At 39.3% G+C, this 230,686-nt stretch carries 216 protein-coding genes, 1 tRNA gene, 1 other RNA gene, 5 pseudogenes, 1 riboswitch and 6 other annotated features (1 of these 230 running past the window's edge); of the genes and pseudogenes, 199 read left to right on the forward strand and 24 right to left on the reverse strand.

The window, feature by feature from the left end; genetic code table 11:
- The first annotated feature begins 11 nt into the window (after positions 1 to 11).
- On the forward strand, positions 12 to 956 hold the full coding sequence (locus QFZ28_RS08450) for a DHH family phosphoesterase (protein ID WP_307194217.1): 945 nt from the start codon (positions 12 to 14) through the stop codon (positions 954 to 956).
- Positions 957 to 995: 39 nt separating this feature from the next.
- On the opposite strand, the gene ytrI is transcribed toward QFZ28_RS08450, so the two are convergent.
- Together ytrI and QFZ28_RS08460 are read right to left on the reverse strand one after the other, a co-directional pair.
- On the reverse strand, positions 996 to 1,499 hold the full coding sequence (gene ytrI / locus QFZ28_RS08455) for a sporulation membrane protein YtrI (RefSeq protein WP_307194218.1): 504 nt from the start codon (positions 1,497 to 1,499) through the stop codon (positions 996 to 998).
- On the reverse strand, positions 1,496 to 1,831 hold the full coding sequence (locus QFZ28_RS08460; protein ID WP_045524254.1) for a YtrH family sporulation protein: 336 nt from the start codon (positions 1,829 to 1,831) through the stop codon (positions 1,496 to 1,498). Before QFZ28_RS08460 ends, ytrI begins: the two co-directional genes overlap by 4 nt.
- 152 nt (positions 1,832 to 1,983) lie before the next feature.
- Here QFZ28_RS08460 and dnaE point away from each other — a divergent pair.
- The 8 genes and pseudogenes from dnaE to QFZ28_RS08500 all read left to right on the forward strand — a co-directional run bounded on the left by dnaE (position 1,984) and on the right by QFZ28_RS08500 (position 13,046).
- A pseudogene (dnaE, locus tag QFZ28_RS08465) lies at positions 1,984 to 5,347 on the forward strand (DNA polymerase III subunit alpha).
- A 129-nt stretch (positions 5,348 to 5,476) separates the two neighbouring features.
- Positions 5,477 to 6,715 (forward strand): NAD(P)-dependent malic enzyme, encoded by a 1,239-nt coding sequence (locus QFZ28_RS08470; RefSeq protein WP_307194219.1) that lies wholly within the window; start codon positions 5,477 to 5,479, stop codon positions 6,713 to 6,715.
- Positions 6,716 to 6,722: 7 nt separating this feature from the next.
- The gene (locus QFZ28_RS08475; protein ID WP_307194220.1) at positions 6,723 to 7,346 is read left to right on the forward strand and encodes a FadR/GntR family transcriptional regulator; all 624 of its coding nucleotides are present in this window, start codon (positions 6,723 to 6,725) and stop codon (positions 7,344 to 7,346) included.
- Between the two features lie 201 nt (positions 7,347 to 7,547).
- Entirely contained in the window at positions 7,548 to 8,423 is an 876-nt protein-coding gene (accD, locus tag QFZ28_RS08480) for an acetyl-CoA carboxylase, carboxyltransferase subunit beta (RefSeq protein WP_307194221.1), read from the forward strand.
- Entirely contained in the window at positions 8,417 to 9,391 is a 975-nt protein-coding gene (accA, locus tag QFZ28_RS08485; protein ID WP_307194222.1) for an acetyl-CoA carboxylase carboxyl transferase subunit alpha, read from the forward strand. Before accD ends, accA begins: the two co-directional genes overlap by 7 nt.
- A 298-nt stretch (positions 9,392 to 9,689) precedes the next feature.
- Positions 9,690 to 10,649 (forward strand): 6-phosphofructokinase, encoded by a 960-nt coding sequence (pfkA, locus tag QFZ28_RS08490; RefSeq protein ID WP_307194223.1) that lies wholly within the window; start codon positions 9,690 to 9,692, stop codon positions 10,647 to 10,649.
- A 165-nt stretch (positions 10,650 to 10,814) separates the two neighbouring features.
- On the forward strand, positions 10,815 to 12,575 hold the full coding sequence (gene pyk / locus QFZ28_RS08495) for a pyruvate kinase (protein ID WP_307196983.1): 1,761 nt from the start codon (positions 10,815 to 10,817) through the stop codon (positions 12,573 to 12,575).
- An 84-nt stretch (positions 12,576 to 12,659) separates the two neighbouring features.
- Complete coding sequence (locus QFZ28_RS08500; protein ID WP_307194224.1) at positions 12,660 to 13,046, forward strand: FxsA family protein; 387 nt, start codon at positions 12,660 to 12,662, stop codon at positions 13,044 to 13,046.
- 38 nt (positions 13,047 to 13,084) lie between these two features.
- Here QFZ28_RS08500 and ytvI read toward each other — a convergent pair whose 3' ends face one another.
- The gene (gene ytvI / locus QFZ28_RS08505) at positions 13,085 to 14,200 is read right to left on the reverse strand and encodes a sporulation integral membrane protein YtvI (RefSeq protein ID WP_307194225.1); all 1,116 of its coding nucleotides are present in this window, start codon (positions 14,198 to 14,200) and stop codon (positions 13,085 to 13,087) included.
- Between the two features lie 102 nt (positions 14,201 to 14,302).
- On the opposite strand from ytvI, the gene QFZ28_RS08510 reads away from it, so the two are divergent.
- The 24 genes from QFZ28_RS08510 to QFZ28_RS08625 all read left to right on the forward strand — a co-directional run bounded on the left by QFZ28_RS08510 (position 14,303) and on the right by QFZ28_RS08625 (position 38,646).
- A complete protein-coding gene (locus QFZ28_RS08510; protein WP_307194226.1) occupies positions 14,303 to 14,764 on the forward strand; it encodes a DUF441 domain-containing protein in 462 nt (153 codons plus the stop codon).
- Positions 14,765 to 15,124: 360 nt separating this feature from the next.
- Complete coding sequence (gene citZ / locus QFZ28_RS08515; RefSeq protein WP_307194227.1) at positions 15,125 to 16,243, forward strand: citrate synthase; 1,119 nt, start codon at positions 15,125 to 15,127, stop codon at positions 16,241 to 16,243.
- A gap of 135 nt (positions 16,244 to 16,378) precedes the next feature.
- Positions 16,379 to 17,647, forward strand: a complete 1,269-nt coding sequence (gene icd, locus QFZ28_RS08520; RefSeq protein WP_307194228.1) for an NADP-dependent isocitrate dehydrogenase — start codon at positions 16,379 to 16,381, stop codon at positions 17,645 to 17,647.
- Between the two features lie 111 nt (positions 17,648 to 17,758).
- The gene (gene mdh / locus QFZ28_RS08525) at positions 17,759 to 18,697 is read left to right on the forward strand and encodes a malate dehydrogenase (RefSeq protein WP_307194229.1); all 939 of its coding nucleotides are present in this window, start codon (positions 17,759 to 17,761) and stop codon (positions 18,695 to 18,697) included.
- A gap of 78 nt (positions 18,698 to 18,775) precedes the next feature.
- Positions 18,776 to 19,252: a MaoC/PaaZ C-terminal domain-containing protein gene (locus QFZ28_RS08530; protein ID WP_307196984.1), complete on the forward strand. Its 477-nt coding sequence runs from the start codon at positions 18,776 to 18,778 to the stop codon at positions 19,250 to 19,252.
- Positions 19,253 to 19,374: 122 nt separating this feature from the next.
- On the forward strand, positions 19,375 to 20,091 hold the full coding sequence (locus QFZ28_RS08535; RefSeq protein ID WP_307194230.1) for a response regulator transcription factor: 717 nt from the start codon (positions 19,375 to 19,377) through the stop codon (positions 20,089 to 20,091).
- Positions 20,088 to 21,851 (forward strand): two-component system histidine kinase PnpS, encoded by a 1,764-nt coding sequence (gene pnpS, locus QFZ28_RS08540; protein ID WP_307194231.1) that lies wholly within the window; start codon positions 20,088 to 20,090, stop codon positions 21,849 to 21,851. Before QFZ28_RS08535 ends, pnpS begins: the two co-directional genes overlap by 4 nt.
- An 18-nt stretch (positions 21,852 to 21,869) precedes the next feature.
- Positions 21,870 to 24,503 (forward strand): DNA polymerase I, encoded by a 2,634-nt coding sequence (gene polA, locus QFZ28_RS08545; RefSeq protein ID WP_307194232.1) that lies wholly within the window; start codon positions 21,870 to 21,872, stop codon positions 24,501 to 24,503.
- Positions 24,504 to 24,644: 141 nt separating this feature from the next.
- Positions 24,645 to 25,472 carry a DNA-formamidopyrimidine glycosylase gene (gene mutM / locus QFZ28_RS08550; RefSeq protein WP_307194233.1) on the forward strand — a complete coding sequence of 276 codons (828 nt, stop codon included), beginning with the start codon at positions 24,645 to 24,647 and terminating at the stop codon, positions 25,470 to 25,472.
- Between the two features lie 89 nt (positions 25,473 to 25,561).
- Positions 25,562 to 26,203: a sporulation membrane protein YtaF gene (gene ytaF / locus QFZ28_RS08555; RefSeq protein ID WP_307194234.1), complete on the forward strand. Its 642-nt coding sequence runs from the start codon at positions 25,562 to 25,564 to the stop codon at positions 26,201 to 26,203.
- A 25-nt stretch (positions 26,204 to 26,228) separates the two neighbouring features.
- A complete protein-coding gene (coaE, locus tag QFZ28_RS08560; RefSeq protein ID WP_307194235.1) occupies positions 26,229 to 26,834 on the forward strand; it encodes a dephospho-CoA kinase in 606 nt (201 codons plus the stop codon).
- A gap of 224 nt (positions 26,835 to 27,058) precedes the next feature.
- Positions 27,059 to 28,090, forward strand: coding sequence for a glyceraldehyde-3-phosphate dehydrogenase (locus tag QFZ28_RS08565; RefSeq protein ID WP_307194236.1), 1,032 nt, complete (start codon positions 27,059 to 27,061; stop codon positions 28,088 to 28,090).
- A gap of 322 nt (positions 28,091 to 28,412) precedes the next feature.
- The gene (gene speD / locus QFZ28_RS08570; RefSeq protein WP_307196985.1) at positions 28,413 to 28,787 is read left to right on the forward strand and encodes an adenosylmethionine decarboxylase; all 375 of its coding nucleotides are present in this window, start codon (positions 28,413 to 28,415) and stop codon (positions 28,785 to 28,787) included.
- 103 nt (positions 28,788 to 28,890) lie between these two features.
- On the forward strand, positions 28,891 to 29,289 hold the full coding sequence (locus QFZ28_RS08575; RefSeq protein ID WP_307194237.1) for a hypothetical protein: 399 nt from the start codon (positions 28,891 to 28,893) through the stop codon (positions 29,287 to 29,289).
- Positions 29,290 to 29,560: 271 nt separating this feature from the next.
- Complete coding sequence (gene nrdR, locus QFZ28_RS08580; RefSeq protein WP_045523558.1) at positions 29,561 to 30,022, forward strand: transcriptional regulator NrdR; 462 nt, start codon at positions 29,561 to 29,563, stop codon at positions 30,020 to 30,022.
- A gap of 52 nt (positions 30,023 to 30,074) precedes the next feature.
- A complete protein-coding gene (locus QFZ28_RS08585; protein ID WP_307194238.1) occupies positions 30,075 to 31,463 on the forward strand; it encodes a replication initiation and membrane attachment family protein in 1,389 nt (462 codons plus the stop codon).
- A gap of 13 nt (positions 31,464 to 31,476) precedes the next feature.
- A complete protein-coding gene (dnaI, locus tag QFZ28_RS08590; RefSeq protein ID WP_307194239.1) occupies positions 31,477 to 32,406 on the forward strand; it encodes a primosomal protein DnaI in 930 nt (309 codons plus the stop codon).
- 149 nt (positions 32,407 to 32,555) lie between these two features.
- Positions 32,556 to 33,428 (forward strand): putative sporulation protein YtxC, encoded by an 873-nt coding sequence (ytxC, locus tag QFZ28_RS08595; protein WP_307194240.1) that lies wholly within the window; start codon positions 32,556 to 32,558, stop codon positions 33,426 to 33,428.
- Positions 33,429 to 34,183: 755 nt separating this feature from the next.
- Positions 34,184 to 36,121 carry a threonine--tRNA ligase gene (thrS, locus tag QFZ28_RS08600; RefSeq protein ID WP_307194241.1) on the forward strand — a complete coding sequence of 646 codons (1,938 nt, stop codon included), beginning with the start codon at positions 34,184 to 34,186 and terminating at the stop codon, positions 36,119 to 36,121.
- A gap of 167 nt (positions 36,122 to 36,288) precedes the next feature.
- Positions 36,289 to 36,420: a sequence feature (ribosomal protein L20 leader region), on the forward strand.
- A gap of 132 nt (positions 36,421 to 36,552) precedes the next feature.
- On the forward strand, positions 36,553 to 37,056 hold the full coding sequence (gene infC / locus QFZ28_RS08605) for a translation initiation factor IF-3 (RefSeq protein WP_034676878.1): 504 nt from the start codon (positions 36,553 to 36,555) through the stop codon (positions 37,054 to 37,056).
- 17 nt (positions 37,057 to 37,073) lie between these two features.
- Positions 37,074 to 37,274 carry a 50S ribosomal protein L35 gene (gene rpmI, locus QFZ28_RS08610; protein WP_034676880.1) on the forward strand — a complete coding sequence of 67 codons (201 nt, stop codon included), beginning with the start codon at positions 37,074 to 37,076 and terminating at the stop codon, positions 37,272 to 37,274.
- A 33-nt stretch (positions 37,275 to 37,307) separates the two neighbouring features.
- Positions 37,308 to 37,667, forward strand: a complete 360-nt coding sequence (gene rplT, locus QFZ28_RS08615; protein WP_283861752.1) for a 50S ribosomal protein L20 — start codon at positions 37,308 to 37,310, stop codon at positions 37,665 to 37,667.
- Between the two features lie 60 nt (positions 37,668 to 37,727).
- Positions 37,728 to 37,991 carry a DUF1294 domain-containing protein gene (locus QFZ28_RS08620; RefSeq protein WP_307194242.1) on the forward strand — a complete coding sequence of 88 codons (264 nt, stop codon included), beginning with the start codon at positions 37,728 to 37,730 and terminating at the stop codon, positions 37,989 to 37,991.
- Positions 37,992 to 38,058: 67 nt separating this feature from the next.
- Positions 38,059 to 38,646, forward strand: coding sequence for a TVP38/TMEM64 family protein (locus QFZ28_RS08625; protein WP_307194243.1), 588 nt, complete (start codon positions 38,059 to 38,061; stop codon positions 38,644 to 38,646).
- Positions 38,647 to 38,650: 4 nt separating this feature from the next.
- On the opposite strand, the gene QFZ28_RS08630 is transcribed toward QFZ28_RS08625, so the two are convergent.
- On the reverse strand, positions 38,651 to 39,031 hold the full coding sequence (locus QFZ28_RS08630; RefSeq protein WP_307194244.1) for a sigma-w pathway protein ysdB: 381 nt from the start codon (positions 39,029 to 39,031) through the stop codon (positions 38,651 to 38,653).
- Positions 39,032 to 39,130: 99 nt separating this feature from the next.
- On the opposite strand from QFZ28_RS08630, the gene QFZ28_RS08635 reads away from it, so the two are divergent.
- On the forward strand, positions 39,131 to 39,622 hold the full coding sequence (locus QFZ28_RS08635; RefSeq protein WP_307194245.1) for a dUTP diphosphatase: 492 nt from the start codon (positions 39,131 to 39,133) through the stop codon (positions 39,620 to 39,622).
- A gap of 62 nt (positions 39,623 to 39,684) precedes the next feature.
- A complete protein-coding gene (locus tag QFZ28_RS08640) occupies positions 39,685 to 40,770 on the forward strand; it encodes a M42 family metallopeptidase (protein WP_307194246.1) in 1,086 nt (361 codons plus the stop codon).
- A 118-nt stretch (positions 40,771 to 40,888) separates the two neighbouring features.
- Here QFZ28_RS08640 and sspI read toward each other — a convergent pair whose 3' ends face one another.
- Positions 40,889 to 41,095 carry a small acid-soluble spore protein SspI gene (sspI, locus tag QFZ28_RS08645; protein WP_307194247.1) on the reverse strand — a complete coding sequence of 69 codons (207 nt, stop codon included), beginning with the start codon at positions 41,093 to 41,095 and terminating at the stop codon, positions 40,889 to 40,891.
- A 111-nt stretch (positions 41,096 to 41,206) separates the two neighbouring features.
- Here sspI and QFZ28_RS08650 point away from each other — a divergent pair, with 111 nt between their 5' ends.
- The 3 genes from QFZ28_RS08650 (at position 41,207) to pheT (ending at position 45,799) form a co-directional block, all read left to right on the forward strand.
- Positions 41,207 to 41,956: a TrmH family RNA methyltransferase gene (locus QFZ28_RS08650; protein ID WP_307194248.1), complete on the forward strand. Its 750-nt coding sequence runs from the start codon at positions 41,207 to 41,209 to the stop codon at positions 41,954 to 41,956.
- A 61-nt stretch (positions 41,957 to 42,017) separates the two neighbouring features.
- Positions 42,018 to 42,261: a binding site (T-box leader), on the forward strand.
- Between the two features lie 70 nt (positions 42,262 to 42,331).
- The gene (gene pheS / locus QFZ28_RS08655) at positions 42,332 to 43,369 is read left to right on the forward strand and encodes a phenylalanine--tRNA ligase subunit alpha (protein ID WP_307194249.1); all 1,038 of its coding nucleotides are present in this window, start codon (positions 42,332 to 42,334) and stop codon (positions 43,367 to 43,369) included.
- Positions 43,370 to 43,384: 15 nt separating this feature from the next.
- Entirely contained in the window at positions 43,385 to 45,799 is a 2,415-nt protein-coding gene (gene pheT, locus QFZ28_RS08660) for a phenylalanine--tRNA ligase subunit beta (RefSeq protein ID WP_307194250.1), read from the forward strand.
- Positions 45,800 to 45,973: 174 nt separating this feature from the next.
- On the opposite strand, the gene rnhC is transcribed toward pheT, so the two are convergent.
- On the reverse strand, positions 45,974 to 46,906 hold the full coding sequence (gene rnhC / locus QFZ28_RS08665) for a ribonuclease HIII (RefSeq protein WP_307194251.1): 933 nt from the start codon (positions 46,904 to 46,906) through the stop codon (positions 45,974 to 45,976).
- Positions 46,907 to 47,164: 258 nt separating this feature from the next.
- Here rnhC and zapA point away from each other — a divergent pair, with 258 nt between their 5' ends.
- The 19 genes from zapA to QFZ28_RS08760 all read left to right on the forward strand — a co-directional run bounded on the left by zapA (position 47,165) and on the right by QFZ28_RS08760 (position 71,100).
- Positions 47,165 to 47,425, forward strand: a complete 261-nt coding sequence (gene zapA / locus QFZ28_RS08670) for a cell division protein ZapA (RefSeq protein WP_307194252.1) — start codon at positions 47,165 to 47,167, stop codon at positions 47,423 to 47,425.
- A 7-nt stretch (positions 47,426 to 47,432) separates the two neighbouring features.
- Positions 47,433 to 47,987 carry a CvpA family protein gene (locus QFZ28_RS08675; protein WP_307194253.1) on the forward strand — a complete coding sequence of 185 codons (555 nt, stop codon included), beginning with the start codon at positions 47,433 to 47,435 and terminating at the stop codon, positions 47,985 to 47,987.
- 107 nt (positions 47,988 to 48,094) lie between these two features.
- Positions 48,095 to 49,816, forward strand: a complete 1,722-nt coding sequence (gene polX / locus QFZ28_RS08680) for a DNA polymerase/3'-5' exonuclease PolX (RefSeq protein WP_307194254.1) — start codon at positions 48,095 to 48,097, stop codon at positions 49,814 to 49,816.
- A 13-nt stretch (positions 49,817 to 49,829) separates the two neighbouring features.
- Positions 49,830 to 52,187, forward strand: a complete 2,358-nt coding sequence (locus tag QFZ28_RS08685; RefSeq protein WP_307194255.1) for an endonuclease MutS2 — start codon at positions 49,830 to 49,832, stop codon at positions 52,185 to 52,187.
- A gap of 18 nt (positions 52,188 to 52,205) precedes the next feature.
- Positions 52,206 to 52,613, forward strand: a complete 408-nt coding sequence (locus QFZ28_RS08690; RefSeq protein WP_307194256.1) for a DUF350 domain-containing protein — start codon at positions 52,206 to 52,208, stop codon at positions 52,611 to 52,613.
- An 875-nt stretch (positions 52,614 to 53,488) separates the two neighbouring features.
- A complete protein-coding gene (locus QFZ28_RS08695) occupies positions 53,489 to 54,841 on the forward strand; it encodes an aspartate aminotransferase family protein (RefSeq protein WP_307194257.1) in 1,353 nt (450 codons plus the stop codon).
- Between the two features lie 11 nt (positions 54,842 to 54,852).
- On the forward strand, positions 54,853 to 56,373 hold the full coding sequence (locus QFZ28_RS08700) for a pyridoxal phosphate-dependent decarboxylase family protein (protein ID WP_307194258.1): 1,521 nt from the start codon (positions 54,853 to 54,855) through the stop codon (positions 56,371 to 56,373).
- Complete coding sequence (locus tag QFZ28_RS08705) at positions 56,354 to 58,135, forward strand: IucA/IucC family protein (RefSeq protein WP_307194259.1); 1,782 nt, start codon at positions 56,354 to 56,356, stop codon at positions 58,133 to 58,135. Before QFZ28_RS08700 ends, QFZ28_RS08705 begins: the two co-directional genes overlap by 20 nt.
- Positions 58,132 to 58,683, forward strand: coding sequence for a GNAT family N-acetyltransferase (locus QFZ28_RS08710; protein WP_307194260.1), 552 nt, complete (start codon positions 58,132 to 58,134; stop codon positions 58,681 to 58,683). The genes QFZ28_RS08705 and QFZ28_RS08710 overlap by 4 nt, the downstream gene beginning before the upstream one ends.
- Positions 58,676 to 59,980, forward strand: coding sequence for a lysine N(6)-hydroxylase/L-ornithine N(5)-oxygenase family protein (locus QFZ28_RS08715; RefSeq protein ID WP_444875322.1), 1,305 nt, complete (start codon positions 58,676 to 58,678; stop codon positions 59,978 to 59,980). The genes QFZ28_RS08710 and QFZ28_RS08715 overlap by 8 nt, the downstream gene beginning before the upstream one ends.
- A 13-nt stretch (positions 59,981 to 59,993) precedes the next feature.
- Positions 59,994 to 61,772 carry an IucA/IucC family protein gene (locus QFZ28_RS08720; RefSeq protein ID WP_307194261.1) on the forward strand — a complete coding sequence of 593 codons (1,779 nt, stop codon included), beginning with the start codon at positions 59,994 to 59,996 and terminating at the stop codon, positions 61,770 to 61,772.
- 185 nt (positions 61,773 to 61,957) lie between these two features.
- Entirely contained in the window at positions 61,958 to 63,661 is a 1,704-nt protein-coding gene (locus tag QFZ28_RS08725) for a long-chain-fatty-acid--CoA ligase (RefSeq protein ID WP_307194262.1), read from the forward strand.
- A 182-nt stretch (positions 63,662 to 63,843) separates the two neighbouring features.
- Complete coding sequence (locus QFZ28_RS08730) at positions 63,844 to 64,428, forward strand: TetR/AcrR family transcriptional regulator (protein ID WP_307194263.1); 585 nt, start codon at positions 63,844 to 63,846, stop codon at positions 64,426 to 64,428.
- Between the two features lie 21 nt (positions 64,429 to 64,449).
- The gene (locus QFZ28_RS08735; protein WP_307194264.1) at positions 64,450 to 65,220 is read left to right on the forward strand and encodes an enoyl-CoA hydratase; all 771 of its coding nucleotides are present in this window, start codon (positions 64,450 to 64,452) and stop codon (positions 65,218 to 65,220) included.
- A gap of 96 nt (positions 65,221 to 65,316) precedes the next feature.
- On the forward strand, positions 65,317 to 66,090 hold the full coding sequence (locus tag QFZ28_RS08740; protein ID WP_307194265.1) for an electron transfer flavoprotein subunit beta/FixA family protein: 774 nt from the start codon (positions 65,317 to 65,319) through the stop codon (positions 66,088 to 66,090).
- Between the two features lie 62 nt (positions 66,091 to 66,152).
- Positions 66,153 to 67,130 carry an electron transfer flavoprotein subunit alpha/FixB family protein gene (locus tag QFZ28_RS08745; RefSeq protein ID WP_307194266.1) on the forward strand — a complete coding sequence of 326 codons (978 nt, stop codon included), beginning with the start codon at positions 66,153 to 66,155 and terminating at the stop codon, positions 67,128 to 67,130.
- 164 nt (positions 67,131 to 67,294) lie between these two features.
- Positions 67,295 to 67,609 carry a thioredoxin gene (trxA, locus tag QFZ28_RS08750; protein ID WP_283861725.1) on the forward strand — a complete coding sequence of 105 codons (315 nt, stop codon included), beginning with the start codon at positions 67,295 to 67,297 and terminating at the stop codon, positions 67,607 to 67,609.
- A 129-nt stretch (positions 67,610 to 67,738) separates the two neighbouring features.
- Entirely contained in the window at positions 67,739 to 69,511 is a 1,773-nt protein-coding gene (gene uvrC / locus QFZ28_RS08755; protein WP_307194267.1) for an excinuclease ABC subunit UvrC, read from the forward strand.
- A gap of 69 nt (positions 69,512 to 69,580) precedes the next feature.
- Positions 69,581 to 69,758, forward strand: a riboswitch (Lysine riboswitch).
- A gap of 121 nt (positions 69,759 to 69,879) precedes the next feature.
- Complete coding sequence (locus tag QFZ28_RS08760) at positions 69,880 to 71,100, forward strand: aspartate kinase (RefSeq protein WP_307194268.1); 1,221 nt, start codon at positions 69,880 to 69,882, stop codon at positions 71,098 to 71,100.
- Positions 71,101 to 71,323: 223 nt separating this feature from the next.
- Here QFZ28_RS08760 and QFZ28_RS08765 read toward each other — a convergent pair whose 3' ends face one another.
- A complete protein-coding gene (locus tag QFZ28_RS08765) occupies positions 71,324 to 71,776 on the reverse strand; it encodes a YslB family protein (RefSeq protein WP_307194269.1) in 453 nt (150 codons plus the stop codon).
- 453 nt (positions 71,777 to 72,229) lie between these two features.
- Here QFZ28_RS08765 and QFZ28_RS08770 point away from each other — a divergent pair, with 453 nt between their 5' ends.
- From QFZ28_RS08770 to yihA, 18 genes are all read left to right on the forward strand, one after another.
- Positions 72,230 to 72,838 carry a succinate dehydrogenase cytochrome b558 subunit gene (locus tag QFZ28_RS08770; RefSeq protein WP_307194270.1) on the forward strand — a complete coding sequence of 203 codons (609 nt, stop codon included), beginning with the start codon at positions 72,230 to 72,232 and terminating at the stop codon, positions 72,836 to 72,838.
- A gap of 60 nt (positions 72,839 to 72,898) precedes the next feature.
- Positions 72,899 to 74,656, forward strand: coding sequence for a succinate dehydrogenase flavoprotein subunit (gene sdhA, locus QFZ28_RS08775; RefSeq protein ID WP_307194271.1), 1,758 nt, complete (start codon positions 72,899 to 72,901; stop codon positions 74,654 to 74,656).
- Positions 74,657 to 74,662: 6 nt separating this feature from the next.
- Positions 74,663 to 75,424 (forward strand): succinate dehydrogenase iron-sulfur subunit, encoded by a 762-nt coding sequence (gene sdhB, locus QFZ28_RS08780; RefSeq protein WP_307194272.1) that lies wholly within the window; start codon positions 74,663 to 74,665, stop codon positions 75,422 to 75,424.
- Positions 75,425 to 75,553: 129 nt separating this feature from the next.
- The gene (locus QFZ28_RS08785) at positions 75,554 to 76,138 is read left to right on the forward strand and encodes a class D sortase (protein WP_307194273.1); all 585 of its coding nucleotides are present in this window, start codon (positions 75,554 to 75,556) and stop codon (positions 76,136 to 76,138) included.
- A 164-nt stretch (positions 76,139 to 76,302) separates the two neighbouring features.
- Positions 76,303 to 76,527, forward strand: a complete 225-nt coding sequence (gene gerE, locus QFZ28_RS08790; RefSeq protein WP_009796032.1) for a spore germination transcription factor GerE — start codon at positions 76,303 to 76,305, stop codon at positions 76,525 to 76,527.
- A 193-nt stretch (positions 76,528 to 76,720) separates the two neighbouring features.
- Complete coding sequence (locus QFZ28_RS08795; RefSeq protein WP_307194274.1) at positions 76,721 to 77,170, forward strand: MarR family winged helix-turn-helix transcriptional regulator; 450 nt, start codon at positions 76,721 to 76,723, stop codon at positions 77,168 to 77,170.
- A gap of 17 nt (positions 77,171 to 77,187) precedes the next feature.
- Positions 77,188 to 77,982 (forward strand): glutamate racemase, encoded by a 795-nt coding sequence (gene racE, locus QFZ28_RS08800; protein WP_307194275.1) that lies wholly within the window; start codon positions 77,188 to 77,190, stop codon positions 77,980 to 77,982.
- 417 nt (positions 77,983 to 78,399) lie between these two features.
- Positions 78,400 to 79,452 carry a GerMN domain-containing protein gene (locus QFZ28_RS08805; RefSeq protein ID WP_307194276.1) on the forward strand — a complete coding sequence of 351 codons (1,053 nt, stop codon included), beginning with the start codon at positions 78,400 to 78,402 and terminating at the stop codon, positions 79,450 to 79,452.
- A 133-nt stretch (positions 79,453 to 79,585) separates the two neighbouring features.
- Positions 79,586 to 80,338: a ribonuclease PH gene (gene rph / locus QFZ28_RS08810; protein WP_307194277.1), complete on the forward strand. Its 753-nt coding sequence runs from the start codon at positions 79,586 to 79,588 to the stop codon at positions 80,336 to 80,338.
- A 12-nt stretch (positions 80,339 to 80,350) separates the two neighbouring features.
- Positions 80,351 to 80,956 (forward strand): XTP/dITP diphosphatase, encoded by a 606-nt coding sequence (locus QFZ28_RS08815; RefSeq protein ID WP_307194278.1) that lies wholly within the window; start codon positions 80,351 to 80,353, stop codon positions 80,954 to 80,956.
- A gap of 2 nt (positions 80,957 to 80,958) precedes the next feature.
- A complete protein-coding gene (locus QFZ28_RS08820; RefSeq protein WP_307194279.1) occupies positions 80,959 to 81,477 on the forward strand; it encodes a metallophosphoesterase family protein in 519 nt (172 codons plus the stop codon).
- Between the two features lie 115 nt (positions 81,478 to 81,592).
- Positions 81,593 to 81,669: transfer RNA gene (locus QFZ28_RS08825), tRNA-Arg, on the forward strand.
- Positions 81,670 to 81,779: 110 nt separating this feature from the next.
- On the forward strand, positions 81,780 to 82,811 hold the full coding sequence (locus QFZ28_RS08830) for a tetratricopeptide repeat protein (protein ID WP_307194280.1): 1,032 nt from the start codon (positions 81,780 to 81,782) through the stop codon (positions 82,809 to 82,811).
- Positions 82,812 to 82,964: 153 nt separating this feature from the next.
- Positions 82,965 to 84,242: a trigger factor gene (tig, locus tag QFZ28_RS08835; RefSeq protein ID WP_307194281.1), complete on the forward strand. Its 1,278-nt coding sequence runs from the start codon at positions 82,965 to 82,967 to the stop codon at positions 84,240 to 84,242.
- 392 nt (positions 84,243 to 84,634) lie between these two features.
- Positions 84,635 to 85,897, forward strand: coding sequence for an ATP-dependent protease ATP-binding subunit ClpX (gene clpX / locus QFZ28_RS08840; RefSeq protein WP_307194282.1), 1,263 nt, complete (start codon positions 84,635 to 84,637; stop codon positions 85,895 to 85,897).
- 163 nt (positions 85,898 to 86,060) lie between these two features.
- A complete protein-coding gene (gene lonB, locus QFZ28_RS08845; protein WP_307194283.1) occupies positions 86,061 to 87,728 on the forward strand; it encodes an ATP-dependent protease LonB in 1,668 nt (555 codons plus the stop codon).
- A 326-nt stretch (positions 87,729 to 88,054) separates the two neighbouring features.
- Complete coding sequence (gene lon, locus QFZ28_RS08850; RefSeq protein WP_307194284.1) at positions 88,055 to 90,379, forward strand: endopeptidase La; 2,325 nt, start codon at positions 88,055 to 88,057, stop codon at positions 90,377 to 90,379.
- Positions 90,379 to 90,960, forward strand: coding sequence for a ribosome biogenesis GTP-binding protein YihA/YsxC (gene yihA, locus QFZ28_RS08855; RefSeq protein ID WP_307194285.1), 582 nt, complete (start codon positions 90,379 to 90,381; stop codon positions 90,958 to 90,960). The genes lon and yihA overlap by 1 nt, the downstream gene beginning before the upstream one ends.
- A 149-nt stretch (positions 90,961 to 91,109) precedes the next feature.
- Here yihA and QFZ28_RS08860 read toward each other — a convergent pair whose 3' ends face one another.
- On the reverse strand, positions 91,110 to 91,598 hold the full coding sequence (locus QFZ28_RS08860; RefSeq protein ID WP_307194286.1) for a LiaI-LiaF-like domain-containing protein: 489 nt from the start codon (positions 91,596 to 91,598) through the stop codon (positions 91,110 to 91,112).
- 227 nt (positions 91,599 to 91,825) lie between these two features.
- Here QFZ28_RS08860 and hemA point away from each other — a divergent pair, with 227 nt between their 5' ends.
- The 32 genes from hemA (at position 91,826) to minD (ending at position 126,625) form a co-directional block, all read left to right on the forward strand.
- Entirely contained in the window at positions 91,826 to 93,166 is a 1,341-nt protein-coding gene (gene hemA / locus QFZ28_RS08865) for a glutamyl-tRNA reductase (protein WP_307194287.1), read from the forward strand.
- 12 nt (positions 93,167 to 93,178) lie between these two features.
- Positions 93,179 to 94,012, forward strand: coding sequence for a cytochrome C assembly family protein (locus QFZ28_RS08870; RefSeq protein ID WP_307194288.1), 834 nt, complete (start codon positions 93,179 to 93,181; stop codon positions 94,010 to 94,012).
- Between the two features lie 12 nt (positions 94,013 to 94,024).
- On the forward strand, positions 94,025 to 94,963 hold the full coding sequence (hemC, locus tag QFZ28_RS08875) for a hydroxymethylbilane synthase (RefSeq protein ID WP_307194289.1): 939 nt from the start codon (positions 94,025 to 94,027) through the stop codon (positions 94,961 to 94,963).
- Positions 94,957 to 95,730, forward strand: a complete 774-nt coding sequence (locus QFZ28_RS08880; protein WP_307194290.1) for a uroporphyrinogen-III synthase — start codon at positions 94,957 to 94,959, stop codon at positions 95,728 to 95,730. Before hemC ends, QFZ28_RS08880 begins: the two co-directional genes overlap by 7 nt.
- Before the next feature lie 32 nt (positions 95,731 to 95,762).
- Positions 95,763 to 96,740 carry a porphobilinogen synthase gene (hemB, locus tag QFZ28_RS08885; RefSeq protein ID WP_307194291.1) on the forward strand — a complete coding sequence of 326 codons (978 nt, stop codon included), beginning with the start codon at positions 95,763 to 95,765 and terminating at the stop codon, positions 96,738 to 96,740.
- Between the two features lie 26 nt (positions 96,741 to 96,766).
- Positions 96,767 to 98,053 carry a glutamate-1-semialdehyde 2,1-aminomutase gene (gene hemL / locus QFZ28_RS08890; protein WP_307194292.1) on the forward strand — a complete coding sequence of 429 codons (1,287 nt, stop codon included), beginning with the start codon at positions 96,767 to 96,769 and terminating at the stop codon, positions 98,051 to 98,053.
- Positions 98,054 to 98,210: 157 nt separating this feature from the next.
- Positions 98,211 to 99,302 (forward strand): stage VI sporulation protein D, encoded by a 1,092-nt coding sequence (spoVID, locus tag QFZ28_RS08895; protein ID WP_307194293.1) that lies wholly within the window; start codon positions 98,211 to 98,213, stop codon positions 99,300 to 99,302.
- Between the two features lie 85 nt (positions 99,303 to 99,387).
- Complete coding sequence (ysxE, locus tag QFZ28_RS08900; RefSeq protein ID WP_307194294.1) at positions 99,388 to 100,425, forward strand: spore coat protein YsxE; 1,038 nt, start codon at positions 99,388 to 99,390, stop codon at positions 100,423 to 100,425.
- Between the two features lie 385 nt (positions 100,426 to 100,810).
- Positions 100,811 to 101,046, forward strand: a binding site (T-box leader).
- Positions 101,047 to 101,115: 69 nt separating this feature from the next.
- Positions 101,116 to 103,761, forward strand: coding sequence for a valine--tRNA ligase (locus tag QFZ28_RS08905; protein ID WP_307194295.1), 2,646 nt, complete (start codon positions 101,116 to 101,118; stop codon positions 103,759 to 103,761).
- A 73-nt stretch (positions 103,762 to 103,834) separates the two neighbouring features.
- Positions 103,835 to 105,157, forward strand: a complete 1,323-nt coding sequence (locus QFZ28_RS08910; protein ID WP_307194296.1) for a bifunctional folylpolyglutamate synthase/dihydrofolate synthase — start codon at positions 103,835 to 103,837, stop codon at positions 105,155 to 105,157.
- A gap of 71 nt (positions 105,158 to 105,228) precedes the next feature.
- Positions 105,229 to 106,944, forward strand: a complete 1,716-nt coding sequence (locus QFZ28_RS08915) for a sensor domain-containing diguanylate cyclase (protein WP_307194297.1) — start codon at positions 105,229 to 105,231, stop codon at positions 106,942 to 106,944.
- A gap of 210 nt (positions 106,945 to 107,154) precedes the next feature.
- Entirely contained in the window at positions 107,155 to 107,598 is a 444-nt protein-coding gene (locus tag QFZ28_RS08920; protein ID WP_307194298.1) for a type IV pilus modification PilV family protein, read from the forward strand.
- On the forward strand, positions 107,583 to 108,011 hold the full coding sequence (locus QFZ28_RS08925; RefSeq protein ID WP_307194299.1) for a PilW family protein: 429 nt from the start codon (positions 107,583 to 107,585) through the stop codon (positions 108,009 to 108,011). The genes QFZ28_RS08920 and QFZ28_RS08925 overlap by 16 nt, the downstream gene beginning before the upstream one ends.
- A gap of 8 nt (positions 108,012 to 108,019) precedes the next feature.
- Complete coding sequence (locus QFZ28_RS08930) at positions 108,020 to 109,432, forward strand: DUF7305 domain-containing protein (RefSeq protein WP_307194300.1); 1,413 nt, start codon at positions 108,020 to 108,022, stop codon at positions 109,430 to 109,432.
- A gap of 258 nt (positions 109,433 to 109,690) precedes the next feature.
- The gene (locus QFZ28_RS08935) at positions 109,691 to 110,449 is read left to right on the forward strand and encodes a hypothetical protein (protein WP_307194301.1); all 759 of its coding nucleotides are present in this window, start codon (positions 109,691 to 109,693) and stop codon (positions 110,447 to 110,449) included.
- A gap of 20 nt (positions 110,450 to 110,469) precedes the next feature.
- Positions 110,470 to 111,756, forward strand: a complete 1,287-nt coding sequence (locus tag QFZ28_RS08940) for a VanW family protein (protein WP_307194302.1) — start codon at positions 110,470 to 110,472, stop codon at positions 111,754 to 111,756.
- An 18-nt stretch (positions 111,757 to 111,774) separates the two neighbouring features.
- Positions 111,775 to 113,436: a GspE/PulE family protein gene (locus QFZ28_RS08945; protein ID WP_307194303.1), complete on the forward strand. Its 1,662-nt coding sequence runs from the start codon at positions 111,775 to 111,777 to the stop codon at positions 113,434 to 113,436.
- A 10-nt stretch (positions 113,437 to 113,446) separates the two neighbouring features.
- Positions 113,447 to 114,496, forward strand: a complete 1,050-nt coding sequence (locus tag QFZ28_RS08950; RefSeq protein ID WP_307194304.1) for a type IV pilus twitching motility protein PilT — start codon at positions 113,447 to 113,449, stop codon at positions 114,494 to 114,496.
- The gene (locus QFZ28_RS08955; protein ID WP_307194305.1) at positions 114,489 to 115,691 is read left to right on the forward strand and encodes a type II secretion system F family protein; all 1,203 of its coding nucleotides are present in this window, start codon (positions 114,489 to 114,491) and stop codon (positions 115,689 to 115,691) included. Before QFZ28_RS08950 ends, QFZ28_RS08955 begins: the two co-directional genes overlap by 8 nt.
- A 146-nt stretch (positions 115,692 to 115,837) precedes the next feature.
- Positions 115,838 to 116,296: a type II secretion system protein gene (locus QFZ28_RS08960; RefSeq protein ID WP_307194306.1), complete on the forward strand. Its 459-nt coding sequence runs from the start codon at positions 115,838 to 115,840 to the stop codon at positions 116,294 to 116,296.
- A 12-nt stretch (positions 116,297 to 116,308) separates the two neighbouring features.
- The gene (locus QFZ28_RS08965) at positions 116,309 to 117,058 is read left to right on the forward strand and encodes a prepilin peptidase (RefSeq protein ID WP_307194307.1); all 750 of its coding nucleotides are present in this window, start codon (positions 116,309 to 116,311) and stop codon (positions 117,056 to 117,058) included.
- 22 nt (positions 117,059 to 117,080) lie between these two features.
- Entirely contained in the window at positions 117,081 to 118,073 is a 993-nt protein-coding gene (gene pilM / locus QFZ28_RS08970; protein ID WP_307194308.1) for a type IV pilus biogenesis protein PilM, read from the forward strand.
- A gap of 6 nt (positions 118,074 to 118,079) precedes the next feature.
- Positions 118,080 to 118,787: a PilN domain-containing protein gene (locus QFZ28_RS08975; RefSeq protein WP_307194309.1), complete on the forward strand. Its 708-nt coding sequence runs from the start codon at positions 118,080 to 118,082 to the stop codon at positions 118,785 to 118,787.
- A complete protein-coding gene (locus QFZ28_RS08980; RefSeq protein WP_307194310.1) occupies positions 118,784 to 119,587 on the forward strand; it encodes a pilus assembly protein PilO in 804 nt (267 codons plus the stop codon). The genes QFZ28_RS08975 and QFZ28_RS08980 overlap by 4 nt, the downstream gene beginning before the upstream one ends.
- Positions 119,588 to 119,717: 130 nt before the next feature.
- The gene (locus QFZ28_RS08985) at positions 119,718 to 120,800 is read left to right on the forward strand and encodes a hypothetical protein (RefSeq protein WP_307194311.1); all 1,083 of its coding nucleotides are present in this window, start codon (positions 119,718 to 119,720) and stop codon (positions 120,798 to 120,800) included.
- A gap of 230 nt (positions 120,801 to 121,030) precedes the next feature.
- On the forward strand, positions 121,031 to 121,600 hold the full coding sequence (locus tag QFZ28_RS08990; RefSeq protein WP_307194312.1) for a Maf family protein: 570 nt from the start codon (positions 121,031 to 121,033) through the stop codon (positions 121,598 to 121,600).
- Between the two features lie 44 nt (positions 121,601 to 121,644).
- A complete protein-coding gene (gene radC / locus QFZ28_RS08995) occupies positions 121,645 to 122,334 on the forward strand; it encodes a RadC family protein (RefSeq protein ID WP_306076115.1) in 690 nt (229 codons plus the stop codon).
- 156 nt (positions 122,335 to 122,490) lie between these two features.
- Positions 122,491 to 123,513, forward strand: a complete 1,023-nt coding sequence (locus QFZ28_RS09000; RefSeq protein WP_307194313.1) for a rod shape-determining protein — start codon at positions 122,491 to 122,493, stop codon at positions 123,511 to 123,513.
- Positions 123,514 to 123,606: 93 nt separating this feature from the next.
- Complete coding sequence (gene mreC / locus QFZ28_RS09005; RefSeq protein WP_307194314.1) at positions 123,607 to 124,488, forward strand: rod shape-determining protein MreC; 882 nt, start codon at positions 123,607 to 123,609, stop codon at positions 124,486 to 124,488.
- On the forward strand, positions 124,485 to 125,003 hold the full coding sequence (gene mreD, locus QFZ28_RS09010; RefSeq protein WP_307194315.1) for a rod shape-determining protein MreD: 519 nt from the start codon (positions 124,485 to 124,487) through the stop codon (positions 125,001 to 125,003). The genes mreC and mreD overlap by 4 nt, the downstream gene beginning before the upstream one ends.
- 136 nt (positions 125,004 to 125,139) lie before the next feature.
- On the forward strand, positions 125,140 to 125,820 hold the full coding sequence (minC, locus tag QFZ28_RS09015; protein ID WP_307194316.1) for a septum site-determining protein MinC: 681 nt from the start codon (positions 125,140 to 125,142) through the stop codon (positions 125,818 to 125,820).
- A 1-nt stretch (position 125,821) separates the two neighbouring features.
- Positions 125,822 to 126,625 (forward strand): septum site-determining protein MinD, encoded by an 804-nt coding sequence (gene minD, locus QFZ28_RS09020; RefSeq protein WP_307194317.1) that lies wholly within the window; start codon positions 125,822 to 125,824, stop codon positions 126,623 to 126,625.
- Positions 126,626 to 126,677: 52 nt separating this feature from the next.
- Here minD and QFZ28_RS09025 read toward each other — a convergent pair whose 3' ends face one another.
- From QFZ28_RS09025 to QFZ28_RS09035, 3 genes are all read right to left on the reverse strand, one after another.
- Positions 126,678 to 127,124: a hypothetical protein gene (locus tag QFZ28_RS09025; RefSeq protein ID WP_307194318.1), complete on the reverse strand. Its 447-nt coding sequence runs from the start codon at positions 127,122 to 127,124 to the stop codon at positions 126,678 to 126,680.
- 27 nt (positions 127,125 to 127,151) lie between these two features.
- A complete protein-coding gene (speD, locus tag QFZ28_RS09030; protein WP_307194319.1) occupies positions 127,152 to 127,532 on the reverse strand; it encodes an adenosylmethionine decarboxylase in 381 nt (126 codons plus the stop codon).
- Between the two features lie 142 nt (positions 127,533 to 127,674).
- Positions 127,675 to 129,444 carry a spermidine synthase gene (locus QFZ28_RS09035; RefSeq protein WP_307194320.1) on the reverse strand — a complete coding sequence of 590 codons (1,770 nt, stop codon included), beginning with the start codon at positions 129,442 to 129,444 and terminating at the stop codon, positions 127,675 to 127,677.
- A 372-nt stretch (positions 129,445 to 129,816) separates the two neighbouring features.
- Between QFZ28_RS09035 and QFZ28_RS09040 the strand changes: the two genes are divergently transcribed.
- The 10 genes and pseudogenes from QFZ28_RS09040 to pheA all read left to right on the forward strand — a co-directional run bounded on the left by QFZ28_RS09040 (position 129,817) and on the right by pheA (position 137,602).
- Entirely contained in the window at positions 129,817 to 130,611 is a 795-nt protein-coding gene (locus tag QFZ28_RS09040) for a M23 family metallopeptidase (RefSeq protein WP_307196987.1), read from the forward strand.
- Positions 130,604 to 131,470, forward strand: a complete 867-nt coding sequence (locus QFZ28_RS09045; RefSeq protein WP_307194321.1) for a M50 family metallopeptidase — start codon at positions 130,604 to 130,606, stop codon at positions 131,468 to 131,470. Before QFZ28_RS09040 ends, QFZ28_RS09045 begins: the two co-directional genes overlap by 8 nt.
- A 46-nt stretch (positions 131,471 to 131,516) precedes the next feature.
- Positions 131,517 to 132,977, forward strand: a complete 1,461-nt coding sequence (locus QFZ28_RS09050; protein WP_307194322.1) for an Rne/Rng family ribonuclease — start codon at positions 131,517 to 131,519, stop codon at positions 132,975 to 132,977.
- A 48-nt stretch (positions 132,978 to 133,025) separates the two neighbouring features.
- Positions 133,026 to 133,107 (forward strand) — a sequence feature (ribosomal protein L21 leader region).
- Between the two features lie 12 nt (positions 133,108 to 133,119).
- Positions 133,120 to 133,428, forward strand: a complete 309-nt coding sequence (gene rplU, locus QFZ28_RS09055; protein ID WP_307194323.1) for a 50S ribosomal protein L21 — start codon at positions 133,120 to 133,122, stop codon at positions 133,426 to 133,428.
- Positions 133,429 to 133,443: 15 nt separating this feature from the next.
- Positions 133,444 to 133,773, forward strand: coding sequence for a ribosomal-processing cysteine protease Prp (locus QFZ28_RS09060; protein ID WP_307194324.1), 330 nt, complete (start codon positions 133,444 to 133,446; stop codon positions 133,771 to 133,773).
- 12 nt (positions 133,774 to 133,785) lie between these two features.
- The gene (rpmA, locus tag QFZ28_RS09065) at positions 133,786 to 134,079 is read left to right on the forward strand and encodes a 50S ribosomal protein L27 (RefSeq protein ID WP_034674968.1); all 294 of its coding nucleotides are present in this window, start codon (positions 133,786 to 133,788) and stop codon (positions 134,077 to 134,079) included.
- Between the two features lie 213 nt (positions 134,080 to 134,292).
- Positions 134,293 to 134,823 carry a sporulation initiation phosphotransferase B gene (locus QFZ28_RS09070; RefSeq protein WP_307194325.1) on the forward strand — a complete coding sequence of 177 codons (531 nt, stop codon included), beginning with the start codon at positions 134,293 to 134,295 and terminating at the stop codon, positions 134,821 to 134,823.
- A 43-nt stretch (positions 134,824 to 134,866) separates the two neighbouring features.
- Positions 134,867 to 136,157: pseudogene (obgE, locus tag QFZ28_RS09075) on the forward strand (GTPase ObgE).
- Positions 136,158 to 136,247: 90 nt separating this feature from the next.
- Positions 136,248 to 136,703, forward strand: coding sequence for an ACT domain-containing protein (locus QFZ28_RS09080; protein ID WP_034674960.1), 456 nt, complete (start codon positions 136,248 to 136,250; stop codon positions 136,701 to 136,703).
- A gap of 50 nt (positions 136,704 to 136,753) precedes the next feature.
- Positions 136,754 to 137,602 (forward strand): prephenate dehydratase, encoded by an 849-nt coding sequence (pheA, locus tag QFZ28_RS09085; protein ID WP_307194326.1) that lies wholly within the window; start codon positions 136,754 to 136,756, stop codon positions 137,600 to 137,602.
- 467 nt (positions 137,603 to 138,069) lie between these two features.
- On the opposite strand, the gene QFZ28_RS09090 is transcribed toward pheA, so the two are convergent.
- Both QFZ28_RS09090 and QFZ28_RS09095 read right to left on the reverse strand, forming a co-directional pair.
- Positions 138,070 to 138,609: a transcription repressor NadR gene (locus QFZ28_RS09090; RefSeq protein ID WP_307194327.1), complete on the reverse strand. Its 540-nt coding sequence runs from the start codon at positions 138,607 to 138,609 to the stop codon at positions 138,070 to 138,072.
- A gap of 39 nt (positions 138,610 to 138,648) precedes the next feature.
- Complete coding sequence (locus tag QFZ28_RS09095; protein WP_307194328.1) at positions 138,649 to 139,779, reverse strand: IscS subfamily cysteine desulfurase; 1,131 nt, start codon at positions 139,777 to 139,779, stop codon at positions 138,649 to 138,651.
- 109 nt (positions 139,780 to 139,888) lie between these two features.
- On the opposite strand from QFZ28_RS09095, the gene nadB reads away from it, so the two are divergent.
- From nadB to QFZ28_RS29725, 4 genes and pseudogenes are all read left to right on the forward strand, one after another.
- A complete protein-coding gene (gene nadB / locus QFZ28_RS09100) occupies positions 139,889 to 141,466 on the forward strand; it encodes an L-aspartate oxidase (RefSeq protein ID WP_307194329.1) in 1,578 nt (525 codons plus the stop codon).
- Complete coding sequence (nadC, locus tag QFZ28_RS09105; RefSeq protein WP_307194330.1) at positions 141,435 to 142,283, forward strand: carboxylating nicotinate-nucleotide diphosphorylase; 849 nt, start codon at positions 141,435 to 141,437, stop codon at positions 142,281 to 142,283. Before nadB ends, nadC begins: the two co-directional genes overlap by 32 nt.
- 2 nt (positions 142,284 to 142,285) lie before the next feature.
- Entirely contained in the window at positions 142,286 to 143,383 is a 1,098-nt protein-coding gene (gene nadA, locus QFZ28_RS09110; protein WP_307194331.1) for a quinolinate synthase NadA, read from the forward strand.
- Positions 143,384 to 143,521: 138 nt separating this feature from the next.
- Positions 143,522 to 143,629: pseudogene (locus QFZ28_RS29725) on the forward strand (LysM peptidoglycan-binding domain-containing protein); the annotation flags it as partial.
- A 248-nt stretch (positions 143,630 to 143,877) separates the two neighbouring features.
- Here the strand turns inward: QFZ28_RS29725 and QFZ28_RS29730 are convergent.
- Positions 143,878 to 144,096: pseudogene (locus QFZ28_RS29730) on the reverse strand (pentapeptide repeat-containing protein); the annotation flags it as partial.
- Positions 144,097 to 145,964: 1,868 nt separating this feature from the next.
- Between QFZ28_RS29730 and QFZ28_RS09120 the strand changes: the two are divergent.
- The 13 genes from QFZ28_RS09120 to yajC all read left to right on the forward strand — a co-directional run bounded on the left by QFZ28_RS09120 (position 145,965) and on the right by yajC (position 156,979).
- A complete protein-coding gene (locus QFZ28_RS09120) occupies positions 145,965 to 146,960 on the forward strand; it encodes a phosphotransferase (RefSeq protein WP_307194332.1) in 996 nt (331 codons plus the stop codon).
- Positions 146,961 to 147,061: 101 nt separating this feature from the next.
- Positions 147,062 to 147,769: a YhcN/YlaJ family sporulation lipoprotein gene (locus tag QFZ28_RS09125; RefSeq protein ID WP_307194333.1), complete on the forward strand. Its 708-nt coding sequence runs from the start codon at positions 147,062 to 147,064 to the stop codon at positions 147,767 to 147,769.
- Positions 147,770 to 147,898: 129 nt separating this feature from the next.
- Positions 147,899 to 148,450, forward strand: a complete 552-nt coding sequence (locus QFZ28_RS09130; protein WP_307194334.1) for an intercompartmental signaling factor BofC — start codon at positions 147,899 to 147,901, stop codon at positions 148,448 to 148,450.
- 207 nt (positions 148,451 to 148,657) lie between these two features.
- The gene (locus QFZ28_RS09135) at positions 148,658 to 149,380 is read left to right on the forward strand and encodes an SDR family NAD(P)-dependent oxidoreductase (RefSeq protein ID WP_307194335.1); all 723 of its coding nucleotides are present in this window, start codon (positions 148,658 to 148,660) and stop codon (positions 149,378 to 149,380) included.
- Positions 149,380 to 150,408: an S-adenosylmethionine:tRNA ribosyltransferase-isomerase gene (locus QFZ28_RS09140; protein WP_307194336.1), complete on the forward strand. Its 1,029-nt coding sequence runs from the start codon at positions 149,380 to 149,382 to the stop codon at positions 150,406 to 150,408. Before QFZ28_RS09135 ends, QFZ28_RS09140 begins: the two co-directional genes overlap by 1 nt.
- A 12-nt stretch (positions 150,409 to 150,420) precedes the next feature.
- The gene (locus QFZ28_RS09145; RefSeq protein WP_307194337.1) at positions 150,421 to 150,789 is read left to right on the forward strand and encodes a VOC family protein; all 369 of its coding nucleotides are present in this window, start codon (positions 150,421 to 150,423) and stop codon (positions 150,787 to 150,789) included.
- Positions 150,790 to 150,882: 93 nt separating this feature from the next.
- Positions 150,883 to 151,992: a GAF domain-containing sensor histidine kinase gene (locus tag QFZ28_RS09150; RefSeq protein ID WP_307194338.1), complete on the forward strand. Its 1,110-nt coding sequence runs from the start codon at positions 150,883 to 150,885 to the stop codon at positions 151,990 to 151,992.
- Positions 151,993 to 152,003: 11 nt separating this feature from the next.
- On the forward strand, positions 152,004 to 152,645 hold the full coding sequence (locus QFZ28_RS09155) for a response regulator (RefSeq protein WP_307194339.1): 642 nt from the start codon (positions 152,004 to 152,006) through the stop codon (positions 152,643 to 152,645).
- Positions 152,646 to 152,780: 135 nt separating this feature from the next.
- On the forward strand, positions 152,781 to 153,392 hold the full coding sequence (gene ruvA / locus QFZ28_RS09160; RefSeq protein WP_307194340.1) for a Holliday junction branch migration protein RuvA: 612 nt from the start codon (positions 152,781 to 152,783) through the stop codon (positions 153,390 to 153,392).
- A gap of 11 nt (positions 153,393 to 153,403) precedes the next feature.
- A complete protein-coding gene (gene ruvB, locus QFZ28_RS09165; RefSeq protein ID WP_307194341.1) occupies positions 153,404 to 154,405 on the forward strand; it encodes a Holliday junction branch migration DNA helicase RuvB in 1,002 nt (333 codons plus the stop codon).
- 26 nt (positions 154,406 to 154,431) lie between these two features.
- Entirely contained in the window at positions 154,432 to 155,460 is a 1,029-nt protein-coding gene (queA, locus tag QFZ28_RS09170) for a tRNA preQ1(34) S-adenosylmethionine ribosyltransferase-isomerase QueA (protein ID WP_307194342.1), read from the forward strand.
- Positions 155,461 to 155,511: 51 nt separating this feature from the next.
- Positions 155,512 to 156,651 (forward strand): tRNA guanosine(34) transglycosylase Tgt, encoded by a 1,140-nt coding sequence (gene tgt / locus QFZ28_RS09175; RefSeq protein WP_307194343.1) that lies wholly within the window; start codon positions 155,512 to 155,514, stop codon positions 156,649 to 156,651.
- 28 nt (positions 156,652 to 156,679) lie between these two features.
- The gene (gene yajC, locus QFZ28_RS09180) at positions 156,680 to 156,979 is read left to right on the forward strand and encodes a preprotein translocase subunit YajC (RefSeq protein WP_307194344.1); all 300 of its coding nucleotides are present in this window, start codon (positions 156,680 to 156,682) and stop codon (positions 156,977 to 156,979) included.
- 36 nt (positions 156,980 to 157,015) lie between these two features.
- Here the strand turns inward: yajC and QFZ28_RS09185 are convergent, their stop codons facing one another.
- Positions 157,016 to 157,375: a TIGR04086 family membrane protein gene (locus QFZ28_RS09185; protein ID WP_307194345.1), complete on the reverse strand. Its 360-nt coding sequence runs from the start codon at positions 157,373 to 157,375 to the stop codon at positions 157,016 to 157,018.
- 232 nt (positions 157,376 to 157,607) lie between these two features.
- Here QFZ28_RS09185 and QFZ28_RS09190 point away from each other — a divergent pair, with 232 nt between their 5' ends.
- Entirely contained in the window at positions 157,608 to 158,270 is a 663-nt protein-coding gene (locus tag QFZ28_RS09190; RefSeq protein WP_307194346.1) for a DUF421 domain-containing protein, read from the forward strand.
- Between the two features lie 41 nt (positions 158,271 to 158,311).
- Here QFZ28_RS09190 and spoVB read toward each other — a convergent pair whose 3' ends face one another.
- Positions 158,312 to 159,862, reverse strand: a complete 1,551-nt coding sequence (gene spoVB / locus QFZ28_RS09195) for a stage V sporulation protein B (RefSeq protein WP_307194347.1) — start codon at positions 159,860 to 159,862, stop codon at positions 158,312 to 158,314.
- Between the two features lie 128 nt (positions 159,863 to 159,990).
- Here spoVB and QFZ28_RS09200 point away from each other — a divergent pair, with 128 nt between their 5' ends.
- From QFZ28_RS09200 to dtd, 6 genes are all read left to right on the forward strand, one after another.
- The gene (locus tag QFZ28_RS09200; RefSeq protein WP_307194349.1) at positions 159,991 to 160,287 is read left to right on the forward strand and encodes a post-transcriptional regulator; all 297 of its coding nucleotides are present in this window, start codon (positions 159,991 to 159,993) and stop codon (positions 160,285 to 160,287) included.
- A 122-nt stretch (positions 160,288 to 160,409) separates the two neighbouring features.
- The gene (secDF, locus tag QFZ28_RS09205; RefSeq protein ID WP_307194350.1) at positions 160,410 to 162,674 is read left to right on the forward strand and encodes a protein translocase subunit SecDF; all 2,265 of its coding nucleotides are present in this window, start codon (positions 160,410 to 160,412) and stop codon (positions 162,672 to 162,674) included.
- A gap of 104 nt (positions 162,675 to 162,778) precedes the next feature.
- Positions 162,779 to 165,133, forward strand: a complete 2,355-nt coding sequence (recJ, locus tag QFZ28_RS09210; protein ID WP_307194351.1) for a single-stranded-DNA-specific exonuclease RecJ — start codon at positions 162,779 to 162,781, stop codon at positions 165,131 to 165,133.
- Positions 165,133 to 165,645 (forward strand): adenine phosphoribosyltransferase, encoded by a 513-nt coding sequence (locus tag QFZ28_RS09215; RefSeq protein WP_307194352.1) that lies wholly within the window; start codon positions 165,133 to 165,135, stop codon positions 165,643 to 165,645. The genes recJ and QFZ28_RS09215 overlap by 1 nt, the downstream gene beginning before the upstream one ends.
- A gap of 345 nt (positions 165,646 to 165,990) precedes the next feature.
- Positions 165,991 to 168,186, forward strand: a complete 2,196-nt coding sequence (locus tag QFZ28_RS09220; RefSeq protein WP_307194353.1) for a RelA/SpoT family protein — start codon at positions 165,991 to 165,993, stop codon at positions 168,184 to 168,186.
- 12 nt (positions 168,187 to 168,198) lie between these two features.
- Positions 168,199 to 168,642 (forward strand): D-aminoacyl-tRNA deacylase, encoded by a 444-nt coding sequence (dtd, locus tag QFZ28_RS09225; RefSeq protein ID WP_307194354.1) that lies wholly within the window; start codon positions 168,199 to 168,201, stop codon positions 168,640 to 168,642.
- A 103-nt stretch (positions 168,643 to 168,745) separates the two neighbouring features.
- On the opposite strand, the gene QFZ28_RS09230 is transcribed toward dtd, so the two are convergent.
- The gene (locus QFZ28_RS09230; protein WP_307194355.1) at positions 168,746 to 170,485 is read right to left on the reverse strand and encodes an SH3 domain-containing protein; all 1,740 of its coding nucleotides are present in this window, start codon (positions 170,483 to 170,485) and stop codon (positions 168,746 to 168,748) included.
- Between the two features lie 164 nt (positions 170,486 to 170,649).
- On the opposite strand from QFZ28_RS09230, the gene QFZ28_RS09235 reads away from it, so the two are divergent.
- The 5 genes from QFZ28_RS09235 to QFZ28_RS09255 all read left to right on the forward strand — a co-directional run bounded on the left by QFZ28_RS09235 (position 170,650) and on the right by QFZ28_RS09255 (position 175,499).
- Positions 170,650 to 170,826 carry a hypothetical protein gene (locus tag QFZ28_RS09235; RefSeq protein ID WP_307194356.1) on the forward strand — a complete coding sequence of 59 codons (177 nt, stop codon included), beginning with the start codon at positions 170,650 to 170,652 and terminating at the stop codon, positions 170,824 to 170,826.
- Between the two features lie 57 nt (positions 170,827 to 170,883).
- Positions 170,884 to 171,175 (forward strand) — a binding site (T-box leader).
- Between the two features lie 78 nt (positions 171,176 to 171,253).
- Complete coding sequence (gene hisS, locus QFZ28_RS09240; protein ID WP_307194357.1) at positions 171,254 to 172,525, forward strand: histidine--tRNA ligase; 1,272 nt, start codon at positions 171,254 to 171,256, stop codon at positions 172,523 to 172,525.
- 15 nt (positions 172,526 to 172,540) lie between these two features.
- A complete protein-coding gene (gene aspS, locus QFZ28_RS09245; RefSeq protein WP_307194358.1) occupies positions 172,541 to 174,319 on the forward strand; it encodes an aspartate--tRNA ligase in 1,779 nt (592 codons plus the stop codon).
- Positions 174,320 to 174,380: 61 nt separating this feature from the next.
- Positions 174,381 to 174,576, forward strand: a non-coding RNA gene (gene ssrS / locus QFZ28_RS09250) — 6S RNA.
- 155 nt (positions 174,577 to 174,731) lie between these two features.
- Positions 174,732 to 175,499, forward strand: a complete 768-nt coding sequence (locus QFZ28_RS09255; protein ID WP_063255356.1) for a tRNA threonylcarbamoyladenosine dehydratase — start codon at positions 174,732 to 174,734, stop codon at positions 175,497 to 175,499.
- Positions 175,500 to 175,655: 156 nt separating this feature from the next.
- Here QFZ28_RS09255 and QFZ28_RS09260 read toward each other — a convergent pair whose 3' ends face one another.
- Positions 175,656 to 176,927 carry a replication-associated recombination protein A gene (locus QFZ28_RS09260; RefSeq protein ID WP_307194359.1) on the reverse strand — a complete coding sequence of 424 codons (1,272 nt, stop codon included), beginning with the start codon at positions 176,925 to 176,927 and terminating at the stop codon, positions 175,656 to 175,658.
- A 150-nt stretch (positions 176,928 to 177,077) separates the two neighbouring features.
- Between QFZ28_RS09260 and cymR the strand changes: the two genes are divergently transcribed.
- The 21 genes from cymR (at position 177,078) to QFZ28_RS09365 (ending at position 198,132) form a co-directional block, all read left to right on the forward strand.
- Positions 177,078 to 177,497, forward strand: a complete 420-nt coding sequence (cymR, locus tag QFZ28_RS09265) for a cysteine metabolism transcriptional regulator CymR (RefSeq protein ID WP_307194360.1) — start codon at positions 177,078 to 177,080, stop codon at positions 177,495 to 177,497.
- A gap of 196 nt (positions 177,498 to 177,693) precedes the next feature.
- Entirely contained in the window at positions 177,694 to 178,836 is a 1,143-nt protein-coding gene (locus tag QFZ28_RS09270) for a cysteine desulfurase family protein (protein ID WP_307194361.1), read from the forward strand.
- 37 nt (positions 178,837 to 178,873) lie between these two features.
- Positions 178,874 to 179,992 carry a tRNA 2-thiouridine(34) synthase MnmA gene (mnmA, locus tag QFZ28_RS09275; RefSeq protein WP_307194362.1) on the forward strand — a complete coding sequence of 373 codons (1,119 nt, stop codon included), beginning with the start codon at positions 178,874 to 178,876 and terminating at the stop codon, positions 179,990 to 179,992.
- 282 nt (positions 179,993 to 180,274) lie between these two features.
- Positions 180,275 to 180,928: a tetratricopeptide repeat protein gene (locus QFZ28_RS09280; protein WP_307194363.1), complete on the forward strand. Its 654-nt coding sequence runs from the start codon at positions 180,275 to 180,277 to the stop codon at positions 180,926 to 180,928.
- 34 nt (positions 180,929 to 180,962) lie between these two features.
- Positions 180,963 to 183,374: an SF1B family DNA helicase RecD2 gene (gene recD2 / locus QFZ28_RS09285; RefSeq protein WP_307194364.1), complete on the forward strand. Its 2,412-nt coding sequence runs from the start codon at positions 180,963 to 180,965 to the stop codon at positions 183,372 to 183,374.
- Complete coding sequence (locus QFZ28_RS09290) at positions 183,367 to 183,882, forward strand: PRC-barrel domain-containing protein (RefSeq protein WP_307194365.1); 516 nt, start codon at positions 183,367 to 183,369, stop codon at positions 183,880 to 183,882. Before recD2 ends, QFZ28_RS09290 begins: the two co-directional genes overlap by 8 nt.
- A 12-nt stretch (positions 183,883 to 183,894) precedes the next feature.
- Entirely contained in the window at positions 183,895 to 184,086 is a 192-nt protein-coding gene (locus tag QFZ28_RS09295) for a hypothetical protein (RefSeq protein ID WP_192649969.1), read from the forward strand.
- Between the two features lie 75 nt (positions 184,087 to 184,161).
- Positions 184,162 to 184,296 (forward strand): YrzQ family protein, encoded by a 135-nt coding sequence (locus tag QFZ28_RS09300; protein WP_307194366.1) that lies wholly within the window; start codon positions 184,162 to 184,164, stop codon positions 184,294 to 184,296.
- 92 nt (positions 184,297 to 184,388) lie between these two features.
- The gene (locus QFZ28_RS09305; protein ID WP_307194367.1) at positions 184,389 to 185,468 is read left to right on the forward strand and encodes an AI-2E family transporter; all 1,080 of its coding nucleotides are present in this window, start codon (positions 184,389 to 184,391) and stop codon (positions 185,466 to 185,468) included.
- A 62-nt stretch (positions 185,469 to 185,530) separates the two neighbouring features.
- Positions 185,531 to 185,746 (forward strand) — a binding site (T-box leader).
- A 53-nt stretch (positions 185,747 to 185,799) separates the two neighbouring features.
- Entirely contained in the window at positions 185,800 to 188,433 is a 2,634-nt protein-coding gene (alaS, locus tag QFZ28_RS09310; RefSeq protein ID WP_307194368.1) for an alanine--tRNA ligase, read from the forward strand.
- A gap of 224 nt (positions 188,434 to 188,657) precedes the next feature.
- Positions 188,658 to 188,924: an IreB family regulatory phosphoprotein gene (locus tag QFZ28_RS09315; RefSeq protein ID WP_307194369.1), complete on the forward strand. Its 267-nt coding sequence runs from the start codon at positions 188,658 to 188,660 to the stop codon at positions 188,922 to 188,924.
- 3 nt (positions 188,925 to 188,927) lie between these two features.
- Positions 188,928 to 189,344: a Holliday junction resolvase RuvX gene (ruvX, locus tag QFZ28_RS09320; protein ID WP_307194370.1), complete on the forward strand. Its 417-nt coding sequence runs from the start codon at positions 188,928 to 188,930 to the stop codon at positions 189,342 to 189,344.
- A gap of 12 nt (positions 189,345 to 189,356) precedes the next feature.
- Positions 189,357 to 189,647, forward strand: coding sequence for a DUF1292 domain-containing protein (locus QFZ28_RS09325; protein WP_307194371.1), 291 nt, complete (start codon positions 189,357 to 189,359; stop codon positions 189,645 to 189,647).
- A 308-nt stretch (positions 189,648 to 189,955) separates the two neighbouring features.
- Positions 189,956 to 191,089, forward strand: coding sequence for an endolytic transglycosylase MltG (mltG, locus tag QFZ28_RS09330; RefSeq protein WP_307194372.1), 1,134 nt, complete (start codon positions 189,956 to 189,958; stop codon positions 191,087 to 191,089).
- A 171-nt stretch (positions 191,090 to 191,260) separates the two neighbouring features.
- Positions 191,261 to 191,902: an O-methyltransferase gene (locus tag QFZ28_RS09335; protein ID WP_307194373.1), complete on the forward strand. Its 642-nt coding sequence runs from the start codon at positions 191,261 to 191,263 to the stop codon at positions 191,900 to 191,902.
- Between the two features lie 6 nt (positions 191,903 to 191,908).
- On the forward strand, positions 191,909 to 192,838 hold the full coding sequence (locus QFZ28_RS09340) for a peptidase U32 family protein (protein ID WP_307194374.1): 930 nt from the start codon (positions 191,909 to 191,911) through the stop codon (positions 192,836 to 192,838).
- Between the two features lie 145 nt (positions 192,839 to 192,983).
- Positions 192,984 to 194,255 carry a peptidase U32 family protein gene (locus QFZ28_RS09345; protein WP_307194375.1) on the forward strand — a complete coding sequence of 424 codons (1,272 nt, stop codon included), beginning with the start codon at positions 192,984 to 192,986 and terminating at the stop codon, positions 194,253 to 194,255.
- Position 194,256: 1 nt separating this feature from the next.
- Positions 194,257 to 194,892, forward strand: coding sequence for a uridine kinase (gene udk / locus QFZ28_RS09350; protein WP_307194376.1), 636 nt, complete (start codon positions 194,257 to 194,259; stop codon positions 194,890 to 194,892).
- Between the two features lie 161 nt (positions 194,893 to 195,053).
- The gene (gene greA, locus QFZ28_RS09355) at positions 195,054 to 195,530 is read left to right on the forward strand and encodes a transcription elongation factor GreA (RefSeq protein ID WP_307194377.1); all 477 of its coding nucleotides are present in this window, start codon (positions 195,054 to 195,056) and stop codon (positions 195,528 to 195,530) included.
- A gap of 65 nt (positions 195,531 to 195,595) precedes the next feature.
- Positions 195,596 to 197,362: a peptidoglycan D,D-transpeptidase FtsI family protein gene (locus QFZ28_RS09360; RefSeq protein WP_307194378.1), complete on the forward strand. Its 1,767-nt coding sequence runs from the start codon at positions 195,596 to 195,598 to the stop codon at positions 197,360 to 197,362.
- A gap of 104 nt (positions 197,363 to 197,466) precedes the next feature.
- Positions 197,467 to 198,132, forward strand: coding sequence for a YrrS family protein (locus QFZ28_RS09365; RefSeq protein ID WP_307194379.1), 666 nt, complete (start codon positions 197,467 to 197,469; stop codon positions 198,130 to 198,132).
- Between the two features lie 31 nt (positions 198,133 to 198,163).
- Here QFZ28_RS09365 and QFZ28_RS09370 read toward each other — a convergent pair whose 3' ends face one another.
- On the reverse strand, positions 198,164 to 198,370 hold the full coding sequence (locus QFZ28_RS09370) for a DUF2536 family protein (RefSeq protein WP_283865725.1): 207 nt from the start codon (positions 198,368 to 198,370) through the stop codon (positions 198,164 to 198,166).
- A gap of 153 nt (positions 198,371 to 198,523) precedes the next feature.
- Between QFZ28_RS09370 and QFZ28_RS09375 the strand changes: the two genes are divergently transcribed.
- From QFZ28_RS09375 to QFZ28_RS09420, 10 genes are all read left to right on the forward strand, one after another.
- Entirely contained in the window at positions 198,524 to 199,162 is a 639-nt protein-coding gene (locus QFZ28_RS09375; RefSeq protein ID WP_307194381.1) for a class I SAM-dependent methyltransferase, read from the forward strand.
- A 15-nt stretch (positions 199,163 to 199,177) separates the two neighbouring features.
- The gene (gene mtnN, locus QFZ28_RS09380; RefSeq protein WP_307194382.1) at positions 199,178 to 199,873 is read left to right on the forward strand and encodes a 5'-methylthioadenosine/S-adenosylhomocysteine nucleosidase; all 696 of its coding nucleotides are present in this window, start codon (positions 199,178 to 199,180) and stop codon (positions 199,871 to 199,873) included.
- A 26-nt stretch (positions 199,874 to 199,899) separates the two neighbouring features.
- Positions 199,900 to 200,823, forward strand: a complete 924-nt coding sequence (locus tag QFZ28_RS09385) for a PLP-dependent cysteine synthase family protein (RefSeq protein WP_307194383.1) — start codon at positions 199,900 to 199,902, stop codon at positions 200,821 to 200,823.
- A complete protein-coding gene (locus QFZ28_RS09390) occupies positions 200,824 to 201,957 on the forward strand; it encodes a bifunctional cystathionine gamma-lyase/homocysteine desulfhydrase (protein WP_307194384.1) in 1,134 nt (377 codons plus the stop codon).
- A 124-nt stretch (positions 201,958 to 202,081) separates the two neighbouring features.
- Complete coding sequence (locus QFZ28_RS09395; RefSeq protein WP_307194385.1) at positions 202,082 to 202,330, forward strand: YrhC family protein; 249 nt, start codon at positions 202,082 to 202,084, stop codon at positions 202,328 to 202,330.
- A gap of 409 nt (positions 202,331 to 202,739) precedes the next feature.
- On the forward strand, positions 202,740 to 202,880 hold the full coding sequence (locus QFZ28_RS09400; protein WP_307194386.1) for a YrzI family small protein: 141 nt from the start codon (positions 202,740 to 202,742) through the stop codon (positions 202,878 to 202,880).
- Positions 202,881 to 202,894: 14 nt separating this feature from the next.
- Complete coding sequence (locus tag QFZ28_RS09405) at positions 202,895 to 203,038, forward strand: YrzI family small protein (RefSeq protein ID WP_307194387.1); 144 nt, start codon at positions 202,895 to 202,897, stop codon at positions 203,036 to 203,038.
- A 557-nt stretch (positions 203,039 to 203,595) separates the two neighbouring features.
- The gene (sigK, locus tag QFZ28_RS09410; protein WP_045517798.1) at positions 203,596 to 204,312 is read left to right on the forward strand and encodes an RNA polymerase sporulation sigma factor SigK; all 717 of its coding nucleotides are present in this window, start codon (positions 203,596 to 203,598) and stop codon (positions 204,310 to 204,312) included.
- A 112-nt stretch (positions 204,313 to 204,424) separates the two neighbouring features.
- Positions 204,425 to 204,586, forward strand: coding sequence for a hypothetical protein (locus tag QFZ28_RS09415; protein WP_307194388.1), 162 nt, complete (start codon positions 204,425 to 204,427; stop codon positions 204,584 to 204,586).
- A 116-nt stretch (positions 204,587 to 204,702) separates the two neighbouring features.
- Complete coding sequence (locus QFZ28_RS09420; RefSeq protein WP_307194389.1) at positions 204,703 to 206,499, forward strand: M3 family oligoendopeptidase; 1,797 nt, start codon at positions 204,703 to 204,705, stop codon at positions 206,497 to 206,499.
- A 34-nt stretch (positions 206,500 to 206,533) separates the two neighbouring features.
- Here the strand turns inward: QFZ28_RS09420 and pssA are convergent, their stop codons facing one another.
- On the reverse strand, positions 206,534 to 207,073 hold the full coding sequence (gene pssA / locus QFZ28_RS09425; protein WP_307194390.1) for a CDP-diacylglycerol--serine O-phosphatidyltransferase: 540 nt from the start codon (positions 207,071 to 207,073) through the stop codon (positions 206,534 to 206,536).
- A 130-nt stretch (positions 207,074 to 207,203) separates the two neighbouring features.
- Here pssA and QFZ28_RS09430 point away from each other — a divergent pair, with 130 nt between their 5' ends.
- The gene (locus tag QFZ28_RS09430) at positions 207,204 to 208,001 is read left to right on the forward strand and encodes a phosphatidylserine decarboxylase (protein ID WP_307194391.1); all 798 of its coding nucleotides are present in this window, start codon (positions 207,204 to 207,206) and stop codon (positions 207,999 to 208,001) included.
- Between the two features lie 61 nt (positions 208,002 to 208,062).
- Here the strand turns inward: QFZ28_RS09430 and QFZ28_RS09435 are convergent, their stop codons facing one another.
- Positions 208,063 to 208,203 carry a sporulation histidine kinase inhibitor Sda gene (locus QFZ28_RS09435; protein ID WP_045517793.1) on the reverse strand — a complete coding sequence of 47 codons (141 nt, stop codon included), beginning with the start codon at positions 208,201 to 208,203 and terminating at the stop codon, positions 208,063 to 208,065.
- 423 nt (positions 208,204 to 208,626) lie between these two features.
- On the opposite strand from QFZ28_RS09435, the gene QFZ28_RS09440 reads away from it, so the two are divergent.
- The 8 genes from QFZ28_RS09440 to QFZ28_RS09475 are packed head-to-tail and all read left to right on the forward strand — an operon-like array spanning position 208,627 to position 213,658.
- Positions 208,627 to 209,142 (forward strand): YqeG family HAD IIIA-type phosphatase, encoded by a 516-nt coding sequence (locus tag QFZ28_RS09440; protein WP_307194392.1) that lies wholly within the window; start codon positions 208,627 to 208,629, stop codon positions 209,140 to 209,142.
- Positions 209,143 to 209,172: 30 nt separating this feature from the next.
- Positions 209,173 to 210,255, forward strand: coding sequence for a ribosome biogenesis GTPase YqeH (gene yqeH / locus QFZ28_RS09445; RefSeq protein ID WP_307196988.1), 1,083 nt, complete (start codon positions 209,173 to 209,175; stop codon positions 210,253 to 210,255).
- Positions 210,256 to 210,281: 26 nt separating this feature from the next.
- Positions 210,282 to 211,112: a shikimate dehydrogenase gene (gene aroE / locus QFZ28_RS09450; RefSeq protein ID WP_307194393.1), complete on the forward strand. Its 831-nt coding sequence runs from the start codon at positions 210,282 to 210,284 to the stop codon at positions 211,110 to 211,112.
- Position 211,113: 1 nt separating this feature from the next.
- Positions 211,114 to 211,404, forward strand: a complete 291-nt coding sequence (gene yhbY, locus QFZ28_RS09455; protein WP_307194394.1) for a ribosome assembly RNA-binding protein YhbY — start codon at positions 211,114 to 211,116, stop codon at positions 211,402 to 211,404.
- 16 nt (positions 211,405 to 211,420) lie between these two features.
- Positions 211,421 to 211,990, forward strand: a complete 570-nt coding sequence (locus tag QFZ28_RS09460; protein ID WP_307194395.1) for a nicotinate-nucleotide adenylyltransferase — start codon at positions 211,421 to 211,423, stop codon at positions 211,988 to 211,990.
- The gene (gene yqeK, locus QFZ28_RS09465) at positions 211,980 to 212,546 is read left to right on the forward strand and encodes a bis(5'-nucleosyl)-tetraphosphatase (symmetrical) YqeK (protein ID WP_307194396.1); all 567 of its coding nucleotides are present in this window, start codon (positions 211,980 to 211,982) and stop codon (positions 212,544 to 212,546) included. Before QFZ28_RS09460 ends, yqeK begins: the two co-directional genes overlap by 11 nt.
- A 3-nt stretch (positions 212,547 to 212,549) precedes the next feature.
- Positions 212,550 to 212,906, forward strand: a complete 357-nt coding sequence (rsfS, locus tag QFZ28_RS09470) for a ribosome silencing factor (RefSeq protein WP_063251362.1) — start codon at positions 212,550 to 212,552, stop codon at positions 212,904 to 212,906.
- Positions 212,903 to 213,658, forward strand: coding sequence for a class I SAM-dependent DNA methyltransferase (locus QFZ28_RS09475; RefSeq protein ID WP_307194397.1), 756 nt, complete (start codon positions 212,903 to 212,905; stop codon positions 213,656 to 213,658). The genes rsfS and QFZ28_RS09475 overlap by 4 nt, the downstream gene beginning before the upstream one ends.
- A gap of 54 nt (positions 213,659 to 213,712) precedes the next feature.
- On the opposite strand, the gene comER is transcribed toward QFZ28_RS09475, so the two are convergent.
- Positions 213,713 to 214,537 (reverse strand): late competence protein ComER, encoded by an 825-nt coding sequence (gene comER, locus QFZ28_RS09480; protein WP_307194398.1) that lies wholly within the window; start codon positions 214,535 to 214,537, stop codon positions 213,713 to 213,715.
- A gap of 87 nt (positions 214,538 to 214,624) precedes the next feature.
- Between comER and QFZ28_RS09485 the strand changes: the two genes are divergently transcribed.
- From QFZ28_RS09485 to QFZ28_RS09495, 3 genes and pseudogenes are all read left to right on the forward strand, one after another.
- Positions 214,625 to 215,251 carry a helix-hairpin-helix domain-containing protein gene (locus QFZ28_RS09485; RefSeq protein ID WP_307194399.1) on the forward strand — a complete coding sequence of 209 codons (627 nt, stop codon included), beginning with the start codon at positions 214,625 to 214,627 and terminating at the stop codon, positions 215,249 to 215,251.
- Positions 215,252 to 215,332: 81 nt separating this feature from the next.
- Positions 215,333 to 215,779: pseudogene (locus QFZ28_RS09490) on the forward strand (ComE operon protein 2); the annotation flags it as partial.
- Positions 215,780 to 215,855: 76 nt separating this feature from the next.
- Positions 215,856 to 218,189, forward strand: coding sequence for a DNA internalization-related competence protein ComEC/Rec2 (locus QFZ28_RS09495; protein WP_307194400.1), 2,334 nt, complete (start codon positions 215,856 to 215,858; stop codon positions 218,187 to 218,189).
- Positions 218,190 to 218,258: 69 nt separating this feature from the next.
- Here QFZ28_RS09495 and QFZ28_RS09500 read toward each other — a convergent pair whose 3' ends face one another.
- Positions 218,259 to 218,393, reverse strand: coding sequence for a YqzM family protein (locus QFZ28_RS09500; protein ID WP_307194401.1), 135 nt, complete (start codon positions 218,391 to 218,393; stop codon positions 218,259 to 218,261).
- Positions 218,394 to 218,703: 310 nt separating this feature from the next.
- Between QFZ28_RS09500 and holA the strand changes: the two genes are divergently transcribed.
- On the forward strand, positions 218,704 to 219,720 hold the full coding sequence (holA, locus tag QFZ28_RS09505) for a DNA polymerase III subunit delta (RefSeq protein ID WP_307194402.1): 1,017 nt from the start codon (positions 218,704 to 218,706) through the stop codon (positions 219,718 to 219,720).
- Between the two features lie 51 nt (positions 219,721 to 219,771).
- On the opposite strand, the gene rpsT is transcribed toward holA, so the two are convergent.
- A complete protein-coding gene (rpsT, locus tag QFZ28_RS09510; protein WP_063251355.1) occupies positions 219,772 to 220,032 on the reverse strand; it encodes a 30S ribosomal protein S20 in 261 nt (86 codons plus the stop codon).
- A gap of 337 nt (positions 220,033 to 220,369) precedes the next feature.
- On the opposite strand from rpsT, the gene gpr reads away from it, so the two are divergent.
- The 9 genes from gpr to dnaJ form a co-directional block, all read left to right on the forward strand.
- Complete coding sequence (gene gpr / locus QFZ28_RS09515) at positions 220,370 to 221,506, forward strand: GPR endopeptidase (protein ID WP_307194403.1); 1,137 nt, start codon at positions 220,370 to 220,372, stop codon at positions 221,504 to 221,506.
- Positions 221,507 to 221,599: 93 nt separating this feature from the next.
- Entirely contained in the window at positions 221,600 to 222,790 is a 1,191-nt protein-coding gene (gene spoIIP, locus QFZ28_RS09520; protein WP_307194404.1) for a stage II sporulation protein P, read from the forward strand.
- A 19-nt stretch (positions 222,791 to 222,809) separates the two neighbouring features.
- Positions 222,810 to 223,136 (forward strand): DUF3679 domain-containing protein, encoded by a 327-nt coding sequence (locus QFZ28_RS09525; protein ID WP_307194405.1) that lies wholly within the window; start codon positions 222,810 to 222,812, stop codon positions 223,134 to 223,136.
- Positions 223,137 to 223,275: 139 nt separating this feature from the next.
- Positions 223,276 to 225,111: a translation elongation factor 4 gene (lepA, locus tag QFZ28_RS09530; protein ID WP_307194406.1), complete on the forward strand. Its 1,836-nt coding sequence runs from the start codon at positions 223,276 to 223,278 to the stop codon at positions 225,109 to 225,111.
- A gap of 79 nt (positions 225,112 to 225,190) precedes the next feature.
- Positions 225,191 to 226,333, forward strand: coding sequence for a radical SAM family heme chaperone HemW (gene hemW, locus QFZ28_RS09535; protein WP_307194407.1), 1,143 nt, complete (start codon positions 225,191 to 225,193; stop codon positions 226,331 to 226,333).
- A 124-nt stretch (positions 226,334 to 226,457) separates the two neighbouring features.
- On the forward strand, positions 226,458 to 227,489 hold the full coding sequence (hrcA, locus tag QFZ28_RS09540) for a heat-inducible transcriptional repressor HrcA (RefSeq protein ID WP_307194408.1): 1,032 nt from the start codon (positions 226,458 to 226,460) through the stop codon (positions 227,487 to 227,489).
- 104 nt (positions 227,490 to 227,593) lie between these two features.
- On the forward strand, positions 227,594 to 228,184 hold the full coding sequence (gene grpE / locus QFZ28_RS09545) for a nucleotide exchange factor GrpE (RefSeq protein WP_307194409.1): 591 nt from the start codon (positions 227,594 to 227,596) through the stop codon (positions 228,182 to 228,184).
- Positions 228,185 to 228,217: 33 nt separating this feature from the next.
- Positions 228,218 to 230,050, forward strand: a complete 1,833-nt coding sequence (gene dnaK / locus QFZ28_RS09550) for a molecular chaperone DnaK (protein WP_307194410.1) — start codon at positions 228,218 to 228,220, stop codon at positions 230,048 to 230,050.
- Positions 230,051 to 230,290: 240 nt separating this feature from the next.
- On the forward strand, positions 230,291 to 230,686 hold the 5' portion of the coding sequence (dnaJ, locus tag QFZ28_RS09555) for a molecular chaperone DnaJ (protein WP_307194411.1). The gene runs 735 nt beyond the window's last position; the window shows 396 of its 1,131 coding nt (coding positions 1-396); it begins with the start codon at positions 230,291 to 230,293; the stop codon falls past the right edge of the window.

Here is a 230,686-nt window from a genome sequence, read left to right on the forward strand (position 1 = left end):
AGGTGATCACATTGAATGAAAAAATATTAGAAATGATTGAACAGTATGAAACCATAATCGTCCATCGCCATGTCCGTCCAGATCCTGATGCGTATGGTTCTCAATGCGGATTAGTTGAAATACTAAAAGCATCTTATCCAAATAAAAAGGTGTACGCAGTTGGAAAAGAAGAAAGATCGCTCCATTTTATGCGCCGTTTGGATATCATTGAGGATGAGGTATATAAAGGAGCACTGGTAATTGTTTGTGATACCGCTAATGAGGAGCGAATTTGTGATCGAAGGTATACATTAGGCGATAAACTCATTAAAATAGACCATCATCCAAATGAAGATCCGTATGGTGATTTATTATGGGTGGATACAAGTGCAAGTTCATGCAGTGAGATGATTTATGAATTTTACTTATTTGGCAAGGACAGAGGGTTAAAATTAAATGATGAGGCTGCAAGGCTATTGTTTGGTGGTATTGTAGGTGATACAGGAAGATTCCTTTTTCCAAGCACTACAGACAAAACATTTGCTTATGCAGGGGAACTCATTCATTATGATTTTTCTCGGACTGAACTCTTTGACAAAATGTACGAGCGTGATACCAATATTATTAAATTAAACGGCTACATTCTTCAAAACTTCGAAATGCAGCATAATGGTGTAGCTTCTGTCATGCTAACAAAGAAGCTATTGGATGAATACAATGCAGAGCCATCGGAGGCTTCCTTACTTGTTGGAACGTTAGGCGATGTAAAAGGGATTAAAGCGTGGGCCTTTTTTATTGAAGAGGAAGATCAAATCAGGGTACGGTTACGTTCAAAGGGACCGGTCATTAATGGAGTTGCTAGAAAGTTTAAGGGCGGGGGACATCCACTTGCCTCTGGAGCATCAATCCATTCATGGGATGAGGTTGAGCATGTAATAAAAGAACTTAGCGAAGTATGTGACAACTATCAACAATAATACAAAGAGTCGGCCGCAAACAATGCTGGCCGATTCTTCTTATTGTTCGAATTCTATTTCAAGTTGAATGGAGAGAGTGGTAAAGATGACCATTTCCTTCACCTTTAATTTGTACCGTTTGTCATTTATTTTAACCGGCTTATTTTGAATGATTTTCTTGATTAATTCTTTACTTTTATAGACGGTTTCAATGTCCTTTGCGATCATAAGACTAATGTCATCTTTTACCGAATCTTCAATTTCAGAAACACTTAGTAAGTCTAGCTTGTATTTTTCCCAATTTGTTATTTTTATAGTGATTTTCTGAATGGTTAGCTGCTCAATGGTCCGTTTATTAATCTCTTTATACTCTTCCTGCCATATCTTTTTTTCTTCCTTTAAGTCAATGATTTCTTCGCTTTGTTTATCAATTAATGCAGTATGCTTCTCCTGCCACACACCAAAAATATAAATAAAAATACACCAGCTGATTGCACCGCCAATGACCATCCCTGCAAAAAAACGCTGCCAGGAAGGTTTTCGATAATAAGGAGGAATTCTCACGATATATACTCCTGTGTTAACCAATTAATAATCAGTGCACCTGTCTGAGCACCGCCTAACGCAGAAAGGATAATAAGCAGCTGTTTAAAAATATCCCTTGTTTCTGCATTAAATAACCCTCTCTCAAAGGTGTAAACAGCGTCAAAGGTTCCGCCAATAGCAGCAACAATTGCCCATATTCTTAAGTCAGTAGACAGCCTGTATACAGCTGTCAGCGGTGGTTGTCCAGTTAGAAAGGCTGCAATTCCGCCAATTAAGGAACCGCCTAGGATAACGCCCAATGCAATAAAATAACTTTCAATAAACGTAGGAAAAAAACCAATTTCTTTCATAACCTCAACCGCCCTCACGGAATATCAATACCTTTATACATTTATATGGACAACCGTCCTTGAATATGATTTTTAAAATAAGAACATATTTTCCTTTTTTGCAGTTTGGTTCTATAATAAAGATAGGATTTTTATTTGGAAGGGGTGACAAAATGTCTTTTATTCACCTTCATGTTTATAGTGCATACAGCTTGTTAACAAGCACTGCTTCAGTTCAAGAATTGGTTCATAATGCAAAGAAAAAAGGATTTAAGGCGATTGCATTAACCGATAGAAATGTTATGTATGGAACGATTGAATTTTATAAATTATGTCTAAAAAACAATATTCAACCGATTTTGGGGTTAACCGTTGATGTAGAAAGTGAATATAGAAACGAAGAATCATTTCCATTAGTGTTACTTGCGGAAAATGAAAAGGGATTTAAGAACCTTTTAAAAATTTCTAGTGCCGTTCAAACAAAAGCGGCAAACGGTATGCCTTTTAAATGGTTAAAACATTACGCAGAAGGCCTTATTGCCATTTCTCCAGGAATAGAAGGAGAGATTGAACAAAATTTATTAAGCGGCCAACGAGAAGAAGCGGCAGCGATCATTAGAAAACTTCAGCTTATTTTTGGCAAAGAGTCATTTTTTCTAGCTGTTCAAAACCATCAATTAGAGAACGAAGCAACCGTAACACAGAGGATTCATAGCATTGCTGAGGAACTAAGTACTCCATTAGTGGCAACAAATAGAGTTCATTACCTAGAACAAGAAGATATGTTTGCTCATGAATGTCTATTAGCAATAAAAAATGGCGAGAAACTTCAGGATGAGCACCGAGAAAGATTAGAAAGCGATCAATTTTATTTGAAAAGTGCAAAGGAAATGATAGAAGTATTTTCTGAATTACCCGAAGCATTAGAGAACAGTATTACAATCGCTAAAAGATGCATAGTAAATATCGAATTGAATAAAACCTATTTACCTGAATACCCGACAGAGAACAAACAGCCGGCAGAAGATTACTTGGAAATGCTGTGTAAAAAAGGGTTAATGGAGCGCTTTACATCACCTACTCAAGAACACTATCAACGATTGTCCTATGAACTATCGGTCATTAACTCGATGAAATTTAGCAACTACTTTTTAATTGTTTGGGATTTTATGAGATATGCCCGTGAGCATGGTATTTTGACCGGCCCAGGCAGGGGATCTGCAGCAGGGTCACTGGTTGCTTATGTTTTGTATATTACCGATGTTGACCCACTAGCACATCAGTTATTGTTCGAACGCTTCTTAAATCCGGAGCGGATATCGATGCCGGATATAGATATAGATTTTCCGGACCATCGGCGGGATGAAGTAATAGAATATGTTGCAAAAAAATACGGTGAATTACATGTTGCGCAAATTGTAACGTTTGGAACCATGGCTGCCAAGGCAGCGATAAGAGATGTTGGCAGGGCTTTTGGCCTGAATACTAAGGAATTAGAACAGCTGTCAAGGCGTATTCCATCACGTTTGGGAATAAACCTTAAAGACGCATATAAAGAATCCCAGCCACTTAGAGCTTTTATCGATGAAAGCCCAGTGAATCGAAAACTCTATGAAACAGCATTAAAACTTGAGGGGCTGCCTCGACATACTTCTACACATGCTGCAGGTGTCGTTATTAGTGAGAAGCAGCTTATTGAGTTAATTCCCATTCAACAGGGACATAATCACGTTTATTTAACTCAGTATTCAATGGAATATCTTGAAGAAATTGGCTTACTGAAAATGGATTTTCTTGGTTTAAGAAACTTATCTTTAATTGAAACAATCTTATCTTCTATTCAAAAGAAAACGGGTAGAAAAGTTGATATAAAAACCATACCATTAAATGATGAAAAAACATTCGAACTGCTGGCCAGAGGAGAGACAACAGGTATTTTTCAGTTAGAATCAGACGGGATGAGGAAGGTATTATCGCGGTTGAAGCCTTCACGTTTTGAAGATATTGTTGCGGTGAATGCCTTATATCGTCCAGGACCAATGGAGAATATTCCGCTATTTATTGACCGGAAACATGGAACGGAAGCAGTAGAGTATCCACATGAGGATCTGAAACCAATCCTGGAAAATACATATGGAGTCATCGTATACCAGGAGCAAATAATGCAAATTGCCTCTACAATGGCCGGTTTTTCCCTTGGTGAAGCCGATTTACTGCGGAGGGCAGTAGGAAAGAAACAAAAGGATGTATTGGACAGGGAACGAGATCATTTTGTCCAAGGTGCTTTAAAGAAAGGTTATCATCTCGCACTGGCAAATGACATTTATAATTTAATTGTACGATTTGCCAATTATGGTTTTAATCGAAGTCACGCAGTGGCATATAGTATGATCGCCTATCAGCTTGCCTATTTAAAAGCAAATTACCCCCTTTATTTTATGGCTGGGTTGTTAACATCTGCAATTGGGAATGAAACCAAAATAGCTCAATATATTTTGGAAACAAAACAAAAGGATATCGAAATTCTGCCGCCTTCCATTAATTACAGCGGCTTTTCCTTTCAAGTAGAGAAGTCTGGTATCAGATACAGCCTTGCAGCCATTAAAAGTGTAGGTGCAGCAGCTTTAAGAGAAATTTTTCAAGCAAGGAAAAGTAAAAAGTTTGAGGATTTATTCGATTTTTGTACAAGGATATCTTCAAAAGCGATCAATCGTAAAACATTGGAGGTTCTCGTTCATTCTGGAAGCTTTGATGAATTTAACGAAGATCGTGCAGTCTTGCTTGCAAGTTTGGGATGTTGCCCTGGAGCACGCACAATTATTTAAGGTAGATGAATCAAGTCAAGTGGAGCTATTTCTTGAGGAATTTCAACTTAAGCCGAAATATGTCCAAGTTGATCACATTAGACTAGAGGATAAGCTTGCTTTTGAAAAAGAGGCTCTTGGCTTTTACCTTTCAGATCACCCGGTCTCCATTTTTGAAAAAAGACTTAAACAAGCTGGAGCCAATGTTCTCCTTGAATTATCGGCAGACCAAAAACGAGCAGCTGCTGGTGTTTATATCACATCATTGCGGAAAATTCGAACAAAAAAAGGGGAATCAATGGCCTTCCTGAATATTAGTGATTCCAGCGGTGAAATGGAAGCTGTTGTTTTTCCAGTCGTGTACAAAAAATATTCTCACTTGCTAGAACAGGGGCAATTTGCTGTGATAGAAGGAAAAGTGGAAGAACGGGATGGAAAACTTCAATTTATTATCCAACAAGCAGCTGAAATTGATACCTGGTTGAGTACAAAAATGAAGCAGGACTCGATATTATATTTAAAAATAGCCAATGAAAAACAAGACGAGCACTCTTTAAATCATTTAAAACAATTATTAAAGGAGAATGCTGGGAAAACAAAAGTAGTGTTACACTTTGAAACTAGCAAGAAAACGATTAGACTAGGCAGTGAGTTTTTGATTCACCCTAGCGGTAATCTTTTGAAAGTATTACGTGATTTTCTTGGAACGGACAATGTAGTTTTAAAAGAATAATTCTTTACAACTCTTGCAGATATGTTATAGTGGTAAATGAAGATGGGTGTGGTCTGACCACTAAAAACAGACTAGTATTCACAGTATTTACCGATATCTTTTTTGTACTAATTGAAGGGGTGACATATCTTGACATTACGGGAAGAAGCACTACATATGCATCGAATTAATAAGGGAAAGCTTGAGTCAAAATCAAAAGTAGCAGTAAGAAATGCCAAAGATTTAAGTTTAGCGTATTCTCCAGGTGTAGCCGAACCGTGTAAAGATATTTATGAGAAGCCAGAAACGGTTTACGATTACACCATGAAGGGCAATATGGTTGCTGTAGTAACAGATGGTACAGCAGTCTTGGGCCTCGGAAATATTGGTCCGGAAGCTGCACTTCCAGTAATGGAAGGTAAAGCAGTTTTATTCAAAAGCTTTGCCGGCGTCGATGCCTTCCCAATTTGCTTAAACACAACAGATGTCGAAAAAATTATTGAAACCGTTAAGTTGCTCGAGCCAACATTTGGGGGCGTGAATCTTGAAGATATCGCCGCACCAAATTGCTTTGTCATTGAGGAACGATTGAAAAAAGAAGCGAATATTCCTGTTTTCCATGATGATCAACATGGTACTGCTATTGTTACAGCAGCAGGCCTTGTGAACGCTCTAAAGCTGATTGATAAAAAAATGTCTGAAATCAAAGTGGTTGCCAATGGCGCTGGAGCAGCCGGAATTGCCATAATAAAATTATTACACAGCTATGGTGTAAGAGATATTATTATGTGTGATACAAAGGGTGCCATTTATGAAGGACGCCCGCAAGGAATGAATGACATCAAGGCAGAAGTAGCAAAATTTACAAATCGTGATAATCTCACTGGAAGCCTTGCAGATGTAATAAAAGGTGCTGATGTATTTATTGGTGTATCTGTTGAAGGAGCTCTAACAAAAGAAATGGTTGCTTCAATGAACAAAGATGCAATCATCTTTGCGATGGCTAACCCTAATCCAGAAATTATGCCGCATGAAGCAAAAGAAGCGGGAGCAAAAGTGGTAGGAACGGGCAGATCAGATTTTCCAAACCAGGTAAATAATGTCCTAGCCTTCCCTGGAATTTTCCGCGGGGCACTAGATGTCCGCGCAACACACATAAACGAGAAAATGAAAGTGGCAGCTGTTGAGGCAATAGCCAGTTTAATAGATGAATCTGAACTAAATGAGGATTATGTCATCCCTGCACCGTTTGATCCGCGCGTTGCGCCGGCTGTTGCTGCCGCAGTAGCAAAAGCAGCAATGGAAACGGGTGTTGCACGTATTAAGGTTGACCCTGAAGATGTAAGAGAAAAAACAATGAGGCTCGCTATTATAGGTAAAAGTGAGTGATTGGTAAGTGACGAATACAAAAGTATATCTTGAGATTGTTAAACAGCTAAGAGAGATGATATCTGCAGATAATTTGAAATCTGGAGATAAAATCCCATCTGAACGGGAATTATCAGAGCGCCTGAATGTCGGGCGCTCTTCCGTTCGCGAAGCTTTAAGAGCATTAGAACTGTTAGGCTTAATCGAAACCAGACGCGGTGAAGGTACTTTTATCCGTGATTTTCGGGGAAATCAACTCGTACAGCTGCTCGGGACTTTTATTCTTCAAGATGAAAAGGCAAAGTTAGACGTCATTGAAACAAAGAACCTAATAGAAATGGATTTTCTTCGGTTAGTTCTTAATAGGGCTGAAGAAAAGGAGTTATTGAAGCTAAAGAGCTTAGTTTGTGCCGATCAATTAAATGATGATCAATTCTTTTATCAACTTATTGTACTGGCAGACAATTATTTGTTTTCAAGGATATGGTTAATATTAAAGGACTATCACCATTCATTAAGTTTAATAAACGTGGGGTATAATCGTGATAGCTATTTAATGTTAATCGAAGCCTTGGTTGAAAAAGATGAGGAAAAAACATTATCTGCTTATCGCCAATTAAGAAATTTGTCTATTTTAACCGACAAATACTAACAGATTTTGAAGTATTTTTCCTTTATAGTGATAGACAAGCAATCAAGCCCCAATTGGATGTGGGCATTTTTAATGTTTGAGTGGTCTGACCAATTTTACAGGTTAGGTTTGAATTGTCATTATTTAAGGATAGACTTCAAATAAAGAATGATAAAAACTTTGCCGATTGGCAGATTTTTCGAACAAAGGAGGTTGGACAAATTGCTTAAAGAGCTTTTTACAAAAAACACGACTAAAAAGAAAAAATATGCAACGATTCCTACCGAGGCTGCAAAAAATGATGTACCAGAAGGAATCATGACAAAATGTCCGTCATGTAAAACAATCATGTACACAAAGGAACTAAATAAAAATTTGAAGGTCTGCCTGCATTGTGGACACCACTTTGCCATGAATGCAAAAGAGCGTATCGTTAGCTTTTTAGATGAAGGCAGCTTCAATGAAATAGACGAAAACATGGTTTCCGTAAACCCATTAAACTTCCCCGATTATCTGGAAAAAGTAGAAAAAGATCGTCAGAAAACGAAGATTAATGAGGCTGTTGTAACTGGGTATGGAAGTGTTAACGGTAATAATATTGTGGTTGCCATTATGGATTCTACATTTAGAATGGGTAGTATGGGTTCTGTTGTAGGGGAGAAAATTACCCGCGCAATTGAAAAAGCAGATGAAATGTCAGTGCCATTTATAATATTTACTGCCTCTGGCGGTGCTAGAATGCAAGAAGGCGTCCTTAGCTTAATGCAAATGGCAAAAACTAGTGTGGCACTAAAGAGATTCAGTGATAATGGCGGACTTATTATTTCAATTATGACTCACCCAACAACTGGCGGTGTTTCTGCAAGCTTCGCATCATTAGGAGACTATAACTTTGCAGAACCAGGGGCATTAATTGGTTTTGCCGGACGTAGAGTTATTGAACAATCCATTCGTGAGGAACTGCCTGAAGACTTTCAAACAGCGGAGTTTCTATTAAAGCATGGCCAGTTGGACGCGATTATTTCTCGTCCTGAGTTAATCGATAAAATCACAAACTTACTTGAAATCCATCAACCAGGAGGTGAGCTCGAATGGTAGGGGAATTAGAATTTGAACGCCCGATCGTGCAATTAAGAAATAAAATTGCCGAAATTAAAGAGTTTACAAAAACTGCAGATGTTGATTTATCATCCGAAATTGAAAAATTAGAATTACGACTTGAAAAACTTGAAAAAGATATTTATAACAACATAAAGCCATGGGATCGTGTTCAAATTGCCAGGCATCCAAATAGACCTACTACATTAGATTATATCTCTAATCTATTTGACGGTTTCTTTGAATGTCATGGAGACAGAGCATTTGGTGACGATGAAGCAATTGTCGGAGGTGTTGCGAAATTTCGCGGGCTTCCTGTTACCGTCATTGGCCATCAAAGAGGGAAAGATACCAAAGAAAATATCCGCAGAAACTTTGGTATGCCGCACCCGGAAGGCTATAGAAAAGCACTGCGTCTAATGAAACAGGCGGATAAATTTAATCGTCCAATCATTTGTTTTATCGATACAAAAGGTGCCTATCCAGGAAAAGCTGCAGAAGAACGAGGCCAAAGTGAAGCCATTGCACGTAATCTATTTGAAATGGCTGGACTTAAGGTTCCAGTTATTTGCATTGTCATTGGTGAGGGAGGAAGTGGTGGTGCGCTCGCGTTAGGAGTGGGCAACCGCATGTACATGCTCGAAAATTCCACCTACTCTGTTATATCACCAGAAGGAGCAGCGGCTATATTATGGAAGGATTCTGCCCTTGCGAAGAAGGCAGCAGAGTCGATGAAAATAACAGCACCCGACTTAAAGGAACTGGGTATTATCGATGATATCATTCCAGAAATTAAGGGCGGGGCACATAAAGATGTTAAGGGTCAAGCAGAAGCGATTGACAATTTCTTGAAGAAATCCTTAAAGGAACTTTTAGAACTTTCCGATGAGGAACTTGTTGCAGATCGCTATAATCGATTTAGAACGATTGGCGAATACTCATTTTTAAAGGATTATATTAGTATCTAAAACGTGCTCTCTGGGCACGTTTTAATTTTTAGTGATTATTTTCCATTTCACAATTATGTCAACAATTATCCACTATATGTAAATGTTTGCGTTTCCATTTTTAGGTTAAGCGTTTCCAGTTAACGGACAATTCCGTCTATTAAATTTACTAATATGATTGAGTTGTTATAGAGGTCTCTTTAATGGTATTTTATAAATATTCCCGGATTTTCTGTAGATAATAAATAAAGTACTTGTAAAATGAAAACTCCTTTTAGATATACATAAATAGTTGAGTAAATCACATGAGGTGGTAGAAATGAAAAAAATTGGCGTTCTAACAAGCGGCGGAGATTCACCAGGTATGAATCCGGCGATTCGGGCGGTAGTTCGAAAAGCAATATATCATAATGTAGAGGTCTATGGAATTTATGGCGGATATACGGGTTTAATTTCTGGAAACATAAAAAAACTCGAGCTTGGATCTGTTGGTGATATTATTCATCGTGGGGGCACTATGCTGCATACCGCACGATGTCCAGAATTTAAAACACCAGAGGGACAACAAAAAGGAATTGAGCAGTTAAAAGCACATGGTATTGAAGGGCTTGTTGTCATTGGTGGCGATGGTTCTTATCGCGGTGCAAGAGCTTTGACTCAGCAAGGATATCCATGTGTAGGTGTACCTGGTACGATTGATAATGATATTCCAGGAACCGAACTAACAATTGGATTTGATACTGCATTAAACACTGTTATTGATGCTTTGGACAAAATTCGTGATACGGCTACATCACATGAAAGAACCTTTGTGATTGAAGTAATGGGCAGGGACGCTGGTGACATCGCTTTGTATGCTGGTCTTGCAGGTGGTGCAGAAACCATCCTTATCCCTGAAGAAAACTTCGATATGGCTGAAATTGCAGAAAGACTTCGAAAGGGTCATGAGCGTGGTAAGAAGCATAGTATCATCATTGTTGCTGAAGGAGTTTGCGGCGGCAATGAATTTGCGAAACAGTTAAAAGAAGCTACTAATTTTGACACTAGAGTATCCGTTCTAGGGCATATACAACGCGGTGGTTCTCCAACTGCAGCGGACAGGGTACTTGCAAGCCGTTTAGGTGCAAGAGCAGTAGAATTATTAATCGAAGGTAAAGGCGGACGTGCTGTAGGGATGGAAAGTAATCGTGTTGTAGATTACGATATCGTTGAAGCATTAGAGAGAAAACACGCACTAGACCTAGACCTTGTTAAACTTTCAAAAGAACTATCTATCTAACCAGTGTTTTAAATTATTATAATCTAGCTCCGGTCGCCATCGGCTCTATGGTCTAAGCCAATCCGGCAAGAAGGTTAAAAAGCAACCTTCTTGCCGGCTCGTCTTATGCTTGTCGCCGATAAACAGGCGCCCTACGCTTTTTAATTTAGGAGGAAATAAAGAATGTTGCGTAAAACGAAAATTGTCTGTACGATCGGCCCTGCAAGTGAAAGTGTAGAAAAGTTAACCCAATTAATCGAATCTGGTATGAATGTTGCTCGTTTAAATTTTTCTCATGGTGACTTTGAAGAGCATGGACAGCGAATCCAAAATATTCGTGAAGCCTCAAAACTAACAGGTAAAACTGTTGCCATTCTCCTTGATACAAAAGGTCCGGAAATCCGCACGAATAATATGGTAAATGGAGCAATTGAACTTAAATCAGGGGAAAATATTATTGTTTCGATGACTGAAGTCGAAGGTACCACAGAAAAATTTTCAATTACATACCCTGGATTAATTGATGATGTGCATGTGGGCTCTAAAATATTATTAGATGATGGTTTAATTGGACTAGAAGTTCTTAATATTGATAAGGCCCAAAATGAAATTCTGACAAAAATTCTTAACAGTGGAACCTTGAAGAACAAAAAAGGTGTTAACGTCCCTGGAGTATCGGTAAAACTTCCGGGTATTACTGAAAAAGACACAAATGATATCATTTTTGGAATTGAACAAGGTGTTGATTTTATTGCGGCATCTTTTGTACGACGTGCAAGCGATGTAATGGAAATTCGTCAGCTGTTAGAGGAAAAGCAGGCTACCCACATCCATATTATCCCTAAGATTGAAAACCAAGAAGGCGTCGATAACATTGATGAAATCCTTGAAATTTCAGACGGTTTAATGGTGGCACGTGGTGACCTAGGTGTAGAAATACCAGCTGAAGAAGTACCACTTGTACAAAAAATGTTAATCAAGAAGTGTAATGCGCATGGTAAACCTGTTATTACCGCTACACAAATGCTTGATTCAATGCAGCGTAATCCGCGTCCAACACGTGCCGAGGCTAGTGACGTAGCCAATGCAATCTTTGATGGTACAGATGCAATCATGTTATCAGGTGAAACAGCTGCTGGAATTTATCCAGTTGAAGCTGTGCAAACCATGCATAATATTGCTTCTAGAGCGGAACAAGCACTAGATCATAAAGAAATTTTATCGGCACGCAGTAAAGATACAGAACACAATCTTACTGATGCTATTGGTCAGTCAGTTGCGCATACCGCTTTAAATCTTGATGCAAACGCAATTGTGGCACCAACTGAAAGTGGTCATACTGCTAGGATGATATCTAAATACCGTACAAAGGCACCAATCGTGGCAGTAACAGCCAATGAGCAAATTTGCCGCCGTTTAGCGCTTGTATGGGGTGTATATCCTAAGCTTGGAAGAATGTGCAGCTCTACGGACGAAATGCTCGACAGCGCTGTTGAGGAAAGTGTGAACAGCGGAATTGTCAAACATGGTGATTTAGTTGTTATCACTGCTGGTGTTCCAGTTGGAGAAGCAGGTACAACAAACTTAATGAAAATTCATGTAGTTGGCGATATTCTGGCTAGAGCACAAGGAATCGGTCGGAAGTCTGCTTTCGGTAAAGTGGTAATTGCCCATAATGCAGGAGAAGCAATCGAGAAGGTTAAGCCAGGTTCCATTTTAGTTACGCTTGGTTCAGACCGTGATATGGTACCAGCGATTGAAAAATGTGCTGCTCTTATTACTCAAGAGGGCGGGTTAACCAGCCATGCTGCGGTAGTCGGCCTTAACTTAGGTATTCCTGTAATTGTAGGTGTAGAAAATGCACTTGAGTTATTTAGAGATGGTCAAGAAATCACTGTGGACGCGACAAGAGGTGTCATTTATAACGGGCACGCTAGTGTACTATAAAATCAGGAAAGAAGGGATATTCCCTTCTTTTTTTTTATCATTCGGTATATAATAAATTAAAGCTTGTTTGAAGGAGATAAAACAATGCGCTATTTAGCTTTATTAATTATTGTCATACCTGCAATAGATATCGGATTCCTGCTATTATCAGGTAAAACAATCGGATTACTGCCCACGATTGCACTTATCATTCTAACAGGAGTAGTTGGGGCCTATTTGGCCAAGAGAGAAGGATTGCAGACCATAAAGAGAGCTCAGGAACAGCTTGCTTATGGTCAAATTCCTGGTGAATCTGTTCTTGATGGCATATGTATTCTTATTGGTGCTACCCTGTTAGTAACCCCTGGATTTTTTACCGATTTATTTGGATTTTTATTATTATTTCCTCCATCTAGAAAGCCTTTTAAATATCTAATGATTAACGCTTTACGGAAGAGAATACAAAATGGAAATATCAAAATTATCAAATAAAAACGTCAACTTCCTGTGGAGGTTGACGTTTTTATTTATTAGACCTCTTTTCCTTTAACAAAGGTCCATATATCGTGAAACACATTTGCACGGTAAAGAGTGTTAATAATGACCAGAGTGACAGGGCCCAAAATTAAACCTAGAAAGCCAATTAGTTTAAATCCGACGAACAAGGCGATTAGGGTGGCTAATGGATCAAGACCAATATTGGATGAGAGTATTTTTGGCTCCATAATTTGTCTCTGCACGATTACGAGTAAATACAGGACTCCTAAGCCTATTGCAAGGCTTATATCCCCTGCAATGACCTCATATATAATCCATGGTACAAAAACCGCTCCGGTGCCAAGGTATGGGATAATATCTATAATACCTGTTATCAAAGCGATGGTAATAGCATAATCAATGCGGAGTACAAGAAGGCCAATTAAAATAATTACGGTTGTAATAGATATAAGGGTTAGCTGAGCCTTTAAAAAGCCAAATAAAGCCTTCTGCAAATCGGCAAATACAGTTTTACCACTTGTTTTAGCCTTTTCGGGTAAAATGGTGCTGCTGATACGTGATAGTCGGTTCCAATCCTTACTAATAAAAAAGGTTGCTAAAAAGGAAAAGATTAGTACAGTTGCGGCATTTGGGAACCAGGATAAGATGACTGGTATGTTGCCGAATAAATTTTGGATGAAGTTTCCAACGGTTGTTCCAATGGTAGTACCAACATTTTTTATATTAGAAATGATGGTGTTTTGCTGCCCATCTTCTAATTGATTAAACATACTTGTTAATTGATTATAAAGAGGGATAATTTGAGCAGTTATATACTCCTCAATATAACCGATTAAGGTATCCAAATGCTCCGGAACAACCCGTGCAAGGTAATTTGCGCCTGAAACCAATTCAGCTACTAAAAGTGTAACTAAGCCTGCAACAAGGGCAAATATGATGATCAAAGCTATAAAAACGGCTAAGCTACGGGGCATTCGAAGTTTTTTCTCAAAAATGTTCACAATTGGGTTGATAAAAAAGGCAATTACTAAGGCGATAAGAAATGGATAGGTCACTTTTGACAAATAATAAAATGATAGAAGTGCGAGAACCACGATGCCAATGACTAAGAAGAACCTAAAGGTTCGATACAAGTACTTTTTATCCAATAACATGCCTCCTTAACCAGTCTTTTAGGTAGCTCTAGTTTAACATTTTTTGTACAAAGCTGCATGATTTTCCATATTGTAAGAAGAGGAAGGATGAAATATATGTTTAATCAGCCATTATTGTTTCTATTACTACTTTTAATCATTGGACTTATCGCAAAAAATAACTCATTGTTGATCGCTATTGTGGTTTTATTACTTTTGAAATTAGGCGGACTTGAAACAAAAACCTTTTCCTTTATTCAGAGTAAAGGTATTAATTGGGGAGTTACGGTCATCACAATAGCAGTATTAGCTCCGATTGCCTCTGGTGAAATCGGTTTTAAAGATTTGACAAGTGCTTTTAAATCACCGCTTGCTTGGGTAGCTCTTATTTCAGGGATGGCCGTTGCCTTATTAGCAAAGGGTGGAGTATCTCTCTTACAAAATGATCCGCATATTACAACGGCACTTGTTTTAGGGACCATACTATCCGTATCCATTTTCAAAGGTGTGGCTGTAGGTCCTCTTATTGGTGCCGGAATAGCCTATACAGCAATGAAAATCATTGATTTTTTTAGTTAGCTGTTTTGTGAAATAATATTTTTTTTGAACTTTTCAGCCCCTTTTCATTCACAAAAATCTGATAATTGTTTATAATAGGACTTGAAAGCGCATCCTTTTTTACATAAATCACATAAATATGCTAGATTACTTGTAAAGTAACTTTTTATTAATTAAAAGTTATTTCGCTTGCTGGCTTTTTTCCGAGCAAGCGCTCAATCTAGATATTGTTTAAAAAGGGCGCTAGTGATTCATAATTGAAATGGAGATTTTCTTTCAACATAGCTGTGACCAAGAAACAGTTTCAGCTGATAAAAATACTTCTTTTAACAAAAGGGTAATGGGTATTGGGGAAATTAGAATGAGAAGGAGAGATTTTCTATGACAGTAACTCGAGGTCTTGAAGGGGTAGTGGCAACAACTTCTTCGATCAGCTCAATTATTGATGATACGTTAACGTATGTTGGGTATGGCATCGATGATTTAGCTGAGAATGCAAGCTTTGAAGAAGTAATTTATTTATTGTGGCACCGCAGACTACCAACTGAGCCTGAATTAACAGAATTAAAAAAACAGCTATCAGAAAATGCAGCACTTCCACAAGAAGTCATTGAGCATTTTAAGATGTATCCGATTGAAAAAGTTCATCCTATGGCTGCACTGCGTTCCGCTGTTTCCTTACTAGGTCTTTATGACGAAGAAGCTGATTCTATGGATCCAGAGTCAAACTATCAAAAGGCAATTCGTCTTCAAGCAAAAATGCCTGCGATTGTGTCAACGTTCGCGCGTGTTAGAAAAGGTCTGGAACCAATTGCACCAAGAACTGATTTAAGCTTTGCTGCAAACTTTCTTTACATGTTGACTGGGAATGAGCCTGATGAAATCGCAGTTAACGCGATGGACAAAGCTCTTGTACTGCATGCTGATCATGAACTTAACGCATCTACATTTACTGCAAGAGTTTGTGTAGCTACTTTATCAGATGTTTATTCTGGTGTAACAGCTGCAATCGGAGCGCTTAAAGGACCATTGCACGGCGGTGCAAATGAAGCAGTAATGAAAATGCTTAAAGAAATTGGTACAATTGAAAATGTTGAGCCCTATGTTCGTGGAAAACTTGAGAAGAAAGAAAAAATCATGGGCTTTGGACACCGCGTTTATCGCTCAGGCGATCCTCGTGCAAAACATTTGAGAGCCATGTCCAAAAAATTAACAGAGCTGACAGGTGAGCCGCATTGGTATGCAATGTCTGAAAAAATTGAGAGCATCGTTACGGGCGAAAAGAAATTACCGCCAAACGTAGATTTCTACTCAGCGTCCATGTACCACAGCTTAGGTATTGACCATGACCTGTTTACACCAATCTTTGCAGTCAGCAGGGTTTCAGGATGGCTTGCTCACATTCTAGAACAGTATGATAACAATCGATTAATTCGTCCACGTGCTGAATATACAGGTCCTGGCATGCAGACATATGTACCAATTAATCAAAGAGGTTAATAAATATTTACTTTTTTCAAAAAAATTGTTCTAATAGGATTGTAGGAAAAGGTTAAAGAGTCAAATCTTTAACCTTGGACTCAATCTCTTTAATTGATTTATTACCATTGATACATACTTAGGAGGAGAACAACTATGCAAGGCGAAAAAATCACAGTAACCAACGGAGTATTAAATGTACCAAACAATCCAATTATCCCATTTATCGAAGGTGACGGTATCGGGCCAGATATCTGGGCAGCTTCTGAGAGAGTGTTAAATGCTGCAGTAGAAAAAGCATATAAAGGTGAGCGTAAAATCGTTTGGAAAGAAGTTCTAGCTGGAGAAAAAGCTTTTAACCAAACTGGTGAATGGCTTCCACAAGAAACTCTTGATGTAATCAACGAATATTTGATTGCCATTAAAGGTCCACTTACAACTCCTGTTGGCGGCGGTATCCGATCACTTAACGTGGCGCTTCGTCAAGTGTTAGATTTATTTGTATGCTTACGTCCAGTAAGATGGTTTGAAGGTGTACCTTCTCCTGTTAAGCGTCCACAAGATACTGATATGGTAATCTTCCGTGAAAATACTGAAGATATTTATGCAGGAATTGAGTATGAAAAAGGCTCAGAAGCGGTTAATAAATTAATCAATTTCTTACAAACTGAAATGGGTGTAAACAAAATCAGATTCCCAGAAACTTCTGGTATTGGAATTAAGCCTGTTTCTGAAGAAGGAACAACACGCCTAGTACGTGCTGCCATTAATTATGCAATTAAAGAAGGCCGTAAATCATTAACACTTGTGCACAAAGGTAATATCATGAAGTTTACTGAAGGTGCATTTAAAAACTGGGGTTATGAGCTTGCTGAAAAAGAATTCGGCGATAAAGTATTTACATGGGCTCAATATGACCGTATTAAAGCAGAGCAAGGTACTGCATCAGCAAACCAAGCTCAAGCTGATGCAGAAGCAGCTGGTAAAATTATCGTAAAAGATGCGATTGCCGATATCTTCTTACAGCAAATCCTTACTCGTCCACGTGAGTTTGATGTTGTTGCAACAATGAACTTAAATGGTGACTATATTTCTGACGCCTTAGCAGCACAAGTTGGCGGTATTGGTATTGCTCCAGGAGCAAACATCAACTATGAAACTGGCCATGCAATCTTTGAAGCTACACACGGAACAGCACCTAAATATGCTGGTCTTGATAAAGTGAATCCTTCATCTGTTATCCTTTCAGGTGTTTTATTACTTGAGCACTTAGGATGGAATGAAGCAGCTAAAATGGTCATTAAATCAGTAGAAAAAACGATTGCTTCTAAAGTAGTAACTTATGACTTCGCCCGTTTAATGGATGGAGCGACAGAAGTTAAGACATCTGAATTTGGTGATGAATTAATTAAGAACATGGAGTAATTGTTAGCTAGTGCACCTAGAGGATGAAACGTGACAAGGAAAATCAGGGCTGTTTTCAAACAGCCCTTTTTCGAATAACGACAATAATACTTTCAAAGGGGAGAGTTAAAAATGTCTTTAAAGCGTAAAAAAGTTTCCGTAATTGGCGGCGGTTTCACTGGTGCTACAACTGCATTCTTACTTGGACAAAAAGAATTAGGCGATGTCGTTTTAGTTGATATCCCTCAAATGGAAAACCCTACAAAAGGGAAGGCATTAGATATGCTTGAAGCAAGTCCAGTACAAGGATTTGATTCAAACATTACTGGTACATCCAATTACGAAGATACTCGTGATTCTGACATTGTCGTAATTACTGCCGGTATTGCTCGTAAGCCTGGAATGAGCCGTGATGATTTAGTTCAAACCAACCAAAAGGTAATGAAAAGTGTTACACAGGAAATCGTAAAGTATTCTCCAAACTGTACAATCCTTGTATTAACAAATCCTGTTGATGCAATGACATATACAGTATTTAAAGAATCAGGATTCCCTAAAAACCGCGTCATTGGCCAATCAGGTGTCCTAGATACAGCTCGTTTCCGTACTTTTGTTGCGCAGGAATTAAATATTTCTGTTAAAGATATTACCGGGTTTGTATTAGGTGGTCATGGTGATGATATGGTTCCACTTGTTCGTTACTCCTATGCTGGTGGTATTCCATTAGAAACATTAATTCCTAAAGATCGTTTAGAAGCGATTGTTGAGCGCACTAGAAAAGGCGGCGGTGAAATCGTTAACCTTTTAGGTAATGGCAGTGCTTATTATGCCCCAGCTGCATCACTAGTTGAAATGTGTGAAGCAATCTTAAAAGACCAGCGCCGCGTTCTTCCTTCCATTGCTTACCTTGAGGGAGAATTTGGATATGAGGGTATTTACCTTGGAGTACCAACAATCCTTGGTGCAAACGGAATTGAGAAGGTTATTGAGCTTGACCTAACGCCTGATGAAAAAGCTGCATTAGACAAATCCGTTGAGTCCGTTCAAAATGTAATGAAAGTATTAGTATAACTGAAAAAAATTCGGGGAAGTTCATTCCCCGAATTTTTTCAACTATATATGAAACCGTTTACAAAGGAGCGTAACGAAATGCTGCTAGGAAAAAAGAGAAAGTTAGGCAGAGAAATAAGAGAAATGTCGGTCGGAGAAAAACTGGTGTTAACCGAAAAGGTGGAAGATAAGGATATTCTCCTTTATTTAGGATTGACTGATGATGCAAATCCACTTTTCATTCAGCATGATTATGCATCCCAAACACCTTATAAGAAACCGATTGTTCCAAGTATCATGCTGACAGGCATGATAACCTCGGCTGTTTCAAGGTATTTACCTGGACCAGGAAGCCATATAGTAACTCAAGATATCCAATTTCCTAAGCCTGTTTATCATTATGCAACGGTTCAATTGATGCTAGAGGTTGTCGAAGTAAATCATGATGACCACACTGTGATAATGACAGCTGTTGGAACAAATGAAAAAGACGAAGTAGTAATTAAGGGGAAACTGAAAGTCTGTCCTCCTCATCGTTTAGGAGGAATGGACGCCAATGTGTTAGATAATTTTTAATATCCTTAAGGAATGTAATTCACATTCCTTTTTTTTGTCTCAAGGTTGATAGTGGGTATTCTTTTATTTCTATATTATAATGGAGAAAGGTGGCGAAATAGATAAATCAATCGGAGGTTTTTATGAAAAACAAGGTACTAGTTGTAGACGATGAACAATCAATTGTAACTTTGCTTCAATATAATTTGGAACAAGCTGGTTTTGATGTAGTAACGGCAATGGATGGCTTAACCGGCAAACAATTAGCTGAAAGTATGGCACCTGATATTATTGTATTAGATCTTATGCTTCCGAAAATGGATGGAATTGAAGTATGTAAGCAGCTTCGGCAGCAAAAAATTATGACACCGATCCTAATGTTAACAGCTAAAGACGATGAATTTGATAAAATATTAGGACTAGAGCTTGGTGCAGATGATTATATGATTAAGCCATTTAGCCCAAGAGAAGTGGTAGCACGGGTAAAAGCTATTTTAAGAAGAATTCAAATACAAACCAGCAGTAATGAGGCAGAACAACAGGGTGGTTCTGATATTGTTATTGGAAACCTTCAAATTATCCCAGAGAAATATGAAGCCTATTTTAATAAGCAACAATTGGAACTCACCCTAAAGGAATACGAATTACTCCACTATTTGGCGCAGAATAAAAATCGCGTGTTAACTCGTGACCAATTATTAAGTGCTGTTTGGAATTATGAATTTGCTGGCGATACTCGTATTGTAGACGTCCATATTTCACATTTGAGGGAAAAAATTGAAGAGGATACGAAGAAACCTGCTTATATAAAAACTGTCCGTGGATTAGGATATAAGCTTGAGGAGCCGAAAGGTGAATGAATAAATTCCGAACAAAGCTTCTTTTTGCACTAATTAGTTTAATCATAATTGGATTAGTAGGATTGGAAATTTTACTGGGTCAGCTTTTTAAAAGTAATTATCTTGATACATATAATGACCGCTTGAATAAGGAAAGCAATCTACTGAGCATGTATATCGAAAATAATGGTGGAGTTCATTCCATCAATCATGATGAAGTAGTCAAAATAAGCCATATGCTTAATGTCAGAATTGCGATTACCGATATCAAAGGAGTTCTCCTTTTTGACAGCGGGAAAATGGAAAATTTAAATATAAACGGAATTAAAGAAAATATTAACGATGTCTTAAAGGAAGAACCAGAAAATGAAACGAAACTTGTTGAGAAGGATGAATACGATTTACACTATGCCTGGAAGCCAGTATTAAAAGCAGGTGAGGAAGAAGGGTATTTGTTCATTATTACAAAAACAAGTGAACTCAGAAACGCTTATAGTCAAATTTGGTGGATTCTTTCTATTAGTTTGATGATGGTGCTAATTGTCTTCATCTATCTTGGGTACAGAATAACTACAAGGTATACAAAGCCAATAGAGGCAGCTACAAATGTTGCCATTGAACTGGCCAAAGGAAATTATCGGGCTAGAATTGAACGGAATGAATTAAACGAAACAAGTATGTTGAGCACTTCTATCAATGTTTTAGCCCAAAATCTTCAGGAAATGAGTAAAGCTCAAGAAATACAGCAGGATCGCCTAAGTGCATTAATTGAAAATATGGGTGCAGGACTACTTTTAATGGATAGCCGCGGCTTCATTAATCTAATTAATAAGGGTTACATCGATATTTTTCATGTAAAATCTTCTAACTACCTAGATAAGTTGTATTATGAAGTGATTGAGCAAGAGGAAATATGTAATATCATCGCGGATGTTTTTAGGACAGAACAAAAAATTAGGAAACATCTGCTTCTCCCATTGGGGATTGAGAGAAGATACTTTGATGTTTACGGTATACCAATTATTGGGATAAATAATGTGTGGAAAGGAGTTTTACTCGTTTTCCATGATATTACCGAGATTAAAAAATTGGAAGTCATGAGAAAAGATTTTGTTGCCAATGTGTCGCATGAATTGAAGACACCAGTGACCTCTATTAAAGGTTTTTCCGAAACGTTGTTAGATGGAGCGATGAACAATCAAGATACGCTAGAAGCATTTTTATCGATTATTTATAAAGAAAGTGAGCGAATGCAATCGCTCATTCAAGATTTGCTAGATTTTTCTAAAATCGAGCAGCAGGAATTTAAGTTGAACATCCAGGACTTTGACCTGTATGAATTAATAAACGAAGTAATCACCATGCTTGATAAAAAAGCAAAATCAAAGGATATTCGTCTAGAACTTCAGTTTCAGAGGGAAGAATTATATATACAAGGAGACCATGACCGCTTAAAACAAGTATTTATTAATCTGATAAGTAATGCAATTTTGTATACCCCGCCAAGAGGAAATGTCATTGTTTCACTGTTTGATTACGATAAAACAGTGAAAATCCATGTAAAAGACACAGGTGTAGGAATTAAAAAAGAAGAAATACCACGGATTTTTGAACGATTTTATCGGGTTGACCGTGCTAGAAGCCGGGATTCTGGCGGGACAGGTCTTGGGTTAGCAATCGTAAAACATTTAGTTGAAGCACATCACGGTAACATCACGGTGAGGAGTACCCTGGGTGAGGGCAGTGAGTTTATCATCGAACTTCATAAATATATGAATTAACCTGAAAGGGGTAAATGGATGGAAAAGAAGAAGTTAGTATTAATAGACGGGAATAGTATCGCTTACCGTGCATTCTTTGCACTGCCCCTGCTTAATAACGATAAAGGCGTACATACAAATGCAGTTTACGGTTTTACAATGATGTTGAATAAGATTATAGAAGACGAAAAGCCAACGCATATACTAGTGGCCTTCGATGCAGGGAAAACAACATTTCGTCATGCTACTTTTGTTGAATATAAGGGTGGAAGGCAGAAAACTCCTCCTGAATTATCCGAACAATTCCCTTTTATTCGGGATCTTCTTGATGCATATGGTATCAAGCGATATGAACTTGAGAACTATGAGGCAGACGACATTATTGGCACGCTGTCATTAACGGCTGAAAAAGAAGGTTATGAAGTCAAGGTAATATCAGGAGATAAAGACTTAACACAACTTTCCTCAGAACGTACAACCGTAGGAATTACTCGTAAAGGAATTACCGATATTGAAGAATATACTCCCGAACATGTTATGGAGAAATACGGTTTAACTCCTGAGCAAATCATTGATATGAAGGGGCTGATGGGTGACCCTTCAGATAATATTCCTGGTGTACCTGGCGTCGGGGAAAAAACAGCGATTAAATTGCTGAAGGAATACTCAACATTAGAAAATTTACTAGAGTCCATTGATAAAGTGACGGGAAATAAGTTAAAGGAAAAGCTTGAAGAATTTAAGGATCAAGCAGTGATGAGTAAGCAGCTTGCTACCATTGAAAGGAACGCACCTGTCGAAGTATCTGTAGAAAATGTCGCCTATGAGGGATTTGAAAGAGAAAAAGTTGTTGCACTGTATAAAGAGCTTGGCTTTCATTCCTTATTAGAAAAATTAGGTGGAGACACTGCAGCCACTGAACAGCTTGAACTTGAAGACATAGAGTATGTAACCCCTGATGAGATTAGTGATGATTTGTTTGCGGATGATAATTATTTTTATGTTGAAATGCTCGATGATAATTATCATTACGCGGATATCATTGGTTTTTCGCTTGTAAATGAAAAGGGAAATTATTATTTACCAACTGAATTAGCTATACAATCTGATAGTTTTAAAAAGTGGGCTGAAGATGAAACAAAAAAGAAAACAGTCTACGACGCAAAGCGGTCCGAGGTATCGTTAAGAAGGTACGATATTCATTTAAAAGGGGTAAATTTCGATACGTTAATGGCGTCCTATATTATCAATCCTTCTGACACCATTGATGATATTTCAACAATCGCCAAAAAGTACGGGGTAAATATCCAATCGGATGAGTCGTTTTATGGAAAAGGGGCTAAGCGGAAAATACCTGAAGCAACACTGCTTGCTGAGCACCTCGTTCGAAAAAGTCTTGCTATGTTTGATTTAAAACAAAAACTGGAAGATGAATTAAAAACAAATGAACAATATGAATTGTTTACAGACCTTGAAATGCCATTATCTTTCATTTTAGCAGATATGGAATCTTGCGGAATTAAGGTGGATAGCGATCGTTTACATAGGATGGGCGGCGAAATTCATGACCGGCTGATCGAAATTGAAGGAATTATCTATGAGCTGGCTGGTGAAAAGTTTAATATTAATTCAACCAAACAATTAGGTGTCATCTTATTTGAAAAATTAAACCTGCCAACCTTTAAGAAAACAAAAACAGGCTATTCAACGTCAGCAGATGTTTTAGAGAAATTAGCAAATGACCATGAAATCATTGAGCATATTCTTACTTACAGACAGTTAGGAAAGCTCCAGTCCACATATATTGAAGGGCTGCTGAAGGTAGTTAATCCTAAAACGAGTAAAGTTCATACACGATATCAACAGACGTTAACAGCAACAGGAAGATTAAGCTCCATAGATCCGAACCTGCAGAATATTCCAATTCGATTAGAAGAGGGCCGGAAAATTCGCCAAGCCTTTGTACCATCAGAACCAGGATGGCTCATTTTTGCAGCCGATTATTCGCAAATCGAGCTTAGAGTTCTTGCTGACATTGCTGGTGATGAAAAACTGATTCAAGCTTTTAAGGATGACCTCGATATTCACACAAAAACAGCGATGGATGTATTCCATGTTGAAGCCGACGAAGTAACATCCAATATGAGACGGCAGGCGAAGGCTGTTAACTTCGGTATTGTCTATGGAATTAGTGATTATGGACTATCCCAGAGCTTAGGAATTACCCGTAAAGAAGCCGGTCTATTTATTGACCGCTATCTTGCCAGCTATCCCGGGGTCAAAGATTATATGGATGACATCATCCATTCCGCTAAACAAAAAGGTTATGTAACTACCCTTCTGCAAAGAAGAAGATATATCCCGGAGATTACACATCGAAATTTTAACATTAGAAGTTTTGCTGAAAGAACGGCAATGAACACCCCGATTCAGGGAAGTGCTGCCGATATCATAAAAAAAGCCATGATAGATATGGCTGAAGCGCTGAAGGATTATGGGTTAAAAACAAGACTACTGCTTCAAGTGCACGATGAACTGATCTTCGAAGCACCAGAAGAAGAAATCGAAACCCTGAAAAAACTCGTTCCTGATGTTATGGAAAATGCCCTCGAATTAAAAGTGCCATTAAAAGTAGACTATTCCTATGGCCCAACATGGTTTGACGCGAAATAGAAAAGCGGAAGCGCCTTGTCCAGGGGCGACAGGCATAAGACGAGCCGGCATGAAGGTTGCTTTTTAACCTTCTTGACGGATTGGCTTATGACCCCGAGCCCCTAGGCGCTGCAGCTGGACAGCATAAAAGGGAGTTGCTTTATGCCAGAACTACCGGAAGTAGAAACAGTAAGAAAGACGTTAAAAAAGCTTGTATCAAATAAACAAATTGAAAATATAACCGTCCACTGGCCGAAAATTATTAAAAATCCTGTTGAGGTTGAACAATTTATTGATGCCCTCAAAGGAGAAACAATTGAGGATGTCGGCAGAAGAGGTAAGTTTTTAATTATTTATACGACTACGTTTGCCCTTGTTTCCCATTTAAGGATGGAAGGAAAATATGGGCTTTACCCAAAAGAAGAACCGTATGATAAACATACTCATGTTATCTTTCACTTTACGGATGGAAGTGAATTAAGGTATCGGGATGTCCGGAAATTTGGAACGATGCATTTGTATATCAAGGGGGAGGAATTTCAGAAACCTCCACTTATTGACCTTGGTCCAGAGCCTTTTTCAGAAGAATTCACGAAGGAATATTTAGCGGACAAGCTGAAAAAGACGAACAGAAAGATAAAGCCTGCGTTACTAGATCAAAAGGTTTTTGTTGGGCTTGGAAACATTTATGTGGATGAGGCCCTGTTCCGTTCTGGAATTCACCCTGAACGGATTGCCAACTCTCTTAGTGATAAAGAATTAACCTTGCTGCATCAAGAGATTGTTAAGACTTTGGAGGAAGCGGTTAAAAAAGGAGGAAGTACGATTCGCTCCTACGTAAACTCCCAAGGTGAAATTGGAATGTTTCAGCTTGAATTATATGCCTATGGCCGTAAAGGGGAAGAATGCAAAAAATGTGGAACCCCGTTAGAAAAAACAACAGTAGGCGGAAGAGGTACGCATTTTTGTCCTAGGTGCCAAAAACTTTAAGTGTTAGAAGTGAGATGACAATTTAATAACAAAGGATAGGCTCCTCCCATATACTATCGTAGTGATTGACGGAAGGAGCCCTAGACATCATGTTTCAAATGTTCTCACTTCTCCTGCTGGCTTTTGCTCTCAGTCTTGATAGCTTTAGCGTAGGGTTTACGTATGGACTTAGAAAAATGGTACTGCCGCTTAAATCGGTACTCATTATTGCAACCTGTTCAGCCATTTCATTAATGATTGCGGTGTCAATCGGACATGGCCTAGAAAAAATATTATCTCCGGATATCACGGCAAGCCTAGGGGGGATAATTTTAATCGCTCTCGGTGCCTGGGTATTATATCAATTTTTCAGGCCAGAGAAAGAAAAGGACTCAGAACTGCTCGAACATGAAAAGCTGATCATTAATTTTGAAATCCGCTCCTTAGGAATTGCCATAAATATCTTAAGGAAACCAATGTCAGCTGACTTTGACCGTTCGGGTACGATCACTGGAATTGAGGCATTCATGCTCGGCTTTGCCTTATCCATCGATGCGTTTGGTGCTGGAATAGGTGCGGCGATGCTTGGATTTTCTCCTTTATATCTAGCCCTTAGCGTTGCTGTTATGAGTTCTTTATTTCTTGTTTTAGGAATAAGAAGCGGTGCTTTTTTCCATAAATTTAACTTGGTCCAAAAGATTACCTTTATACCAGGGATTTTATTAATCATCATTGGAATATTGAAATTATGAACGTTCATGTAGAAAGGAACAGAGTATGTCACTAGTAATCGGTCTAACAGGCGGAATAGCCAGTGGAAAAAGTACAGTTTCCAATATGTTGAAAGAAATGCACATCACTGTTATTGATGCAGACGTAGAAGCCCGCCTAGCTGTTGAAAAAGGAGAACCCGCCTATCAAAAAATTGTTGCTGAATTTGGTGATGATATTGTACTGCCTGACGGGGACATTGATAGGCAGAAACTCGGTTCCATTATTTTTCATAATGCTGAGAAAAGACAGCTCTTAAATAGCATTGTTCATCCTGAGGTGAGAAAAAGGATGAATGATCAAGTCGAAGCAGCGCGGACACGAGCAGAACAAGTCATTATCCTCGATATTCCGCTGCTGTTTGAAAGTAAACTAACGTATATGGTCGAAAAAACCATCCTCGTTTATGTTGATAGAGAAATCCAGCTAAAAAGACTGATGGAAAGAAATGATTTATCGCTGGAGGACGCAGAGGCAAGAATAAAATCACAAATGCCTCTTTCAGAAAAAGTAGCCCTATCCGACGCTGTCATTAACAATAACGGCTCCACCACCGAAACCAAAAAACAGGTAATTGAGGTTTTAAAAGGCTGGGGAATAACAACTCAATAGTAAACAAATCGAGAAGGGGCAACCCTTCTTTTTTGTTTTTATAGAAAGGTATTAAAGAAGTCCAAAATGAAATATCAATATGTTAACTATAATAACAAGTTGTTTGAATTGTAAAACATTTTTAAAATTCCGCACTTTATATAACACATATTAAATTAAATATGTTATACTAATTACATCAAAACAAGTTAATGAGTATAACATATTACGGAAGGGGCCGTGAAATGAGAGCGAGAATTGCAATAAACGGATTTGGGAGAATTGGAAGGATGGTTTTTAGAAAAGCGATCCTTGAAAATACGCTTGATATTATTGCTATAAATGCGAGTTATCCTGCGGAAACATTAGCTCATTTAATCAAATATGATACGGTTCATGGACCATTTCAAGGGGATATCATTGCGCTGGATGAAGAGCTAATTGTAAACGGTAAACGTGTGAAATTATTAAATAATCGAAATCCTGAGCAGCTTCCATGGAAAGAGTTAAATATTGATGTGGTGATTGAAGCGACTGGTAAATTTAACTCACGAGACAAAGCAAGTCTGCACCTAGACGCTGGAGCTAAAAAGGTAATTATTACTGCACCGGGGAAAAACGAGGATATTACCATTGTTATGGGAGTAAACGAGGACAAACTGGACATCACTCAACATGATGTTATTTCAAATGCGTCTTGTACCACAAACTGTCTGGCACCTGTAGCAAAAGTGTTAGATGAAAAGTTTGGAATTGAAAATGGTTTAATGACAACGATTCACTCTTACACAAATGATCAACGGAATATTGACAACCCACATAAAGATTTGCGAAGAGCTAGAGCATGTGGACAATCTATCATCCCAACCACCACTGGGGCAGCTAAAGCGTTATCGCTCGTTTTACCTCAGTTAAAGGGTAAGCTGCATGGAATGTCACTTCGTGTACCTACACCAAATGTTTCACTCGTGGATTTAGTTGTTGATTTGAAGCAAGATGTCACCGTTGATGATATTAATCAGGCCTTTTTGGAAGCAAAAAATGGGCCATTAAAGGGTATTATCGACTTTACGATGGAACCGCTTGTATCTGTTGATTTTAATACAAATCCGTACTCAGCCATTATTGATGGCTTATCGACCATGGTAATGGGAAATAGAAAAGTAAAAGTGCTTGCTTGGTATGATAACGAATGGGGCTATTCTTCCCGTGTTGTCGATCTTACCTTATATGTCGCACATCAAATGGCAAATTCAAATCAAGTAAAAGTTGGATAATTCTCTAAAAAATACTGTCGATTGACAGTATTTTTTTGTAGCTTTCTTCACCATTTTTGCATAATATAGTTCGAAACTTGTACTATGAGGAGATAAGCTCTTTAAACACCAACAACTGGAAAATTTTTATATTGATAGGTTGCAAAACAAATATAAACTTAGTATACTAGTCATCGTGAACTTCTTGAAATTAGGTAGCAATTAATTACTTAAAGGGTTAGGACCTCTCTGGACTAACTTCCCCCCGTGGTAATTACTTGGGTACCATCAACAAAAGAATTTCAAGAATGAAGCAAAAATTTTTAAAGGGGGAAAAATGAGTATGGAAACAATGGGACGCCACGTGATCTCTGAATTATGGGGATGCGATATTGAAAAATTGAATGATATGAATTTTATTGAACAAACTTTTGTTGAAGCAGCTCTTAAATCAGGTGCAGAAGTCCGCGAAGTAGCATTTCATAAGTTTGCACCACAAGGCGTAAGCGGTGTGGTCATTATTTCTGAGTCTCACTTAACGATTCACAGCTTCCCTGAACATGGATATGCCAGCATTGATGTATATACTTGTGGTGATTTAAATCCAAATATAGCAGCAGATTATATAGCTCAAAGCTTAAATGCGCAAACACGTGAGAATATTGAGATACCACGCGGAATGGGTCCTGTTCAGTTTAAACAGGCAAAAGCTCTATAATTTTAAATAATAATCGACGAGGGGTGTATTTTTTGTACACCTCTTTTTATTTTTTTCGTAAAGTATTGTAAAATTAGATAAAAGACTATATTTGGAGGCTCCTATGGCTATATTTGGTAATTTATTTATCCGTTTTAAAAAACAAATCGAAACCGCAGATGATCAAAAAGATAGTGCCTTAACTACCCACTATTATAAAGCAAGCTTCAACCAGCTTTTTAAAACGATTGAAGATTTATTTCACCAGGATGCAGATTGCCGCATTGTTACGGTTTCAAAAGATCATGGTGAGATTGCCGTGGAGATCAATAAACCGATTCCTTGTTTCCTAATCGTTACGGTTGTTTCTGTGAGAGGAATGGAAACGGCGGTAGACTTCAGTATATCTTCTGAAAAATTTTCACCCATCGGATTGTATCCGATTTTAAGAAAAAGACTTATTTCTTATTACGAGCAAATAAACAAATTACATACTCTTGTTAGAGTCGGAAAAAGCTCATAATACATCTTGTGTTACCGTTTTCTATCTAATAAGATAAAGAAAAGATGCTTATGCTTAGGCTATGTTCTTAAAAGATGGTTGTTAAAATCCTAAAGCCGATTTTAACGCGGAATAAACTATTTTGTGCTTGAAATGAAGAATGAAAGCTCTTTTCTTACTATTGAATATTTTGCAACAAATCTTAGTGCAGTAAAGCGTTTTTTATCTCCAAAAGTAACAAAGTTTTAGAAAAGAGCTTATTTATGAATGGATTGATTTGGGAGTTGATCAAATGAAGTGCCCTTCATGTCAAAATTATGGTACACGTGTGCTTGATTCCCGGCCGGTTGATGAGGGTCGTGCAACTCGAAGAAGACGTGAGTGTGAAGAATGTGGATATCGTTTTACGACGTTCGAGAAAATTGAAGAGATTCCACTTATTGTCGTAAAAAAGGAAGGAACGAGGGAAGAATTCAGCCGGGATAAAATCCTGCGTGGCTTGATTAAAGCGTGTGAAAAGCGCCCTGTCGCCTTAAAAGAATTAGAGGATATTACCCAAGGGGTAGAAAAGGAATTGCGTAGTCAAGGAATTTCAGAAATCAAAAGTGAATTGATTGGTGAAATGGTGATGGACAGGCTTGCACATGTTGATGAAGTAGCTTATGTGCGCTTTGCGTCTGTTTACCGTCAATTTAAGGATATAAATGTTTTTATTCAAGAATTAAAGGAATTGATAAACAAGGAGAAATCCTAGGGAGCTAAAGAACGTCTTTGGCTCTTTATTACTTTATTAAAGGGTGAATGATATGGCGCAGCATTGGCAGGAATTGATTCCGATTGACCGTTATCTTGTTACGTCAAATGGATTGCTGCATGAATACGACCGCAAAGTGCTGACTTTTTTATATCAGCCCTTAATCGGCTCCACTTGTTTAAGTTTGTATATGACTCTTTGGGCAGAGCTTGAAGAAAATAAATTATGGTCTGAATCCTCGACTCATCATTTGTTAATGAATTTGTTAAGTATCAACTTAAAGGATATCTACGAAGCTAGGTTGAAATTAGAGGGGATTGGCCTGTTAAAAACATATGTAAAAAGTGATGAGAGTGGACGTTCATTTATTTATGAACTTTATCCACCATTGAATCCAGAGCAATTCTTTCTAGATGGAATGTTAAATATTTATTTATATCGTAAAATCGGCAAAAATCACTTTGCGCGATTAAAACGTTTTTTTAGTATCCCCAAAAAGCCTTTAGAAGAAGATTATTTAGAAGTAACAAGAGCGTTTCAGGATGTGTTTGCTTCGGCAACTCCAGGCAGTCTTCAGTATATGCAAGAGCATGCAGAAGACTTGGAGGCTGAATCCAATCAAGAATTTATTGGCCGTCAAGATCAAAAGCCAATTCAAATTGATACGAATACCTTTGATTTTGATTTGTTAATGGCGGGGCTAAATGAATCACTTGTCCCACAAAAAGCACTGACAAAAAAGGTAAAAGAGGTTATCAGTAATCTATCATTTCTCTATGGAATCAGCCCAATCGAAATGAAAAACTTTGTATTGGGTGCCATTAATGAAAGTGATGAAATTGATGTCGAGGACCTCAGAAAAGGTGCCCGTGACTGGTATCAATTTGAAAATTACGACCAACTTCCGAGTCTTATCAATAAAACGCAGCCTGCCGTCCACCAGGTCCAGTTAACGGAACCAAAAACGCAGGAAGAAAAATTAATTCGCTATTATGAAACCACACCTCCTATCGTTATTTTTAAAGAACTTTCCGGTGGAGTGGAGCCCTCTGCTGCCAATTTAAAAATATTAGAGGAAGTTATGATAAAATATAAACTTCCTCCTGGTGTTGTAAATGTGTTAATCGAGGTTGTACTTAGAAAAACAGATATGAAATTTACAAAGGGATTTGTTGAATCGATTGCAAGCCATTGGGCTCGTCTTAAAATAAAGACTGTTAAAGAAGCGATGGAAGCAGCTAGGAAAGAAGAGCGAGGTTTTCAAGAAAGTAAAAAGACTGGAAAATCTACGAAACAAAAGCCAATCCGGACAGAAGTATTACCTGATTGGTTTGATGATAGCGGAAAAGCAAGTGTTAAGGCAGTTACAAAAGACCAAAACACAGAACTTGAAGCGAAAAAACGTGCAATTGAAGAAAAGCTAAAAGCATTTCGTAAATAGGTGGTGAAGGCAAGTGGAAAGGATAAATCGAACAATTAAGCGATTGGCCTCGAATGAAAACTTTCAAAAGCGTTATGAGGAGCAGCGGAAGCAAGTACTAGAACATCCAGATATTCATGCATTTCTGACAGAACACCAAAATGAGCTGACTCAGAATACCATTGAAAAAAGCATGAGCAAGCTTTATGAATACACGCAGCAAAGTAAAGAATGTAATCGCTGTGAGAGTCTTGATGGCTGTATTAATTTTATGAAAGGGTATCACCCTGATTTAGTACTCGTACGAAATTCCATTGATGTCGTTTATAAACGCTGTCCAAGAAAAGTGATGGCGGATGAACAAAAGAAAAATCAAAAGCTTATTAAGAGTTTATATGTACCTCGAGATATATTGGAAGCAACCTTTGAGGAATTTGAAGGTGACTTGGGCCGCCTGGATGCGGGAGACCGCGCAGCGACTTTTTTAATGAATTACGAGGCGGGTTTAAAGCCTAAGGGATTATATCTCTATGGCAAATTTGGAGTGGGAAAATCCTATTTGTTAGGGGCCATTGCCAACGAGCTTGCTAAAAAGCAAATTCCAACGATGATTGTTTATGTTCCAGAGCTGCTGCGAGAAATGAAAAGTGCCATTGGTGACTCTACCTTAAATGAAAAAATTGAAGCATTGAAAAAAGAACCTATTTTAATGCTCGATGATATCGGTGCAGAAGCAGTTTCCAGCTGGACAAGGGATGAAGTATTAGGACCTATCCTGCAGTTTAGAATGCTTGAAAAGCTTCCAACTTTCTTTACCTCTAATTTTGACTTCCAGGGGCTTGAGCACCATCTAACCTACAGTCAACGAGGTGAAGAGGAAAAAATGAAAGCACGGAGAATCATGGAAAGAATTCGGAGTTTAAGTGACCCTGTTCTGGTCGATGGGCCAAATCGCCGTGATTAAATGATAAATGCTAGTGGATTACCGATGGATATTCGGTAGTCCTTATTTTTTTTCACAATAAGTGTGTAACAATGCTGTCTTAACTTCTATTTTGGCCAAGTCCCCCATATAAATAGTAAAACAGAGTATGGGACAGAGGGGGGATTTGGTTGGCAGAAATCATCTTCCGAAGCAAGATGGATGCGAAGAGATGTTTTGATCACTTGCTGAAGTGCTTACGGTATCATCAAAATAATGAAGATATTCTTCTTTTAGAAGATCGACATATAGTAAAAATTTCGGAAAGTATAGTAAGGTTTGGAGAGGTTAAAGAAGCATTCTATGAATTTATTATAAAAATAAAACGAGATGACTGGTTTCGGGCTATTTTACAAGAGAAATATTTTTTTGAGGATCCAGAAGAGCAGGAGCATATCATGGAGATTATTTATTCTGTTCTTGAAGGTCAGCGGGAGGATCTGGCTGCTTTCATTAAGGAAAATGGGGAAGAAGCCCAAATTAGAGAAGCGGTGGAGGAAATCTTTCAGGATCATGTCTCCTTCTCGTTTGATTCCTTTTTTAAATTCCGATTGCGACCTTTTTTGAAAATGTTAGAGAGTTACGTTGAAATATCCATTGACGAATATAAAATGGAGCAAGAATATCAAATGTTTATTCAAACATTAAGGGATTTTTTAGCGAGCCGTGATTCTAAAATGGACACACTGCACCTTTTGTTTGATGAAGAAATCACATTCTTTGATGAGCAGTTTGTAGAGATAAAAAGAGGAGAGTTGATGAAAATGATTGACCGGAAGCTTTTGTTTAATCATCCGGTTTATGTCGATTCTGCTTCCATTGCTCCTTTATTGTCAATCGCACCAAAAAACATTCACCTTTATACAAAAAACCCAGAGGAACCACTGGTAAGGACGATTAAAAATATCTTCGAAGAACGAGTATTGATAAAGTCATATAAAGGTTTGCGGCATACCAAAGAATGGATTCAGCAGAAAAACTCTGCAAAGGGAAATGGTGCTTGAAAAATATTGAACAAATTGTATGCTTGGTGTATTGATTTTTAAAATTAGAATCATTATAATACAGTACATAGTCCGAAATGCTGAAGCGATTGGCTTATGACTCGAGGGGCTAGGCGCTGAAGCTAGACATCAATATATCAAGCAAAAGTAATGATAAGGACAACAGTATTTTTTCACGGTTACCAGAGAGGGAGGACTCAGGCTGAAAGCCTCCTAGCACGGATTGAATGCTTACCACCTTTAAACTTCAGCGGTGAACGCTTCTTTGAAGTGAGTAATCGCCTGACGGGAAACAGCCCGTTACCCTGTCCTAAAGTCATTTTTAAAGGCTATTTTTTAAAAATGAAAAATTGGGTGGAACCACGTGTTTATTAAACTCGTCCCTTTTCCAGGGACGGGTTTTTTTATTTTTAGGCTCTGTTATTATTCATTGTTGATTTTCGTGTAGGGTTGAGAATTCATAGGCGGAGAATTTCCGGCTATTGTTTATAGAGGAACCTCAAGAAGCAGATATAAGCGGAAATATTCCGGTTAACTGCTTTAAATAAGACAAATTCCAAGGATTTGGATGAAATAAGCGGAAAAACTCCGCTTATTTTTAAGGGAATATGGGTATTTCCCAATTTAAACGGAAATTCTCCGCTTATTTTCCAAACACAGTGAAATCAACATTCAGTTTTAACAGAGCCTATTTTAAAAGCGTTTTAAGGACAAAATTTTGTCCCGAGACGCTCAATTGAAAAGGAGGAAAAACCATGTCAGAAGTTGTTAAGATTTCGTTTCCAGATGGAGCAGTGAAGGAGTTCCCTCGTGGAACAACAACGGAAGATATTGCCGCTTCCATCAGCCCGGGACTGAAGAAAAAAGCAATCGCTGGGAAATGGAATGGTCAATTATTTGATCTTCGCCGTCCAATCGTAGAAGACGGTTCAATAGAAATCGTTGTACCAGAATCAAAAGAGGCTTTGGAGATTTTGCGTCATAGTACAGCTCACTTAATGGCTCAAGCGATTAAAAGGCTGTATGGAAAAGAAGTAAACCTTGGTGTTGGACCAGTAATCGAAGGTGGATTCTATTATGATATCGACCTTGAAGAATCAATTACGCCAGAGGACCTTCCTAGAATTGAAAAAGAAATGGCAAAAATCGTTAATGAAAATATCGAGATCGTTCGTAAAGAAGTCAGCCGTGCAGAAGCGCTGCAGTTCTTCAAAGCAGAAGGCGACCCTTACAAGCTTGAACTAATTGAAGCAATTCCTGATGATGAGCAAGTTACAATCTATGAGCAGGGTGACTTCGCTGACCTTTGCCGTGGTGTCCATGTACCTTCAACTGGAAAAATTAAAGAATTTAAATTGTTGAGCATTGCCGGAGCTTACTGGCGCGGTGACAGCAAAAACAAAATGCTTCAGCGTATTTACGGTACAGCTTTCTTCAAGAAAGAGGATTTGAAAGAACACCTTCGCTTACTTGAAGAAGCGAAAGAACGTGATCATCGTAAGATTGGCAAAGAGTTAAACCTGTTTACTAGCTCTCAATTAGTTGGACAAGGGCTGCCATTATGGCTTCCAAAAGGTGCAACTATCCGCCGGGTGGTTGAAAGATATATCGTTGATAAAGAGCAGCGACTTGGCTATGACCATGTTTATACTCCAATCATGGGAAGTGTCGATTTATACAAAACTTCAGGCCACTGGGATCATTACCAGGAAGATATGTTCCCGATCATGGATATGGATAATGAGCAATTGGTTCTTCGTCCAATGAACTGCCCACACCATATGATGGTGTACAAAAATGCGATTCACAGCTATCGTGAACTTCCAATCCGGATTGCTGAGCTTGGCACAATGCACCGTTATGAAATGTCTGGTGCGTTATCAGGTTTACAGCGTGTTCGCGGAATGACTTTGAACGATGCTCATATCTTTGTTCGACCAGACCAAATCAAAGATGAGTTTAAGCGGGTTGTTAATCTTGTGTTAGAAGTATACAAAGATTTCAACATCAATGATTATTCCTTCCGTCTATCCTACCGTGATCCACAAGATACTGAAAAGTATTTCAATGATGATGCAATGTGGGAAAAAGCGCAAAGTATGCTGAAGGAAGCAATGGATGACCTGGGCCTTGATTATTATGAAGCAGAAGGAGAAGCAGCTTTCTACGGTCCTAAACTTGATGTTCAAGTTAAAACAGCTTTAGGAAAAGAAGAAACACTGTCTACAGTTCAATTAGACTTCTTGCTTCCTGAACGATTTGATTTAAATTACGTTGGGGAAGATGGAAAGCAGCACCGCCCAGTGGTTATCCACCGTGGAGTCGTTTCAACAATGGAACGCTTTGTGGCTTTCTTAATTGAAGAATACAAAGGGGCATTCCCAACTTGGCTTGCTCCAGTACAGGTACAAGTCATTCCTGTTTCACCTGATGTGCATTTTGACTTTGCCAAGCAGGTACAGGAGCAACTTCAAAACCAAGGCTTCCGTGTTGAATTAGATGCCCGTAATGAAAAAATCGGCTACAAAATCCGAGAAGCACAAATGCAAAAAATTCCATACATGCTCGTTGTCGGCGACAAAGAAGTAGAAGAAAATGCCGTAAACGTCCGCAAATACGGCGAACAAAAATCAGAAACACAGCCATTTGCACAGTTCCTTGAGTCCTTGCTGGCAGAAGTAAAAAGAGGATAAATGATTACAAAGGGAGGTTTTCTCCCTTTGTTTTTTGAAAAGAAAAAATTTCTATTGAATAATTTTTTGTTTCTTGATAAAATGAATTTCGTTGTCATATGAAATGCATGTTTGACATCACGTCTTTGCTTATGTTATAGTAACTAAGGAAAATTGAATACTAGTTTTGGGAAAAGAAGAAGCACCCGCTTCTCACCTGATTGACGCAATTGGCAGTTGGCAGGTTTTACGTGAACTTTTTAGTTTATTACTTTTGTTTCGTAAAGTGTGGGTGTTTGCATCCGCACTTTTTTATTTGTAAAAAAACAAAACATCTAAAAGTACGTTCATTTCTTGCCGAAGCAGCAAAGTGTCAAAGTCAGTCAGCTGATTACTTGACCCGAAAGTTGTATTCGTGAAAACCTTGGAGGTGGCTAATTATTAGCAAAGACATGTTGTTAAATGAGGGTATTCGCGCTCGCGAAGTTCGCTTAATTGATCAGAACGGCGAACAATTAGGTATTAAAACCAAATTTGAAGCGCTGGAGATTGCCGGACGAGTGAATCTTGATTTGGTACTAGTTGCACCAAATGCAAAGCCTCCGGTAGCCCGAATTATGGACTATGGCAAATTTAAATTCGAGAATCAAAAGAAAGAAAAAGAAGCTCGAAAGAATCAAAAGATTATTGTTACAAAAGAAGTTCGTCTCAGCCCAACAATTGATGAGCATGACTTTAATACAAAACTTCGCAATGCGATTAAGTTTTTGGAAAAAGGCGACAAGGTAAAAGCTTCAATCCGCTTCAAGGGCCGGGCGATTACCCATAAAGAAATCGGTCAACGAGTGTTAGACCGTTTTGCTACTGAGTGCAAGGAAGTTGCAACCATTGAGTCTCATCCAAAAATGGATGGACGAAGCATGTTCCTCGTTCTAGCACCTAAAACTGAAAAGTAATAAGGAGGACTATCCCAATGCCAAAAATGAAAACTCACCGTGGCGCTGCAAAGCGTTTCAAGAAAACTGGTTCTGGTAAACTGAAGCGTTCTCACGCTTATACTAGCCACTTATTTGCAAACAAATCTACAAAAGCTAAGCGTAAGCTTCGCAAAGCGTCTCTTGTTTCTAAGGGCGATTTCAAACGTATCCGTTTCTTATTAACAAATCTTAAGTAATCTCGAACGATTGATATATAGGAGGGAAATTCAATGCCACGTGTAAAAGGCGGTACTGTAACGCGTAAGCGTCGTAAAAAAGTTATTAAATTAGCAAAAGGTTATTATGGTTCAAAACATACATTATATAAAGTAGCTAACCAACAGGTTATGAAATCTTTAATGTATGCATTCCGCGATCGTCGTCAGAAGAAGCGCGACTTCCGCAAACTTTGGATTACTCGTATCAACGCAGCAGCTCGTATGAATGGTCTTTCTTATAGCCGTTTAATGCATGGCTTAAAGCTTGCTGGTATCGAAGTAAACCGCAAAATGCTTGCTGAATTAGCAGTAAGTGATGCAAACGCATTTGCTGAATTAGCAACTGTTGCAAAACAACAACAAGCGAAGTAATTTTACGATAAAAGCCATTCTCTTATGAGGATGGCTTTTCCTATAAGGGAGACGGGAAAAATGAATACGATTCTAGGTGCCTATGTCATTATGAACCTTATTGGTTTAATTGTGATGAAAGCCGATAAAGACCGGGCAAAAAAACATCAATACAGGATTAGTGAAAAAACATTATGGCTAATTGCCGTATTTGGCGGAGCGGCAGGTACTACAGCAGGAATGCAGCTATATCGCCATAAGACGAAGCATTTATCATTTAAATTTGGTTTTCCCATCCTAGCCTTAGCAGAACTCATTCTTTTAGGCTATTTTTATAGTTTATAGACATAACAGCATGGCCCATTCTATATGCTAAATTAACAAGATAGATTAACACCCAGGGGGCATCTAAATGAATGAGGACTTGTCTTTGCTGTTAATCATGGTGGAAGCTGGCGGCATTTTTGCTCCACTTGCTTTCGTTGTATTTCATCTGCTCAGATCGTTCTTATTTATTCCTGTATCAGTTGTTGTCATTGCGGGCGGTGTTCTGTTTGGAACTTTGTGGGGAACTATTTATTCGGTTATCGGTTTAATGGGGGTTAGCGTCTTTTTCTATGTTTTTATCGATAGAATGCCAAAAACCCAGGAGCGCATAATAAAATTAAAAAATCGTTGGTTCGGGGAATATCGGAATCTTACCGTTGGTCAAATAGCAATTTTAAGACTTATTCCATTTGTACATTACCATCTATTAAGCTTTTGTTTAAAACAAAGAAAACCTAAATTTAAAGAGTATATGAAGGTTTCTTTACTAACAAATATTCCAATCTCTTTTTTCTTCACAATCTTTGGAGAGTATATCAGTACTTTTACCCCTTCTCTTATCATTATGATTCTACTTGGTTTAACTTTTCTCGTATATCTTTTAAGAGAGAAACAAAATGTGATCAAATGGAAGGAATTCTTTAAAAGAACAAAGGAAAAAGCCGCTGGTTAAGCGGCTATTTTTGCTGTAAAAATTCATGTATTGGGCTATTCCAATTAATTTGGGCAACTGGATATCTTTCGTGTATTTTTTTTTCGATAAAATAAAAATCCTCCTTAGCCATTCCTTGTATGGAAGTAGTCTGATCAGGCCAAAGCGAGATGGAAACAACATCAATCGTATTTTTCGTGGCACCCAGGTATTTTTCTCCCGTAAACAATGCACCATTGTAGGTGAGTTGAAAATTCTTAATAACTTCCTCATTATCTAAAAGCAGAAAGCGTTTATGTTTTCGAGCGGTTTCTAATTTACGGGCTGGTTTGAGGAGGAATTTAATACTTCCAAAAATCAAGAAGATGAACAAGAATACTAAAAGTAAGCGCAGCAGCCAAATCATGGCATTGCCTCCTAGACCTTTTTCCTACTATACGAAATGGAATGAGAAAAGTTTCATTCTCCCAACAATTTGATATAATTTTGCAGAGGGAGTGATTAAATGCAGCTAGAAAAATTATTTAGAATGCAACGTGGACTGGATCTGCATATTGAAGAAAAGCATGGATTACAGAACGAAGATTTATTTGATAGAAAGGTTCTTGCCTTGTTGGTGGAGCTCGGTGAATTAGCAAATGAAACACGCTGTTTCAAGTTTTGGAGTATCAGACCATCATCGGAAAAGAGTGTTATTTTAGAGGAGTTTGTGGACGGAATTCACTTTATATTATCGCTGGGAATCGAATGCGGGTTTCAAAACCTTGATTACAAATTGGAGGCGAAACCTTCAATAGAGAGCACTACAGAGCAGTTTCTTTTGATTTATCAAGAAATAAATAAATTTAAGGACAGCAAGAATGTTATGGATTTCAAAACCCTGCTACAATCTTATTTACAGCTTGGTAGCCTCCTTGGGATATCCTATGAGGAAATGGAAAAAGCATATTTTACAAAAAATGAAGTAAATTATCAAAGACAGCAGAATAACTATTAGCAGTAGATATACATGATTTTCTGTTTAATAATTTCGAACATATATAAAAGGGGGGCGAAGCAATGGCTAAAATGGATGAAACCTTAACCATGTTTAAGGATCTAACAGATGCCAATGGCATTCCTGGCAACGAACGGGAAGTTCGCGAAGTAATGAGAAAGTACATAGCACCATATGCGGATGAAGTCACTACTGATGGACTTGGCAGTTTAATTGCCAAGAAGGTTGGTAAAGAGGGTGGTCCAAGAATTATCGTAGCAGGCCACTTAGACGAAGTTGGTTTTATGATAACTCAAATTGATGATAAGGGTTTCCTGCGCTTTCAAACAGTAGGCGGCTGGTGGTCACAAGTTATGCTGGCACAACGAGTCACCGTGGTTACCAATAAAGGTAATATCATTGGTGTCATCGGGTCCAAGCCGCCGCACATTTTACCGGCAGAAGCTCGTAAGAAGCCAGTAGATATAAAAGATATGTTTATTGACATCGGTGCTTCAAGCCGTGAGGAAGCAATGGAGTGGGGCGTCCTGCCAGGTGATATGGTCGTACCATATTTTGAATTTACTGTGATGAATAATGAAAAATTTCTTTTAGCAAAAGCATGGGATAACCGAATTGGCTGTGCCATTGCCATTGATGTATTGAGGCAATTGAAAGATACGGATCATCCAAATGAGGTTTATGGTCTTGGAACCGTACAGGAAGAAATCGGTGCACGTGGTGCAAGAACCTCTGCAGCTAAAATTAACCCTGATATCGGTTTTGCAGTCGATGTTGGGATTGCTGGGGATACTCCAGGGATTACTGAAAAAGAAGCAATGAGCAAGATGGGGAAAGGTCCGCAAATCATCCTATACGACGCTACCCTTGTAGCACATAAAGGCTTGCGTGATTTAATTATCAGTGTTGCGGATGAGTTAAATATCCCTTATCAATTCGATGTCATTCCAGGCGGCGGAACAGACGCAGGTCCGATTCATACTACGCACAATGGTGTGCCTTCTATACCAATTACAATCGCAACTCGCTATATTCATACGCATGCCGCCATGCTCCATCGTGATGACTACGAAAATGCAGTTAAGTTGATTGTTGAAGTCATCAAGCGTTTAGATCGTGAAACAGTCGATAAAATTACCTATGAATAAAGATGATGTCCTCGATATTATATCGGGGATTTTTTTATTAAATACTGGCGGATGGCGAGAAATACTGGTGGATAAGCATAAAAATAGCTGCCGATTCATATCGGCAGCACAATATAAATTACTTTAAACCACTTTCAAGTGCTGAAAGCATTTCTTTCTTTTCTTCCTCAGAGGAATTTTTCCAAATGACTTCAAATAATACACCTAATCCTGGGAGCATTTTTTCTTCACCATTTTGGATGGCATCAACGATTGTATCTTCTAATTGTTCTTGTGAGTTACCTGAAACATTGTGAATAATTGCATTTCGTAAGTTTAAGTTCATATGAATTCACTCCTTTTTTATCCTGTATTACTCTAATATGTTTTCTAATTTTAGTTTTATTATGTATTTTTTTTGGGATATAATGAGAAAAAACACTGAAGGAGTACAAATTTGAAGCATATTGAATCTATTCAAAATCCAAAAGTAAAACAATGGAAGAAGCTATTAACAAAAAAGGAACGGGATAAATCCGGAACATTCTTAGTAGAAGGTTTTCATTTAGTTGAAGAAGCATTAAAACAAAGTGATAGGGTTATGGAGATTATCGTTTCTGATAAGACAGGTCTTCCGCCGCGCTGGGATTCCGGGGAGATACCAGTCACGGTCGTAACAGAGGAAATTTCAAATTCATTATCTGACACGGAGGCACCGCAAGGAATTTATGCTGTTTGCCGGCAGGTTCAAATAGAAATACCAGCTGCGAAGACGTATCTGCTAATTGACGCCGTACAGGACCCAGGGAATTTAGGAACGATGATTCGCACAGCTGACGCAGCCGGCATTGACGCAGTTGTTGTAGGTAAGGGCAGTGTTGATGTTTATAATTCAAAGGTACTTCGCTCGGCACAAGGCAGTCATTTTCACCTGCCTATCCTAAGTGGCGATCTCAATGATTGGGTCGAAAAGCTGCAAGCGAAAAATATTTCCGTTTATGGTACAGCACTTGAAGGGGCTTCTGCATATACTGATATTTCAACAGATGATTGCTTTGCATTACTCGTAGGCAACGAGGGCAGCGGGGTTAACAAAGAGCTGCTTGAAAAAACGACAGCAAACCTATATATTCCCATCTACGGACAAAGCGAATCACTCAACGTAGCCGTGGCGACGGGCATATTGTTATATTTTTTAAAAAAATAGACGATACTAGTTTGAATCGTTAAGTAAAGTATTATATAATAATCTACATTATTGAAAAATAACAAAAACGATGACGGAGAAAAGTATCTTATCAAAGACCATTTAGGGAGAAGGTGCCGTGACTGAAAGCACTTTTATGGGAAGGTTAAGAGAAGTTCACCTCCAGAGTTGACATCGGGACCACGTGCAAAAGCATGTGTAAAGATGTACCGGCCTAGCCGTTATCCCAATGAAGCGAACACATGTGTTTTATACATACCGTGTTTACAAGGGTGGTACCGCGAACTATAAACCTCGTCCCTTTCCAGGGATGGGGTTTTTTTGTTTGGAAAAAGAAACCGCCTAAATTTACACATTAAAAAAGGAGGAAATACGATGCAAGAACGATTAAAAGAATTGCAGCAGGAAGCTATTCAAAAAATTGAACAGTCTTCAAGCTTAAAAGAATTAAATGACATCCGCGTTGCCTATTTAGGAAAAAAAGGTCCAATCACGGAAGTACTTCGTGGAATGGGTAAACTCTCAGCGGAAGAGCGTCCAATTATGGGAGCACTTGCAAATGAAGTTCGTGAAGCCATTGCTACTACATTAGAGGCAAAACAGAAAGATTTAGAAGAAGCTGCCGTTTTAGAAAGATTAGCCTCTGAATCAATCGATGTTACATTGCCAGGAAGACCCGTTAAGGTTGGTAACCACCATCCATTAACAAGAATCATTGAAGAAATTGAAGATTTGTTTATTGGAATGGGTTATCAGGTGGCAGAAGGTCCTGAAGTAGAGCAGGATTATTATAATTTTGAAGCGTTAAATTTACCGAAGGGTCACCCTGCCCGTGATATGCAGGATTCTTTCTATATTACAGATGAGATTTTACTGCGTACACATACATCACCTGTTCAGGCGCGGACCATGGAAAAGAACCAAGGGAAAGGTCCAATCAAAATTATCTGTCCAGGTAAAGTATACCGCCGTGATAATGACGATGCGACACACTCTCACCAGTTCATGCAAATCGAAGGCCTTGTGGTTGGCGAGAACATTCGCATGAGTGACTTAAAAGGTACATTAGAGGTTTTTGCTAAGAAAATGTTCGGTAATGACCGTGAAATCAGATTACGTCCAAGTTTCTTCCCGTTCACAGAGCCTTCCGTTGAGATGGACATTTCTTGTATGATTTGCGGCGGACATGGCTGTAATGTTTGTAAGAAAACAGGCTGGATTGAAATTCTTGGAGCCGGAATGGTTCATCCAAACGTTCTTGAAATGGCTGGCTATGATTCTAAAAAATACACTGGCTTTGCCTTCGGTATGGGACCAGAGCGAATTGCCATGTTGAAATATGGTGTCGATGATATTCGTCATTTCTATACAAATGATGTACGTTTCTTAAAACAGTTTTCAAAACACGAGTAGGAGGAGGAGCACGATATGTTCGTTTCATATAAATGGCTCCAGGATTATGTAGATTTATCCGGAGTGTCAGCTGTTGAATTAGCTGAAAAAATTACTAAAAGTGGGATTGAGGTTGAGGGAGTAGACGTCCTTAACGAAGGAATCACAGGTGTAGTTGTAGGTCATGTGGTTGAACGTGTTCAACACCCTAACGCTGATAAATTAAGCAAATGCCAGGTGGACATTGGTCAAGGTGAACCTGTTCAAATTATTTGTGGAGCACCTAATGTCGCACAAGGGCAAAAGGTAGCTGTTGCAACAGTTGGTGCAGTATTACCGGGTAACTTTAAAATTAAACGCGCGAAGCTTCGCGGTGAAGAATCAAATGGAATGATTTGCTCATTAACAGAACTTGGTGTCGAAGCAAAGGTGGTACCAAAGGACTATTCAGAAGGTATTTTTGTTTTTCCTCAGGATGCAGAGGTTGGTACCGACGCAATCGCGTTATTAAACCGTGATGATGAAGTTCTTGAGCTTGGTTTAACACCAAACCGCGCAGATTGCTTAAGCATGCTGGGTGTAGCTTATGAAGTAGCTGCAATTCTAGGCAGAGAAGTAAAGCTTCCAGAAATCGATGTTCAGCCAGTAACTGAAAAAGCAACTGATTTAATTACAGTAAAAGTAGAAGCAAATGAAGATAATCCTTTATATGCTGCGAAAGTCATTAAGAATGTAAAAATCGGTCCTGCACCACTTTGGATGCAAACAAGGCTTATGTCTGCAGGAATTCGTCCTCATAACAATGTAGTCGATATTACTAACTATATTTTATTAGAATACGGTCAGCCGCTGCACGCATTTGATTATGATCGTTTAGGTTCAAAAGAAATTCTAGTCCGTCGTGCGCACAATGGTGAAAAATTTGTAACACTAGATGACGTTGAACGTACATTAACTTCTGACCATTTAGTGATTACAAACGGTACAGAGCCAGTTGCATTAGCGGGTGTTATGGGTGGAGCTAATTCTGAGGTGACTTCAGATACAACAACCGTATTGTTGGAGGCGGCTTATTTTACAGGAGGAACTGTAAGAAAAGCTTCTAAAGACCATGGATTACGCAGTGAAGCTAGCGCTCGTTTCGAGAAGGGTGTTGACCCAAATCGTGTACGTGCAGCAGGTGAGCGTGCTGCCTGCTTAATCGCAAAATACGCTGGCGGTGAAGTATTAGAAGGAGCTTCTGAAGTTGACACACTAACAGTTGAACCTGCAGTTGTTTCAATCACGCTAGAAAAAATAAATAATGTCATCGGTACAAATTTAACAGTTGCCGAAGTAGAAGGAATTTTCGAACGTCTTCAATTTGCAGTAAGCAGTGAAGGAGAAACAATTACCGTTACAGCTCCGACACGCCGTGGCGATATTAAGATTGAGGAAGATCTAATTGAAGAGGTAGCGCGTCTTTACGGTTATGATAACATTCCGAAAACATTGCCAATCGGTTCAGCTACACCAGGTAAATTATCAGATTACCAGGAAAAACGCCGCGTTGTCCGCCAATATTTAGAAGGAGCAGGCTTGTACCAAGCGGTAACCTACTCTTTAACAAGTGAAGAAAAAGCTGCACAATTTGCACTTGAGAAACGTGATTTCATTCGTCTGGCAATGCCGATGAGTGAGGACCGCAGTATCCTGCGCTTAAGCATTATGCCGCAGCTGCTCGAAGTAGTAAAATACAACAGTGCGCGCCAAAACGACAGTCTCGCTGTTTATGAAACAGGTGCTGTGTTCTTAGCAAATGGAAATGAAGTTTTACCTGAAGAGCAGGAGCATTTAGCAGGTGCGATTACTGGTTTATGGCACAGCCATTCTTGGCAGGGTGAGAAAAAGGCTGTTGACTTCTACGTGTTAAAAGGCATTTTAGAAGGATTGTTTGCCAAGCTTGGTCTTACAGAAAGTGTGACATATGTTCAGGCTCAAGTGGATAATATGCACCCAGGAAGAACAGCTGAAATTCACTTAAATGGTGTGCGGATTGGCTTTGTTGGTCAAGTTCACCCAACTATTCAAAAAGAACTTGATTTGAAAGATACGTATGTTTTTGAGCTTTCATTAAAGGCAGTGCTTGAAGAAGCGACGGCAGCACTTAGATACGAAGCGATTCCTCGTTTCCCATCCATCACAAGAGACATTGCTCTTGTCGTTGATAAGGAAACAGTATCAGGCATGTTGAAGGATATTATCCAAACAGCTGGCGGAAAGCTTCTTAAAGAAGTTAGTGTATTTGATCTATATGAGGGTGAACGCATGGAAGAAGGTAAGAAATCCATTGCCTACTCACTAAAATACATGGATCCGGAACGTACATTAACGGACGAAGAAGTAACAAAAGTTCATACTCAGGTACTTGAAGCCTTAAAAACTCAGGCAGGAGCAGTATTGAGAGGATAGTTATAGATAGAAAAATGACCTAGTGAACAAATTTAACTAGGTCATTTTTTATGTTCTTGTTTATGAAGCCGAAAATCTTTTAGATTCTGAAAAAAGTGATCTCATGAAGTGTTCAATGAAGCGCAAACTCGATTAGATTCTAGAAAAAGTGGTCGCATGAAAGGTTCAAGTGCACTAGCCTCTCTTTTTATTCACAAGATTCATTGCTTTTTCCGTATTAGCAAAATGAAGCTTAACAAATTGAGGCAATACCTCTCGTCCTTTTTTCAAAATCAGCTTTGCTGCGGCTTCATCGACTTGAGATCCTGCTCCTTTTGGGATTTTAAAGCCGGCGGATTCACTAAGCTTATCAAAATACTGTACAAAAGCATAACGTGCGAGGATTGATGCTGCAGCTACGGCGAGATGGATACCCTCCGCCTTTGTACTAAAATAAACATTTTCCTTCGCAACAGCTTTTTGATTTTTCACATGCTGAAAATAGGTACTCTCTTGAACAAATTGGTCAATCAGAATTCCTTCAGGTTTAACAGGTGAAATTTTCTCCAGTACATTAAGGATAGCTTGGTTATGGAGAATGGCCTTCATTTTTCCTTGTGACATCCCTGCCTTTTGCAGCAGATTGTATTTTTCATTTTTGAGCGTCATTAAACTAAACGGGACCACATCTTTAATAACCTTTGCGATAGCGATGATTTTATCATCATTTAAATCCTTCGAATCTCTTACCCCTAATTCCTTTAACAAAGGGATATCTTCCTTCTTCACATAAGCAGCTACTACGGTGATGGGGCCAAAAAAATCGCCCGTACCGACTTCATCGGAGCCAATAACGGACCAGTTGCTAAAGCCTTCTGGCAGATTACCTTTAGGGGCACTAGATTTCACAGGAGCTTTTGCAGCTGCCTGCCCCCACCTGCTGGCCTCTGCTTCAGAGCCACTCCCTTGAAATAGAACTTTCCCAGATTTATAGGCAGTAATCATTGAGCCAGCAGTCTTGGCAGCAAACACACTTCCTGGAGGAGTTTTCTCTAGTATTTTACCTTCATAGTAGCTTTTCATTTTATTAATTTCAGACATACTTAGATTTAGCACGACATTTCCCACTCCAAAAACACTCCTCGACATTATTCTTAAAAAAGTAAAAAAACACCAATTCAAACTGTTCTACTTGTCTAGTTCAAGCGCCTAGCCCCTCGAGGTCGCTTCGGTCCAACTGGTGAAGTCAAAGAGCGACTTCACCTGCTGGCCCTCCAGCGCTTGTCGGGGCTGAACAGGCGCTTTTGCTTTTCTTCTTTTCGACACACATCCGTTCGTGTTATATTATAAATTAGGGATTTCTTCGAATCGAATGGAGGCAGTAATTTGTCAAATACAGAAAAAACTAGAACAACCGTTGATATATACGGAACTCAATACGTTATTTTAGGAACCGAAAACCAAAGTCATGTTCGACATGTCGCTTCCTTAGTTGACAAAAAAATGCGCGAAATTGGTTCCAGGAATCCGTTACTAGATGTAAATAAGCTCGCTGTACTAACAGCAGTAAATGCAGTCAATGACTTCGTTAAAATGAAGGAACAATTAGAGAAGCTGCAATCTGAATTACAAAAGGAAAAGGACTGAATCAGTCATGCTGGATTTAGCAATTATTGTACTATTAATTTTTGGTTTTTTTATTGGGTTAAAAAGAGGATTCATCTTGCAGTTGGTCCATTTAACAGGTTTTATTATTGCATACATAGTGGCAAATTTATACTATGACGATCTGGCGCCCAGATTAACACTATGGGTTCCGTATCCGAATCTAGGTACGACTTCTCCTCTAAAACTATTAAGTGAGAACGGTAATATGGAGGAAGCCTTTTACCGCGCGATTGCGTTTATTATTATCTTCTTTGCGGTAAAGATTTTACTGCAAATTATTGGATCGATGCTTGATTTTATTGCCCATTTGCCTATTCTTAAGCAGCTTAATGTATGGGCAGGCGGTTTACTTGGTTTCGCGGAAGTCTACTTAATTCTCTTTATTTTATTATATATTGCTGCGCTAATTCCAATGGAATTTTTACAAAAACCAATGGAGGATTCCATTATGGCGAATCTTCTTGTTAATCATACGCCATTTCTATCAGAACAAATCAAGAATATATGGATAGAATATACGGCTGCATTGACTTCTCTCTGAGGAGAGAACGCCCTTACTTCTCTCTGAGGAGAGAACGCCCTTACTTCTCTCTAGGAGAGAAGTTTTTCTATTAAAAGGTTAAAATAATGGTAAGGTGGTTGGAAATAATGGAGGTAAATAAAAAAGATTTAATTCGTTTATTAGAAACCATCGCGGTGTACATGGAGCTAAAAGGTGAAAATCCCTTCAAGGTTTCTGCTTTCCGTAAAGCTGCGTCGGCACTGGAATTTGATGATCGAAGTTTATCAGAGATTGAAGATTTTACGTCGTTATCAGGGATCGGTAAAGGGACCGCCGCTGTTATAGAAGAATACATAAATGAAGGCACTTCCACGGTATTAAATGAGCTTAAGGAAGAGGTTCCGAAAGGATTAGTTCCGCTATTACAATTGCCTGGCCTTGGGGGGAAAAAGATTGCAAAGCTCCATAAAGAACTAGGTATCAAAGATGTCACAACCTTAGAAGAAGCCTGTAAAGCAGGAAAAGTCCAAGCATTAGCAGGATTCGGAAAAAAGACTGAAGAGAAAATTTTAAGTGCTATTGCCAATGTGGGCTCGAGGCCGGATCGTCTTCCTCTTGCCTATATGCTTCCAATTGCCGACCTTATTGAGGCAAAACTTGCTGAACTTCCTGAGATTCATCAATATTCTCGGGCAGGAAGCTTGCGAAGAGTACGGGAAACCGTTAAAGACCTTGATTTTATCATTTCAAGTGAACAGCCAGAAAAAGTAAAACAATTTCTGCTGGAATTCCCTAATATAAAAGAAATTATTGGAGCTGGAGATACAAAAGTATCACTTGTTTTTGGATTTGATTTTGATGTATCGGTAGATTTTCGTCTCGTTAAGCCAGAGGAATTCATCACGACTCTTCACCATTTTACGGGTTCAAAGGACCATAATGTCCGGATGAGACAGCTGGCTAAAGAACGTGGAGAAAAAATAAGTGAGTATGGTGTTGAAAATGTGGAGACTGGTGAAATTCTAACATTTTCATCAGAGGAAGAGTTTTTCAAGCATTTTGATCTTCCATTTATTCCGCCAGAAGTGAGAGAAGATGGAAAAGAAGTAGAGGAGTTTCCTGCTTACGAAGGTGAGTTAATTGAGTTAAGTGACATTAAGGGCGATCTTCATATGCATTCAACTTGGAGCGATGGTGCTCACACGATTGAGGAAATGGTGGAAGCTTGCCGTGAAAAGGGCTATAAGTACATGGCGATAACGGACCACTCCCAATACTTAAAAGTGGCAAATGGGCTGACACGTGAGCGGTTGTTGAAGCAAAAAGAAGAAATAAAAAAATTAAATGAAAAATACGATGATATACTAATTTTATCAGGGGTTGAAATGGATATCCTGCCAGATGGCACATTGGACTATGAGGACGATCTGCTTGCTGAAATGGATTTCGTCATCGCTTCGATTCACTCTGCTTTTTCACAGCCAAGAGAGAAAATCATGGAGCGCCTACGCACAGCATTTGAAAATGCACATGTGGACTTAATTGCGCATCCGACTGGGCGGAAAATTGGCCGACGTGAAGGTTACGATGTCGATATCGATATGCTGATAGAATTAGCCAAAGAAACAAATACCGCTTTAGAGCTTAATGCCAATCCGAATCGATTGGATCTAAAAGCTGAATACTTACGGAAAGCACAGGACGCGGGAGTTAAACTATTTATTAATACCGATGCCCATAAAAAAGAAACGCTGTCACATATGGGTGTAGGGGTATCAACAGCAAAAAAAGGCTGGATAAAAAAATCATCAGTAGTTAACGCACTTGAACCGAATGACTTACTAGAATTTTTGCATAATCGAAAATAGGGGGTTCATCTCCATGCAAGAAAGAACGTTAAAGGTATTGGAATTTACGAAAGTAAGAGATCAGCTCATTGAACATGCAGCTTCGTCTCTTGGAATAGATAAGTTAAAAAGATTAGTACCATCAACAGATTATGAAGAGGTCGTTAAACTACAGGCAGAAACAGATGAGGCAACGACCGTTTTACGAATCAAAGGAAATGTCCCGTTATCAGGAATACACGATATTCGAGCACATATTAAACGTTCGGTCATTGGGGGTGTACTTAGCTCACACGAGTTGATTCAGGTTGCGAGTACCATCCATACAAGCCGGCAAATGAAACGATTTATTGAAGATATTGCAGAAGAAAGAACCGAAATCCCAATATTATTGGAACAGGTTGACCGTATTATTCCTCTAGCCTATTTGGAGGAATCAATCAGACATGCCATTGATGAGGGTGGGGAAGTTCTTGATAGTGCGAGTGACCTGCTTCGCACATTAAGGCACCAGCTGCGCTCGAATGAAGCGCGGGTACGTGAAAAATTAGAGAGTATGATTCGTTCATCCAATGCAGCAAAAATGCTGTCAGATTCGATTATTACCATCCGAAATGATCGCTTTGTTATTCCTGTTAAACAGGAGTACCGAGGTCATTATGGCGGTATCATCCATGACCAGAGCTCATCAGGGCAAACTCTATTTATTGAACCACAAGTAATTGTCCAATTAAATAATCAATTACAGGATATTAGAGTAAAAGAGCAGCTTGAAATTGAAAGAATTTTGACAGAACTTTCGGCCAAGACCGCTGAGTTTGAGTCGGAGCTGCAGGTGATTGTTGAGGTTCTGGGTAATCTTGATTTTATTTTTGCAAAGGCAAGATATGGCCGGAAGATGAAAGCAAGTATGCCTCGCATGAATAATGAAGGTCGAATTGCCTTATACAAAGCCAGACACCCGTTAATTCCAATTGACGATGTGGTAGCGAATGATATTTTGCTCGGGAAGGACTATACGACAATTGTCATTACCGGACCTAACACTGGCGGTAAAACGGTTACCTTAAAAACGCTCGGTTTATGTTCGTTAATGGCGCAGGCCGGCTTACAGGTTCCAGCCTATGATGGCTCAGAACTTGCTGTTTTTGACGCCATTTATGCGGATATTGGCGACGAGCAGTCCATTGAACAGAGTTTAAGTACCTTTTCTTCGCACATGGTAAATATCGTGGACATTTTGAAAAAGGTCGACTTTAATTCCCTTGTCCTATTTGATGAACTTGGTGCCGGAACGGACCCTCAGGAAGGTGCTGCGCTTGCCATTTCTATTTTAGATGAGGTCCATAATCGAGGGGCACGAGTGATTGCCACTACCCATTATCCAGAATTAAAGGCCTATGGATATAATCGCGAAGGTGTTCTTAATGCCAGTGTTGAATTTGATGTTGAAACATTAAGCCCAACCTACAAGCTTCTACTAGGCGTACCAGGACGAAGCAATGCGTTTGAAATTTCAAAACGATTAGGGTTAAATGAACGCGTTATAGAGGCTGCAAGATCTCATGTTAGTGAAGATACAAATCAAATTGATAAGATGATTGCGTCTCTTGAGGCAAGTAAGCGCCAAGCTGAAATCGAACACGAGGAAGCCCGTGATTATTTAAGACAGGCAGAAAAGCTTCATCAGGATATGCAAAAGCAAATGATAGAATTTTATCAGAACAAAGACGCTATGCTTGAAAAAGCTGCTGAACAGGCTAGTGAAATTGTTGAAGAAGCAAAGAGTGAGGCAGAAAAGGTTATTCGTGACCTTCGTAAAATGAGGATTGAAAAGCATGCTGAGATCAAGGAACACGAATTAATTGATGCAAAACGCCGTCTTGATGCTGCAACTCCTGAAATAAAGAAATCTGCGAACCAAGTCAATAAGAAAACGAAGACGCATACGTTTACGCCTGGAGATGAAGTGAAAGTTCTAACCTTTGGTCAAAAGGGTACACTGCTTGAAAAAGTCACAGATACCGAATGGCAGGTACAAATCGGCATCCTGAAAATGAAGGTAAAAGAAAAGGATTTAGAGTATATCAGCACGCCAAAACCAGTAGAAACGAGACCAATGGCGATTGTACAAGGCAGAGACGCCGATGTAAAGTTAGAGTTGGATTTACGCGGAGAAAGATACGAGGCCGCACTCATGAGAGTGGAAAAATATATCGACGATGCGTTATTATCAAACTATCCTCGTGTTTCAATAATTCATGGAAAAGGCACGGGAGCTTTAAGACAGGGAGTCCAGGAATATTTACGAAATCACCGTTCTGTTAAAAAAATTCGTTTTGGAGAAGCGGGTGAGGGCGGTTCTGGTGTTACTGTAGTTGAATTTAAATAAGGACCGGGGAGAATAGGAATGAACCAGTTTTGGGATAACGTGTATATTCAAAGCGCGGCCAATTATAGTGTGGTAATCTTATGTGTGATTGTCTTTTTAGCCATTTTTGAGTTGGTAACGAAATATAAAAATTGGGAAGAAATCCAAAAGGGCAATATCGCCGTAGCAATGGCAACCGGAGGGAAAATCTTCGGAATTGCTAATATATTCCGCTATTCCATTGAACAAAATGATTCATTGGTTACAATGATTAGTTGGGGAGTATTTGGCTTTGTGTTATTACTGGCAGGATATTTTATCTTTGAATTCTTAACACCTAAATTTAATATAGATCAAGAAATAAAAAATGATAATCGTGCGGTTGGTTTGATTGCGTTGATTATTTCAATCGGCTTATCCTATGTGATAGGTGCAGGGATTTCGTAAGGGGAGATTAGAAGTGGAGACGTTAGCGAAAGTGCTTTTTGGTTTATGCGCCTTGTTTTTGCTAATTGGTTTGGGGTACATGTTGTTTTTTTAACACTAAACTCCTCATCGCTAATGCTATTAATTTTAGGCTCTGTTAAAACTGAATGTTGATTTTACTGTGTTTGGAAAATAAGCGGAGAATTTCCGTTTATATTGGGAAATACCCATATTTCCTTAAAAATAAGCGGAGGTTTTCCGCTTATTGTATCCAAATCCTTGGAATCTGTCTTTTTTAAAGCAGTTAACCGGAATATCTCCGCTTATATCTGCTTCTTAAGGTTCCTCTATATACAATAGCCGGAAATTCTCCGCCTATTGAATTCTCAACCCTACACGAAAATCAACGATGAATAATAACAGAGCCTAATTTTAAAAAATACCAAAGATTTTTAGCACAATCTGGAGTTAGGATTACTTTATAAGAGAGCAAGGAAACAGCGTTGTTGCTGTTTCTTTTTTTTATAGGTAAAAATAGGAAAAATGTTCTACCAAAAATTATACTCGAAAACTTTGAATGGGAAGGATGAACTAATTTTCTGAATTTTCATTGACAATGATAATCATTTTCAATTAATATTTTCATGTAATCAATGTACTGACAGACAGGAGCTGAAGAATTCAGTATTCAAAAAACATAAAAACGAAGGGGACCATGTGAAGTATCTGCATTTCAAGTAGATCGTTCACATTTTTTTTCAAATATGATTGTCCAGGTCAAAAGTACAGATTCAGCCATGATGCAACTGGCCGGAACTTTAAAAACGATGCTAAGAGAACGTTTTTTATTTTTAATTGAGAATGAGAATTATTATCAAAAAGAAAGGTGATTATATATGCTGACAAATGAATTCTACCTAAACAGTCAAAATAAACGGGAATCGAATGCAAGATCCTATCCGCGCAGAATTCCGATTGCCATCAGTGAAGCAGAAGGGATTTATGTAAAAGACGTGGAGAACAAAACGTACATAGACTGTCTGGCAGGAGCAGGCACACTTGCACTTGGCCATAACCATCCGGTTGTGATTGAAGCAATGGAAAAGGTAATCAGAGGGAAACGTCCGCTTCACACGCTTGATCTTACGACGCCAATGAAAGAGGAGTTTGTAGAAGAATTGTTTGATACACTGCCGGCCTCGTTCGCAGAAAATGCGAAGATTCAATTTTGCGGCCCATCTGGTTCAGATGCGATTGAAGCAGCAATGAAGCTTGTGAAAACGGCAACTGGAAGGGGCGGAATGCTCTCGTTTCAAGGCGGATACCACGGAATGACTAATGGGTCCCTCAGCCTTATGGGGAATCTTGGACCGAAGAAGAAAATTCCGAATCTGATGTCTGATGTTCACTTTTTTCCATATCCATATGCATACCGCTGTCCGTTTGGCATAGGGGGAAAAGAAGGAGCAGCAGTCGGATCGACATTCATTGAACGGACCTTGAATGATCCGGAATCAGGGATTGTAAAGCCTGCGGGAATGGTCATGGAAGTTGTTCAGGGGGAGGGAGGCGCCATACCTGCACCAAATGAATGGGTGAGGCAAGTCCGGCGGATTACTTCTGAACAGCAAATTCCACTTATAGTGGATGAAGTGCAGACAGGATTCGGGCGCACGGGAAAAATGTTTGCATTTGAGCATGCCGGCATTACTCCTGATGTGGTTGTTTTATCAAAAGCAATTGGCGGTACTCTTCCTCTTGCGGTCGTTGTCTATCACAAAGATTTAGACCAGTGGGAGCCTGGCGCTCATTCAGGAACCTTCCGCGGCAATCAGCTGGCCATTGCAGCAGGTACGGCAACAATGAAGTTTATTAAGCGGGAAAAACTTGACGAGCAGGCAGCTCTGCTTGGAGACTTCCTTATGCTGCGCTTAAAGGAAATGAAAAAAGATGTCCAATCCATTGGTGACGTCCGAGGTTTAGGTCTTATGGTCGGAGCCGAAATCGTTGACAAAACTGCTCCTGCAGATGCTCTCGGAAGTTATCCTGCAAATCCGCAGCTGGCTAAGAAAATTCAGCAGGAATGCTTTAAACGAGGGCTGATCCTGGAGCTTGGCGGCCGCCACGGAAGTACGGTCAGATTCCTGCCTCCGCTGATTATCACAAAAGACCAGCTTGAAACGGTGTGCGACCTGTTTTTCGAAGCGGCTATGGCAGCGGAAAAAGCGCTTATGCCAAGTTTCGTATAGGAGGGAAAGAAATGAAAGCCAGTATAAAAACAAAAATCGACGCTTTTTTTCTAACAAATTCACAAGGCAGCATGGAAAGCTATCAACATGTAATGAACCAGGCGATGGAAACGCTGAAATCAGCCGTTCTTGCAAATGCTCCATTCAGCGGTGCTTCTCCTCAGCTTGTTAAGGAAGGACTTGAAGCTCAATTTCCCGAGTTCCTCCCTGAAGCTGCCGACAGTCCCAAGGAGGTTTTTGACAAGCTTTCATCTGCGGTTGCTGACCATGCCATTTCTGTCCATCATCCGTTATGTGCAGCACATCTGCACTGTCCGCCGATGCTTTCTGGTTTAGCAGCAGAAGTGCTGATTTCTGGATTGAATCTTTCAATGGACTCCTGGGACCAAAGCGGCGCTGCAACCATGGTGGAGCAGAAGGTCATGGATGGGCTTTGCGGCCTTTTCGGTCTTTATGAAGGCGACGGGGTCATGACGAGTGGAGGAACACAATCCAATTTGATGGGGCTTCTTCTTGCAAGAGAGCGTGCAGCTTTAAAGCTTTGGAACTGGGATATTAAGAAGCAGGGTCTCCCTGTAGAACACAACCTTTTGAAAATTCTCTGCTCGGATGCAGCCCATTTTTCCGTACAGCAGGCAGCCTCTGTTTTAGGGCTTGGAGAAGAAGCCGTCATTCCTGTAAAAACAGATGCTGCCGACAGGATGTGCATGAACGATTTAGAAGAAAAGCTGAAGCAGCTTAAAAAAGAAGGAAAAATTCCTTTTGCTCTAATTGCCACAGCAGGCACAACCGATTTTGGAGCCATAGATCCCCTAGAAAAAATGAGTCAGACCGCTAAGCAGTACGATCTTTGGTTCCATGTGGATGCGGCATATGGGGGAGGTCTTATGATGTCAGATCAGCACAAACACAAACTAAAAGGCATTGATCAGGCGGACTCCATCACCGTTGATTTTCACAAAATGTTTTACCAGCCAATCAGCTGTGGGGCGTTCCTGGTAAATGACCGCAGCTCGTTTTCCTATATGAAGCGGCACGCAGATTACCTTAACCCAGAGGAAGATGATGAAGAAGAGGTACCGAATCTTGTAGGAAAATCCCTGCAGACAACAAGAAGATTTGATGCGTTAAAACCCTTCCTATCCTTTCAGCTAATAAGCAGGAGCGACTGGTCAGAAATCATCCGCCGTACGCTTTCCCTTGCAAAGGACGCATATAAAATGCTTGAACATGACAGTTCATTTGCGGTTATGCATAAACCTGAGCTGAGCACGGTTGTTTTCAGGTATACAGGGGACGGTATGCTTACAGAGGATGCCATCAATCTTCTAAACTACCGGATTCGGGACAGGCTGCTTGCAAATGGAGAAGCGGTCATTGCCCGTACAAAGGTAAAAGGGCAAGCTTGCCTGAAATTCACCCTATTAAATCCTCTCGCAGAAGCAGAGGATCTGTCAAAACTGATCCAAAGGATAAAAGAAATCGGACAAAATGAACGGAGGATGCTTCAGAATGAACAGGGAAGAAGCTAGAAAAATTGCAGAGTATGCTACGCTGCAGAGCTATTTAAATTGTTATATCCGCGAGACGGGAAAAGGCTCTTTAACAGAGGATGTTCCACCAGAGCTTAAACATGCCCATTCAGGCAAATGGATGAAGCTTTCGCTTAAAAATAAATCTGTTTTATATATATCTTTAGCTTATTATTCAGAAACAGGACGCCACATAATTGGACCAGTAGTTTATATGGGTTCTGAAAAACTGAATTTCATGGACTGCATTGATGTAACGTTAATAGACTTGAATGCTGGCCAGCCAGATGAAAAAAAGAATGAGCTGCTTAACCGCATTTCCCAGAGTTGCACGCTGATGGCCGCATTTATTGAAAACCGTTCAGGTGAAGAAGACGAGCTGTATGGCATAGACTTTGATTTCCTTGCAGCAGAGCAGTCGCTTTTATTCGGGCACCTGCTTCATCCTGCACCAAAAAGCAGGGAAGGGATGAATGACGAGGAAATCAGATACTATTCACCTGAATTAAAAGGCTCTTTTCCGCTGCATTATTTCCGAGTTCCTGCTGACCTTGTTTATTCTAAATCCCTGCTACCGCATTCAGCCATTCAGCAGATCAAGCAAATGGTCCTTGATGATCCGGAAATAACAAATGACTTCAAAAACAAGTATGCAAAAGAGGATGGGCATGCGCTGCTTCCGCTGCATCCGTGGCAGGCAGAATATGTCCTTCAAGATTGTGAGATTAAGAGTCTTGCAGAAGCGGGAGCGATTGAGGACCTTGGACAGCATGGGCGTTCTTACTTTGCCACCTCCTCACTGAGAACTGTATTTCATCCTGATGTGCCGTTCATGCTGAAGTTTTCATTGAACATAAAAATTACGAATTCAGTGCGGGCTAATTTAATGAAGGAACTAGAACGCGGCGCAGAGGTAAAAGAACTGATGGAGGCCGGCCTCGGGAAGGAAATCTCAGATAATTTTCCACAGTTCAGGTTTGTTCACGATCCGGCATTTCTCACCTTGAAGCTGGAGGACAGGAAAGAATCCGGGTTTGAAGTCATCCTTCGCGATAACCCGTTTTATCAGGAAAATGGAGATCAGACAACGGCCATCGTCTCTTTATGCCAAGATGGACTGAAAAGAGGAACATCAAGACTTTCAAGCATAATCCGCAGCTTAGCCGATAAAGAGAACCGCACCACAAGCGAAATCAGTTTGGACTGGCTAAAGCGGTACTTGGAGATTTCCCTAAAACCGATTCTCTGGCTTTATTATGAGAAGGGGATCGCCCTTGAGGCTCATCAGCAAAACAGCATTGTTCAGTTGAATGACGGATATCCTGAGCGATTCTTTTACCGTGATAATCAAGGGTTTTACTTCTGTGAATCAAAGAAGAGCGTACTTGAGTCATTTCTTCCTGAAGCGGGACAGAAAAGCGAAACCTTCTGTTCAGATGCAGTAGCAGATGAGCGCCTGCGATACTATTTCTTTTTCAATCATTTGTTCGGTATTGTGAATGCGTTCGGGACGGCAGGACTGGCAGACGAACGCATGCTGCTTAAGCTCATCCGGGAAGAAATGGAATCCTATCCTGTTCCGGCTGGACATCCTTCTCAGCTTATAAAAAGCTTCCTGGAGCGAGAGAAATTGCCTTGCAAAGCCAATCTCATGACACGAATCCACGACTTAGATGAGCTTGTGGGTCCCCTTGAAACTCAGTCTGTGTATGTGGATGTTCCAAATCCACTGTTAATAGAGGAGGCCGTGGCTTCATTATGATTCAACAAGAAACAAACACAGTGTTTACGTTCCGCAAGGTTGATTTTGAGAAGGATGCGGTCTTGCTTCATCAGTGGCACCATGAGCCGCATGTCATTCCTTTTTGGAACCAGAATTTTCCGTTCAGCCAGTATGCAAAGCACTTAAAGGGTTTACTTTCGGATAGGCATCAAACATTATGGATCGGCATGATGAACGGGGAAGAGATGAGCTACTGGGAAACATATTGGGCAAAAGACGATATCATCGGCCGCTATTATGATGCAGAACCATTTGATCAGGGAGTTCATTTGCTCATTGGAGACCCCTCTTATTTAGGAAAAGGTTTGGCAGAGCCTATGCTTCAGAGCATCATGAAGCAGATGTTTTCTGACAGCAGGACAGCGAGGATTGTTGCGGAACCTGACAGCCGCAACACTAAAATGATTCACGTGTTTAAAAAGTGCGGATTTGTACCGCAAAAGGAGCTTAATCTTCCTGATAAACAAGCCCTGTTTTTGATCTGCACAAGAGAAGATTTTGAAAGGAGGCTTACAAGTGATTTATGACGTTATTGGTGTCGGGCTTGGCCCGTTTAATCTGGGTATGGCTGCCCTTATAGATGAAACAGGCGGAATGGACGCTTTGTTTTTTGATCAAAAACCGGAGTTTGCCTGGCATGAAGGATTATTAATCGAAGGAACGACTCTTCAGGTTCCTTTTATGGCGGATGCCGTTACAATGGTGAATCCGGCGAGCAAATACAGCTTTTTGAATTACTTGCATCACCAGAAACGGCTGTACCACTTCTATTTCTTGGAATCGTTCCATATACCACGCAGAGAATATAACCATTACCTCCAATGGGTCTCAAAACAGCTGTCATCATGCCGGTTCAGTAAAAGAGTCATTGACGCAGCCGAGCATGAGGTTGGCTATGAAGTGAGTGTGGAAGATGTTTTGACAGGACATGTGGAGACTTATTACGCGAAGCATGTGGTTCTGGGAATGGGAAGTGCCCCAAATCTGCCGGAATGGACAGCGGCAGGCAGCCGAAATCTCTATCATTCTTCTGAGTTTTTGCAAAGAAGGAATGAAGCACTGGGAGAGACAGTCACAGTAATCGGCTCAGGGCAAAGTGCAGCAGAGGTTTTCCTTGAGCTTTTAAAAGAGCAAGTAACTGAGGGCTATAAGCTAAATTGGCTGACACGAACAGACGGTTTCTTTCCGATGGAATATTCCAAGCTCGGGCTTGAACATTTTTCACCTGATTACACGGATTATTTTTACCGCTTGCCTCAAAGCCTGAAGGATGAAGTTGTGTCGAAGCAGGATTCTCTTTATAAGGGAATAAGCGCAGATACGATTGCAGACATTTACGATCTTTTATATGAAAGAACGATCGCCGGACAAAAGCCGGACGTACAGCTCCTTGCCAAAACGGCGGTTAAAGATATTTCTGAATATGGCGGGGGTCTTTTGCTCGACTGTTATCACTGGGAGGAGGGTGAATCGTTTAAGGTTGAAACAGATACCGTTATCGCTGCAACAGGATACAAAACCCTCTGGCCTAAAGCATTCAGCAGCCTGGCTCATTCGATGAAATGGGACGAAGCAGGACGCCCTGTTATTTCGAGAAACTATCAGGTCGAAATGCATGAGCCAAGAGATGAGCACAGGGTGTTTATTCAAAACGGCGAGCTTCACACCCATGGGGTAGGAGCCCCTGATCTGGGGCTTGGTGCTTATCGGAATGCCGTTATCATAAATTCGATTGCCGGTAAAACGATTTTTGAGATTCCGGAAAAAAATGTCTTTCAGCACTTTGGGATCCACCATCTTGCCCGGAAGAAACAAACCGTATAGGAGAGTGAATGAAATGGAAAAGAACGTGAAAAAAAGGCACTGGGAAAAAGCAAACAAAGTGCTGCTTGCCAAAATGATTGCAGAGTTTTTATATGAAGACATGATTTCAGCAGAGAAAACGGATGGTCTTTATTACCTTTCATTAAACGGCGGGACGATCTACAGATTCCAGGCAGAAGAACGGCTTATGGACAGCTACTGGATAGACCCTGACTCCATTCAGATAAGAACGGGCGGTGAATGGGTGAATGCAAAAAGCGCAGTTGCTTTTATGTTAGAGCTGCAAAAGGAAATCGGCATTAAACCATTTACTGCGGCATATCTGATTGAAGAATATAAACGGACGCTGCTTGCAGACGCCCATATCTTGGCCAGCCAGGAAAACCAGCGAACTGAGTCCCTTCTTGAAATCGATTATGCCGAGCTTGAAGGGGAAATGACCGGTCATCCATGGATTACATATAACAAAGGAAGAATCGGATTTTCCTATACGGATTACCTGCAGTATGCGCCGGAACAGAAGAAGGAGGTAAAGCTTGACTGGATAGCTGTTTCAAAAGAGAAAGGGAGCTTTCATTCAATTGAAGAAGTACAATATGAAGATTTACTGAAAAGCGAACTGGGTGATTCCCTTTGGGTAACGTTTCAGAAGGTTCTGCATGGGGAAGGTGTTCAGCCTGAGGATTATTTCTTTATGCCCGTTCATGAATGGCAGTGGAATCATGTATTGGTGCCGCTTTTTTCAGAAGAGCTGTTTGAAAAGCGCATCGTTTATCTTGGAAAAGGGGAGGATATGTACCTGCCGCAACAATCCATCAGAACGTTCGTGAACATAGAAGATAAGATGAAGTATCATGTAAAGCTTCCAATGAGCATTTTGAATACACTCGTTTATCGGGGCCTCCCGTCTGAGCGGGTGGTGCTTGCACCGGAAATTACGCAGCATATTCAGGGTATACGGGATCGTGACTCATTCTTGCGTGATACATGCAGAGTTGTACTCCCTGGAGAAATAGCAAGCATAAACTACGCTCATCCAGATTATACAAAGCTGCAAGGGGCTCCATATCAATTCCTTGAGATGCTCGGTGTCATCTGGAGAGAAAGTATTTATTCGTTCCTGGACGAAGGAGAGCAGGCGATAACCCTGGCTGCGCTGTTATATGTTGGGGAGGACGGAAAATCTTATGTGCTTGAACTTGCCAAAAAGGCAGGCCTCAACGCAGAAGAGTGGACAAAACAGCTTTTTGAAGTGCTGCTTCCGCCGCTTCTGCACTACTTATATCAATATGGAACCGTTTTTTCACCGCACGGTCAGAATACAGTTGTCATTTTAAAGGACAGTAAACCGCACCGTCTTGCCGTAAAAGATTTTGTAGATGATGTGAACATCAGTGATCAGCCGCTGCCCGAGCTGGAAAACATCTCAGCAGAGTTAAAAAGCGTGCTGAGAAGCGAGGCTCCGGAAGGACTCTGCCAATTTATCTTTACCGGATTGTTCGTATGCCACTTCCGCTATCTCGCAGACATTCTTCATCGGAGCGGGGAGCTGGATGAAGCTGTTTTCTGGAACATGCTAAGAGAGACGATTCTTTCTTATCAGGCGCAATTCCCTGAACTGAAAGAACGATTTGAACTGTTTGATCTGCTGAGACCATCCTTTAAAAAACTTTGCCTCAACCGAAACCGGATGATTGAATATGGATATGGCGATGGCGATGACCGGCCTCATGCTTCAGAATTTGGAAGAGTAAAAAACCCGCTGGCTACTGGAAAGCCGGCAGTTGTTTAAAAAAGTTAGGGTGGCAGCATTCAATAGATGGCTGCCACCATTTTTGTTGTGTCTAACATGCACCTTGTTCATTCGCTGCCGAGAGAAAAAGCCCTAGCTGTATTATTTCAATTGTTTAAAGAGTCTGACTATATTATAATGAAGGGGAAGTGGAAATTTTACATTAGATATGAAGGAGGGTTACTATGTATGGTTCAAAACCATGGTTGCAGCATTATCCTGAGGAAATTCCTGCAGAACTGGAATTTCGAAAAGAACCTGTTCAGCAGTATTTAATAAATGCAGCTAAAAGCTTTCCAGAAAAAACTGCCATCCATTTTATGGGCAAGGAAATGACGTATAAAGAGCTTTACGATGAAGCATTATCCTTTGCTGGCTATCTTCAGCAGATTGGTATTTCAAAAGGTGACAGAGTTGCCATTATGCTTGCCAATACACCACAATCAGTTATAAGTTATTTTGGTGTACTGATGGCTGGGGGAATCGTCGTCCAAACGAACCCGTTATATACTGAACGCGAACTTGAATATCAAATGAAGGACTCCGGAGCGAAAGCGATCATCACACTCGACATCCTCTATCCACGCGCTTCAAAGGTGATGCCGCAAACTAATTTGCAGCATATTATTGTAACCGCTATCAAAGACTACCTGCCATTTCCAAAAAATTTAGTTTATCCTTTTATCCAGAAAAAGCAATATGGAATTGTCGTTAACGTTAAACATGAAGGTAATACCCATTTATTTAAGGAAATCGTAAAAATAAAGCCTAAAAAACTCGTAGAATATGACTTTGATTTTGAGGAGGATGTTGCGCTGCTTCAATATACTGGCGGAACAACTGGTTCTCCAAAAGGGGTAATGCTAACACATCGTAATCTAGTGGCTAACTCCTCGATGTGTACGGCTTGGTTATACAAATCAAAACCGGGTGAAGAATCAGTATTAGGCATTGTACCGTTTTTCCACGTTTATGGTATGACAATCATTATGATATTATCAGTTATGCAAGCCTACAAGATGATTATATTACCTAAGTTTGACGCTCTGATTACATTAAAAACGATTCAAAAACAGCGTCCTACACTGTTCCCCGGAGCACCAACGATTTATATCGGTCTATTAAATCATCCTGATTTAAAAAAATACGATTTATCGTCGATTGATTCCTGCTTAAGCGGTTCTGCACCACTCCCGGTTGAAGTCCAAGAGGAGTTTGAGGCAATTACAGGCGGGAAACTCGTTGAGGGGTATGGCTTAACTGAATCTTCCCCTGTCACCCATGCCAATTTCTTATGGGATCGTGAACGGATAAAAGGCAGTATTGGTGTTCCTTGGCCTAATACAGAGGTAAGAATTGTTTCAATCGATGATGGCGAAGACATGCCGGTTGGAGAAATTGGTGAGATAATTATTAAAGGTCCTCAAGTGATGAAAGGCTATTGGAACCGCCCAGAGGCTACCGAGGAAACTATAAAAGATGGCTGGCTGTACACCGGTGATCTTGGTTATATGGATGATAAAGGTTATTTTTATGTAGTAGATAGAAAGAAAGATATGATCATAGCTGGAGGGTTTAATGTATATCCGAGAGAAATCGAAGAAGTATTATATGAACATCCAGATGTTTTAGAGGCTGTTGCTGCCGGAATTCCAGACCCTTATCGGGGAGAAACAGTTAAAGCTTACGTAGTGTTAAAAGAAGGATCTAAGATTTCCTCTGATGACTTAAATCAATATGCTCGAAAATATTTAGCGGCTTATAAGGCACCCAGGTTATACGAATTTAGAGAAGAATTGCCGAAAACAGCAGTTGGAAAGATTTTAAGAAGAACGCTTGTCGAAGAAGAAATGAGAAAAATAGAGGAAGAAAACAAAAAACATGCCTAACATTCCATGCACTTCTTTTTTTTGCTTAATCGTGCTTGTCTATATGGAGGCATTAAAGTAATATAAAAATGTCGTTGTATTCTTGACATTAACACAACTAAAATCTATTATAAAAATATGAATGATTATTCATTCATATTTTCTTTTTGTAAAAAATACTTCTTCAAGAGGAGGGAGAACCAATGAAAAAGAATAAACCAAAATACATGCAAATCATTGATGCAGCGGTTATTGCTATTGCTGAAGTTGGCTATCATCAGGCACAGGTTTCGAAAATTGCTAAGCAGGCCGGTGTTGCTGATGGCACGATCTATCTTTATTTTAAGAACAAAGAAGACATTCTCATCTCACTCTTCGAAGAAAAAATGGGAAGCTTTATTGAAAAAATAGATGAAATGATAGCAGGAAAACAGACCGCGGCGGAGAAGTTATTAATGATGATAGAAGCTCATTTTAAAAACCTTTCTGATGATCATCACATGGCAATCGTAACCCAGCTTGAATTACGACAATCCAATAAAGAATTACGTTTACGGATAAACAATGTTCTAAAAGGCTATTTACGAGTGATTGATAAGATTATCATTGAAGGGAAAGAAACGGGAGAGTTTTCAAGCGATCTCGATGTCCGCCTTGCCAGACAAATGATTTTTGGCACGATGGATGAAACCGTTACAACCTGGGTTTTAAATGAGGAGAAATACGACTTAGTTGCACTCGCTAAGCCGGTTCATCAGCTGTTAATTAGGGGCTGTGGAGCTCATTAATTAAGAGGAGGAGGGATTCTATTGGAATACTTAAAATGGTCGAATCAAGACTCTATTGCGACGATTACCATCGGGCGTCCACCGGCAAATGCCCTCTCACAAGGACTATTAAGAGAACTGTCGGGTGTTCTAGACGAAATTGAACCCAATCGTGACATTAAGGTGATTGTTATTCATGGGGAAGGGCGATTCTTCTCTGCTGGAGCCGATATTAAAGAATTCACGACGGTTTCATCTTCCGAGGGATTTGCCAATCTTGGAAAGTATGGTCAAGATTTATTTGATCGGATGGAGAGATTTCCTAAACCTATCATTGCTGCTATTCATGGCGCGGCTCTTGGCGGCGGATTGGAACTGGCAATGGCATGTCATATCCGTTTAGTAGGAGAAAATACCAAGCTTGGTCTTCCAGAGCTGCAGCTTGGATTAATCCCTGGATTTGCTGGAACACAGCGTCTTCCCAAATATGTTGGCGTTGCACGGGCCGCAGAAATGCTGTTTACGTCTGAGCCAATCACAGGATTGGAGGCGGTTCAATTCGGTCTGGCGAACCATGCTTATCCAGAAGATGAAGTTTTTGAACAAGCACTTAAATTAGCGGGTAAAATCGCGAAGAAGAGTACAGGTTCATTAAAAGCCACGATACAATTATTAAACTACGCTAAAAATGAAGAGTTTTATGAAGGCTCTGATAAAGAAGCAGAGTTGTTTGGGGAAATATTTGTTTCCGATGATGTAAAAGAAGGAATTCAGGCTTTTATCGAGAAACGAGAGCCGCATTTTAAAGGGTAAATCAACACTACGATAAAGTTGCTAATCAAATTTTTTTGCTATAAATTTTCTAAATCTTTGGAACAGAAAAAATGTTTGCATTATAGGAGGGAAATCATGAACATTTATGTACTATTGAAAAGAACCTTTGATACGGAAGAAAAGATTACTATTTCCAGCGGAAAAATCAATGAGGATGGTGCAGAGTTTATCATTAATCCTTACGATGAATACGCAGTTGAAGAAGCAATTCAAGTCCGCGAGGCAAATGGCGGAGAAGTAACCGTTATTTCAGTGGGTACGGAAGAAGCAGAAAAGCAATTACGTACAGCTCTCGCTATGGGTGCAGACAAAGCGGTATTAATCAATACAGAAGACGATGTGGCAAATGGTGATCAATTCACTACTTCCAAAATTATTGCTGAATATCTAAAGGATAAGGAAGCAGATCTTATTATCGGTGGAAATGTAGCGATTGATGGCGGTTCTGGTCAAGTAGGTCCACGTGTTGCTGAATTATTAAACATTCCTTATGTTACGACTATTACAAAGCTTGAAATTGATGGAACATCTGTAACCGTAACTCGTGACGTTGAAGGCGATTCTGAAGTTATCGAAACAAGTCTGCCATTATTGGTAACGGCACAGCAAGGTCTGAACGAGCCGCGTTATCCATCTTTACCAGGTATTATGAAAGCGAAGAAAAAGCCGCTTGATGAACTAGAATTAGATGATTTAGATCTAGAAGAAGATGATGTCGAAGCAAAAACAAAAACAATTGAAATTTACTTACCGGCTAAAAAAGAAGCAGGAAAAGTATTATCTGGAGAGTTAAATGATCAGGTAAAGGAACTTGTTCACCTTCTTCATACAGAAGCAAAAGTAGTGTAAATGTAAAAATACAGGAATTCGTTCAGAATAGCCAAAAATGATTTGCACAGGAGGGTAAAGGAATGACTAGAAAAGTATTAGTATTAGGGGAAACGCGTGACGGTTCTTTACGTAATGTTTCATTTGAAGCCATTGCTGCAGCAAAAACAGTAGCCGAGGGCGGAGAAGTAGTTGGTGTTTTAATCGGTGAAAATGTTAGCGCTTTAGGAGCTGAGTTAGTACAATACGGTGCTGACCGCGTTGTTGTTGTTGAAGATGAAAAGTTAAAGCAATATACATCAGACGGTTTTGCACAAGCCTTACTTGCAGTACTTGAAAAAGAAAGCCCAGAAGGTTTAGTTTTAGGACATACTTCCCTAGGAAAGGATCTTTCCCCAAGAATAGCTGCTAAGCTATCATCGGGCTTAATTTCAGACGCAACTGCGGTTGAAGTTGCAGGTGGAAATGTTGTCTTTACGAGACCAATCTATTCTGGTAAAGCTTTTGAAAAGAAAATCGTGACTGACGGGTTAATTTTTGCAACTGTAAGACCTAATAATATTGCACCTCTTGAGAAGGATGAAAGCAGAACAGGAGAAGTTGCTTCCCTATCCGTTGACATTAAAGACCTTCGTGCGATTATCAAAGAAGTGGTAAGAAAAGCAAGTGAAGGCGTAGATTTAAGTGAAGCCAAAGTAGTTATCTCCGGCGGACGAGGTGTCAAGAGTGCCGAAGGCTTTGAACCACTTAAAGAATTAGCGAATGTATTAGGCGGTGCCGTTGGTGCTTCTCGTGGTGCCTGTGACGCTGATTATTGTGACTATTCTTTACAAATTGGTCAAACTGGTAAGGTTGTAACACCTGACTTATACATCGCTTGTGGTATTTCTGGAGCAATCCAGCATTTAGCCGGAATGTCAAACTCTAAGGTAATCGTGGCCATCAATAAAGATCCAGAAGCAAATATCTTTAAAGTAGCAGATTACGGCATTGTTGGTGATCTATTTGAAGTGGTGCCACTTTTAACAGAAGAGTTTAAAAAGCTTAAAGTTCACTCATAATATAAGGGCGAGCAGTGGCAAATTGCTCGCCTTATTACATATAATAAGCAGAATACGAAAAGTATTTTAGGGAAAATTACATCCGAGACAGATTATTAGCATGATGGTTTAAACAATGCTATACTTTCGATAGTAATTAGTAATTATTTAGGAGGCATAAACAAATGGCTATTTCAAACGTAACCGATGCAAATTTCTCTGCTGAAACAGGCTCTGGTCTTGTTCTTGCAGATTTCTGGGCTCCATGGTGTGGACCTTGTAAAATGATCGCTCCAGTTCTTGAGGAACTTGATTCCGAAATGGGCGACAAAGTTAAAATCGTTAAATTAGATGTAGACGATAACCAAGAAACAGCTGCTAAATACGGCGTTATGAGTATCCCTACATTACTTGTTTTCAAAAACGGCGAAGTAGTTGACAAAGTAGTCGGCTTCCAGCCAAAAGACGCTTTAGCAGGTGTATTAGAAAAGCACGTATAAGCATATATGACCTTAGCTAGGATAGTTCTAGCTAAGGTTTTTTATTTGGAAAAGACATTTACTTTTCTTATTTACCAGTTTGTTTTAAAATTTATAAGTATAAATTATAGACGGGGAGGGGCAGCTAGTATGAATGAGACTATTAAACAAAAATTAACACTGCTGCCTGATCAGCCTGGCTGCTACTTGATGAAGGACCGTCAGGGAACGATCATTTATGTAGGAAAAGCAAAAATACTAAAAAATCGCGTACGGTCCTATTTTACCGGGTCACATGATGGTAAAACACTGCGGCTCGTCAACGAGATTGAAGACTTTGAATATATTGTCACCTCATCCAATATCGAAGCACTGTTACTCGAATTAAATTTAATAAAAAAACACGACCCAAAATACAATGTAATGCTGAAGGATGATAAGACCTATCCGTTTATTAAATTGACAGCGGAAAGACATCCGAAACTCATCATTACAAGAAAAGTCAAAAAGGATAAAGGTAAGTACTTTGGTCCTTATCCTAACGTCATGGCAGCGAATGAAACCAAAAAGCTGTTAGACCGAATCTACCCATTACGAAAATGCTCAACTCTTCCTGACAGGGTTTGTTTGTACTACCATTTAGGGCAGTGCCTGGCACCATGTGTAAATGAAGTACATGAAGAGCAATACAAACAAATGACAGACGAAATCACCCGCTTTCTCAATGGCGGTTATAAAGAGATAAAAAAAGACCTTACTGAAAAAATGACCAGTGCTGCAGAAGAACTAGATTTTGAGCGTGCTAAGGATTTCCGAGATAAGATTATCCACATCGAAACCATCATGGAAAAACAAAAAATCACGATGACAGATTTTACGGATCGGGATGTGTTTGGCTATGCTGTTGATAAAGGGTGGATGTGTGTTCAAGTGTTCTTTGTACGCCAGGGCAAACTAATTGAACGTGACGTTTCCATGTTCCCTATCTACAATGAGCCAGAAGAAGAAATTCTTACCTTCCTAGGTCAATTTTACGAAAAATCAAATCATATTAAGCCGAAGGAAATTCTGATTCAGGATGAAATTGATTTAAATCTCGCTGAACAGCTTCTCCAGGTTAAAGTCCTAAAACCTCAGCGCGGTCAGAAAAAAGATCTTATTAAAATGGCAATCAAAAATGCAAAAATTGCATTGAATGAGAAATTCTCACTGATTGAAAAGGACGAAGTAAGGACGATAAAAGCTGTTGAAAACCTTGGTGAGCTTATGGGGATTTATACCCCTCACAGAATAGAATCTTTCGATAATTCTAATATTCAAGGGACAGATCCTGTATCTGCTATGGTTGTCTTCATTGATGGCAAGCCAAATAAGCGTGAATACAGGAAGTATAAGATTAAATCAGTTAAGGGACCTGACGATTATGAATCAATGCGTGAAGTAACAAGAAGAAGGTATTCTAGGGCATTAAAAGAGGAGCTGCCACTTCCGGACCTCATTATTATTGATGGAGGAAAAGGACATGTCGAGGCTGTAAGAGATGTCCTGGAAAATGAGCTTGGCTTAGATATTCCATTGGCTGGATTGGTGAAGGATGATAAACACAAAACCTCGCAGCTCCTATATGGGAATCCGCTTGAAATTATCCCGCTTGGAAGAAACAGCCAAGAGTTTTATCTATTACAAAGAATTCAAGATGAGGTTCACCGATTTGCGATTACCTTTCATCGTCAAACACGTGGAAAAAGTGCGTTTCAATCCCTATTGGACGACATTCCAGGTGTTGGTGAAAAACGAAAAAAGCAGCTATTAAAGGAGTTTGGTTCAGTTAAGAAAATGAAGGAAGCCACATTTGACGAGTTTAGAGCCATCGGAATTCCAGCTCCTGTAGCGGAGGAATTAGTTAAAAAACTTCAATCCTAGTGATTGTCAGAAAAATGAAGCTATGCTATAATGAGTGAAAATTATATTACTATCACTTTTAAACACTAAAGTGAAGGTAGAGGTGCGAGCTTCAATAGTAGTGATTCGGAGAAGGATGAGCTTCTGAGATGGATCATGAAAGGGGATGTTCGCCGAAGTGAAGAAAGTCTCATTTCTTTCTTTGCTGGTCTTGCATTTAATAAATGCCGGATTGTCAAGACGATTGTCTTGGAGAGCTATCTTACATTGTAGACGCAGAATTTTTTTGTGTATTCAAGCAATGAGATGCCCTCTCATTGCTTTTTTATTTTTTTTTGCGGGGAAACATATAATGATAGCTAAACCTATAACTGAAAGCAGGGGAAAAGATGGGTTTAATTGTACAAAAGTTTGGCGGTACTTCGGTTGGAAGTGTAGAAAGAATTCTAAATGTAGCACAAAGAGTAAAAGATGAAACCGATCAAGGAAATCAGGTTGTAGTGGTGGTTTCCGCTATGGGGAAATCTACTGATCAGCTGGTGGATTTAGCAAAGGCAATTTCCGCAGCTCCTAATAAACGGGACATGGATATGCTCCTAAGTACAGGAGAACAGGTGACGATTGCTTTATTGTCAATGGCTCTAAATGAACAGAATCTTCCTGCCGTTTCGTTTACTGGATGGCAGGCCGGAATTGTCACGGAGCCTGTTCATGCAAATGCCCGAATTACAACCATTAATACAGAGGCTGTAAAGAATCAGCTTGCTGAAGGTAAAGTGGTAATAGTAGCAGGTTTTCAAGGGATTACAGAAAATGGCGAAATTACTACACTTGGGCGCGGCGGTTCTGATACGACCGCTGTGGCGCTAGCAGCTGCACTAGGAGCTGATAAATGTGATATTTATACGGATGTTACTGGTGTTTTCACGACTGACCCAAGATATGTGAAGAGTGCGCGTAAATTACAGTCCGTGTCTTACGATGAAATGCTCGAACTTGCAAATTTAGGTGCAGGGGTACTGCATCCAAGGGCAGTAGAATTCGCAAAAAACTATCAAGTTCGCTTAGAAGTTCGCTCAAGTATGGAAAGAGTAGAAGGAACAGTGATTGAGGAGGAAGCAACAATGGAACAAAATCTTGTAGTCCGTGGAGTGGCATTTGAAGATGAAATCACAAAGGTGAGCGTGTTAGGACTTGCCAATTCTTTAACAAGTTTATCAACCATTTTTACAACCTTGGCTGAAAACCATTTAAACGTAGATATTATTGTTCAAAGTACAACAGAAGCAGAATCAGCAAATCTTGCTTTCTCCATTAAAACACAGGACCTTATGGAGACATTAAAAGTCCTTGAAAATAACAAAGGTGTACTGAACTACGAACAGCTGGATGCAGAAAATCAACTGGCAAAAGTATCGATCGTTGGATCAGGGATGATTTCAAACCCTGGAGTAGCCGCGAAAATGTTTGAAGTTCTAGCGGAAAACGAAATTCAAATTAAAATGGTCAGCACCTCAGAAATCAAAGTCTCAGTAGTAGTCGAAGAAAAACATATGCTTAAAGCAGTAGAAGTACTGCACCAAGCATTTGGTCTAAATAAAGAAGCATAAAAAAAGGCTATTTTCGCAATAATTTGTTGCTTTTTATTTAATTCAGTCCTGTCCGAATACGACCGAGATTCGTATTCGGACAGATTTTCCTATATGTTCAAACTGAAATAAAAAAGCCATCCTTGGAGAAAACTCCAAGGACAGCTTTTTACCCAAACTGTCCGCCTGAGGCGGACAGTGTCCACGGGTGGTGACAGGGCCCATCAACAGCACCACCAACAAACTAAATAGTATCTTTACGATCCCATTTGACGGTGAATAGGACTTTGTTTGCTTTTTTTACTGGATGTTCGAAGGTTTCGGCGATAACTTGTTTTTGGAGTTCAATTTGTTGTGCTAAGAAGCCAGCCTCAATTTGGAAGTAATGTTCTGCTTTTGATTTGACACGCGAAACGATCAGCGGGCTGACAAGTTCAAATTCAATTTCATCTTTACGTTCTTTTTTTAATTCGAGATGTCCCCATGAGGCTTTTGAGAAAAAATCGATGATTTCATCCATGCTGTTTAAAGGGTGACTGCGAGCTAGTCGCTTTCCAGCCCAATAAAGGATTTCAGGTGTGTCTTTTCCTAAGATTTCCGGCAGTATGAATTCTCGAATCAATTCATAACCAAATAGTGAAATATTTCTTGGTTCATCAGATTGTAAGGTAAGTTCGACGGCAGTACTTTCGTTCATTTTGCTTCCCCTCTTTCTACCATTCTATTATATACAATTACGGCTTTAAGTTAAGAACACTTTTTATGAAATATAGTGTAAAGCGTTAGAGTGGTAAAGGATTGTTATTTTGCAATATAATAGCATGTCTTTCATCATAATTATCATTCCCATTTAAGACAATGGGCTATTGATAAAATTGAATTATTTATTGTAATTCTACTGGATTTACTACAAAATAATTCCATTTGCAAGAATTAAAACTTATAATTTATTATAATATCAATATATTTTAAAAATTTTATTTTTTCCCGACTTTTGTGTATCCGTTTTCTTGACGCTCTTTCCCGATGGGAGTAAAATGGACTTGTCACATAATTGTCACACTGGTGCTAAGTTTGAAGATTCTTATTTACTTACAAGAAAAATAGTTGAAAGCTTAACATCATGTTAAAAATTCAAGGGGGGTTAATTATGGCAGGGAATCGAGAGTTTTTGAATCGGAGATTGCATTCTTTACTAGGAGTAATTCCAATAGGAGTATTCCTAATGCAGCATCTAGTAGTCAACAATTTTGCTACAAGAGGGCCAGAGGCCTTTAACAATGCGGCGGATTTTATGGGGAACCTTCCTTTTAGAATTGTCCTAGAAACAGTGATTATTTATTTACCAATTTTATTTCATGCAATCTATGGCCTTTATATTGCTTTTACTGCAAAAAATAATGCCGGAAAATATGGATATTTCAGAAACTGGATGTTCCTATTACAGCGTGTATCAGGTGTCATTACCTTAATCTTTATTACATGGCACGTATGGCAGACTCGCGTTGCAGCAGCATTTGGTGCGCATGTTGACTATGACATGATGGCAAATATCTTATCTTCACCATTCATGTTTGGTTTCTATGTGATTGGTGTCATTTCAACAATATTCCACTTTGCTAACGGTTTGTGGTCATTCTTTGTTAGCTGGGGTATTACTGTATCCCCACGTTCACAAGTAATTTCTACATATTTCACCATTGGCGTTTTCATCGTCCTATCAATCATAGGAATCAGCACACTTTTAGCGTTTGTTTAAAAAAATAACTTTATACGTATTGAAAAATATCGGATTTTTGGAATAAGGGAGTGAGTCACAATGAGTAAGGGTAAGGTGATTATAGTTGGTGGCGGCTTAGCCGGCTTAATGGCAACCATTAAAGTTGCAGAAGAAGGAACACCAGTAGAGTTATTTTCACTTGTTCCAGTTAAACGTTCCCACTCCGTTTGTGCCCAAGGTGGTATGAATGGAGCAGTAAATACAAAAGGAGAAGGCGATTCTCCATGGATTCACTTTGATGACACTGTTTATGGTGGAGACTTCTTGGCTAACCAGCCGCCAGTTAAGGCGATGTGTGAAGCAGCACCAGGAATTATTCACTTAATGGACCGGATGGGTGTTATGTTTAACCGAACTCCAGAAGGACTTTTGGACTTCCGCCGTTTCGGGGGTACACAGCATTCACGAACAGCATTTGCTGGTGCGACTACAGGTCAGCAGCTGCTATATGCATTGGACGAGCAGGTTCGTCGTCATGAGGTAGCAGGATTAGTAACAAAGTACGAAGGCTGGGAATTCTTAGGTGCAGTTGTCGATGACGATGGTGTTTGCCGAGGAATCGTTGCTCAAAACCTCACAACAATGGAGATTAAATCCTTTGCTGGTGATGCTGTTATTATGGCAACCGGCGGCCCTGGAATCATCTTCGGAAAAACAACTAACTCTGTTATTAATACAGGTTCTGCTGCTTCTATCGTATATCAACAAGGTGCATATTACGCTAATGGTGAAATGATTCAGATTCACCCAACTGCTATTCCTGGGGATGATAAACTTCGTTTAATGAGTGAATCTGCCCGTGGTGAAGGCGGACGTGTTTGGACATATAAAGACGGAAAACCTTGGTACTTCTTAGAGGAGAAATATCCTGCGTACGGAAACTTAGTACCACGTGATATTGCAACACGTGAAATTTTCTCTGTCTGTGTGGATCAGAAGTTAGGTATTAATGGCGAAAACATGGTATACCTAGATCTTTCACATAAGGATCCAAAAGAATTAGACATTAAACTTGGTGGAATCATTGAAATCTATGAAAAATTCATGGGTGATGACCCTCGTAAAGTTCCAATGAAAATTTTCCCTGCCGTGCACTATTCTATGGGCGGGCTATGGGTTGATTATGACCAAATGACAAATATTCCTGGACTTTTTGCTGCTGGTGAGTGTGATTATTCACAGCATGGCGCCAATCGTTTAGGAGCGAATTCATTACTTTCTGCTATTTATGGCGGTATGGTCGTGGGACCGAATGCTGTTAGATATATCAAAGGTCTAGAGAAGAGTTCAGATGCCGTATCATCTACTTTATTTGATCGTCATGTGAAGGAACAAGAAGCTAAGTGGGCATCCATCATGTCTCTAAATGGTACAGAAAATGCGTACGTTCTTCATAAAGAACTTGGCGAATGGATGACTGATAATGTAACAGTTGTTCGCCACAACGACAGACTATTAAAGACAGATGATAAGATTCAAGAGTTATTAGAACGTTATAAAAATATCAACATTCAAGATACAAGCAAGTGGAGTAATCAAGGGGCAACCTTTACGCGTCAGTTACAAAACATGCTTCAATTGGCACGTGTTATCACAATCGGTGCTTACAATCGTAATGAAAGCCGCGGGGCGCATTATAAGCCTGAATTCCCGAACCGTGATGATGAAAACTTCTTAAAAACAACAATGGCAAAATTTGTTGATAGCTCTTCTGCACCAGCTTTCCATTACGAGGAAATTGACGTTTCCTTAATCAAGCCTCGTGAACGAAACTATGCCAAAAAGAAAGGGGAGTAGGAACACATGTCTGAAAATAAAACAGTAAAATTTATTGTTACCCGTCAAGATAGCCCTGATTCTGCTCCTTATGAAGAGGAGTTTGAACTAGCCTATCGTCCGAATATGAACGTAATTTCTGCATTAATGGAAATTCGTAGAAACCCTGTCAATACACAGGGACAAGATACTACTCCAATTACGTGGGATAGTAACTGTCTTGAAGAAGTTTGCGGAGCTTGTTCAATGGTGATTAATGGAAAGCCGCGCCAATCATGTTCGGCACTTGTCGATCAGCTTGAGCAGCCAATCCGTTTAGAGCCAATGAGAACATTCCCGGTTGTGCGTGACCTTCAGGTTGACCGCAGCAGAATGTTTGACGCATTAAAGAAAGTAAAAGCTTGGATTCCGATTGATGGAACATATGATTTAGGACCTGGTCCTCGTATGCCAGAGAAAAAGCGTCAATGGGCTTACGAACTTTCAAAATGTATGACATGTGGTGTCTGCCTTGAAGCTTGTCCGAATGTAAACAGCAATTCAAGCTTTATTGGACCTCAGCCTCTTTCACAGGTACGTTTGTTCAATGCTCATCCAACAGGTGAAATGAATAAAGCTGAACGTTTAGAAGCAATTATGGGAGATGGAGGACTTGCGAACTGTGGTAACTCGCAGAACTGCGTACAGTCATGTCCGAAAGGAATTCCATTAACGACTTCAATTGCAGCATTAAACCGTGATACAACAATCCAAGCATTCAGAAACTTCTTCGGAAGCGATCACGCATAATTCTTAAAACCTCCTTTTCTACTACGAAAAGGGGGTTTTACTTATCTTAGAGACAGGGACTTTTGAATAGCCTTTTGGTATACTAATAGTAACGTGATTTTTAAGTTAGAAAAAGGATGGTACCTGAGGGTGAAAAAGCTTCCGTTATTAATCATTTTGGCAGGACTAGTTGTAATCGGAATCGGAGTATGGCAAATCGTTGAAACGAATCTTATGACTGACGCTTCACTAAAAGAAGCTAAAAAAATAGTAGCACAGGCAGAGTCTAAATATGATGAGGAAGAACCCTTTAAGAACCCTAAAAAAATCGATCCTCCTAAATTCGGTGATACGGTAGGTTTGTTGACGATACCGAAAATTAAATCTGAATTAGCGATTGTTGAAGGCACCGACCCGAATGATTTAAAAAAAGGAGTTGGGCATTATAAGGGATCGTACTTCCCAGGTGAAAATGGACAGATTGTTTTATCTGGACATCGAGATACTGTATTTCGTCGTTTAGGTGAGCTAGAGCCTGGAGACATCTTTGAAGTACAAATGCCAAATGGGAAATTCAAATATGAATTAACGAATACGAAGATTGTAGATGCAGAAGATCGGACAATTATTACCTTGCAAAATACAAAGGAAGAATTAATCGTTATCACGTGTTATCCATTCCGTTTTGTAGGTAACGCCCCACAACGCTATATTATATATGCTAAACCAATTTAAAGTCCTTTTAACAGAAGGACTTTTTTAATTGATTTTTTTTACAAAATTATTCTCCTTAAAGCATTTCTAGTCACTCCAGTTGTGTTATTCACATATGATATCGTGACTAAATATATACCCACCCCACGGTTCATAACTGGCGAAGGCAAGGAGGGTCACAATACTTGAAGGAGAATGAATATACTCACAAGCCGTTACTCACCAAACGTGAAAGAGAAGTATTCGAACTCTTAGTACAGGATAAAACTACTAAGGAAATCGCTGGTGAATTATTTATAAGCGAGAAGACGGTTCGAAATCATATTTCCAATGCTATGCAAAAGCTTGGTGTTAAGGGGCGTTCACAAGCAGTTGTAGAGCTCCTTCGTATGGGAGAGCTAGAACTTTAATCATGACCGGCATCCTGCGGGAGGCCGGTTCATGTTTTTATAAGTGGAAAACATAGATATACATATGAATTTGCAGTGGCATATGTTTCAACTTGAAATTTCATCGAAAAAAGTGGAAAATAGAGCAAGATGAAGGAACGGCTAAGTTTACGAAAACAAGGCAAAGGGAGCCTCATATAGGAGTGTTATAGAAATGACTGTCGAAAACTCACAAAAGGTTAGCGCTGATATTGTCGCAAGGATAGAAAAAGATCTGCGCTATATTTCAGGTATTATTAAGCAAAAAGGCAGAGAAATGCTCAGCCATTATAAAATTACCCCGCCCCAATTTGTGGCACTGCAGTGGCTATTTGAAGATGGCGATATGACCATTGGAGAGCTGTCTACTAAAATGTATTTGGCCTTTAGTACGACAACCGACCTTGTCGACCGGATGGAAAAAAATCAACTGGTTGTACGGGTAAAGGATCCTAAGGATCGCCGTGTTGTCAGAATACACCTGCTTGAAGAAGGCGAAAGAATAATAGACGAAGTAATAAAGAAACGTCAAGTGTACTTAGAAGAAGTTCTAACCAATTTCTCATTAGAGGAAATTCAACAGCTTCAAACCAACTTGATGAAACTGCATGAAGATATGCGTTAAAAAAAGAGGCGAAAATTTTGAAACATCCAATTGGTGTCATAGATTCCGGAGTTGGTGGATTAACGGTTGCAAAAGAGATTATGAGACAGCTTCCGAATGAGAAAATTATATACTTAGGGGATACGGCAAGGTGCCCATACGGCCCTAGACCTTTGAAGGAAGTAAAAAGATTCACCTGGGAACTAACAACATTTTTGTTAGAAAAAAATATTAAAATGCTTGTCATTGCCTGTAATACGGCAACGGCAGCCGTTTTGGACGAAATTAGAAATGAGCTAAGCATACCAGTGATTGGAGTAATTTACCCTGGTGCACGTACTGCTATCAAGCGGACAAAAAACTACCGGGTAGGGATTATTGGTACAGAAGGTACAATCAAAAGTGGTGCCTACGAAAAAGCGTTGAAAGCACTAAACAGCCGGTTATATGTGACTGGACAAGCCTGTCCGAAGTTCGTTCCTCTCGTTGAGAGTGGTGAATATGATGGGGAGATTGCTGAAAGAATTGTCATCGAAGCGCTAAAGCCTTTGCAAAATCAAAATTTAGATACGCTAATCCTCGGGTGCACCCATTACCCTTTGCTAGAACCTCTTATTCAAAAAGTGATGGGTGAAAGGGTGAATGTGATCTCCTCAGGAGATGAAACAGCAAGGGAAATTAGTGCTATTCTTCAGTATAACAATATACTCGAAGCAGATGAAAATGAACCAGAGCATGAATTTTATACGACGGGATCTAGGTATATCTTTTCAAAAATTGCTTCGCAGTGGCTCGGATTACCTATTAATAATGTTAAAAAGATTAAATTATAATTAAGTTCCTATTAGAGGAGCTTATTTTTTTTGAGGCTCTGTTAAAACTGAATGTTGATTTCACAGTGTTTGGAAAATAAGCGGAGAATTTCCGTTTATATTGGGAAATACCCATATTTCCTTAAAAATAGGCGGAGTTTTTCCGCTTATTGTATCTAAATCCTTGGATTTTGTCTTATTTAAAGCAGTTAACCGGAATATCTCCGCTTATATCTGCTTCTTAAGCTTCCTCTATATACAATAGCCGGAAATTCTCCGCCTATGAATTCTCAACCCTACACGAAAATCAACAATAAATAATAACAGAGCCTTTTTTTAAAAATAAAAGAATGTCCTATTTTTCTTTCTAAAGGCGGTCTAATTATTTTCATAGGCTCGTATACATAGTAGTACAAACTGTCTTAGGAGGGAAAAAATATGTCTAAAAATAAAGTAAAACCCCTTGTTACAGCCGTTTTTGCTTCAACACTTCTATTATCGGGGTGTGGTTTGTTCGGTAGTGAAGAGCAGAAAAAGGTGGATCCACCAAAGCAGGTTACAGTAACCGATACAAACCCGACTAAGGAAACCACCGGTAAGAGTGAGAGTGAAAAAGTCGAAGGAACAGTAAAAACAGAGTTATACTTAATTAATAAAGATGGGTTAGTGGTGCCACAAACACTAACACTGCCAAAAACTTCTTCTGTAGCGAAGCAAGCCTTAGAATACTTGGTTGCAAACGGACCAGTTACCGAATTGCTGCCTAATGATTTCCGTGCGGTGCTGCCAGAAGAAACTCAAGTTTCCGTTAACATTAAAGATGGTGTAGCCGTGGTCGACTTCTCGAAGGAGTTTAAGAACTATCAGCCTGAAGATGAAAGAAAGATCCTTGAGGCGGTAACCTGGACACTCACTCAATTTGATACAGTGAAAAAGGTAAAGCTTCAGATGAACGGACATGACCTAACCGAAATGCCTGTCAATGGAACACCAATCAGTGAGAATTTATCAAGAGCCACAGGTATCAATCATGATACTGCCGATGTGACGGATATTACGAATACTAAGCCTGTTACCGTTTATTATATTGGTGGTGAAGAAGGGAATTATTATTATGTACCTGTTACAAAACGGGTTAACACGAGCGAAAAGAATAACGTCGTCGCAGTTGTCAATGAACTGGTAAAAGGACCAAATGTAAAATCTAATTTGGCTTCAGAGTTTATGCCTGACGTAGAACTTCTAGAAGCTCCGAAAATTGAAGATGGAAAGGTAACCTTAAACTTTAATGAATCCATTTATGGAAGCTTTGAAGAAAAAATTGTTTCTGAACATTTACTAAACACGCTTGTCCTTTCATTAACGGAACAAAAGGGAATTGAAAGTGTTGCGGTTACAGTAGATGGCAAGGCAGAATTGGTCAACGATAAGGGTGTAAAATTATCTGAGCCAGTCACTCGTCCAGAAAAAGTCAATACAGGTAGTTTCTAAAAATAGATTTTTGATATACTATATAGTGACAATCAGGGAGGTTGCCTTTAGGCTTCCTCTTCTTTATTTGATTTTTAGAGATTGCCTGAAAAACGATGGGAGAGGTATTCCCATCCACAAGGAGGAAACAGTTGTGCGTGTTGATGGAAGAGAACGACTGCAATTAAGACCCATACATATTGAAACAGGTTATTTAATGCACCCGGAAGGCTCTGTCCTTATTTCCGTAGGGAATACAAAGGTAATTTGTACAGCAAGCATTGAGGAAAGAGTCCCGCCTTTTATGCGCGGAGAAGGCAAAGGCTGGATTACCGCAGAATATTCGATGCTGCCTCGTGCAACGGAAACAAGAAACATTCGTGAATCTTCAAAAGGGAAGGTCACGGGAAGAACAATGGAGATCCAGCGCTTAATTGGAAGAGCATTAAGAGCCATTGTTGACTTGTCTGCACTAGGAGAAAGAACGGTCTGGATTGATTGTGATGTCATTCAAGCAGATGGTGGAACAAGGACTGCTTCGGTTACAGGAGCATTTGTCGCGATGGCGATTGCCCTTCATCGACTCGGTGAGAAAAAGGGTACAAAGTTCCCAATTACAGATTATTTGGCCGCTACCAGTGTTGGAATTTTAAAAAATAACGAAACCGTTCTAGATTTAAATTACGCTGAGGATTCTAAAGCACTAGTCGATATGAATATTGTGATGACAGGAAATGGTGAATTCGTAGAATTACAGGGAACCGGCGAAGAATCTACTTTCTCTTACCAACAGCTGCAGGACCTTTTAGGTGCAGCTCAGGAAGGGCTTATGGAGCTGTTTGAACATCAAAAGAGTGCGTTAGGGGAAGAAATCACAGCCAAAATTGAAGCGAGACGAAAGAAATAAGGGGATACAGAGATGAAAGAGGTTATCATTGCAACCAAAAATCCCGGCAAGGCCAGGGAATTTGAACATATTTTTGCACCAAGAGGGATAGCAGTCAAGACACTGCTTGATTATCCTGAAATAGAGGATGTAGAAGAAACAGGTACATCTTTTGAAGAAAACGCCACATTAAAAGCAGAAGCTGTTTCACGGCGATTGAATAAAATGGTGATTGGCGATGATTCTGGCTTAATCGTAGACGCATTAGAAGGAAGACCGGGAATTTTTTCAGCACGTTATGCCGGTGAGCCTAAGGACGATCAGAAAAACCTTGAAAAAGTACTGCTTGAATTACAGGGTGTTGCTGAAGAAGAGCGTACGGCTAGATTTTATTGTGCACTTGCTGTAGCTGTGCCAGGGAAAGAAACCATTACCGTAGCCGGGACATGTGAAGGACGAATTCTCGAGGAACCAAGGGGAACAAATGGATTTGGGTATGATCCTGTTTTTTACGTGCCGGAAAAAGGGCACGCGATGGCAGAACTATCTTCCGATGAAAAGAATAAAATAAGTCATCGAGCGAATGCTTTGAAAAAGCTTGAAGGTATGTTAGATTCAATTGTGGAAAGAGCGGAATAATCATGAGCAAAGTTCTAGTTGTTAGTGATAGCCATGGCTTAACGAATGAGCTCGAAATTCTAAGAGAGCGGCACATGAACGAAGTAGATTTAATGATCCATTGTGGAGATTCTGAAATGATGCCTGAAGATAGTGTGATGAATGGTTATTTGACTGTGAAAGGAAATTGCGATTTTGGCAGCTATCCATTAGAAACAACAACGGAGATTGCTGGACGTAAGTTCTTTGTTACTCATGGTCACAAGTATTCAGTAAAGTCGTCATTAATGAATTTACAATACAAGGCAGCAGAGATAGATGCAGATATTGTCTGTTTCGGACACTCCCATGTATTGGGAGTAGAAGTTATTGGGAATACATTGTTCTTGAACCCTGGAAGCATACGTATGCCAAGAGGACGCTTAGAAAAAACGTATGTCATTTTAGAGTTATTAGATGAAAAAATTAAAATGTCTGTCTATGACATCAGTGGACGTGAACTAAAAGATTTAGCCTTTGAATTTGATTTGCCAAAAAAATGAGGGAAGATTTATTTCTTCCCCTCCATTATTATTTTTTTAAAAAAAGTTTCGAAATGATGTTGACTTTCATAAATATGGATTATATAATAAATCTTGTCTTTGAAAATCTTATTACGTCCCAGTAGCTCAGCCGGATAGAGCATACGCCTTCTAAGCGTACGGTCGGGAGTTCGAATCTCTCCTGGGACGCCATTTAACTACATACCATAAATATTACTCACCTTTAGAAGGTGAGTTTTTTTGTTTTTCTTAAAATTCATGCTACACTAATTCCCATATAAATGCAGAGGACGGTACAATGTATGAAAAAACGGGAACGAGCGAAACGGAAAGATAATATTATATTCCTTCCCGGACTCGAAAAGAGATTAACGGATAAGGGGCTTGAGAACCTTCACAACAAGAGATACCAAGAAGCGATTACCTTGCTTGAGGAAGCGAGAGTTCATGACCCAGAAAATAGTGACATATTAATTGGCCTCGTGCTCGCGTACTTTGAAGCAGGAGCTTATATAAAAGCAAAAGAACTTGCGAATGAAATGCTGTTAAAGGGCATCGGCGATTATTTTCATATGGTCGATCTGTATCTGACCATCTTAATACAGCTGCATGAATATCAAGAAATCGTTTCAACCATTGAAGCCCTGTTTGACGAAAAAGAGATTCCACCGGACAGGCATGATCATTTTCTCACCATCCTGCAATTTAGCAAACGAATGGCTGATAATAGTCAGCAGGAACCAATGGACATGGAAGAAGCAAAAGAAGAGATTCAGCCGAAAAAACTTAATCTACCTTTACTAAAAAATTTAAATGAGCAAATGATCGCAATCTCTAGTCTGGCCGATAAAAATATTCGTCCCTATATGGATGAAATCAAAGAATATCTTAACTCCGATTCTGGTCACCCTTTCTTAAAAACTATGCTTCTGAGCCTATTAAAAGAGCAGGAATATGATAAGAATATAGCAATTAGAAAGTTTAGTGAGGACTTAAGCGTTGTTCCCACAGAACTTCCAGACATTCAAACACAGCCGAGAATGAAGGAAATAGAAAATATACTAAAAGCAAAATTAGAAAATAGTGACCCGGTTCTATTTGAAAATATGAAAGGGATGGTAGAAAGGATTTTCTTTATAAGTTATCCTTTCGAGTTCAAGCCTGATGCCGCGAGAGCCTGGGCTGCAGCTTTTCACCTGCTAGTTCTTAATTACCTAGGCGGAGATTCCGATGTTGATGATATTTCAAATGAGTACGAGATTTCTACTGAAAAAATAGAGCAGGCACTCGCAAAAATTACAGAATTAGAAGAAATTTCTTATCCCAATATATAGGTAACTCTGTTGAAAGAAAAAAATCCTGTGTTATAATGTAAGGGTTGCATTGTGTAAAACTATTTTTTACATAAAAAAGTGGATCATGTACAAGACATATCCTACCAAATTCGTTACGAATGAAATGATAATAGATTGTTGGAGGGAAATAGAATGACAGTAAAATGGGAAAAGTTAGAAGGAAACACTGGTGTTCTTACTGTTGAAGTAAGCGCAGAAAAAGTAAATGAAGGCTTAACTGCAGCTTTTAATAAAGTTGTTAAGACAGTAAATGTACCTGGCTTCCGTAAAGGAAAAATGCCTCGCCAAATGTTCGAAAAGCGTTTTGGTGTAGAATCTCTTTATCAAGATGCTTTAGATATTCTTCTTCCAGAAGCGTACGGAAATGCGATTGACGAAGCAGGAATCGAGCCAATCGACCGTCCTGATATCGACATCGAGCAAATGGAAAAAGGCAAAGAACTTATCTTCAAAGCGACTGTACAAGTTAAGCCTGAAGTAACATTAGGCGAATATAAAGGTTTAGAAGTAGAAGAGTTCGACACAACTGTAACAGATGAAGATGTAGCAAAAGAATTAGAAACTCTTCAAAACCGTCAAGCTGAGCTTGTTGTAAAAGAAGAAGGTACTGCTGAACTTGGCGATACTGTTGTTCTTGACTTTGAAGGATTTGTTGATGGAGAAGCTTTCGAAGGTGGAAAAGCTGAAAATCATTCACTTGAATTAGGTTCTGGTTCATTCATTCCAGGATTTGAAGAGCAGTTAGTAGGAGTAGCGACTGGCGAATCTAAAGATGTAGAAGTATCTTTCCCTGAAGAGTACCATGCAGCTGAACTTGCAGGTAAGCCAGCGGTATTTAAAGTAACGGTTCATGAAATCAAGGGTAAAGAACTTCCAGCATTAGATGACGAGTTTGCTAAAGATGTTGATGACGAAGTTGAAACATTAGACGCATTAAAAGAAAAAATCAGAACTCGTTTAGAAAACAGCAAGAAGCACGAAGCTGAGCACCACTTACGTGATTCTTTAGTTGAAAAAGCTGCTGAGAATGCACAAGTTGATATTCCAGAAGTTATGGTTACAAATGAAGTTAACCGTATGCTTCAAGAATTCGAACAACGCCTGCAAATGCAAGGTATGAACCTTGAGCTTTACTTCCAATTCTCAGGTCAAGATGAAAATGCTTTACGTGAGCAAATGAAAGAAGAAGCGGTAAACCGTGTTCGCGTTGCGTTAACGCTTGAAGCAATTGCTAAAGCTGAAAACATTGAAGTATCTGACGAAGATGTAAATGCTGAGCTTGAGAAAATGGCTGGCATGTACAACATGACTGTAGATAACATTAAGGCAGCACTTGGCGGCGTTGATGGAATCAAAGGTGATCTTCAAAAACAAAAAGCGGTTGAATTCTTAATCGAAAATAAAAAATAATAAGTATTGTTAAAACATGGCACGAGTTTATCGTGCCTGTTTTTATACATTTTTTCAATTACATATTATAATAAGTACAGGGAAACCTTTTTAACAAGCAGGCAGGAAAAACAGAATTACATAGCGAATTAAGTAAAACCGGCTTTATCAAAGATTTAATTTGTTGAAAAGTGGTTATGCTTATTGGGTACATAGGAATGATTTAAAGGCGTCCAAACAAAAATCCGCTTTCACAAAACATAGTTAAAGAAGGCTTTTTATTACCAGTCCGCTGGGTCCATGTGTTACAATGCAATACATACCACTGAATCGTATCGAAAAAATGAAATGATTTTTGTTTGTGTTACGCAACTTTAAATAGTGTTACAACACGTTTTCAAGGGGTGAAAGAATTGTTTAAATTTAATGATGAAAAAGGCCAATTAAAGTGTTCCTTCTGTGGAAAGACACAAGACCAAGTTCGTAAATTGGTGGCCGGACCAGGTGTTTATATATGTGACGAGTGTATCGAACTTTGTACAGAAATCGTTGAAGAAGAGCTAGGAACAGAAGAAGAAGTAGAATTTAAAGACGTTCCAAAGCCAAAAGAAATCTGTGAAATTCTTGATGAATACGTCATTGGTCAGGACCAAGCAAAAAAATCGCTTTCGGTTGCGGTTTACAATCATTACAAGCGTATCAATTCTAATAGTAAGATTGATGATGTTGAGCTCTCTAAGAGTAATATCTGTATGATTGGACCAACTGGCAGCGGGAAAACGTTATTAGCTCAGACATTAGCGCGAATTCTTAATGTTCCGTTTGCAATCGCAGATGCAACGTCTCTAACAGAAGCTGGTTATGTTGGGGAAGATGTTGAAAATATTCTTTTAAAATTGATTCAAGCTGCTGATTACGATGTGGAAAAAGCTGAAAAGGGTATTATTTATATTGATGAAATTGATAAAATTGCCCGTAAATCAGAAAATCCTTCGATCACAAGAGATGTTTCTGGTGAAGGTGTACAGCAAGCTTTATTAAAAATTCTAGAAGGTACGGTTGCGAGCGTTCCACCTCAAGGCGGACGTAAACATCCACACCAAGAATTCATTCAAATCGATACAACAAATATTCTATTTATTTGCGGTGGTGCGTTTGATGGTATCGAACCAATCATTAAGCGCCGCTTAGGTCAAAAGGTTATTGGTTTTGGCTCTGATGTTAAACAACAACAGGAAATTACGCAGAAAGAGCTTCTTTCTAAAGTATTACCTGAGGACTTACTCCGCTTCGGTTTAATTCCTGAATTTATCGGTCGTCTGCCTGTTATTGCAAGTCTTGAGCAGTTAGATGAATCAGCATTAATTGAAATCTTAACGAAGCCTAAGAACGCATTAGTTAAGCAATATCAAAAAATGCTTGAAATCGATGAAGTGGAATTGGAATTCGAGGAAGGCGCACTAAGTGAAATCGCGAAGAAAGCGATTGAACGTAAGACAGGTGCCCGTGGATTACGTTCGATTATTGAAGGAATTATGCTCGATGTCATGTTTGACCTTCCTTCTCGTGATGATATTCAGAAGTGTATCATTACGAAAGAAACGGTTATCGACAACAGTGTTCCAAAGCTTGTTTTAGAAGACGGAACCGTTGTAGCAGAAGAAAAATCTGCTTAATCAAATCAAACTAGGAGAACCCAGTTAAATCGCTGGGTTCTTTTTTTCTGTAGATTATACTTGCCAACAAAATCAGTTTCTTACAATTTGTGGTTTATTCCCTCTCTATGCAGGAAATACTTATAGATAACTACTTAAGTTTACTGTAGCAGGAGGGAAAATTATGAGTTGGACGGGGATTGCCTTATTTATACAGCTGTTTTTTGGAATTATCATCGGGCTGTATTTTTGGAATTTGCTAAGGAACCAACGTACACAAAAGGTTTCCATTGATCGGGAATCCCGCAAGGAAATGGAACAGCTTCGTAAGATGAGATCCATATCATTAACAGAGCCATTAGCTGAAAAAGTACGCCCAACAAGCTTCCAAGATATTGTTGGACAAGAAGATGGGATAAAGTCATTGAAAGCAGCATTATGCGGTCCAAATCCTCAGCATGTCATTATTTATGGACCACCAGGGGTAGGGAAAACTGCTGCTGCACGATTAGTTTTAGAAGAAGCGAAAAAAAATCAAAAATCTCCATTTAAGCAAAACTCTGTCTTCATTGAATTAGATGCGACAACTGCTCGGTTTGATGAAAGAGGTATTGCCGATCCGCTAATTGGGTCTGTTCATGATCCGATTTATCAAGGTGCAGGGGCAATGGGACAAGCGGGGATTCCACAGCCAAAGCAAGGGGCGGTTACCAATGCTCACGGCGGTGTATTATTTATTGATGAGATAGGTGAGCTGCACCCGATTCAAATGAACAAGCTCTTAAAGGTTCTTGAGGATCGAAAGGTATTTCTTGAAAGTGCCTATTATCATGAAGAAAATAATCAGATTCCTACACATATCCATGATATTTTTAAAAATGGACTCCCGGCAGATTTTCGCTTAATTGGTGCAACTACAAGAACTCCAAGTGAAATTCCACCTGCGATTCGTTCACGCTGTATGGAGGTTTTTTTCAGAGACTTAACGCAAGAGGAAATCATTCAAGTAGGGCAAAAAGCAGCTGAAAAAGTGAATCTGGATATTAGTGAAACCGGATTATCTATTTTATCTACATATGCAAGAAATGGGCGCGAAGCCGTTAATATGATTCAAATTTCTGCAGGGCTGGCCATTACCGATGAGCGCAAATTTATCAAAGACGAAGATTTAGAATGGGTCGCTCATTCCAGTCAACTGTCACCAAGAATGGAAAGAAAGATAAATGACGATTCCCGAGTCGGTCTTGTAAATGGACTAGCGGTCTATGGGCCAAATACAGGGGCACTGCTTGAAATCGAAGTAACGGTTATCCCTGCCAAGGATAAGGGAACAATTAATATTACTGGGATTGTCGATGAAGAAAGCATTGGTGGACAAGGGAAATCCATCCGCAGAAAAAGTATGGCACGCGGTTCGATTGAAAATGTTATTACCGTTCTCAGGTCAATGGGTGTCCCAGCTGGTGATTTTGATATTCATGTAAATTTTCCAGGGGGGGTTCCAATTGATGGTCCGTCTGCAGGAATTGCAATGGCAACGGGTATTTATTCTGCCATTTACAAAATACCGATTGATAACAAAGTGGCGATGACAGGAGAAATTAGCATTCATGGAAATGTGAAACCAATTGGTGGTGTATACCCTAAGGTAAAGGCCGCTCAAAAGGCAGGTGCCACAACCGTTATCATCCCTGAAGAAAATATGCAATCGATATTAAATGAGATCAAGGGAATTCGGATTGTACGGGTTACCCATTTGAGTGAAGTTTTTGACGTTGCACTCGTCAATCATTTGGCACACAATCAAGTGATTCCAGCGTCCATCGAGCTCTCTAAAAAAGAATCCATTTAATGATAACACTTCGGTTGTCTGACCGAAGTGTTTTTTTATGAAAGAAATCGTCCTCCTTGGGGAAAATTAATTATATTGACAAGCAGAACTTATGGCTTTCTTATCTAGCTGTGGCTCCTAGGGGCTCGATGCAAATAACCTTCCCCCAAAAAGTCAAAAAGCGACTTTTAGGGTGAAGAACATTTGCCTAGTCGCCCCTGGGCAGTCGCCTCGCTTCTAATTGTATTATTAGACACGTATTTGCAAATGAGATAGAATTGTACAAAGACGATTTCTGCTATTTATCAGCAACAAACATTGATTCATGCATGTGGAGGTGCAATTTAATGGCGAAAGAGAGAGAATTGATCGTCCCCCTCCTGCCGCTTCGAGGGTTGTTAGTATATCCGACTATGGTCCTGCATTTAGATGTTGGCCGCGAAAGATCGGTTGAAGCCCTTGAAAAAGCGATGGTAGATGACCATTTAATTTTTTTAACAACACAAAAGGATATTGCAATAGACGATCCATCGGAAGAGGATTTATACCAAATTGGTACATTAACGAAGGTTAAACAAATGCTTAAGCTTCCAAATGGAACCATTAGAGTTTTGGTTGAGGGACTAAACAGAGCAAAAATACAATCATTTCATGATGAGGACGAATATTATGCTGTCAGCATTGTGACATATGATGAAACTGTAACAAAGGATGTAGAAGATCAGGCATTAATGAGAACAATGCTTGAGTATTTCGAGCAATACATAAAGTTATCTAAAAAAATCTCTGCTGAAACCTACGCTTCTGTCGTAGATATTGAGGAACCAGGTAGAATGGCGGATATTATTGCTTCACATTTGCCAATCAAACTGAAGGAAAAACAAGAAATTCTTGAGACTATTGATGTTAAGCAACGAATGAATATGGTTATTTCTACTATTCAAAATGAAAAAGAAGTGCTGAATCTTGAGAAAAAGATTGGGCAGCGCGTGAAGCGTTCCATGGAAAGAACGCAAAAGGAATATTACCTTCGTGAGCAAATGAAGGCGATTCAGAAGGAATTAGGCGATAAAGAAGGTAAAACCGGTGAAATCGCGGAACTAACGGAGAAAATTAAGAACGCGGGTATGCCTGAGCATGTTCAGGAAACCGCATTAAAGGAACTTGACCGCTATGAAAAAGTGCCATCAAATTCAGCAGAAAGTGCTGTTATCCGTAACTATATTGAATGGCTGATTACGATACCATGGACGAAGAAGACGAATGATGATATTGATATTCTTCGTGCCGAAAAGATACTCAATCAGGATCATTTCGGTCTTGAAAAGGTAAAAGAACGTGTGTTGGAGTTTTTATCTGTTCAGAAACTGACCAATTCCTTAAAAGGTCCAATCTTGTGCCTTGCTGGTCCTCCAGGAGTAGGAAAAACAAGCTTAGCACGCTCAATTGCCAATTCATTAAATCGTAATTTTGTCCGTATATCTCTCGGTGGTGTTCGTGATGAATCGGAAATTCGCGGTCATCGTAGAACTTATGTAGGGGCAATGCCAGGTCGGATTATCCAAGGTATGAAAAAAGCCGGCACGATTAATCCAGTCTTTTTATTAGATGAGATTGACAAAATGTCCAGTGACTTCCGTGGCGACCCTTCCTCTGCCATGCTTGAGGTATTGGATCCGGAACAAAACCATAATTTTAGCGATCATTATATTGAAGAAACATATGACCTTTCAAAAGTCATGTTTATTGCAACTGCCAATAACTTGTCAACGATTCCAGGTCCACTTTTAGACAGGATGGAAATTATTACGATTGCCGGTTATACAGAGATTGAAAAAGTTCATATTACAAGAGACCATCTTCTGCCAAAACAGATTAAAGAAAATGGACTTACTAAAGGTATTCTCCAAGTGCGTGATGATGCGATTCTTAAGGTGGTTAGATATTATACACGTGAAGCAGGAGTGCGGAGCCTCGAACGACAAATGGCGACCATCTGTCGTAAGACGGCTAAAATCGTTGTTTCCGGTGAGAAAAAACGTGTGGTTGTTACCGAAAAGAATGTTGAGGAGTTCCTTGGCAAGCCTAAATTCCGTTATGGTCAAGCAGAAACAGAGGATCAGGTCGGAGTTGCGACTGGTCTCGCTTACACAACTGTTGGTGGGGATACATTGCAAATCGAAGTGTCTCTAGCGCCAGGTAAAGGAAGACTCGTGTTAACAGGTAAATTAGGGGACGTCATGAAAGAATCCGCGCAGGCGGCATTTAGCTATATTCGTTCTAAAGCCGGTGAGCTTGGAATTGAAGAAGATTTCCATGAAAAATATGATGTCCACATTCATGTTCCAGAAGGTGCTGTTCCAAAAGATGGTCCATCTGCAGGAATTACCATGGCGACTGCACTTGTGTCAGCGCTAACGGGCAGAGCCATTCGCCGTGAAGTAGGAATGACAGGTGAAATCACGCTAAGAGGCCGGGTGCTTCCAATTGGCGGATTAAAGGAAAAAACACTCAGTGCTCATCGAGCAGGATTAACCAAAGTCATTCTCCCTAGGGATAATGAAATGGATATCGATGATATACCAGAAAGTGTTAGAAATGAAATAGAGTTTGTGCTTGTTTCACATGTCGATGAAGTACTGCGGCATGCACTAGTAGAAGGTGGATTGTAATGAAAGTAGTTAGTTCCGATATCGTCATCAGTGCCGTCAGGCCAGAGCAGTACCCCGAAACAGATTTACCTGAATTTGCATTAGCAGGCCGTTCAAATGTTGGAAAGTCATCTTTTATTAATAAGATGCTAAACAGAAAAGGGCTTGCGAGAATTTCGTCAAAGCCCGGAAAAACACAAACGTTAAACTTTTATTTGATCAATGAAATCCTTCACTTTGTCGATGTTCCTGGTTATGGATACGCTAAAGTTTCGAAGTCCGAGCGTGCTGCTTGGGGAAGAATGATTGAAACGTATTTTACCTCTCGAGAACAATTAAGGGCTGCCGTTTTGATTGTTGACTTACGACACCCGCCAACACAGGATGACGTCATGATGTATGGTTTCTTAAAGCATTATGGAATTCCGTGTATTATCATCGCAACAAAGGCGGATAAAATCCCAAGAGGGAAATGGCAGAAACATTTAAAAGTAACCAAGGAAACACTCGATTTAGAAGAAAATGATCAAATCGTCCTTTTCTCATCAGAAACAGGTGAAGGAAAAGATAAAGCGTGGTCTATATTGCAGAGTTATATGTAAGCTCTTTTCCTTAAGAAAAGAGCCTGCAAACTTAATTTCGAGCACAAAATAGTTTGTTCCGCGTTAAAATCGGCTTTAGGATTTTAACACCTACCATTAGGAGAACAGTCTATATGTAAGAAAAACGTCAGGCAACTTTAGCCTGACGTTTATTTTTTTCTTTTAAAAAGAAAGTAGATACCGACCAGAATAATAATAGCTGGCCAAAACTTCCAAACAAAACTTAACCCATTTTGAAGTAATCCAAGGTATTCGGCAACTTTGTCGTAAAATAATAGCAATAATGCCAATACTAAAAAGAGAAACGCTTGAAACAAACCATTATTCGTTTTTTGAAAACGTAGAAAATAGCCAATCGATATAAATAATACAAGCATGCCAATCGTGTTGTTTGGCCAGATTAAGATTTTTCCGGCCAAATGGTAATGAAGGCCAAAACCAGCGATGATGACTCCTGGTAAGATTGCTTCATGATCGTTCGCAGAGTATCCCTGTCCTAAAAAAGCGATGCCGATAATAATAAGAAGTGTCGGCCAGGAATACAATGTCTGTAGAGCGGTAAATCCAGATTGCTGCAAGAATAGAAAGGCTCCAAAGCCTATGAGAATAATTCCAGGAAAAATACGCTGATTCTTCATTTTAACACCACTTCCAGAAAGGTTTACTTGAATCTAGTCTATTTTTTTGGTACTGTACATAAGACGATATATTTATTAATTACTAAACTTTTTTCCTAATTATATTAACATATACTTTCGTTTTCTGTTCACATTTTTCGGGTAAATGTTGAAAAAACCCGTGTTATAATCAGACTAGTTAATAATTTATTTTCTTTTTGTATTACTTATTGGGGGGGTCTTGAAAAATGCATATTGTAGTTATCGGTCTAAACTATAAAACTGCCCCTGTGGAAATCCGCGAGCGGTTGACATTTAATGAAGCCGAGCTTGGGGATGCAATAAAAAAATTAAATACTAAAAAAAGCATCCTTGAAAATATCATTGTTTCTACGTGTAATCGTACTGAAATTTATGCGGTTGTCGATCAGCTGCATACTGGACGCTATTATATTAAAGAATTTTTATCTGAATGGTTCGGAATTGAACAATCGGAGTTTTCACCTTTTCTATTTGTTTATGAAGAAGACGGGGCTATTGAGCATTTATTCAAGGTGGCATGCGGCCTTCATTCAATGGTATTAGGGGAAACACAAATATTAGGGCAGGTTCGTACAAGCTTTATGTTAGCTCAAGAACTAGGAACGACAGGTACCGTCTTTAATCAGCTTTTTAAGCAGGCGATTACACTTGCGAAGCGCGGACATGCTGAAACAGATATTGGTGCCAATGCGGTCTCAGTCAGCTATGCTGCCGTTGAACTAGCAAAGAAAATCTTCGGTTCTCTCGAGAATAAGCATGTTCTCATTTTTGGTGCCGGTAAAATGGGTGAGCTGGCTGCGCAAAATCTACATGGCAATGGTGTAAGAAAAGTTACCGTGATCAATCGTACATTTGAAAAGGCACAAGTTCTTGCTAACCGTTTCGCCGGTGAGGCCAAAACCGTTGATGAACTTCAAAATTCATTGATTGACGCTGATATTCTGATCAGCTCAACAGGAGCAAAAGATTTCGTCATTACAAAAGCAATGATGGAAAAAGTAGAGAAAAAGCGTAAGGGCAAGCCATTATTTATGGTTGATATTGCTGTTCCGCGTGACTTAGATCCAAGAATCGCAGAGCTTGAAAGTGTCTTTTTGTATGATATCGATGATTTAGAAGGAATTGTTGAGGCAAATCTTCAGGAGCGGAAGAAAGCGGCACAAGTCATCATGCTGATGATTGAAAAGGAAATTGTTGATTTCAAGCAATGGCTCGGATTGCTGGGGGTAGTTCCTATTATCTCGGCTCTAAGAGATAAGGCAGCTGCTATTCAATCCGAAACGATGAACAGCATTGAACGCAAGCTCCCTCATTTATCAGACAGAGATATTAAGGTGTTAAATAAACATACAAAGAGTATTATCAACCAGCTGTTAAAAGATCCTATCTTACAAGCAAAAGAATTGGCTGCTCGTCCAGACGCTGAAGAGGCATTGGATTTATTTATGAAAATATTTAATATTGAAGAGCTTGTAGAAAAACAAACGAAAGCAGCCGAAACGAATAATGCAGTGGTTCATGTACCGCAGGCTTCCTTTCAGTCATAAGAGGTACTGAATATGTTTGACTTCCATATGACGCGGCTGCACGAATTGACAGTAGTCCTATATGCCTTCAGTGTGTTGTTATATTTTTTTGATTTTCTACACCATAACCGGAAGGCAAACCGTATCGCCTTCTGGTTACTTGCGTTTGTATGGGTTTTACAAACCGTCTTTTTAACTTCCTATATGATAAAGACCGGAAGATTTCCTGCATTAACAATTTTTGAAGGTCTTTATTTTTATGCTTGGGTATTGGTAACTCTATCACTTGGAATAAACCGTCTATTAAAAGTCGATTTCATCGTTTTTTTTACAAATATACTTGGCTTTATTGTCATCGCGATTCATACGTTTGCACCGATTAACTATGATTCACATGTCATAAGTAATCAGCTAATGTCTGAGCTCTTGCTTATACATATCACAATGGCCATTCTATCTTATGGGGCCTTCTCTGTGTCTTTTGTCCTTTCACTTCTCTATCTGATTCAATATGATTTATTGAAAAGGAAAAAATGGGGAACAAGACTTTTAAGAATTGCAGATTTAAGTAAGCTAGAACGTTCCTCTTATATATTAGTAGTCATTGGGGTTCCCATGCTGTTACTAAGTCTGATCCTGGGATTACAATGGGCCATTTTAAAGGTTCCAGGAATGCCATGGTACGATATGAAAGTTATTGGTTCATTTCTTCTATTAACCGGATACAGTATCTATTTGTACCTGCGTATCGGTAAAAATATGTCAGGCAGACAATTAGCACTATGGAATGTCGGTTCTTTTTTAATTGTATTAATTAACTTTTTCTTATTTGGTCAGTTATCATCATTTCATTTTTGGTATTCATAACAGGAGGCAGTCATGAGAAAAATTATCGTAGGTTCAAGACGCAGCAAATTGGCTCTAACTCAAACAAACTGGGTAATTGAACAGCTGAAGAAGCTTGGCGGCAACTTTGAATTTGAAGTAAAAGAAATTGTCACAAAAGGCGACAAAATCCAAGACGTCATGCTTTCAAAAGTAGGCGGAAAAGGTTTGTTTGTTAAGGAAATTGAGCAAGCCATGCTGGATAAAGAAATAGATATGGCCGTACATAGTATGAAAGATATGCCAGCTATTCTACCAGAGGGTCTTACTATTGGCTGTATTCCTTTTCGTGAGGACCATCGTGATGCCCTTATTTCAAGAGATCATATTAAATTAATGGATTTGAAGCCAGGTGCAATTGTTGGTACAAGCAGCCTTCGCCGCAGTGCGCAGCTTTTAGCAAAACGCCCTGATTTAGAAATTAAATGGATCCGCGGAAATGTTGATACGAGATTACAAAAGCTTCAAGATGAAGAATATGACGCGATTATCCTAGCTGCTGCAGGTCTTTCCCGCCTTGGCTGGGCAAAGGAAACGATCACTGAATTTATCGATGCCGATATGTGTGTTCCAGCTGTTGGTCAAGGAGCATTATCAATCGAATGCCGTGAGGATGATAAAGAACTCCTTGAACTGTTTGAAAAATTCACTTGCAAGAAAACTGAAAGAGCGGTTAAAGCAGAACGTGCTTTCCTTCATAAAATGGAAGGAGGCTGCCAGGTGCCGATTGCTGGTTTCGGCTATATTGCTGATAATGATGAAATTGTTCTAAATGTTTTGGTGGGTTCTCCTGAGGGTCAGGAAATCTACAAAGAAGAACTCAGAGGGACTAACCCGGAAGAGCTTGGTATTCAGGCAGCAGACCTATTAATTGAAAAAGGAGCTAAGGACCTGATTGATCGGGTTAAACAGGAGCTCGAAGGTCAATGCTAGAACCATTTGGTTTGAAAGACAAAAAGGTCCTGGTACCTCGCGGAGCAGGTCAGGCAAAATCCTTTTCACAACTTGTCGAAAAGTATGGAGGGATTTCAATCGAAATCCCTCTTATTGCATTTCGTCCCATAGAACTCACAGCACAGCTGCAACGTGCTTTAAATGAGATTCATACATATAACTGGATTATTTTTACTAGCAATGTCACGGTGGAAACGTTCTTTTCTTTTTATAAAAATAAAAACCATAACTCATTTCCGAAAATTGCTGTGATCGGCAGGAAAACAGAAGAGGTGTTGCAAGAAAGAGGGTATAAAGCTGAGTTTGTACCGTCTGCCTATGTGACCGAGGTATTTGCGGACGAGTTCTTGCCTATCGTGCCAAGTGGTTCGAAAGTGCTAATCCCAAAGGGGAACCTGGCAAGGGAATATATCTCTACTTCTCTTAGAAACCATGATGTACTGGTAGATGAAATCATTATCTATGAGACGTACATGCCAAATGAGAGTCGTGAGAAACTTGCAAAAATGCTTTCTGAGGATCAAATTGATATATTAATGTTTACAAGTCCTTCGACTGTTAATCACTTTATGCGTGTTGTAAAGGAGTATAACCTCGAGAGTCATATTAAAAGATGTGTGATTAGCTGCATTGGTCCCGTTACAGAGAAGAGATTACTTGCACATGGCTTGCCCATTCACGTTTCTCCGGAGGAGTATACGGTTAAAGAAATGATCCAAAGTACGATTCAATTTCTAGAAAAATAATATTCGAAAATAGAATTTGGGGGTAAATATAAATGCAACTTCAATTTTCACGTCATCGCCGATTACGTACTAGTGCTAATATGCGTGCACTCGTTAGAGAAAATCATCTAACACCCGACGACTTCATCTATCCGTTATTTATCTATGAAGGCGAAAACATTCGCAGAGAAGTTTCTTCTATGCCAGGTGTATTCCAAGTATCAATGGATAATCTAAAAGCTGAAATGGACGACATTGTTGCACATGGAATTAAGTCCGTTTTATTATTCGGCATTCCGACGACAAAAGACAAGTGCGGTACACAAGCATTTCATGATCATGGCATTATCCAAGTGGCAACCCGGTGGATTAAAGAACATTATCCAGAAATAATTGTTGTCGCTGATACTTGCTTGTGCGAATATACCAGCCACGGACACTGTGGAATGGTGGAAGGCGATAAAATCTTAAATGACGAATCGCTTGAATTACTTGTAAAAACAGCTATCGCGCAAGCTGAGGCAGGTGCAGATATTATTGCTCCTTCCAATATGATGGATGGCTTTGTGGCTGCGATTCGTGCAGGTTTAGATGAAGCTGGATTTAAAGATATCCCGATCATGTCTTATGCAGTTAAATATGCCTCTGCCTTTTACGGACCATTCCGTGAGGCAGCAGAAGGAGCACCACAGTTCGGTGATCGCAAAACCTATCAAATGGACCCTGCAAACCGAATGGAAGCATTCAGGGAAGCAGAATCCGATGTCGCTGAAGGTGCCGATTTCCTAATCGTGAAACCAGGTATGCCGTACCTTGATATTGTTCGTGATGTTAAAAATAACTTTAATCTTCCTGTTGTTGCTTATAACGTCAGTGGTGAATATTCCATGATCAAAGCAGCGGCTGCAAACGGCTGGATTGACGAGAAACAAACGGTGATGGAAATGTTAATCGCCTTCAAACGTGCAGGCGCAGACCTTATTATTACCTATGCTGCAAAAGACGCGTGCCGCTGGTTAAAAGAACAATAATTACTATCTGAAAAGAGGAACAGAGAATGCGCTCATATACAAAATCAGTAGAAGCATTTAAAGAAGCTCAAAACTTAATGCCTGGCGGTGTAAACAGCCCCGTACGTGCGTTTAAATCTGTAAATATGGATCCGATTTTCATGGAACGAGGTAAAGGTTCGAAAATCTATGATATCGACGGCAATGAATATATCGATTACGTATTATCTTGGGGACCGCTAATCCTCGGTCATACAAATGACAGAGTGGTTGAAGGTATTAAAAAGGTGGCTGAGCTTGGTACAAGCTATGGTGCACCGACATTAATGGAAAATGAATTGGCTAAGCTTGTGATTGAACGTGTACCATCAATTGAAGTTGTGAGGATGGTTTCATCCGGAACAGAAGCAACGATGAGCGCACTTCGCTTAGCACGCGGCTACACAGGCCGTAACAAGATTTTGAAGTTTGAAGGCTGTTACCATGGACATGGTGATTCCTTATTAATTAAAGCGGGCTCTGGTGTCGCTACACTTGGATTACCAGACAGCCCTGGAGTACCTGAAGGAGTCGCTAAAAACACGATTACAGTGGCATACAATGACCTTGAAGGCGTTAAATATGCGTTCGAACAGTTCGGTGATGATATTGCTTGTATTATCGTTGAACCAGTTGCAGGGAATATGGGTCTTGTACCGCCGCTTCCTGGATTCTTAGAAGGTCTTCGCGAAATAACTTCCGAAAACGGAGCATTGTTGATTTTTGATGAAGTAATGACGGGATTCCGTGTTGGCTACAATTGTGCGCAAGGCTATTTCAATATCACTCCTGATATCACATGTCTTGGAAAAGTAATTGGCGGCGGGCTCCCAGTTGGCGCTTACGGCGGTAAAGCCGAAATTATGCAGCAAATTGCTCCGGCAGGACCAATCTATCAAGCAGGTACACTTTCAGGAAACCCGCTTGCGATGACGGCTGGGTATGAAACATTAAAACAATTAACACCAGAGCATTACGAAGAGTTCAAACGCTTAGGTGATTTACTTGAAAAAGGAATTACCGCAGCGGCTGAGAAATATGATATACCTGTTACCTTTAACCGTGCTGGTTCTATGATTGGTTTCTTCTTTACCAAAGAACCTGTCATCAACTATGAAACTGCAAAAACTTCTAACCTAGAGTATTTTGCTGCTTACTATCGTGAAATGGCTGAACAAGGAGTATTCCTTCCTCCATCTCAATTCGAAGGATTGTTCTTGTCCACCGAGCATACCGACGAAGATATCGAAAAAACAATAAAAGCAGTAGAAATTGCTTTCTCAAAACTTAAATAATTTTTCCAGGCACTCACCTTATAGTAGGTGGGTGTTTTTTGCTGGAAAAAAGTCATTCATATAAGAAGGCTTTTTTTATCATAATTAAAAGCTTTTGTTCATAGAGTGTAAGTGACATAGTGATTTTGCTTAAAAGGAAACGAAAGGAGGAGTCGCTTTGTCTCAGGAGAATCAATCGTGCCTGCGATTTTCCTTGGAGGAGTCTTTGTGGTTTAGAAAAGGACAGGAAGTAGATGAACTTGTGTCGATTTCTCTAGACCCGGATATCACCATCCAGGAAAATGATCAATACGTAACCATACGTGGTTCGCTGGAGTTAACTGGCGAATATAGAATTGACCAGGAAAGTACAGTGGATGAAGAAGAAAATGTACCTAACCAAAAGTATGTAGAAAGAGTGGATCCACAAGAGGAAGGCATTTGTGAATTTTCGCACCGTTTTCCTGTCGATATTACCATTCCTAACAATCGGATTCAAAGCATTTATGATATCGATGTGATTGTGGAGTCATTTGATTATTCCATTCCAGAGCGCAGCTGTCTTAAACTTTCTGCAGAACTGACTATCAGTGGTTTGTATGATTCAACACAACAAGAAGAGGAAGAAGTTGTTGTGGAAGAAGAAGAGTTTGAAGTTCTCCATCGCTATCAGGCAGAAGTTCCTAGAGAAGAAGAAGAAGCAGAACAAGAAGAGAATCAATTTGAGGATACTTTCTTGTTTGAAGCTGAAGCAAGGAAACAGCCAGAAGAGGAAAAGGTTGAAGCTTTTCCGAAATTCCCAACCTTTACGTATCAAGAGCCTGAAGAAGAGGAAGAACCTCAACAGCCAAAACAGCCTGTTGTTTTTGAACATGCAAGAAGTGAAGCAAGTGAGCCTGTCCAGGAGATAGAGGAAATCGTCGAGGAAGCTCCTGCTCCTGCACAGGAGGTAGAGGAACCAGCAGAAGCAAAAGAACCAGTCCTAGAGGAGAGTTCTTCCTCCCCAGAAGCACCACCGAAACAAGCCAAAAAGAAGGCCACAAAGAAGAAAACAATGACATTAACGGAGTTCTTTGCCCGCAAGGAAGACAGCTCCGATCAAGCTAGATTAAAAGTTTGTATTGTTCAAAAGGGCGATACGCTCGATAGTCTTGCTGACCGTTATTCGGTATCAGTTCCTAATCTGCTGCGTTACAATAATCTTGAGCCGAATCAAGATGTATTTGAAGGTCAAGTATTATATGTACCTGTCGCACTAGCAAAAAAATAATCAACTAAACATATGGTGAGCGGGTTTTAAACCTGCTCACATCTTTTTAAGGAATTTGCTCTGGCTGAAAGGCAGATGAATGTCGATGCGCGACACAAATCAGGTAGATTCACTGATACCCATATTAAATAACTACCAAGTAAAACCTTATTTTGTTGAGGAACACGGCAATATTAAGAAAATCTATTCCAATAAAGGAACCTTTGCCTTGAAGAAAATGGACCCGACAACTGGCACCGATTTTATTAGACATGTTCATCTTCTTTACCAAAAAGGCTACAATCGAATTGTCCCTATCTATCCGACTATGGACGGAAGATATGCTGTCCTCCATGATAAAGCTTTATATTACTTAATGCCATGGATGTCGAATGAAATAAAGGAAGACCGGACCCAGAAACACCAGCAGCTCTTTCGTGAGTTGGCAAGGCTGCACACACTTTCCGCTAAAGAAATCAGCGTGAATAAAGAGGAGCGGACCGAGCATTACGAAAAAACGATTGAGGTGCTCGATAAGAATCAGGAGTTCCTGGACGGCTTTATTGATAAATGTGAAAAAAAGACGTATATGTCCCCATTCGAATTGTTGTTTTGCTTATACTATAACGAAATAAGTCAGGCACTTCGTTTTTCTAAAACCAAATTCGAAGAATGGTATGAAAAAACAAAGGATGAAGAAAAAGCACGAATGGTCATTACCCATGGAAAAATATCATCCGAGCATTTTCTTTATGACAATAAAGGATACGGTCATTTTATTAACTTTGAGAATGCCCGCTATGGCTCACCGATTCATGATTTATTGCCATACTTATCTCGTTCCTTTAATACCCAGCCACAAAGAAATGATGAAGCTATTGAGTGGGTTTACCACTACTATAAATATTTTCCCTTCAAGGCGGATGAAAAACTGCTATTCTTTAGTTATTTAGCTTATCCAATCCCGATTATCCAGGTGGTCGAAAAGTATTATAAAAAAGAACAGCCGAAAAACGAGCTGAAGTTTGTGCGAATGCTCCAGCGGAAATACTGGCATTTAAAGAATTCCGAATATGTTGTCATGAGAATGACAGAAATCGATGAGCAAGAAAAGCAGGCAAAAGAAGGAGCCCAGCAGCAGTAATCATGCTATTTGGGCTCTTAAACAACTTCAAAATATATAGAAATAGCTATTGCAATAAACACTGCTAACAAAAGTACATCAAACACAGTGGGAATAAAAATGGTTCGTATTAATTGAAAAATCGTAAACGGCAAAATTAGCTGCTCGCATACTCTCCTAGTGGTTCGATACCAGGGGAGTGTAGGAGTATTTAGTGATAAATTTCCTCCGCTTCATCTCTTCCTTCCTCTCCAAAATGGCATTTCTTTTATGTATATTCTTCCGGCATATTGAATTCCCCTAATTCCTTAACGTTTTTTTCAAAAGAGTATATAATATAAAAAAATTGGTTATCATTATTGACGTCAATAGCCTTTTTTGGGTAGTATAAACAGTATAATTAAAAACATAAGCAAAGACAGGGAAGAGTACGAAGTCAACCTGCTAAAAGAGAGGGAACCATTAGCTGAAAGGATTCCTAAGCAGACACTCGGAAGGTCGCCCTCGAGCTTCTTCAGCGAACGGATTCATGAATCCTACTAGTTGAAGACGGATCAAATCCGTTATAACATTTAAGAGCCAATCAATATTTTATGGTTGGAAAAAAGGTGGTACCGCGAAGCAACTCCATTCGTCCTTTTATGACGAATGGGGTTTTTTGTTTGCCTAGTTTACTTAAAAGACAGAAAGAGAATTAAAGGAGATGGTCAAATGGAAACAAAAGAAATTACGATGCCGACTAAGTATGATCCTCAGTCGATTGAGCAAGGCCGCTATGATTGGTGGCTAAAAGGAAAGTTTTTTGAAGCACAGAATGATGAGGGCAAGCAGCCATATACAATCGTTATTCCACCGCCAAACGTTACTGGAAAGCTCCATTTAGGGCATGCTTGGGATACAACATTGCAAGATATCGTTACACGAATGAAGCGGATGCAGGGGTATGATGTACTCTGGCTTCCTGGTATGGACCATGCTGGTATTGCTACCCAAGCGAAGGTTGAAGAAAAGCTTCGTGGCGAAGGCAAAAGCCGTTATGATTTAGGACGTGAAAAGTTTGTTGAGGAAACATGGAAGTGGAAGGAAGAATACGCTTCTCACATTCGTCAACAGTGGGCAAAGTTAGGTTTGGGATTAGATTATAGCCGTGAGCGTTTCACTTTAGATGAAGGTTTATCAGCAGCGGTACGTGAAGTATTTGTCACTCTTTATAACAAAGGTCTTATTTACCGCGGCGAATACATCATAAACTGGGATCCATCAACAAAGACTGCATTATCCGATATTGAGGTTATTTACAAGGATGTTCAAGGTGCATTCTATCATATGAAATATCCGTTAGCAGACGGTTCAGGACATATTGAAGTTGCAACCACTCGTCCAGAAACGATGTTAGGTGATACAGCAGTTGCGGTTCATCCAGAGGATGAGCGTTATAAACATTTAATTGGTAAAACGGTTATCCTTCCGGTCGTTGGCCGTGAAATTCAAATTGTTGGCGATGACTATGTAGATATGGATTTCGGTTCTGGGGCTGTTAAAATTACACCAGCACACGATCCGAACGATTTTGAAATCGGCAATCGTCATAATCTTGAGCGTGTTCTTGTTATGAACGAAGACGGCACCATGAATGACAGAGCTGGAAAGTACAAAGGCATGGACCGATTTGAGTGCCGTAAGCAAATAGTTAAAGACCTCCAAGAACAAGGCGTTCTTTTCAAAATTGAAGAGCATTTGCACTCCGTTGGTCATTCCGAACGAAGTGGGGCAGTGGTTGAACCTTATCTTTCCACACAATGGTTTGTTAAAATGCAGCCACTTGCGGATGAAGCCATCGCGCTGCAAAATAAAGAAAATAAAGTTAACTTTGTTCCAGAACGTTTTGAAAAGACCTATCTGCACTGGATGGAAAATATCCGCGACTGGTGTATTTCCAGACAGCTTTGGTGGGGTCATCGAATTCCTGCATGGTACCATAAAGAAACAGGTGAAATATTTGTAGGTCACGAAGCACCAGCCGACAGCGAAAATTGGGAGCAGGATAAAGACGTCTTAGATACTTGGTTCAGTTCGGCACTATGGCCGTTTTCAACGATGGGCTGGCCAAATGTAGAAGCAGAGGACTTCAAGCGTTTCTTCTCAACAGATGTACTTGTAACCGGTTATGACATCATCTTCTTTTGGGTATCCCGGATGATTTTCCAAAGCCTTGAGTTTACAGGTGAACGTCCATTCAAAGATGTTCTAATCCACGGTTTAGTTCGAGATGAACAAGGACGTAAAATGAGTAAGTCTCTTGGTAACGGTGTAGATCCAATGGATGTTATCGACAAATATGGTGCCGATGCTTTACGTTACTTCCTTTCAACCGGAAGCTCACCAGGTCAGGACTTACGCTTCAGTTTTGAAAAGGTTGAATCTACTTGGAACTTTGCTAATAAAATTTGGAATGCCTCTCGTTTTGCCTTAATGAATATGGATGGCATGACATATGATGAAATCGATTTTAGCGGTGAAAAATCAGTTGCAGATAAATGGATTCTAACTCAATTAAATGAAACCATTGAAACGGTTACAAAGCTTTCAGAGCGTTATGAATTTGGAGAAGCGGGTCGAGCTCTTTACAACTTCATCTGGGATGATTTCTGTGATTGGTATATTGAGATGGCAAAGCTTCCATTATATAGTGATGACGAAGCAGCTAAGAAAACCACTCGTTCAATCCTTGCACATGTGCTTGATCAGACGATGCGTTTGTTACATCCATTCATGCCATTCATTACCGAGGAAATCTGGCAGAACCTTCCACACAGTGGAGAATCAATCACAACTGCAAAATGGCCGGAGGTAAATCCAGCATACAGTGATGAACAAGCTGCACAAGAAATGAAGATGTTAATGGAAATGATTCGCTCCGTTCGAAACATCCGTGCCGAAGTAAACACACCAATGAGTAAGAAAATTAAAATGCTTGTTCAGGCAAAGGATGATTCAGTTTTAGCAGCACTTGAAAAGAATCGTGCCTATATTGAAAAGTTCTGTAACCCAGAAGAATTACAAATGGGAACCAACCTTGAAACACCAGAAAAGGCTATGACGGCTGTAATTACCGGATTGGAAATCATTCTTCCACTAGAAGGATTGATTAATATCGAAGAAGAAATTGCCCGCCTTACAAAAGAATACGATAAATTTACAAAAGAAGTAGAAAGAGTTGAAAAGAAACTCAACAACGAAGGCTTTATGAAAAAGGCACCGGAAAGCGTTGTTGCTGAAGAACGAGCAAAAGAAAAAGACTATCGCGAAAAAAGAGCGTTAGTAGAGGCTCGTTTAAATGAGCTAAAAGGTTTATAATAAAAAGAAATTGAGACGAGTCCTTTAGTAGGATTCGTCTTCTTTTAGAATAAATAAAGTTGGGGTGCCATACATGTTTACAACCTATAACGAAGCCCTTGGATGGATTCATGGAAGATTAAGACTCGGCATTAAACCAGGTCTTACTCGCATGGAATGGATGATGGAGAAATTAGGTCATCCTGAATTAAAAATGAAAACGGTCCATATTGGCGGTACAAATGGCAAAGGTTCGACTGTAACCTTCTTGCGGTCGATTCTCGAAGCAGCTGGCTATTCGGTTGGTACTTTTACATCACCATATATTGAACAATTTAATGAACGAATTTCCGTTAATGGTAAGCCAATTAGTGACGAAGAAATATTAGAATTGACCAATGTAATTGCTCCGCTTGCTGACGAACTCGAAGAAACGGAGCTTGGTGGACCAACTGAGTTTGAAGTCATCACAGCCATGTCTTTCTATTACTTTGCCAATGTAAATCAGGTGGACATTGTACTATATGAAGTGGGTTTAGGGGGGAGATTCGATTCCACCAATATTATTCAGCCAATAGCTTCTGTCATTACAAACATTGGACTTGATCACACGAACATCCTTGGTCATACGTACGGGGAAATTGCATTTGAAAAGGCAGGTATAATAAAAGAACAGATTCCTGTATTCACTGCTGTAAAAAATCAGGATGCCATTAACGTAATAAAAGAACAGGCTGATAAAAAGCATGCTTCACTTTTTATACTCAATCAGGATTTCTCGATTACTTCACACTGTCCACAAGAAACCGGTGAGGTGTTTACTTTAAGTAGTGATAATCATCTATTCGAGCAATTAGAAATTAGTATGATTGGTCAGCATCAAACAGAAAATGCTGCATTAGCAGTCATGGCAGCGCAATCGATTAATAGTCATGAAGAATTTGTAATTTCAGAAGATGCAATAAGGACAGGTCTAAAGAAAGCATATTGGCCTGGCAGGTTAGAAATACTGTCTAAAAATCCACTCGTCATTATTGACGGTGCTCATAATGATGAGGGAATTTCGGCACTTGTTCATGAACTTTCAAATCGGTATTCTAACAATACTATTCATATTGTATTTGCAGCTTTAAAGGACAAAAAGCTAGACAAAATGATCGCTCAATTGGATCAAGTTGCCGATGAAATCTCATTTGTATCGTTTGATTTTCCACGAGCAGCAGAAGCCGTTGATTTGTTTTCACTTAGTCATTCGAAAAATAAAAGGATCGGCGTGCAGTGGGATTCTTATCTTGCCAAATGTATCCACAATCTAAAGCCTGATTCCATACTAGTTGTTACTGGTTCTTTATATTTCATCTCTGAGGCAAAGCCATACTTAAGTGAATTTTTGAAAAACAATAAAATTTCATTATGACAAGTTAAAGTATTTTTGATAATATTAGTATATCTCAATTTCAAAATAATGGTAGTGGGAGGGGGAGTGAAATGGCCGTTCAAGCGAAAGCTAAAAAAGCAATTTTCCTTGTCTGGTTACTGCTAGTTCCAGCAGGAATGTGGTTTACCTATCAAACTTTTCCTCCTCACTTCTCAGGACAATGGTGGGATTTATTAGCCTTTTTGACGTTAACGTCTGTAGTGGCTTTTATGCCAATGGTCATTAATAATACTCCTATCTTTTTAATTCAATGGGTTTCACTTGCAACATTTTTAAGTTTTGGTTTGTTCATCGAAATGATTTTTGCCCAAGCCGCCGTAATTTTGTTACTGTTAAGGCTCCGTGTTCAAAAGGAACAATATTTCCGTATACCGTTAAATTTGATCATGTTTTTCCTTGTATCTTTGGTAAGCGGAGCTATTTACTACGCACTTGGTGGACAAACTGGCCCCAGTTTAATCAATGACCCACACGCTATATGGCTTGCAGCTGTTTATACAATAGTAAATTACTTGCTAAATCAAGTTATTATTTCATTCTATTTATATTTCATATACAAAAGTAAAGAATCTTACCTTGGGAAAGATTTCTTCGTTGAGACCATCACGACATTTATTACCTTGCCGCTTGGCTTTGTACTATATATGTTTTATAACCAACAAGGCTTATTAGCTTTATTGATTGTAGCCGTTCCATTTGCGAGTTTATCTATGATTTTTAAACTTTATTATTCAAGTGTGAAAATTAATGAATATCTACAAAAAGCGGCTGAAATTGGCCGCCAAATGGCAGAACGTCTTGAGGTAGATGGAGTGATTGACCTTTTCATTCAAAAGTTGAGTGAAATGCTACCGGTAGACTACGCTTATATTTTTGATGTTGTTAGTGAGGACGAGCTTCAATTAGTCCGCCGTATTCAGTGTGGTACTGGAATTACCACAGAAAATGTTAAAATCAAAAAAAGCCAGGGCATAAGTGGTTATGTATGGGATAAGGGAAAAGGCTGCTTATATCATTCAAAAAAAGATTGGAAGCCCTTTTCTAAAGGCCATCTCCCAAGTGATGCAGAAAGTATATTAGCCGTACCAATTGTAAGAAATAAAAAAGTCATTGGGGTATTAATGGTCGCTTCAAAGCAAAAAAGAGCGTATGAAAACTCTCAGTTGATGATTGTTGATATTCTTTGTTCCTATTTTGCGGTTGCAATTGATAACGCAAAGCATTATGAACTAACAAAGACACAGAGCGAACGCTGTGCGTTAACGAAATTATATAATTATCGTTTCTTTGAGAAATTACTAACAGAGGAATTTGATAAATTATTTCACTTCGAACGCAAGGTCTTATCGTTAATTATCCTTGATATTGACCATTTTAAAACGGTAAATGACACATACGGACACCAAAGTGGAAATGAAATTATTTGTGAACTGGCAGCAAGATTAAATAATCTTGTAGGTTCTAGGGGAACAGTTGCTCGATATGGCGGCGAGGAATTTGTTGTTCTGCTTCCTGAAGCACATAAAGAAGAAGCTTACGAAATGGCCGAAATGATTAGACAGGGAATTGCCAAATGGCCTTTTACATTACAGCAATCATTAGATCTTACTCAACACCAGGTGAAAATAACCGCCTCCATCGGAATCGCAACAGCACCTGAGGATGCAGAAGACCCACTAGCATTGATTCGACATGCGGATAGGGCGTTGTATGTTGGGGCGAAGAGGGCAGGAAGAAACCGAGTTGCAGAGTACTCGTCGTGTTAATACCCGGATGAATTTTATAAAAGGTTGAACCATATTTATTCAATGGTTCGACCCTTTTTTTCGTTTTGTTTACCTTTTATTTGTAATTGTAAAGTAAATATCATACTGTTAAACTGGAATTGATATTATGAGCAAAAAATACAATAAAATACATATATTCTACTATATTAATATAAAAATCAAATTTATGAAGGAATTGGGTGATGACGGATGAACGAAAAAGGGATGACGATTATTGAAATATTAGCTGCAATTGTTATTTTGTCGATCATTGTTGTTTCTCTTTTATCCGTTTTTGTTCAATCAGCACGTTCCAATCATGTTTCCAAAAATATTGTTGACGCTACCTATGTCGCGGAAAATGAAATCGAAGAGGTGTATAGTCAGATAAAAGCTTCAACCTCTCTTGGAACTCTTACAACGCCTGCTGGATACACCGAAAAGAGCAAAACAACAGAAAATGCAGTTTATGAGAAAAGTATCCCAAAACATTATATTTACCTTGAGCTAATATCCCCAGCCGTTCCGGCCGATCCAGCTGTTCCAGCCGTTGGAAATCCATTGGTCACAGTAAAAGTAAAAGTTTATAAAGATCACACAAAGGCAGTGCAAGAGGCACAAATGGAGATGGTAGTACAATGGAAAAAACAATAAAACAAGTGTTGAGCGAAAAAGGGGTAACATTAGTAGAGGTTTTAGCAGGATTAGCCCTTCTTTCAATGGTTCTTCTCCTAGTTAACTCTGTTCATTTATTTAGTCAGAAACAGACCGTAAGTCAAACGAAAGAAGTTCAGCAGCAATCCGACGTTAGACTTGCTTCTAATCTCTTAACAAAAGAGATTAGAAGAGCTGAAAGTGTTCTAGTAGTCAGTCCTGTAGAATTTGAAATCAAAAAAGCAACAAGTACAACTCCTGACAAATATCTGTACGATGGCAAAGACCTATTAAAAAATAGTCTGCCATTAATTAAGGATATACCAAGTTTCACTATCGAAAAGAATTCTGAGGAAAGTATTTCCCTGACCATCGGCAGCCTCCCGAAAACAACCATTATGATTAGGAAATAGGTGAGAAAATGAAAAAATGGTACCAGTTTTTAAAATCAAATAATAATGAGCAGGGAATGGCTTTAGTTGCTGTTTTAATGGTATTTGTTGTTGTTTCAATTTTGGGGGCTAGTATGATGGGACTAGCTGCCTCTAACCTTAAGATGAGCACAGGGGAAAGGAGTCAGCAATCAACTTATTATATTGCCGAATCTGGTGCTGTCTTCATGATGAACGAAGTAACTCAGAAGGTACAAGAAGCCTATACCGCTGCAAGTAACCGAGATCAATTCTTTGAGCTTGTAGAATCAAAGTTTGTTGCAAATAATTATTATTCAGACCGAAATTACACTAGCTTTGAGAGGTCCTTTGGAGACCAGCCAAATGCGAGGGTTAGAGTAGAAGAAGTAGATGCTGATATTGGAAAATATAAAATTATTTCATCCGGTACGATAAATAATAAAACTAGAACTGTTGAGCAAGAGTTAAATCTTAGGTGGAGTATGCAGTTTCCACAAACAGCTGTCTTTGTAGATAATACGATAACAGTTGAAAGTGGCAGTGCCATTATTAATGGATCAATTGGAACAAATTCAATTGCTCCTAAAGCAATAACCTTGCATGATCCGGGAAGTATCCAAAGTGGATCCGAGATTATTGTGGGTCCATACGCACCAAACCAAGGGAGAGATGTTGTATACCCTTCTTATTCGAATATTAGTGTATTAGATGAAGAAATCCCTTTAGATTTAAAGGAATTTAAAGCAGCACCTGTTCTCCCATATCCAGACTTTGTAAGCCTTTATGTCGGGACTAGCACAAGCCCAATTAATATCGCCGTTAAGAGTAATAACGGAGATTTATCGATTAGTCAGGGTAATGGCAGCGTTTCAACCATAAATATGACCGATACAATGGTATTACGTGATTTGACGATTAACGATCAAAACACATTAAACATTAAAATCGAGGAAAATAAAACTCTTGAATTGCATGTTAGAAACTTGAACGTCAGTGGAACGTTGAATGTAGTTGGAAACGGGAAATTATCGATTTATGTCGATGGTAATTTAACTTTCCATAATGGTGTAATAAATCAGAATGCGGATAATCGTGATAAATTAAGTATTTATTTGAGAAAGTCTACTACGGCTACTCCGAAAACCATTACTGCTTCTTCAACCCCGACAGGAATAAACTGCAGTATTTTTGCTGAAGATGCAAAATTTGATTTCACTGGCGGTACCTTTCGCGGGAAATTTGTGACTGGTGGACCAGTAACAATTGGAGGTAATAATGTCATTGAAGGTGCCATTGTGGCTGATTCGTTACATTTAAAAGGTAATTCTACTATCACATTTGTTGAAGAGGATCATATTAATCTCCCTTTTCCTTCGTTTATCATAGATCCAGTAAATCCTACGCCAGTTCGCGAAACGTAATGCTTTTATCGTAAATTTATAGAATAACTTTCCACCACCTTTTAAGGGATAGTGTTCCGTTTTGGTACTATCATCCTATGAAGGTGGTGTTTTTTATTTTTATCTCTATAAATAATTTCCACCTTCTTTTAAACTAAGACAAAATATAATACAATACGTAGTAGGCGAATTATGTCTATTTTTAATGAAAATGCACTAAAAAGATAGTTTTTTGAATAAAATTGTAGTTTAACAGAGAAATAGAAGGGGAGTTAATGTATGCAAACAATCATATGGGCCTTTGGTGCTATGCTGCTTCTGCTGTTGATAGTATCCTTTTTACCGCTTAATTTCAATCTAAAAGGAAAGTTTACTGTGGTTTTGTCAGCTTTTTTTATAGCACTAGGCGGTCTTGCTGCTGTTACTTTATTTCCAATTTGGCAGACATTATTGATTTTGCTTGTGTTAACTTTCTTTACCTCCTATGTTTTGGACAGCCGTTTAGGAAATGCATTATATTCTGCATTCGTAACTGAAGAAGATTTTAGCGATGATAAAAACGAAATCCATTTTTCGAAAACGGAAAAGAAATCTGAATTTGATTCACTAGAGCTTGATGAACTTGACACAGTCATACCTTCTACGATAAAGATTTCTGCTAGTTTGTCACCATCTGAACCGGAAACGATCGAGAGTTTAGATGATAGTCTAGAAGTACCATTTCTCCTCCAAGATAGTAAAAGTGACCAAATAGATGATGAGGAAACGGATGAATTGCCAATAACTGATGGTTACTTGGCGGATATTGAAAATTTGCTTTTAGAAGAAACAGGAAACGTAGTAGAACCTGCGGAAGACGATTGGCTTTCTGAGCTGACTGACCTTGAAGAGATGGAAGCGAAGGAAAATAAGAATAAAGAAGAAAACCAATTAGACGATGGTGAATTGGAAATTCTTTTTGCCTTTAAGGAAGCGGCTGCTGGTAACAATGATCCTCTAGAGAATGAAAGTTCACATAAAAAGGTTGTACTAGAATAGTAGAGAGAGGGGCAAGCTGGTTGTCTAAATATCAACGTCTTATAAAACTATTCGTGGTGCTTTTTTTCGGCACTGCATTTATATTTAGTTTTTCTCATTTTGGTGCTAAGGCATTTGAAAATTTTACGGGTGCTGATGGGAAATTCTCTCAAGGAACAACAGTTGGGTCTATTGACGTCTCTGGTAAATCAGAGAGCGAGGCGATTGCCTTATTAGAAGAAAAGTATGTCGACTGGGTGAAAAATACTAAGTTAGAACTGCAATACAGTGAACTAATCGTTCCATTTGATACAAACCTGTTCCATTTTGATTCTGCACAAACTTTATCATCCATTATCGACGGGCAGCAAAACCAAGCGGTTATTACTATTGACTTGCTGCAAGTAGGAGAACAAATACAAATTCTCTTCCCTCAGATTGACAGCAATAAACTTGAACTTACGAAACTAACTTCGGACTTAACCAATACGGCATCACAGTTTAACAACGGTTCTTTTATTTTTAATATCAGTAAAGATTATTTAATTACCGATCCAGCTTTAAAAAATGCGGTCATAAGTGAGGCAATTGTAAGGTTAACGGATGTTTCGAGTGAATTACAGTCTGTTATTGACGCCAACCCAGAAATTCTCCTAGACAAAAAAGTTGTCTTTTCATTATTAGAATATGCCAAAACTCAGAAGATAGAAAATTCCTCAGTCTTAAGCGTTCTTGCAACAGGTATTTATCAGGCAGTCCTGCCAACTAATTTTACCATTACTGAAAGAAATATTAGCAGTGCGCTCCCTGATTATGCTTTGTTAGGGATGGAAGCAAAGGTTAATGCTGCAAATGGTTCAGATTTGGTTATTGTTAATCCAAATGAGTCATTGTACACGATAGAACTTCGTTTAGAAGGCAATAATCTGATAGTGACGTTAAGGGGCGAAAAGCTTCTTTACAATTATGAAATTACAAAAAAAGATGAACAGCAGTTAAAACCGAAGACCATTAAGCAATATAGTCCATTGGTCCTGTCTGGAAATATAAAGGTACAAACTGAAGGTTCTGATGGGAAAATAGTCAAGGTATATCGAGATATCTACCAAGAAAGTCAATTGATAAAAAGTGAATTAATTTCCGAGGATTATTACCCGCCGGTATATCGTGTTGAAATACATGGATTAACGGGAGCGGAAAACACTGTAACACCGGCAGGCCGTACACCAGCTGCAACTCCTGATCCGAACGGAACTCAAACTCCGCCATTACTTGAAGATCCTAATGATAATGGCCTATGGGGGAAACCGAATGAGCAACCTAAATAAAGTTAGAAGTGATATGAAATGAAACAGGGTCGAAAAAGACTTGGAGATTTGTTAATAGAGGAAGGGTTAATTACTCCGGAACAACTGCAAACCACTTTAGCTGAAAAGCCTCCAAACCAAAAAATCGGCGATGCCCTCTTGCAAAGAGGGTATATAACCGATCAACAGTTAGCAGAAGTTCTTGAAGTCCAATTAGGAATACCGCATGTCAATCTCTTTCACTATCCATTTGATACCAATCTTTTTTCGCTAATATCAAAAGAGACGGCAAAGCGTAATTTAATTATTCCGCTAAAACGAGAAGGGAACAAGCTTTATGTAGCGATGGTAGATCCAATGGATTTCATTGTGATTGATGACCTTAGACTGTCTACGGGTTTTCAAATTGAAACGGTCATTGCGACGAAGGATGGCATCTTAAGATCAATCAATAAATATTACAACGTTGATCAAGATTTAGAGGAACTGTTTGATGATATTGGTGGGAATGAGCGCGGACGAGATGAAGATGTAACCGACTTAGATTCACCGATTGTCCGTCTTGTTAACCAGCTGCTGACCAATGCGGTTATTCAAAAGGCGAGTGATATTCATATCGATCCGCAGGAAACAAAGGTGGTTGTTAGGTATCGTGTCGATGGGGTATTGCGGGTTGAACGCGTTCTCCCTCGCCATATGCAAAGTGTGTTAACGGCAAGAATAAAAATTATGTCTAATCTCGACATCACGGAACACAGGATACCACAGGATGGACGGATTAAAATAAATCTTGAATTCCATCCGATTGACCTTCGTGTATCGACATTGCCGACAGTCTATGGTGAGAAGATTGTTATGCGGATACTCGATATGGGTGCAGCTTTAAATGACTTAAGTAAAATAGGCTTTAATGCCCTTAATTTAAAGCGGTTCTCTGAATTAATTGAACAGCCGACAGGGATTGTGCTGATCACGGGACCAACGGGTTCAGGGAAATCCTCCACCCTTTATGCGGCACTAAATAAACTTAATAGTGAGCAAGTTAATATCATTACGATTGAGGATCCAGTTGAGTACCAGTTGGAGGGTATAAACCAGATTCAAGTAAACACGAATGTCGGGATGACCTTTGCGGCCGGACTTCGTTCGATACTCCGGCAAGATCCGAACATTATCATGGTCGGGGAAATTCGTGACAAAGAAACGGCCGAGATTGCCGTCCGTGCTTCGTTAACCGGTCACTTAGTGTTAAGTACGATTCATACGAATGATTCACTAGGAACAGTTACAAGGCTTATTGATATGGGGGTTGAACCGTTTTTGATTGCTTCGTCATTAAGTGGGATTGTGGCCCAGCGTCTTGTCCGTAAGGTTTGTCGTGATTGTAGAGAGCTGCAGGAAGCAACCAAGCGGGAAGTGGAGATTTTCGCAAGACGCGGAATAAAAATTGATAAAGTCAATCGCGGTAAAGGCTGTCCGTCATGTAATATGACAGGATATAAGGGTAGAATTGCCCTTCATGAAGTTCTTGTCATCAATGATGATATGCGCAGGGCTGTCATGAACGACGACTCTATCCAAAACTTAAAAGAGCTTGCGATTAAAAATAAAACAATCTTTTTAATTGATGATGGTCTATTAAAGGTGAAACAAGGTTTAACCACGACTGAGGAAATATTACGCGTAGCCATATTGGAGTAGGAGATAAACGATGAAAGAAAAACTTGAGAATATACTGCGTGCTGCACTTGAATTTAAAGCATCCGATATTCATTTTACGGTTGGTGTTCCGCCAATTTTCCGAATTAACGGTGATATAAAGCGGTATGGAAAAGATATTTTACTGCCGGCTGATACCGAAGAAATTGCCAAATTGACGATTCCAGAAAATATGTATGATTTATTCAAGGAAAAAGGAGAACTTGATTACTCTTATGGGCTTCCTGGAGTCTCTCGTTTTCGTGTGAATGCTTATCATCAACGAAAAAGCGTTTCATTGGCATTGAGGGTGGTAGCCTCAAAAACGCCTACGCTCGAGGAGCTTGATTTACCAAATATCGTTAGGGAATTGGTTGAGAAGCCCCAGGGCTTAATTCTTGTTACCGGCCCGACAGGAAGCGGGAAATCGACCACGCTTGCTTCAATGATTGATTATGTGAATCGAAACATGCGAAAGCATATTGTTACACTCGAAGATCCAATTGAGTATTTGCATAGACATGGAAACTCGATTATCGACCAGCGTGAAGTCGGTTTTGATACGCAGTCGTATGCCAATGGATTAAAGGGCGCATTGCGTCAGGATCCTGATATTATCCTCGTCGGGGAGATGCGGGATTTAGAAACAATCGGAATCGCGATTACTGCGGCAGAAACTGGTCACTTGGTACTGGGAACACTTCACACCTCAAGTGCCCCAGCAACGATAAACAGGATTATTGACGTATTTCCGCCGGCACAGCAGCCCCAGATTCGTGTTCAGCTGGCTTCTGTTCTAGTTGGGGTTATTTCACAGCGTCTTTTCCCAACGGTTGATAAAAAAGGCAGGAAGGCCGCAACTGAGATTCTAGTGAACAATCCAGCGATTGCGAACTTAATCCGAAACGAAAAGATCCACCAAATTCAAAGCACAATGCAAACCTCACGTGCCCAAGGAATGCACACCCTAGAAATGAGCATCAGAGATTTAATTGACCGCAACTTAATCCAAAAAGAAGCTGCAACCAAATATCTACAAGAAAAGATGATGCTAGATGGCTAGATTTAAATATTCTGGGCGGGATAAGCGTGGTAAAAAAGCAGGGACAATAAATGCCGGTTCCAGACGAGAAGCAATGACCAAGTTAAAGGAAGATGGGATTAGGGTCATAGAAATGACTGAAATTCCTGAAACCATGATGACGAAGGACCTATCGTTTGGGAATCCGGTTAAACTTCAGGATTTCGTTATTTATTTAAGGCAATTCGCTACTCTCTTACAAGCGGGGGTAACTATTGTTGATGCTACAGCTATTCTTGCTGTTCAAACGGAGAGTAAAGGCTTAAAGAAAGCATTATTGGACACTGAACAGGAATTACGCGAGGGAAAACCATTCTCAGAGGCTGTGTCTAAACACAAGAAAATATTTAACACGATGTTTGTTAACATGGTAAAAGCAGGCGAGGTAAGTGGAAATATGGATGGGACCCTCGAAAGTTTGGCTGAGCATTTTGAAAAACAGCACTATACTAAACAAAAAATCACTTCAGCTCTTATGTATCCGGCTGTTATTGGAATTATTGCTATTGCTGTTGTTATTTTTTTACTTGTAGCAATTGTGCCAACTTTTGTAGCAATGTTTTCAGACCTTGGAGCGGAACTTCCTGGAATTACAAAATTTGTACTTTCTGCAAGTGAATTTATGCAATCATTTTGGTGGTTAATTGCACTTTTAATTCTAGCTTTTGTATCAGTGATAACTTATATGAAAAAAAATAAGAAAACCAAATATTTTGTAGATTATTCCCTTCTTAAAATGCCTATATTTGGAAATATGTTGCAAAAAGCAGCATTAGCCCGGATGATGAGAACCCTTAGTTCTCTGTTTTCGAGTTCAGTTCCGATTCTTCAAAGTATGGCGATTGTTGAAAAGGTAGTTGAAAATGAAGTGATTGCTAAAGTAATCCGTGAATCGCGCGACTCTCTTGAAAAAGGACGTTCTATGACGGAACCAATGAACAATCATTGGGCTTTCCCACCGCTTGTTACTCAGATGATATCAATTGGTGAGGGAACGGGCGCTTTAGATGCTATGCTTTCAAAGATTGCTGAGTTCTATGAAAAAGAAGTTGAAACTGGTACGGACAGGCTTAAATCATTAATTGAGCCTATTATGATCGTTGTCCTAGCCAGTCTTGTAGGTGTTATTGTTATGTCAATAATGGTTCCGATGTTTTCGATGTTTGAACAAATGTGATAAATTCTCAGTTTCATCCTAAAAATAACAAAAATGTAAAAATTGAGACAAAATTCGACGAAAATTTTCTTTTCATTAGATTACATTTATTGTATACTCATAGAGAAATAATACTAGGTTCATAGAACCATAAAGGAGATGTAAAAATGGTTGATAGACTAAAATTAAAAGCTAAAGAACAAAAAGGTTTTACTCTAATTGAATTACTAGCAGTTATCGTAATTTTAGGAATTCTTGCGGCAATAGCAATTCCTGCAATAGGGAATGTGATTAGTGACTCAAGAGAAAAAGCGAAAGTTTCAGAAGGACTTCAAATTATTGAAGCTGCTAAATTACACGTAGCTAATGATACCACTAACGCCTATACGCCAGCAACTATTGCTGCCGCTACTGGTACTAAAGTTTCTATTACTGCTGCCACTTTGTTAACTAAAACTCTTGATCGTGTTAAAGATGATGATTTTACCGTAGAGGTAACTTATGTTAGTGGGAAACATGTTTATACATTAAACGGACATGAATCAGTAAAAGTTGCAGGTACTGGTGCAGACGTTTCAGATAACATAGCAACTGAACAAGACCTAGCTAATTTTGGGGATAACTAGGAAATATGAAATATGGTCTATAGTATACTGTTTATTTATGGGTTAGTCTTTGGATCATTCTTTAATGTTGTTGGTTTAAGAATTCCTGTTAAACAGTCAATTATTACGCCAGGTTCAGCTTGTCCATCTTGCGGGCATCTATTAAAACCGATAGAACTTATACCAGTTTTATCGTATATGCTTCAAAAAGGGAAATGCCGCGGCTGTCAGTCGCGGATTTCTCCTGTATATCCGATTTTTGAATTACTTACTGGAATATTATTTGCAACAGCACCACTTGTTATTGGTTGGTCAGGAGAGCTCGTAGTTGCCCTTACACTCATTTCGATGTTTATGATTATCATCGTATCCGATATTAACTATATGCTCATCCCTGATAAAATTTTAATTTGGTTTGCAGGGATTTTTTTATTGGAACGGATTATCTGGCCATTAACCACTTGGTGGGACAGTATTCTTGGTGCGGGAACAGGGTTTATACTCCTACTGATAATCGCCATTGTTAGTAAAGGTGGTATGGGCGGTGGCGACATAAAACTTTATGCAGTGCTTGGATTTGTTTTAGGTTTTAAACTTGTACTCCTCTCTTTTTTCCTTTCGACATTGTTCGGTGCGGTTATAGGCGGTTTGGCACTGCTTTTTAAAGTGGTTAAAAGAAAGCAGCCCATTCCATTTGGTCCGTTTATTGCGGCTGGGACACTTACTGCTTATTATTGGGGATCGGATTTAATTCATTTATATTTACAGTTTCTTTATTATTGATCTTACGTAAGGGGTAATAGACATGGGATTCTCCCTTTTTTCAGCAAAAAACAGAATAATTAACCTGGTACTAAATGACCATTCAATTCGTTTTTTAGAATTAAAACAAACGAACCCCCCTACTACCCAAAAATGGAGTGAACGTTTTTTACCGCCAGGTATCATCGTTGATGGTAAAATTGTTGACATTGATTCCTTAGCAAACATTCTTGAACAATGTATTGAAGAGTGGAAGATTCAACGGCGTTCAATCCGCTTCCTTGTTCCTGATCCGCTGGTTATCATTCGAAAAGTCTCTATTCCTGCTGATATCCAAGAGGATGAAATTAAAGGATATTTATATTTAGAATTAGGTTCTACCATTCACTTACCATTTGAAGAACCAGTTTTTGATTACCATCTACTTACAAACACTGGTAAGGCACAGGAAGTTCTCCTATTCGCTGCACCACACCAGTTTGTGATGGAATATGCGGAACTATTCTCCAGTCTTAAGCTTAATCCGGTAGCTGCTGATATCTCACCGCTGTCGTTGTACCGGCTTTATCATCACTCAGATAGAAGTAATGAAAAGGATATTCTATTTACCGTTCAATTTGATTTAACAAGTGTTAACTTGTGTATTTTTGATGGCAGTGTGCCAATGGTCATGCGTCAATTTACCTTGCCTTTTAACATTGAAGACTGGGAACATAATCAAGGATTATCGGGTTTAGTAGAGTTTACCTATAAAGGTGCTTCCGAGGAATTGGTTGTTCAGTTTGAGGATATTTTTAAGGAAATCAATAAATTAGTCGATTACTATCGCTTTTCACTTAGCAATGAGAAGCAGGATGTAACTAAGTTCTTAGTAAATGGTGACCATCCAATGTTAAAAGCAATTTATGATGAAATGACAGAACGATTTGAAGTGCCGGTTGAAATGCTTTCACTGCCTGCTGACGAAAAAAGGAAGGGTAGTGTGCCTTCCAATTTATTATTATCCTTAGGTCTTGCCTTGAAAGAGGTGCAGTAATGTTAGTTGAAATCAACCTCCTTCCTCAAAAAGGAACCAAGGAAATTTAATATCGTTATTTTAATCGTGCTTATCGCACTTACTATTTTAGTTGGTGCATTTTATTTTTGGCAGATTCAATCTACTAAAAGTGAAGTAGCAAACTTAGATAAGCAAATATCGATGACAAAAGAAACAGCCGCCAAACAGGAAAAAAGTGCTGATAAGAATGAATCGCAAATGTCAATTAGTCTTTTAAAGGACGCTGTTGATTGGGCGAATACCTACCCGGTTCAAACAATCCCGATTATGCAGCATTTAACATCTCTGCTGCCAGAACGCGGGTTCATTCAATCTTTTACCTATGCTGAAGCAGGAACCGTAATCCTCACTGTTCAATTTGATAGTGCACGTGAAGCAGCATATTTTCTAGATAATTTAGGTGAGTCAGAATGGGTTGGTGAACCAACATTAAATTCGCTTACCGTCGAGAAGAAAGAAGAAGAAGAAAGCACTGCGACAAAATCAGCGAACGAAGAAGGTGCTGAGGCTAATGAAGCCCAAACACCTGAACAGACATCGACACCAGCAGCAACAACTAATATCGAAAATAAACTTAATACAAATGACCTATATCTTCCAAGATATATTGGTCAATTTGAAATTAAGCTAAATATGGTGAAAATCAAGGAAATTACTAGTAAAAGTAATGAGGAAGGAGTGACTTCCTCATGAAACTCGGTCTCTCAAAACTTGACAAGATTATTTTGTTAGCAGGCTCGTTTTTGCTAGTACTGGTTATTGTCTACGGTCAATTTTTAAAGTTAACTCCTTTAAAGTCTGATGTATCGATGAAAGAGCAGTCCTTAAATACGGAACAAAAGCTTTTAGAAGCGGTAACCCAGAATAAAATAGACGAAACTACAAAAGTAGTGGAAGATACAAGGGAATTGCAGAAAAAAGTTCCGGTAAAACCATTGCTTGAGCAGTTTATTCTAGATTTAGAAAAAGCTGAAATAGTATCCAATAGTGTCATATCTTCAATGAGTTTTACAAAGGATGAAGATGTTATCCTAGCAACAGAGACACCTGCAGAAAATGCACCAGCTGATCAGGTGGGTACAACAGGTCAAGAGACTGCAACACCACCAGCACAAACGGGTGAGGCACCTCAGGAGCCAGCGGCTGCTGCAAACGGGCAGCCTGCCGCAGCGCCCGTATCAAACGGATTAAAAAAGCTATCGGTTAGCTTGAGCGTTGAATCACCAACCTACGAGGATTTGGAAAAGTTCATTGCAACACTTGAATCTTTGGAACGGATAGTAGTGATCGAATCTATTAGTTATACCGGCGGCAAAGAAATCACCAGCTTAGAACTAGAACTCGAAAAGTTACAGTATTCAATTACTGTTTCTGCCTATTACCTGCCAATTCTAGATGACTTAATTGCTGAGCTTCCAAAAATTGATGCCCCGGCACCGGCCAACAAGAAAAATCCGTTAAGCTCTTTCTCTGATACGACAAAAGCTAACTAATACTATCGCGAAGTTGCAAATAATTTGGCGAAAGCATTGTATAACAAGACGACAAAAGTCTTGTTATTTTTTTTTGTCTTTGTGATAGGATGGTAGAAATTGCTATTGGTAGAGGAAGGAGTACAAGTTAGTGGACAAGCCGAATCGTGGCAATACCATCAAAATAAAGTTAAATGGAGAAAGTCAAACTTTCTCAGAAGAGCCCATTAAGAAGGAACAAGAATCTAGCAAAGATTCTTTTACTAAAGTGATAGACATTGACGAAGACTTCAACGATCAGGATTTATTTCTTGAGACTGCTGCTGCCAAGGACTCAATCGATGAAAGCTTTGATTGGATTATTCCTGAATCTGCAGAAAACGACATTCAGGAATATAAGGTTGTCAGCAGTCAGAATCAGAAAAAGGGCACGAAAAAGAAGCCTGCTTCTTTCACAACTTTTTCAATGAAGAGTAATGGTGGCGTAATAAAATCTATTATTGTTACAGCTGTTTTTGCTATTTTGATTGGGACAAGCTTTGGGGTCCTCATGCTTAAGTTAGTCATTAGTGAGAACAGTAAACCAGCAGTAACTGAGCCGGTGGTTGTAGGTAATGGGTCTGGAGAAGATACAGAAGCAACCGGAGGTAAGAGTAGTAATTCGATTGTCCTTGGGGCTCAAACAGTGTTTATCGTCCAGGGTGGCGCATTTACGACAAAAGATGCTGCATCCAGTGCAGCCAGTAAAGCAAAAGAAGAAGGATTGCCAGCACAAACCTTGTCAATGAGTGAAAAAGAATATTTGTTTTTAGGTGTCGCTGATTCTATTGAAACAGCGAAGGAGATAGGAGCACAATATAAAGCAGATGGGTTTGAAGATGTTTTTTCAAAACAACTCCCCATTGCTGAAAAGACAGTTTCAGATATAAGTGAAGCTGAAAAAAGCTTTTTAGAAGCTGCACCAGCTATTTATCAACAGCTTTCAAAGGTCACATCTAATGCCATTGTTTCTGGAAATATATCATCAGAAGCTAGTAAAGAGGTTACGGCGTTTGAAGATCAACTGAATCAATCCGCTGACAAGGTGAAAAATGAGAAAGTAAAAACTCTTAATAAGGAATTATCTAGTGCGTTGGAGAAAGTTGAAGCTTTTCAAGAAAACAAGAAGAAAGATAGATTGATTGAAGCACAACAGCATTTATTAAATTATCTAAGTATTTATTACTTACTGTAGTCGACAAAAGCTGATATTTTCCGGGAAATTATCCTTGAATAACGAGCCTGTCTATTTTGGACAGGCTATTTGTGTTTATATCGAAATATTTTGAATTTAACTCACGAAGATACTTTGCATAATTTGACAAATTTCTTCGAACTTTAATGATATAAAAATTGTTTGCTTCTACAATTTCTGATACGATTAACGTGTATCTCCCTAAATGATGCAAAAGGTATGGTGATGAAATGCAAAACCTCATTTTAGCCTCTTCTTCTCCACGGCGAAAAGAACTTCTAGAAAACCTCCGATTAACATTCACGATTTCAAGCAGTGAAGTAGATGAAAGCTTTGATCCAACGCTTTCTCCAGAGGATGTAGTTATGGATCTTGCCGAGCGAAAAGCAAAGGTCATTTTTAAAGAAAACCCAGAAGCATTTGTCATTGGTTCGGACACGATTGTTGTTGCCGATGGTCAGGTCTTAGGAAAGCCAAAAGACGAGGCAAATGCCAAAAGGATGTTAGAAAAGCTTTCTGGAAGAAAGCATGATGTTTATACTGGTGTTTCCATATTGTCTCCAAATGGAACATCTCGATTTTACGAACGTACAGAAGTTTGGTTTTGGGAGTTAACGGACGAGGAAATCAATTTCTATGTACAAAGTGGTGAACCGCTTGATAAAGCAGGTGCATATGGCATTCAGCAGCTTGGAAGTATGCTTGTCAAAAAAATTAGTGGAGACTATTTTGCGGTTGTCGGCCTGCCGTCATCAAAGACCTATCGCGAACTAAAAAGGCTGGGCTACCAGTTGTCGTGACAGCTATGTAGTTCTTTAACTCCCTATCACAGGGAGGAATCAGAATGTCAACCAATTCATTAATGATCCGTGATTTTCCTCAAGACGAAAGACCGAGAGAGCGATTTATTCAAAATGGTCCAGCGAGTTTATCGAACCATGAATTAATCGCCATCTTACTTAGAACCGGTACGAAGGATGAAAGTGTGCTGCAATTATCCAACCGGTTGCTTACCAATTTTGAAGGCTTACGGCTTTTAAAGGATGCCACCTTAGAAGAAATGACTGAAATCAAGGGGATTGGTCAGGCAAAGGCCATTCAAATTCTCGCTGCTGTCGAAATAGGCAGGAGAATAACGAACTTAAACTATACTGACCGCTATGTGATTCGCTCCCCTGAGGATGGGGCCAATTATGTGATGAATGACATGCGTTTTTTATCACAAGAGCATTTTGTTTGTTTATACCTCAACACGAAAAACCAAGTGCTCCACAAACAAACCATCTTTATTGGAAGTTTAAACGCCTCGATAGTACATCCCCGGGAGGTATTTCGCGAAGCATTAAAACGTTCAGCTGCTTCTATCATTTGTCTCCACAATCATCCTTCCGGGGATCCCGCCCCTAGCCGCGAGGATATCGAGGTCACGAAGAGGCTCGTAGAATGCGGGAAGATGATAGGCATCGATGTGCTCGATCACCTCATCATTGGCGAAAATAAATTTGTCAGCCTCAAGGAAAAAGGATATTTATAATACTATGATTTTTTTTAACGTTGGGATATAATAATGTTTATGATTTTTTAGGACATCTTTCATGTTAATCATATAAATTTACTAGAAAAAAATACATGATAGAAGGTATATTCACTTATCTTTTGTTATTTTCGTATCAGAAAGGGAGATACAACTATGTTTGGAATTGGGACAAGAGACCTTGGTATTGACTTGGGGACGGCAAATACCCTTGTTTATGTAAAAGGTAAAGGGATTGTATTAAGAGAGCCATCTGTTGTGGCGATGCAGACAGACACGAAATCCATTGTCGCGGTTGGTAATGACGCGAAGAATATGATTGGTCGTACACCAGGAAATGTGGTTGCGTTGAGACCAATGAAAGATGGAGTTATTGCGGACTTTGAAATTACTGCAGCCATGATGAAACATTATATTCGTCAGGCAATTAAAAGCAAGAGCTTATTCTCCGGTAAGCCGTATGTAATGGTATGTGTTCCATCTGGAATAACTGCTGTTGAGGAAAGAGCTGTAATTGACGCAACACGTCAAGCCGGTGCTAAGGACGCCTATACGATTGAGGAGCCCTTTGCTGCTGCAATCGGTGCAAACCTGCCTGTATGGGAACCAACTGGCAGTATGGTTGTCGATATTGGCGGCGGTACCACTGAAGTAGCGATAATTTCATTAGGCGGCATTGTTACAAGCATTTCTATCCGTGTTGCCGGTGATGAAATGGATGAAGCAATTGTTACGTATATCCGAAAAAATTATAATCTCATGATTGGTGAACGTACGGCGGAAGCTATTAAGATGGAAGTTGGTTCTGCAGGTGACTCTGAAGGTATTGATAATATGGAAATTCGCGGACGTGATTTATTAACTGGTTTGCCAAAAACCATTGAAATCACTGCGAAGGAAATTGGTGCGGCTTTAAAAGATACAGTCTATGCGATTGTAGAGGCTGTAAAAAACACATTAGAAAAAACACCGCCAGAGCTTGCTGCGGATATTATGGACCGGGGAATTGTTTTAACCGGCGGCGGCGCCCTGCTTCGTAATCTTGACAAGGTAATCAGCGAAGAAACAAATATGCCTGTACTTATCGCTGAAAACCCATTAGATTGTGTAGCAATTGGTACTGGAAAAGCTTTAGATCATATTCAACTATTCAAAAATAAAGCTAAAGAATCAAGATAGCAAATAATAAAGGTAGTGTTAAAACTAATTGTTGATTGGAGCGGAAATCAACTGATACGTTTAACACAGACATAAAAATAGAGGTGTATAATCATGCCACAGTTCTTTTTGAATAAACGATTGATCGTTTTGCTGGTTAGCATAATTGTTCTCGTGGCATTGATTGGGTTTTCGTTAAGGGAGAGAAGTAAACTATCCTGGCCGGAGCAGTTCTTAAAGGATACGACCGGCTTGGTTCAATCCCTGGTTTCAAAGCCTGCTCATTTAGTTGCAGGTTTCTTTGAAAATCTTCAGGACTTGCAAAATACATATGAAGAGAATAAAGAATTAAAATCACGGATGGAGAAACTTGTTAGCCTTGAAGCACAGGTACAGGAGCTGGAAAAGGACAATAAAGAGCTGCGTGATATTCTCGGTGAAGAAGAGACCCTGAGAGATTTTGAACCTTTACAGGCAACCGTAATAGGTAGAAACCCTGATCGTTGGCATGAAATGATTATTATCAATAAAGGGAAAACAGACGGAATTAAAAAAAATATGGCCGTTGTCACAGCACATGGCTTGATTGGCAAAGTAAAAACAGTGAATCAATTTAATTCAACCGTCCAATTGTTAAGTGCAATGGATCCGAAGAATCGAATTTCAGCGATTGTCCAAGGTGACACGAATGTATTTGGCCTTGTCGAAGGCTACGATAAAGAGAAAAAGGCATTATTAATAAAAGCAATTCCTTCTGGTGTTGAAATTAAAAAGGGACAAAATGTCATTACTTCCGGTCTAGGAGGAGTGTTTCCTCAAGGCTTGCAAATTGGGAAAGTAATTGAGGTTAAACCTGACCAATATGGATTGAATCAAACGGCGTTAGTTGAACCAGGTGCAAACTTTTACGATTTAGAAAATATCATTGTGATCACACGATCAATGGCTCAGCCTAGTGAAGCGGATATGGGCGAAGGGGAGGAGGAAGACTTGTGAAGAAATTCCTACTTCCTCTTTTGTTTCTATTCCTTTTCCTATTAGAGAGCTTGTTTGCTCAATATGCCCCTCCTGAGGTTTTTGGGCGCAACTATATTTTGGCGCCTCATTTTCTGTTCGGAGGTATCTTGTTCCTAGCCATCTATGCAGGCAGAAAATACGGAATTATTTATGCTGCCATTTTTGGACTACTATTTGATATCGTGTGGATTGAAATTATTGGCATATACTTTTTCCTTTTTCCATTCATTACGTACCTTATTTCGAAAATCATGCACTTACTTCAGACGAATATTATTGTCGCAGTTTTTGTGTCTCTAGTAGGGATTGCTTTATTGGAATTAGGTGTCTATGAAATGAACTTTCTAATTCATATCACCACACTTGAATTTATGAGTTTTATGAAGCTACGTTTTTATCCTTCACTCATCTTAAATGCAGTTTTTCTCTTGATTGCTGCGTATCCTTTAAAGCGTCATTTTGAAAGTTTTGCAGAAAGCTTACGAGATGAATAAGATTTGTATTTCTTTTTAAAAAAAGGAGAATACATTAAGCGTGTCGAATTGTATAATAAAAGTGTGTCTCTGGCTAAAAAAATGCCTATTTCCATGGCACGTATGTGTTTCTTATTATTTGAGGTGAGTTTTCTCCATGAAAAAGCGACAAAATGTTACGATTAAAGGTACGAAGGATGGAATTGTCCTTCATCTTGATGATAGCTGTTCCTATGAGGAACTGAAGAAGGAGCTCGATGAAAAACTTTCGGCAAATCAAACAACTGAAGTTGGGCGTCATTTAACTCCTGTTAAAGTCGATGTCGGCAACAGGTACTTGAATGATGCTCAACGTGAAGAAATAAAAGATCTCATTCGCCAAAAAAAGAACTTAATGGTTGATGATATTGAATCCAATGTTGTCACAAGAGCAGAAGTGGACAAGCTTAAAGCAGAAAACGAAGTCGTTACCGTTTCTCGGATTATCCGCTCTGGACAAGTATTAGAAGTTCCAGGGGATTTATTGCTCATAGGGGATGTTAACCCGGGTGGAACGGTGATTGCAGGGGGCAATATTTTTATCATGGGTGCTTTAAAGGGGATAGCTCATGCAGGAGTGTTTGGGAATGATCAAGCTGTTATTACGGCTTCAAGTATGCAGCCAGCACAGCTGAGGATTCACGATCGTATCAATCGCGCACCCGATAAAGTTCAAAACAATGAAAAACGTGAAATGGAATGTGCGTACATCGACGATAACCATCAAATCATCGTAGATAGATTGCAAGTTTTAATAAATTTAAGGCCTAATTTAAATAGATTCGAAGGGGGACATTAATGTGGGAGAGGCAATAGTAATTACATCCGGTAAAGGCGGCGTCGGAAAAACCACGACTTCCGCTAATATAGGTACAGCGTTGGCCCTTCAAGGCAAAAAAGTATGCTTAGTAGATACGGATATTGGCCTTCGAAATTTAGATGTCGTTATGGGGCTGGAAAATCGAATTATTTATGATCTTGTGGACGTAGTAGAAGGTAGATGTAAAATCCACCAAGCACTCGTAAAAGATAAGAGATTCGAAGATTTATTGTATTTGCTTCCAGCAGCGCAAACAGTAGATAAATCAGCTGTTAAGCCAGAACAGATGCACAAACTAATTAATGAACTTAAGCAAGACTATGATTATATTATTATTGATTGTCCAGCGGGAATTGAACAAGGTTTCCAAAACGCGATTGCCGGGGCGGACCGTGCGATTGTCGTAACAACTCCTGAAGTATCAGCTGTTCGTGACGCGGATCGAATCATCGGTCTTCTGGAGAAGGCTAAAACGGTCGAGTCACCGAAATTAGTCATCAACAGAATTCGAAACCATATGATGAAAAGCGGCGATATGTTAGATGTGGATGAAATTACTACACATTTATCTATCGAGTTAATTGGTATTGTCGCAGATGATGAGGAAGTAATCAAAGCTTCTAACCATGGCGAACCGATTGCCTTAAATCCAAATAGTAAAGCGTCTATCGCATACCGTAACATTGCTAGACGTATTCTTGGTGAATCCATTCCATTACAGCCATTGGAAGACAAGAATAAAAGTGTTTTTGGTAAAATTAAACAATTCTTCGGTGTTAGATAATAAACCAAGCCTGACCATTTAAACGTGGACAGGCTTTTTAATATGTTCCAAGCTAATATTCAAGTAAATGAACAGTGAATGCGGCTCTATTATATCGTGGCAGCCTCCCTCTAGGAGCATATGTGTCAGCAATAAAAATACCAATCGCATCTCCAGCATATAAGTAAGCCTGGACATTAATGCCTGTGACAATGGTAATCCCGTTTGCGTCAAATGTAGAACCTATCAGTGGTTCGGACCCATCAGGCATTCTGTTAATGTTGAATTCTGCCGATTGCTCTTCTTCTAGTATCACAGATACATTTGCTGTAATCTGATAAACACCAGACTTGTAAACCGTAATTCTATTTGCTGTAATGTCAGGAATAGTATTTTGGTAGGGACCTGTTGTCGTAAAATCTATTAGGTTTCCAGCTACAAGAGGAATAATGTTATCATCAGGGGTATTTTCTTTATATAATGATCCATAGGTAAATGGCTTTACGTTTTTGGTTCTCATATGTTTCACCTTGTTAAAATGGCTTTGTCAACTGCCTAATTCTTCGCATTTAATTAGTTGAGGATATGATACGCCTCGGGAGATAGAGTACACCATTGCTTGCCTTGAAGACAATTCTTTAATCAAAAATTCTACTTGAGGAGTAAGTTCTAGAGTTCCGCACGTATAAAAATCAAGTGACACATATTTTTCTTCTGGCCATGTATGAATGGATAAATGCGAAGTAGATAAAACCAGTACCCCTGTTACACCTTGTGGCTCGAATTGGTGGAAATAAGAGTATAAAATCTCCATATTTGCATCAAGTGCCGCTTTTTTACACATTTCTTCTAAATATTCGATGTCATTTAAATGGGCAGAATCGCATTTAAATGCGTCAATGATAATATGCTTTCCTTCTTTGCTCAAAGTCTCATCATTCCCTCCGTTTTCCTTTGTAAGTTATCGTATGGGATTTTATTGAAATAAATTGTACGGTTGTCCATGTTTTCTCCAAATAATACCTCAAAAGGGCTCTACTCTTTATTCAAATGTAGAGCCTTTTTGTATATTATCTTCGCAGCTCTTGTTTATAAATTTCATGTAATTTTAGATTAGACAAGGTATTTATTTGTAAATTCTCGCGCACTGATCGGTATTTGGAAGGAAAGACAAATAAGCTGGACAAGTCTTCATGGAGTGTTTGACATGGGACAAATACTTTTCTGTTCAATGATTGCAGCTGCTTTTTTGAAGCTAAATGAAAGCCCCAATCCCCGAATGAAGGAACATCGGTATGGTAACTCCTAACATGCATCCCAGTCCCTTTAAGTGATAATCCGATACTCCAGTATACAAATGGAGCATACTCTGGCGAATGAGATTGACAGACCAAAATGCCATCTTCCGTTAGAAGCTTAGATAATTTGCTAAAGAATTCTACCGTATACAATCGGCTTAATATTTCATCGCCTGGGTCTGGCAAGTCCACAATGATAACATCATATGGTTCTTTTTGTTCCTTCTGAAAGACTTGGATATCTTTTTGATGGACAGATACCCGCTTGTCATGAAGTGCTCGTTTGTTCAGGGAAGAAACCTGGGGTATATTACGGGCCATGTGGATCATTAAAGGGTCGAGGTCCACTAAGTCAATATGCTTCACATCTGGATATTTAAGAACTTCACGGATGGCAAATCCATCCCCGCCTCCCGCAATTAAGACACGATCTCGTTTTTTAACCATAGAAAGGGCCGGATGAACAAGAGCCTCATGATAGATTTGTTCATCTAAAGAACTAAACTGAAGCTGCTTGTCTAGATATAGGCGCACATCATTTGTCTCCAAAATTTTTATTTGATTCCCTGTGGTTCCTCCTGCATAAAGTAACCGATGCGAATTCGAGAGCAGATGACGAAGTTCTTTCTTATCTTCGGAGTCTTGGATTTCTTGTGAACTAGTTGAATAAAGTTGGTACAGGTATGGGGATTTGAGTGTGTTGACTCCAGCTTGTTTCCGTACTGATTTCACCCGGTTCGAAAAAGTAAACATTGAATGAAGATCTTCAGAAAGTGTACGATTTTGGATATTAACTCGCCATTCTAACTGTTTCTTCGCAACAAGATGAAATCCGCAGTCTCCAAACCAAGGAACATTAACATGATAGTTGAGCGTGTGCAGGGAAGCACTCTGTAGTGTTTTATCAATAGTCCAGAATACCAACGGATCGTCTTCAGGTGATGCGGACTGGATAACCAACACCCCACAATATGTTAAGAGGTTGGACAATTTATTGAAGAATTCTTTTGTGTATAGTTTGCTATCTTGCTTTGTTTGTGGGTCTGGAAGATTGGCGATTATGACATCAAACTGGTGCTGATTTGTTTGTAGAAAATCATATATGCTGCTTTGGACTATTTGAACACGATTGTCAAAAAAAGAATTCTCGTTCATTTCGGATATTTCAGGTGTTTTCTGGGCTGCTATAAGGGACTCTGTGGATAAGGATACATGACTAACATGTCTGACATCCGAATATTTGAGGACCTCACGCAGTGCCAATCCGCATTCATCCCCGATAATTAATACACGTTCATGGTGTTCTGAAAAAACAAAAGCCGGATGGACTAGTGCCTCATGATAAATGCGTTCATCCATCGAATTCCATACTAATTGATCATTCCGGTATAAACGTATATTCTTCGTTTCTATCAAGAGGACGTCCTGGTATGGACTCTTACCCTCAAAAAGAATTTGGTGAGGACCCTTTAATAATTGCTCTAACTCAATTAAATCGTAAACATCTCCACGAAAAGAATCATGTTTGTCACTGGTAGACAAAATTATTCACCTCAATTTATTTAACTTACAGCCATTATATGGATAAGCAATAAAAATGTGTGGCTTATCCACAAATCCATGAAATTTTCGGTTCAACAATTCTGGATTCAGTTGAAGTGACTGGTGATATATGTATAAACGTCCAAAACGTTATGAAAAAAGTCCAAAACACTGTGAAAAAGGTCCAAAACCATATAAAAAAAGTCCAAAACACAATAAAAAAAGTCCAAAACCATATAAGAATCCTCCAAAGCCCTAAGAATAATGTTCAAAACCACGAAGAAGACATTCCATAACCCTAAATAAATATTCTGAGAGTCATACTCTTAAGGACAACCTCATAGACTTGTACAAAAAGGTGTCTAAAGGTTGGTGGGTATAATGCGGTCTACTCCTGAAGAAATACGGCGACGAATCGCAAAGCGAAAAAGGGAACAAGGGTCATCAGGAAAAGGTCCAGAACGTGAAATTACTTGGCCGGGGGATGATGAAAAGTACGGATTTAATCATTATTCCTCATACGAAGCAGGCAAGGATGATGGTATCCATCCTTTATTTAAGAAGGAAGTATTTATTTTTAAAATTTTGGCATCAGCTCTATTGTTTCTTGTAATTGCGATTATGTTCCGAGAAAACACTGCAACATTTGCTCCAGCAAAGGAGTTTGTGATGAAAGCCATGGAGCAGGACTTTAAATTTGCCACTGTATCAAAATGGTACGAAGATCAATTCGGTAAGCCATTAGCTCTTTTGCCGTTTACAGAAGAAGAAAAAGGCGGCGAGAAAACCGTAGTTGAGAAGAATCATGATATACCTGTGTTTTCAGGGAAAGTCCTCGAAAACTTCGAGAAAAATGGACAGGGGATTATGATTGAAACAGCAAATGGTGCAGCGGTTGAAGCGATGAAAGAAGGAAATGTAATGTTTGCTGGTGTAAAAGAAGGCACGGGTAAAACGGTTATTATCCAGCACGCAGATCAGACGCAATCTACCTACGGGAATCTCGATGAAATTAAGGTTAGTTTATATGAATTCATAGAAACGGAGACTGTCGTAGGTACAGCCTCAGAATCTACGGGTGAAGACAAAACGAAGGGCAGGTATTATTTTTCTATCAAAAAAGGCGATGATTTCATCGACCCAATACAGGTGATTCGCTTTGAATAGAGCCATCTATTTATTACAACACGTTTATATCCATCCTTTGTTATGGTTTGTCATCGCAATATCGATTGCTACAGCACATTTCCTCGAAGTTTGCCTATTAATCGGCATTATTTTTATCCATGAAATGGGGCATGCTGCTGCGGCTTCTTTTTTTTCATGGAGAATCAAAAAAATCACCCTTCTTCCCTTTGGGGGGGTGGCTGAAATGGAGGAGCACGGGAATCGGCCGTTAAAGGAAGAGGCCATTGTAGTTCTCGCAGGGCCGATTCAGCACATTTGGATGGTGGCTGTAGCTTTCGCATTATTCTCTTTAGAGGTCATTCCCGAAGATATGTTTCAACTATTTTTTCACTACAATGTTATGATCTTTATTTTTAATCTGTTTCCAGTTTGGCCGCTTGATGGTGGAAAGTTGATCTTTATGTTCCTTTCCTTAAAAAAATCATTTCCAATTGCTCATCGTCTAACCCTATTAATTTCTTTTGCAAGCATTGGAATCTTTTCGATTCTTACGCTACTAACAGCCCCTCAGCAAATAAATGTCTGGATTATCGTAGGCTTCTTATTATTCTCGCTTTATCATGAGTGGAAGCAGCGCCGCTATATTTTTATGAGATTCCTTCTCGAACGCTACTATGGTAAAAAAAGCGATTTACAAGCTCTGAAGCCCATCCAGGCAAATGAACAGGACTTGCTCATCGATGTATTGGAAAAATTTCAACGCGGCTGCAAGCACCCGATTATTGTTGAGAGTGATGGCAAAGAAAAAGGGATGTTGGATGAGAATGAATTGCTCCATGCTTACTTTTCCGAAAAACGATTAACCGATAAAATCAGCGACCTTCTCTTTTCATACTAATTAGGTATAATATAAAATAATTAGTGATAAAGTGAGGACGAAGGTTTTGGAAAAGTTAATCATAAATGCAATGTCGAATGAAAAGAGATTTGCTCTTGTAAGTAACAATACAGTTGAAAAGATTATTTTTGACCGACCAGAGCAGCGATCTTTGGTCGGTAATATTTATTATGGGACCGTAACCAAGGTCCTACCGGGTATGAATGCCGCATTTATCGATATTGGTGAGGAAAAAAATGCCTACCTCCATCGTGATGTGCTTCCGTCGTTTGTGTTATCACCGGAACGGAGTATCGATAAAGAGAAGAAAAGTGTATCATCCTTCGTTCATCAGGGTGAAAAGTTATTAGTTCAAGTAGATAAGGATGCCACAGGTCCCAAAGGTGCAAGAGTGACAGGGATTATTGAGATACTTGGGGACAACCTTATTTATATGCCCCAAGGTCGCTATGTGGCAGTCTCTAAAAAAATTGTTGATGAAAAGGATAGACTCCGAAGTTTTGGTATGAAACTGAAAAGTGAAGAGGAAGGCCTGATTTTTCGGACATCGAGTGCCTCGGCAACTGAAGAGGAAATGGTGAATGAACTAAGCAGATTAAGAAGCCAGTATGCAGAATTAATGGAAAAAGCTGCTTCTTTTAAAAAACCAGGGATTCTATATCAAAAAGATACCTTTACCGAATTGGTACTCGAGTCCGTTACGAATATGTCATCAGGTGAAGTGTTTGTGGATGACCTTTCCTTAAAACAACTTATACAATCGAGAAACTCTGAACTAAAGGTTACCTATTATAATGGAAAAGAAAATATCTTCACAGTTCATCGGATTGAGCATGAAATTGACAAGGCTCTAAAGCGAATCGTCTGGCTCGATAACGGTGCCTATTTGATCTTTGATGAAACCGAAGCCCTAACGATTATCGACGTAAATACCGGGAAGTTCTCCGGTAAAAACGATTATCAGGATACAGTAGTAAAAACCAATACCCTAGCCGCGATTGAGATTGCTCGTCAACTGAAACTTCGTGATATAGGCGGTATAGTCCTGATTGATTTTATCGATATGAAAAACGAAAGAGACAAGCGTTACATACAAGAAAGTATTGAAAAAGAATTCCAGAAGGATAAAACTAGAACCAAAATCATTGGTTTTACCTCACTTGGAATCCTGCAGTTAACAAGGAAGAAAACAAAGGTCTCGCTTTCAGAGGAACTACAAGTAAAATGCCAGGTCTGTGATGGGACAGGACGGATTTTAAGTGCAGAAACAATAGCGTTTCGACTCGAGCGAGAGCTAATAGAGCACCGGAATTCAGATTTCGAAGCTGTCTTAATCGAAACAACAAAAGAAGTAAAAGAAGCACTAGATCCTCAACTTGGTGTTTTAGAAGAATTGTTGAATTTTAAAGTGTATTTTTCAATTCATCTATCACCCTCACATTACTATGTTGTAAAACAATTTGGGAATCTTGAAGAGATAGAGCAAAAAGCGGGAGAATCCTATTGACACTTACGCCTATACAATGATAAAATTATCGATGTTATGTTTGTAGCACCCGTGCTACAACCGCACATCTCAGGTATTAAGTCTAATGCGCGAAGCTTAGCGCCTGTTTATGGCGAGTCTGAGTTTATAAGGAGGTGCAAGTATGTACGCAATTATCGAAACAGGTGGTAAGCAATTGAAAGTAGAAGCTGGTCAAGCTATCTACATTGAAAAGCTTAACGCTGAAGCAGGAGAAACAGTTACATTTGATAAGGTTTTATTCGTTGGCGGAGATAACGTAAAAGTAGGAAGCCCATTAGTGGCTGGCGCTACTGTTACAGCTAAAGTTGAAAAACAAGGCCGCGCTAAGAAAATCATCGTTTTCAAATACAAAGCGAAGAAAAACAACCGTAAAAAGCAAGGTCATCGTCAGCCATATACTAAAGTTGTGATCGAAGCGATCAACGCGTAAGGTGTTGGGCAATAGATGATATCTATTACAATTAATCGTTCTGAATCCGAATCGATTCAATCATTTATAATAAGTGGTCATGCATTCTTTGCTGATCGGGGAAAGGATATCGTCTGTGCAGGCGCATCCGCAGTATCCGTTGGCGCAATCAATGCCGTGCACGCCATAACTGGTGTGACACCTGAGATTGAACAAGGAGATGGCTTTCTCCGCTGTGTTGTTCCAGATAAACTTCCGGAAGACATAAATGAGAAAGTTCAGCTTCTTCTAGAAGGTATGATCGTTTCATTGCAGACGATTGAAGAAGAGTACGGTGAACACATAAAAATTACCTTCAAAAAGTAGGAGGTGGAATACATGTTATTAAAATTAGATCTTCAGTTGTTTGCATCTAAAAAGGGAGTAGGTTCTACAAAGAACGGACGTGACTCTATCGCAAAGCGTCTTGGCGCAAAGCGTGCAGATGGTCAATTCGTAACTGGTGGTTCAATCCTTTACCGTCAACGCGGTACAAAGATTTACCCAGGTGAAAACGTAGGCCGTGGCGGAGACGACACTCTATTTGCGAAAATCGACGGCGTTGTAAAATTCGAACGTTTAGGTCGTGACCGTAAAAAAGTAAGTGTTTATCCAACAGCTCAAGAAGCGTAAGCTTTCTATGAAAACTCTAACCTGATTGGTTAGGGTTTTCTTTTTTAAACTATAAGGAAAAATTACCCAATGAAAACTCCAATTTGATCTCCCGAAAATAGCCTCATAATACCTCAATTGGAAAACATTCGCGCAAAAGTGCTTACTCATCTGAACTTTTTTGATATACTAACAGAAAATAGTTTTTTCGACACTTAGGCTAGGAGTGCGATTATGGAAAAAGAATGGGATATTGTTGAAGTGCTGCGGCACTCACGGCATGATTGGCTGAATAGACTGCAGTTAATCAAAGGGAACTTGGATTTAAATAGAATTGACCGGGCAAAAGCATATATAAATGAAATTGTAATCGAAGCACAGCACGAATCGAAGCTTTCGAATTTTCATATTCCAGTATTTGCCTCCTTGCTCTTGAAATCAAATTGGGAGAATCATTTATTTCAGCTTGAATATGAAGTTCTAAACGACTTAGAAGCAGTGGAAATAAATGATAGCATTCTGTCGAATTGGACAAAATCCTTCTTTATTTGCTTAGATCAGGCAATTGAGGCCTTTCAGGAAAATCATTTATCAATAACAATTCAACCGCAATCAGATGGAGTTCGTTTCTTTTTTGATTTTAGCGGAATAATAATAAAAAAAGAACTGATTGAACAATTCCTGAACTCATCTGAAATGGATGTGATTGTAAAGGAATTCTCAGAGAACGAACTTGGGTTAGAAGTCTTTATGTCAGTGATTTAGGCCTTTATTTCGTTCGTTTATCAGTCAAATCAGGAGGATTCACATGTTTGTCGATCAAACGAAGATTTACGTAAAAGGCGGAGACGGCGGTAATGGAATGGTCGCTTTTCGTCGTGAAAAATATGTACCAATGGGCGGACCTGCTGGCGGAGACGGCGGTAAGGGTGCCGATGTTATTTTTGAAGTAAATGAAGGCTTGCGCACGTTAATGGATTTCCGTTATCAACGCCATTGGAAAGCCCCGCGTGGTGAGCATGGCATGTCCAAAAATCAGCACGGGGAAAAACGCCAAAGATATGATTGTTAAGGTACCGCCAGGCACAGTAGTGATGGATGCAGAAACAAAAGAAGTCATTGCCGACCTTGTTGAGAATGGTCAACGAGCAGTCATTGCCAAGGGAGGACGTGGAGGAAGAGGAAATTCCCGTTTTGCGACCCCTTCAAATCCTGCGCCAGAACTTGCTGAAAATGGTGAACCAGGTCAAGAACGCGACGTTATCCTTGAGTTGAAATTGCTAGCTGATGTTGGACTCGTTGGTTTCCCTAGCGTTGGAAAATCAACATTATTATCGGTCGTTTCTTCAGCAAAACCAAAGATTGCTGAATACCATTTTACAACGATCGTGCCAAACCTTGGTATGGTGGAAACGGAAGATAACAGAAGCTTCGTTATGGCCGACCTTCCAGGATTGATTGAAGGTGCGAGTGAAGGTGTCGGACTAGGACATCAATTCTTACGTCATATTGAACGGACACGTGTTATCGTTCATGTTATCGATATGGCTGCGATGGAAGGACGCGATCCTTATGAGGATTATCTGACCATCAATAAAGAGCTTGAAGAGTATAATCTTCGCTTAACCGAGCGTCCGCAAATTATTGTTGCGAATAAAATGGACATGCCGGAAGCAGAAGAAAATCTACAAAAGTTTAAAGAGCGTCTTCAGGAGGATTTCCCTATTTTTCCGATTTCGGCTATTTCTAGAAAAGGCCTGCGAGAGCTTTTATTTGCGATTGCGGATAAAATCGAGGAGACTCCAGAATTTCCACTTAATCATGAAGAAGAAGAAACAGGAATTAACCGCGTTCTTTATAAACATGAGGCAGATCCTGAGGCCTTCTATATTACAAGAGAACCTGATGGCTCATTCGTTATTCAAGGGGAAAAGATTGAAAAATTATTTAAGATGACTAATTTCCAAACGGAAGAATCTGTTCGCCGTTTTTCAAGACAGCTTCGTGGTTTAGGGGTAGACGAGGCTTTACGACAAAAAGGTGCAAAAGATGGGGATACCGTTAAATTATTAGACTTCGAATTTGAATTTGTTGAATAGATACGAACTTGTCTTTGAGAAATTCTAGCCAGAGCGCCCTGTTTTGGTTTACACGGGCGCTCGTGCTTTTCAAATCGGGTGGGTAGAGAGATGAAAAATGAAAAATTTGATAAAAAATTTTACTTAATAAGAGAAGACGTCTTGCCTGAAGCGATGAAAAAAACACTCGATGTAAAGGAAATGCTCGAAAGGGGTAAGGCTGAGTCTATTTGGGATGCGGTGCAGCAAGTAGACTTAAGCAGAAGTGCCTATTATAAATATAGGGACACGGTATTTCCATTTTCCACGATTGTTAAGGAACGATTAGTAACACTCTTTTTTCATCTTGAAGATCGTTCAGGCACTTTGTCTAAACTTCTTAGTGTCGTTGCTTCTTCTGGCTGCAATGTGTTAACCATTCATCAAACGATTCCATTGCAAGGAAGAGCAAACGTTACACTTTCGTTGAATACCACCGAGATTTCTACAGATATAGATGAACTGCTTTCAGAACTGCGTAAGCTTGAATTCGTGGAAAAAGTTGAAGTGCTTGGAACAGGAGCATAATTGATTTATAACAGCAGAGAGAGATTTTTTGTTAGGGAGTGTATGAAATCATGAAAGTTGGTTTTTTAGGACCGAAGGCAACCTTTACCGAATTAGCGGTCAAAAAGGTTTTTCCTGGATTTGAGCTTGAACCATATCGGACCATTCCTGAATCCATGGATGCGGTTGTTAACGAAAAAGTGGAACTAGCCGTTGTTCCTGTTGAAAATACCCTTGAAGGTACAGTTAATATTACTTTAGATTACTTAACCCATGTGGTTCAATTGCCGATTGTCGGGGAAATTACCATTCCGATTAAACAGCATTTGATGGTACACCCGGATAATCAAGAAAATTGGCAGGATGTTAATAAGGTGTACAGTCACTCTCACGCGATTGCACAATGCCATAAGTTCCTACATAATCAGTTACATGGGATACCTTATGAAAGTGTCAGCTCGACTGCTGCTGCAGCGAAGATGGTGATGGATCATCCTGAACAGCGTATTGCAGCCATTGCTAATGAATTGGCGGCTGAAGAATATGGATTATCCATTGTTCAACACAACATTCATGATTTTGATCATAACCATACTCGCTTTTTTGTTTTATCAGAAAAGGGGATTAATTTTGAGGAGTATAGCGGTTCTTCTCATTATAAAACAACGCTGATGGTCACACTTCCGACCGACAAAGCAGGTACGCTCCATATGGTACTGTCTGCCTTTGCATGGCGTAAAATTAACCTCTCAAAAATCGAATCCAGACCAATGAAAACAGGTATTGGCAATTATTTCTTTATTATTGATTTAGAAATGAAGCTAGATGACGTATTAATTCCAGGCGCGATCGCCGAGCTCGAAGCACTAGGGTGCGGAGTTACATTACTAGGAAGCTACCCATCTAAAATGATTAAATAAAATGAAAAGTATCGGGCGTTTAGCTCGGTACTTTTTTGTGCTTATAGTGGTTGAAGTATAAGTGGTACGAGAATTGCACTCAAGAGCCCTGATTGAGGACAAATCTCCAGGTACTTGAACCTAGATTAGTCCTCAATAGCCCTGATTGGGGACAAATCATGAGGTGCTTGAACCGAGATTAGTCCCCAATGGCCCTGATTGAGTACAAATCATGAGGTGCTTGAACCGAGATTAGTCCTCAATAGCCCTGATTGAGTACAAATCACCAGGTGCTTGAACCGAGATTAGTCCTCAATAGCCTTGATTGAGTACAAATCACCAGGTGCTTGAACCGAGATTAGTCCTCAATAGCCTTGATTGAGTACAAATCACCAGGTGCTTGAACCGAGATTAGTCCTCAACTTCCTTAACACATAAAATATCTAATAAAAAAAGCAGCCAATCCCTCGATTGGCCACCATTCGCGTTTAGTATTCGATTAAAAAGCCAGCTTCCTTCAAAGCCGCTTCCGCTTTGTCAAGGGTTTGTATTGAGGACGCCGCAATCGTGTGAAGATGAATGCCTCCAGTTAATACTGATAATAACGAAGCCTTTGTATTTTGGATATTATCCATGAATTGTTTTACCTCTTGACGATTCGATACCATAACAGAGGCGGTTAAGTCACCGTAAACAGCATGTTCTATTTTAACGTCTTTCACCAATACACCATGGTCAACTAGTAAATTTAGCTCCTTTACTGTTTCATCTGGTGAATGTCTGCAGGCAATCGTCCGTTCGAATGTTGGTGCGCCAGTGTTTTGTTTAAAATATAAATAACCTTGACTTGTTGCGATAATAGGCTCTTCTTTTGCTTTGAGAAGTGTGATATCTCCAACAATCACCTGTCTGCTTACATTTGTTCGTGTTGCTAACTCGCTTCCTGTAAGCGGTACAGGGCTGTCTTTTAGCAGCTGTAGGATAAGAGCTCTCCTTTCATCGCCAAGAATCTTTTTTTGTTCAGCCATACTAACCTCCTCGTATTTCTACCCTATTTTACCATAGTTCTATAGTTTAAATTTCTTTACGATATCTACAATAGTTTCCCCAAGCTTTACTACATCTTCCCTCTTGGTTGTCTTTCCAAACGAAATACGAATAAATTCCTTTGCCTCTTGAGGGCTTAATCCTAATGCTTGTGTTACTTTTGCTGGTGCTTGCATGCCAATTTGACAGGCACTGCCGGTTGAAATCGCGAACCCATACCGATTGCATTCGAGCATCATCCATTGGCCCTCAATCTCAGAAATCCGTAATCCAATGATAGATGGTAACTGAGAGTCTGGAGCAGCTTGATAAATATGCACAAAATTTTTAATAGGATCAAGCGACTGCACCAAAATGGTACGAAGCTCTAAAAATCTATCGCAGCTTTGTACAAGTTGGCTAGTTAATTTTTGCGCAGCTGCAGTCATAGAAGCGATAGCAGGGACGTTAACCGTACCTGGTCTGAAACCTCTCTCATGCGACCCTCCTGGAAAAAACGCACTCCAAGAAATGGCTGGATCTACATAAACGCCGCCGACCCCTTTAGGACCATATATTTTATGGCCAGAAAAGGAAAAGCTGCTGACAAGGGGGGCGATCTTTTTCAAATCGATTTTTCCAAAAGATTGTACAAAATCACTGTGAAGGTGGATGTCATGCTCCCTGCAAATACCAGCTATTTCTTCAATAGGCTGAATGGTACCTATCTCAGAATTAACATGCTGCACCGCCACTAAAATCGTTTGAGGAGTAATTGCACGCTTTAATTCTTCTATGTCAATGAGACCTGAAGAATTAAGGGGTAAATAAGTAATGCTGTACCCTTCTAACCGGTTGAGAACACCATGGATAGAAGAATGCTCAGCCATCCCAGCGATGATGTGCTTCCCATTTTTTTTAGGAGCCGACAACAATGCCTCAATGGCTAAAAAATTTCCCTCAGAACCTCCGCTTGTAAAGTACAATCCTTTTTTATTAACGCCCAAAAGATTAGCCAGCTCTTCACGGCAGTTTTCTAACAAGTCCTGTGACTGCCCGCCAAAATCATGAAGGGAACTAGAATTTCCAAAGAACTCAGTTGAAGCCTGAACAAACACTTCAGCTGCTTCTGGATCTAAAGGCGTGGTCGCCGCAAAATCAAAATATATCATTGGTAATCTCCAATACTCTTATTTTTTTATTATGAAAAAAATCTTGATATTAGTTTAAATCTATGTAAATATAGATGTCAAGACACCTGTTAATCCAGGAGGACTCAAGATGACAATAAATGATGATGTTTTAATTTTAGGAAGTGGGATTGCTGCACTGCAGTTAGCCTCGCTTTTAAATAAGGATTTGAATGTGAGGATACTCACAAAGGACAAAATTAGAACAGCCAATTCTTATCTTGCTCAAGGCGGCATTGCCGCAGCTATCGGAGAGCATGACCATCCAAGTAAACATATTGTTGACACACATGAAGCAGGAAGATTTCACAATAATCCAGAAGCTGTTGAGGAAATCATTTATGCCGCACCTAGGCTGATTAAGTTCATTTCTGAACAAGGATCTGTTTTTGATAAAAATCAAGATGGTAAATTGCTGCTCGGAATGGAAGGGGCACATAGTGAAAAGCGAATTGTTCATGGCGGCGGAGATGCGACAGGTAAAAATGTAGTCGAGTTCCTTATTAGCATGCTGAAGGAAAATGTCACCATCGAGGAAGATGTTTTTGCTTATGAGTTATTGCTCAATTCCGAGAAACGCTGCATTGGTGTAAAAGCTAAAATGCCAGATGGTACGTTAAAGAACTATTACAGCACTCATACAATCCTAGCAACAGGCGGCTGCGGGCAATTATTCGCCTATACTTCAAATGCCAATACAGTCAGCGGCGACGGGATTGCAATGGCCTATTTAGCAGGTGCGGAAGTGGTCGATATGGAGTTTATCCAGTTCCACCCTACACTTTTATACCTAAATGGTGAAACAAAAGGATTGATTTCTGAAGCAGTACGCGGTGAAGGCGCCGTTCTTGTCACGGAAGATGGCACTCCAATTATGGAAGGTGTTCATCCGCAGAAGGACCTTGGTCCAAGGCATGTTGTATCACAGAAAATCTATGAATATCTGAAAAATGGATACCAAGTATATTTAGATATTAGTAAAATTGAAAACTTTAAGCAAAGATTTCCGTCGATAACTGCCATTTGTGAGGAGAATGGCCTTCAGTTATCAGAGGGAAGAATTCCAGTTGCACCCGGCAGTCATTTTTTAATGGGGGGAATTAAAACAGATTTATTTGGCCGGACTTCCATAAAGGGTTTATATGCCATTGGTGAAGCCGCCTGTACAGGATTACATGGTGCCAACCGTCTCGCAAGTAATTCCTTATTAGAGGGGTTATATATGGGAGAAAAGTTATCGTCCATGCTAAATGAGCTTGTACATGAGGATATTCTTTCAACCGAAATCACTCGTCCATTTTTCATACAAGAAAAAGTAATCTTACCAGACTTACAAGAAATTAAGGATACGATGATGGAGCGGGTTGGTATTGTCCGAAACGAGGCGAATTTACAAAACCAAAAAGTATGGTTGGATACATTTAAGGCACACCAAATAAAAAATCTTGATCCTTATTCAATAGAAGAGATGACCAAGATTTTTATGCTGATTAACGCAAATTTAATTACCGAGGCTGCTCTGAAACGTACTGAAAGCCGTGGTGGTCATTTTCGCAGTGATTATCCCCTGGAAGACGACCATTATTGGTTAAACAAGACCATTATTCATAAAAATAGCCAGGGAATGGAGAGTAACCATGAATACATTAAAACTGCGCTCGCTACTTGAGCAATTTTTTATCGAGGATATTGGGGAACAGGATATTACCACTGATTTAATTTTTGCAGACGATACAGAAGGGGAAATCGTCTTTCTCTCAAAGGATAACGGAATTTTTTGTGGAGAAGAGATTATTAAAACGGGTTTCAAACTTTTGAATACTGACATTGAAACGCAGCTTTTTGTGAAGGATGGTCAAAACATTGAATACGGTCAGAAGCTTGCAACAGCCTCTGGTAAAATAGCGGATCTATTAAAAGGAGAAAGAGTGGTTCTTAACCTTGTTCAAAGAATGAGTGGAATTGCCACACTTACGCGTAAAGCTGTTTCAACTTTAGATAGTGGCCATACCAAAATTTGTGATACGCGAAAAACTACACCTGGCTTAAGGATGCTTGAAAAATATGCTGTTACAACTGGAGGTGGCTACAATCATCGTTTCGGTTTATACGACGGGATTATGATTAAAGATAATCATATTTCGTTTGCTGGCTCGATTACAAATGCAGTTGAACGTGTTCGAAAACAAGCGGGTCATATGGTGAAGGTAGAAGTAGAAGTTGAAACAGAAGCTCAGGTGAGAGAAGCCGTCAACGCCGGTGCAGATATTATTATGTTTGATAATCGTACTCCAGACGAAATTAAAGAACTGATTAAATTAGTTCCATCAGGATTCATAACCGAAGCTTCAGGCGGGATTCAATTGACCAATTTAGCTGGGTATCGTGATACAGGTGTTGATTATATTTCACTAGGGTTCTTAACACATTCTTATAAAGCACTTGATATAAGTGTAAAAGTTCTCGTAAGGGGAGGAGAGGAATAAACATGAGCATTTTAGCTGCAATGCAAAAGAATAAGATGATTCCTGAAAAGTACAAACAAATGTCGAAGGAAGAGTTAGAGGCTAGAGTAATAGAAGTGAAAAACAAATTAGGCTCAAAACTTTTCATTCCAGGTCATCATTATCAAAAGGATGAAGTGATTCAGTTTGCCGATGCAACCGGGGATTCCTTAAAACTTGCACAACTATCTGCGGAAAATACCGAAGCGGAATATATAGTTTTCTGCGGCGTTCATTTTATGGCTGAAACGGCAGATATTCTTACAAATGAGAACCAAAAGGTTATTCTCCCAGATATGAGAGCAGGCTGTTCTATGGCTGACATGGCAGACCTAGATCAAACCGAAAAGGCGTGGGAAATCCTCCAGGGGATTTTTGGTGATACCATTCTTCCATTAACTTATGTTAATTCTACAGCTGCGATTAAATCTTTTGTTGGTGCTCATGGCGGTGCAAGTGTTACCTCTTCGAATGCAGAGACAATGGTTAAGTGGGCCTTTACCCAAAAGGAACGGATTTTATTTTTACCAGATCAGCACTTAGGTCGAAATACCGCTTATGACTTGGGTATTGGTTTAGATGATATGGCAGTTTGGAATCCAATTACAAATAAGCTTGAATACGAAGGCGATCCTTCAAAAGTAAAAGTCATTCTTTGGAAAGGTCACTGCTCTGTACATGAGAACTTTACAGTTCAGAATATCCATGATACAAGGATCCAATATCCTAATATGACGATTATTGTTCATCCTGAGTGCCGCCGTGAGGTCGTGGAATTATCCGATATGGCTGGTTCAACAAGTTATATCATTAACGCGATTGAAAAGGCAGAGCCGGGCTCTGAATGGGCGATCGGAACAGAAATGAATCTAGTTAATCGCCTGATTCAAAATCATCCTGATAAAAAAATTATCTCATTAAATCCTGCAATGTGTCCTTGTTTAACCATGAACCGAATTGATCTGCCACATTTAGTGTGGAGCTTGGATACACTAGAAGAGACAAATAATACGATTAAAGTCGCTCCAGATATCGCTGAAAATGCAAAACTTGCGCTAAATCGTATGTTACAAAACGCATAATGTTTTAATAGATGCAATTATCCAAATTGCATCTATTTTTATTTTACAGAGGTTGATTCATATTTCTCCGAAAAAAAGCATAAGTTTTTCTGAAGAATGTTAGCACTTTGCCTATCATCACATAGAATATATGGACTTATGCATAGGAGGGAAATCAGAGTGAAGATCCATATCGTACAGAAAGGGGATACTCTTTGGAAAATCGCCAAGAAGTACGGCGTGAATTTTGAAGAGCTGAAAAAGATGAATTCACAGCTCAGCAACCCTGATATGATTATGCCCGGTATGAAAATAAAAGTCCCAACAACAGGTGGAAATATAAAAAAAGAAGCGCCTATGGGAACAAAGCCGGGGGCCACAATCAACTTAGGCGCAAAGAAAGAAATGCCGATTGCTGGGCAACCGTTTACCAAAGAGAAACCAAAAGAAATGCCGATTAAACCAGCTCCAAAAAAGGAGGTTCCAATAAAAGAAGCACCTATAAAGGAAGCACCTATTAAGGAAGTTCCAATAAAAGAAGCGCCAATAAAAGAAGCTCCTATTAAAGAAGCACCAATAAAAGAAGTACCAATCAAAACTGCACCAATTAAAGAACAACCTGTAAAAGAAATTCCAATAATGGAAGCACCGATTAAAGAAGCGCCAATAAAAGAAGCTCCTAAAACACCATATACTCCAAAAATGCCCCTGCAAATCATTCCAGAAATCGACATTAACAACTATTATTTGAACAACATGACCAATATGGAGGTTAAACAGCCACAGCTGCCTCCAAAACCAGCCAACATACTTCCTGAAATAAAAGAACCGGTAAAAGAACCGATAAAAGAAAACCCAGTCATGCCTGTACAAGAAGCACCAATGGAGAACCAGTTCCCTGTACAGCAGCAAATGCCGCAAGATTATTGTGTACCTATATCACCAATAATGCCTGGAACAGGATTTTGTCCGCCGCCACCATTATGGTGCCCGCCGCCGCCTTGTCCACCAATGTCATTTATGCCTTATCCACAGGTTCAAGGAGCGGTAATGCCACAGATACCTCATATGCTGCCTAATCAACCTGGACCAATGCCAGGGGTAGCAGGTGCGGAATATATGCCACATGGCTTTGATGATGAATCTTCATCCTTTATGCCGCAATTGCCAATGACCAACCCAATGGGCGGTCAAATGCCAGGAATGGGTCAAATGCCAATGGGCGGCCAAATGCCAGGAATGGATCAATTGACAATGGGTAGTCAAATGCCGGGAATAGGTCAAATGCCAATGGGCAGTCAAATGCCAGGAATGTATCAAATGCCAATGGGCGGCCAAATGCCAGGAATGGGGCAAATGCCAATAGGCGGCCAAATGCCAGGAATGGGTCAAATGCCAATGGGCGGCCAAATGCCAGGAATGTATCAAATGCCAATGGGTGGCCAAATGCCAGGAATGGATCAAATGCCAATGGGCGGTCAAATACCAGCAGGATATGACCAAATGCCAGCAGATGATCAAATGCCTTATTTCGATGAAAGTCCAGAAGAAGTACCTGTAGGCTCACCAGCAGCCACAAACCAAGGCTGGATCGACAAAGGTATGCAAGGAATGGGAGGCCCAGTGGGAGCAGACCTCGGTCAACCAGGAATGGGAGGACCAACAGGCTTCGGTCAACCAGGAATGGGAGGACCAATGGGAGCAGGCTTCGGCCAGCCAGGAATGGGAGGACCAATGGGAGCAGGCTTCGGCCAGCCAGGAATGGGAGGACCAATGGGGGCCGGCTTCGGCCAGCCAGGAATGGGAGGACCAACAGACTTCGGTCAACCAGGAATGGGAGGACCAACAGGCTTCGGTCAACCAGGAATGGGAGGACCAATGGGAGCAGGCTTTGGCCAGCCAGGAATGGGAGGACCAATGGGAGCAGGCTTCGGCCAGCCAGGAATGGGAGGACCAATGGGAGCAGATTTCGGCCAGCCAGGAATGGGAGGACCAATGGGAGCAGGCTTCGGTCAACCAGGAATGGGAGGATCAACGGGAGCAGGCTTTGGTCAACCAGGAATGGGAGGACCAATGGGAGCAGGATTTGGCCAGCAAGGAATGGACGGACCAATGGGAGCAGGATTTGGCCAGCAAGGAATGGACGGACCAATGGGAGCAGGATTTGGTCAGCCAGGGATGGGAGGACCAATGGGAGCAGGATTTGGTCAACCAGGAATGGGAGGACCAATGGGAGCAGGATTTGGCCAGCCAGGAATGGGCGCACCATATGGTCAAATGCCTTTTGGTTACCCACAGATGGGTCCAGCACCACAAGTAATGGGAGCCCAAGATTTTGAGTCACCTGATATGGGAATGCCTTTTGGAGGCGGTCAAATGCCATCCATGCAGCAGCAATTTCCTGCTCAAGGAGGCTTACCAGTCGGAGCAGGTGGTGACTGTGGCTGTGGCGGACCAAAACAACAAGCAATGCCGCAGCAAAACTTTATTCCGCCCACACCTCCAATTTATAGCGCACCATATACAGGACCAGCAAACGCAGCACAGCCTCCATTCATGAATCCCTATGGTATGGGACCAATGGATGGGATGATGCGTTACGATGAAGATGAAAGCAATGAGTATGACTTTTAATCAAAAAGGAGACGATGATTATTTCATTCGTCTCCTCTCTTATTTACGTTCACAATTTAAAGAAAATATTGTAGAAATGGTGCCTTATCGGAAAAGTGTAATTTGGATAAAAACAGATAAAAATGTGTATATGCTTAAAGGGTTTCATACGAATAAAAGACTTCGGCTGCAGGAGGCATTTACTGCTACGCTTAGAAAAGAAGGTTTTTTAAAAACTTATCTTTTTGTACATCCCCAGTTAAAAGAACCAATCTTTTTTGAGGGGACCTATTTTGGATGTCTGGAATACATTACCCCAAATAAAATACCTTTTTCATTCCAATCACAGAAAAATCGACAGGAGGGGCTTGAACTTTTAGAGCAGTTTCATCAAGTAACCTCATCCTTTGAAGCCCGTTATCGAACGCTGATTCCAAAAGGGGTGATTATTGAAAAATGGAGAGACAGAGGTAAGATTTTTTCCTCCAATATCTCTACTTTGAAATATTTTATAAACGATAAAATATTGATGGAAATGATAAATTGGGCAAATTGGTCCCTAAGTGGAATGGAAAAAAATCGATCCTTGTTTTTGAATGAGCCATATTGCATACTTCACGGAGACGTGGCGCATCATAATTTCTTGCGTGATTCAAATGGAGTATTAAATCTAATTGATTTTGATTTAATTAGTATTGGACCAGCGTCCTTAGATTATTTACAATATGCGAATCGAATTCTCCCAAGCCTAGATTGGTCATTTGAACGGCTTGCTCAATTTTCACAATATGAAGAACTGTTGAACGAGAAGGCATTTCTATACGCATTAGCGTATCCTGCAGATATTTTCCGCGAATGGAACAGGCTTGTTCGTGAAGGTTCGTATAGAGACCATCAAAAATATAATCAAGTCATGGACTTGACAATTGGTCAGTTTTATTCACGGAAAAAATTCATTGATCAATTAAAACTGCTGACGAACTGAGTTTCATGGTCTATTCTGGCAGAATAAATCCCCTCAGGAGCTCACAACCTAACCATGAGCATATTTAATTATGCTCATGCATCCTAGAGGGGGTTTTTCGCTTGAACTTAAAACAGTGGATGATTCCTCTGTCCGCCTTTTTAGCTGTTGGGCTGTCAGGTTGTGCAAATGATGACCGTGCTGCTATGGATAAAGATAACAAAAATATGGGACAGCCGTTGGGCTACTATTCCGATGAAAATCACAAAAACGGAGCCAACGGAATGCCTGGGGACAATGATGGCCCGTTCACAGAATTAATGGACCATAATCTTGGTGTTGAAAACCAGACAAATAATGAAGAGCGAAGAAAGCAGTTTCGTAACAGAGATGAAAATGGAAATCCACCGAACCCAACAAAACCGCTCGCGAACCATGACCATAACTTTTTCCAAAGGGACAATCAGTTTAGTACCAGTGACGCGAATTATCATGGTCATATGAATCAAAGACTAGGTACTACAGGGACCACAACGAAACCTGAATCTCAAGATCGTATAACAGAAAGAATTAAAAGCAGAGTGGCAGATGTTGAAAATGTCCGAGAAGTCCGCTCCGTTGTTTATGGGAATTCTGTTATGGTTGCCGTTAAATTAGAAAACAGTAAGTATACTGAAGAAACAAAAAGAGCTATCCAAGACGCCGTTCAGCCGTTAGCTGGTGGAAAATCTGTTCAAGTCATAATTGATGATGGTGCGCTTGGACGTGAAGGTAACAGAAACAATGATTCGCAGCCATTAGAACCTAATAGCCGTAAACCTGAAAAATAAAAATGTAAAAGAGGCATAGCTGAAATTGGCTTTGCCTCTTTTGATTTTTTTAAAAGGATAAAAAGGTAAAATAAGGCTAAACTAGTATTGAAGATGAGTTAGATCTCTAATAATAAGAGGTGATTATGCATGAGGTTCAATTGGGTAGCTCAGTATCGGCTTGGTTTAGCCTTTGTTACGGTTGTTCTCTTCATGTCTATCGGAATGGTGCCAGAAATAGGTTTAACTGGTTTCGCCGAACAAATGAAAAACCATCAGGATCAACAAAAGTCGGAACCTCAGCAATTGACCATTATTTTGGAAAGAATCTATCTTGATGGAGAAATAAGTGAGGAAGTCGTTCTTGATTCTTACTGGTCTATTGAAAATTTTTGGGCAAAGTATGATCAGTGGCAGCTAGTAAATATTGATGAATCCACTATGGTGTTTAGAAAACAAGTGGATGACATTTCACCATTACTAAAAGCGAATGGCTATTTTGGAATTACCGATGATGGCGTGTTGACTATTTATAATGGCCGCCCAGATCCATCACGAATCATTCAATCTTTTTTTCAGATAGATGTGAAAAAGCTCGAAAGCAAAAAACAAGAAGAGTTGATTCAAGGTATTCCTATCAAAAATAGAGACCGTTATGTAGAGGTACTAGAAACATTTAAACCTTATTCGACGCAGGAATAATTATACCCTAAGAATTCAGGGCTTCATGAGCGATTCATGAGGTCCATTTTTGCGTTTTCTATAAGATTTCGCTCTCCCTAACCCATCATCATCCTATTCTCTCATCCTAAAGTTGTAGATAAAGTTCAAGCTTTTTTCTGAGGGAAGTATTTCCAAAATCCTTTAAGCTAAAGACATCAAGTTAAACACTTAAAGGAGAGATTAATCATGAGAAATAAAGTTGTTATGATTACAGGTGCCTCTAAAGGCTTAGGAAGAGCATTAACTCTAGCATTCGCAAAAGAAGGAGCACGGTTAGCCATTTGTTCGAGAACATCAAAAGGGTTGTCAAAAGTTAAGGAAAAAGCAGAAGCTTTAGGTGCAGAAGTACTTGCGGTTACAGCAGATATTTCCCTAACCAGAGATGTTGAACGGTTTGTGGCGATGACAGAAGAGGCATTTGGTCAAATTGATATTCTTATAAACAATGCTTCGATTCTCGGACCAAGTCCTATGCCGTTATTGCTCGACTATCCAGAAGAGGACTTTGCTGAAGTCTTACGAGTTAATTCGATTTCGCCATTTCTCGTAACCAGAAGAGTGATTCCTGGAATGTTGCAGCGCAATCAAGGTTCTATTATTAACGTAACTTCAGAAGCAGGACATGTGGGTTATGCAGGCTGGGGTGCATACGGTATTTCTAAATTTGCTGTCGAGGGTCTAACGGAAACCTGGGCAGATGAACTATGCTCAACGAATGTAAGAGTCAATATGGTTGATCCCGGAGAAATGGATACAGACATGCACAGATTAGCGGTTCCTGACTGTGATTATTCATTAGCAAAACCAGAGGATGTCGTTGGCGTGTTTTTATATTTAGCTTCCGATAAGTCAGCTGGAATAACAGGTCAGCGATTTGAAGCTCAAGAGTTTACAGTGGAGGGATTATGATGGAGGCAGCTGCATTTGATTTCTTTCTACCTTCCGAGTTAAATGCTTCACATCCACCTGAACGGAGGGGCATTAGAAGAGATCATGTTAGAATGATGGTTTTAGACAAAAAAACAGGTTCCGTCATCCATGACCAATTCTTTCGACTTGCGGATTATTTAAAGCCTGGAGACTTTGTTGTCATGAACAACAGCCGAACGGTACCCGCTATTTTAAACGCAGGTTTATATAGAGACACAAAACGTATCCAACCAGAAGTTGAGATCAGACTTGCAAGACGACGCAATGGTGAGACTTGGGACGTTTTAATTGTGACAGATGATGTTAGATTAGGGGATATCCTGCAATTTTCACCCGACCTATCTGCAGTGATAATTGATATGAAAGAGGACTCGCCACTAAAAACAATTCTTTTCTCTAAAAAAGGAACAGACCTTTTTAATTGTATATATTCACTCGGGGAACCAGTTCGCTATGAATATATTCATAACAAATGGGGGCTCGATTATTACCAAACCGTATTTGCCAGCCATCCAGGCTCAGTAGAAATGCCTTCTGCTGGCAGAGCTTTCAGCTGGGAACTGCTATTTAATCTTCAGAAGAAGGGGATTGAGCTAGATTTTATTCAGCTTCATACGGGTCTTAGTTATTTATTGGATGATGAGTTAGAAACTTCCCCAAGTGATAATTACGAAGAATACCATCTTTCGGAGAAAACGATTGAAAAGATTCGTAAAACCAAGGCTTCAGGCGGCAGAGTAATTGCTGTTGGAACAACGGTGGTAAGAGCTCTTGAAAGTGCAGGGATTACCGGAGTATTGAATGGGGTAACCAATCTTTACATCAATCAAAATTTCAAGTTGAAAATGGTAGATGGCATTATTACAGGTCTCCATGAACCAAAGGCCAGTCATCTGGATATGCTTACTGCATTTGTCCCTCAAAATTTGTTATGGAATGCCTATGAAGAGGCAATTGACCAGCGTTACTTGTGGCACGAATTTGGGGATATGAATCTAATTATATAAAGGGGAATAACTATGCGTTTTCACCATTTGGCGATTGAAGTAAAGGATTTGGAAACATCGGCAGCATTCTATCAAAAATATTTTGGTCTTAAGGAAGAAGAACGTTTCCTTTTTAACGGAGAGAAAATCATTTTCTTAAAAGCAGATGATTTTCGGCTAGAACTAATCTCTAGTACAGAACAGTCATCTAGTAATCCTGCATCCGTCCACCTTTGCTTTGAAATAGACAGCATAAAAGAGGGAACCAAACCTTTTATTGAAAATGGCATTTTCGCGATTGAAGGGCCCTATAAGCTAGATAATGGCTGGGAAACTGTTTTTTATCAGGGGCCTGACAATGAGTTACTCGAGTTCATACAGGTCGGAGGAAAAGCTGACTAATAAAACGTCAGCTTTTTCTTACTTCCTGCTTGCCTATAAGATTGAGCTGCGACTAAGATTTAATCAATAGATACAAAATTGGGAGAGGTTTAGATGTCCAGAAACGAAGAAATCGGTATCTTAAAAGAAATTGCTGAACTTTTGAATGAAGGCACAGATTCGAAGGCGGTTTTAGCAGGGGTATTAAGAAAACTGCTACACCTGACCGGGCTGCAATCGGGCTGGATTTTTTTAATTGATGAAAATGGAACACATCGGCTTGCTGCAAAAGAGGCGTTACCTGAACCATTATCACAAAACGATAACCAGAGAATGTGTCAGGGAGATTGCTGGTGTGTCAGTCGATATAATAGCGGGAAATTGAATAAGGCGGTTAACATTATCGAATGTCAACGAATCGAAAATGTAATCCTCGAAAACGCTGGAGACACAGGCGGTTTGACACATCATGCTACGGTCCCGTTAAGAGCGGGGAATGAGCGATTTGGATTATTAAATGTCGGGTCTCCTAATAAGACTCATTTTCAAAAAGATGAACTGGCCTTACTTGAAGCTGTAGCCTTTCAGATTGGAACCGCACTTAAGAGAATAAAATTAACGCAAAGAGAGCAAGAGACTGCACTCATCTCTGAACGGAATCGACTTGCCAGAGATTTGCATGATTCTGTAAATCAATTACTTTTCTCGCTAAGCCTGACAGCTAGGGCTGGCAGAGAAATGACAGATAACGAAGAGGTTCAACAAACCTTCTCCTATATTCAAGATCTTGCCCAGGACGCATTAGGGGAGATGAGGGCACTGATTTGGCAGCTAAAGCCACAGGGACTTGAAAATGGAATAGTTAGTGCATTAAGCAGTTATGCTGAAATGCTGGGTCTAACCATAGATACAATATTAACGGGGATCTCCAGCTTTCCGGAAAAGATAGAGGAAACCCTCTGGAGAATCGGGCAGGAAGCGCTTGGAAATTGTAAAAAGCACTCACAAACCACACATGTGTCATTGTTTTTACACAGAAGCAGTGATTCAGTGACGATGACGATTCAAGATCAGGGCTGCGGCTTCTATTATGGTGAGAGTTTTGAACTTCCATCGTTCGGATTAAAAAATATGAAAGCACGAACAGAGGCTTTAAACGGGACGTTCCATATAAAGAGCGAACCAGGAAAAGGAACAAAGATTCAAATACAAATTCCAATCTAGGGGGAGAAACAATGGGGATTCGTATATTAATCGCTGATGATCATCATGTTGTAAGACGGGGACTGGCTTTTTTTCTAAAAACACAAAAAGATATTGAAATTATTGGAGAAGCGGGAAATGGAAGAGAAGCGATTGAAATCGCACGAACATTAAAACCTGACCTGATTCTCATGGACCTTGTGATGCCGGAAATGGACGGAATCCAGGCAACAAAAATAATAAAAACGGAAATGCCGGAAATAAAAATTATGATGCTGACCAGTTTTTCAGATCAAGATCATGTCATTCCGGCGTTAGAAGCAGGTGCTTCAGGTTACCAATTGAAAGACATCGAACCTGATGAATTAATCAATTGTATTAGAAAAATCATGAGTGGTGAAAATCAACTTCATCCAAAAGCCACCTCTCATCTGCTTGCTAATTTATCAAATAAAGAAAGCAATGAAAAAAATTTACTTGAACAGCTGACAAAAAGAGAGCTAGATGTTCTCAAGGAAATTGCCAGAGGAAAAAGTAATAAGGAAATCGCTTCTTCATTGTTTATTACTGAAAAAACGGTGAAAACGCATGTATCTAACCTTCTAGCTAAACTTGAATTAGCAGACCGTACACAAGCCGCTCTTTTTGCGGTTAAGAATCAACTTGTGGAGTAACCGGCGGCCTGATCAGGTCGCTATTTTTATTTTAACAGAAAATTTTTATTCTTTTTCTTCACAGCTATCTTTTTCAAATCTTTTATATTTATATGTTAGAATGGAGTACATGAAACGCTGAGGGAGAGAAAGCGATTGTACGAATTTGTTAAAGGAACCGTTGAGTTTGTTGGTCCTGAATATATCGTGATTGACAATAATGGGATTGGGTATCAAATTTCAACACCGAATCCGTTTATTTATTCTAGTAAAATGAATACTAATGTTACTGTTTATACATATCATTACGTTCGTGAAGATTTAATGGCGTTATATGGTTTCGAGTCAAGAGAAGAGAAAAAGCTATTTATGAAATTGCTGAATGTTTCAGGGATTGGGCCTAAGGGAGCACTGGCCATTTTGGCTTCAGGTGAAGTGCAGCAGGTGGTTTCAGCGATTGAAAATGAAGATGAAAGCTTCTTGGTAAAATTCCCTGGGGTCGGCAAAAAAACAGCTAGACAAATGATTCTCGATTTAAAAGGAAAATTACAGGATATTGTTCCTGATTATTTTCCAAATTTATTTAATGCGGATACATTACCAATTGCAGCACAATCGACTAACAATGCTTTTGAAGAAGCAGTACTAGCCTTGAAAGCTCTTGGCTATTCAGACAAAGAAGTGAAAAAGATCTCACCTGAGTTACGAAAAGAACAGCTGTCAACCGACCAATATATTAAAAAAGCCCTGCAACGGCTTTTAAAATAAGGTGATTAGTCATGGATGAGAGAATTATTTCTAGTGAAGCAAACCAGAACGAACTCTCCTTAGAGCAAAGCCTCAGGCCTCAGAACTTGAGACAATACATTGGTCAGGATCAAGTGAAAAAAAATCTTGAGATATTCATTGAGGCTGCAAGACTCCGAAAGGAAACATTGGACCATGTTCTTCTTTACGGGCCTCCTGGATTGGGAAAGACAACCCTTGCTGTGATTATTGCCAATGAAATGGGTGTGAACATCCGGACAACCTCAGGTCCGGCAATTGAAAGACCAGGTGATTTAGCCGCCATACTTACCGCACTCGAACCAGGTGACGTTTTGTTTATTGATGAAATCCACCGGCTTCCAAGACAGATTGAAGAGGTTCTTTATCCAGCAATGGAGGATTTTTGTCTGGATATTGTCATTGGTAAAGGTCCAAGTGCTCGTTCCGTTCGACTAGACCTTCCGCCGTTTACACTTGTTGGCGCTACAACGAGGGCAGGCTCTTTATCAGCTCCACTTCGCGACAGATTTGGAGTTTTGAGCCGTCTCGAGTATTATAAGGAAGACCAATTGAAAAATATTGTACTAAGAACAGCTGATTTATTTGAAACTAAGATTGACGAGCAGTCGGCTGCTGAGATTGCAAGGAGAGCTCGCGGGACCCCGAGGATTGCCAACCGGTTACTTCGCAGAGTAAGAGACTTTGCACAAGTGAAGGGTAATGGAGAGATACACCTAGCTTTAGCGAGGGAATCTTTAGAACTATTACAGGTTGACAAACTTGGCCTTGATCATATCGATCACAAGCTGTTAAAAGGAATTATTGAAAGATTCCGGGGCGGACCGGTAGGTCTTGATACCATCGCGGCATCGATAGGAGAAGAATCAGAAACAATCGAAGATGTTTATGAACCGTATTTACTGCAAATTGGCTTTTTACAAAGAACACCAAGAGGAAGAATGGTAACAGAATTAGTCTATCGCCATTTTGGCATGGAGCCTCCAAAACAGTAATTTTTTGATAAGTAGGGATGTATTTTATGAAGGTAGATTTATTTGATTTTCATTTGCCTGAAGAGCTGATTGCACAAGTTCCGCTGCAAAACCGGACGGATAGCCGGCTAATGGTAGTGAATAAGGAAACAGGCGAATTGAAGCATGATATTTTTAAAAACATTAGTGAATACTTGCGTGAAGGGGATTGCCTTGTCTTAAACGACACAAAGGTACTTCCGGCACGCCTTTTTGGTGTGAAGAAGGATACTGGGGCCAAAATTGAAGTATTATTATTGAAGCAGCTAGAAGGAGATCAGTGGGAAACGCTAATAAAGCCTGCAAAGCGTGTTAAAGAGGGAACAGAAATAGACTTCGGTGATGGTTTACTAACAGCAGTTTGTACCGGAACCTCCGAGCATGGCGGGAGAGTATTAGAGTTTCACTACGATGGTATTTTCTATGAGATACTTGATCAGTTAGGCGAAATGCCACTACCGCCTTACATTAAAGAGCAGCTTGATGACAGAGACCGATACCAAACCGTTTTTGCTCGTGAACCAGGGTCGGCAGCTGCCCCGACTGCAGGTCTTCATTTCACCGAAGAACTGTTGAATGAAGTGAGAGATAAAGGTGTTCATGTGGCTTTTATTACCCTGCATGTAGGGCTTGGGACGTTCAGACCGGTAAGTGTGGATGACGTCTTAGAGCATGATATGCACTCGGAGTTTTATATGATTACCGAAGGAACAGCACGTTTGCTCAATGAAGTGCGTCAAAATGGCGGGAGAATCATCACCGTCGGTACGACATCAACCCGGACACTTGAAACCATTGCATCAGATAATAATGGCAGCTTCATTGAAAGCAGCGGATGGACTAATATTTTCATTTATCCCGGGTATGAATTTAAGGCAATCGATGGAATGATTACAAATTTCCACTTACCAAAATCCACTTTGATTATGCTTGTTAGTGCGTTAGCGGGGAGAGAAAATATTTTGCATGCCTATAATACAGCTGTAAACGAGCGTTATCGCTTCTTCAGCTTTGGCGATGCAATGTTGATCATCTAGGTTAACTAGGTTAATCATTTTGATTAACCCTTAAGGAAGGAGAAAGAAAATTTGACTGCAATTCGATATGAATTTATTAAAACATGTAAGCAGACGGGTGCACGGTTAGGAAGAGTACATACCCCGCATGGTTCGTTTGACACGCCTGCATTTATGCCGGTAGGAACACTTGCTACAGTAAAAACGATGTCACCTGAGGACTTAAAAGAAATGGGTGCTGGTATTATTTTAAGTAATACGTATCACTTATGGCTTCGTCCAGGAAATGAAATTATCCGGGAGGCAGGCGGTCTTCATAAGTTTATGAACTGGGACCGTGCGATTTTAACTGATTCTGGCGGATTCCAGGTATTTAGTTTGAGTGAATTTCGTAAAATTGAAGAAGAAGGCGTCCATTTCCGTAACCATATGAGCGGTGAAAAATTATTTTTATCACCTGAAAAAGCGATGGAAATTCAAAATGATCTTGGTTCTGATATCATGATGGCATTTGATGAATGTCCACCATTTCCAGCTACATATGAGTACATGCAAAAATCAGTAGAAAGAACTTCTCGCTGGGCTGAGCGCTGTTTGAATGCTCATCAAAGACCTAATGACCAAGGACTGTTTGGAATTGTACAAGGTGGAGAGTATGAAGAGCTCCGGAAGCAAAGCGCTAAAGATTTAGTTTCCCTTGATTTCCCTGGATACGCTGTTGGCGGGCTTTCTGTTGGTGAGCCAAAGGACATCATGAATCGCGTACTAGAATTCACGACACCACTTTTACCTACAGACAAACCACGTTACCTGATGGGCGTTGGATCACCAGATTCCTTGATTGATGGAGCGATTCGTGGGATTGATATGTTTGATTGCGTGCTGCCAACCCGAATTGCTAGGAATGGTACTTTGATGACCAGCACTGGACGTCTAGTCGTTAAAAATGCTCAATTTGCTAAAGATTTCGGTCCACTTGATCCAGATTGTGACTGCTACACTTGCCGAAATTATAGCAGGGCATACATTCGTCACTTAATTAAATGTGATGAAACATTTGGAATTCGATTAACTAGTTACCATAATCTCTATTTTCTGTTAAAATTGATGGAGAAGGTCAGACAGGCTATCCGAGAGGACAGACTTGGTGATTTCCGAGAAGAGTTTTTTGAACGTTATGGTTTTAACAAACCAAACGCGAAAAATTTCTAATAGATGATTATTGAAAGGAGGGAAACAAATGCAAGGACTTGGTTCAATCATTCCATTAATATTAATGTTTGTATTATTTTATTTCCTACTAATTCGCCCGCAGCAAAAGCGTACTAAAGCAGTTGCTCAAATGCAAAACGAATTGAAAAAAGGTGATAAAATTGTCACGATCGGCGGTTTACATGGATTTATCGATTCTATCGATGAAAACAAGGTCGTGATTAAATGTGGAGACGGCAGCCGTCTAACATATGACCGAAATGCCATTCGTGAAGTAACGGAATCTGCAAAGACTTCAACAACTTCAGAAGTCTCATTAGAAAAGTAAGAAAAAAGGAAGCCAAAATACTCTGGCTTCCTTTTTCTATGCTGTTCTAGAGTTGCTTGTTGCTATATTTACACCTAGAATTCCACCCATCATCGCAATTAACGTATAGCAAACATGGTAGATGACTTGTTCAACGTCAAAAAGACGATCATAGCCTAAGTATTGCGATAAAAAGACGATCAGGCTATAAATGAAACCAGTTAATCCCCCAATCAGCCAGCCCTTTTGTTTTCGCTTTCCACCGGATAAAAATCCTCCTCCAAACAGCCCAATAAAGGATACCGATGTAATAACATATTGAAGCGAGACTTCCCGAACAGAAGTAAATCTAAGAATTAATGCAAAAATCAAGCTGCTGACAATCGCAAATAAGAAGATAAAAATTAACCCGTACAAAATAGCTGTACCAAAGCTTTTTGATTCGATTTTACTCTCCCCCTTCAGTTACCTTATCTTAAAGTGATCACCCTAAGATAAACAGATTCTTACCTAGTACAAGCATATTCTCAGGTGTCCAAAAGTAGAATTAAAAATTTTTAAGTTTTATTCCGAATTGGAATACACTTCCGTAATGGATTTTGCCTTATTTGCAAACAATATATAGGGATGAAAAAAGGGGCGGAATAAAGTGGATATTTTTTTAACTATCGCAGTGCGTACAATACTTTTTTATGCATTAATCCTCTTAATATTTCGAGTCATGGGAAAAAGAGAAATTGGTGAACTAAGTATACTCGACCTGGTCGTTTTTATTATGATCGGTGAATTGGCTGTTGCTTCCATAATCGAAATCACTAAACCTTGGATTTATACAGCACTTCCAATGATATTTTTAATGATCATTCAATATACCTTGGCTGTGGTTTCATTAAAAAGTAAAAGATTCCGCGATCTTGTCGACGGGAAGCCAACAATAATCATCAACAAGGGAAAAATTGATGAGAATGCAATGAGGAAGCAAAGATACAATTTCGATGATTTACTTACACAGTTAAGGGAAAAGGATATCCGCAGTATTGCAGATGTTGAGTTCGCTATTTTGGAATCTTCGGGCAGTCTTTCAGTCATTGAAAAAATGAATAATCCTAATGGTGAACCTAAGGAAGGAGACATTACGATTCCATTAATAATTGATGGAGCGATTGAGGAAGAAAATCTTCTGCGTATAAATAAGACAAATTTTTGGCTTCGTCAGGAATTGAAAAAGTTAGGATACCGTGATGTAAAGAAGATTTCATTTTGCAGTTATGAGAATGGTAAGTTTTTTGTCGACATCATGGATGAACAATAAGAAGACACGCAGGGAAAAACATGCGTGTCTTCTTATTTCTGTTAAACCGGTATCAAATTACGAATAATAGGTATCCTTTTAAGATCATCTTTTTTAATTAAACCGCCGATTACTAGAAGAATAATGTATGCAAGTGACATTCCGCTGGCAGCGGACAAAACCCTAACCACTAGGTGCTCACCTAATAGGATGTGCTCAAATAGCCAATAGCCGAGCCAAGCAGAGATTCCCATGATAATGGTACCTTTTACGTAATCCCTGATATAGAAACTAAAAGATACTTTCTTCAATACCGTAGCAAAATGGAGGACGGTTACGAGAACGAATCCCACAATAATACCTAATGCAACACCTGTAATACCAAAAGCGGGCTGTGAGGCAAGTAAGAAGATGACGGCTGTTTTCACAACTGCTCCAATAAGACTGTTTATCATGGCTGCTCTAGCCAAATTTAACGCCTGCAAAACAGCTTGGAGCGGTCCTTGATAATAATAAAATAAGAAGAATGGAGCCATTAGACGAATAAAGTAGGAACCTTTTGTTGAGCCATACATGAGCTCCATTAGTGGATCGGCCAAAATATAAAGGACGATTACAGACAAGCCTCCTGTTAAAAAGGCAAATCTTAATGCCTGCTGCAGACGGTGTTCAATCAATTTATGGTTATTTTTTGAATTGGCTTCACTTATTGCTGGTACAAGTGACGTCGCTAAAGAATACGTAATAAACGAAGGAAGCAGTAATAACGGCATCGCAAAGCCTGTTAATGAACCATATTGTTTCGTGGCAGCGACAGCTGCAACACCTGCAATGGCTAGACTATGAGCGACAACAATTGGTTCAAAAAACCAGGATACAGACCCTATCATTCTGCTGCCCATTGTAGGTAATGCAATTTCCATTAATTCTTTGAAGGTTTTTTTACCACTATGAACAGATTTGAAAAAGTTCTTTCTTACCCTAAAGTGTTTCTTTAATTTAAAGGTAGTCATTAAGTAAACTAAGGAAACAATTTCGCCAATGATGGCTGCTACCATAGCTGCAGCTGCGGCATATTCAATACCGTAAGGCAGAAATGCTTGCGTCATGACCGCAATTAAAGTAATCCTCACAAGCTGTTCTAAAATTTGCGAAACAGCAGAAGGGCGCATGTTTTGGCGGCCTTGAAAATAGCCTCTTAAAACAGAAGAAACTGCAATAATCGGTACTACAGGTGCTATTGCGACTAAAGGAAAATACGTTCTTGGATCCGTAAACAGAGTGGTAGATAAAATCGGCGCTAACAAAATTAAAGCTGGAGTAAAAATCAGTGATAACGAAATCGTTATTGCCAGAGAAACGACGAGTATTTTTTTGACTTCTTGATGGTTTCCTTTTGCTTCTGCCTCGGCAATATTTTTTGAAATGGCGACAGGCAGTCCCATTTGAGTTAAAGTCACAACAAGGATAAAGGTGGGATACGCCATCATATAGAGGCCGACACCTTCTTCACCAATACTTCTAGCTATGACAATTCTGTTAATAAATCCGAGTACCCTCGTAATTAATCCTGCTATTAATAGGATAAAGGTCCCTTTTAAAAACTTAGACATACTACTTCCCACCTTCTCAAAAAAGAAGAATTCATATACAATTAATCTATATGCATAAGGGTGGACAAAGCATGACAAGGTGTTTTGATTTTAAAGAGAATTAACAGGAATCTAGGGAGGCTATTCAGGTGGAGAAGAGTCATGCGTACAATCATTTTTACAGCGTTGTAAAACCAGCTTTAATCAGTAAATTAGAGGAATTTCGCTTACTAGGTTATCACGATGTATCGGAAAGTGGACTTTGGGGTTTTTTAACAAAAAAGAAATGGAAGAAGGCCAAAGAGAATATAAGACTTTATGAAATCATAGATGATATTTTATCCGTAAAGGTCAGTGATTACATAAGCTTTACAACGATTGAAACATATAAAAACAATGATTTTAATTTAGAAGATGAAGATGAATGGAAAGAGCTGCTAAAGTAGATTGTCTATTTAGATAAAATTGACAGCATTTCTAAACTATCTCATAATAAAAGCAATGATTTTTTTAATAAGGCTTTACGTTGCAGTGCTTTGGCTTAAGTCGTAAGGAGGAACAATACATAATGGTTAAGCGCAGTAGAATTATCGCGTTCCTGCTAGTAATTATACTAATAGGAAGCACAATGGGAGTTACCACTACAGGCATTTTAAAAGACATTAAACTAGGTTTGGACCTTCAAGGCGGCTTTGAGGTTTTGTATGAGGTTTCACCAGCGAAAAAAGGCCAAAAAATCGATAAGGAAATATTAGCAAGTACCGCTGAAGCATTAGATAAGCGGATTAATGTCCTTGGGGTTAGTGAGCCAAATATTCAAATTGAGGGTGAAAATCGTATCCGTGTCCAGCTTGCTGGGGTAACGGATCAAAATGAAGCCCGTGAAATATTGTCCACACAAGCAAACCTGACTTTCCGTGATGCCAATGACCGTGTGATGATGGATGGTGCAGATTTAGCGGAGAATGGCGCGAGCCAGACCTTTGATGAAAATGGGGCACCGAGCGTTTCATTGAAATTGAAAAGTGCCGAGAAATTCAAAACAGTTACTGAAGAAATTGTTAAAATGGCACCGAATAACTATCTAGTGATTTGGCTTGATTTTGAAGAAGGAAAAGATTCCTTCCAAACAGAAATCACCAAGGAAAATCCTAAATTTTTATCAGCACCAACAGTAAGGGAAATTTTTAATCAAAATACCGTTTCAATCGTAGGGAACTTTACAGCAGAGGAAGCACAAGAGCTTGCCTCACTTTTAAATGCTGGAGCACTTCCAGTTAAGCTTACCGAAGTTTATTCAACTTCAGTTGGTGCGAAATTTGGTGAGCAGGCTTTAAATGAAACAGTCTTTGCCGGCATAATTGGTATTGCAATCATTTATTTATTCATGCTTGTTTACTATCGTTTCCCTGGATTCATTGCTATTGTGACTTTATCTATATATATCTACCTTGTTCTCCTAGTGTTTGATTGGATGAATGCTGTCTTAACTCTTCCGGGAATAGCAGCACTCATACTCGGGGTCGGTATGGCAGTTGATGCGAACATCATCACATACGAACGAATAAGGGAAGAAATTAAGGTAGGTAAGTCAATAAAATCTGCTTTCCAAGCTGGAAGTAAAAGTTCATTTTCATCTATTATTGACGCAAACCTAACAACGATTTTAACAGCTGCAGTACTATTCTTCTATGGGACAAGCTCTGTAAAAGGGTTCGCGACAACATTAATTGTGAGTATCCTCATGAGTTTTGTTACGGCTGTTTTCGGTTCACGTATTTTCTTGGGTATGTGGGTAAACAGTGGTTTATTAAACAAAAAACCAGGCTGGTTTGGTGTGAAGCAATCTCAAATTAAGGATATTGCGGAGAATTATGACACACTAGACCTCCCAACTAGATGGGATCGTTTTGATTTTGTAAAGGTTAGAAAATTATTTTTCATCCTTTCAGGTGCCTTCCTAGCTGTTGGCTTAGTAATACTGCTCATTTTCCGTATGAATCTTTCTATTGATTTTTCAAGTGGTACGCGGATTGAAGTATTATCAGATAAGCCTTTAACAACCGAACAGGTTGAAAGCTCACTTGAAAAACTAGATATTAAAACAGATGATATCCTTATCTCTGGTGAGAATAAAGAGATTGCTTCTGCCAGACTTAAAGGAGTACTAACTAAAGAAGAAATTTCTGAATTAAAATCAGAGTTGAATAAAGAATATGGTGCAGAGCCAAATGTTAGTACTGTTTCGCCGACAGTCGGGAAAGAAATTGCCAAAAATGCTTTTATTGCACTAATACTCGCCTCCATTGGTATCATAATCTATGTAACGGTGCGGTTTGAAATGGCAATGGCCATTGCAGCAATTGTTTCGTTAATGCACGATGCATTTTTTATGGTAGTATTCTTCAGCATTACGAGACTGGAAGTTGACCTTACCTTTATCGCAGCTGTATTAACAATCGTCGGATACTCTATTAATGACACGATTGTTACCTTTGACCGGATGCGCGAGAACTTGGTTAAGAAAAAGCGTCTCAAAACGTTTGAGGATATTGCAGAGGTAGTAAATGTTAGTTTACGCCAAACGTTAACTCGTTCATTTAATACGGTTTTAACGGTGACATTTACAATTATTGCTTTAATGATTTTCGGAAGTGAATCCATTCGCAATTTCTCTATTGCTATGTTTGTTGGCTTAATCTCCGGTGTCTATTCATCTGTCTTTATTGCTACTAATCTTTGGGTAGTTCTTAAAGCTAAGGAACTGAAAAAGAAGGGTACCATTAAGACAGTAAAAGAAAAGAAAAAGTACTCTGATGAGCCTCAAGTATAAACAAATGTTAGAAACCGCAGAAACTCTGCGGTTTTTCTATTCTAGATTTACGTTGAAAGAGCCTGTTTACTCCTGTATAATAGATAAGTCTGAGGGGTGAACGCATGTTAAAGTCGAAAACTAGATGGGTTGTTCGTAAATCTGATCAACAACTAGTAAAAACTCTCGAAAACGAATTAAAAATTACGCCGCTTGTTGCGTCGCTGCTTATCAACCGAGGATTGGATACCGTTGATTCTGCACGGTATTTTTTATTTGGAAAAGAGCAATTTCATGATCCATATTTGTTAAAAGACATGGATTTTGCTGTAAATAGAATTCGGGAAGCCATTAATCGGCAAGAACCTATTTTAATATTTGGTGACTATGATGCAGATGGTGTGAGCAGTACAACCGTACTAATGCTTACGCTTAGAGACTTGGGTGCCAATGTCCAATATTATATTCCCAATCGTTTTACGGAAGGATATGGACCGAACGAACCAGCCTTTCGTCGTGCAGCCGAAAATGGAATCAAATTAATTATTACTGTAGATACAGGCATTTCTGCCATAAACGAAGCAGCCATCGCAAAAGAAATCGGTCTTGATTTAATCATTACGGATCACCATGAGCCGGGTCCTGTTTTACCTGAAGCACTGGCGATTATTCATCCAAAACTGCCGGATAGTGTCTACCCTTTTCGTGAGCTCGCTGGAGTAGGTGTGGCTTTTAAATTAGCCCATGCCCTATATGGAGAAGTCCCAGAGCATTTGTTAGAAATTGCCGTTATTGGCACCATTGCCGATTTAGTTTCCTTAAAAGATGAAAATCGCCTCATCGCCAAAAAAGGTTTGGAAAAACTTAAAGTTACAAAGAATAAAGGCCTAAAAGCGATATTAAAAGTAGCAGGTGTAGACTCACAAAGCATTAACGAGGAAACCATCGGCTTTTCACTCGCGCCTAGAATTAATGCAGTCGGCAGACTGGAAAGTGCAGATATGGCTGTGGAACTTTTGCTTACAGATGAACCAAACGATGCAGAAGCTCTAGCCCAAGAAATGGATGAATTAAACAAGACGAGGCAATCTATTGTCAATTCCATTACACTTGAAGCCATTGAAGAGGTTGAAAGAAATTATCCAATTGATTCAAATTCGGTCCTTGTCATTGGTAAAGAAGGCTGGAATGCAGGTGTAATTGGTATCGTTGCTTCTAGATTAGTGGAGAAATTTTACCGGCCGACAATTGTCCTAAGCTTCGATAAGGAAAAAGGCTTGGCAAAAGGCTCTGCTCGAAGTATTTCAGGTTTTGATTTGTTTAAAAATCTATCAGAATGCCGGGATATTTTACCGCACTTTGGAGGACATCCTATGGCTGCCGGGATGACGCTGAAACTAGAAGATGTTTCAGACCTTCGTCAAAGATTAAATCATCTGGCGAATGAGCAGTTAACTGAAGATGACTTTATCCCAATTACCACACTGGACCATCAAATCAAGGTGGAGGAAATTAATTTATCTTCGCTGGATGAACTAAATCTCCTTGCTCCATTTGGTATGGACAACCCTAAGCCGAAGGTGTTAATCAGTAATGTCCAAATATCGACCATGAGAAAAATTGGTTCAGAACAGAATCACTTGAAAGTTATGGTTAATGAAAATGGTACAAACTTAGATGGAATTGGCTTTGGATTAGGACCGTTAGTTGACCATATTTCACCAGCCTCAAAAATTTCGTTAATTGGTGAATTAGCTGTTAATGAGTGGAATAATATCCGTAAACCTCAAATTTTCATTCAGGATATTTCCGTTGAATCATGGCAATTATTTGATTATCGCGGGGTAAAACGGATTCACTCAATGGTTAAAACGATTCCCAATGAAAAGCGAAAATATATTATTTTTAACAAAGAACAGCTTGATAAAATGGATCCTGCTTTGACGAGTGAGGTAGCATTAATTCAAGATGAAACAGAGGCTAAGGCTTTCAATTCTCACCAGGCCAATGTAGTTCTCGTGGACCTGCCGCCGTCAAAGGAACTCCTTCATCATTTATTTTATGGGAAGCAGCCTGCTCGGATCTATGCGTATTTCCATAAAGAATCGAGCGATTTCTTTAGTACCATCCCTACGAGAGATCACTTTAAATGGTTTTATGCATTTTTATTAAAAAAAGGTCCTATTGATATCGGGCGCTATGGGGATGAAATTGCTAAACATCGCGGCTGGTCAACGGAAACAATAACTTTCATGTCAAAAGTGTTTTCTGAACTAGATTTTGTTACAATAAACAATGGATTTATTACTTTGAATAAACAATCGCAAAAGCGTGACCTTACTGATTCGATTACTTACCAAACGAAACAGGCTCAATATGCACTTGAAAGAGATTTATTATTTTCATCTTTTCAGCAATTAAAGAGCTGGTTCGATCAGGTTATTGAGGAATCAGTTACATTTGAGGAGGCAATAAAGTAATGAACTTAGAGCAATATATCGCAATCGTTCCGGATTATCCGAAACCTGGAATTTCATTCAAGGATATTACTCCATTAATGAACAATGGAGACGCGTATAAGTATGCAACTGATCAAATTGTTGCTTATGCGAAAGATAAACAAATTGATCTAATTGTTGGGCCAGAAGCAAGAGGATTTATTATTGGCTGCCCGGTAGCTTATTCTCTTGGAATTGGCTTTGCTCCTGTTCGTAAGGAAGGAAAATTACCGCGTGAAACGGTAAAAGTAAGCTATGGATTAGAATATGGCAGCGATGTCCTTACGATTCATAAGGATGCAATTCAACCAGGGCAACGTGTTTTAATAACGGATGACTTGTTAGCGACAGGCGGAACGATTGAAGCAACAATTCAATTAGTCGAACAGCTTGGCGGTGTAGTTGCTGGAATTGCTTTTCTGATTGAATTATCTTACCTTGAAGGACGTAAAAAACTTCAAGGCTACGACATCATGACATTGATGAATTATTAATAGTATTGAGGGCACTCGTAAATGAGTGCTCTCTTGTTATAAGAAGAGAGCTATATTTTTTTATGAATTTACTATATTTCGACACTTTTTTCGCAAAATACAGTAAAATAATATCAATCCCTTTACATCGAAGCTTTTTTTTTCGATAATAGAAACATTCATTAGTAACTAGTTTAGAGTATGATACATTTAATAATATAGGCTGTTTTCGTAAAAATGGGTTGTTAAAATCCTAAAGCCAATTTTAATGCGGAACAAACTATTTTGTGCTTGAAATTTAGATTGCAAGCTCTTTTCTTTGAAAAGAGCCTTAATAAAAAATGAGACGAAATAAAAGGTGATCTTATGGCGAACGATCAAGTGTTAACCGCCGAACAAGTCATCGACAAGACGAGGGTCTATTTAAACGAGGAGCATTGCGAGTTCGTAAAAAGAGCTTACGAATTTGCTAAACATTCTCATCGTGAACAATATAGAAAATCAGGGGAGCCATACATTATCCATCCTATTCAAGTTGCCGGAATTCTGGCAGATTTGGAGATGGATCCGGCAACGGTTGCCGCTGGTTTTCTACATGACGTCGTTGAAGACACTGATGTTACCTTAAAGGACATCGAGGTGGAATTTAATGACGAAGTGGCCATGCTTGTCGACGGGGTTACGAAATTAGGAAAAATTAAATATAAATCACACGAGGAACAGCAGGCAGAGAACCACAGAAAAATGTTTGTGGCTATGGCTCAGGATATCCGCGTTATTTTGATTAAGCTTGCTGATCGTTTGCATAATATGAGGACGCTTAAGCACCTTCCTGTTGAAAAGCAGCGCCGGATTTCAAATGAAACACTTGAAATCTTTGCACCTTTGGCCCATCGTCTTGGTATTTCTAAGATTAAATGGGAGCTGGAAGACACTGCATTAAGATACTTAAATCCACAGCAATATTACCGTATTGTTAACCTGATGAAGAAGAAGCGTGCAGAACGGGAACAATACTTAGTTGATGTAATGGACGAGGTTCGCAGTAGAATGAAAGAAGTGTCCATTAATGCGGAGCTTTCTGGAAGACCAAAGCATATCTATAGCATTTACCGAAAAATGGTTCAGCAAAATAAACAGTTTAGTGAAATCTATGATTTACTTGCTGTTCGAATAGTAGTAAATAGTATTAAGGATTGCTACGCTGTACTAGGAATCATCCATACGTGTTGGAAACCTATGCCAGGGCGTTTTAAAGACTATATTGCGATGCCGAAGCCGAATATGTACCAATCTCTTCATACAACGGTCATTGGTCCTAAGGGTGATCCGCTGGAGGTTCAAATTCGTACGTCAGAAATGCACAGAATTGCAGAATTTGGTATTGCCGCCCACTGGGCCTATAAAGAAGGGAAAGCACTGGCTGATACTACTTCTTATGAACAAAAATTAACTTGGTTTAGAGAAATCCTTGAATTCCAAAATGATACTGCGAATGCAGAGGAGTTTATGGAGTCATTAAAAATCGATTTATTCTCTGACATGGTTTTTGTTTTTACACCAAAAGGAGATGTAATTGAATTACCGTCTGGCTCAGTTCCGATTGATTTTGCTTACCGAATTCACTCTGAAATCGGGAATAAAACGATAGGGGCGAAAGTGAACGGTAAAATGGTCACGCTGGATTATCGACTCAAGACGGGTGACATTATCGAAATTCTTACATCTAAGCATTCTTATGGACCAAGTCAGGACTGGTTAAAACTTGCACAAACTTCACAGGCAAAGAACAAAATACGTGCCTTTTTTAAGAAGCAGCGCCGCGATGAAAATGTCGATAAAGGCAGAGAACTTGTAGAAAAAGAAATCCGCGCAATGGAATTTGACTTAAAAGAGATTCTAACGGCTGATAATTTGAAAAAGGTAGCTGAAAAGTTTAATTTTGCCAACGAAGACGATATGTATGCGGCGGTCGGCTATAATGGTGTAACTGCACTGCAGGTGGCTAATCGCTTAACTGAGAAATGGCGTAAAAAACGGGATCAGGAGCAATCGGCTACGATCACAAATGCTATTTCTGATATGAAGGCATTTCCTTCTACGAAAAAACGAGAGTCCGGTGTGCGTGTTGCAGGAATTGATAATTTATTGATCCGCTTATCACGATGCTGTAATCCTGTTCCAGGTGACGAAATTGTTGGTTTCATTACAAAGGGACGCGGTGTTTCAGTTCATCGTGCCGATTGTACAAATATTGATTCTAACGACGCACAGACTAGGTTAATTCCTGTTGAATGGGAATCCTCTTTAAATGACCGGAAAGAATATAATGTGGATATCGAGATTAGTGGTTACGACCGCCGTGGTTTACTGAATGAGGTTCTGCAGGCAGTAAATGAAACAAAAACCAATATTTCAGCTGTTTCTGGCCGATCTGACCGTAATAAAATGGCGACAATCATTATGTCTATTGCTATTCACAATGTTAGTCATTTGCAAAAAGTGGTTGATAGGATTAAACAGATACCAGATATTTATTCGGTTCGCCGGATTATGAATTAGGGAGTTACTAAAATGCGAGTTGTTGTACAGCGCAGTAAAAAAGCTCAGGTAACAGTTAACGAAAAGATTACTGGACAAATTTCTAAAGGTCTTGTCCTCCTTGTGGGGGTAACACATCAGGATACAGAAGAAGATGCAGCTTTTTTAGCAGATAAAATTGCAAACCTACGGATATTTGAAGATGAGGCTGGAAAGATGAATTTATCTTTATTAGATGTTGGTGGTGAAATTCTTTCTGTCTCGCAATTTACCTTGTATGGTGATTGCCGTAAAGGAAGAAGACCTAATTTTATGGAAGCTGCAAGACCAGAACAGGCAAACCTATTATATGATAGATTTAATGGTTTATTACGTGAAAAAGGTATCAAGGTTGAAACAGGTATCTTTGGGGCGATGATGGATGTCGAACTAATCAACGATGGTCCCGTTACACTAATTGTAGAGAGTAAAGGTTAAAAAATGCTTGGCACTTTATAGCTGCCAAGCATTTTTTTATGACCAGCTTTATGACGCCTAGGAACTATTGAACTGCATTTTTCCCTAGAAGCTTCTCCTTTTCTTACTGTTCCTTAAAGTATCGGGCCAGTCCATTATACAAACCTGTTGCTGCATTTTCTTGGAATTGCACTGATGTTAGGGTCATTTCCTCCGCTGAATTACTTAGGTAGCCCAGTTCCATAAGTACCGCTTGCCGTTTATTCTCTCGAATGACATGGTAATCACCCGAACGGACACCGCGGCTTTTTAACCTAGTTTGAGCATTGGTTGAATTATAAACATATTCGGCGAATTTTTTTTGATAATCATGATAGTAATAGCCTGTCGTCCCCCGGACGCTTCGATCTAGATTACTATCATAATGTAAGCTTAAAAACGCATCTGACTGATGAACATTTGCTAATCTCACTCTTGATGGAAGCGGGAGAAAGGTATCATTGCTTCTTGTAAGAAAAACATTGGCTCCAGCCGCCTTTAACTTATCAGATAAAAGTTGAGCAGTACGCAGCGTTAATTCTTTTTCAAGTGTGCCGCCTGTACCAGTAGTCCCACTATCAATTCCACCATGCCCAGGGTCAATGACTATGGTCTTGGCTCTTAAATAAGCCTCCGCCCCTTGTTTATCAATTCCAGGTCCAGTTCCATTGGTTGTTACGAGCCATCCAGCAATAAAACCTTTTGTTCCGTTTGGCAATGTAATCTCGTACCAATCATTCTGAACACTGCTTATTGGAAAGGATTCTCCTTCATTGGCTCGTAGAAGCACGTTTGATTGAACGCTAGGGTCCTTCCTGATATTTGTTCCATTATGTAGTATGGTAACTTTACTGTCTTTAGCAAGCTCGGTGGTACTTGCTTTATCCTTGTTGAAATACCAGCCTGCTGCCCAGCCTATTTTTCCAGGTTTGTATTCAATTTGGTACCAGTTATTTTTTTCATCCAGTATGGTGAACTTCTGGCCCTTTGTAATGGAACCAATAATGGTTGAATTTAAGGAAGAATCGCTGCGGACACTTAGAGTGCTTGCAGTTACTGTCCCAATTGTTCCGTTTGCAGGATTGGTTTGCTGATTTTCGGTTCCGATTTGAACATAATCACCACTAATCCACGCACTTTGGTTTGCGTACTTTATTTCAATCCAATTATTCTTTTGTGAATATATACTTATAGAAGTCCCTTTTTCTAGTTTCCCAATCACTTGTCCTGTAGTAGAAGGTTCATTCCGGACATTCAATGTATCTGTAACCTTACCCGTATCGATGGATAAATTATTATCCTCTTTAGATGTATTAGTAGATTTATCGTTGAAATCTAGGTATTCTCGAGTAACCCAGCCTTCCCCAAAGCCTGCGGATATTTTTATCCAGTTTTCATTATCATCTATTACACTCACAGCTTGTCCCTTATTTAAATATCCGCTGATACGAAAATTAGTTCCTGGTCCCGTACGCACCCGTAATTGATTGGTATTTGCTTCAGCAGTGTTTTTATTTAAGTTGCTAGAACCAGTTGCAGTCGCTCCGTTTGTTGTTTTGGTTACGACCCAATTGGCTACCCAGCCTGTTTTCGCGGCAGAAAGCTGAATTTGTACCCAATCGCTTTGCTCTTTAATAATTGTGAATTTATCTCCTCTTTTTACTTGTTTCACAAGCTGGTAGCTTAAGCCAGGACCATTACGGACATTAACTGTGTCTTCAGCTATTGTCACGGTATCATTTGCTGCCACACCAATATCTTGCGGAAGGAATACTCCGAAGAAAAGCGTGACACATACTAATAATAGTATAAATCTCTTTATCATTCTCTCTCTCCCTTCACAATATCTTTCATTTTATCGTAAAAGGGCATGGAAATCATTCCTTAAATGTTAAATATCTACTATTTTGAAATTTTTCTATGACATGTAAGTTTTTACGCTGGTTGGAAATAATAACAACTATAGTGATTTTTGCGAGGTGATGGGCGATGAGATCGAGCGATAAAGCAAACAACATCCAATCAATGGACAGCAGGCTATTTGGTGTGGATTTTCATGATTTTATTCAAAGTGAGCAGCATAATACAACGTTTGAGCTTGCCTCCGAATTTGGACTAACGATCGGTGATGTTAGAAAGTTGAAAAAACATTTGGAAAGATCCTAAATCCTTCTTGACATTGGATTCAATGCTCCGTAATATTATATAAATAAAAACACATGGAAATAACCAATGATGGAGCATAGTAATTAAGGCAAAACATGAAAAGAGAGGAAATGCCGCGGCTGAAAGCATTTCTACATGATTCTTAATGAATGAACACTCCGTAGGCTTCTCTCTGAAAAAGGAAACGCTAGTCGGTAATGGTCCGACTAGGAAGCGATTTTAATTGGAATCGATTCCGCCTTTAGTAGGATAAGAACGTGAGCAGGCGTTAACTGTAAAAGAGGAAGTGCATACTTTTATATGCCTTCAACTAGGGTGGCACCGCGGGAATATAACTCTCGTCCCTTGTATTTATTACAAGGGACGGGAGTTTTTTGTTTTTATAGAAATTTTTACATAAAAAGTAACTGTTAGGAGGAATAGTGCTATGTCGATTAGCATTCCAAGAGGCACGCAGGACATTCTGCCTGGAGAGGTAGAAAAATGGCAGCTGATTGAAGCAAAAGCGAGAGAGCTTTGTGAGAAATATCAATATCAAGAAATTCGGACTCCGATCTTTGAACATACCGATCTATTTGCTCGCGGTGTAGGTGATACCACTGATATTGTCCAGAAAGAAATGTACACATTTGATGATCGCGGCGGCCGCAGTCTTACACTAAGACCAGAGGGTACTGCTGCTGTAGTACGGTCGTTTGTTGAGAAAAAGATGTTTGGATACCCAAATCAGCCGGTTAAGCTTTATTATATGGGACCGATGTTCCGCTACGAACGCCCGCAAGCAGGACGTTTCCGCCAATTTGTTCAATTTGGTATCGAAGCACTAGGCAGTAACGACCCGGCAATTGATGCAGAAGTTATATCTCTTGCAATGAATTTATACAAGGAAATGGGCTTGAAAAAGCTAAAGCTTGTGATCAATAGTCTTGGAGATAAGGAGAGCAGAACCGCTCACCGCAATGCATTAGTCAATCACTTTCAGCCGAGAATCGGAGAGTTTTGCCATGATTGTCAAAATCGACTGGAAAAAAATCCTTTACGGATTCTCGATTGTAAACAGGACCACAATCACGAATTAATGAAAACTGCGCCATCGATTATAGATTATCTAAACGATGATTCTAAGGCGTATTTTGAAAAATTACAGCATTATTTAACACAGTTAGAGATTGAGTTTGTTGTGGATCCCAATTTAGTACGAGGATTGGATTATTATAATCATACTGCTTTTGAAATTATGAGTGACGCAGAGGGCTTTGGTGCCATTACCACATTATGCGGCGGCGGACGTTATAACGGTTTAGCTGAAGAAATGGGCGGACCTGAAACTCCGGGAATTGGGTTTGCTATGAGTATTGAACGCTTCATTGCTGCACTCAATGCGGAAGGAATTGAACTAGAAATAAATCAAGGCATTGATTGTTATCTCGCTGCGTTAGGTGAAGAAGCCAAGGATTATACTGTAGGACTGCTGCAGAAACTTCGACTTGCAGGTGTTTCTGCAGAACGAGATTATTTAAACCGAAAGATTAAAGCACAATTTAAAGCAGCTGATCGTCTAAACGCAAAATATGTTGCTGTTCTAGGTGACGAAGAGCTTTCGAATAATAAAATTAATCTAAAAAATATGGCTACTGGTGAGCAAGTGGAAATTGCTTTAACACAGTTTGTAGAATATTTTCAAGAAAATAAGAGATAAAAGGAGAGAATCTTCATGTATGGGAGAACGTATTTTTGTGGCGATGTTCCAGAGACAGCCATTGGTGAAAAAGTAACGCTTAAAGGCTGGGTCTCAAAACGCCGGGACCTGGGTGGATTAATTTTTATCGATCTGCGCGATCGTTCAGGTATAGTTCAAGTTGTTTTCAATCCGGATGTATCAAAAGAAGCATTGGAAACTGCTGAGAAGGTTCGCAGTGAATATGTGCTGGATATCCAAGGAACGGTAATTAGCCGTGATGCTGGAACGATAAATCCTAATTTAAAAACCGGGAAAATTGAAGTTCAAGCTGAAGTGGTAACCATCATTAACGAAGCAAAAACACCGCCATTTATGATTTCTGATAAAACAGAAGCATCTGAAGATGTGCGCCTGAAATATCGTTATTTAGACTTCCGTCGTCCGGTGATTTTTGAAACATTAAAAATGCGTCATCAAGTAACGAAGCATATAAGAGATTTCCTTGATTCTGAAGGATTTTTAGATATTGAAACACCAATCTTAACAAAGAGCACACCAGAAGGAGCACGCGACTATCTCGTACCGAGCCGCGTTCATCCAGGTGAGTTCTATGCACTTCCACAATCACCACAGTTATTCAAGCAGTTACTAATGCTCGGCGGAATTGAGCGTTACTATCAAATTGCCCGCTGTTTCCGTGATGAAGATTTACGTGCCGACCGTCAGCCAGAGTTTACACAAATCGATATTGAAACAAGTTTCCTTGGTCAAGAGGATATCTTGGGCTTAATGGAAAAAATGATGACTGGGTTAATGAAGGAAGTAAAAGGGCTTGATATTCCTGCTCCGTTTCCACGAATGACATATGATGAGGCTATGAGCCGATTTGGCTCTGATAAGCCAGATACTCGTTTTGGACTAGAGCTGGTAGACCTTTCTGAAGTCGTTAAGGAGTCAGGCTTTAAAGTCTTTGCTGCTGCAGTTGCAAATGGCGGTCAAGTAAAGGGTATTAACGTAAAAGGTGCTGCTGAAAAATACTCTCGTAAGGATATTGATGCATTAACAGAATTTGTGGGAGTTTATGGGGCTAAAGGTCTTGCATGGCTGAAGGTAGACGCAGAGGGATTAAAAGGTCCGATTGCTAAATTCTTCGCAGATGAGGATGCGAAAGCTTTAAGAACGGTCTTAGATGCGAATGAAGGTGACCTACTCCTATTTGTAGCAGACAAGAAAAATGTTGTTGCTGACGCCTTGGGAGCGCTGCGGTTAAAGCTGGGTAAAGAATTAGGTTTAATTGATCAAAGCAGGTTTAATTTCCTATGGATTACTGATTGGCCATTACTTGAATATGGGGAAGAAGAAGGTCGTTATTATGCTGCTCACCATCCATTCACGATGCCGGTCAGAGAGGACCTTCCATACTTAGATACAGATCCTGCTAGAGTTCGGGCCCAGGCCTATGACCTTGTATTAAATGGGTATGAGCTTGGAGGAGGTTCATTAAGAATTTTTGAACGTTCAGTTCAGGAAAAAATGTTTAAGGTTCTTGGATTCTCACCTGAAGAAGCGCAGGAGCAATTTGGTTTCTTATTGAACGCTTTCGAATATGGTACACCGCCTCATGGTGGGATTGCCCTTGGTTTAGACCGGTTGGTCATGCTGCTCGCAGGCAGCTCTAACCTGCGTGATACCATTGCATTTCCAAAAACGGCTAGTGCCAGCGACTTGTTGACTGACGCACCGGGTACTGTTTCTGAAGCCCAATTAAAAGAACTTCATCTGTCACTAAACGTTAATAATAAAAGTCAATAAAACGCTTTCATGAAACCTTGAATGGTTTAATACTTTATGGTATTATTAAGTTAATCAAATAAGTGTCCTGAAATGTACGTTGTATTACCTAACTTTTGACCAACATTATTTCTTCGGGAGTCTGCGTTTTCAAACTGCGTAAAAGCCTCAACCTATACGGTTAAAGGGACTTACAAAAACTTGGAATAAGACACCCACCTGCGAGAGTGGCGGGATCAAAAGAAGGAACTAAGCGCGACGGCACCATTGGGACCCTTATAAAAATAGTCTCCTGCTCAAGCAGGGGGCTATTTTTATTTTTCTGTTTATCTAATAATCCCTATTGATATACTTGAATTTATAGGGGAGTATGTTATATTTTTTTAGGGTAAAAGATATAGATAAGTCGAATTTTAATTTCTGGAGGATCCACATGCTGCATCAATTTTCTCGTAATGAACTTGCCATTGGTAAAGAAGGCTTAGATATCATGAAAAACAGTACCGTCGCTGTTTTAGGTATCGGCGGTGTTGGCTCATTTGCTGCTGAAGCACTAGCACGCTCCGGTGTAGGCCGCCTGATACTAGTTGATAAAGATACAGTTGATATCACGAATGTAAACCGTCAGCTCATCGCACTCCTGTCCACGGTTGGACAACCTAAAGCCGAACTCATGAAAGAACGAATTAAAGACATTAATCCCGATTGTGAAGTTATCGCTTTAAAAATGTTTTATACAGAAGAGACATATGAAGAATTCTTTAGCCATGGTTTAGACTTTGTCGTTGACGCTTCTGATACTATTATTTATAAAATCCACCTCATGAAAGAATGTTTAAAAAGAAATATCCCAATTATCTCAAGTATGGGTGCAGCCAACAAAATGGACCCAACCCGCTTTAAGATTGCCGATATTTCAAAAACGCATACAGACCCAATCGCTAAAGTAATCCGCACGAAGCTTCGTAAAGAAAGAATCCACAAGGGCATTCCAGTGGTTTTCTCTGACGAAAGTCCAATTGTCATTCGTGAAGATGTTAAGAAAGAGGTTGGAAATGCGAACGCGCCAATACGTAAAGCACAAATGCCGCCATCCTCGAATGCCTTTGTTCCGTCTGCCTGCGGATTAATCATGGCCAGCTATGTGGTAAGACAGTTGCTAGCAGATATTAAAATTACACGTGTAGCGGATGAAAAATAATTGCTATCCCCGAACATAATGTTCGGGGCTTTTTATTACAACCAACGCTGGCGAGGAGAGTCCCAAACCCTGATGTTTTCGATACTTCGTTATTGCAATCAACTTAAATATCCTCCTCAACGAACAACGAATAACCTCTGGGGAGCTCCCTAGAGGTTATTTTTTTCGTGTTAATTTTTCATAGACGGTGGCGAGTGCCTGTTCAAATTTACCTGTTTTCTTTGGCTGATAATATTGCTTGTTTTTTAATTTGTTAGGCAGATATTGCTGAGGCACCCAGCCGGATTCATAATCATGTGGATATAAATATCCAATTCCTCTTCCCAGCTCTTGTGCCCCTTTATAGTGAGCGTCACGCAAATGATCCGGTACCTCACCAATATTTCCTTTTTGAATATCGGAAATTGCTTCACTGATTGCTATTACCGCTGAGTTGGATTTCGGCGATAAACATAACTCGATTACGGCGTTAGCTAAGGGAATTCTAGCTTCAGGAAAACCTATTCTCTCCGAAGTTTCTATAGCGGCTAATGTCCGTGCACCTGCCTGTGGACTGGCTAGACCAACATCTTCGTAGGCGATTACGAGTAATCTTCTGCTAATACTTTGAAGATCGCCTGCTTCAATTAATCTTCCAAGATAATGCAGGGCGGCATTCACATCACTTCCTCGAATTGACTTTTGAAATGCAGAAAGCACATCATAATGACCATCACCATCTTTATCAGAGCTATAACTTTTCTTTTGCATACATTCTTCAGCACTTTTAATATCGATGTGGATGACTTCCTCCTCATCTTTGTCCGTCGAAAGGACGGCGAGTTCTAGTGCATTTAATGAGCTGCGAACATCTCCATTCGTGCCACTCGCAAAATGAGTTAACGCCTCTTCGGTTATATTAATCTTTAGCTTTCCGAAACCGCGCTCTTCGTCCTCGATAGCACGGATTAAAGCAAGTTTGATTTCATCAGCTGTTAATGGTTTGAGCTCGAAGATTTGACAGCGGCTGCGAATGGCGGGATTAATCGCATGATATGGGTTACTCGTTGTGGCACCAATAAGAGTAATCATGCCATTTTCTAAAAAAGGTAAGAGGAAATCCTGTTTTCCTTTATCAAGTCGATGGACTTCATCCAGTAGCAGAATTACTTTTCCCGACATTTTTGCTTCTGCAGCAACGATTTCCATGTCCTTTTTATTGTTTGTGACCGCGTTAAGTGTACGGAAGGCATATTTTGTACTGCCGGCGATTGCACTTGCAATCGAGGTTTTACCGATGCCTGGCGGTCCATATAAAATCATTGATGTCAGCTGTTTTGCTTTTACCATACGGGTAATGATTTTATCTTCTCCCACCAGGTGCTGTTGTCCGACAATCTCTTCAATTGTTCTAGGGCGCATTCGAAATGCAAGCGGCTTTTGCTGCATACTTCATCTCTCCAACTAAAAAATAAAGTTCCATTTAACTCTACCATTTTCTCATCGAAAAGCATATTAAAGTACAATATGATATAATTGCTAATGCCTATCAAATTACTTTGTATTTAAAATGAATTTAAAATAATAGAGGTGTAAAAAATGAGAATTTCAACAAAGGGACGCTACGGATTAACGATCATGATTGAACTTGCTAAAAATCAAGGGGAAGGGCCAACATCATTAAAAACGATTGCCCAAGCAAACGACTTATCTGAGCATTATCTTGAACAGCTCATCGCTCCTTTAAGGAATGCGGGCTTAGTGAAAAGTATCCGCGGTGCTTATGGTGGTTATATACTTGCTGATTCTCCAACTAAAATTACTGCTGGTGATGTCATTCGTGTACTCGAAGGACCGATTACACTTGTAGAAGGTATTGAGGATGAGGAGCCTGCACAGCGGGAGCTTTGGATACGGATTCGTGATGCGATTAAATCTGTTCTCGACAATACTACTCTCGATGATCTAGCAAGTCATAGCAGCGATACAGAAACAGACGGTTATATGTTTTACATTTAAGGCTGTTTTTGTAATGATTGTTGTTAAAATCTTAAAGCCGATTTTAACGTGGAAACAGTTGTTTTGTGCTTATGAATCTAGTTTGCAGGCTCATTTTCTTAATAAATTTTGTTCGAAAAAGCAATACTGGTTAAGAAAAGAGCCATATTTAATGTTAACAGTAGAATAGAGAATTATTTTGATTGAAGGTGGAACGATGGAAAGAATCTATCTTGACCATGCTGCTACAACTCCCATGCACCCAAGGGTAATTGAAAAAATGATGGAAGTCATGAACAACAACTTTGGTAATCCATCTAGCATTCATTCCTTTGGACGGGAAGCACGGCACTATATCGATTTAGCACGAGAAACGTTGGCTAGGAGTATTGGCGCGAAGGAAAATGAAATTATTTTTACCAGCGGTGGTACGGAAGCAGATAATATGGCCTTATTTGGAGCTGCCGAAAGCAATCAGCATAAAGGTAAGCACATTATCACTACTCAAATAGAACATCATGCTGTGCTCCATGCCTGCCAACGTTTAGAAAAAATGGGCTTTGAGGTAACTTATTTACCAGTAAATCAAACAGGGGTAATCTCACTTGATGACCTACGCGGGGCCTTAAGGGATGATACCATCCTTGTATCCGTTATGTACGGAAATAATGAAGTGGGAACCATACAGCCTATTAAGGAAATTGGCGAGCTCCTCAAGTCTCATCAGGCATTGTTTCACAGTGATGCAGTCCAAGCCTATGGAATTGAAGAAATAAATGTGGAAGAACTGAATGTAGATTTATTAGCTGTTTCCGCACATAAGATAAACGGTCCAAAAGGGACTGGATTCCTCTATGTCCGTGACAAGGTCAAATTAGTACCTCGTGCCTATGGCGGCGAGCAGGAACGAAAAAGACGAGCTGGTACGGAAAATGTTGCAGCCATTGTTGGGTTTCAAGAAGCTGTAAAAATCGCCTCTGAAGAACGATTAGTGAAAAGGGAAATATATCAAGGATTTAAGAAAAACTTTATAAATCACTTGACTGAACATCATATTGATTTTTCCCTAAACGGATTACTTGAACATTCATTGCCACATGTATTAAACTTAAGCTTTCCGGGAACAAACGTGGAAGCAATGCTGGTGAATCTTGATTTAGCAGGTATAGCTGTTTCAAGTGGTTCTGCATGCACTGCAGGTTCGATTGAACCTTCACATGTCCTGGTTGCCATGTTTGGTAAAGAATCAGATGTGCTGATTAATTCCATCCGTTTCAGCTTTGGTTTTAACACAACAGAAGACCAAATCATTAAAACAGCTGAAGAAACGGCAAGAATTGTATCTCGTCTGAAAAAATAAATGCACGACATTTTTAAAGGTAAGAGAGGTGAGAACAATGGAAAAAAGAGAACCAAAAGATATCCGAGTGGTTGTCGGTATGTCAGGAGGCGTTGACTCCTCTGTCGCCGCATTGTTGTTGAAACAGCAAGGCTATGATGTCATCGGAATCTTCATGAAAAACTGGGATGATACGGACGATACTGGATTTTGTACTGCAACTGAGGATTATAACGATGTAATACGTGTTTGTAATCAAATCGGTATCCCTTATTATGCAGTTAATTTTGAAAAACAATATTGGGACAAGGTATTCACTTATTTTTTAGATGAATACAAGGCAGGAAGGACGCCAAATCCTGATGTTATGTGTAATAAAGAAATTAAGTTTAAAGCTTTTCTAGAGCATGCAGTGAACTTGGGTGCAGATTATTTAGCAACAGGTCACTATGCGCAAGTGGAATACCGGGATGGCGAATACAAAATGCTCCGCGGTAAAGATGAAAATAAGGATCAGACTTATTTCTTAAATCAATTAAATCAAGAGCAGCTAAGTAAAGTTATGTTTCCAATCGGTAATCTTGAGAAATCTAGAGTGCGTGAAATTGCCAAAGAAGCAAATTTGGCAACTGCGACAAAAAAAGATAGCACCGGGATCTGTTTTATCGGGGAACGTAACTTTAAAGAGTTCCTTGGACAATACCTTCCAGCTCAGCCGGGAAACATGGAAACAATGGATGGAGAGGTAAAGGGTAAGCATGAAGGTTTGATGTACCATACCATCGGGCAGCGTCATGGGTTAGGAATTGGCGGTTCAGGTGAGCCATGGTTTGCGATTGGCAAGGATTTAAATAGAAATGTCCTTTACGTCGGACAAGGCTTTCATAATGAAAAACTTTATTCTGACTCAATTATTGCTGATAACGTAAGCTGGGTATCCAATCGGGAGAAGCCATCTGAGTTTACATGTACAGCTAAATTCCGTTACCGCCAGGATGACAATAAAGTAACGGTACAGCTTATGGACGACAATAAAGTGAAAGTAATCTTTGATGAACCAATTCGGGCGGTTACCCCTGGACAGGCAGTTGTATTTTACAATGGTGACGAGTGTTTAGGCGGCGGTACCATCGATGAAGTTTACAAAGATGGACAACGTTTGACATATGTTGGCTAGAAAAATCCCTGATTCCATCTGGAATCGGGGATTTTTTGCCCGCAAATTTTTAATTGGATTGAGTTTTGGACTTTTTTAATAGGGTTATGGACTATTTTTAGTGGTTTATGGACTATTTTCAAAGGGTTTTGGACTATTTTTAATACCTTTTGGACTTTTTTCAAGGGGTTTTGTACTTTTAACCAAAAAATACCAGAAAACTGCTTGATAGGCCATCACATTCTATACAGAAAATATACTGATTTATGGTATACTCTAAAATTAGAACGGAGTGATAGTAACATGGATAAAAACCAACTAGGTGTTCAATACATGCAAGAAGGCAAGTGGGAAGAGGCTGCGAAAGTCTTTAATGAGGTAATTGAAGAAAACCCACAAGATCCGATAGCATACATAAATTTTGGCAACGTGCTTTCCGCTGTAGGCGATGATGAGAAAGCATTGAAATTTTACGAAAAGGCCATTCAATTAGATGAAAATACTGCAGCGGCTTACTATAGTGCTGGTACAATATATTTTAGTAACGACGAATTTGACCAGGCTAAAAAGATGTATGAAACGGCAATGAAAAAAGGTCTTCACACAAGTGATAATTATTTCATGCTAGGGCTGACCCTGGTACAGCTTGATCAAGGTAAATTTGCACTGCCCTATTTACAAAGAAGTGTCGAACTAAATGAGGAAGATGCGGAAGCACGCTTTCAGTATGGATTATGTCTCGCACAATTAGAACTAATAGATGAGGCGATTATTCAATTCGAAAAATGTATTGAACTGGATCAGGAGCATACCGACGCCCTTTATAATCTAGGTGTATCCTATGCCTTTAAAGAAAAAGCAGATAAAGCATTTGCCATGTTTGATAAAGCACTTGAGATTCAACCGGATCATTTGTTAGCAGGACATGCAAAAAAATTGATAGAATCAGCAAAATAACCCAATTTCAAAAAATAGAAAGGAGGAAGCACCCGTGGACAAGCAAAGCTCGCTGGATTTATTTGCTGAGCAAGGGAAGTTTGTAAAAGGAAAACACTTAGTTACAATTTTTCATAATGAGCAAAATCTTTACACGGTATTAAGAATTCGTGTCGAAGAAACCAATCATGAGTATGAAGACAAGGAAGCGGTAATCACCGGCTATTTTCCAAAGATTCATGAGCATGAAACCTATATTTTCTTTGGTGAGTTTAAGGACCACCCGAAGTTTGGCATGCAATTCCAAACGAAGCATTTTCGTAAAGACATTCCTCAAACCAAGCAAGGTGTAGCTGCTTATTTATCAAGTGAAATGTTTAAAGGGATTGGGAAGAAAACAGCAGAAAATATAGTTGAAACATTAGGAGAAAATGCAATTTCAAAAATTCTAAATCAACCTTCCTTACTTGATTCTGTTCCAAAGCTTCCTCCTGACAAAGCAAAAATGCTCTACGATACCTTGATGGAGCACCAGGGTCTCGAGCAGGTCATGGTCGCTTTAAATCAATATGGATTTGGACCGCAGCTTTCAATGAGAATGTATCAAACGTATAAAGATCAAACCCTCGATATTATTCAAAAGAATCCCTATAAACTTGTAGAAGATATTGAGGGGATTGGGTTTGGGCGGGCTGACGAGCTGGGCTATCAACTTGGAATCTCAGGGAATCATCCAGACAGAATAAAGGCAGCCTGTCTTTATTCACTGGAAAACGAAAGCATGCAGACAGGACATGTATATATGCATGTAGAGGATTTACTGATACAGGTTAAAAACCTGTTAGAAGAAAATAAACGTGACCAAATTGAATTCACCGATATTTCTACAGAGATTTTGAAACTTGAAGAAGAGGGAAAACTAGTTGGTGAGGAAAAGCGCGTCTATTTGCCTTCTTTGTATTTTGCTGAAAAAGGCTTAGTAACAAGTATTAAAAGAATACTTGAACAAACACAATACAAAGATCAATTTCCTGAGTCTGAATTTTTGCTGGCGTTAGGGAATCTTGAGGAAAGACTAAATGTACAATATGCTCCAACACAGAAGGAAGCAATCCAAACAGCGTTAATGTCCCCAATGCTAATTCTTACAGGGGGTCCAGGAACAGGTAAAACAACTGTTATTAAAGGGATAGTCGAGCTTTATGCCGAATTACATGGCTGTTCATTAGAACCTAAGGATTATCATCAAAAGGGCGAACCCTTTCCTTTCTTACTCGCAGCACCAACAGGAAGAGCCGCAAAACGAATGAGTGAATCAACTGGTCTACCAGCGGTTACAATCCACCGTTTACTTGGCTTTAATGGTACTGAAAGTTTGGATCATGATGAAGGAAGTCCACTTGAAGGTAAAATTATTATTGTTGATGAAACTTCAATGTTAGATATTTGGTTAGCCAATCAATTGTTTAAAACACTGCCAGAAAATATTCAAGTCATTCTCGTCGGTGATGAGGACCAGCTGCCATCAGTTGGGCCAGGTCAAGTACTGAAGGATTTATTGAAATCAGAGGTTGTCCCGACGGTAAGATTAACGGATATTTATCGCCAGGCGGAAGGATCTTCGATTATTGAACTGGCTCATGATATAAAAAAAGGATATTTGCCAGCTAATGTGACCATGAAGCAGCCTGACCGTTCTTTTATAAGATGTTCAACACCGCAGATCCCTCAGGTAATTGAAAAGGTTGCGTTAAATGCCAAAAGTAAAGGGTATTCCGCTAAGGATATTCAAGTGTTAGCACCGATGTACAGAGGTCCGGCAGGTATTGACCGCTTAAACGTACTGCTGCAGGAAATTTTTAATCCTAACCCAGACGGCACACGTAAGGAACTTGCATTTGGTGATGTGAAATATCGCATTGGTGATAAAGTGCTCCAGCTCGTTAACCAGCCAGAAAGCAATGTTTTCAACGGCGATATTGGAGAAATCATTTCAATCATCTATGCAAAGGAAAATACTGAAAAACAAGATATGGTGTACATTTCATTCGAAGGAAATGAAGTCGAATATACAAGGCAAGACCTAAATCAAATTACACATGCCTATTGCTGTTCTGTCCATAAATCGCAAGGCAGTGAATTTCCAATCGTCATCCTCCCCGTCACAAGAAGCTATTTTCGAATGTTAAGAAGAAACCTCATTTATACAGCGATTACAAGGAGTAAACAATCGCTAATCTTGTGTGGCGAAGAGGAAGCACTTAGGATGGGTGTCGAAAGAGCAGATGAACAAAGCAGACAAACCACATTATCTCAAAAACTCCAAGATATGATATCAGTTAAAGAACCTGATGAAGACCCTGATGATGATGGAACAACATTATCTGCAGAGGAAATACTGATGCAGGTCAACCCAATGATTGGCATGGAAAACCTTACACCTTATGATTTCATGGTAAATGACTGAAACTATAAATGTTCACAGGAGGTGGGGCACTCTGCGAACATTTGCATTATTAAAAGGACAGCCGGTGTTTGAATCCAAAACGGGTTCGAAAATTGGCGAGGTTACAGACTTATGTATTACAAATGATGGGGTAGTTAAGGGCCTTATGGTTAAGAAAGGCGTTTTCTTCAAACAAACCTATTTCCTGGACATTAAGGATGTATTATCATTTGGCTGGGATGGGGTCATGATTGAAGAGGATGATACCCTAGAGAGACTTAGAACAAATCATGAATATACCCTTTACCATCAACACTCTCTAAATGGAAAGATGCTTATATCCAAAAGCGGAGAGTCACTAGGATTGTTAGAGGATGTATATTTTCATGAGGAATTGGGCACAATCGTAGGGTACGAAATTACGGATGGTTTCTTTTCAGATATAACGGAAGGGAAACAGATTATACAATCCGAGAAGCCCCCTGCGATCGGAAAGGATGCCATCATCGTAGACGTTAATCATACGTGAGGTGTTCTTTTCATGTTTAAGTGTCCCAATTGTCAGAGCAAGGATATCGGCAAAATCGGAATAAACCAATATTATTGCTGGAATTGTTTTATTGAATTGTCTCTCGCCAAAGGCATCATCAATACCCATCAAGTCGAAGAAGATGGTACACTCAGTTCCTTAGATGACTTGTTTGAAGAAGAAGAGCGTCGTTACACCATATAATAGCAAAAGCCCTTTGGAGCGGAAGCTGGCAGTTTTAGTACCAATGACTGTCAAATTATAGAAGAGGTGAGACGTATGAATAAAGTAATGACTTCTGTCGTGGCACTTGGCGTTGGAGTGGCAGCATATAGTGTTGCGCAGAGAAATAACATGATGTCTGGACGTCAAATGAAACGAATTCAAAGAAAAGTAAAGAGAGCTTTATTCTAAAAATTTATCCCCCTCATTTATGAGGGGGATTTTGCTTATGTATAAATCCGGTATTTGTCTCTAAGACTAAAGTTATTAAGGAGGCAGTGACGATGGATATTCGCTTGAAATGGTTTTATCGAATCGGTTTTTTGCTTCTTTTACTCATCGCTATTTATGTATTTTTAAAAATTCGTTTTTTTTGGCTGCCTATCGTTAAAGTGGCTTTTGTTATTATCCTTCCTTTCTTCATAGGTGGTTTTATCACATATTTGCTCCACCCCATTGTTGAAAAGCTGCATGAAAAGGGGTTACACCGGGGATTAGCGATTTTTTTAATTTATTTTCTTTTTTTTGGCGGTATTGGTTTAGCTATCTACAAAGGAATTCCCGCCTTTATTTCGCAAGTACGGGACCTGGCAGAAAGTGCTCCCATTCTTGCTGAACAATACCGTAACTGGATAAAGGATCTTCAATCGCATACGCGTGAGTGGCCAGATGGTCTTCAAGAGCAAATCAATGAAGGTATCATTGGTTTTGAGAAGAAGTTGGATGCTCTCCTGACCGTTATTGTTGATTCCTTATTAAACATTTTGAATTTTGCGGTTGCGCTTATGATCATTCCTTTTATTGCTTTCTATATGTTAAAGGATTTCACGATTATTAAAAGAGCCGTTTGGTATCTCACCCCTAAACAATGGCGGCGAAAGGGAACTCGATTCCTTAAAGATATTGATGAATCGCTTGGAAGCTACATTAGAGGCCAGCTTCTCGTCTGTCTTATTATTGGGAGTCTATCAACGATTTTATTTTGGGTTTTTCATTTAAAATATCCCTTATTACTGGGAATGATTATTGGTGTCACAAATGTAATCCCCTATTTTGGTCCGATTATCGGAGCAGTTCCTGCCGTTATTATTGCTGCCACAAGCTCGGGTAAATTAGTAATTATTACAATCGCCATTGTTTTTGGATTGCAATTTTTAGAAGGCAATATATTATCTCCCTATATTGTTGGAAAGAGTCTGCATATGCACCCGTTAATGATTATGGTAGCTTTAACTGCAGGAGGCGAAATAGGGGGAATCATTGGAATGATAGTAGCAGTTCCCGTTCTTGTTGTACTTAAAGTCAGCATCCTGCACGCTAAAAATCATCTTGTACGTGGAAAAGTGAAGCAGCCTGCACCATAATATAGGTATTAGATTGACAAACGTTTTTTGTGTGGCTATAATCCGGTTATAGAATATTTTGGATTAACATGTTGAAGGATCAAGTATGTTGTAGTCCATCTTTAAGAGAGGAGCTTCCTTGGCTGTGAGAAGCTCTAGATGAAGGATAACAGAAAGCTAGTCCGGAGTGCAGCTAACCACTGCCGTCAGTGCCGCGTTAAGGCATTATTTGAGAGATGAACACGAGATTTTTGTGTTCATAATCAGGGTGGTACCGCGAGTTAACTCTCGTCCCTGTCAGGGATGAGGGTTTTTTTGTGTTCTTTTTTAACTTAAGAGGAGGGTAAAACATATGAAATACTTGACTGGTTCAGAAATCCGTAAAATGTATTTAGACTTTTTTCAGGAGAAGGGGCATGCTGTTGAACCTAGTGCATCGCTTGTTCCTCATGATGATCCATCATTATTGTGGATTAATAGTGGTGTTGCGACATTAAAAAAATACTTCGATGGACGTGTAATTCCTGATAATCCGAGAATTACCAATGCTCAGAAATCAATCCGTACTAACGATATTGAAAATGTCGGAAAAACAGCAAGGCACCATACTTTTTTCGAAATGCTTGGGAACTTTTCCATTGGTGAGTATTTCAAGGAAGAAGCGATTGAGTGGGCTTGGGAATTTTTAACCGATAAAAAATGGATTGGCTGGGACCCTGAACTGCTTTCCGTTACGATTCACCCTGAGGACCATGAAGCATTTGAGCTTTGGAATAAAAAGATAGGTATCCCTGAAGAACGAATTATTCGTCTTGAAGGAAACTTCTGGGATATTGGAGAAGGACCAAGTGGACCTAATACAGAAATCTTCTATGACCGTGGTCCAGAGTATGGAGATGACCCAGCAGATCCAGAATTATATCCCGGCGGTGAAAATGAACGATATCTCGAGGTTTGGAACCTTGTATTTTCACAGTTTAATCATAACCCAGACAATACCTATACACCACTTCCAAAGAAGAACATTGATACAGGTATGGGACTAGAAAGAATGGCTTCCGTCGTTCAAAATGTTCCAACTAACTTTGATACTGATTTGTTTATTCCCATTATCAGGGCTACAGAAGAAATTTCTGGAGTGAAATATGGCGTTGAAAAAGAAAAAGATACAGCATTTAAGGTAATTGCTGACCATATACGTACAGTTGCATTCGCTGTTGGTGATGGAGCACTGCCTTCTAATGAAGGACGTGGGTATGTATTACGCCGTTTACTGCGCCGTGCTGTTCGGTATGCTAAGCAAATTAATATCAACCGTCCATTTATGTATGAACTAGTTCCTGTGGTAGGAGAAATCATGCATGATTTTTACCCAGAGGTAAAAGACAAGACGGAATTTATTCAAAAAGTGATTAAAAATGAAGAGGAACGTTTCCACGAAACATTACATGAAGGTTTATCCATACTAGGGAATGTCATCAAGAAAGAGAAGGAAAAAGGCAGTACTACAATTCCAGGAAGCGATGTTTTCCGTCTTTATGATACGTATGGTTTCCCTGTTGAGCTAACAGAAGAGTATGCAGAAGAAGAGGGAATGAAGCTTGATCATGCCGGTTTTGAAACGGAAATGGAACTGCAGCGTGAGCGTGCACGTTCTGCACGTCAGGATGTTGGCAGTATGCAGGTTCAAGGCGGTGTACTAGGCGATATTGTTGTAGAAAGTCAATTTGTCGGTTATGACCAGCTTGAAACCAGCTCGACAGTTGTGGCAATTGTGAAAAATGGTGAATTAGTAGACGAAGCATTCAGTGGAGACGAGGTACAGCTAATCCTAGATGTAACGCCTTTTTATGCGGAGAGCGGCGGGCAAATTGCCGACCATGGGATTATTTTTGCAGAAGGTGTTTCAGCTAGCGTTAAGGATGTACAAAAGGCTCCAAATGGTCAAAATCTTCATAAAGCAGTAGTGGAGTCAGGAATACTAAAAACGAATGCAAAAGTGACAGCAACTGTTAATCATGGTAATCGAGTTCAAATTATAAAAAATCATACTGCGACTCACTTGCTTCACCAGGCATTAAAAGATGTATTGGGAACGCATGTAAACCAAGCAGGTTCACTGGTAGAACCTGATCGTCTTCGTTTCGATTTCTCGCATTTTGGTCAAGTAAAACCAGAAGAATTAGAGGAAATTGAAAAGATTGTTAACGAAAAAATCTGGAAGAATATTGAAGTGAATATCAGTTTAAAGCCAATTGCTGAGGCAAAATCAATGGGTGCAATGGCGCTTTTCGGTGAGAAATATGGCGATATTGTTCGTGTGGTTAAAGTAGGGGATTATAGCTTGGAGCTATGCGGCGGCTGTCACGTTCCAAATACTTCTGTTATTGGGCTATTTAAAATTGTTTCCGAAGGCGGAATTGGTGCTGGAACAAGGAGAATTGAGGCAGTTACCGGAGAATCAGCTTATCAGCTAATGAATGACCAGGTTGCTTTATTAAAGGAAACAGCGGACAAATTAAAGACTAACCCTAAAGAGGTTGTTAACCGGATAGAAGTCTTAATGACTGAAATCAAACAGCTTCAGCGCGAAAACGAATCACTTGCAGCTAAGTTAGGAAATATCGAGGCTGGTAACCTTGTATCAAAAGCCAAGCAAATCGACGGTGTTACTGTATTAGCTGCAAAAGTTCAAGCTTCTGATATGAATAACTTACGAAATATGGCCGATGATCTGAAACAAAAAATCGGTTCGGCTGTAATCCTGCTAGGAAGTGTAAATGAAGGGAAAGTTAATTTAATAGCAGCGGTAACGAAGGATTTAATTGACAAGGGATACCATGCTGGAAAATTAATCAAAGAAGTCGCAACACGATGCGGAGGCGGAGGCGGAGGCCGTCCGGATATGGCTCAAGCTGGAGGTAAAGATCCTGAAAAACTCGATTCTGCCCTGCAATTCGTTGACGAATGGGTAAAATCAATTTGATAATGAGACAAAGTAGTGTAATATATAGGTAACTAGAAAAGCGGAAGTGCCTTGCCCAGGGGCGACAGGCATAAGACGAGCCGGCGAGAAGGTTGTTCTTTAACCTTCTTGTCGGATTGGCTTATGACCCCGAGCCCCTAGGCACTGCAGCTAGACACTAAGGCTAAAATTAGCAACGTATAGAAGTTAGTTATCTCCTCTACTAAAAATGCGAGGTGCAAGTAATGAGCTCATTTGATAAAACGATGAGATTTAATTTTCCTGAAGAGCCTGTTGAACACGATGTAAATGATGTTCTTTTTCAAGTTCATGAAGCCCTGCAAGAAAAAGGATATAATCCAATTAATCAAATCGTAGGATATTTACTTTCCGGAGACCCTGCTTATATTCCCCGTCATCGTGACGCAAGGAATATCATTCGTAAACTCGAGCGGGATGAAATTATTGAGGAATTGGTTAAATCCTATTTAAAACAACGACGTGAGGGTTAAGAAATGCGAATTATGGGATTAGATGTGGGCTCTAAGACAGTCGGTATTGCCATAAGTGACGAACTTGGCTGGACTGCACAGGGCCTCAAAACCCTAAAAATTGATGAAGAAAAAAATAAGTTTGGTTTTGACGAAATTGGTCAATTAATAAAAGAGTATGGAATTAGTCAAGTTGTCATCGGTTTGCCAAAGAATATGAATGGCACGATTGGACCTCGAGCTGAAGCCAGCAAGCGATACGCAGAGGAAATTGAAAATCAGTTTTCAGTTTCAACCATTTTATGGGACGAGCGTTTAACGACCATGGCAGCTGAGCGAGTACTGCTTGAAGCGGATGTCAGCCGTAAAAAGCGAAAAAAGGTTATTGATAAAATGGCAGCTTCGATGATACTACAAGGCTATTTGGACAGCAAAAATTAATGAGGTGAAGTTATGGAACACGGAGAAAATCAAATTACAATTGTAGATGAAAAAGGTAATGAACAATTATGTGAAGTACTTTTTACATTTGAATCAAAGGATTTTGGCAAGTCGTACGTATTGTTTCAACAAGTAGGCGGCGCAGAAGACGATGAAGAGGGCCCAGAGATTCATGCATATGCCTTTAATCCGAATGACGAAGACGGTGAAGGGGAATTAATCCCTATCGAAACCGAAGAAGAATGGGATATGGTTGAAGAAATGCTAAATACATTCTTTGACGAACAAGAAGACGAAGAATAATAAATTTTAGAAAACGACTCTTTGAGGGGTCGTTTTTTTTGTCTATTTTTGAAAGCGATTTCGCTTATTGTCTAGCTCCAGCGCCTAGGGGCTCGGGGTCATAAGCCAACCCGTCAGAAAGGTTAAAGAACAACCTTCCCGCCGGCTCGTCTTATGCCTGTCGCCCCTGTGTAAGGCGCTTCCGCTTTTCGTGTAAAATTGACATTTTTCGCAGTATATGCTGAAATAATATTTGATATGCTATTTTAAAAACATAAAAACGAGTTTGAAAGATACATGTTTAACGGGCTTACGGGAGGGGCAATTAAATGTCATCAGAAGAGACACACTCGAAAAAAGAGATAATTCGTAAAAAAATGCTTGAACACCAAAGCGAGGCAAGAATTGTGCGCAGAATCGTTTTAACCATTACAATAGTAACCCTTTTAATCCTTATTTTTATTGGCGGTGGAGGCTACCTCTACATCAAGTCAGCACTTGAACCAGTTGACAAGGGCAGTAAAGTTCAAAAAAAGGTGGAAATTCCGATTGGCTCATCCGTTACGGGAATATCTGAAAAACTAGAAGCTAGTGGAATTATAAAAAATGCTAAGGTCTTTAAATACTATGTAAAATTTAAAAATGAAGCAGGTTTTATGGCGGGTGTTTATGAACTTAGTCCCTCAATGGAGATTCCAGAAATTATTAATCGCTTAAAAACAGGAAAAGTACTCCAACAAGCAGCATTCCAGCTGACGATTCCGGAAGGTAAACAATTAAGAGAAATCGCCCAAATTATGGCTAAGGCTGTAAATAAACCGGAAGATGAAGTTTTTAATCAATTAAATGATAGACCATTCATCCAAACATTGATGGGGAAATATCCGGACTTACTAACAACAGATATCTTAAATCCAAATATTAAATATCCGCTAGAGGGTTATTTGTTCCCAGCAACTTATCCTTTCTACAAACAAAATCCAACCATAGAAGAAATGGTTGTAACCATGCTAGATCAGACTCGAAAAGTGATAACACCATATCTTTTAGAATCTAGTGATGAGGAGCTTACGGCTCACCAGCTGCTTACCATGTCATCGTTGATTGAGGAAGAAGCAACAAAAAAGGCTGACCGCAAAAAAATCTCAAGTGTATTCTACAATCGAATCGAGCAAGGGATGCCTTTGCAAACAGATCCAACTGTACTTTATGCACAAGGAAAACACAAAGAGAGAGTATTATACGAAGACTTAGAAGTAGATTCACCTTATAATACTTATAAACATAAAGGTCTTCCTCCAGGCCCCATTGCAAATGCCGGTAAAGATTCTCTTGAGGCAGCAGTGAATCCAGCTGATACAAAACATTTATATTTCCTTGCTACAGCACAAGGGGATGTTATTTTTACTAATACCTTAGATGAACACAACGCAGCAAAAGCGGAGCATATTACCAACCAATAAATAACCAAATAAGAAGGGGGAATGGTTTTCTTTCCTCCTTGTTTATGATAAAATAGTTCAAGTGTTTTATGAGCAGATAATAGCGTTTCTATTGAACGCTATTTTTTCATGTCTATAGAGCAGTATTGTGGCTAACAAGCTTTTTATTGGATAGAGGCAGGTGATGGCAGTTTGTTGAATGATAAACTGCATTCTTATATTGAGGAACTAATTCCAGGGCGTGAACCATTGTTTATCGAAATGGAAAACTACGCTAAAGAAAATAAAGTACCGATTATGGAGCTCGTGGGAATCGAAGCATTGCTGCAACTTTTAAGAATCCAGAATTCGAAAAAGATTCTTGAGGTAGGTACTGCAATAGGCTATTCGGCATTACGTATGGCTGAGGCGCTGCCAAATGCGTCCGTTGTTACGATAGAACGAGATTTAGAACGAATTCAGATCGCTGAAGAATATATGAGTCGTTCGAAGCATGGCGAACAGATTTTATTGATTAAAGGTGACGCCCTTGAAGTGGAGGAACTTGTAAAGGGACAAGCACCATACGATACCATTTTTGTAGATGCTGCAAAAGGTCAATATAAAAAATTCTTTGAAATATATTCAAAATACCTAAGTGTTGATGGAGTCATCATAACGGATAATGTTTTATTTAAAGGTCTTGTAACAGAAGCAGAGATCGAATCAAAGCGGATTCGTAATCTCGTTAAAAAAATTGATGGTTTCAATCAATGGCTGATGAATCATCCAGATTATCACACAGTCATTCTTCCTGTTGGAGATGGAATCGCAATAAGTAAAAAGAAGAGGTGAAACAAGTTGAAAAAAACGGAAATATTAGTAACCCCATTATCTGTTGATGATATTTTACCATTAGCTGAAGCTGGTGCTGATGCTTTTGTGGTCGGTGAACAGAGATATGGATTGCGTTTAGCAGGCGAATTTAACCGGGAACATGTAAAACAAGCTATAGACCTGGCACATGGACAAGGTAAAAAAGTATATGTCGCGGTCAATGCTATTTTTCATAATGAAAAAGTAGCTGAATTAGATGATTATATAAAATTTGTTGCAGAAGCAAATGCAGATGCGATTATTTTTGGTGACCCTGCGGTTTTAATGACTGCTCGTGAAGCGGCACCAAATATGAAGCTTCATTGGAGTACGGAAACACTTGGGACAAATTGGTTCTCTTGTAACTATTGGGGGAAGAAGGGTGCGAAAAGAGCTGTTCTTGCCCGAGAGATTAATATGGATGCAATTATCGAAATCAAAGAAAATGCTGAGGTTGAAATCGAAGTACAGGTTCATGGGATGAGCTGTATGTTCCAATCAAAACGTTCACTGCTTGGTAACTATTATGAGTACCAAGGCAAGGTAATGGAAATTGAAAATCGTAAAATGGAAAAGAATATGTTCCTTCACGATAAAGAAAGAGAAAATAAATATCCAATCTTTGAAGACGAGAATGGAACCCATATCATGAGCCCAAATGACATTTGTATTATTGACGAACTTCAGGAAATGCTTGAAGCCGGTGTGGATTCATTTAAAATCGATGGAATCTTAAAGTCTTCAGAATACCTGATTGCAGTAACAAAAGCATATCGTGAAGCAATAGATTTATTCTTTGAGGACCCGGAATTATATGAGGACAAAAAAGATGAGCTGTTAGAAGCTATTGAAGAAATTCAGCCGGCTAACCGCAAATTAGATACAGGATTCTTTTTCAAAGAGACAGTTTATTAAAAGAAAAGCGGAAGCGCCTTGCCCAGGGGCGACAGGCATAAGACGAGCCGGCGAGAAGGCTGCTTTTTAGCCTTCTTGTCGGATTGGCTTATGACCCCGAGCCCCTAGGCGCTGCAGCTAGACAAAAATTAGGAGGAGTTCAATCGTGAATACAGTTACAAATAAAATTTCTGAAATCATCGATGGAAAACGTGTGATTGTGAAAAAGCCAGAACTCCTTGCGCCGGCAGGAAATCTTGAAAAATTAAAAATTGCTGTTCAATACGGGGCAGACGCCGTATTTATTGGCGGACAGGAATATGGTTTACGTTCAAACGCTGATAACTTTACGTTTGAAGAAATGAAAGAAGGCGTGGAATTCGCCAAAAAATATGGTGCTAAAATCTACGTGACAACCAATATCTTTGCACATAACGAAAATATTGATGGATTGGAAGACTATATCCTTGGGTTAAAAGAAACCGGGATTTCAGGTATTATCGTTGCTGACCCATTAATTATTGAAACTTGTCGCAGGCTTGCACCTGAAATCGAGATACACATTAGTACGCAGCAATCCATCACAAACTGGAAAACAGCTCAGTTTTGGAAGGAAAGTGGTGCAGAACGTGTCGTTTTAGCACGTGAGGCAAGTGCAGAAGAAATTAGAGAAATGAAAGAAAAGGTCGATGTAGAAATTGAGATCTTTATTCATGGTGCGATGTGTATTGCTTATTCTGGACGTTGTACTTTGAGTAACCACATGACAGCCAGGGATTCCAACCGAGGCGGCTGCTGTCAGTCATGCCGTTGGGATTACGATTTATATCAACTTGAAGGCAGTACAACAGAAGTGCCGCTTTATGATGAAAAGGACGCACCATTTGCAATGAGTCCAAAGGATCTTAACTTAATTCAAGCCATTCCTCAAATGATTGAGCTTGGAATTGACAGCTTGAAAATTGAAGGCCGTATGAAGTCGATTCACTATATCGCAACCGTTGTAAGTGTATATCGAAAAGTAATTGACGCTTATTGTGCCGACCCTGACAACTTCGTTATTAAGCGTGAGTGGTTAGAAGAGCTGGATAAATGTGCGAATCGTGAAACGGCACCTGCATTTTTTGAAGGAGTTCCGGGGTATAAAGAGCAAATGTTTGGTAATCATAGCAACAAGACAAAGTTTGAATTTGTCGGTCTTGTGTTGGATTACAACGAAGAAACACAAATGGTTACCCTTCAACAACGAAACCACTTTAAACCGGGTCAGGAAGTTGAGTTCTTCGGTCCGGAAATTCAAAACTTTACACATGTGATTGATAAAATCTGGGATGAAAAAGGTAACGAACTGGATGCTGCTAGACATCCGCTTCAGATTGTACAATTCAAATTGGACAAACCGGTTTACCCTAACAACATGATGCGAAAGGAGAACTAGGTTGATGCGCAAACCGGTTGTTATTGGTGTTGCCGGAGGTTCCGGCTCAGGAAAAACGAGTGTTACCAAAGCTATATATGAAAGCTTTAAAGGTCACTCTATTACGATGATTCAACAAGATTTTTATTATAAAGACCAAAGTGATTTACCATTTGAGGAACGTTTAAAGACGAATTATGATCACCCACTGGCATTTGACAATCATTTGCTCATCGAACATATTGAAAAGCTATTACGGTACGAACCTATTGAAAAACCAGTTTATGATTATTCGCTTCATACACGTTCAAAAGAAGTTATTGAAGTTGAGCCGAAAGATGTTATTATTTTAGAAGGTATACTTGTTCTTGAAGATGAGCGTTTGAGAAAATTGATGGACATCAAACTTTTTGTTGATACTGACGCTGATATTCGTATTATCAGAAGAATGTCACGTGATATTAAAGAGCGTGGACGTACCTTGGATTCTGTTATCGAACAATATACCAATGTAGTTCGTCCGATGCACAACCAATTTATTGAGCCGACTAAGAGATATGCAGATGTGATTATCCCTGAAGGCGGCCAAAATCATGTGGCTATTGATTTAATGGTCACAAAAATTCAAACAATTCTTGAACAAAAGTCATTTTTATGAAACAATAGCGTAAAGATTAGGTTAAAATGAATCCATATTGGATGAATACAAGTTGCGCGCCCTTTAAAGAGGACGCGCTCCTATGTATTTGTGTGTTACCTACATATCATTAAAAAACACAATCTATGGGGGATTGTGAAGACTAGAAGGAGTGAGAAGTTTTGGCAATAGAAAAAGTATTTCCAATGACACAGGCAGGTAAAGACAAACTGGTGCAGGAGCTTGAACATTTAAAATCTGTAAAACGTAAAGAAGTCGTTGAAAGAATTAAAATTGCTAGAAGTTTTGGAGATTTGTCAGAAAACTCCGAATACGATTCCGCGAAAGAAGAACAAGCATTTGTAGAAGGCCGTATTACGACTTTAGAGAATATGATTCGTAACGCTAAAATTATTGAAGAAGGCGATACGGTTAGTGATTCCGTTACACTAGGGAGATCCGTAACATTTGTTGAACTTCCTGATGGTGACGAGGAAACGTATACAATCGTTGGCAGTGCAGAGGCTGATCCGTTTGAGGGGAAAATCTCTAACGATTCACCTATTGCAAAAAGCTTACTTGGCAAAAAGGTTGGCGATCAAGTTTCTGTCCAAACACCAGGCGGTGAAATGAGCGTCCGTATTGTCTCTATAAAGTAATTGTTTTTTAACTTTATGTTTGAAATGGCAGCACCTCGTCAAAACTTTTGACGAGGTGTTTTTTTATGATACGTAAACGGATTAAAGGTTTGCTCATCTTATGTATTGCTGGGCTGCTGGTTCTTATCGCTCGATTAATCCAAATCCAGCTAGTCCAAACAGAAACTTTTTCAAAGCACAATGTGAATTTATTGGAAGAAAGCGTCCAACAAAGAACACAAGAATTAGTGATCGACAATGGCCGAGGTAATTTTCTTGATCGAAATGGAGATTTGCTTACTCATAAAAAAGTACCCGTTCTAGTTCTTTTTCCTTTTTTAAAAAATATGACTTGGGATATTGAAGCTGTATCAACCATCTCTGGAATATCAGAGGAAAGTTTAAATAAGGCTCTAGAAGACGCAAAAAAACCGTTTGCTTATGGTGAGCCGAAGCCTTTGGAACTAACCTCTTCTCAACTGGAAAGAATTAATAAACTGGAGATTCCGGGAGTTTTTGCGATTGAAAAGAAATATGAACGAACTGAGATTCCTGCAGAGCAATTAATTGGATTAACAGGAGAAAATGCAAAAGAATTAAAAAGGCGCTATCCAAATAAAGATCTCTCAGAGAAAACCTTGATTGGTGTTTCGGGTCTTGAAGAGAGTTTTGATGAGTTTTTGCTTCCTGAGGGAAAATCAAAACTTGTTTATCATGTGGATGGAGATGGAGCCCCATTATTTGGAATTAATGTAAAATATGTTGATCCGGCAAATCCCTTTTATCCAGTAAATGTTAGAACATCCATCGATAAAAGTTTACAACAAAAGTCCGAGGAGCTGGTGAACCAACATGGAATTAAAAAGGGTGGTTTGGTGCTCCTTGATATTGAAACAAATAGTGTACTAGCGTCTGTTTCCCGGCCAGCCATTAATGCAAAAGACCCTTATAATGGCACAGGGATTACCAATCGAATGCTAAAACAAGAAATAATCGGTTCTATCTTTAAAACAGTGGTTGCCGCTGCGGCCATTGATCAAAGCTTTGATGATCCCACCCGGTTATTTAATTGCAGTACAAAAATTAATGGAGAGCCTGAATTAAAATATAATTATGGGATGCTCTCTTTCACTGATAGTTTTGCGAGAAGCTGTAACCGAACTTTTGGTGAACTGGCAAGGGAACTTCAGAAAAAGGATAAAGATTTATTGGAGGAATATGCGGAGAAATTGTCGTTAACAGGGACTGTAGGCTGGAAGGGTGAAGTCTATCATACCAATAATTTTAAACAGCTTGTTGATGAGGATAAAGGAAGAGTATTTTTAACAGAAGAGGCAAAAAAAGATCCAAACTTTGCCGCCATGTCAGGGATAGGGCAGCATGAGGTTCGCGCCACCCCAATAGCCGTGGCCAATATGATGGCCACGATCGCAAGAGGCGGTAAAAAAGAGATGGTCCGAACGGCTTCAAAAATCGAATATAAAAATGGCACTACCATGGTTAACTTTGACAAACAAGCGTTATCTGGTGACACTATTTCGCCCTATACAGCAATGAAGCTGCAGAAATTGTTAAGAGAGGTTGTTGTCAATCCGAACGGGACTGGAAAATGGTTTAAAGACCTTCCATACGAAGTGGCTGGAAAATCAGGTACAGCGGAGACGGGAAAATACCAAGACGATAAACAACTGCATAATAAATGGTTCGCAGGTTATTTCCCTTATCAGAACCCTAAATACGCGCTTGTTGCTGTAAATTTGGATGTTCTTGATACAGAGGGAGGCGTCAATTTACTCTTTGCTGATATGGTTAAAATGTTACATGAGCATGACAATGAAGGACAAAAAGATTAACTTTGGGGAAAATCCTTCAAGTTATTTTCAATTCATGTTAGAATGTTCACAGCCATATTAATTGTTTAGCGGCGCTTCGCTTTTCTATTTGGAGGGATTTTTTAATGAGTAACGATTTCCAATCCGGCTCTCGTTCGAGTTATCGGGCTAAAAGAAAAAAAACGAACCTGATCTTGAATGGTCTTATTGTTATTGTGCTAGCTCTTATTTTCTTTGTAGCCTACACGATTTTCTTATCAGGTGACGATAAAGCGGCACCTAAAGAGGAACAAACCAAAATAGCAGCAAACGAATCCTCAGAAAAAGGGGATAAAAATACTGAAGATAAAACACCAGTAGAGGAAAACGAGAAAGATAGTGATTCAGAGGAAAGTGCTGATGAAGAAAGTGAAGAAGCCTCTGCACCGGAACAAGTGGATGAATCACAGGCCGTTATCACGGAGGGAGATGGTTCTTCTAACGTACTTAGAACCATCGAGAACCCTGCTTGGAAGCCTGTAGGTACAGTACAAACGGGTGAACATGCGCCTGTGTATGATAGCTCGTCAGTGGATTGGCAGGAAATGCTAAAGGCCATTTCTTATGCCACTGGATTAGAACAAAGCAATATGACTGTCTATTGGTTAGGCCGCGATAAATCATCAGGTAATGGGACGTTTAGTACTGTTGCCTCTAAAGATAAGACTCAGAAATACAATGTCTACCTTCAATGGGTTGACGGTGAAGGATGGAAGCCTACAAAGGTCGAAGAACTTTCTGCAATTCAGTAGAAGCGTTAAAAAATAGGATGGGGTCTCCATCCTATTTTTTACGTTTAAAGTGAACGACTGCTGTAAAATATGTCTGACCCTTTTCGTTAGCATACATCTGATGGGAGACTGAATGTACGCCCAATAGAATTGCTTTGTTTTCCTCAATTTTTGCCTCGATTTTTTTTTCCAAAACTTTAAGATCTGTTGCGTCAAAAAATTCTACTTTATCCTCAATAAAATCAAGTTTAAAATTCAACATGTGTATCATCCCTTCTCTATGTATATTTTAGTAATTCCTAACCTTGTAAGCAATGAATATTTCAATGAGATTGGAAAATATGATAGCAAGTTTGTGTTTAATTCATAGTATACAAATAGGAATTATAAGAATGTTTAGGGGGGTGAGTGCTTGGGTCTGGAATTTCTAGATGTTTTTGAACAATGGGCTAATTCATATGATGAAAGTGTAGGCGGACAGAATCGTGAATATAAAGCGGTTTTTGCGGGGTATGAGCAAATATTAGAAGCAGTCACAGAACGTTCAATGGGGCATGTGATGGAGTTTGGTGTTGGAACGGGTAATTTGACAAAAAAATTGCTTGATAAGGGTTTGAATGTAACTGGAATTGAGCCTTCTGTTCCAATGAGGGGAATCGCAGAAGCAAAACTCGGATCGAAAGAAATAATACTTGATGGTGATTTTCTTCATTTTCCTGACATAATAAATGTTAATACAATTGTCTCCACATATGCATTCCATCATCTGACCGATAAGGAAAAGAATGAAGCAATTGCCAAATATGGAAAGCTGCTTTCAAAAGGTGGTAGAATAGTGTTTGCGGATACGATGTTTGAATCAGTGGAAGATTATACTAATGCAATCGTAAAAGCAAGGGAAGAAGGCTTTCATAACCTGGCAAAAGATTTGGAAACAGAATATTATACAACCATTCCTATTTTAAGAACTATTTTAGAAAGAAGTGGGTTTACTGTTGGATTTAAACGCTGTAATGATTTTGTCTGGTTAATGGAAGGAGAAAAACAATAAGAGAGAGGTTTAAATATGAAAATCGCCATCATTGGAGCAATGGAAGAAGAAGTAAAATTATTAAGAGATAATATTAAGGGGCAAACACAAGAAACAATAGCCGGATGCGAGTTTACCTTTGGACAAATGAATGGAGCAGAAGTGATTTTGCTGCGCTCTGGAATTGGAAAAGTAAATGCCGCAATGTCAACTACTATTTTGCTTGAAAAATATAAACCTGATTGCATCATCAATACCGGTTCTGCTGGGGGCTTTAATCCTGATTTAAATGTAGGTGATGCCATAATCTCAACAGAGGTTCGTCATCATGATGTGGATGTAACAGCATTTGGTTATGAATATGGGCAGGTACCACAGCTTCCGGCAGCTTTTTTGGCTGATGAAAAATTAGTTCAAGTTGCGGAGAATGCAGCGAAAGAACTAGATAAATTTCAAGTAGTTAAAGGGTTAATCGTAACAGGTGATTCATTTATGGAGGATCCAGAACGTGTTAAGTTTGTACAATCAAAGTTTGATGAATTACAAGCTGTTGAAATGGAAGCGGCTGCGATTGCACAAGTAGCACATTGCTTCGGAGTTCCTTTCGTAATAATTCGTTCGTTATCTGATATCGCTGGAAAGGAATCTGAAATCTCTTTTGATCAATTTATTGACAAAGCTGCAACCCATTCAGCTACTTTGGTGATGAAAATAGTGGCAGCTTTAAGATAGTCAGCTCAGAAAGTGGTGGCGTTGTAATGAAAGTTTACAAAAATGTACATGAATTGATTGGTCACACACCTGTAGTGGAAATTACTCAGTTCGCACTCCCGAAAGGAGTGCGCATTTTTGCTAAGCTGGAATTTATGAATCCTGGCGGCAGTGTTAAAGATCGTCTCGGTGTAGAGCTTTTGAGGGAGGCTTTTGAGAGTGGGAAGCTTCAAGATGGGGGAACGGTGATTGAACCGACAGCCGGAAATACAGGAATCGGATTAGCGCTGGCTGCATTAAACAAAGGCGTACAGGTTATTTTATGTGTACCTGAGAAATTCAGTATTGAAAAACAAGAATTAATGAAAGCGTTAGGAGCAAAAATTGTTCATACGCCAACTGAAAAAGGGATGAAAGGAGCAATCGCAAAAGCGGAGGAACTGCTTAAAGAAATCCCTGGATCTTATTGTCCACAGCAATTCAGCAATCCAGTAAATCCTGAAACATATTATAAAACACTTGGTCCTGAGCTATGGGAACAACTGGATGGGAAAATAAGTAAATTTGTTGCAGGGGCAGGTACAGGTGGAACCTTTATGGGCACGGCGCGTTATTTAAAAGACCAAAATAAAGACATAAAGACTGTTATTGTTGAACCAGAAGGTTCAATTTTAAATGGTGGTGAATCAGGTCCTCATAAAACCGAGGGAATTGGTATGGAATTTCTACCCGTTTATATGAATCCAGACTATTTTGATGCCATTTATACCATTCCTGATAAGGAGGCATTTTGGTGCGTCAAAGAATTAGCAGCAAAAGAAGGATTATTAGTTGGCAGTTCATCCGGAGCTGCCTTTAAGGCTGCCATGTTGGAAGCAGAAGGTGCTAAAGCTGGGACGAATATTGTCGCTATTTTCCCGGATGGAAGTGAACGCTATTTAAGTAAGAAGATTTTTGAAGGGGGGATTTAGGTGAAAAGAAAAACAAAGTTAATTCATGGTGGTATTAGTACCGACCCTGCAACGGGTGCAGTCTCTTTCCCCATTTATCAAGTAAGCACCTATAAGCAAGAAGGAGTAGGCGGCCATAAAGGCTATGAGTACTCAAGAACAGGTAACCCTACTCGATTTGCTCTTGAAGAGTTGATTAAAGATCTCGAGGGTGGTGAAGCAGGTTTTGCCTTTGGTTCGGGAATGGCTGCTATGACAGCTGTTATGATGCTCTTTAACAGTGGAGATCATATAATTCTAACTGATGATGTGTATGGTGGCTCATTTCGGGTCATGACAAAGGTATTAAATCGTTTAGGAATACATTCAACTTTTGTTGATACTAGTAACCTAGAAACTATTGTTAGTGCAATAAAACCAAATACCAGGGCAATTCATTTGGAGACACCAACAAATCCACTTTTAAAGATTACGGATATTGAAGAAGTTGCAAAACTTGCGAAAGAACATGGTTTGTTAACGATCGTGGATAATACGTTCTCAACACCTTATTGGCAAAATCCAATTGAGCTTGGTGCTGATATTGTTATTCATAGTGCTACAAAATATTTAGGCGGACATAGTGATGTCGTAGCGGGCTTAGCGGTGGTTAATAATAAGAAGCTTGCGGAAGATCTTCATTTTGTCCAGAACTCAACTGGAGGCGTATTGGGACCACAAGATTCATGGCTTTTAATTCGGGGGATGAAGACATTAGGTATCCGTATGGAAGAAACGGAGAAGAATACGGCTGCTATAGTAGATTTCCTACAAGGACACTCTAAAGTCAAGAAAGTATTTTATCCTGGGTTGGAAACACACCCAAATCATGCCATTGCAAAAAAACAGGTAAGAGGTTTTGGAGGAATGGTTTCATTTGATTTGGGAAGTGCAGAAAATGCAGATAAATTTTTAAGTAAAATTCATTATTTTACTTTGGCTGAAAGTCTAGGGGCTGTTGAAAGTCTGATTTCTGTACCAGCAAGAATGACTCATGCTTCCATTCCTGTAGAACGACGAGCAGAATTAGGGATTACTGATGGGTTAGTAAGAATTTCTGTTGGACTTGAAGATGTAGAGGATTTGATAGACGATTTAAATCAGGCACTAGAATAATAAAAATCTTATCCGGCTCCACCGGATTATTTTTCTCCTGTTTTTCTAAAATTTACATCAACATTTATGCTGTTTTTTGTGTTAAAGTAGCTTAGTAGATTTTAAGAAAAGCAGGTGACCAACAGTGGACAAACAAACAAAGAAAATTCATGAAAAAATGGTTGATTTTAAACAATTTGCTGTCGTATTACTCGCTGTCGGTGTATTTTTCTTTTTAGGTGTAATTATTCCGTCCGAGTCCAAGAGTGAGATGGATGTAAATATAATGATGATCGCTTCAATGTCCTTTTTAGCGGTTTCGATTTTATTTTTTATTCAATCGAAACAGTGCCAGATAAAACTTATGGATATGGAAGACGGTAACCAGCGATAAACGTTCCCTTATGGACGTTTATTTTTTTTGACTTTAACAAGGCCTATTTTTAAAAAATTTCAAAAAAGTGGTTTACAAAGGATATGTTGATGGATATAATTACCGTAGTTAGTAAAAAATTCCAAAGGGGGTCGAAGAAAATGATGATGAAGTTAAAGGTTGCTGCCAAGGTTAATGTTATTTGGATGACAACTGCATATGTAAATAATTTGCATTCGACCAACAGGAATGGATTGCTTAACTAATATTTTAGTTACCTAACATATCCATGCCGCAGGGAGAATGACGCCCTGCGGCATTTTTGTGCCTAAAAATAGGCCGCAAGGGAGTAATTTCTTGCGGCTTTTTTGCGCTTATTTTATGGATATTTTCAACAAAGGTAGCTATAAAAGGAAGAGAGGTGATAGTGATGACACTAAATATATTTTTTATCTCGATTACATTAAAAAAACGGAAGGAAAGTTTACAACAGGCAGAACGAAATGAAATGATTGAAAAACTTTTTGAGCAAAACAAAGAACGTCAATTGTCAGTTTATCATTTACTATAAACGAGGTGATAGTGATGACCTTAAATATCTTATTTTTATCAATTACCATCAAAAAACGTGAGATGAGTATCGAAGAAGCAGCACACCAAGAGCAAATCAAGAAAATTTATGAAGAAACGAAAAATCGTCAAATATCGGTCCACCGCATTATGTATTAAAGCTTAACAATAAAAACTAGAAAGGTGGTTTTAAAATGATCTATCTAATACAAAACCGTGGAGCAAGCTTATGGAGTATGAAAGATACCACCTAGTTTTCCTATTTAAGGAGGTAGCTGAAAATGCCAGTACACAACCTGTTATTATTTCTTTTCTTAAAGACAAAAAAGAAAAATTTAAAAAAGATATCATAATGAATGATATATGATACTAGAACTAAATATTTGTTAACAGAATGTTCACATCCCCTAAAGGTAGATACTGTGAAAATATGATAAATTCGAAGTAGATAAGAGGGTCTATCTAAAGGGGTGGAGAATATGTTCATGGTCGTAATGGCTTTGGTCATAACTGGGGCGATTAGCTGTGTAATATCAGCAGAACTAAGTGTAGAATAATGAGTCGGCATTGATCTTTTAAAGAGGTCAATGCTTTTTTATATGTATGCTAAAAGGCTTTATTTTCAAATAAAATGTCTTGGACAGACACAATCGGACTGTTTCTAACATAGGAATTAGTTATAGGCAAAGCCCAAAAAAGCACGGGGGTGTATGTGCATGGCAGGCATTTTCACAGCACTTGGTTATCTCATTAAGGAATTTTTATTTCTCGTCTCTTATGTAAAAAACAATGCTTTTCCGCAGCCCCTATCTGCTGCAGATGAGAGGAAATATTTACGGTTAATGGCGGAAGGGGACTCTCATGCTCGTAATATGTTGATCGAACATAATTTACGGCTTGTAGCTCATATTGTCAAAAAGTTTGAAAACACAGGGGAAGATTCAGAGGATTTAATTTCGATAGGAACGATTGGATTAATTAAAGCCATTGAGAGCTATTCAGAAGGCAAAGGAACAAAGCTTGCTACGTATGCCGCACGATGTATTGAAAACGAGATCCTCATGCATTTACGAGCTCTAAAGAAGACAAAAAAGGATGTCTCTTTGCATGACCCGATTGGACAGGATAAAGAAGGTAATGAAATTTCACTTATTGATGTACTAAAATCGGAATCAGAAGATGTAATCGATACCATTCAGTTGAACATGGAGCTTGAAAAAATTCGGAAATATATAGATGTCCTTGATGACAGGGAAAAGGAAGTAATCGTTGGCCGTTTTGGCCTTGACCTTCAAAAAGAAAAGACACAGAGGGAAATTGCTAAAGAATTAGGCATTTCTAGAAGCTATGTTTCGAGGATTGAAAAAAGAGCATTAATGAAAATGTTTCATGAATTTTATCGTGCTGAAAAAGAGCGTAAGAAAAAAAACTAAGATGAGAGCTGGAGATTATTCCGGCTCTTTTTTCTTGTGAAAACGGCTGGTGCCTATACATGTCACAAAACCGGGACATAACGTATTATAAAAAGGAAAAGGGGGTATTCATGTGTCATATGGTTATCACAATTCTTGTTGCTGCCCAGCCCCTTATCCAGTTTATCCTGTACCTTATGGAACGGGTGGGGGAGGCTGGTACGCACTGTTCATCGTATTGTTAATACTAGTCCTTATTTTTGGCGGATGGTGGTATTATACAACTTGCTGTTAAGAATATGAAGCTTGTGCAATCCTTAGCACAAGCTATTTTTTACATAAAACCCTAATAATAGAATTATTCAATAAATATATTATAATGAAAAAGTACATATACGAGGGGGGAATATGATGACAGCCACTACATATTCAGATGTTTGGAATCTGGAAGTATTTTTTAAAGGTGGCAGCGATTCAGCTGAATTTGCAGACCACTTAAAGGTAACAAAGGAATTGATTGAGCACTTTAAAACAAAAGTACATAACTGGACACCGCTCAATACAGCACAGGATAATGTTTATTTAAAAGAACTGCTTTCAGATTTTGAAACAGCTGGCAAAAAGCTTCGCCAAGCTGCCGCATTTGTAGGCTGCCTGCAGGCTCAAAATACAGAAGATAAAAAGGCATATACTCTTGAGGCAACTGTCACAGGGCTTAGTGCTACTTTTCAATCCGCTCTTAGTGCATTTGACAATCTTTTATCATCAATCAATGATGAGGCATGGGCACAAGTGTTAGAGGATAACTACCTGAAAGAGTTGACATTTTCGCTGACAGAAAGACGCGAACGTGCAAAAGAGAAACTTTCGATACAAGAAGAAGCTTTAATTAGTACATTAGGTGTTGATGGCTATCATAGCTGGGGGCAGTTGTATGATCTCATTGTTAGTAGAATAAAAGTTCCTGTTGAGGAAAACGGTGAGGTAAAACAACTTTCAGTTGGGCAGGCAGCCAATCGTTTTTCCAGTTCAAATAGAGATGTACGCAAAGAAGTGTTTAAAAGCTGGGAAAAATCTTGGAATGAACAAGCTGATTACTTATCCAAAACATTAAATCATTTATCAGGGTTTCGGTTAAATGTTTATCAAAAACGTGGTTGGGAAGATGTATTAAAAGAACCATTGAGTATTAACCGAATGAAGAAAGAAACACTAGAAACAATGTGGTCAGTTATTTCTGAAAATAAACAACCGCTTGTACAATATCTGAATCGTAAAGCTAAACTTTTAGGTCTTGAAAAGTTAAGCTGGTTTGATTTAGATGCTCCTTATGGAAAAACCGAGTCAAAGGTTTCTTACCAAGAGGGTGCGGAATTTATCGAGCAGAACTTCGCTCTTTTCGGTGAAAAAATGGCTGCTTTTGCAAAGAAGGCGTTTGAAAATCAATGGATTGAAGCAGAGGATCGTCCAGGGAAAGCACCTGGTGGTTTCTGTACGGGGTTTCCTGAAAGTGAAGAATCACGTATTTTCATGACTTATTCCGGTACTCCTTCTAATGTTTCTACACTAGCTCATGAGCTAGGCCATGGTTTTCATTCCTTTGCGATGAAGGGTGTACATTATCTCAATCGCGGCTATGCGATGAATGTAGCTGAAACCGCGTCTACCTTTGCAGAAATGATTGTTGCGGATGCGGCTGTAAAAAATGCTAAGGACGAAGAAGAAAAGCTCGCTTTGCTAGATGATAAAATCCAAAGAACGGTTGCTCTTTTAATGAACATCCATGCCCGCTTTTTATTTGAGACTCGTTTTTATGAGGAAAGAAAGCGTGGTCCAGTGTCCGTTGAAACGTTAAACAAATTAATGGAAGAAGCTCAGAAGGAAGCTTATTGTGAAGCTTTAGACGAATATCATCCATTATTCTGGGCTTCCAAGCTTCATTTCTTTATTACGAGCGTACCGTTTTATAACTTCCCATATACATTTGGCTATTTGTTCTCACTTGGAATCTATGCACAGGCGCTTGAGGAGGGTACAGGATACGAAGAAAAGTATATATCTTTATTAAGAGATACTGCTTCCATGACTGTTGAGGATTTGGCGGCTAAGCATTTACAAGTTGATTTAGTCCAAAAAGATTTCTGGGAAAAGGCAGTCAAAATCTGTATTGATGATATAGAGGAATTCCTTCAATTAACAGACAAATAAAAGTAGAGCCCAGCAGATTCCTGCTGGGCTTTCCTTACATTTTCCTAAGTTTAAATGGGCTAACCATTAGGAATGATAAAATGATGATAATGAATAAAAAGGTTTGAGCTGGAACGTATGGAATAGCTAAAAAGCTTAAGGTTGCTAAACAGCCTGCCGCTGTAATAGGTAAACCGGTAAAATACCCGTTGCTTTCAGTAATATTGAAGCGAGCCAATCTAAAAGCACCGCAGCCGATATAGAAGACGGTGAAGAACGATCCGGGTCCACCAAATTCATTTAAAATTCCTTGATATAGTAATAGTGCAGGCGCGACTCCGAATGATATAATATCACTCATGGAATCTAATTGTTTGCCTAGCTCTGACTCGATATTAAATTTTCTTGCTGCCATTCCATCAAAACGATCAGCTAAAGCAGCGATAAAGATTAGAAGCAAACTTAGTCGTAAATTTCCTTCCATCGCAAAAATGATCGCAAAACCACCAAAAGATAAATTCGTTAATGTAATCACATTTGCTGTTTGGGACTTCAGTTTCTTAATTGTAGTATCAAAAACGTCTAATAAAAACATTTAGCTCCACCACTCCTTTTCAACAAGCAGGAAGAGAACTTTATTTATTTTCCCTAACTCTATTTATTTAATATTAAGCTTTTTAAGTCATTTCGTAAAGAGTATTTTTACACTTTTTGGGGGTCATGTAATGTTAAAGCATGTATATCGTTTAATGATAGAACTAACGAATGGGAGGTGGACATCAGTCATCTTACGGCAATTTGCACGCTCCGGGATAAGCAGATTTGTTGTTCCTTCATTCGCGAAAATTTATAAACTAAATGAGGATGAAATGGAAAAAGCCCTGCATGAATATCACACACTACACGATTTATTTATCAGAACTCTAAAAAAAGAAGCAAGAATGATTGATAAAAATGAAAAATCAGTAGTAAGTCCAGTAGATGCAGTAATCGAGGATATTGGGTCCATTAAAGAAACAAGTGAAATACTCGTAAAGGGTAAGTCATATTCCATACAAGAAATGTTAGGCAACGACCAGACAGTAACTAAGTACTTAAATGGTACCTATATGGTGCTCTATTTAAGCCCGAGCCATTACCACCGGATTCATAGTCCTGTAGAGGGTACGATTGTGAAACAATGGACACTTGGATCAAAATCCTATCCTGTTAATAAAATGGGTTTAAAGTATGGGGTCCGAACGTTAGCAAAAAACTATCGAATGATAACAGAAGTAAATACAGCAAGCGGGCATATTGCGATTGTAAAAGTAGGGGCCATGTTTGTAAACTCGATTGAAAAAATACATAAAGGAATGCACCTTCAAAAAGGGGAGGAAATGGCTTATTTTAGTTTCGGTTCCACGGTCGTTTTGTTGTTCGAAAAAGGAATATTTCATTTAGAACCTTCTATTCATACACCCAAGGACATCCGAATTGGTGAAGTAATTGGAATCCTGGTAAAGGAAAATGGCGGCGCTTGATGGGTGCCGTTTATTTTTTAGACAAAAGAAAAAGCCCTCTAGGGGCATATGGATGATCTTCTTAAGAAGAAATTTTCATTTTGTTGAATAAGGAACGACGATGGATTTCTGTTTCTATTAGATGTATAAACTCGGGGCTTAGATTTAATTCTCTTGCTTTATAGTAGGATTCAATTAGTAATTCATCTGACAGTTTACGCAAGCCAGAATGCACCTCCATAAGAAAAATAAATGGTACTAAAATGTATAATTGAAGCATAAAATGGTAGGTTCAATTGCTGTACCCTAAATCTACCAAATTAAATTCGTTAGGACAACCTTTCCAATTATTCACAATTAGCAGTGGATAACTTGTGACTAATTTGTTTATAAAGTATAAAAAAGTGGCTGAAACAATGGGTATAATGTTAATAACTTTATCCACAGAAGAGGAAATGCTGTGATTTTGTCGAAAAATATTTTTTGTATTTTGTATTTACAGCAAAAAGGCATCGTATCTTTGTAATAATGTCGAACTTTGACAAATAATAAAATAAAACAACTATAATAGTTTTATTTTGATACTACGGTTAAAATTGGTTATGATGGTACAGATAAACAGATGAATTAATGAGGTGTAAGCTCAGTGTTAAAGATATTTTTACCTGATGAACATGTAAAAAGCATATTTGATATACATCCTGAAGATTTGAAAAAGAGAGGAATTAAGGGTATTATTACTGATTTGGATAATACGCTTGTGGAATGGGATCGGCCGAATGCCACACCTGAGCTCATTAAATGGTTTGAACAAATAAAAAAACATAATATACTCGTTACAATTGTTTCGAATAATAATGAAGTTCGTGTGAAGGAATTCGCGGATCCATTACACATTCCATTTATATTTCAAGCACGTAAACCACTCATGCGCGCGTTTAATAAGGCTCTTTCACAAATGGGAATCAAGAAAGAAGAAGCAGTTGTCATCGGTGATCAGTTATTAACGGATGTCTTAGGTGGAAACCGAAGCGGATTTCATACGATACTAGTGGTCCCTGTTGCGCAAACGGATGGGTTTATTACAAAATTTAACCGCCTTGCTGAACGTAGAATTTTGAACTGGTTCAGAAAAAAAGGCATGATTCAGTGGGAGGATTAAAGTGTGAGTGAACAAGAGCAATATTTATGTATGGGGTGCGGAGTTAAGGTTCAAACTGATAACCCTGCGGATTTAGGATATGCACCGGCATCAGCACTCGAAAAGGATAGTATTATTTGTCAGCGCTGTTTTCGTCTTAAACATTACAATGAGGTCCAAGATGTCAGTTTAACGGACGATGACTTCCTGAAAATTTTGAATGGCATTGGTCAGACGGATGCATTAATTGTGATGATTGTTGATATTTTTGACTTTAATGGAAGCTGGCTGCCCGGATTACACCGATTTGTCGGCAATAACAAAATCGTACTAGTGGGTAATAAGGTGGACCTATTGCCTAAATCTGTGAAACATAACAAGTTGATTAATTGGATGAAACAAGAATCAAAAGAGCTGGGGCTACGACCTGAGGAGGTTTATTTAGTCAGTGCAGAGAAAGGCAAGTTCATCAAAGAAACGGCAGCGGCCATAGATGAAATGCGAAATGGAAAAGATGTCTATGTGGTAGGATGTACAAATGTAGGGAAATCTACATTTATAAATAGAATCATTAAAGAGGTTACGGGTGAAGGAGATATTATCACTACATCACACTTTCCTGGTACCACTTTAGACATCATTAAAATTCCACTTGAGGATGGCAAAGCACTGATTGATTCACCTGGAATTATCAATCATCATCAGATGGCCCACTATGTTGATAAGAAGGATTTAAAAATTATTACTCCGAAAAAAGAGATTAAACCTAAGGTGTTTCAATTAAATGAAGGACAGACCTTGTTTTTCGGGGGATTAGCTCGGTTTGATTTTATAAGCGGCGACAGGAATTCATTTGTCTGCCATGTTTCAAATGAAATTAATATTCATCGTACCAAAACAGAAAATGCCGATGAATTATATCGAAACCATGTTGGGGAAATGCTGGCTCCACCTCGAAAGGATGAATTGCATTCATTTCCTGAGCTAGTAAGACAAGAATTTACGATTAAGGATGCAAAAACAGATGTTGTCTTTTCTGGACTTGGCTGGGTCACAGTTAACGAGCCGGGAGTAAAAGTTGCAGCATATGTGCCCAAGGGTGTGCAAACCTTGACACGAAAATCCTTAATTTGATTAAGACGGGGAGATGAGGGGAACAGGTGAAGAAACTTTTTGCGGTTATTGGAGATCCAATTGGTCACTCAATGTCACCAATTATGCTTAACGATGTTATATCTTATTATGAAATCGATGCTCATTATCATCCCTTTAAAGTACGTCCAGATGAATTAGAAACAGCTATTAGAGGGCTAAAGGCGATTGGAATAGCTGGGTTTAATGTGACAATTCCACATAAGAGCGCCATTATACCATTTCTAGATGGTGTGGATGATTTAGCATTGAGTATAGGTGCAGTAAATACTGTGGTCAATGATAATGGTAAACTAATCGGCTATAACACAGATGGTTATGGATTTTTAAAAGGTCTAGAACCATACTTCCTAACCTTTACAGATAAGAAAGTCTTAGTTATAGGGGCAGGAGGGGCTGCAAGGGCCATTTATTTTACGATGGCGAAAATGAAGCCTCTTGCAATCGATATAACCAATCGAACTGTCAAAAAAGCGAAGGAGTTAATCGAGGCATGCCCATTTGAATCAAACTCTAAATCCTTAACTCTAGAGGAGGCAGAGGCTTATCTGGATGAATATGATGTAGTTATTCAAACCACCATGATAGGCATGTACCCAAAAATTTTAGAAACACCGATTAGCCTAAGAAATTTAAATACCGAAGCCTTGGTTTGTGATATAGTATACAACCCGCTGGAAACACAATTCATGAAGGAAGCACGGCAGAAGGGTGCAGCCGTTCAAAATGGTGTTGAAATGTTTGTTTATCAAGGTGCTTTGGCATTTGAGAAATGGACAGGAATTTTCCCTGATGTAAAAAGAATGAGAGAGAATGTATTAAGACAGTTGGAGGCGTGAAATGTTAACAGGTAAACAGAAAAGATTTTTAAGGTCAAAAGCTCATCATTTAGATCCGATTTTTCAAGTAGGAAAAGGCGGGGTAAATGAAAATATGATTAAGCAAGTGGCCGATGCGTTAGAGGCGAGAGAACTTTTTAAGATAAGTGTTTTGCAAAATTGTGAAGAAGATAAAGATGTAGTTGCCCAGCAGCTTGCTAAAGGAACAGGTGCTGAAATTGTACAAATTATTGGAAATACAATCGTACTTTACAAAGAATCGGTAGAAAAGAAACAAATTACACTTCCATAGTACAGGAGGGTTCATCATGACAAAGGTTGGGATATTAGGAGGGACATTTGACCCGCCTCATTACGGACATTTGTTAATTGCTAATGAGGTACTCTCCAAACTTAATCTAGATGAAATTTGGTTTATGCCAAACCAAGAGCCTCCTCATAAGCGGAAATCCGAGTCAGTTGAGAATATAGACCGGCTGCAAATGCTTGAGCTTTCTATTAAAGGGAATTCGGCCTTTAGAATTGAAAAAAATGAGCTGGAAAGATCGGGTCCATCGTTTACTGTCGATACGATGAAGATATTGAATGAACGATATCCAAATCATCAATTTTTCTTCATTATTGGTGCAGATATGATTGAATACCTGCCTAAATGGCATAAAGTAGACGAATTGATTAAGCTCGTACAATTTGTTGGTGTCCAAAGACCGGAGTACAGCAGTAAAACAGATTATCCTATTATTTACGTTGATGTGCCAGCATTTGATGTTTCATCAAGCATGATAAGAGAGAGAGTACAGCAAGGGATGACGGTTCGTTATTTATTACCAGACTCTGTCATTGATTTTATTAGGGAGAATCATTTATATGGAACGTGAACAAGCATTAAAAATTGTAAAAGAACAGTTGACAGATCATAGATATCAGCATACTTTAGGTGTCATGGAAACGGCCATTACTTTAGCAAGACAATATGGCGCTGATGAAAAAAAGGCAGAATTAGCTGCGATTTTTCATGACTATGCTAAGTTTCGTCCCAAGGATGAAATGAGACAAATTATCATGAATCAAAATTTCCCTCAAGATTTACTCCAGTATCATGCAGAGTTATGGCATGCACCTGCAGGAGCCTATTTGGTAGAAACCGAAGCAGGAATAAAGGATAGTGAAGTACTGGACGCTATACGCTACCATACATCTGGAAGACCGGGAATGACTTTGCTGGAAAAGGTAATTTATTTAGCGGATTATATTGAACCAGGCCGACATTTTCCAGGAGTGGATGATGTTAGAGCCTTAGCCAAAGAAAATTTGGATACCGCATTAATACAAGCGGTTAAAAATACCATACTATTCTTAATGAAAAAGAATCAACCGGTTTATCCGGATAGCTTTCAAACATATAATGATCTCGTAATGAGACAGGAGGATTGATTAATGTCTAATCAAGAATTATTAAAAATTGCTGTAAAGGCTGCAGATGATAAAAGAGCTGAAGACATTTTAGCACTCAATATGCAGGGAATCTCGTTAATTGCCGATTATTTTATCATTTGTCACGGAAACTCGGACAAACAAGTTCAGGCGATTGCAAGAGAAATTAAAGAAAAAGCAGAAGAAAACGGATATAATGTGCGAAGAATGGAAGGCTTTGATGAAGCTACGTGGATTCTAATTGACCTGGGAGATGTGGTTGCACATGTATTCCATCGTGATGAAAGAAGTTACTATAAATTAGAACGCTTATGGGGCGATGCGCCATTAGAAGATATTCGCAGTGAGCTGACAACATGAGCTATGAGCAGTTTGCCTATCTTTATGATGAGCTCATGCAAGATGCTCCATATGATGAATGGGTGAGATTTGTAAAAGAAAAATTGAACCAATATCATGTAGGTGGTAATAATCTACTTGATTTGGCCTGTGGCACGGGAGAGCTCTCCGTTCGTTTCGCAAAGGAGGGCTTTTCGGTTACAGGTGTAGACTTATCTGCTGATATGCTCGCGGTTGCACAGGCAAAAGCACAGGCTGAAGGTTTGCAAATTCCTTTTTTTGAACAGGACATGGCAAGGTTGGAAGGACACGAAGAGTTTGATATTATTGGTATTTTTTGTGATTCATTAAATTACTTGCAATCTAATGAAGATGTCATACATACGTTTACCAGCGCTTACAATCACCTGAAGGACGGCGGTCTATTCTTTTTTGATGTCCATTCACTTTATAAAATTTCTCACGTTTTTACCAACCAAAGCTTTACATTAGCAGATGAACACTTGTCCTATATTTGGAACAGTTTCGCCGGTGATTCACCGAATAGTGTCGAGCATGAATTAAGTTTTTTTATTTTAGATGAACAGACAGGCAAGTATGATCGCTTCGATGAACTTCATTTTCAAAGAACCTACCCAGTTCAACAATATTCAGACTGGTTAGCACAAGCAGGTTTTGAATTACTGGAAGTCAGTGCTGATTTCGAGAATAAAGAACCAAAAGAAAAATCAGAAAGAATATTTTTTATTGCCACAAAAAAGCCATCATTTTAAATAAATGATGGCTTTATGAAAAAAAATTAAAGGATTTTGTTGCTTTATAGCGAATTAATGCTTATAGAACTGTAAATTAACCTTTTCTAGGTCTTCATTAAATTTTGAATGTGTTGCTTGGAAAACATGCTCAAAGACCTCTCCAAGTTCTTCCTCCATTATTTTAATACCCTCACCTGTGATACCACCCTTAACACAAACTTTTTCTTGTAAGGAAGGTAATGTATAATGCCCTTGTTTGATTAACTCACCGAGCCCAACAATCATTTCACTCGCCATCACTGTCGCCGTTTCTTGATCAATCTCCGTTTCTTTTACTGCTGCGAGTATAAATCGTTGCAGCAGGTAACTGAAAAACGCAGGACCACAGCTAACAATATCAGATGCCACTCTTGTTATTTTCTCATCAATTGTAACTGGTACCGAAATCTTCGCAAATAAACTCTCCACTTTTGTTTTCCAAATATCACTGCACTGTTCACCATACGTTATAAGAGAAACTCCCGCTAATGCACGATTTGTAATGCTCGGAATAACCCTAATTACTGAACTAGATGTTTTAGCTGCAAGTTGATTTGTATCGATAGGGCTAGTGATCGATATGATACATTTCCGATTATTCAAATGGGGATTAATCTCATCAAGAATTTTATAAACATCCAAGGGTTTTACACAGATGAACACCAAATCGGATTGAGAAGCGACTGCAGCTGCATTTTCCCCAACCCTTATACCCCTATATTTATCTTTAAGCAGCATCGCTTTTGTTTTTGTTCTATTTGTTATAACCATTGAAGAAGGGGAAACTGCTTTTCCATCGATCAAAGCCTCGATCAAAACTGTCCCCATATTACCGGTACCAATGATACCAATTTTCATTTTTCCGACCCTCCTTCGCATGCAGATTCTCTAATAACAATATGAAATTTGATAGTGAAATATACCAACTGAAAGGATGGATTCATTATGAAGGATTGGATGTATGAGCATAAAATTTATCTTATAATCGCTGTCATCATCTTTTTTGTGGCTATTTATTATTTTTTTGAGGAAAGAAAATCATCGTCAGAAATTAATGTAGAGGATATTGTCCATACGGAGATAAATGAGGCCGCCGCCCAACCACCCCAAAACCAAATACAGGAACCCGAAAGCTTTATTGTAGATGTAAAAGGGCAGGTAAAAATGCCTGGTGTGTATGCCTCCAGTCAGGATGAAAGGGTTATAGACGTGGTTCAGCGTGCCGGGGGGTTAACGGAAAACGCAGATGAAAGCAAGGTGAATTTTGCTGAGCATGTTCAGGATGCGATGGTGATTTATATTCCCGCAAAAGGGGAGGAAGGTAGTATCCCGCAGGGACTGACGGGTGATCCTTCAGCTGCTGGAGGCACTAAGCAAGGTAAAATTAATCTAAACGAGGCAGATGAAAATGAATTGCAAAACCTGCCTAGCATCGGTCCTTCAAAGGCCGCTGCGATTATAGAATACAGGGAAACAAATGGCGCTTTTAAAAGTGTTGAAGACCTTAAAAATATTAGCGGAATCGGTGACAAAACATTTGATAAGCTAAAAGATTTAATTACAGTTCAATAAGGAAATCTTATTGACCTTTTAAAGTCTCCAATATTACACTTAAGGGAGAAATAAATCGAAATTTGAAGGAGTTGGAGAAAGGTGGAGCGCATTTCTTGGGATCAATATTTTATGGCACAAAGCCATTTACTGGCATTAAGAAGTACCTGTACAAGACTTACAGTGGGAGCGACCATTGTCAGAGATAAGCGAATTATTGCGGGTGGTTATAACGGTTCGATTGCGGGTGGAGACCATTGTATCGATAAAGGCTGTTATGTCATAGATAATCATTGTGTAAGGACGATTCATGCAGAGATGAATGCTCTCCTGCAATGTGCGAAATTTGGTGTACCCACGGCTGACTCAGAAATTTATGTAACACATTTCCCATGCCTGCAGTGTTGCAAAGCCATTATCCAAGCTGGGATTAAAACAGTCTATTATGCAGAGGATTATAAGAACCATCCTCACGCAGTTGAGTTATTTCAGCAAGCAAACGTAAAGACTGAAAAGGTAGAATTAAAAGAATCAGTTATTGATTTACGCCAATTAAATCAATAAGCCCCAAAATTAGCGCCGGTCTCCCCGGCGTTATATCCTACCCTGAAAAATGGAGAACATTATGAATGGTAAATATTTTTATTTTGCGATTGTTGCATTATTAGGTGTATTAACCTCCCTATTTTCTTTTCTTCCGTTCCTTCTTTTAACGGTCATCTACCTTTTTCTCTTGCACAGGTTTAAGATGTATAACAGCTATCAGCTATTATTCGTCATCTGCCTCTTTATTATTTTTTTCCTCACTAGTGAACATTCCTCAGCTGATAATAAATCTAAACTGTCAGACAGCCTATCTACCTTTTATTTGCAATATACAGAGAATACAAAAGTGGATGGTGATTTGTTTCAAGTTACTGCATTAGAAAGAAATAGTAAAGAAAAGCTTCTAATACGCTATAAAATCAACTCTGAGGAAGAGAAAGAAAATTTAAAAAACACTAACTTTTATGGTCGTCTTTGTCAAGTAACGGGACAATTGAAAGACGCTTCCTTTACTAAAAATCCAAATGCTTTTAACTACCGTAAATACTTAGCCACTAAACAAGTTTATAAAATTGTTGAATTAGGAGAGCACCCGCTTAAAAACTGTGCTGCAGTTAAATCATCGCCGTTAACTATGATTAAAGAGTTACGTTTTAAAGGTATTCGCTACCTAGAAGAGCACTTCCCGTCAGAAATCGCTGCACTTTCAGCTGCCTTAATTTTTGGAGATCGAAGTATGTTTGACCCTGAGGTGTTAATGGATTATCAAAAAACAGGCATTGTTCATTTGCTGGCAATCTCTGGCCAACATGTTTCCTTATTAATCGGAATGGTTTTTTATTTAGGAATTCGAAGTGGGTTAACGAGGCAGTTCATGATGAATTTTCTTCTCGTTATTTTACCGGTTTATGCAATTTTAACTGGTGCTTCTCCTTCCGTTATTCGGGCGGTGCTAATGATTTTCCTTGTTTTATTTATTTTACGATGGAAGAAACAATTAAAATTGTCCCCGATTGACGCCATTAGTCTTACTCTAATGATATATGTATATTTTACTCCGCTAATTATTTTAGATGCAGGATTTCAGTTATCATTCTCGGTTAGCTTTGCCATTATTTTATCCACCTCCAGCATTTTGCCTCGGTATCAACAAATAATTACCTCTATGGTGGCCATTTCCGTTATTGCTCAACTTGCTGCGCTGCCGATTTTACTGTATCACTTTTTTGAAATCTCCTTTATTAGCATTGCAGCTAATCTTCTCTATATTCCACTCTTTTCGTTCGTATTTCTTCCAGGTTTTTATCTGTTATTTTTCATTCAGACTATCTTTGGAGATACTCCATCCATTCTGATAAATCTATTTATGAAAATTATTACATTAGCAAATAGAATAATCGAACAGCTTGCAGACTTATCTTTTGCACAGCTGATAACTGGAAGACCCAATTTGCTAAACTTTATGGCATATATTTTAATTATCCTAATTATTTTTCTATTATGGGAAGCGGGTTGGGAGCAGAGACGAAAACAAAAGGTTATGCTTTTTACATTTGTCTTATTTACATTTCAGAACGTTTGGAATTGGGCTAATCCATTTGGGGAAGTCACCATGATTGATGTTGGACAGGGAGATAGTATATTAATCCACTATCCATTTGGTCAGGGTACCTATTTAATTGATACTGGTGGAAGTGTTCAATTTGAAGAGGAGGATTGGAAAAAGGCTGCAAAACCATATGAAGTTGGGAGGGATGTGGTCGTTCCTTTTTTGAAGGGCAAGGGAATAAAAAAATTAGATAAACTAATTCTTACACATGGTGATAGTGATCATACTGGGGGGGCTCTTGCTGTTTTGGAGGAAATTAAAGTAAAACAGATTATTATGCCCTCAGTTGCTGAACCTTCAAATTCAGAATTAACTATTATCAAGGAGGCGAAGAAAAAAGGTATTCAAGTAGTAAAGGCAGCTGAAGGGAGCCAATGGAAAAATGAAAAAAGCTTATTTTTTGTAGTAAGTCCTGTAAAGAATTATCAAGGGGAGCGGAATAGTGGTTCTATCGCGATTGTCGCAAACATTGGAGGGCTTAAGTGGTTTTTTGGAGGTGATCTCGATCAAGAGGGAGAAGAAAGGATTATAAAGAAATACCCCAATTTGAATATTGATGTCTTAAAGGCTGGTCATCATGGCAGTAAAACCTCAAGCAGTGAGATATTTATTAACGCCATTACACCATCTGTTTCCTGGATCTCTGTTGGTGAAAAAAACCGCTATGGTCATCCTGACAATGAAGTGTTAGAACGACTATCAAAAACAACTGTATTTAGGACTGACCTTCATGGAGCTATTACCTATACGTTTTATCAGGAGAGTGGAACCTTTTCTCCCTTTTTACATAACATAAAGCAATAGCTCATTAGAAAACATAAAAGAGACTGCAAACGATATGCAGCCTCCAAACATTCATTATGTAGCAGTACATTAGGATCCGATAATTTTAATAACTGTTGCAATGATAAACATTGTAGCAAAAAAACTAAAAGAAACGATAAAGCCTACCCCAGAATCAATTGCGTCGTTACGTTTACTTTGCACATTCTTTTCAAATTCATTCACAGTATACCCCTCCTATTTCACATAATAGTATAAGCTTTTTTATTTAAAAAATCCAGCATGCTTTCGATATCTGCTTCCTATATTGACAAGAGTTGACACAAATACTTTCATCCAAAAAGGTGACACTAAATTTACACAAGGAACTCCGCCAAGCAATCGAATGATCCTAGGGCTTTGATTGCAGGCGTTCATTATAGATCGGGAATTGGCGCTTTTTAAGAAAAGCGTCATTTCCCTTTTAACACTTGTCAAATTGTCCAAGCTTCATTACGATAGATAATGGAACGAGAATCGAAGGGGAGCTTGGATAATGGTATTAGATATTTGGAAACAAATTAAACAACGGGAAATTGCTCCCATTTATTTATTATATGGTACAGAAGCATTTTTAATCAATGAAACAAAACAATTACTGCTTAATCAAGTTTTAGATGAGGAAGAGAAGGACTTTAATTTTACTGCTTACGACCTGGATGAAACCCCTATAGAAGCGGCACTAGAAGATGCAGAGACCTTTCCTTTTTTAGGTGAGAAGAAAGTAATTTTTCTACATAATCCTAAATTTTTAACTGCAGAAAAGACAAAAGATAAAATTGACCATAATCTCACGCGGCTTGAAGCATATCTGAAAGACCCAGCACCTTATACTGTATTGGTTATCTCCGCACCTTATGAAAAGCTGGATGAACGAAAAAAAGTGACCAAAGAATTAAAGAGATCTGCTGTTTCAGTAGAGGCTAAAAAATTAAATGAACATGATTTAAAAAATTGGGTGAAGGAAAGGGCAAAGTATAATGGCATTGTCTTTGATTCCGATGCGCTAGATTTGTTAATAACATTGGTTGGAACCAATATGTTTATGATTACGAGCGAGGTTGATAAATTAGCTTTATACGCTGCAGATGAGAACCGGATTGATGCGGCAATGGTGGAAAATTTAGTTTCAAGGTCACTTGAACAAAATATTTTTACCTTAATTGAGAAAGTTGTACAACGTAAACCAGAGGATGCTTTAAGAATTTATTATGATTTATTAAAACAAAACGAGGAACCAATTAAAATTTTGGCCTTGCTGGCAGGGCAGTTCAGGTTAATCTATCAGGTAAAAGAGCTCTCGCGCCGAGGTTATGGGCAACAGCAAATGGCTGGCTTTTTGAAAACTCATCCCTTTCGAGTAAAGCTGGCAGCGGGACAAGCTAATCAATTTACGGATGAAGAATTGAAAAATCTTATGACGATGTTAGCAAATGCAGATTATCAGATGAAAACCGGCGGGATGAATAAGTCTTTATTGATTGAAATGTTATTATTTAAAATAAAACGCTGAAGACAAAAAAACGATTCCAAGTAGGAATCGTTTTATTTTGTGCACTCTAAATTATAGAGAGTTAGCTTTTTTAGCAAGACGTGATTTTTTACGAGCAGCCGCATTTTTATGGATAAGTCCTTTTGCAGCAGCCTTGTCTAGTTTGCTAGCAGCAGTTGAGAATGCTTCTTTAGCTGCAGGAGCGTCGTTAAGAGTAACAGCAGCTTCTACTTTCTTAACAGCAGTACGCATTGCAGATTTAGCAGTTGTATTTTGAGCATTACGAGCTTCGCTTGTTTTTACACGCTTAATAGCAGATTTAATGTTAGGCATTACTTTCACCTCCTACAAAGAATCGAGACTATATGAACTCGACTTTACCTTCATTCACAATTATTCAGAACAAGAGATATTTTATCAAACCAAAGCCTAGATTGCAATACTTGATTTATTTTCAACTAAGAATAACCTGAATGTTTTAGCGGGAAGAGGGCAAAAATAAGGAAATAGTTTCTAGATTAAAAGGCGGAAGCGACTCGCCCAGGGGAGACAGGCATAAGGCGAGCCGGCGAGAAGGTTGTTCTTTAACCTTCTTGACGGATTGGCTTATGACCCCGAGCCCCTAGTCGCTGGAGCTAGATTGAGAACTTCAGAATAGGAGCGAGGCATTATGCAGGAGAACAAGAACAACAATATCGACTTAAGTCAGTACTCGATTCGAACGGATTTAGCGATTGAAGCAAGAGAAATGGTAATCGCGGATAGGGAAGGCTCTGTTCAACAAGGAGAGAATATCTCCCAAATTGAAGGAGTCATTATAAAAGAAAAAGATATAGATGATATCAAAGTATCATTAGTGGAGATTACTGAAACAGGAGCAAAACAGCTTGGTAAAAAAGCAGGACGCTATCTAACGGTGGAGGTTCAAGGGATTAGACAGCAGGACACTCCGTTACAACAAAAGGTAGAGGAGATTTTTGCAAAGGAATTTTCTCACTTCCTAGAAGGAACTGGTATCAAAAAGGATGCCTCTTGCCTCGTGGTGGGACTGGGAAATTGGAATGTTACTCCTGACGCACTTGGTCCGATGGTCTGTGAAAACCTATTGATCACCAGGCACTTGTTCGAGTTGCAGCCTGAACATGTAGAGGAAGGGTATCGTCCTGTTAGTTCGTTAGTTCCTGGAGTTATGGGATTAACGGGAATCGAAACGAGCGATATCATCTTTGGAGTAGTGGAGAAAACTAAGCCTGATTTTGTCATCGCGATTGATGCTTTAGCAGCGAGGTCAATTGAAAGGGTTAATTCTACCATTCAAGTTTCAGATACAGGAATTCATCCAGGATCTGGTGTTGGAAATAAAAGAAAAGAATTAAGTAAAGAAACATTAGGTGTTCCGGTAATTGCCATTGGGGTTCCCACCGTTGTCGATGCGGTTTCCATTACAAGTGACACGATAGATTTTATCCTTAAGCATTTTGGAAAGGAACTTAAGGAAGGAAATCGACCTTCACGAGCGCTCGCACCAGCGGGTATGACTTTTGGAAAACGGAAAAAGCTTACTGAAGAGGACCTTCCTGAAGAAAAGCACCGTCAGACCTTCCTAGGGATGATTGGAACTTTAGAAGAGGAAGAAAAACGTAAATTAATTTACGAGGTCCTCTCTCCTTTAGGACATAATTTGATGGTGACACCAAAAGAAGTAGATGTGTTTATTGAAGATATGGCTAATCTGATTGCTAGCGGGTTAAATGCTTCGCTCCACAGTAATGTTGATCAAGGAAATGCAGGTTACTATACAAGATAATATTAAGTGACCACCTCACAATTGCGATTTATGGTTCTAGCAATTCTAGTAATGTCATAAGTATTTACTAGAATCAAATTGAGAGGTGGAACCATGAAATCTACTAGGAATTCCGGATTGTTTCTGACGGTGCAAGGGACGAATCTAATAAAAGTAACCTCTTTTATCCTATTGTTTATGCTATTGGTTTTTTCTATCAGCGGGCTATTAACATCGTTAAAGCCCCAGTTTAGACCTATGTCTAATTCTGTTAATACGGCAACAAATGAAGTAAATGGGAAAATGCTCTATCAACTCATGGCATGGGAGAATCACCATTTCTTATCAATTGAGGATGATTTAACAGCAAGTCCCAAGTTAACTAACTTAATCTTTAAGCTTTCGAGCAATATTAATTTAAATGATCCAAGGAGCCTTTTAGGCAGGGAGCTTCCAGGCTTTGAACAGTTTGATGGAAAAATACTAGTCGCCGGTGAAGGTTCCAATTATACGAATATGCCAATGGAGTCTGCTCCGCCAATTGAAATAATGAAGGCAGAGCGTGAGGCTTCGCTGCAAAATTTAGAGGGAATTGATGAAGGGACAGAAAACGGAACACCTTCAAAACCGTTGCTCACAACAGGTGATAAAAAGGTTGTACATCTCTACTTCACACATAATCGTGAATCCTACTTACCCTATTTACAGGGGGTAACAGATCCTGACCTCGCTTATCATTCCCAGTTAAATGTCACCAAAATTGGGGATCAATTAAAAGCCGGCTTAGAGGCGAGAGGAATTGGTACATCCATAGATAAATCTGATGTTATGGGGTCTGTAAAAATGGCTGCAGCGTATTCAAAATCTGGTGAATTGGTTCGGGAGACACTTGCTACAAACAGTGATATTCACTATTTAATTGATATCCATCGAGATGCCAGACGAAAAGATAAAACAACGCCAATTATTAATGGACAGGCCTATGCACAGCTGGTTTTTGTGGTCGGTGGAAAAAACCCTAATTATGAAAAAAATCTAAAATTAGCAACGGACCTTCATAACCTATTACAAGAAAAATATAAAGGAATTAGCTGGGGAGTCTTGATGAAAAAAGACGCCGGATCAAATGGAGTGTATAATCAAAACCTTTCTGACAATGCTTTGTTAATTGAATTTGGCGGTGTTGATAATACCTTTGAAGAGCTAAACCGTTCAGCTGACGCGCTTGCAGATGTCTTTAGTGAATATTTCTGGCAGGCCGAGAAAGTAAATTATGATGTAGAACAATCCACGGATAAACAATAGAAGTAAAGGAGCATGTGCTATGAAAATGTTCATGCTGAAATTTTTTTGTATAGTAGCGCTGATGTTTATTTCAGTGTTAGCCGGTATGCAATTAGCCAATGACGGTATTCATAAAATGAAGGGCTATGATGACCCGAATTTTCAAAATGCTGTGGCCTTAAATGATAATGGTGACCATGTTAAGGCCACATTCTTGGGAAATGACATCTCAAGCCACGACATCGATGAAAAGAAAAAGAAGCTTGAGGAAATAAGTGCCTTTAATCTTTTTTCTTCGATGGGAAAGAAGGTCTCAGAAGGTGTTTCCTCAGCTTCGGAAAAACTGATTAATCTTATTACTCAATAAATTTGCCTGCGGTTCCTTAATGGGATACCGCTATTTTTATGGTAAAACCACCCTCTTTTAGTTTTCATTGAATCTTATTTCCCGTACTGATATAATCAAAAATAGTGTACTTGTGCGAGTTATAGTAGGAGTGAAATACATGAACAGAGAAGATAAATTAAAAAGACAATCAAAGATAAGAAATTTCTCGATTATTGCCCATATTGACCATGGGAAATCAACATTAGCTGACCGTATTTTGGAAAAAACGAATGCATTAACTTCTCGTGAAATGAAGGATCAGCTTCTAGATTCGATGGATTTAGAAAGAGAACGCGGCATAACGATTAAGTTAAATGCCGTGCAATTAAAATACAAAGCAAAAGATGGAGAAGAGTATACCTTCCATCTCATCGATACACCTGGACACGTCGATTTTACGTATGAGGTATCACGTTCTCTTGCTGCTTGTGAAGGTGCTGTTTTAGTCGTGGACGCTGCACAGGGGATTGAAGCACAAACTCTAGCAAACGTTTATCTAGCACTAGACAATAACCTTGAAATTTTACCGGTTATAAATAAAATCGACTTACCAAGTGCAGAGCCTGAAAGAGTCCGTAATGAAATAGAAGAAGTTATTGGACTTGACGCCTCTGAAGCAGTGTTAGCATCTGCTAAAGCCGGTATTGGGATTGAAGAAATTCTTGAACAGGTAGTGAAAGCTGTTCCTGCTCCAACAGGTGACCCAGATGCCCCTTTAAAAGCGTTAATTTTTGATTCCCTTTATGATGCCTATCGTGGTGTAGTGGCCTACATCCGTGTTTTTGAAGGAAGTGTAAAAGTGGGCGATAAAATTAAAATGATGGCTACTGGTGCAGAATTTGAAGTAAATGAAGTAGGGGTATTTACACCCAAATCATTGCTTTTAGACGAACTAACTGTTGGGGACGTTGGATTCCTGACAGCCTCTATCAAAAATGTAGGGGATACTCGTGTCGGTGATACGATTACAAATGCAAAAAATGGTGCAACTGAACCGCTGCCAGGTTACCGTACATTAAATCCAATGGTATACTGTGGCTTGTATCCCATTGATACTGCGAAATTTAATGATTTACGTGAAGCACTAGAGAAGCTGCAGTTAAATGATTCTGCGCTACAATTCGAGCCTGAAACTTCACAGGCGCTAGGTTTTGGTTTCCGCTGTGGGTTCTTAGGTCTTCTTCATATGGAGATTATCCAAGAGCGGATTGAGCGTGAATTCAAAATTGATTTGATAACAACAGCTCCAAGTGTTATCTATGATGTACACATGACAAATGGCACTCAAATAAAAGTGGATAACCCTTCAAATCTTCCGGATCCACAGAAAATTGACCATGTTGAAGAGCCTTACGTAAAAGCAACGATGATGGCTCCAAATGAATATGTCGGTGCGATTATGGAGCTTTGTCAGCAAAAGCGTGGTATGTTTATTAATATGGAATACCAAGGTGAAAATCGTGTAAGCATTATCTATGAAATTCCGTTAGCAGAAATTGTTTATGATTTTTTTGATCAACTTAAATCTAGCACCCGAGGCTATGCATCATTTGATTATGAGTTAATTGGCTACAAACCGTCTAGCTTGGTTAAAATGGATATATTGTTAAACGCTGAAAAGGTGGATGCCTTAAGCTTTATCGTTCATAAAGATTTTGCCTATGAACGCGGCAAAGTCATTGTTGAGAAGCTTAAAGAATTAATCCCAAGGCAGCAATTCGAAGTTCCTGTCCAAGCCGCTATTGGTCAGAAAATTGTTGCTCGCTCAACCATTAAATCCATGGGTAAAAACGTATTGGCTAAATGTTATGGGGGAGATATCTCCCGTAAACGAAAGCTGCTCGAGAAACAAAAAGAAGGTAAAAAACGAATGAAACAGGTTGGTTCTGTCGAGGTCCCACAAGAAGCCTTCATGGCAGTTCTAAAAATGGATGATAACAATACCAAAAAATAAAAAAATGTAACGGGAGGTTGGGATGTCTATATATAGGCGGAATCCAGCCTCTTTTTACTAGAAAAAAGAAGGTGAAAGTATGATTAAAGCTGCTTATCTCCATATACCCTTTTGTGAGCATATTTGCCATTACTGTGATTTTAATAAAGTATTTCTTAAAGGGCAGCCGGTGGATGAATATTTAAAGTCACTTGAGCAGGAAATGATTCTCACTCTACAAAAATACCCAACTGACCAGTTGGAAACAATTTTTGTAGGCGGCGGGACTCCTACTTCCCTAAATGAAAAACAACTCGAATGGTTTTGTCAAAGTATAAATAGAAATTTACCGATGGGCTGTAATCATGAGTTTACATTTGAAGCAAATCCAGGTGATTTAACAAAAGAAAAGTTACAAATATTAAAAGATGCAGGTGTAAACCGCCTTAGTCTCGGTGTTCAAACCTTTAATGATGACTTGTTAGAGAAAATTGGCCGTGTACATCGGGCAGAAGATGTTTACCAAACAGTAGACAATGCCAAGTCAATTGGTTTTGATAACATTAGTATTGATTTAATCTTCAGTCTGCCAACACAAACGATTAACGATTTTAAGGAGTCATTAGCACAAGCCTTTACTCTAGATATTCAACATTACTCTGCGTATTCATTAATTATTGAACCAAAGACCGTTTTTTACAATCTCATGCAAAAAGGCAAACTGCCACAACCTGGAGAAGATACGGAAGCAGCAATGTATGAACTGCTTATGGAGCAAATGGAAAAGCACGGATTTAAACAGTATGAAATTAGTAATTTTTCAAAGCCTGGCTATGAAAGCAAACATAACCTAACATACTGGAATAACGAATACTATTATGGGTTCGGTGCAGGTGCTCACAGCTATGTGAATGGCTGGAGACGCTCGAATGCTGGACCATTGAAAAAGTATATGGAACTAATTGATAACGGGAACCTCCCAATATTCCAGGAACACCAAACTTCAAAAGCAGAACAAATAGAAGAAGAAATGTTTTTAGGTCTGCGAAAAACAGATGGAGTATCTATATCCCATTTCATTGAAAAATTTGATATTGATCCACTGGAAATATTTGGAAATGAGATATCTGATTTGATTGCAAAAAAATGGATAGAAGTAAAAGAAGATAATATATATTTAACAAAAACAGGGCGGCCCCTCGGTAATGAGGTTTTCCAATCATTTTTAGGTGTTGCAAATTAACCCTAGGAACATGGTGATTTGCAATTTCTTAACACCAAATGATTGACACCATCCCCCTATTTTTGATAATTTATTAATAGAATTAGCACTCGACTTCAATGAGTGCTAACAGAGGTGATGAAAGGTGTTAACAGATCGTCAATTATTGATTCTTCAGGTTATTGTTGATGATTTTATTCGGTCTGCACAACCTGTCGGCTCAAGGAGTTTGTCGAAAAAAGAAGAAATTTCATTTAGTTCAGCAACAATTCGGAATGAAATGGCTGACCTTGAAGAGTTAGGCTATATAGAAAAAACGCATACTTCTTCTGGTCGTGTTCCTTCTGAAAAAGGCTATCGGTATTATGTAGACCATTTGCTGTCGCCTCAAGTATTAAACAAGCAGGATATTACGATTATTCAATCGATTTTTGCGGAAAAGATTTTTGAGTTTGAGAAAATTATCCAAAAATCAGCAAAAATCTTATCTGAGTTAACCAATTATACTTCTATCGTTTTAGGTCCTGCGGCCAGCTTTAATAAACTTAAAAGAATACAAATCATTCCTTTAAACAAGGAAACAGCTGTAGCTATCTTTGTTACTGATTCAGGTCATGTTGAAAACCGGACATTTTATTTGCCGCCTTCAGTTGATGCGAGTGATTTGGAAAAGACAGTCAACATATTAAACGAACGGTTGACAGGGGTAGCGCTAGAAGAGTTAAACGATAAAATCTATAAGGAAGTTGCGACGCTGTTGAGGCAGCATATTCGAAATTATGATTTAATGCTGCACACCATTGCTGATTCGCTTAAAATGCCGGCTAATGAAAAACTCTTCTTTGGTGGTAAGACAAATATGTTAAGCCAGCCGGAATTTCATGATATCAGCAAAATTCGTACCCTCTTACAGATGATTGATCACGAAGAGTGGATCTATCCTTTAATCAAACATGACTCAGCTGGTATCAACGTGAAAATCGGCAGAGAAAACAACAACAGCGCAATGGAAAATTGCAGCCTTATTACGGCAACCTATTCAGTTGGAGCAGAAAGTTTGGGAACCATTGCAATTCTTGGACCAACTAGAATGGAGTACTCACGTGTAATAAGCTTGCTGCAGTTTTTAAGTAAGGATTTAACCTCAGTATTAACGAACCTGTATCAAAAATATTAGCAGTGGAAATATTGAGTAAGGGTGAATGCTCTATTTTCACCCTCCTTTTCATGAAAATAACCATTACGATAAATGTTTAACAATCCTTTAAGGAGGTGAGTAAGTTGACAGAAGAAAAGAATAACACTCTTAATGAGGAAGTTGAGTCCGAAACAAATGAACAAGTAGAACTTACCAATGAGGGAGTTGAACCTGTTTTTGCTGAAACAGGGGATTCCACTGAAGATTCAGCGAAGGTAGACTATGCTGCTGAAATTCAAAACCTCACCAGTAAATTAGAAGAAGCGGATAATCGTTACTTGCGTCTACAGGCAGATTTTGATAACTTCCGCCGTCGTACTCGATTAGAAATCGAGGCGGGTGAAAAATATAAAGCACAAAAGTTAGTGACTGAGTTGCTTCCGACTTTGGACAATTTCGAAAGAGCACTTCAAATAGAAGCAGACAATGACCAAACGCGCTCCTTGCTTCAAGGAATGGAAATGGTTTATCGTAGCTTAGTTGACGCCTTGAAAAAAGAAGGTGTTGAACCAATTGAAGCAGTTGGAAAAGAGTTTGATCCAAATTTCCACCAAGCAGTAATGCAGGGAGAAGATGAGAATTATGGCTCTAATATCGTAAGTGCTGAATTTCAAAAAGGGTACATGTTAAAGGATCGAGTGATCCGCCCGTCAATGGTTAAGGTTAATCAATAAACCTACATATTAATACCTAGGAGGAAAAGGGAAATGAGTAAAATTATCGGTATTGACCTTGGTACAACAAACTCATGTGTTGCAGTTCTTGAAGGCGGCGAACCAAAGGTTATTCCAAATCCAGAAGGAAACCGCACAACACCATCTGTTGTTGCATTTAAAAACGGTGAACGCCAAATAGGGGAAGTGGCTAAGCGTCAGGCTGTTACGAACCCAAATACCATCATGTCCATTAAACGTCATATGGGAACAGATTACAAAGTAGAAGTAGAAGGTAAAAACTATACTCCACAAGAAATGTCAGCTATTATCCTTCAATATTTAAAATCTTACGCTGAAGATTATTTAGGTGAGCCAGTTACTAAAGCAGTTATTACTGTACCTGCTTACTTTAATGACGCCGAACGCCAAGCTACAAAGGATGCAGGTAGAATTGCTGGTTTAGAAGTTGAGCGTATCATCAATGAACCTACTGCTGCAGCTCTTGCGTACGGATTGGATAAAACGGATGAAGACCAAACGATTCTTGTTTATGACCTTGGCGGCGGTACATTCGACGTTTCCATCCTTGAATTAGGTGATGGTGTATTTGAAGTTAAATCTACTGCTGGTGATAACCGTCTAGGCGGAGATGACTTTGACCAAGTTATTATTGATTACCTAGTAGAGCAATTCAAAAAAGAAAATGGCATTGACCTTTCCCAAGATAAAATGGCATTACAGCGCTTAAAGGATGCTGCAGAAAAAGCGAAAAAGGATTTATCTGGAGTAGCTTCAACGCAAATTTCTTTACCATTTATCACTGCAGGTCCTGCTGGTCCACTTCACCTTGAAGTAACAATGACAAGAGCTAAATTTGATGAGCTATCTGCACACCTTGTAGAGCGGACAATGGGGCCTACTCGCCAAGCATTAAGTGACGCTGGTCTTTCGCCATCACAGCTTGATAAGGTCATTCTGGTCGGCGGATCAACTCGTATTCCTGCTGTACAGGAAGCAATTAAAAAGGCAACAGGTAAAGAACCACACCGTGGAGTTAACCCGGATGAAGTAGTAGCAATGGGTGCAGCTATTCAAGGCGGCGTAATCACAGGTGATGTAAAAGATGTTGTTTTACTTGACGTGACACCATTATCACTAGGTATCGAAACAATGGGCGGTGTGTTTACAAAGTTAATCGACCGTAATACAACGATTCCAACATCAAAATCACAAGTATTCTCAACTGCGGCTGATAACCAAACGGCTGTTGATATTCACGTTCTTCAAGGGGAACGTCCAATGGCAAATCTAAATAAAACATTGGGACGTTTCCAATTATCCGATATTCCACCAGCTCCACGTGGAATTCCACAAATTGAAGTAACGTTTGATATTGATAAAAACGGTATTGTCAATGTACGTGCGAAAGATCTTGGTACGAATAAAGAACAGCAAATTACAATCAAATCTTCAACTGGTCTCTCTGATGAAGAAATTCAAAAAATGGTTAGAGAAGCAGAAGAAAACGCTGAAGCTGATAAACAGCGTAAAGAAGAAGTGGAACTTCGCAATGAAGCAGACCAATTAGTCTTTACAACTGAAAAAACATTAAAAGATTTAGAAGATAAAGTGGACGCTGCTGAAGTAGCGAAAGCAAATGAAGCAAAAGATGCTTTAAAAGCAGCGATTGAGCAAAATGATCTTGCCGAAATCCGCGCTAAAAAAGACGCTTTACAAGAAATTGTTCAAGCTTTAACTGTTAAGCTTTATGAACAAGCTGCTCAAGCAGCACAAGGAGCGCAAGGCGCAGAAGGCGGAGCAGCAGGTCCTAAAGATGACAATGTAGTCGACGCTGAATTTGAAGAAATCAAAGAAGAGAAATAAAAAAGCAAAGCTAGTAACTTACGAAAAAGTCAAAGTCAGCATCGGCTTTGGCTTTTTCTTTGTAAAATATCTATGTATTGTCCAGCTCCAGGCGCTATCGGCTTGAGACATAAGCTTGTCTAGTTGCGGCTCGTCTTATGCTAGTCGACGATAAGCAAGCGCCTTGTGCATTTCTTATTGCAATGACCTTCTTATAAATGTTAGAATAATCTTTATGTGAAAGATTCGGGAGTGGTAATCATGAGTAAACGAGATTACTATGAGGTGCTTGGTGTTAGTAAGAGCGCTTCTAAGGATGAGATAAAAAAAGCATATCGAAAGCTCTCTAAACAATATCATCCAGATATTAACAAAGAGCCGGATGCTGCAGATAAATTTAAAGAAATCGCTGAAGCTTATGAGGTTCTAAGCGATGATCAAAAAAAGGCACACTATGATCAATTTGGTCATACTGATCCAAATCAAGGTTTTGGCGGTGGCGCTGATTTTGGCGGCGGCTTTGGCGGCTTCGAAGATATTTTTAATACGTTCTTCGGCGGTGGAGGCGGATCGCGACGACGTGATCCTAATGCTCCAAGACAAGGTGCAGACCTGCAGTACACGATGACGATTACGTTTGAGGAAGCAGCGTTTGGA

This window comes from Neobacillus niacini (genome assembly GCF_030817695.1).
Classification (GTDB): Bacteria; Bacillota; Bacilli; order Bacillales; family Cytobacillaceae; genus Neobacillus; species Neobacillus niacini_F.

Excerpts from the sequence above, each read along its gene's own strand:
- QFZ28_RS08460 (WP_045524254.1), bottom strand. The coding sequence starts at position 1,831 with ATGAAAGAAATTGGTTTTTTTCCTACGTTTATTGAAAGTTATTTTATT.
- accA (WP_307194222.1), top strand. The coding sequence starts at position 8,417 with ATGGTAGGGGAATTAGAATTTGAACGCCCGATCGTGCAATTAAGAAAT.
- pfkA (WP_307194223.1), top strand. The coding sequence starts at position 9,690 with ATGAAAAAAATTGGCGTTCTAACAAGCGGCGGAGATTCACCAGGTATG.
- QFZ28_RS08500 (WP_307194224.1), top strand. The coding sequence starts at position 12,660 with ATGCGCTATTTAGCTTTATTAATTATTGTCATACCTGCAATAGATATC.
- QFZ28_RS08510 (WP_307194226.1), top strand. The coding sequence starts at position 14,303 with ATGTTTAATCAGCCATTATTGTTTCTATTACTACTTTTAATCATTGGA.
- citZ (WP_307194227.1), top strand. The coding sequence starts at position 15,125 with ATGACAGTAACTCGAGGTCTTGAAGGGGTAGTGGCAACAACTTCTTCG.
- icd (WP_307194228.1), top strand. The coding sequence starts at position 16,379 with ATGCAAGGCGAAAAAATCACAGTAACCAACGGAGTATTAAATGTACCA.
- mdh (WP_307194229.1), top strand. The coding sequence starts at position 17,759 with ATGTCTTTAAAGCGTAAAAAAGTTTCCGTAATTGGCGGCGGTTTCACT.
- QFZ28_RS08530 (WP_307196984.1), top strand. The coding sequence starts at position 18,776 with ATGCTGCTAGGAAAAAAGAGAAAGTTAGGCAGAGAAATAAGAGAAATG.
- QFZ28_RS08535 (WP_307194230.1), top strand. The coding sequence starts at position 19,375 with ATGAAAAACAAGGTACTAGTTGTAGACGATGAACAATCAATTGTAACT.
- pnpS (WP_307194231.1), top strand. The coding sequence starts at position 20,088 with ATGAATAAATTCCGAACAAAGCTTCTTTTTGCACTAATTAGTTTAATC.
- polA (WP_307194232.1), top strand. The coding sequence starts at position 21,870 with ATGGAAAAGAAGAAGTTAGTATTAATAGACGGGAATAGTATCGCTTAC.
- mutM (WP_307194233.1), top strand. The coding sequence starts at position 24,645 with ATGCCAGAACTACCGGAAGTAGAAACAGTAAGAAAGACGTTAAAAAAG.
- ytaF (WP_307194234.1), top strand. The coding sequence starts at position 25,562 with ATGTTTCAAATGTTCTCACTTCTCCTGCTGGCTTTTGCTCTCAGTCTT.
- coaE (WP_307194235.1), top strand. The coding sequence starts at position 26,229 with ATGTCACTAGTAATCGGTCTAACAGGCGGAATAGCCAGTGGAAAAAGT.
- QFZ28_RS08565 (WP_307194236.1), top strand. The coding sequence starts at position 27,059 with ATGAGAGCGAGAATTGCAATAAACGGATTTGGGAGAATTGGAAGGATG.
- speD (WP_307196985.1), top strand. The coding sequence starts at position 28,413 with ATGGAAACAATGGGACGCCACGTGATCTCTGAATTATGGGGATGCGAT.
- QFZ28_RS08575 (WP_307194237.1), top strand. The coding sequence starts at position 28,891 with ATGGCTATATTTGGTAATTTATTTATCCGTTTTAAAAAACAAATCGAA.
- nrdR (WP_045523558.1), top strand. The coding sequence starts at position 29,561 with ATGAAGTGCCCTTCATGTCAAAATTATGGTACACGTGTGCTTGATTCC.
- QFZ28_RS08585 (WP_307194238.1), top strand. The coding sequence starts at position 30,075 with ATGGCGCAGCATTGGCAGGAATTGATTCCGATTGACCGTTATCTTGTT.
- thrS (WP_307194241.1), top strand. The coding sequence starts at position 34,184 with ATGTCAGAAGTTGTTAAGATTTCGTTTCCAGATGGAGCAGTGAAGGAG.
- infC (WP_034676878.1), top strand. The coding sequence starts at position 36,553 with ATGTTGTTAAATGAGGGTATTCGCGCTCGCGAAGTTCGCTTAATTGAT.
- rpmI (WP_034676880.1), top strand. The coding sequence starts at position 37,074 with ATGCCAAAAATGAAAACTCACCGTGGCGCTGCAAAGCGTTTCAAGAAA.
- rplT (WP_283861752.1), top strand. The coding sequence starts at position 37,308 with ATGCCACGTGTAAAAGGCGGTACTGTAACGCGTAAGCGTCGTAAAAAA.
- QFZ28_RS08620 (WP_307194242.1), top strand. The coding sequence starts at position 37,728 with ATGAATACGATTCTAGGTGCCTATGTCATTATGAACCTTATTGGTTTA.
- QFZ28_RS08625 (WP_307194243.1), top strand. The coding sequence starts at position 38,059 with ATGAATGAGGACTTGTCTTTGCTGTTAATCATGGTGGAAGCTGGCGGC.
- QFZ28_RS08630 (WP_307194244.1), bottom strand. The coding sequence starts at position 39,031 with ATGATTTGGCTGCTGCGCTTACTTTTAGTATTCTTGTTCATCTTCTTG.
- QFZ28_RS08635 (WP_307194245.1), top strand. The coding sequence starts at position 39,131 with ATGCAGCTAGAAAAATTATTTAGAATGCAACGTGGACTGGATCTGCAT.
- QFZ28_RS08640 (WP_307194246.1), top strand. The coding sequence starts at position 39,685 with ATGGCTAAAATGGATGAAACCTTAACCATGTTTAAGGATCTAACAGAT.
- sspI (WP_307194247.1), bottom strand. The coding sequence starts at position 41,095 with ATGAACTTAAACTTACGAAATGCAATTATTCACAATGTTTCAGGTAAC.
- pheS (WP_307194249.1), top strand. The coding sequence starts at position 42,332 with ATGCAAGAACGATTAAAAGAATTGCAGCAGGAAGCTATTCAAAAAATT.
- pheT (WP_307194250.1), top strand. The coding sequence starts at position 43,385 with ATGTTCGTTTCATATAAATGGCTCCAGGATTATGTAGATTTATCCGGA.
- QFZ28_RS08675 (WP_307194253.1), top strand. The coding sequence starts at position 47,433 with ATGCTGGATTTAGCAATTATTGTACTATTAATTTTTGGTTTTTTTATT.
- polX (WP_307194254.1), top strand. The coding sequence starts at position 48,095 with ATGGAGGTAAATAAAAAAGATTTAATTCGTTTATTAGAAACCATCGCG.
- QFZ28_RS08685 (WP_307194255.1), top strand. The coding sequence starts at position 49,830 with ATGCAAGAAAGAACGTTAAAGGTATTGGAATTTACGAAAGTAAGAGAT.
- QFZ28_RS08690 (WP_307194256.1), top strand. The coding sequence starts at position 52,206 with ATGAACCAGTTTTGGGATAACGTGTATATTCAAAGCGCGGCCAATTAT.
- QFZ28_RS08695 (WP_307194257.1), top strand. The coding sequence starts at position 53,489 with ATGCTGACAAATGAATTCTACCTAAACAGTCAAAATAAACGGGAATCG.
- QFZ28_RS08700 (WP_307194258.1), top strand. The coding sequence starts at position 54,853 with ATGAAAGCCAGTATAAAAACAAAAATCGACGCTTTTTTTCTAACAAAT.
- QFZ28_RS08705 (WP_307194259.1), top strand. The coding sequence starts at position 56,354 with ATGAACAGGGAAGAAGCTAGAAAAATTGCAGAGTATGCTACGCTGCAG.
- QFZ28_RS08710 (WP_307194260.1), top strand. The coding sequence starts at position 58,132 with ATGATTCAACAAGAAACAAACACAGTGTTTACGTTCCGCAAGGTTGAT.
- QFZ28_RS08720 (WP_307194261.1), top strand. The coding sequence starts at position 59,994 with ATGGAAAAGAACGTGAAAAAAAGGCACTGGGAAAAAGCAAACAAAGTG.
- QFZ28_RS08725 (WP_307194262.1), top strand. The coding sequence starts at position 61,958 with ATGTATGGTTCAAAACCATGGTTGCAGCATTATCCTGAGGAAATTCCT.
- QFZ28_RS08730 (WP_307194263.1), top strand. The coding sequence starts at position 63,844 with ATGAAAAAGAATAAACCAAAATACATGCAAATCATTGATGCAGCGGTT.
- QFZ28_RS08740 (WP_307194265.1), top strand. The coding sequence starts at position 65,317 with ATGAACATTTATGTACTATTGAAAAGAACCTTTGATACGGAAGAAAAG.
- QFZ28_RS08745 (WP_307194266.1), top strand. The coding sequence starts at position 66,153 with ATGACTAGAAAAGTATTAGTATTAGGGGAAACGCGTGACGGTTCTTTA.
- trxA (WP_283861725.1), top strand. The coding sequence starts at position 67,295 with ATGGCTATTTCAAACGTAACCGATGCAAATTTCTCTGCTGAAACAGGC.
- uvrC (WP_307194267.1), top strand. The coding sequence starts at position 67,739 with ATGAATGAGACTATTAAACAAAAATTAACACTGCTGCCTGATCAGCCT.
- QFZ28_RS08760 (WP_307194268.1), top strand. The coding sequence starts at position 69,880 with ATGGGTTTAATTGTACAAAAGTTTGGCGGTACTTCGGTTGGAAGTGTA.
- QFZ28_RS08765 (WP_307194269.1), bottom strand. The coding sequence starts at position 71,776 with ATGAACGAAAGTACTGCCGTCGAACTTACCTTACAATCTGATGAACCA.
- QFZ28_RS08770 (WP_307194270.1), top strand. The coding sequence starts at position 72,230 with ATGGCAGGGAATCGAGAGTTTTTGAATCGGAGATTGCATTCTTTACTA.
- sdhA (WP_307194271.1), top strand. The coding sequence starts at position 72,899 with ATGAGTAAGGGTAAGGTGATTATAGTTGGTGGCGGCTTAGCCGGCTTA.
- sdhB (WP_307194272.1), top strand. The coding sequence starts at position 74,663 with ATGTCTGAAAATAAAACAGTAAAATTTATTGTTACCCGTCAAGATAGC.
- QFZ28_RS08795 (WP_307194274.1), top strand. The coding sequence starts at position 76,721 with ATGACTGTCGAAAACTCACAAAAGGTTAGCGCTGATATTGTCGCAAGG.
- QFZ28_RS08805 (WP_307194276.1), top strand. The coding sequence starts at position 78,400 with ATGTCTAAAAATAAAGTAAAACCCCTTGTTACAGCCGTTTTTGCTTCA.
- QFZ28_RS08815 (WP_307194278.1), top strand. The coding sequence starts at position 80,351 with ATGAAAGAGGTTATCATTGCAACCAAAAATCCCGGCAAGGCCAGGGAA.
- QFZ28_RS08820 (WP_307194279.1), top strand. The coding sequence starts at position 80,959 with ATGAGCAAAGTTCTAGTTGTTAGTGATAGCCATGGCTTAACGAATGAG.
- QFZ28_RS08830 (WP_307194280.1), top strand. The coding sequence starts at position 81,780 with ATGAAAAAACGGGAACGAGCGAAACGGAAAGATAATATTATATTCCTT.
- tig (WP_307194281.1), top strand. The coding sequence starts at position 82,965 with ATGACAGTAAAATGGGAAAAGTTAGAAGGAAACACTGGTGTTCTTACT.
- lonB (WP_307194283.1), top strand. The coding sequence starts at position 86,061 with ATGAGTTGGACGGGGATTGCCTTATTTATACAGCTGTTTTTTGGAATT.
- lon (WP_307194284.1), top strand. The coding sequence starts at position 88,055 with ATGGCGAAAGAGAGAGAATTGATCGTCCCCCTCCTGCCGCTTCGAGGG.
- yihA (WP_307194285.1), top strand. The coding sequence starts at position 90,379 with ATGAAAGTAGTTAGTTCCGATATCGTCATCAGTGCCGTCAGGCCAGAG.
- QFZ28_RS08860 (WP_307194286.1), bottom strand. The coding sequence starts at position 91,598 with ATGAAGAATCAGCGTATTTTTCCTGGAATTATTCTCATAGGCTTTGGA.
- hemA (WP_307194287.1), top strand. The coding sequence starts at position 91,826 with ATGCATATTGTAGTTATCGGTCTAAACTATAAAACTGCCCCTGTGGAA.
- QFZ28_RS08870 (WP_307194288.1), top strand. The coding sequence starts at position 93,179 with ATGTTTGACTTCCATATGACGCGGCTGCACGAATTGACAGTAGTCCTA.
- hemC (WP_307194289.1), top strand. The coding sequence starts at position 94,025 with ATGAGAAAAATTATCGTAGGTTCAAGACGCAGCAAATTGGCTCTAACT.
- QFZ28_RS08880 (WP_307194290.1), top strand. The coding sequence starts at position 94,957 with ATGCTAGAACCATTTGGTTTGAAAGACAAAAAGGTCCTGGTACCTCGC.
- hemB (WP_307194291.1), top strand. The coding sequence starts at position 95,763 with ATGCAACTTCAATTTTCACGTCATCGCCGATTACGTACTAGTGCTAAT.
- hemL (WP_307194292.1), top strand. The coding sequence starts at position 96,767 with ATGCGCTCATATACAAAATCAGTAGAAGCATTTAAAGAAGCTCAAAAC.
- ysxE (WP_307194294.1), top strand. The coding sequence starts at position 99,388 with ATGCGCGACACAAATCAGGTAGATTCACTGATACCCATATTAAATAAC.
- QFZ28_RS08905 (WP_307194295.1), top strand. The coding sequence starts at position 101,116 with ATGGAAACAAAAGAAATTACGATGCCGACTAAGTATGATCCTCAGTCG.
- QFZ28_RS08910 (WP_307194296.1), top strand. The coding sequence starts at position 103,835 with ATGTTTACAACCTATAACGAAGCCCTTGGATGGATTCATGGAAGATTA.
- QFZ28_RS08915 (WP_307194297.1), top strand. The coding sequence starts at position 105,229 with ATGGCCGTTCAAGCGAAAGCTAAAAAAGCAATTTTCCTTGTCTGGTTA.
- QFZ28_RS08920 (WP_307194298.1), top strand. The coding sequence starts at position 107,155 with ATGAACGAAAAAGGGATGACGATTATTGAAATATTAGCTGCAATTGTT.
- QFZ28_RS08925 (WP_307194299.1), top strand. The coding sequence starts at position 107,583 with ATGGAAAAAACAATAAAACAAGTGTTGAGCGAAAAAGGGGTAACATTA.
- QFZ28_RS08930 (WP_307194300.1), top strand. The coding sequence starts at position 108,020 with ATGAAAAAATGGTACCAGTTTTTAAAATCAAATAATAATGAGCAGGGA.
- QFZ28_RS08935 (WP_307194301.1), top strand. The coding sequence starts at position 109,691 with ATGCAAACAATCATATGGGCCTTTGGTGCTATGCTGCTTCTGCTGTTG.
- QFZ28_RS08945 (WP_307194303.1), top strand. The coding sequence starts at position 111,775 with ATGAAACAGGGTCGAAAAAGACTTGGAGATTTGTTAATAGAGGAAGGG.
- QFZ28_RS08950 (WP_307194304.1), top strand. The coding sequence starts at position 113,447 with ATGAAAGAAAAACTTGAGAATATACTGCGTGCTGCACTTGAATTTAAA.
- QFZ28_RS08955 (WP_307194305.1), top strand. The coding sequence starts at position 114,489 with ATGGCTAGATTTAAATATTCTGGGCGGGATAAGCGTGGTAAAAAAGCA.
- QFZ28_RS08960 (WP_307194306.1), top strand. The coding sequence starts at position 115,838 with ATGGTTGATAGACTAAAATTAAAAGCTAAAGAACAAAAAGGTTTTACT.
- QFZ28_RS08965 (WP_307194307.1), top strand. The coding sequence starts at position 116,309 with ATGGTCTATAGTATACTGTTTATTTATGGGTTAGTCTTTGGATCATTC.
- pilM (WP_307194308.1), top strand. The coding sequence starts at position 117,081 with ATGGGATTCTCCCTTTTTTCAGCAAAAAACAGAATAATTAACCTGGTA.
- QFZ28_RS08980 (WP_307194310.1), top strand. The coding sequence starts at position 118,784 with ATGAAACTCGGTCTCTCAAAACTTGACAAGATTATTTTGTTAGCAGGC.
- QFZ28_RS08990 (WP_307194312.1), top strand. The coding sequence starts at position 121,031 with ATGCAAAACCTCATTTTAGCCTCTTCTTCTCCACGGCGAAAAGAACTT.
- radC (WP_306076115.1), top strand. The coding sequence starts at position 121,645 with ATGTCAACCAATTCATTAATGATCCGTGATTTTCCTCAAGACGAAAGA.
- QFZ28_RS09000 (WP_307194313.1), top strand. The coding sequence starts at position 122,491 with ATGTTTGGAATTGGGACAAGAGACCTTGGTATTGACTTGGGGACGGCA.
- mreC (WP_307194314.1), top strand. The coding sequence starts at position 123,607 with ATGCCACAGTTCTTTTTGAATAAACGATTGATCGTTTTGCTGGTTAGC.
- minC (WP_307194316.1), top strand. The coding sequence starts at position 125,140 with ATGAAAAAGCGACAAAATGTTACGATTAAAGGTACGAAGGATGGAATT.
- QFZ28_RS09025 (WP_307194318.1), bottom strand. The coding sequence starts at position 127,124 with ATGAGAACCAAAAACGTAAAGCCATTTACCTATGGATCATTATATAAA.
- rplU (WP_307194323.1), top strand. The coding sequence starts at position 133,120 with ATGTACGCAATTATCGAAACAGGTGGTAAGCAATTGAAAGTAGAAGCT.
- QFZ28_RS09060 (WP_307194324.1), top strand. The coding sequence starts at position 133,444 with ATGATATCTATTACAATTAATCGTTCTGAATCCGAATCGATTCAATCA.
- rpmA (WP_034674968.1), top strand. The coding sequence starts at position 133,786 with ATGTTATTAAAATTAGATCTTCAGTTGTTTGCATCTAAAAAGGGAGTA.
- QFZ28_RS09070 (WP_307194325.1), top strand. The coding sequence starts at position 134,293 with ATGGAAAAAGAATGGGATATTGTTGAAGTGCTGCGGCACTCACGGCAT.
- QFZ28_RS09080 (WP_034674960.1), top strand. The coding sequence starts at position 136,248 with ATGAAAAATGAAAAATTTGATAAAAAATTTTACTTAATAAGAGAAGAC.
- pheA (WP_307194326.1), top strand. The coding sequence starts at position 136,754 with ATGAAAGTTGGTTTTTTAGGACCGAAGGCAACCTTTACCGAATTAGCG.
- QFZ28_RS09090 (WP_307194327.1), bottom strand. The coding sequence starts at position 138,609 with ATGGCTGAACAAAAAAAGATTCTTGGCGATGAAAGGAGAGCTCTTATC.
- QFZ28_RS09095 (WP_307194328.1), bottom strand. The coding sequence starts at position 139,779 with ATGATATATTTTGATTTTGCGGCGACCACGCCTTTAGATCCAGAAGCA.
- nadB (WP_307194329.1), top strand. The coding sequence starts at position 139,889 with ATGACAATAAATGATGATGTTTTAATTTTAGGAAGTGGGATTGCTGCA.
- nadC (WP_307194330.1), top strand. The coding sequence starts at position 141,435 with ATGAATACATTAAAACTGCGCTCGCTACTTGAGCAATTTTTTATCGAG.
- nadA (WP_307194331.1), top strand. The coding sequence starts at position 142,286 with ATGAGCATTTTAGCTGCAATGCAAAAGAATAAGATGATTCCTGAAAAG.
- QFZ28_RS09120 (WP_307194332.1), top strand. The coding sequence starts at position 145,965 with ATGAAGATGAAAGCAATGAGTATGACTTTTAATCAAAAAGGAGACGAT.
- QFZ28_RS09130 (WP_307194334.1), top strand. The coding sequence starts at position 147,899 with ATGAGGTTCAATTGGGTAGCTCAGTATCGGCTTGGTTTAGCCTTTGTT.
- QFZ28_RS09135 (WP_307194335.1), top strand. The coding sequence starts at position 148,658 with ATGAGAAATAAAGTTGTTATGATTACAGGTGCCTCTAAAGGCTTAGGA.
- QFZ28_RS09140 (WP_307194336.1), top strand. The coding sequence starts at position 149,380 with ATGGAGGCAGCTGCATTTGATTTCTTTCTACCTTCCGAGTTAAATGCT.
- QFZ28_RS09145 (WP_307194337.1), top strand. The coding sequence starts at position 150,421 with ATGCGTTTTCACCATTTGGCGATTGAAGTAAAGGATTTGGAAACATCG.
- QFZ28_RS09150 (WP_307194338.1), top strand. The coding sequence starts at position 150,883 with ATGTCCAGAAACGAAGAAATCGGTATCTTAAAAGAAATTGCTGAACTT.
- QFZ28_RS09155 (WP_307194339.1), top strand. The coding sequence starts at position 152,004 with ATGGGGATTCGTATATTAATCGCTGATGATCATCATGTTGTAAGACGG.
- ruvB (WP_307194341.1), top strand. The coding sequence starts at position 153,404 with ATGGATGAGAGAATTATTTCTAGTGAAGCAAACCAGAACGAACTCTCC.
- queA (WP_307194342.1), top strand. The coding sequence starts at position 154,432 with ATGAAGGTAGATTTATTTGATTTTCATTTGCCTGAAGAGCTGATTGCA.
- yajC (WP_307194344.1), top strand. The coding sequence starts at position 156,680 with ATGCAAGGACTTGGTTCAATCATTCCATTAATATTAATGTTTGTATTA.
- spoVB (WP_307194347.1), bottom strand. The coding sequence starts at position 159,862 with ATGTCTAAGTTTTTAAAAGGGACCTTTATCCTATTAATAGCAGGATTA.
- secDF (WP_307194350.1), top strand. The coding sequence starts at position 160,410 with ATGGTTAAGCGCAGTAGAATTATCGCGTTCCTGCTAGTAATTATACTA.
- recJ (WP_307194351.1), top strand. The coding sequence starts at position 162,779 with ATGTTAAAGTCGAAAACTAGATGGGTTGTTCGTAAATCTGATCAACAA.
- QFZ28_RS09215 (WP_307194352.1), top strand. The coding sequence starts at position 165,133 with ATGAACTTAGAGCAATATATCGCAATCGTTCCGGATTATCCGAAACCT.
- QFZ28_RS09220 (WP_307194353.1), top strand. The coding sequence starts at position 165,991 with ATGGCGAACGATCAAGTGTTAACCGCCGAACAAGTCATCGACAAGACG.
- dtd (WP_307194354.1), top strand. The coding sequence starts at position 168,199 with ATGCGAGTTGTTGTACAGCGCAGTAAAAAAGCTCAGGTAACAGTTAAC.
- QFZ28_RS09230 (WP_307194355.1), bottom strand. The coding sequence starts at position 170,485 with ATGATAAAGAGATTTATACTATTATTAGTATGTGTCACGCTTTTCTTC.
- QFZ28_RS09235 (WP_307194356.1), top strand. The coding sequence starts at position 170,650 with ATGAGATCGAGCGATAAAGCAAACAACATCCAATCAATGGACAGCAGG.
- hisS (WP_307194357.1), top strand. The coding sequence starts at position 171,254 with ATGTCGATTAGCATTCCAAGAGGCACGCAGGACATTCTGCCTGGAGAG.
- aspS (WP_307194358.1), top strand. The coding sequence starts at position 172,541 with ATGTATGGGAGAACGTATTTTTGTGGCGATGTTCCAGAGACAGCCATT.
- QFZ28_RS09255 (WP_063255356.1), top strand. The coding sequence starts at position 174,732 with ATGCTGCATCAATTTTCTCGTAATGAACTTGCCATTGGTAAAGAAGGC.
- QFZ28_RS09260 (WP_307194359.1), bottom strand. The coding sequence starts at position 176,927 with ATGCAGCAAAAGCCGCTTGCATTTCGAATGCGCCCTAGAACAATTGAA.
- cymR (WP_307194360.1), top strand. The coding sequence starts at position 177,078 with ATGAGAATTTCAACAAAGGGACGCTACGGATTAACGATCATGATTGAA.
- QFZ28_RS09270 (WP_307194361.1), top strand. The coding sequence starts at position 177,694 with ATGGAAAGAATCTATCTTGACCATGCTGCTACAACTCCCATGCACCCA.
- mnmA (WP_307194362.1), top strand. The coding sequence starts at position 178,874 with ATGGAAAAAAGAGAACCAAAAGATATCCGAGTGGTTGTCGGTATGTCA.
- QFZ28_RS09280 (WP_307194363.1), top strand. The coding sequence starts at position 180,275 with ATGGATAAAAACCAACTAGGTGTTCAATACATGCAAGAAGGCAAGTGG.
- QFZ28_RS09290 (WP_307194365.1), top strand. The coding sequence starts at position 183,367 with ATGACTGAAACTATAAATGTTCACAGGAGGTGGGGCACTCTGCGAACA.
- QFZ28_RS09295 (WP_192649969.1), top strand. The coding sequence starts at position 183,895 with ATGTTTAAGTGTCCCAATTGTCAGAGCAAGGATATCGGCAAAATCGGA.
- QFZ28_RS09300 (WP_307194366.1), top strand. The coding sequence starts at position 184,162 with ATGAATAAAGTAATGACTTCTGTCGTGGCACTTGGCGTTGGAGTGGCA.
- QFZ28_RS09305 (WP_307194367.1), top strand. The coding sequence starts at position 184,389 with ATGGATATTCGCTTGAAATGGTTTTATCGAATCGGTTTTTTGCTTCTT.
- alaS (WP_307194368.1), top strand. The coding sequence starts at position 185,800 with ATGAAATACTTGACTGGTTCAGAAATCCGTAAAATGTATTTAGACTTT.
- QFZ28_RS09315 (WP_307194369.1), top strand. The coding sequence starts at position 188,658 with ATGAGCTCATTTGATAAAACGATGAGATTTAATTTTCCTGAAGAGCCT.
- ruvX (WP_307194370.1), top strand. The coding sequence starts at position 188,928 with ATGCGAATTATGGGATTAGATGTGGGCTCTAAGACAGTCGGTATTGCC.
- QFZ28_RS09325 (WP_307194371.1), top strand. The coding sequence starts at position 189,357 with ATGGAACACGGAGAAAATCAAATTACAATTGTAGATGAAAAAGGTAAT.
- mltG (WP_307194372.1), top strand. The coding sequence starts at position 189,956 with ATGTCATCAGAAGAGACACACTCGAAAAAAGAGATAATTCGTAAAAAA.
- QFZ28_RS09360 (WP_307194378.1), top strand. The coding sequence starts at position 195,596 with ATGATACGTAAACGGATTAAAGGTTTGCTCATCTTATGTATTGCTGGG.
- QFZ28_RS09365 (WP_307194379.1), top strand. The coding sequence starts at position 197,467 with ATGAGTAACGATTTCCAATCCGGCTCTCGTTCGAGTTATCGGGCTAAA.
- mtnN (WP_307194382.1), top strand. The coding sequence starts at position 199,178 with ATGAAAATCGCCATCATTGGAGCAATGGAAGAAGAAGTAAAATTATTA.
- QFZ28_RS09385 (WP_307194383.1), top strand. The coding sequence starts at position 199,900 with ATGAAAGTTTACAAAAATGTACATGAATTGATTGGTCACACACCTGTA.
- QFZ28_RS09400 (WP_307194386.1), top strand. The coding sequence starts at position 202,740 with ATGACACTAAATATATTTTTTATCTCGATTACATTAAAAAAACGGAAG.
- QFZ28_RS09405 (WP_307194387.1), top strand. The coding sequence starts at position 202,895 with ATGACCTTAAATATCTTATTTTTATCAATTACCATCAAAAAACGTGAG.
- sigK (WP_045517798.1), top strand. The coding sequence starts at position 203,596 with ATGGCAGGCATTTTCACAGCACTTGGTTATCTCATTAAGGAATTTTTA.
- QFZ28_RS09420 (WP_307194389.1), top strand. The coding sequence starts at position 204,703 with ATGACAGCCACTACATATTCAGATGTTTGGAATCTGGAAGTATTTTTT.
- pssA (WP_307194390.1), bottom strand. The coding sequence starts at position 207,073 with ATGTTTTTATTAGACGTTTTTGATACTACAATTAAGAAACTGAAGTCC.
- QFZ28_RS09430 (WP_307194391.1), top strand. The coding sequence starts at position 207,204 with ATGTTAAAGCATGTATATCGTTTAATGATAGAACTAACGAATGGGAGG.
- yqeH (WP_307196988.1), top strand. The coding sequence starts at position 209,173 with ATGGGGTGCGGAGTTAAGGTTCAAACTGATAACCCTGCGGATTTAGGA.
- yhbY (WP_307194394.1), top strand. The coding sequence starts at position 211,114 with ATGTTAACAGGTAAACAGAAAAGATTTTTAAGGTCAAAAGCTCATCAT.
- QFZ28_RS09460 (WP_307194395.1), top strand. The coding sequence starts at position 211,421 with ATGACAAAGGTTGGGATATTAGGAGGGACATTTGACCCGCCTCATTAC.
- yqeK (WP_307194396.1), top strand. The coding sequence starts at position 211,980 with ATGGAACGTGAACAAGCATTAAAAATTGTAAAAGAACAGTTGACAGAT.
- rsfS (WP_063251362.1), top strand. The coding sequence starts at position 212,550 with ATGTCTAATCAAGAATTATTAAAAATTGCTGTAAAGGCTGCAGATGAT.
- QFZ28_RS09475 (WP_307194397.1), top strand. The coding sequence starts at position 212,903 with ATGAGCTATGAGCAGTTTGCCTATCTTTATGATGAGCTCATGCAAGAT.
- comER (WP_307194398.1), bottom strand. The coding sequence starts at position 214,537 with ATGAAAATTGGTATCATTGGTACCGGTAATATGGGGACAGTTTTGATC.
- QFZ28_RS09485 (WP_307194399.1), top strand. The coding sequence starts at position 214,625 with ATGAAGGATTGGATGTATGAGCATAAAATTTATCTTATAATCGCTGTC.
- QFZ28_RS09495 (WP_307194400.1), top strand. The coding sequence starts at position 215,856 with ATGAATGGTAAATATTTTTATTTTGCGATTGTTGCATTATTAGGTGTA.
- holA (WP_307194402.1), top strand. The coding sequence starts at position 218,704 with ATGGTATTAGATATTTGGAAACAAATTAAACAACGGGAAATTGCTCCC.
- rpsT (WP_063251355.1), bottom strand. The coding sequence starts at position 220,032 with ATGCCTAACATTAAATCTGCTATTAAGCGTGTAAAAACAAGCGAAGCT.
- gpr (WP_307194403.1), top strand. The coding sequence starts at position 220,370 with ATGCAGGAGAACAAGAACAACAATATCGACTTAAGTCAGTACTCGATT.
- spoIIP (WP_307194404.1), top strand. The coding sequence starts at position 221,600 with ATGAAATCTACTAGGAATTCCGGATTGTTTCTGACGGTGCAAGGGACG.
- QFZ28_RS09525 (WP_307194405.1), top strand. The coding sequence starts at position 222,810 with ATGAAAATGTTCATGCTGAAATTTTTTTGTATAGTAGCGCTGATGTTT.
- lepA (WP_307194406.1), top strand. The coding sequence starts at position 223,276 with ATGAACAGAGAAGATAAATTAAAAAGACAATCAAAGATAAGAAATTTC.
- hemW (WP_307194407.1), top strand. The coding sequence starts at position 225,191 with ATGATTAAAGCTGCTTATCTCCATATACCCTTTTGTGAGCATATTTGC.
- dnaK (WP_307194410.1), top strand. The coding sequence starts at position 228,218 with ATGAGTAAAATTATCGGTATTGACCTTGGTACAACAAACTCATGTGTT.